Annotated in this window: 230 protein-coding genes, 2 tRNA genes, 4 pseudogenes and 1 riboswitch (2 of these 237 only partly in view); of the genes and pseudogenes, 111 read left to right on the top strand and 125 right to left on the bottom strand. The window is 63.4% G+C overall.

Translation table 11 applies throughout. The annotated features are described in order from the left end of the window. Positions 1–500, top strand: partial view of a CAF17-like 4Fe-4S cluster assembly/insertion protein YgfZ gene (ygfZ, locus tag AC0X69_RS13545; RefSeq protein WP_482608320.1) — the 3' portion only. The gene continues 361 nt to the left of window position 1, outside the view; the window shows 500 of its 861 coding nt (coding positions 362–861); the start codon falls outside the window, past its left edge; its stop codon occupies positions 498–500. Here ygfZ and AC0X69_RS13540 read toward each other — a convergent pair. Both AC0X69_RS13540 and amoC read right to left on the bottom strand, forming a co-directional pair. Then, a complete protein-coding gene (locus tag AC0X69_RS13540; RefSeq protein ID WP_482608319.1) occupies positions 497–1,078 on the bottom strand; it encodes a hypothetical protein in 582 nt (193 codons plus the stop codon). The genes ygfZ and AC0X69_RS13540 overlap by 4 nt on opposite strands. A 185-nt stretch (positions 1,079–1,263) precedes the next feature. After that, the gene (amoC, locus tag AC0X69_RS13535) at positions 1,264–2,037 is read right to left on the bottom strand and encodes a bacterial ammonia monooxygenase, subunit AmoC (protein WP_482608318.1); all 774 of its coding nucleotides are present in this window, start codon (positions 2,035–2,037) and stop codon (positions 1,264–1,266) included. Positions 2,038–2,203: 166 nt separating this feature from the next. On the opposite strand from amoC, the gene AC0X69_RS13530 reads away from it, so the two are divergent. Next, positions 2,204–3,187 carry a GlxA family transcriptional regulator gene (locus tag AC0X69_RS13530; protein WP_482608317.1) on the top strand — a complete coding sequence of 328 codons (984 nt, stop codon included), beginning with the start codon at positions 2,204–2,206 and terminating at the stop codon, positions 3,185–3,187. Between the two features lie 69 nt (positions 3,188–3,256). On the opposite strand, the gene AC0X69_RS13525 is transcribed toward AC0X69_RS13530, so the two are convergent. Next, positions 3,257–3,418: a hypothetical protein gene (locus tag AC0X69_RS13525; protein ID WP_482608316.1), complete on the bottom strand. Its 162-nt coding sequence runs from the start codon at positions 3,416–3,418 to the stop codon at positions 3,257–3,259. A 340-nt stretch (positions 3,419–3,758) separates the two neighbouring features. Between AC0X69_RS13525 and mch the strand changes: the two genes are divergently transcribed. The 5 genes from mch to fae (AC0X69_RS13500) all read left to right on the top strand — a co-directional run bounded on the left by mch (position 3,759) and on the right by fae (AC0X69_RS13500) (position 8,071). Next, positions 3,759–4,739, top strand: a complete 981-nt coding sequence (mch, locus tag AC0X69_RS13520) for a methenyltetrahydromethanopterin cyclohydrolase (RefSeq protein WP_482613402.1) — start codon at positions 3,759–3,761, stop codon at positions 4,737–4,739. Between the two features lie 15 nt (positions 4,740–4,754). Next, entirely contained in the window at positions 4,755–5,714 is a 960-nt protein-coding gene (locus AC0X69_RS13515) for an ATP-grasp domain-containing protein (protein ID WP_482608315.1), read from the top strand. Position 5,715: 1 nt separating this feature from the next. Next, a complete protein-coding gene (locus AC0X69_RS13510; RefSeq protein ID WP_482608314.1) occupies positions 5,716–6,588 on the top strand; it encodes a triphosphoribosyl-dephospho-CoA synthase in 873 nt (290 codons plus the stop codon). Between the two features lie 143 nt (positions 6,589–6,731). After that, positions 6,732–7,241 (top strand): formaldehyde-activating enzyme, encoded by a 510-nt coding sequence (gene fae / locus AC0X69_RS13505; protein WP_482608313.1) that lies wholly within the window; start codon positions 6,732–6,734, stop codon positions 7,239–7,241. Positions 7,242–7,501: 260 nt separating this feature from the next. Further along, on the top strand, positions 7,502–8,071 hold the full coding sequence (gene fae / locus AC0X69_RS13500) for a formaldehyde-activating enzyme (RefSeq protein ID WP_482608312.1): 570 nt from the start codon (positions 7,502–7,504) through the stop codon (positions 8,069–8,071). 29 nt (positions 8,072–8,100) lie between these two features. Here fae (AC0X69_RS13500) and AC0X69_RS13495 read toward each other — a convergent pair whose 3' ends face one another. After that, on the bottom strand, positions 8,101–8,811 hold the full coding sequence (locus tag AC0X69_RS13495; protein WP_482608311.1) for a HisA/HisF-related TIM barrel protein: 711 nt from the start codon (positions 8,809–8,811) through the stop codon (positions 8,101–8,103). Between the two features lie 45 nt (positions 8,812–8,856). Here AC0X69_RS13495 and AC0X69_RS13490 point away from each other — a divergent pair, with 45 nt between their 5' ends. Beyond that, entirely contained in the window at positions 8,857–9,477 is a 621-nt protein-coding gene (locus AC0X69_RS13490) for a hypothetical protein (RefSeq protein ID WP_482608310.1), read from the top strand. A 156-nt stretch (positions 9,478–9,633) separates the two neighbouring features. On the opposite strand, the gene AC0X69_RS13485 is transcribed toward AC0X69_RS13490, so the two are convergent. The 4 genes from AC0X69_RS13485 to AC0X69_RS13470 all read right to left on the bottom strand — a co-directional run bounded on the left by AC0X69_RS13485 (position 9,634) and on the right by AC0X69_RS13470 (position 13,585). Next, a complete protein-coding gene (locus AC0X69_RS13485; RefSeq protein ID WP_482608309.1) occupies positions 9,634–10,200 on the bottom strand; it encodes a PQQ-dependent catabolism-associated CXXCW motif protein in 567 nt (188 codons plus the stop codon). Next, on the bottom strand, positions 10,197–11,099 hold the full coding sequence (locus AC0X69_RS13480; RefSeq protein ID WP_482608308.1) for a substrate-binding domain-containing protein: 903 nt from the start codon (positions 11,097–11,099) through the stop codon (positions 10,197–10,199). Before AC0X69_RS13480 ends, AC0X69_RS13485 begins: the two co-directional genes overlap by 4 nt. A gap of 18 nt (positions 11,100–11,117) precedes the next feature. Then, the gene (locus AC0X69_RS13475) at positions 11,118–11,585 is read right to left on the bottom strand and encodes a c-type cytochrome, methanol metabolism-related (RefSeq protein ID WP_482613401.1); all 468 of its coding nucleotides are present in this window, start codon (positions 11,583–11,585) and stop codon (positions 11,118–11,120) included. Positions 11,586–11,728: 143 nt separating this feature from the next. Then, the gene (locus tag AC0X69_RS13470) at positions 11,729–13,585 is read right to left on the bottom strand and encodes a methanol/ethanol family PQQ-dependent dehydrogenase (protein ID WP_482608307.1); all 1,857 of its coding nucleotides are present in this window, start codon (positions 13,583–13,585) and stop codon (positions 11,729–11,731) included. Between the two features lie 291 nt (positions 13,586–13,876). On the opposite strand from AC0X69_RS13470, the gene AC0X69_RS13465 reads away from it, so the two are divergent. Together AC0X69_RS13465 and AC0X69_RS13460 are read left to right on the top strand one after the other, a co-directional pair. Then, positions 13,877–14,800, top strand: coding sequence for a quinoprotein relay system zinc metallohydrolase 2 (locus AC0X69_RS13465; protein ID WP_482608306.1), 924 nt, complete (start codon positions 13,877–13,879; stop codon positions 14,798–14,800). An 83-nt stretch (positions 14,801–14,883) separates the two neighbouring features. Then, entirely contained in the window at positions 14,884–15,678 is a 795-nt protein-coding gene (locus AC0X69_RS13460; RefSeq protein ID WP_482613400.1) for a quinoprotein dehydrogenase-associated SoxYZ-like carrier, read from the top strand. Positions 15,679–15,685: 7 nt separating this feature from the next. Here AC0X69_RS13460 and sorB read toward each other — a convergent pair whose 3' ends face one another. From sorB to cobT, 4 genes are all read right to left on the bottom strand, one after another. Then, the gene (gene sorB, locus AC0X69_RS13455; RefSeq protein WP_482608305.1) at positions 15,686–15,991 is read right to left on the bottom strand and encodes a SorB family sulfite dehydrogenase c-type cytochrome subunit; all 306 of its coding nucleotides are present in this window, start codon (positions 15,989–15,991) and stop codon (positions 15,686–15,688) included. An 8-nt stretch (positions 15,992–15,999) separates the two neighbouring features. After that, positions 16,000–17,217, bottom strand: coding sequence for a SorA family sulfite dehydrogenase catalytic subunit (sorA, locus tag AC0X69_RS13450; protein WP_482608304.1), 1,218 nt, complete (start codon positions 17,215–17,217; stop codon positions 16,000–16,002). Between the two features lie 52 nt (positions 17,218–17,269). Then, on the bottom strand, positions 17,270–17,431 hold the full coding sequence (locus AC0X69_RS13445) for a hypothetical protein (protein WP_482608303.1): 162 nt from the start codon (positions 17,429–17,431) through the stop codon (positions 17,270–17,272). A 72-nt stretch (positions 17,432–17,503) separates the two neighbouring features. Beyond that, a complete protein-coding gene (gene cobT, locus AC0X69_RS13440) occupies positions 17,504–19,435 on the bottom strand; it encodes a cobaltochelatase subunit CobT (RefSeq protein WP_482608302.1) in 1,932 nt (643 codons plus the stop codon). Between the two features lie 159 nt (positions 19,436–19,594). On the opposite strand from cobT, the gene AC0X69_RS13435 reads away from it, so the two are divergent. After that, positions 19,595–19,981 (top strand): hypothetical protein, encoded by a 387-nt coding sequence (locus AC0X69_RS13435; RefSeq protein WP_482608301.1) that lies wholly within the window; start codon positions 19,595–19,597, stop codon positions 19,979–19,981. A 46-nt stretch (positions 19,982–20,027) separates the two neighbouring features. Here AC0X69_RS13435 and AC0X69_RS13430 read toward each other — a convergent pair whose 3' ends face one another. The 3 genes from AC0X69_RS13430 to AC0X69_RS13420 all read right to left on the bottom strand — a co-directional run bounded on the left by AC0X69_RS13430 (position 20,028) and on the right by AC0X69_RS13420 (position 22,033). After that, positions 20,028–20,255, bottom strand: coding sequence for an FmdB family zinc ribbon protein (locus AC0X69_RS13430; RefSeq protein WP_482608300.1), 228 nt, complete (start codon positions 20,253–20,255; stop codon positions 20,028–20,030). Between the two features lie 80 nt (positions 20,256–20,335). Next, on the bottom strand, positions 20,336–21,334 hold the full coding sequence (gene cobS / locus AC0X69_RS13425) for a cobaltochelatase subunit CobS (protein ID WP_482608299.1): 999 nt from the start codon (positions 21,332–21,334) through the stop codon (positions 20,336–20,338). A 99-nt stretch (positions 21,335–21,433) separates the two neighbouring features. Further along, a complete protein-coding gene (locus AC0X69_RS13420) occupies positions 21,434–22,033 on the bottom strand; it encodes a J domain-containing protein (protein WP_482608298.1) in 600 nt (199 codons plus the stop codon). A gap of 86 nt (positions 22,034–22,119) precedes the next feature. Between AC0X69_RS13420 and AC0X69_RS13415 the strand changes: the two genes are divergently transcribed. Further along, entirely contained in the window at positions 22,120–22,419 is a 300-nt protein-coding gene (locus tag AC0X69_RS13415) for a BolA family protein (protein ID WP_482608297.1), read from the top strand. A gap of 4 nt (positions 22,420–22,423) precedes the next feature. Here AC0X69_RS13415 and AC0X69_RS13410 read toward each other — a convergent pair whose 3' ends face one another. After that, positions 22,424–22,726: a DUF6156 family protein gene (locus tag AC0X69_RS13410; protein ID WP_482608296.1), complete on the bottom strand. Its 303-nt coding sequence runs from the start codon at positions 22,724–22,726 to the stop codon at positions 22,424–22,426. Positions 22,727–22,922: 196 nt separating this feature from the next. Here AC0X69_RS13410 and AC0X69_RS13405 point away from each other — a divergent pair, with 196 nt between their 5' ends. The 5 genes from AC0X69_RS13405 to AC0X69_RS13385 all read left to right on the top strand — a co-directional run bounded on the left by AC0X69_RS13405 (position 22,923) and on the right by AC0X69_RS13385 (position 27,267). Beyond that, on the top strand, positions 22,923–24,101 hold the full coding sequence (locus AC0X69_RS13405; protein WP_482608295.1) for a phosphoserine transaminase: 1,179 nt from the start codon (positions 22,923–22,925) through the stop codon (positions 24,099–24,101). A 56-nt stretch (positions 24,102–24,157) separates the two neighbouring features. Then, the gene (gene vapB / locus AC0X69_RS13400) at positions 24,158–24,400 is read left to right on the top strand and encodes a type II toxin-antitoxin system antitoxin VapB (RefSeq protein ID WP_482608294.1); all 243 of its coding nucleotides are present in this window, start codon (positions 24,158–24,160) and stop codon (positions 24,398–24,400) included. Positions 24,401–24,429: 29 nt separating this feature from the next. Then, the gene (locus AC0X69_RS13395; RefSeq protein ID WP_482608293.1) at positions 24,430–24,804 is read left to right on the top strand and encodes a type II toxin-antitoxin system VapC family toxin; all 375 of its coding nucleotides are present in this window, start codon (positions 24,430–24,432) and stop codon (positions 24,802–24,804) included. A gap of 53 nt (positions 24,805–24,857) precedes the next feature. Next, complete coding sequence (gene serA, locus AC0X69_RS13390; RefSeq protein ID WP_482608292.1) at positions 24,858–26,444, top strand: phosphoglycerate dehydrogenase; 1,587 nt, start codon at positions 24,858–24,860, stop codon at positions 26,442–26,444. Positions 26,445–26,643: 199 nt separating this feature from the next. Further along, positions 26,644–27,267 carry a L,D-transpeptidase gene (locus AC0X69_RS13385; protein ID WP_482608291.1) on the top strand — a complete coding sequence of 208 codons (624 nt, stop codon included), beginning with the start codon at positions 26,644–26,646 and terminating at the stop codon, positions 27,265–27,267. Positions 27,268–27,328: 61 nt separating this feature from the next. Here the strand turns inward: AC0X69_RS13385 and AC0X69_RS13380 are convergent, their stop codons facing one another. From AC0X69_RS13380 to AC0X69_RS13350, 7 genes are all read right to left on the bottom strand, one after another. Further along, a complete protein-coding gene (locus tag AC0X69_RS13380; RefSeq protein WP_482608290.1) occupies positions 27,329–27,703 on the bottom strand; it encodes a gamma-butyrobetaine hydroxylase family protein in 375 nt (124 codons plus the stop codon). A gap of 109 nt (positions 27,704–27,812) precedes the next feature. Further along, positions 27,813–28,346 (bottom strand): periplasmic substrate-binding domain-containing protein, encoded by a 534-nt coding sequence (locus tag AC0X69_RS13375; protein ID WP_482613399.1) that lies wholly within the window; start codon positions 28,344–28,346, stop codon positions 27,813–27,815. Continuing rightward, complete coding sequence (locus tag AC0X69_RS13370) at positions 28,307–29,680, bottom strand: extracellular solute-binding protein (RefSeq protein ID WP_482608289.1); 1,374 nt, start codon at positions 29,678–29,680, stop codon at positions 28,307–28,309. The genes AC0X69_RS13375 and AC0X69_RS13370 overlap by 40 nt, the downstream gene beginning before the upstream one ends. Before the next feature lie 197 nt (positions 29,681–29,877). Further along, on the bottom strand, positions 29,878–32,313 hold the full coding sequence (locus tag AC0X69_RS13365; protein ID WP_482608288.1) for a TonB-dependent receptor family protein: 2,436 nt from the start codon (positions 32,311–32,313) through the stop codon (positions 29,878–29,880). Positions 32,314–32,343: 30 nt separating this feature from the next. Beyond that, the gene (locus AC0X69_RS13360) at positions 32,344–33,534 is read right to left on the bottom strand and encodes an MbnH family di-heme enzyme (protein ID WP_482608287.1); all 1,191 of its coding nucleotides are present in this window, start codon (positions 33,532–33,534) and stop codon (positions 32,344–32,346) included. After that, positions 33,531–34,577: an MbnP family copper-binding protein gene (locus AC0X69_RS13355; protein WP_482608286.1), complete on the bottom strand. Its 1,047-nt coding sequence runs from the start codon at positions 34,575–34,577 to the stop codon at positions 33,531–33,533. The genes AC0X69_RS13360 and AC0X69_RS13355 overlap by 4 nt, the downstream gene beginning before the upstream one ends. Before the next feature lie 176 nt (positions 34,578–34,753). After that, the gene (locus AC0X69_RS13350) at positions 34,754–35,158 is read right to left on the bottom strand and encodes a DUF2946 family protein (protein ID WP_482608285.1); all 405 of its coding nucleotides are present in this window, start codon (positions 35,156–35,158) and stop codon (positions 34,754–34,756) included. An 837-nt stretch (positions 35,159–35,995) separates the two neighbouring features. Between AC0X69_RS13350 and AC0X69_RS13345 the strand changes: the two genes are divergently transcribed. From AC0X69_RS13345 to AC0X69_RS13295, 11 genes and pseudogenes are all read left to right on the top strand, one after another. Then, the gene (locus tag AC0X69_RS13345; protein ID WP_482608284.1) at positions 35,996–36,796 is read left to right on the top strand and encodes a methanobactin precursor domain-containing sigma factor; all 801 of its coding nucleotides are present in this window, start codon (positions 35,996–35,998) and stop codon (positions 36,794–36,796) included. Between the two features lie 79 nt (positions 36,797–36,875). Further along, positions 36,876–37,703, top strand: coding sequence for a methanobactin biosynthesis protein MbnB (gene mbnB / locus AC0X69_RS13340; protein WP_482608283.1), 828 nt, complete (start codon positions 36,876–36,878; stop codon positions 37,701–37,703). After that, entirely contained in the window at positions 37,687–38,262 is a 576-nt protein-coding gene (gene mbnC / locus AC0X69_RS13335) for a methanobactin biosynthesis protein MbnC (RefSeq protein ID WP_482608282.1), read from the top strand. Before mbnB ends, mbnC begins: the two co-directional genes overlap by 17 nt. Continuing rightward, positions 38,259–39,560 carry a methanobactin export MATE transporter MbnM gene (mbnM, locus tag AC0X69_RS13330; protein ID WP_482608281.1) on the top strand — a complete coding sequence of 434 codons (1,302 nt, stop codon included), beginning with the start codon at positions 38,259–38,261 and terminating at the stop codon, positions 39,558–39,560. The genes mbnC and mbnM overlap by 4 nt, the downstream gene beginning before the upstream one ends. Beyond that, positions 39,557–41,206, top strand: coding sequence for a methanobactin biosynthesis FAD monooxygenase MbnF (gene mbnF / locus AC0X69_RS13325; protein WP_482608280.1), 1,650 nt, complete (start codon positions 39,557–39,559; stop codon positions 41,204–41,206). The genes mbnM and mbnF overlap by 4 nt, the downstream gene beginning before the upstream one ends. A 95-nt stretch (positions 41,207–41,301) precedes the next feature. Then, positions 41,302–41,890 (top strand): annotated as a pseudogene (cysC, locus tag AC0X69_RS13320) (adenylyl-sulfate kinase); the annotation flags it as partial. A gap of 3 nt (positions 41,891–41,893) precedes the next feature. Beyond that, a complete protein-coding gene (locus AC0X69_RS13315; protein ID WP_482608279.1) occupies positions 41,894–42,901 on the top strand; it encodes a sulfotransferase family protein in 1,008 nt (335 codons plus the stop codon). Between the two features lie 125 nt (positions 42,902–43,026). Continuing rightward, positions 43,027–44,079, top strand: coding sequence for a GTP 3',8-cyclase MoaA (gene moaA / locus AC0X69_RS13310; RefSeq protein WP_482608278.1), 1,053 nt, complete (start codon positions 43,027–43,029; stop codon positions 44,077–44,079). 125 nt (positions 44,080–44,204) lie between these two features. After that, positions 44,205–44,864: a hypothetical protein gene (locus AC0X69_RS13305; protein ID WP_482608277.1), complete on the top strand. Its 660-nt coding sequence runs from the start codon at positions 44,205–44,207 to the stop codon at positions 44,862–44,864. Positions 44,865–44,989: 125 nt separating this feature from the next. After that, on the top strand, positions 44,990–45,826 hold the full coding sequence (locus AC0X69_RS13300) for an NAD(P)-dependent oxidoreductase (protein ID WP_482613398.1): 837 nt from the start codon (positions 44,990–44,992) through the stop codon (positions 45,824–45,826). 159 nt (positions 45,827–45,985) lie between these two features. Continuing rightward, positions 45,986–46,303 (top strand): hypothetical protein, encoded by a 318-nt coding sequence (locus AC0X69_RS13295; RefSeq protein WP_482608276.1) that lies wholly within the window; start codon positions 45,986–45,988, stop codon positions 46,301–46,303. 105 nt (positions 46,304–46,408) lie between these two features. Here the strand turns inward: AC0X69_RS13295 and AC0X69_RS13290 are convergent, their stop codons facing one another. Continuing rightward, positions 46,409–47,704: a carbohydrate porin gene (locus AC0X69_RS13290; RefSeq protein ID WP_482608275.1), complete on the bottom strand. Its 1,296-nt coding sequence runs from the start codon at positions 47,702–47,704 to the stop codon at positions 46,409–46,411. A gap of 419 nt (positions 47,705–48,123) precedes the next feature. On the opposite strand from AC0X69_RS13290, the gene AC0X69_RS13285 reads away from it, so the two are divergent. From AC0X69_RS13285 to AC0X69_RS13265, 5 genes are all read left to right on the top strand, one after another. Further along, positions 48,124–49,806, top strand: coding sequence for a lysine--tRNA ligase (locus tag AC0X69_RS13285; RefSeq protein ID WP_482608274.1), 1,683 nt, complete (start codon positions 48,124–48,126; stop codon positions 49,804–49,806). Further along, positions 49,806–50,354, top strand: a complete 549-nt coding sequence (locus AC0X69_RS13280; RefSeq protein WP_482608273.1) for an RBBP9/YdeN family alpha/beta hydrolase — start codon at positions 49,806–49,808, stop codon at positions 50,352–50,354. The genes AC0X69_RS13285 and AC0X69_RS13280 overlap by 1 nt, the downstream gene beginning before the upstream one ends. Positions 50,355–50,442: 88 nt before the next feature. Beyond that, entirely contained in the window at positions 50,443–51,678 is a 1,236-nt protein-coding gene (locus AC0X69_RS13275) for a putative DNA modification/repair radical SAM protein (protein ID WP_482608272.1), read from the top strand. After that, a complete protein-coding gene (locus AC0X69_RS13270) occupies positions 51,644–53,164 on the top strand; it encodes a UdgX family uracil-DNA binding protein (RefSeq protein WP_482608271.1) in 1,521 nt (506 codons plus the stop codon). The genes AC0X69_RS13275 and AC0X69_RS13270 overlap by 35 nt, the downstream gene beginning before the upstream one ends. Next, on the top strand, positions 53,064–54,278 hold the full coding sequence (locus AC0X69_RS13265; protein WP_482608270.1) for an alpha/beta hydrolase domain-containing protein: 1,215 nt from the start codon (positions 53,064–53,066) through the stop codon (positions 54,276–54,278). The genes AC0X69_RS13270 and AC0X69_RS13265 overlap by 101 nt, the downstream gene beginning before the upstream one ends. Here the strand turns inward: AC0X69_RS13265 and AC0X69_RS13260 are convergent. The 5 genes from AC0X69_RS13260 to AC0X69_RS13240 all read right to left on the bottom strand — a co-directional run bounded on the left by AC0X69_RS13260 (position 54,275) and on the right by AC0X69_RS13240 (position 58,249). After that, positions 54,275–54,775: a TspO/MBR family protein gene (locus AC0X69_RS13260; RefSeq protein WP_482608269.1), complete on the bottom strand. Its 501-nt coding sequence runs from the start codon at positions 54,773–54,775 to the stop codon at positions 54,275–54,277. The genes AC0X69_RS13265 and AC0X69_RS13260 overlap by 4 nt on opposite strands. A 51-nt stretch (positions 54,776–54,826) precedes the next feature. After that, positions 54,827–55,723, bottom strand: coding sequence for a hypothetical protein (locus AC0X69_RS13255; protein WP_482608268.1), 897 nt, complete (start codon positions 55,721–55,723; stop codon positions 54,827–54,829). A gap of 125 nt (positions 55,724–55,848) precedes the next feature. After that, positions 55,849–57,066, bottom strand: a complete 1,218-nt coding sequence (locus AC0X69_RS13250; RefSeq protein WP_482608267.1) for an alpha/beta hydrolase — start codon at positions 57,064–57,066, stop codon at positions 55,849–55,851. A gap of 236 nt (positions 57,067–57,302) precedes the next feature. Then, positions 57,303–57,752, bottom strand: a complete 450-nt coding sequence (locus AC0X69_RS13245; protein ID WP_482608266.1) for a baeRF12 domain-containing protein — start codon at positions 57,750–57,752, stop codon at positions 57,303–57,305. A gap of 197 nt (positions 57,753–57,949) precedes the next feature. Then, entirely contained in the window at positions 57,950–58,249 is a 300-nt protein-coding gene (locus tag AC0X69_RS13240; RefSeq protein ID WP_482608265.1) for a hypothetical protein, read from the bottom strand. A 343-nt stretch (positions 58,250–58,592) separates the two neighbouring features. On the opposite strand from AC0X69_RS13240, the gene AC0X69_RS13235 reads away from it, so the two are divergent. Continuing rightward, positions 58,593–58,724 carry a hypothetical protein gene (locus AC0X69_RS13235; RefSeq protein ID WP_482608264.1) on the top strand — a complete coding sequence of 44 codons (132 nt, stop codon included), beginning with the start codon at positions 58,593–58,595 and terminating at the stop codon, positions 58,722–58,724. Positions 58,725–58,753: 29 nt separating this feature from the next. Next, complete coding sequence (locus tag AC0X69_RS13230) at positions 58,754–59,152, top strand: carboxymuconolactone decarboxylase family protein (protein ID WP_482608263.1); 399 nt, start codon at positions 58,754–58,756, stop codon at positions 59,150–59,152. Between the two features lie 382 nt (positions 59,153–59,534). Here the strand turns inward: AC0X69_RS13230 and AC0X69_RS13225 are convergent, their stop codons facing one another. From AC0X69_RS13225 to AC0X69_RS13195, 7 genes are all read right to left on the bottom strand, one after another. Next, the gene (locus tag AC0X69_RS13225; RefSeq protein ID WP_482607591.1) at positions 59,535–60,662 is read right to left on the bottom strand and encodes an IS630 family transposase; all 1,128 of its coding nucleotides are present in this window, start codon (positions 60,660–60,662) and stop codon (positions 59,535–59,537) included. A gap of 104 nt (positions 60,663–60,766) precedes the next feature. Further along, on the bottom strand, positions 60,767–61,165 hold the full coding sequence (locus AC0X69_RS13220; RefSeq protein WP_482608262.1) for a hypothetical protein: 399 nt from the start codon (positions 61,163–61,165) through the stop codon (positions 60,767–60,769). A gap of 88 nt (positions 61,166–61,253) precedes the next feature. Continuing rightward, a complete protein-coding gene (locus tag AC0X69_RS13215; protein WP_482608261.1) occupies positions 61,254–62,381 on the bottom strand; it encodes an IS630 family transposase in 1,128 nt (375 codons plus the stop codon). Between the two features lie 54 nt (positions 62,382–62,435). Continuing rightward, entirely contained in the window at positions 62,436–63,035 is a 600-nt protein-coding gene (locus tag AC0X69_RS13210) for a GTP pyrophosphokinase (RefSeq protein ID WP_482608260.1), read from the bottom strand. A gap of 21 nt (positions 63,036–63,056) precedes the next feature. Continuing rightward, entirely contained in the window at positions 63,057–64,685 is a 1,629-nt protein-coding gene (gene pyrG, locus AC0X69_RS13205; protein WP_482608259.1) for a CTP synthase, read from the bottom strand. Positions 64,686–64,792: 107 nt separating this feature from the next. Then, positions 64,793–65,713 (bottom strand): preprotein translocase subunit SecG, encoded by a 921-nt coding sequence (gene secG, locus AC0X69_RS13200; RefSeq protein WP_482608258.1) that lies wholly within the window; start codon positions 65,711–65,713, stop codon positions 64,793–64,795. Between the two features lie 171 nt (positions 65,714–65,884). Next, positions 65,885–66,364 (bottom strand): hypothetical protein, encoded by a 480-nt coding sequence (locus tag AC0X69_RS13195; RefSeq protein ID WP_482608257.1) that lies wholly within the window; start codon positions 66,362–66,364, stop codon positions 65,885–65,887. 245 nt (positions 66,365–66,609) lie between these two features. On the opposite strand from AC0X69_RS13195, the gene leuB reads away from it, so the two are divergent. Beyond that, entirely contained in the window at positions 66,610–67,719 is a 1,110-nt protein-coding gene (gene leuB / locus AC0X69_RS13190; RefSeq protein WP_482608256.1) for a 3-isopropylmalate dehydrogenase, read from the top strand. Between the two features lie 16 nt (positions 67,720–67,735). Here leuB and folE read toward each other — a convergent pair whose 3' ends face one another. Continuing rightward, on the bottom strand, positions 67,736–68,308 hold the full coding sequence (gene folE, locus AC0X69_RS13185; protein WP_482608255.1) for a GTP cyclohydrolase I FolE: 573 nt from the start codon (positions 68,306–68,308) through the stop codon (positions 67,736–67,738). 155 nt (positions 68,309–68,463) lie between these two features. Beyond that, positions 68,464–69,477, bottom strand: a complete 1,014-nt coding sequence (locus tag AC0X69_RS13180; RefSeq protein WP_482608254.1) for a hypothetical protein — start codon at positions 69,475–69,477, stop codon at positions 68,464–68,466. 314 nt (positions 69,478–69,791) lie between these two features. Between AC0X69_RS13180 and AC0X69_RS13175 the strand changes: the two genes are divergently transcribed. After that, positions 69,792–71,042, top strand: a complete 1,251-nt coding sequence (locus AC0X69_RS13175) for a cytochrome-c peroxidase (protein ID WP_482608253.1) — start codon at positions 69,792–69,794, stop codon at positions 71,040–71,042. 125 nt (positions 71,043–71,167) lie between these two features. Then, complete coding sequence (smbP, locus tag AC0X69_RS13170; protein WP_482608252.1) at positions 71,168–71,506, top strand: small metal-binding protein SmbP; 339 nt, start codon at positions 71,168–71,170, stop codon at positions 71,504–71,506. Here the strand turns inward: smbP and murI are convergent. Further along, positions 71,503–72,324 carry a glutamate racemase gene (gene murI, locus AC0X69_RS13165; protein ID WP_482613396.1) on the bottom strand — a complete coding sequence of 274 codons (822 nt, stop codon included), beginning with the start codon at positions 72,322–72,324 and terminating at the stop codon, positions 71,503–71,505. The genes smbP and murI overlap by 4 nt on opposite strands. A 90-nt stretch (positions 72,325–72,414) precedes the next feature. On the opposite strand from murI, the gene AC0X69_RS13160 reads away from it, so the two are divergent. Then, positions 72,415–72,660, top strand: coding sequence for a type II toxin-antitoxin system Phd/YefM family antitoxin (locus AC0X69_RS13160; RefSeq protein WP_482608251.1), 246 nt, complete (start codon positions 72,415–72,417; stop codon positions 72,658–72,660). Next, entirely contained in the window at positions 72,657–73,061 is a 405-nt protein-coding gene (locus AC0X69_RS13155) for a type II toxin-antitoxin system VapC family toxin (protein ID WP_482608250.1), read from the top strand. Before AC0X69_RS13160 ends, AC0X69_RS13155 begins: the two co-directional genes overlap by 4 nt. A gap of 2 nt (positions 73,062–73,063) precedes the next feature. On the opposite strand, the gene truB is transcribed toward AC0X69_RS13155, so the two are convergent. The 6 genes from truB to rimP form a co-directional block, all read right to left on the bottom strand. After that, entirely contained in the window at positions 73,064–73,966 is a 903-nt protein-coding gene (gene truB / locus AC0X69_RS13150) for a tRNA pseudouridine(55) synthase TruB (RefSeq protein WP_482608249.1), read from the bottom strand. After that, positions 73,963–74,388 carry a 30S ribosome-binding factor RbfA gene (gene rbfA, locus AC0X69_RS13145; protein ID WP_482608248.1) on the bottom strand — a complete coding sequence of 142 codons (426 nt, stop codon included), beginning with the start codon at positions 74,386–74,388 and terminating at the stop codon, positions 73,963–73,965. The genes truB and rbfA overlap by 4 nt, the downstream gene beginning before the upstream one ends. Before the next feature lie 152 nt (positions 74,389–74,540). Beyond that, on the bottom strand, positions 74,541–77,168 hold the full coding sequence (gene infB / locus AC0X69_RS13140; protein WP_482608247.1) for a translation initiation factor IF-2: 2,628 nt from the start codon (positions 77,166–77,168) through the stop codon (positions 74,541–74,543). Between the two features lie 21 nt (positions 77,169–77,189). Further along, positions 77,190–77,870, bottom strand: a complete 681-nt coding sequence (locus tag AC0X69_RS13135) for an RNA-binding protein (protein WP_482608245.1) — start codon at positions 77,868–77,870, stop codon at positions 77,190–77,192. 4 nt (positions 77,871–77,874) lie between these two features. Then, positions 77,875–79,470 (bottom strand): transcription termination factor NusA, encoded by a 1,596-nt coding sequence (gene nusA / locus AC0X69_RS13130; RefSeq protein ID WP_482608243.1) that lies wholly within the window; start codon positions 79,468–79,470, stop codon positions 77,875–77,877. Positions 79,471–79,472: 2 nt separating this feature from the next. Continuing rightward, the gene (rimP, locus tag AC0X69_RS13125; RefSeq protein WP_482608241.1) at positions 79,473–80,228 is read right to left on the bottom strand and encodes a ribosome maturation factor RimP; all 756 of its coding nucleotides are present in this window, start codon (positions 80,226–80,228) and stop codon (positions 79,473–79,475) included. Between the two features lie 441 nt (positions 80,229–80,669). Between rimP and AC0X69_RS13120 the strand changes: the two genes are divergently transcribed. Together AC0X69_RS13120 and AC0X69_RS13115 are read left to right on the top strand one after the other, a co-directional pair. Next, complete coding sequence (locus AC0X69_RS13120) at positions 80,670–82,601, top strand: glycosyltransferase family 2 protein (RefSeq protein ID WP_482608239.1); 1,932 nt, start codon at positions 80,670–80,672, stop codon at positions 82,599–82,601. A gap of 176 nt (positions 82,602–82,777) precedes the next feature. Further along, on the top strand, positions 82,778–84,034 hold the full coding sequence (locus AC0X69_RS13115) for a KpsE/RkpR family capsule polysaccharide export protein (RefSeq protein WP_482608237.1): 1,257 nt from the start codon (positions 82,778–82,780) through the stop codon (positions 84,032–84,034). A 35-nt stretch (positions 84,035–84,069) separates the two neighbouring features. On the opposite strand, the gene AC0X69_RS13110 is transcribed toward AC0X69_RS13115, so the two are convergent. The 3 genes from AC0X69_RS13110 to AC0X69_RS13100 form a co-directional block, all read right to left on the bottom strand. Then, a complete protein-coding gene (locus tag AC0X69_RS13110; RefSeq protein WP_482608235.1) occupies positions 84,070–85,149 on the bottom strand; it encodes a hypothetical protein in 1,080 nt (359 codons plus the stop codon). A 125-nt stretch (positions 85,150–85,274) separates the two neighbouring features. Next, a complete protein-coding gene (locus AC0X69_RS13105) occupies positions 85,275–86,576 on the bottom strand; it encodes a KpsE/RkpR family capsule polysaccharide export protein (RefSeq protein WP_482608233.1) in 1,302 nt (433 codons plus the stop codon). After that, on the bottom strand, positions 86,569–87,222 hold the full coding sequence (locus AC0X69_RS13100) for an ABC transporter ATP-binding protein (RefSeq protein ID WP_482608231.1): 654 nt from the start codon (positions 87,220–87,222) through the stop codon (positions 86,569–86,571). The genes AC0X69_RS13105 and AC0X69_RS13100 overlap by 8 nt, the downstream gene beginning before the upstream one ends. Positions 87,223–87,420: 198 nt before the next feature. Here AC0X69_RS13100 and AC0X69_RS13095 point away from each other — a divergent pair, with 198 nt between their 5' ends. After that, a complete protein-coding gene (locus AC0X69_RS13095) occupies positions 87,421–89,928 on the top strand; it encodes a rhamnosyltransferase WsaF family glycosyltransferase (RefSeq protein ID WP_482608229.1) in 2,508 nt (835 codons plus the stop codon). On the opposite strand, the pseudogene rfbA reads toward AC0X69_RS13095, so the two are convergent. From rfbA to rfbB, 4 genes and pseudogenes are all read right to left on the bottom strand, one after another. Further along, positions 89,871–90,759: pseudogene (gene rfbA / locus AC0X69_RS13090) on the bottom strand (glucose-1-phosphate thymidylyltransferase RfbA). The gene AC0X69_RS13095 and the pseudogene rfbA overlap by 58 nt on opposite strands. A gap of 11 nt (positions 90,760–90,770) precedes the next feature. Then, entirely contained in the window at positions 90,771–91,652 is an 882-nt protein-coding gene (rfbD, locus tag AC0X69_RS13085; protein ID WP_482613395.1) for a dTDP-4-dehydrorhamnose reductase, read from the bottom strand. A gap of 10 nt (positions 91,653–91,662) precedes the next feature. Then, complete coding sequence (rfbC, locus tag AC0X69_RS13080; protein WP_482608227.1) at positions 91,663–92,214, bottom strand: dTDP-4-dehydrorhamnose 3,5-epimerase; 552 nt, start codon at positions 92,212–92,214, stop codon at positions 91,663–91,665. A gap of 19 nt (positions 92,215–92,233) precedes the next feature. Then, the gene (gene rfbB / locus AC0X69_RS13075) at positions 92,234–93,310 is read right to left on the bottom strand and encodes a dTDP-glucose 4,6-dehydratase (protein WP_482608225.1); all 1,077 of its coding nucleotides are present in this window, start codon (positions 93,308–93,310) and stop codon (positions 92,234–92,236) included. Positions 93,311–93,599: 289 nt separating this feature from the next. On the opposite strand from rfbB, the gene AC0X69_RS13070 reads away from it, so the two are divergent. Beyond that, positions 93,600–95,615, top strand: coding sequence for a hypothetical protein (locus AC0X69_RS13070; RefSeq protein WP_482608223.1), 2,016 nt, complete (start codon positions 93,600–93,602; stop codon positions 95,613–95,615). A 180-nt stretch (positions 95,616–95,795) separates the two neighbouring features. Here AC0X69_RS13070 and AC0X69_RS13065 read toward each other — a convergent pair whose 3' ends face one another. Next, positions 95,796–95,975: a hypothetical protein gene (locus AC0X69_RS13065; RefSeq protein ID WP_482613458.1), complete on the bottom strand. Its 180-nt coding sequence runs from the start codon at positions 95,973–95,975 to the stop codon at positions 95,796–95,798. Positions 95,976–96,011: 36 nt separating this feature from the next. Here AC0X69_RS13065 and AC0X69_RS13060 point away from each other — a divergent pair, with 36 nt between their 5' ends. The 4 genes from AC0X69_RS13060 to AC0X69_RS13045 all read left to right on the top strand — a co-directional run bounded on the left by AC0X69_RS13060 (position 96,012) and on the right by AC0X69_RS13045 (position 100,047). Further along, a complete protein-coding gene (locus AC0X69_RS13060; protein WP_482613393.1) occupies positions 96,012–96,647 on the top strand; it encodes a diguanylate cyclase in 636 nt (211 codons plus the stop codon). A gap of 717 nt (positions 96,648–97,364) precedes the next feature. Continuing rightward, on the top strand, positions 97,365–97,514 hold the full coding sequence (locus tag AC0X69_RS13055) for a hypothetical protein (protein ID WP_482608221.1): 150 nt from the start codon (positions 97,365–97,367) through the stop codon (positions 97,512–97,514). A gap of 73 nt (positions 97,515–97,587) precedes the next feature. Then, positions 97,588–99,138: a CYTH and CHAD domain-containing protein gene (locus AC0X69_RS13050; RefSeq protein ID WP_482608219.1), complete on the top strand. Its 1,551-nt coding sequence runs from the start codon at positions 97,588–97,590 to the stop codon at positions 99,136–99,138. A 60-nt stretch (positions 99,139–99,198) separates the two neighbouring features. Then, positions 99,199–100,047, top strand: a complete 849-nt coding sequence (locus AC0X69_RS13045) for a hypothetical protein (protein WP_482608217.1) — start codon at positions 99,199–99,201, stop codon at positions 100,045–100,047. Between the two features lie 73 nt (positions 100,048–100,120). Here AC0X69_RS13045 and AC0X69_RS13040 read toward each other — a convergent pair whose 3' ends face one another. The 12 genes from AC0X69_RS13040 to AC0X69_RS12985 form a co-directional block, all read right to left on the bottom strand. Then, positions 100,121–100,879, bottom strand: a complete 759-nt coding sequence (locus tag AC0X69_RS13040; RefSeq protein WP_482608215.1) for a nucleoside deaminase — start codon at positions 100,877–100,879, stop codon at positions 100,121–100,123. Positions 100,880–101,049: 170 nt separating this feature from the next. Then, complete coding sequence (locus AC0X69_RS13035; protein WP_482608213.1) at positions 101,050–101,178, bottom strand: hypothetical protein; 129 nt, start codon at positions 101,176–101,178, stop codon at positions 101,050–101,052. Positions 101,179–101,352: 174 nt separating this feature from the next. Then, complete coding sequence (locus AC0X69_RS13030) at positions 101,353–102,435, bottom strand: IS630 family transposase (RefSeq protein ID WP_482608211.1); 1,083 nt, start codon at positions 102,433–102,435, stop codon at positions 101,353–101,355. 82 nt (positions 102,436–102,517) lie between these two features. Further along, positions 102,518–104,224 (bottom strand): bifunctional protein-serine/threonine kinase/phosphatase, encoded by a 1,707-nt coding sequence (locus AC0X69_RS13025; protein ID WP_482608209.1) that lies wholly within the window; start codon positions 104,222–104,224, stop codon positions 102,518–102,520. A 15-nt stretch (positions 104,225–104,239) separates the two neighbouring features. Then, positions 104,240–105,502, bottom strand: a complete 1,263-nt coding sequence (locus AC0X69_RS13020) for an MFS transporter (protein WP_482608207.1) — start codon at positions 105,500–105,502, stop codon at positions 104,240–104,242. Next, on the bottom strand, positions 105,483–108,257 hold the full coding sequence (locus AC0X69_RS13015; RefSeq protein ID WP_482608205.1) for a nitrate reductase: 2,775 nt from the start codon (positions 108,255–108,257) through the stop codon (positions 105,483–105,485). The genes AC0X69_RS13020 and AC0X69_RS13015 overlap by 20 nt, the downstream gene beginning before the upstream one ends. A gap of 8 nt (positions 108,258–108,265) precedes the next feature. Next, positions 108,266–109,861 carry a sulfite reductase subunit alpha gene (locus AC0X69_RS13010; RefSeq protein ID WP_482608203.1) on the bottom strand — a complete coding sequence of 532 codons (1,596 nt, stop codon included), beginning with the start codon at positions 109,859–109,861 and terminating at the stop codon, positions 108,266–108,268. Then, positions 109,858–111,612: a NirA family protein gene (locus AC0X69_RS13005; protein ID WP_482608201.1), complete on the bottom strand. Its 1,755-nt coding sequence runs from the start codon at positions 111,610–111,612 to the stop codon at positions 109,858–109,860. The genes AC0X69_RS13010 and AC0X69_RS13005 overlap by 4 nt, the downstream gene beginning before the upstream one ends. Positions 111,613–111,614: 2 nt before the next feature. Continuing rightward, complete coding sequence (locus AC0X69_RS13000; RefSeq protein ID WP_482608199.1) at positions 111,615–112,844, bottom strand: NAD(P)/FAD-dependent oxidoreductase; 1,230 nt, start codon at positions 112,842–112,844, stop codon at positions 111,615–111,617. A 326-nt stretch (positions 112,845–113,170) separates the two neighbouring features. Further along, complete coding sequence (locus AC0X69_RS12995; protein ID WP_482608197.1) at positions 113,171–114,319, bottom strand: CmpA/NrtA family ABC transporter substrate-binding protein; 1,149 nt, start codon at positions 114,317–114,319, stop codon at positions 113,171–113,173. Further along, positions 114,316–114,888, bottom strand: coding sequence for an ANTAR domain-containing response regulator (locus tag AC0X69_RS12990; protein WP_482608195.1), 573 nt, complete (start codon positions 114,886–114,888; stop codon positions 114,316–114,318). The genes AC0X69_RS12995 and AC0X69_RS12990 overlap by 4 nt, the downstream gene beginning before the upstream one ends. Before the next feature lie 98 nt (positions 114,889–114,986). After that, the gene (locus AC0X69_RS12985) at positions 114,987–116,159 is read right to left on the bottom strand and encodes an alpha-amylase (RefSeq protein WP_482608193.1); all 1,173 of its coding nucleotides are present in this window, start codon (positions 116,157–116,159) and stop codon (positions 114,987–114,989) included. Between the two features lie 829 nt (positions 116,160–116,988). Here AC0X69_RS12985 and AC0X69_RS12980 point away from each other — a divergent pair. The 17 genes from AC0X69_RS12980 (at position 116,989) to AC0X69_RS12900 (ending at position 125,552) form a co-directional block, all read left to right on the top strand. Next, the gene (locus AC0X69_RS12980) at positions 116,989–118,257 is read left to right on the top strand and encodes a tyrosine-type recombinase/integrase (RefSeq protein ID WP_482608191.1); all 1,269 of its coding nucleotides are present in this window, start codon (positions 116,989–116,991) and stop codon (positions 118,255–118,257) included. After that, a complete protein-coding gene (locus tag AC0X69_RS12975) occupies positions 118,254–118,478 on the top strand; it encodes a hypothetical protein (protein WP_482608189.1) in 225 nt (74 codons plus the stop codon). The genes AC0X69_RS12980 and AC0X69_RS12975 overlap by 4 nt, the downstream gene beginning before the upstream one ends. A 107-nt stretch (positions 118,479–118,585) precedes the next feature. Continuing rightward, positions 118,586–119,209 carry a hypothetical protein gene (locus tag AC0X69_RS12970; protein ID WP_482608188.1) on the top strand — a complete coding sequence of 208 codons (624 nt, stop codon included), beginning with the start codon at positions 118,586–118,588 and terminating at the stop codon, positions 119,207–119,209. 108 nt (positions 119,210–119,317) lie between these two features. Beyond that, positions 119,318–119,554 (top strand): hypothetical protein, encoded by a 237-nt coding sequence (locus AC0X69_RS12965; protein ID WP_482608186.1) that lies wholly within the window; start codon positions 119,318–119,320, stop codon positions 119,552–119,554. 3 nt (positions 119,555–119,557) lie between these two features. Further along, on the top strand, positions 119,558–119,818 hold the full coding sequence (locus AC0X69_RS12960) for a hypothetical protein (protein WP_482608185.1): 261 nt from the start codon (positions 119,558–119,560) through the stop codon (positions 119,816–119,818). Beyond that, on the top strand, positions 119,815–120,081 hold the full coding sequence (locus AC0X69_RS12955; RefSeq protein WP_482608183.1) for a hypothetical protein: 267 nt from the start codon (positions 119,815–119,817) through the stop codon (positions 120,079–120,081). The genes AC0X69_RS12960 and AC0X69_RS12955 overlap by 4 nt, the downstream gene beginning before the upstream one ends. Continuing rightward, positions 120,074–121,702, top strand: coding sequence for a DUF3631 domain-containing protein (locus tag AC0X69_RS12950; RefSeq protein WP_482608181.1), 1,629 nt, complete (start codon positions 120,074–120,076; stop codon positions 121,700–121,702). The genes AC0X69_RS12955 and AC0X69_RS12950 overlap by 8 nt, the downstream gene beginning before the upstream one ends. Beyond that, positions 121,699–122,052 (top strand): hypothetical protein, encoded by a 354-nt coding sequence (locus tag AC0X69_RS12945; RefSeq protein ID WP_482608179.1) that lies wholly within the window; start codon positions 121,699–121,701, stop codon positions 122,050–122,052. Before AC0X69_RS12950 ends, AC0X69_RS12945 begins: the two co-directional genes overlap by 4 nt. Then, positions 122,049–122,360: a hypothetical protein gene (locus tag AC0X69_RS12940; protein WP_482608177.1), complete on the top strand. Its 312-nt coding sequence runs from the start codon at positions 122,049–122,051 to the stop codon at positions 122,358–122,360. Before AC0X69_RS12945 ends, AC0X69_RS12940 begins: the two co-directional genes overlap by 4 nt. Then, entirely contained in the window at positions 122,357–122,848 is a 492-nt protein-coding gene (locus AC0X69_RS12935; protein WP_482608175.1) for a RuvC family protein, read from the top strand. Before AC0X69_RS12940 ends, AC0X69_RS12935 begins: the two co-directional genes overlap by 4 nt. Further along, positions 122,845–123,090, top strand: a complete 246-nt coding sequence (locus tag AC0X69_RS12930) for a hypothetical protein (RefSeq protein WP_482608173.1) — start codon at positions 122,845–122,847, stop codon at positions 123,088–123,090. The genes AC0X69_RS12935 and AC0X69_RS12930 overlap by 4 nt, the downstream gene beginning before the upstream one ends. Before the next feature lie 40 nt (positions 123,091–123,130). Further along, on the top strand, positions 123,131–123,340 hold the full coding sequence (locus tag AC0X69_RS12925; RefSeq protein ID WP_482608172.1) for a hypothetical protein: 210 nt from the start codon (positions 123,131–123,133) through the stop codon (positions 123,338–123,340). Then, a complete protein-coding gene (locus AC0X69_RS12920) occupies positions 123,333–124,028 on the top strand; it encodes a hypothetical protein (RefSeq protein WP_482608170.1) in 696 nt (231 codons plus the stop codon). The genes AC0X69_RS12925 and AC0X69_RS12920 overlap by 8 nt, the downstream gene beginning before the upstream one ends. 8 nt (positions 124,029–124,036) lie before the next feature. Next, positions 124,037–124,408 (top strand): hypothetical protein, encoded by a 372-nt coding sequence (locus AC0X69_RS12915; protein WP_482608168.1) that lies wholly within the window; start codon positions 124,037–124,039, stop codon positions 124,406–124,408. A 12-nt stretch (positions 124,409–124,420) separates the two neighbouring features. After that, positions 124,421–124,855: a DUF5681 domain-containing protein gene (locus AC0X69_RS12910; RefSeq protein ID WP_482608166.1), complete on the top strand. Its 435-nt coding sequence runs from the start codon at positions 124,421–124,423 to the stop codon at positions 124,853–124,855. After that, positions 124,852–125,022, top strand: coding sequence for a hypothetical protein (locus tag AC0X69_RS12905; protein ID WP_482608165.1), 171 nt, complete (start codon positions 124,852–124,854; stop codon positions 125,020–125,022). The genes AC0X69_RS12910 and AC0X69_RS12905 overlap by 4 nt, the downstream gene beginning before the upstream one ends. A gap of 11 nt (positions 125,023–125,033) precedes the next feature. Next, positions 125,034–125,552 carry a hypothetical protein gene (locus AC0X69_RS12900; protein WP_482608163.1) on the top strand — a complete coding sequence of 173 codons (519 nt, stop codon included), beginning with the start codon at positions 125,034–125,036 and terminating at the stop codon, positions 125,550–125,552. A gap of 1,027 nt (positions 125,553–126,579) precedes the next feature. Here the strand turns inward: AC0X69_RS12900 and AC0X69_RS12895 are convergent. Next, positions 126,580–127,665 carry a transposase gene (locus tag AC0X69_RS12895; protein ID WP_482608161.1) on the bottom strand — a complete coding sequence of 362 codons (1,086 nt, stop codon included), beginning with the start codon at positions 127,663–127,665 and terminating at the stop codon, positions 126,580–126,582. A 146-nt stretch (positions 127,666–127,811) separates the two neighbouring features. Here AC0X69_RS12895 and AC0X69_RS12890 point away from each other — a divergent pair, with 146 nt between their 5' ends. Further along, on the top strand, positions 127,812–128,522 hold the full coding sequence (locus AC0X69_RS12890) for a hypothetical protein (protein ID WP_482608159.1): 711 nt from the start codon (positions 127,812–127,814) through the stop codon (positions 128,520–128,522). A gap of 407 nt (positions 128,523–128,929) precedes the next feature. Here AC0X69_RS12890 and AC0X69_RS12885 read toward each other — a convergent pair whose 3' ends face one another. Further along, complete coding sequence (locus AC0X69_RS12885; protein WP_482608158.1) at positions 128,930–129,259, bottom strand: hypothetical protein; 330 nt, start codon at positions 129,257–129,259, stop codon at positions 128,930–128,932. A gap of 45 nt (positions 129,260–129,304) precedes the next feature. Continuing rightward, entirely contained in the window at positions 129,305–129,481 is a 177-nt protein-coding gene (locus tag AC0X69_RS12880; RefSeq protein ID WP_482608157.1) for a hypothetical protein, read from the bottom strand. Positions 129,482–129,677: 196 nt separating this feature from the next. On the opposite strand from AC0X69_RS12880, the gene AC0X69_RS12875 reads away from it, so the two are divergent. The 6 genes from AC0X69_RS12875 to AC0X69_RS12850 all read left to right on the top strand — a co-directional run bounded on the left by AC0X69_RS12875 (position 129,678) and on the right by AC0X69_RS12850 (position 132,159). Next, the gene (locus AC0X69_RS12875) at positions 129,678–129,950 is read left to right on the top strand and encodes a hypothetical protein (RefSeq protein ID WP_482608156.1); all 273 of its coding nucleotides are present in this window, start codon (positions 129,678–129,680) and stop codon (positions 129,948–129,950) included. 86 nt (positions 129,951–130,036) lie between these two features. After that, the gene (locus AC0X69_RS12870; protein WP_482608155.1) at positions 130,037–130,522 is read left to right on the top strand and encodes a hypothetical protein; all 486 of its coding nucleotides are present in this window, start codon (positions 130,037–130,039) and stop codon (positions 130,520–130,522) included. Continuing rightward, complete coding sequence (locus AC0X69_RS12865; protein ID WP_482608154.1) at positions 130,519–131,127, top strand: hypothetical protein; 609 nt, start codon at positions 130,519–130,521, stop codon at positions 131,125–131,127. Before AC0X69_RS12870 ends, AC0X69_RS12865 begins: the two co-directional genes overlap by 4 nt. Then, positions 131,124–131,345 (top strand): hypothetical protein, encoded by a 222-nt coding sequence (locus AC0X69_RS12860; RefSeq protein WP_482608153.1) that lies wholly within the window; start codon positions 131,124–131,126, stop codon positions 131,343–131,345. Before AC0X69_RS12865 ends, AC0X69_RS12860 begins: the two co-directional genes overlap by 4 nt. Then, a complete protein-coding gene (locus tag AC0X69_RS12855) occupies positions 131,342–131,500 on the top strand; it encodes a hypothetical protein (protein WP_482608152.1) in 159 nt (52 codons plus the stop codon). The genes AC0X69_RS12860 and AC0X69_RS12855 overlap by 4 nt, the downstream gene beginning before the upstream one ends. 404 nt (positions 131,501–131,904) lie before the next feature. Beyond that, a complete protein-coding gene (locus AC0X69_RS12850; RefSeq protein ID WP_482608151.1) occupies positions 131,905–132,159 on the top strand; it encodes a hypothetical protein in 255 nt (84 codons plus the stop codon). Between the two features lie 128 nt (positions 132,160–132,287). Here AC0X69_RS12850 and AC0X69_RS12845 read toward each other — a convergent pair whose 3' ends face one another. After that, positions 132,288–133,607, bottom strand: coding sequence for a lipase family protein (locus tag AC0X69_RS12845; protein WP_482608150.1), 1,320 nt, complete (start codon positions 133,605–133,607; stop codon positions 132,288–132,290). 597 nt (positions 133,608–134,204) lie between these two features. On the opposite strand from AC0X69_RS12845, the gene AC0X69_RS12840 reads away from it, so the two are divergent. Next, positions 134,205–134,402: a hypothetical protein gene (locus AC0X69_RS12840; protein ID WP_482608149.1), complete on the top strand. Its 198-nt coding sequence runs from the start codon at positions 134,205–134,207 to the stop codon at positions 134,400–134,402. Positions 134,403–134,993: 591 nt separating this feature from the next. Here the strand turns inward: AC0X69_RS12840 and AC0X69_RS12835 are convergent. Beyond that, complete coding sequence (locus AC0X69_RS12835) at positions 134,994–135,221, bottom strand: hypothetical protein (RefSeq protein ID WP_482608148.1); 228 nt, start codon at positions 135,219–135,221, stop codon at positions 134,994–134,996. A gap of 602 nt (positions 135,222–135,823) precedes the next feature. Then, positions 135,824–136,641 (bottom strand): annotated as a pseudogene (locus tag AC0X69_RS12830) (transposase). A 99-nt stretch (positions 136,642–136,740) separates the two neighbouring features. On the opposite strand from AC0X69_RS12830, the gene AC0X69_RS12825 reads away from it, so the two are divergent. Together AC0X69_RS12825 and AC0X69_RS12820 are read left to right on the top strand one after the other, a co-directional pair. Then, the gene (locus AC0X69_RS12825; RefSeq protein ID WP_482608147.1) at positions 136,741–137,091 is read left to right on the top strand and encodes a hypothetical protein; all 351 of its coding nucleotides are present in this window, start codon (positions 136,741–136,743) and stop codon (positions 137,089–137,091) included. A 128-nt stretch (positions 137,092–137,219) separates the two neighbouring features. Beyond that, on the top strand, positions 137,220–138,554 hold the full coding sequence (locus tag AC0X69_RS12820) for a hypothetical protein (RefSeq protein ID WP_482608146.1): 1,335 nt from the start codon (positions 137,220–137,222) through the stop codon (positions 138,552–138,554). A gap of 286 nt (positions 138,555–138,840) precedes the next feature. Here AC0X69_RS12820 and AC0X69_RS12815 read toward each other — a convergent pair. Beyond that, positions 138,841–138,925, bottom strand: a tRNA-Leu gene (locus AC0X69_RS12815). A gap of 201 nt (positions 138,926–139,126) precedes the next feature. On the opposite strand from AC0X69_RS12815, the gene AC0X69_RS12810 reads away from it, so the two are divergent. After that, entirely contained in the window at positions 139,127–140,158 is a 1,032-nt protein-coding gene (locus AC0X69_RS12810; RefSeq protein WP_482608145.1) for a complex I NDUFA9 subunit family protein, read from the top strand. A 20-nt stretch (positions 140,159–140,178) separates the two neighbouring features. On the opposite strand, the gene AC0X69_RS12805 is transcribed toward AC0X69_RS12810, so the two are convergent. The 5 genes from AC0X69_RS12805 to AC0X69_RS12785 form a co-directional block, all read right to left on the bottom strand. Continuing rightward, entirely contained in the window at positions 140,179–140,883 is a 705-nt protein-coding gene (locus AC0X69_RS12805; RefSeq protein ID WP_482608144.1) for a sulfate transporter family protein, read from the bottom strand. A gap of 132 nt (positions 140,884–141,015) precedes the next feature. After that, entirely contained in the window at positions 141,016–141,603 is a 588-nt protein-coding gene (locus tag AC0X69_RS12800) for an SRPBCC family protein (RefSeq protein WP_482608143.1), read from the bottom strand. A gap of 55 nt (positions 141,604–141,658) precedes the next feature. Beyond that, entirely contained in the window at positions 141,659–142,351 is a 693-nt protein-coding gene (locus tag AC0X69_RS12795) for a 4'-phosphopantetheinyl transferase family protein (RefSeq protein ID WP_482608142.1), read from the bottom strand. A 41-nt stretch (positions 142,352–142,392) separates the two neighbouring features. Continuing rightward, complete coding sequence (locus AC0X69_RS12790) at positions 142,393–143,442, bottom strand: NAD(P)/FAD-dependent oxidoreductase (protein ID WP_482608141.1); 1,050 nt, start codon at positions 143,440–143,442, stop codon at positions 142,393–142,395. Between the two features lie 185 nt (positions 143,443–143,627). After that, positions 143,628–144,017, bottom strand: a complete 390-nt coding sequence (locus AC0X69_RS12785; RefSeq protein ID WP_482613391.1) for a 2Fe-2S iron-sulfur cluster-binding protein — start codon at positions 144,015–144,017, stop codon at positions 143,628–143,630. A 238-nt stretch (positions 144,018–144,255) separates the two neighbouring features. Here AC0X69_RS12785 and AC0X69_RS12780 point away from each other — a divergent pair, with 238 nt between their 5' ends. Further along, positions 144,256–145,062 carry a methyltransferase domain-containing protein gene (locus AC0X69_RS12780; protein WP_482608140.1) on the top strand — a complete coding sequence of 269 codons (807 nt, stop codon included), beginning with the start codon at positions 144,256–144,258 and terminating at the stop codon, positions 145,060–145,062. A 23-nt stretch (positions 145,063–145,085) separates the two neighbouring features. Here AC0X69_RS12780 and AC0X69_RS12775 read toward each other — a convergent pair whose 3' ends face one another. The 4 genes from AC0X69_RS12775 to AC0X69_RS12760 form a co-directional block, all read right to left on the bottom strand. Then, complete coding sequence (locus AC0X69_RS12775; protein WP_482608139.1) at positions 145,086–145,682, bottom strand: ABC-type transport auxiliary lipoprotein family protein; 597 nt, start codon at positions 145,680–145,682, stop codon at positions 145,086–145,088. A gap of 96 nt (positions 145,683–145,778) precedes the next feature. Continuing rightward, positions 145,779–146,684 carry an MlaD family protein gene (locus AC0X69_RS12770; RefSeq protein WP_482608138.1) on the bottom strand — a complete coding sequence of 302 codons (906 nt, stop codon included), beginning with the start codon at positions 146,682–146,684 and terminating at the stop codon, positions 145,779–145,781. Next, positions 146,657–147,511, bottom strand: a complete 855-nt coding sequence (locus AC0X69_RS12765; protein ID WP_482608137.1) for an ABC transporter ATP-binding protein — start codon at positions 147,509–147,511, stop codon at positions 146,657–146,659. Before AC0X69_RS12765 ends, AC0X69_RS12770 begins: the two co-directional genes overlap by 28 nt. 7 nt (positions 147,512–147,518) lie before the next feature. After that, a complete protein-coding gene (locus AC0X69_RS12760) occupies positions 147,519–148,667 on the bottom strand; it encodes an MlaE family lipid ABC transporter permease subunit (RefSeq protein ID WP_482608135.1) in 1,149 nt (382 codons plus the stop codon). Positions 148,668–148,867: 200 nt separating this feature from the next. Between AC0X69_RS12760 and dgcA the strand changes: the two genes are divergently transcribed. The 6 genes from dgcA (at position 148,868) to AC0X69_RS12730 (ending at position 157,859) form a co-directional block, all read left to right on the top strand. After that, a complete protein-coding gene (dgcA, locus tag AC0X69_RS12755) occupies positions 148,868–149,851 on the top strand; it encodes an N-acetyl-D-Glu racemase DgcA (protein WP_482608133.1) in 984 nt (327 codons plus the stop codon). A gap of 53 nt (positions 149,852–149,904) precedes the next feature. Further along, positions 149,905–149,966: riboswitch (Fluoride riboswitch) on the top strand. A 44-nt stretch (positions 149,967–150,010) separates the two neighbouring features. After that, positions 150,011–151,651, top strand: coding sequence for an efflux transporter outer membrane subunit (locus AC0X69_RS12750; protein ID WP_482608131.1), 1,641 nt, complete (start codon positions 150,011–150,013; stop codon positions 151,649–151,651). Between the two features lie 28 nt (positions 151,652–151,679). Then, positions 151,680–152,870, top strand: coding sequence for an HlyD family secretion protein (locus tag AC0X69_RS12745; protein WP_482608130.1), 1,191 nt, complete (start codon positions 151,680–151,682; stop codon positions 152,868–152,870). A gap of 117 nt (positions 152,871–152,987) precedes the next feature. Beyond that, positions 152,988–155,549: a plasma-membrane proton-efflux P-type ATPase gene (locus AC0X69_RS12740; RefSeq protein WP_482608128.1), complete on the top strand. Its 2,562-nt coding sequence runs from the start codon at positions 152,988–152,990 to the stop codon at positions 155,547–155,549. A gap of 31 nt (positions 155,550–155,580) precedes the next feature. Beyond that, positions 155,581–156,435, top strand: coding sequence for a polyphosphate kinase 2 family protein (locus AC0X69_RS12735; protein WP_482608126.1), 855 nt, complete (start codon positions 155,581–155,583; stop codon positions 156,433–156,435). After that, positions 156,432–157,859 (top strand): MFS transporter, encoded by a 1,428-nt coding sequence (locus tag AC0X69_RS12730; RefSeq protein WP_482608124.1) that lies wholly within the window; start codon positions 156,432–156,434, stop codon positions 157,857–157,859. Before AC0X69_RS12735 ends, AC0X69_RS12730 begins: the two co-directional genes overlap by 4 nt. 192 nt (positions 157,860–158,051) lie before the next feature. Here AC0X69_RS12730 and AC0X69_RS12725 read toward each other — a convergent pair whose 3' ends face one another. The 6 genes from AC0X69_RS12725 to AC0X69_RS12700 form a co-directional block, all read right to left on the bottom strand. Continuing rightward, positions 158,052–158,429, bottom strand: a complete 378-nt coding sequence (locus AC0X69_RS12725; protein ID WP_482608122.1) for a cytochrome C oxidase subunit IV family protein — start codon at positions 158,427–158,429, stop codon at positions 158,052–158,054. 21 nt (positions 158,430–158,450) lie between these two features. After that, the gene (locus AC0X69_RS12720; RefSeq protein ID WP_482608120.1) at positions 158,451–159,179 is read right to left on the bottom strand and encodes a heme-copper oxidase subunit III family protein; all 729 of its coding nucleotides are present in this window, start codon (positions 159,177–159,179) and stop codon (positions 158,451–158,453) included. 13 nt (positions 159,180–159,192) lie between these two features. Next, positions 159,193–159,903 carry a cytochrome c oxidase subunit 3 gene (locus AC0X69_RS12715; RefSeq protein ID WP_482608119.1) on the bottom strand — a complete coding sequence of 237 codons (711 nt, stop codon included), beginning with the start codon at positions 159,901–159,903 and terminating at the stop codon, positions 159,193–159,195. Then, complete coding sequence (locus AC0X69_RS12710; RefSeq protein WP_482608117.1) at positions 159,900–161,666, bottom strand: cytochrome c oxidase subunit I; 1,767 nt, start codon at positions 161,664–161,666, stop codon at positions 159,900–159,902. The genes AC0X69_RS12715 and AC0X69_RS12710 overlap by 4 nt, the downstream gene beginning before the upstream one ends. A 115-nt stretch (positions 161,667–161,781) precedes the next feature. Beyond that, complete coding sequence (locus tag AC0X69_RS12705; RefSeq protein WP_482608115.1) at positions 161,782–162,609, bottom strand: cytochrome c oxidase subunit II; 828 nt, start codon at positions 162,607–162,609, stop codon at positions 161,782–161,784. Positions 162,610–162,866: 257 nt separating this feature from the next. Next, the gene (locus tag AC0X69_RS12700; RefSeq protein ID WP_482608113.1) at positions 162,867–163,580 is read right to left on the bottom strand and encodes an invasion associated locus B family protein; all 714 of its coding nucleotides are present in this window, start codon (positions 163,578–163,580) and stop codon (positions 162,867–162,869) included. Positions 163,581–163,949: 369 nt separating this feature from the next. On the opposite strand from AC0X69_RS12700, the gene AC0X69_RS12695 reads away from it, so the two are divergent. The 4 genes from AC0X69_RS12695 (at position 163,950) to AC0X69_RS12680 (ending at position 167,842) form a co-directional block, all read left to right on the top strand. Continuing rightward, positions 163,950–165,779 carry an extracellular solute-binding protein gene (locus AC0X69_RS12695; RefSeq protein WP_482613390.1) on the top strand — a complete coding sequence of 610 codons (1,830 nt, stop codon included), beginning with the start codon at positions 163,950–163,952 and terminating at the stop codon, positions 165,777–165,779. A 177-nt stretch (positions 165,780–165,956) separates the two neighbouring features. Further along, the gene (locus AC0X69_RS12690) at positions 165,957–166,949 is read left to right on the top strand and encodes an SPFH domain-containing protein (protein ID WP_482608111.1); all 993 of its coding nucleotides are present in this window, start codon (positions 165,957–165,959) and stop codon (positions 166,947–166,949) included. Further along, positions 166,949–167,416: an NfeD family protein gene (locus AC0X69_RS12685; protein WP_482608109.1), complete on the top strand. Its 468-nt coding sequence runs from the start codon at positions 166,949–166,951 to the stop codon at positions 167,414–167,416. Before AC0X69_RS12690 ends, AC0X69_RS12685 begins: the two co-directional genes overlap by 1 nt. Positions 167,417–167,488: 72 nt before the next feature. Next, positions 167,489–167,842, top strand: coding sequence for a hypothetical protein (locus AC0X69_RS12680; RefSeq protein WP_482608107.1), 354 nt, complete (start codon positions 167,489–167,491; stop codon positions 167,840–167,842). Positions 167,843–167,909: 67 nt separating this feature from the next. On the opposite strand, the gene AC0X69_RS12675 is transcribed toward AC0X69_RS12680, so the two are convergent. Together AC0X69_RS12675 and AC0X69_RS12670 are read right to left on the bottom strand one after the other, a co-directional pair. Beyond that, positions 167,910–168,218 carry a HigA family addiction module antitoxin gene (locus AC0X69_RS12675; RefSeq protein WP_482608105.1) on the bottom strand — a complete coding sequence of 103 codons (309 nt, stop codon included), beginning with the start codon at positions 168,216–168,218 and terminating at the stop codon, positions 167,910–167,912. Positions 168,219–168,224: 6 nt separating this feature from the next. After that, the gene (locus tag AC0X69_RS12670) at positions 168,225–168,521 is read right to left on the bottom strand and encodes a type II toxin-antitoxin system RelE/ParE family toxin (RefSeq protein WP_482608103.1); all 297 of its coding nucleotides are present in this window, start codon (positions 168,519–168,521) and stop codon (positions 168,225–168,227) included. Between the two features lie 136 nt (positions 168,522–168,657). Between AC0X69_RS12670 and mutL the strand changes: the two genes are divergently transcribed. From mutL to msrA, 3 genes are all read left to right on the top strand, one after another. Next, positions 168,658–170,436, top strand: coding sequence for a DNA mismatch repair endonuclease MutL (gene mutL / locus AC0X69_RS12665; protein ID WP_482608101.1), 1,779 nt, complete (start codon positions 168,658–168,660; stop codon positions 170,434–170,436). Positions 170,437–170,530: 94 nt separating this feature from the next. Further along, positions 170,531–171,040: a peptide-methionine (R)-S-oxide reductase MsrB gene (msrB, locus tag AC0X69_RS12660; RefSeq protein ID WP_482613389.1), complete on the top strand. Its 510-nt coding sequence runs from the start codon at positions 170,531–170,533 to the stop codon at positions 171,038–171,040. Positions 171,041–171,051: 11 nt separating this feature from the next. Further along, positions 171,052–171,735, top strand: coding sequence for a peptide-methionine (S)-S-oxide reductase MsrA (gene msrA, locus AC0X69_RS12655; protein ID WP_482608099.1), 684 nt, complete (start codon positions 171,052–171,054; stop codon positions 171,733–171,735). A gap of 34 nt (positions 171,736–171,769) precedes the next feature. Here the strand turns inward: msrA and AC0X69_RS12650 are convergent, their stop codons facing one another. Then, positions 171,770–171,967 carry an HAD hydrolase-like protein gene (locus AC0X69_RS12650; RefSeq protein WP_482608098.1) on the bottom strand — a complete coding sequence of 66 codons (198 nt, stop codon included), beginning with the start codon at positions 171,965–171,967 and terminating at the stop codon, positions 171,770–171,772. Positions 171,968–172,185: 218 nt separating this feature from the next. On the opposite strand from AC0X69_RS12650, the pseudogene istA reads away from it, so the two are divergent. Both istA and istB read left to right on the top strand, forming a co-directional pair. Next, a pseudogene (istA, locus tag AC0X69_RS12645) lies at positions 172,186–173,738 on the top strand (IS21 family transposase). Beyond that, the gene (istB, locus tag AC0X69_RS12640) at positions 173,735–174,577 is read left to right on the top strand and encodes an IS21-like element helper ATPase IstB (RefSeq protein ID WP_482608097.1); all 843 of its coding nucleotides are present in this window, start codon (positions 173,735–173,737) and stop codon (positions 174,575–174,577) included. Before istA ends, istB begins: the two are co-directional and overlap by 4 nt. A gap of 5 nt (positions 174,578–174,582) precedes the next feature. On the opposite strand, the gene ltrA is transcribed toward istB, so the two are convergent. The 5 genes from ltrA to AC0X69_RS12615 form a co-directional block, all read right to left on the bottom strand. Beyond that, complete coding sequence (ltrA, locus tag AC0X69_RS12635; protein ID WP_482613388.1) at positions 174,583–175,902, bottom strand: group II intron reverse transcriptase/maturase; 1,320 nt, start codon at positions 175,900–175,902, stop codon at positions 174,583–174,585. A gap of 1,313 nt (positions 175,903–177,215) precedes the next feature. Next, positions 177,216–177,656: a hypothetical protein gene (locus AC0X69_RS12630; RefSeq protein ID WP_482608095.1), complete on the bottom strand. Its 441-nt coding sequence runs from the start codon at positions 177,654–177,656 to the stop codon at positions 177,216–177,218. Between the two features lie 11 nt (positions 177,657–177,667). Next, positions 177,668–178,036, bottom strand: coding sequence for a hypothetical protein (locus AC0X69_RS12625; RefSeq protein WP_482608093.1), 369 nt, complete (start codon positions 178,034–178,036; stop codon positions 177,668–177,670). Between the two features lie 148 nt (positions 178,037–178,184). Next, positions 178,185–179,843 (bottom strand): DUF6538 domain-containing protein, encoded by a 1,659-nt coding sequence (locus tag AC0X69_RS12620; protein WP_482608091.1) that lies wholly within the window; start codon positions 179,841–179,843, stop codon positions 178,185–178,187. Between the two features lie 92 nt (positions 179,844–179,935). Next, positions 179,936–180,025, bottom strand: a tRNA-Ser gene (locus AC0X69_RS12615). A gap of 196 nt (positions 180,026–180,221) precedes the next feature. Between AC0X69_RS12615 and AC0X69_RS12610 the strand changes: the two genes are divergently transcribed. Together AC0X69_RS12610 and AC0X69_RS12605 are read left to right on the top strand one after the other, a co-directional pair. Further along, the gene (locus tag AC0X69_RS12610) at positions 180,222–180,458 is read left to right on the top strand and encodes an antitoxin (RefSeq protein WP_482608089.1); all 237 of its coding nucleotides are present in this window, start codon (positions 180,222–180,224) and stop codon (positions 180,456–180,458) included. Next, positions 180,445–180,846 carry a type II toxin-antitoxin system VapC family toxin gene (locus tag AC0X69_RS12605; RefSeq protein ID WP_482608087.1) on the top strand — a complete coding sequence of 134 codons (402 nt, stop codon included), beginning with the start codon at positions 180,445–180,447 and terminating at the stop codon, positions 180,844–180,846. The genes AC0X69_RS12610 and AC0X69_RS12605 overlap by 14 nt, the downstream gene beginning before the upstream one ends. Positions 180,847–180,852: 6 nt before the next feature. Here AC0X69_RS12605 and prfB read toward each other — a convergent pair. From prfB to AC0X69_RS12585, 4 genes are all read right to left on the bottom strand, one after another. Next, positions 180,853–181,984 (bottom strand): peptide chain release factor 2 gene (prfB, locus tag AC0X69_RS12600; protein ID WP_482608086.1). Its coding sequence is split into 2 segments (ribosomal slippage): positions 180,853–181,914 and positions 181,916–181,984, totalling 1,131 coding nucleotides; the frame shifts between segments, so codons are not numbered across the junction. Between the two features lie 101 nt (positions 181,985–182,085). Then, positions 182,086–183,168, bottom strand: coding sequence for a CorA family divalent cation transporter (locus AC0X69_RS12595; protein WP_482608085.1), 1,083 nt, complete (start codon positions 183,166–183,168; stop codon positions 182,086–182,088). A 69-nt stretch (positions 183,169–183,237) separates the two neighbouring features. After that, positions 183,238–184,734 carry a pyridoxal phosphate-dependent decarboxylase family protein gene (locus AC0X69_RS12590; protein WP_482608083.1) on the bottom strand — a complete coding sequence of 499 codons (1,497 nt, stop codon included), beginning with the start codon at positions 184,732–184,734 and terminating at the stop codon, positions 183,238–183,240. Between the two features lie 118 nt (positions 184,735–184,852). After that, a complete protein-coding gene (locus AC0X69_RS12585) occupies positions 184,853–185,560 on the bottom strand; it encodes a fumarylacetoacetate hydrolase family protein (RefSeq protein ID WP_482608081.1) in 708 nt (235 codons plus the stop codon). Positions 185,561–185,632: 72 nt separating this feature from the next. Between AC0X69_RS12585 and AC0X69_RS12580 the strand changes: the two genes are divergently transcribed. Beyond that, the gene (locus AC0X69_RS12580; protein WP_482608079.1) at positions 185,633–187,039 is read left to right on the top strand and encodes a sensor histidine kinase; all 1,407 of its coding nucleotides are present in this window, start codon (positions 185,633–185,635) and stop codon (positions 187,037–187,039) included. Here AC0X69_RS12580 and AC0X69_RS12575 read toward each other — a convergent pair whose 3' ends face one another. The 3 genes from AC0X69_RS12575 to AC0X69_RS12565 are packed head-to-tail and all read right to left on the bottom strand — an operon-like array spanning position 187,040 to position 190,151. Continuing rightward, on the bottom strand, positions 187,040–188,011 hold the full coding sequence (locus AC0X69_RS12575) for an Hsp33 family molecular chaperone (RefSeq protein WP_482608077.1): 972 nt from the start codon (positions 188,009–188,011) through the stop codon (positions 187,040–187,042). Then, positions 188,011–188,955, bottom strand: a complete 945-nt coding sequence (gene argF / locus AC0X69_RS12570; RefSeq protein ID WP_482608075.1) for an ornithine carbamoyltransferase — start codon at positions 188,953–188,955, stop codon at positions 188,011–188,013. Before argF ends, AC0X69_RS12575 begins: the two co-directional genes overlap by 1 nt. Beyond that, the gene (locus tag AC0X69_RS12565) at positions 188,955–190,151 is read right to left on the bottom strand and encodes an aspartate aminotransferase family protein (RefSeq protein WP_482608073.1); all 1,197 of its coding nucleotides are present in this window, start codon (positions 190,149–190,151) and stop codon (positions 188,955–188,957) included. Before AC0X69_RS12565 ends, argF begins: the two co-directional genes overlap by 1 nt. 413 nt (positions 190,152–190,564) lie before the next feature. Here AC0X69_RS12565 and AC0X69_RS12560 point away from each other — a divergent pair, with 413 nt between their 5' ends. Continuing rightward, positions 190,565–191,083, top strand: a complete 519-nt coding sequence (locus AC0X69_RS12560; RefSeq protein WP_482608071.1) for a GcrA family cell cycle regulator — start codon at positions 190,565–190,567, stop codon at positions 191,081–191,083. A gap of 17 nt (positions 191,084–191,100) precedes the next feature. Here AC0X69_RS12560 and phoB read toward each other — a convergent pair whose 3' ends face one another. From phoB to AC0X69_RS12520, 8 genes are all read right to left on the bottom strand, one after another. Further along, on the bottom strand, positions 191,101–191,844 hold the full coding sequence (gene phoB / locus AC0X69_RS12555; RefSeq protein ID WP_482608069.1) for a phosphate regulon transcriptional regulator PhoB: 744 nt from the start codon (positions 191,842–191,844) through the stop codon (positions 191,101–191,103). After that, positions 191,841–192,557, bottom strand: coding sequence for a phosphate signaling complex protein PhoU (gene phoU / locus AC0X69_RS12550; protein WP_482608067.1), 717 nt, complete (start codon positions 192,555–192,557; stop codon positions 191,841–191,843). Before phoU ends, phoB begins: the two co-directional genes overlap by 4 nt. A gap of 23 nt (positions 192,558–192,580) precedes the next feature. Continuing rightward, positions 192,581–193,366: a phosphate ABC transporter ATP-binding protein PstB gene (pstB, locus tag AC0X69_RS12545; protein ID WP_482608066.1), complete on the bottom strand. Its 786-nt coding sequence runs from the start codon at positions 193,364–193,366 to the stop codon at positions 192,581–192,583. After that, positions 193,363–194,205, bottom strand: coding sequence for a phosphate ABC transporter permease PstA (gene pstA / locus AC0X69_RS12540; RefSeq protein ID WP_482608064.1), 843 nt, complete (start codon positions 194,203–194,205; stop codon positions 193,363–193,365). The genes pstB and pstA overlap by 4 nt, the downstream gene beginning before the upstream one ends. 11 nt (positions 194,206–194,216) lie before the next feature. After that, the gene (pstC, locus tag AC0X69_RS12535) at positions 194,217–195,134 is read right to left on the bottom strand and encodes a phosphate ABC transporter permease subunit PstC (RefSeq protein WP_482613387.1); all 918 of its coding nucleotides are present in this window, start codon (positions 195,132–195,134) and stop codon (positions 194,217–194,219) included. A 234-nt stretch (positions 195,135–195,368) separates the two neighbouring features. Beyond that, positions 195,369–196,415, bottom strand: coding sequence for a phosphate ABC transporter substrate-binding protein PstS (gene pstS, locus AC0X69_RS12530; RefSeq protein WP_482608063.1), 1,047 nt, complete (start codon positions 196,413–196,415; stop codon positions 195,369–195,371). A gap of 149 nt (positions 196,416–196,564) precedes the next feature. Continuing rightward, positions 196,565–197,635 carry an ATP-binding protein gene (locus AC0X69_RS12525; protein WP_482608061.1) on the bottom strand — a complete coding sequence of 357 codons (1,071 nt, stop codon included), beginning with the start codon at positions 197,633–197,635 and terminating at the stop codon, positions 196,565–196,567. Positions 197,636–197,655: 20 nt separating this feature from the next. Next, on the bottom strand, positions 197,656–198,729 hold the full coding sequence (locus AC0X69_RS12520) for a lysylphosphatidylglycerol synthase domain-containing protein (RefSeq protein WP_482608059.1): 1,074 nt from the start codon (positions 198,727–198,729) through the stop codon (positions 197,656–197,658). Between the two features lie 295 nt (positions 198,730–199,024). Between AC0X69_RS12520 and AC0X69_RS12515 the strand changes: the two genes are divergently transcribed. Continuing rightward, on the top strand, positions 199,025–199,372 hold the full coding sequence (locus tag AC0X69_RS12515; protein WP_482608058.1) for a four-helix bundle copper-binding protein: 348 nt from the start codon (positions 199,025–199,027) through the stop codon (positions 199,370–199,372). A 28-nt stretch (positions 199,373–199,400) separates the two neighbouring features. Here AC0X69_RS12515 and AC0X69_RS12510 read toward each other — a convergent pair whose 3' ends face one another. The 4 genes from AC0X69_RS12510 to fabA form a co-directional block, all read right to left on the bottom strand. Then, positions 199,401–199,715, bottom strand: coding sequence for a c-type cytochrome (locus tag AC0X69_RS12510; RefSeq protein ID WP_482608056.1), 315 nt, complete (start codon positions 199,713–199,715; stop codon positions 199,401–199,403). A 4-nt stretch (positions 199,716–199,719) separates the two neighbouring features. Then, positions 199,720–200,529, bottom strand: a complete 810-nt coding sequence (fabI, locus tag AC0X69_RS12505) for an enoyl-ACP reductase FabI (protein ID WP_482608054.1) — start codon at positions 200,527–200,529, stop codon at positions 199,720–199,722. 139 nt (positions 200,530–200,668) lie between these two features. Next, complete coding sequence (gene fabB, locus AC0X69_RS12500) at positions 200,669–201,892, bottom strand: beta-ketoacyl-ACP synthase I (protein ID WP_482608053.1); 1,224 nt, start codon at positions 201,890–201,892, stop codon at positions 200,669–200,671. A 53-nt stretch (positions 201,893–201,945) separates the two neighbouring features. Then, positions 201,946–202,467: a 3-hydroxyacyl-[acyl-carrier-protein] dehydratase FabA gene (gene fabA / locus AC0X69_RS12495; protein ID WP_482608051.1), complete on the bottom strand. Its 522-nt coding sequence runs from the start codon at positions 202,465–202,467 to the stop codon at positions 201,946–201,948. A gap of 231 nt (positions 202,468–202,698) precedes the next feature. Here fabA and irrA point away from each other — a divergent pair, with 231 nt between their 5' ends. The 3 genes from irrA (at position 202,699) to AC0X69_RS12480 (ending at position 204,605) form a co-directional block, all read left to right on the top strand. After that, positions 202,699–203,148 (top strand): iron response transcriptional regulator IrrA, encoded by a 450-nt coding sequence (irrA, locus tag AC0X69_RS12490; RefSeq protein WP_482608049.1) that lies wholly within the window; start codon positions 202,699–202,701, stop codon positions 203,146–203,148. Positions 203,149–203,247: 99 nt separating this feature from the next. Then, positions 203,248–204,234: a sensor histidine kinase gene (locus AC0X69_RS12485; RefSeq protein ID WP_482608047.1), complete on the top strand. Its 987-nt coding sequence runs from the start codon at positions 203,248–203,250 to the stop codon at positions 204,232–204,234. After that, complete coding sequence (locus AC0X69_RS12480; protein WP_482608045.1) at positions 204,231–204,605, top strand: response regulator; 375 nt, start codon at positions 204,231–204,233, stop codon at positions 204,603–204,605. Before AC0X69_RS12485 ends, AC0X69_RS12480 begins: the two co-directional genes overlap by 4 nt. On the opposite strand, the gene AC0X69_RS12475 is transcribed toward AC0X69_RS12480, so the two are convergent. Further along, entirely contained in the window at positions 204,606–205,217 is a 612-nt protein-coding gene (locus tag AC0X69_RS12475) for an SH3 domain-containing protein (RefSeq protein WP_482608043.1), read from the bottom strand. 190 nt (positions 205,218–205,407) lie between these two features. Here AC0X69_RS12475 and AC0X69_RS12470 point away from each other — a divergent pair, with 190 nt between their 5' ends. Then, positions 205,408–206,403, top strand: a complete 996-nt coding sequence (locus AC0X69_RS12470) for a 2-hydroxyacid dehydrogenase (RefSeq protein WP_482608041.1) — start codon at positions 205,408–205,410, stop codon at positions 206,401–206,403. A 64-nt stretch (positions 206,404–206,467) separates the two neighbouring features. Further along, positions 206,468–206,956 (top strand): META domain-containing protein, encoded by a 489-nt coding sequence (locus AC0X69_RS12465; protein WP_482608039.1) that lies wholly within the window; start codon positions 206,468–206,470, stop codon positions 206,954–206,956. Positions 206,957–207,033: 77 nt separating this feature from the next. Here AC0X69_RS12465 and AC0X69_RS12460 read toward each other — a convergent pair whose 3' ends face one another. The 6 genes from AC0X69_RS12460 to AC0X69_RS12435 form a co-directional block, all read right to left on the bottom strand. Further along, positions 207,034–207,852 (bottom strand): universal stress protein, encoded by an 819-nt coding sequence (locus AC0X69_RS12460; RefSeq protein ID WP_482608038.1) that lies wholly within the window; start codon positions 207,850–207,852, stop codon positions 207,034–207,036. A gap of 73 nt (positions 207,853–207,925) precedes the next feature. After that, positions 207,926–209,419, bottom strand: a complete 1,494-nt coding sequence (gene hisS / locus AC0X69_RS12455) for a histidine--tRNA ligase (protein ID WP_482608036.1) — start codon at positions 209,417–209,419, stop codon at positions 207,926–207,928. 161 nt (positions 209,420–209,580) lie between these two features. Further along, on the bottom strand, positions 209,581–210,024 hold the full coding sequence (locus tag AC0X69_RS12450) for a GIY-YIG nuclease family protein (protein WP_482608035.1): 444 nt from the start codon (positions 210,022–210,024) through the stop codon (positions 209,581–209,583). A 52-nt stretch (positions 210,025–210,076) separates the two neighbouring features. After that, a complete protein-coding gene (dxs, locus tag AC0X69_RS12445; protein ID WP_482608033.1) occupies positions 210,077–212,005 on the bottom strand; it encodes a 1-deoxy-D-xylulose-5-phosphate synthase in 1,929 nt (642 codons plus the stop codon). Between the two features lie 138 nt (positions 212,006–212,143). Next, positions 212,144–212,563: a L,D-transpeptidase gene (locus tag AC0X69_RS12440; RefSeq protein ID WP_482608031.1), complete on the bottom strand. Its 420-nt coding sequence runs from the start codon at positions 212,561–212,563 to the stop codon at positions 212,144–212,146. Then, positions 212,560–212,694 (bottom strand): hypothetical protein, encoded by a 135-nt coding sequence (locus AC0X69_RS12435; RefSeq protein WP_482608029.1) that lies wholly within the window; start codon positions 212,692–212,694, stop codon positions 212,560–212,562. Before AC0X69_RS12435 ends, AC0X69_RS12440 begins: the two co-directional genes overlap by 4 nt. A 269-nt stretch (positions 212,695–212,963) precedes the next feature. On the opposite strand from AC0X69_RS12435, the gene lptM reads away from it, so the two are divergent. From lptM to AC0X69_RS12420, 3 genes are all read left to right on the top strand, one after another. After that, a complete protein-coding gene (lptM, locus tag AC0X69_RS12430) occupies positions 212,964–213,248 on the top strand; it encodes an LPS translocon maturation chaperone LptM (RefSeq protein ID WP_482608027.1) in 285 nt (94 codons plus the stop codon). Positions 213,249–213,252: 4 nt separating this feature from the next. Next, positions 213,253–214,521: a diaminopimelate decarboxylase gene (gene lysA / locus AC0X69_RS12425; RefSeq protein ID WP_482608026.1), complete on the top strand. Its 1,269-nt coding sequence runs from the start codon at positions 213,253–213,255 to the stop codon at positions 214,519–214,521. Positions 214,522–214,619: 98 nt separating this feature from the next. After that, positions 214,620–214,892 (top strand): DUF3303 domain-containing protein, encoded by a 273-nt coding sequence (locus tag AC0X69_RS12420; RefSeq protein WP_482608025.1) that lies wholly within the window; start codon positions 214,620–214,622, stop codon positions 214,890–214,892. A gap of 8 nt (positions 214,893–214,900) precedes the next feature. Here the strand turns inward: AC0X69_RS12420 and AC0X69_RS12415 are convergent, their stop codons facing one another. After that, positions 214,901–215,911 carry an NAD-dependent epimerase/dehydratase family protein gene (locus AC0X69_RS12415; RefSeq protein WP_482608023.1) on the bottom strand — a complete coding sequence of 337 codons (1,011 nt, stop codon included), beginning with the start codon at positions 215,909–215,911 and terminating at the stop codon, positions 214,901–214,903. Between the two features lie 129 nt (positions 215,912–216,040). Between AC0X69_RS12415 and AC0X69_RS12410 the strand changes: the two genes are divergently transcribed. From AC0X69_RS12410 to AC0X69_RS12395, 4 genes are all read left to right on the top strand, one after another. Then, positions 216,041–216,658 (top strand): cytochrome b/b6 domain-containing protein, encoded by a 618-nt coding sequence (locus AC0X69_RS12410; RefSeq protein ID WP_482608021.1) that lies wholly within the window; start codon positions 216,041–216,043, stop codon positions 216,656–216,658. Next, complete coding sequence (locus tag AC0X69_RS12405; protein ID WP_482608019.1) at positions 216,655–217,395, top strand: molybdopterin-dependent oxidoreductase; 741 nt, start codon at positions 216,655–216,657, stop codon at positions 217,393–217,395. Before AC0X69_RS12410 ends, AC0X69_RS12405 begins: the two co-directional genes overlap by 4 nt. Positions 217,396–217,503: 108 nt before the next feature. Then, positions 217,504–217,713: a hypothetical protein gene (locus AC0X69_RS12400; RefSeq protein ID WP_482608017.1), complete on the top strand. Its 210-nt coding sequence runs from the start codon at positions 217,504–217,506 to the stop codon at positions 217,711–217,713. A 192-nt stretch (positions 217,714–217,905) separates the two neighbouring features. After that, the gene (locus AC0X69_RS12395) at positions 217,906–218,121 is read left to right on the top strand and encodes a hypothetical protein (protein ID WP_482608015.1); all 216 of its coding nucleotides are present in this window, start codon (positions 217,906–217,908) and stop codon (positions 218,119–218,121) included. A 24-nt stretch (positions 218,122–218,145) separates the two neighbouring features. Here AC0X69_RS12395 and truA read toward each other — a convergent pair whose 3' ends face one another. The 3 genes from truA to def form a co-directional block, all read right to left on the bottom strand. Next, entirely contained in the window at positions 218,146–218,886 is a 741-nt protein-coding gene (gene truA / locus AC0X69_RS12390) for a tRNA pseudouridine(38-40) synthase TruA (RefSeq protein WP_482608013.1), read from the bottom strand. 68 nt (positions 218,887–218,954) lie between these two features. Next, a complete protein-coding gene (gene fmt, locus AC0X69_RS12385; protein ID WP_482613386.1) occupies positions 218,955–219,881 on the bottom strand; it encodes a methionyl-tRNA formyltransferase in 927 nt (308 codons plus the stop codon). Between the two features lie 15 nt (positions 219,882–219,896). After that, the gene (gene def, locus AC0X69_RS12380) at positions 219,897–220,463 is read right to left on the bottom strand and encodes a peptide deformylase (RefSeq protein ID WP_482608011.1); all 567 of its coding nucleotides are present in this window, start codon (positions 220,461–220,463) and stop codon (positions 219,897–219,899) included. Between the two features lie 165 nt (positions 220,464–220,628). Between def and AC0X69_RS12375 the strand changes: the two genes are divergently transcribed. Then, entirely contained in the window at positions 220,629–221,189 is a 561-nt protein-coding gene (locus tag AC0X69_RS12375; RefSeq protein ID WP_482608010.1) for a LemA family protein, read from the top strand. Between the two features lie 141 nt (positions 221,190–221,330). Then, positions 221,331–221,370 carry the 5' end (the start) of a M48 family metallopeptidase gene (locus tag AC0X69_RS12370; RefSeq protein ID WP_482608008.1) on the top strand. Its footprint extends 1,079 nt past the window's final position, so the window shows 40 of its 1,119 coding nt (coding positions 1–40); it begins with the start codon at positions 221,331–221,333; its stop codon lies off the right edge, out of view.

Raw genomic sequence — 221,370 nt, 5'->3', positions numbered from 1 at the left:
CCGACCCGCGCGGTCCGCTGGGATTCCGCGCCATTGCCGTAAAAGGCAAGATACCGACGAACGATTGTCGAAAGGACTACGAAGCGCGGCGCATCCATGCCGGCGTGCCGCTCGGCGGCGTCGATTTCGACTATGGCGCAACCTTTCCGCACGAGGCGAACATGGATCTGCTCTCGGGGATCGATTTCAAGAAGGGCTGCTATGTCGGGCAGGAAGTGGTCTCGCGGATGAAGCACCGCGGCCTGGTGCGCAAGCGGGTCACGAAATATCGCGCGCAAGGCGGCGCGCCCGCGCCGGGCGAGGCGATCCGCGCCGGCGACCTTGAAATCGGCGTCACCGGCTCGCGCCTCGATGAAGAGGGTCTCGCCATGATCCGCATCGACCGCCTGGGCGACGCGCTGGCGGCCGGCGCGACCCCTGTGGCGGCGGGGGCGGCTTTGTCTTTTGAGGCGAGCGCGGCGCCCCCCGGCCTAGACGCGCCGACGGGGCGGAAATGCTAGGTCTTTTTCGACGCTCGCTTGCCTAGGGCATGCACGTACCAGCCCGCGCCGAGTGCGAGCGCCACGACGGTCGCGACCGCGACCGCGCTCCAGGCGCGCAGAAACTCTTCGCCGACCGAGAAAGCGAAACGGGCGTTGTATTCCTTGCGCCCATCTTCGCTGCGCGCCCGCACGAGCGCCACATAGTCGCCTTGCTTCTTGAAGTCGTGTTCGAGCTGGATGACGCCGGTCTGGAACTGCGCGGGCGGCAGGTAGGCTTCGTTCGGCGCAGCCTCGTCGTCCCCCTTCGGGTCCGCCTCAACGATGCGGATCTCGACCATCATGTCCCGCAATTCGTCCTGCATCGTGTCGACCACGATGGTCGTCGGTCCCGTCTCGGGAATGTCCTCGCAGAACTGGCTTCGCGATTGCGTCGGCTGATAGAAGGTGAAGGTTATGACGTTCGGGCCCATCTGGGCCGAGCATTCCCGAACCTTCTGGAACGCCTTGGCGGAATCCCGGCGCACCGCCTGCGCGTTCGCGTGGGCGACCAGGCCGATCGCCGCGAGGAGAATGAGGAAGAACCTGATTCTGAGCATGTTTCCGCCCGGCTTGGACTGGTGTCTCGAAAACCGAGAATGCCGCATTTTTAGGCCTCGCGTCCATCGACTTCCAGCTCAAAGCGACGAAAGGCGCTTGATCCTGGGAGTTTTCGAACGCCTCCGCGCCACGCCGTCGCTCGTTAGGAGGTCCGAACATGGCGCAGCGCGAAGAGCTACAAGTTTTACGCGCCCGTCAGCAATTCAACGCCTTCCTTGCCGATGACGCGATGGATGTTCAGCAGGAGCTGGATCACCACTCCGAACACGCCAAGCGCCATCCAGCCGAAGAACACGAAGCCCCAATGCAGCGGGGCGACGAACAGCTCTTCCATGAACCAGAAGGTATGGCCCCATTCATTCAGGCCGACGTTCGGAATGATCATGAAGGGTCCGATCGAAACGATCAGATAGGCGACCGAATAGCCCTTCGCGAAGTAGGGGATCCGTGTCTTGGCGTGGAAGAAGCAGCCAATCGCCAGAATCGAGTAGATCGGATAGCTCATGTAGAATTCGATGATATGCGACGGCGTGAAGTCCGTGTCGCGTATCACCGTCATGTGCCAGGTGCCGTCCTGCTCGGTGAAGAACGACGCGCCCCAGTAGATCGCCGCCGCATAGACGACGAGCCAGGCTGCATTGTCGGCGATGGCCTTCATCTCCTGACGCGGGGTCACGGTCGACATGTCACGCACGCGCGTCTTCCAGAGCCAGCCGGCGAGGCCGATGCCCGAGATGAGCTCCAGCGGAATTTCCGTCCACAGAATGCTCATCCAATAGGTCTGGAACTCCGGCGCGAATGAATCGAGGCCAGCCCGCCAGCCGTAAATCTGCTCGTATATGCGAACGACCAGATAGAACCCGTTCAGAACGGCCAGGCCGATCCACATGCCCTTCAGGTCAATGACCGGCTGCGCGCGATCGATTGCGCCTGCCGCAGACTGAGTAGTTATGCTCATTTTCTCTCCTCCGGTTCGCCGAAAAACGACGAGGGTTTTTCGACGTTCTTCAGAGTCGCGCCTCGAAGGACCCTTTACAGCTTGGCGACTTCGACATTAAGCTTGCAAAGTCAGACAGCCTGTTTGCCGATGTTAAGGCAAAATTCGCCACTGGGATTAGGTCGAGATGGACATCGCAATTCTCGGCTTCGAAAGCTGTCTGGGTTCCGCCTTCGTTGGCGCAGCGGACATCCTGACCTTGAGCCGGCGCATGCTGACAAAAAAGGATGCGCCCGAACTCTATCGAGTGGTCTGCGTCAGCTATGACGGGCGGCCTCTCCGCGACGGCGCCGGCAGGCTTCTCGAAGTAGACGGACGTTTCGAGGACGCAGACGGCTGCGCCGCGATCATCGTGCCGGGTTATGTATGCGACGGCGGCCACGCGCTGCCGCCAACGCCCGCCATCGGCGCGGCCGCCGCCTGGCTCAGGCGCCAGCATGCGCTTGGCGCGATCGTCGCCGCCTCCTGCAATGGCGTCTTTCTGCTCGGCGAATCGGGATTGCTGGACGGGCGGCGCTGCACCACCACTTGGTGGCGGCACAATGAACTAAAGAGCAGATATCCCCGCGCCGATGCCGCCTGGAGCGCCTCGCTCATCGAGGACGGCCGGGTCGTGACCTCCGGCGGACCGCTTTCATGGATCGATCTGACGCTCTACGTCATTCGCGCCCTGCTCGGCCCGGATGCGGCGAAGAAGGCGGCCGATTTCACAATCGTCGATACGGCCCCCTCGACGCAGACGATCTACATTCCTCCGGGGCATCTCACGGCGTCAAACCCGTTTTTGTTGGAAGCGGAGCATATCGTAAGGCAAGCTGGCGACGCGCCGCTGAACACAATCGACCTCGCCCGCGCCCTCGGTGTTTCCGAGCGCACGTTGCACCGGCGACTAAAAGCAGCCTCCGGCCAAAGCCCGAAGCAGTTTCTTGATCGCGTGCGATTCGACACGGCGCGGATGCTGCTGGAGACGACGCGCAATTCGGTCAAGCAACTCGCCGCAGCCTCTGGCTACGCAGACGAGACGAGTTTTCGTCGAGCTTTCCGCCGCTATTCCGGAATGACGCCCGGCGCCTATCGCTCTTGGTCGCAGACGCGGCGCGGCCTGAAGTGAATTGATGGACGAAAACGCAAAGGCCCGCATGGCGGCGGGCCTTTCCTGATGGCGTAACGGCTGAGTTAGTTAACGGACTAATGAATCGAGCGCGACGTCCATGGCGCGGACAAGCGCCATATTGCCAAAGAGGATGACAGCGATCGCGAGCGCGACGTAAACCACGTCGTTCAATGCAAGGTGTCCGCCCGTGCGCTCCGCGGCGTCTCGATCAGTCGGCTGCAAGTCCATCCCCGTCTTCCTTCCCGAAGAATCTATCGTCGTGCTGCTTTTTCGCTCAGAACCCGCCCGCTGGATGTGCGCAAACACACAGGCGATGCTCAACGCTTGATCAGCCGATTGGTTGCCTTTCTAGACGCAAAAAGATTGAAAATTCGCAATTCCTGTCCCGGATGCCCGTTGACGCCCGCCTGAGCAGACATCCCCGCGACCCCAGCTGCGACGCGACCCATCTTTCGTTTCCGAGCAAAGCTCTATAAGTTCCGCGCACAAATCGGCCGCAGGCTCAACGCCTAGAACGGCCAGGGGATGGCGGAAAGCGCCAGTGAGCGAAGAAGGGAAGGGCCCACAAGTGAGCGGAAGCCTCGAAGTCACCGGGCGCACGACTGAAAGCGTCAATGCGCTGGCGGGCGCTCTGGTTGATCGTCTTGTCGCGGGTGCGGCGCAATATCGGATTTCGGTCGAGCGCGGCAGCCTCGGCGAATTGCTGATCGACGCCGGCGCCAAGGTCCCCGGCGGCATAGAGGCGGGCCTGCTGCTGACCGAAATCTGCATGGGCGGGCTCGGTCGCGTCACCCTCTCCCACGCGCCGGCCGCGCCCAAATGGCCGTTCTGGCTGACGGTGACGAGCGCAGATCCCGTCGTCGCCTGCCTCGCCAGCCAATACGCCGGCTGGAGCCTAAGCCACGAAAAATTCTTCGCCTTGGGGTCGGGTCCCGGCCGCGCCCAGGCCCGGGCCGAAAAGCTGTTCGACGAACTGTCCTACCGCGACCTCGCCGACCGCGTCACCATCGTCCTCGAAAGCGGCTCGCCCCCGCCCAAGGAGGTCGTCGAGAAGGTCGCCTCGCGCTCCGGCGTGTCGCCGGACAAGGTCGCCTTCATCTACGCCCCCACGCAGTCGCTCGCCGGCGGCGTCCAGGTGGTGGGGCGGGTGCTCGAAGTCGCGCTGCACAAGGCGCATGAGCTGCACTTTCCGCTCGACGACATCATCGACGGCGTCGCGACGGCGCCGCTCTCGCCGCCGCATCCCGATTTCGTCCAGGCGATGGGCCGCACCAATGACGCGATCATCTACGCTGGGCGCGCCCATCTTTTCGTGAAGGGCTCGTCAGCGGCAGCCAAGGAGCTCGCCGAAAAACTGCCGAGCATGACGTCGCGCGACTACGGCCGGCCTTTCGCCGAGATTTTCAAGGCGTATAAGGGCGACTTCTACAAGATCGACGGCAGCCTGTTCTCGCCGGCGGAAGCGCTGGTGACGGCGGTCGAGACGGGCGAGACTTTCCGCGCCGGCGAAATCAACCTGGCGCTGCTCGATAAATCGTTTGGCGAGTGATCGCCGGGGCGTTTGGTGACTGCGTTCGACCTGCTCGATAGATCCGGATCCCTCGTCGCCTCTGGCGAGGGAAAAGACCGGCCGCCGCGCGTCGCGGTCTTCACCGACAAGCTCGACTGGCATGTCATCCGCACGATCCGCGCTCTTCGGGCGCAGGGCGCGAAGCCGGTCGCGGTAAGGCTCTCCGCCTGCAGGATCGAGACGGGCCGCGCCCGCGGCCTAGTCATCCCCGGCTTCCGCGACCTGCCCGATCTCGCCATCGTTCGGGCCATCGGCGACGGCACGTTAGAGGCGATCACCATGCGGCTCGGCGTCCTGCATGCGCTCGAGGCGCTTGGCGTCCCGGTCGTCAACAGCGCGCGCGCGATCGAACGCTGCACCGACAAATCCATGGCGAGCTTTCTTCTCGCGCAGGCAGGATTGCCGACGCCTCAGACCTTCGCGGCGCAAACGCTCGCGCAGGCGCGCGCCATCGCGCGGCGCGAATGCGCCAAGGGGCCGCTCGTGATGAAGCCGCTCTTCGGCGCGCAGGGCTGGGGACTTCGACTGATCGAGCGCGAAGACGACGCGCCGTCGCTTCAGGAGGCGCGTGGGGTGTTTTACCTCCAGCGCTTTGTCGGGCCCGCGCGGCCGCCCTTTGAAGACATGCGCATCCTCGTCTCTGGCGGCGAGATCATCGCCGCCATGCGCCGGCGCTCCAGCCATTGGATCACCAATGTGCGCCAGGGCGCCAGGCCGCTCGCCGTCGAGCCGACCGCTCGGGAGGCTGAGATCGCTGTCGCCGCCGCCGGCGCGCTCGGCGTCGATTTCGCCGGCGTCGACGTCATCAATGATGCGCGCGGCGCGCCGCTGATTCTCGAAGTCAACAGCATGGCGGGCTGGAGCGGGCTGCAGCGGGTGACGCCCTTCTCGATCGCCGATCGGATCGTGGCTGACGCGCTTGCGCATATGGCGCAGGCGCGACGGCGCGCCTGACGTGGCGCGCGCAGCAGATCCGCAAGAAATTGCGGCCGCCTTCGTCGCCGCCTGCGAAGCGGAGCTGCAGGCGCCAAAGCCCGGCAATGTTCACGTCTTCGCCGACGGCCACGGCATGACCGCGGCGGATTTCCTCGCCAGCGCTGAGGCCGCAGCCCCGTTTCTCGGCACGTCGCGATCGAGCGTAGGCGCGCGCATCGCCGGCGCGATCGAGGCGACCTGGGCCAGCGTCGGCCAGAACACCAATCTCGGCATCGTCCTGCTCTGCGCGCCGTTGGCGCAGGCCGCCGCCGCGGCGCAAAGCGCCGATCTGCGTCTGGAGACCGAGCGCGTCCTGCAGGCGCTCGATTTGAAGGACGCCGACGCCGCGTTTCGGGCCATCGCGCATGCGCGGCCGGCGGGGCTTGGCGCTTCGGCCGAACACGACGTCCATGCGCCGGCGCAAACGACTCTGCTCGAGGCTATGCGCGCCGCGGCCGACCGCGACCGTATCGCCTGGCAATACGCCAACGGCTTCGCCGACGTTTTCGATCTTGGCCTTAAGACCCTGGCTGATGCGCGCAAGCGAGGCGCCGACGCGCCGCTCGCGACGCTGCGCGTCTATGCGGCCTTTCTCGCCGCTTTTCCTGACAGCCATATTGCGCGCAAACATGGACCCGCCCCCGCAGAAACAGTGCGCGGCGAGGCTGCGCGTTTTGAAACGGCTCTCAAGAACGCCGAAAGCCGCGAGGCGGCGTTCGAACATGCGTTGGCGTTCGATCGCGCGCTCAAACAGCGCGGGCTGAATCCAGGCACGAGCGCGGATCTGACAGTGGCCGTTCTTTTCGCCGATTATCTGGCGGCCATCTTGGCAAGGACGCGCAAAAATGGTTGAGTCCGCGCGCGCGGGATGGTCTCGCGGCTATCTGGCCAGCGGTCCGATCGGGCTTTTTTCGCTCGGCGCCGATGAGGGGATAGAGGCGCTCGCGGCCTAAAAAATGGCGCGCGCGTCGGCATGAGGAATTCTGGGAGGAACACATGGCAGTGATCAACAAGATGCTGGTCGGCGAGTCGCTGGTCGGCGACGGCAACGAAGTCGCGCATATCGACCTGATCATGGGTCCGCGCGGTTCGGCGGCCGAACTCGCCTTCGCCAATGCGCTGGTCAACAACAAGGACGGCTTCACGACGCTGCTCGCGGTCGTCGCGCCGAACCTGCTCTGCAAGCCCAACACGATCCTCTTCAACAAGGTGACGATCAAGGGCGCCAAGCAGGCGGTGCAGATGTTCGGCCCGGCGCAGCATGGCGTCGCCAAGGCCGTTGCGGATTCGGTCGCCGAGGGCGTGATCCCGGTCGACGAAGCCGACGACATCTTCATTTCGGTCGGCGTGTTCATTCACTGGGACGCTTCGGACGACAAGAAGATCCAGGACTACAATTACACCGCGACGAAGGAAGCGATCGCGCGCGCCGTCAAGGGCGAGCCGAAGGCCTCCGAGGTCGTCGCCAAGCGCAACGAAGCCAAGCATCCCTTCGCGCCGAACTGAGTCGCGTAAGAAAGATTCGCAGCGGGGAGCCCAAGCTGCTCCCCGCCCGCGACGCCGCCGACCGACGTGCGCTGCGAAAGCGGCGTTGCGGCGAGGCGAAACTCGATCACGTCGGCAGAGCTTCACATCTGGCGCGCGGGGGCCGTCGCCAGCGGAAATCCCGTCTTCCCTCCAGGAAGGCGCAATGAGGAATAGGGGCATTCCGCGCGCGCAAAGTCAGCGACGCCGCAGGGACGCGAACGCACCGGAAGGGATGGATCATGGCTTCGTTCTTTGAGAAAATACTGGGCGCGCTCTTTCCGAAGCCGTCATCCGGCTTCACCTCGAGCAGCGCCAAGACGAGCGTCGGCGAATCGCTCGTCGGCGACGGCAATGAGGTCGCGCATATCGACCTGATCATGGGCCCGCGCGGCTCCGCCGCGGAGAAGGCCTTCGCCAACGGCCTCGTCAACAACAAGGACGGCTTCACGACGCTGCTCGCGGTCGTTGCGCCGAATTTGTTGGTGAAGCCCTATACGATGATGTTCAACAAGGTGACGATCAAGAACGCCAAGCAGGCCGTTCAGATGTTCGGCCCGGCGCAGTACGGCGTCGCCAAGGCGGTCGCCGACAGCGTCGCCGAGGGCGTCATTCCGATGAGCCAGGCCGACGACCTCTTCATCTGCGTCGGCGTGTTCATCCATTGGGAAGCCAACGACGACCAGAAGATCCAGGACTTCAACTACGCCGCGACGAAGGAGGCCATCGCCCGCGCGATGAAGGGCGATCCGAGCGCGCGCAGCGTGTTGTCGGCGCGCGTCACCGCGAAACATCCTTTCGCCGCCAACTGAGCGTCGGCGGATCGACCGCCAAGGGAGCCTCAGGGCTCCCTTTTTTTTTGCGCCGACGTGCTGAAGCGCTGAAGTTCGGCGCGCGTCAGGGCACCGCCGTGCAGCGCCGTCGCGACGAGAGCGCCGGCGGCGCCGATCTTTTCCAGACGTTCAAGATCGCGCGCGTCGCGAACTCCGCCAGCCGCATAGACGCGCCGGTCGCCCGCGCGCTCGATGATCTTCGCAAGTCGATCAACATCGGGGCCGGCGCCGACGCCGACGCGCGCGAGCGTCATGACGATCAGCTGACGCGGCCACAGCTCATCGCAAACATCGAGCGCCTCGGGACCGAGGAAAACGTTCCCGCGAAAATCGAGCGAGAGAACGACCTCGGGATCGTCCTTCATTGCGCGCAAGGGTTCGCCGTCGCGCAATGATTCGCTACCGATGACGCGTTGGATCCGGGCCGCCCCGCGCCAGTCGTCGAACCTGGCGCCGGCGTCGACCATGAAGCGCAGCGCGGGGAAGCGTTCAACAAGCGCCTCGATCCCGCGTCGGTTGCCCCCGCATCCCTCTATCGCGTCGAGATCGGCGATATAGATTTTTTCGAAAGGATGAAGCGTCAGGAAACCGGCGACGACGTCGGCCGGCGCGCTCGTCGCCGCGAGCGGCGAGACGATCGGCTGGTAGCTGTCGCGATCGCCGGCGCGCGCGCGCACGACGGCGCCGTTGCGAATGTCGATGACGGGAATGATCTGCATGGGGCATTATAGCGCGTCGCGCTCCCGCGACCTTCGGCGGACGACATGACCTATCGCAGCCTGTTTCTCGCTTTCATTTTGCTGATCTGCGCCGACGCTGCGGCGGCGCAGTCGACGCCTCAGCAGGGCCAGCCGGATTGGCCGTGCCGGCAGGTGCGCGTGCCTGATCTCGCGGTGGGCGGCGTCTGGACCGGTCCGCCGCAGGGCGACGCCATGAAACATTGGCGCGACGATCAAGCAATCGCTGATCTCGTCGCGCGGGTTTCGCAGCGGCGCACGCCGATGGACGAAGCGGAGCGGCTGATCGCGCAATTCGCCGAATCCTCCGGCGACAAGCGCAAGGAACGTCTGACGGCGCTGTTCGCCGGAGTCTATGAGCATATGAATGATGAGCGCCACAGCGTCGTTAACGGTCTCGATCGCTTCGGCCGGCGGCTGAAGGACATGGCGGAGAAGGCGCGCGAGGAGACGCAGACGCTGCGCGCGCTGCAGGATCAAAAGACCTCGGACGCCGAAGCGGTGAAAAAGGCGAGCGAGGCGCTGCAATGGCGTTTGCGGCTCTTCGAGGAGCAGCGGCGCATGGTCGGCTATGTCTGTGAAAGCCCCGCGCTGATCGAGCAGCGTTTCGGCGCGCTGGCGCGCGCGATCGCGCAGGCGATGGAGTGAGCGACATTCGTCGTGTTGGTGTCATTCCCGGCAGGCCGACGTCCTGACCGTGAATCCAGAAAACGATCAGAGATCGCTGGCCTCGCTCTGGCTTCCCGATCGCTTCGCTCACGCGAAGCGTCGGGAATGACGCCAGCGGGCGTTGATTGAACTGCCCTACTCGCGCGGCTCCGGCTGGCGCTCCTCGAGCGGATGCCCCGCCTGCTCCCAGCCGTCGGCGCCGGGCGGATACCACATCACATTCGTATAGCCGAGCGAAAGCGCGCGTTTCCCCGCGTTCCACGACGCCCAGCAATTGGTGCGGCAATAGAACACGAGCGGCTTTGATTTGTCGTCGCCGCTCGCGCGCGTCAACCCTTTTTCAAAATAGCGCGCCATCGGCTCGGAGAGTTCGCCAAAGCCGGTGTCGGGAAGCCAGATGCTGCCGGGAATGTCGAAACGCTTCGGCTCGCGCCAGACGGCGTTCTTAGGCAGACCCTCGGGCTTTGGCGGATGCGACAGCGCGTCGATGAAGACCGCCTTCTTGCCGCTCCACAGTTCAAAAGCCTTTGGCGTGTCGAGCACGGTCGCGCCTTTGAGCGTCTCCGGCGTCGGCGCATGATAATTGTCCATCCGGTAGCCTTCCGGCTCCGGCGGCGCCTGGGCGACGGCCGTCGAGGCGCAAAGCGCCACGGCCGCGCAGAGCGTGAGAAGGCCGCGAGTGAAGTTTCTCGTCAGGGTCATCGCGGAACTGTAATCGCATGTCCCGACTCGTCGAGCAACGGGACCCCATAATCGAGAAGAATGCGATCGAGCTCGGTCTTGTTCTGAGCGATCAGCGTATTGAGTTCGCGCTTCCAGTTCTGATCGGAATGACGAACGCCGAAGCCGATGCGAAACGCCATGCGGGCGCCGGGCGTCTCCGGGAGCAAAGCGACATTCAGCTTCTCGCTCGAATGCTTGGCGTAATAGCCGGCGATCGGCCCCCACAGCAGCGCGACGTCGATGTCTCCCTTTTCGAGATCATGGATCATCGCTGCGCTTGACGATTCAACGCGCGTATCAATCATCAACGGATAGGGCTTCACCGACGCCATCAAGCCGTTCATCGCCAGCACATTGCCAGGCGGCGTATTGGCGACGAGGCCGATGCGGCGCGGCTTTTCCTTCAACCGGGGATCGTCGAGCGACGTCATGCCGTCGAGTTCGGACCCCGCGCGCGTCACGATGGCGTAGGTCGTCCGATAGTAGGGATTGGTGGGCTGCACGAAGTCATTGCCCTGCGGCATGCCGAGGATGACGTCGCAAAGATGGGCGTTGAGCGTGTTGCGCACAAAGCCCGTCGCGCCTGGATAATAGGAGTAGGCGAGATCCTTGCCGAGCTTCTTGGCGAGGAATTCGGCGATCCGGTTTTCGAAGCCTTCGCCCTTGTCGTTTGAGAAGGGCAAATTGTTCGGATCGGCGCACACGCGCAGCGTCTTGGGATCGACCAGTTCGATCGAGCCCTGATTATCGTCGCCCTTGAGGCCGTAGTCGGCGCCCATATGCTGCGCCGGGGCGGGCCCCGCCGCAAAGAGTATTGCGGCGGCGCAGGCCGAGATAAGCAGCGTGGCGAAACCACGCCCATGATTGAAGCCGATCATGCGATCGCCTCGATGCCCTTACTTCTGAGCCATGCACTCTGTCTCGGCCTTGGCGAAGGCCTCGGGGCGCTCTTCCTTTTTCGTCGGACGGCCCGGCTCGATCGCGCCAGTCGAGAGCGCGCGCAGATAGACATAGAGGTCGTCGATGTAGCAGGAAGCGTTCTTGTTGTCGGCGAAGGCCGGCATGACGCTGTTGCCGTTCTGACGGCCGCCGATGACGATGCCGGCGAATTCCGCGTAATCGAAGCGTTTCACCGAATCCTTGAGCGCCGGCGCATAGGTCGAGCCGCCGCCGTTCGGGCCGTGGCAGACGTGGCATTCCGCATGATAGCGGCGATAGCCGGAGAAGGTGTACCAGTCCACCTTGCCGTCAGGGCCGACGTTGTAGGTGGGGTCGCCTTTGGCGTCGAAATATTTGCCGTCGGTCGATTTGACGGCCTTGGGGTCTCCCGGCGCCTCGGCCATTGCGGAGGTCCCCACGCACATGATGACGCCCAGAGCTAACGCTCCGGCAAGCGACGATCTCATTACCTGTCTCCTTGGTCTCTTCCCACACACTGGAAACGCCGACGCTCGGCGGCACCTTGACGGTGCGCCGAGCGCCGGACTTTGGTGAATCTTCGCGCCGATTAGTTCGGCAGAGCGAAGACAGTCAACACGCCGCCGAGAGCCGTATAATTGGCGAGCGACGCATAGTTACCCACGGCGCCCAGACCCTCGCTGCTCTTCGAGAGGCCAGCCGCGAGACCGATGCCGGCCCAGCCGCCAACGCCCGAGAGCACCGCGACATACTGCTTGCCGCCGGACTCATAGGTCATGACGTTGCCGATGATTCCCGACGGAGTCTTGTACTTGTAGAGCTCCTTGCCGGACTTCGTGTCGACAGCCTTCAGATAGCCTTCGAGCGTGCCGTAGAAGGTGACGCCGCCGTCCGTCGAGACCGCGCCGCCCCAGGCCGAGAACTGCTCCTTGTTCGACCAGACGATCTTGCCGGTCTTGGCGTCCCAGGCGATGAAGTTGCCCGTATGGTTGGTGCCGTCGCCCAGCACGCGGCCGGCTGGATACATTTCCAGCGTCGCGCCGACGTAGGGCTGGCCCGCCGTGTAGGACACGCGGAACGGCTCGTAGTCCATGCAGACGTGGTTGGTCGGCACCAGGAACAGGCCGGTCGCCGCGTCATAGCTCGCCGGCTGCTGGTCCTTCGAGCCAAGCGCCGCCGGGCAGACGCCCTGCGTGTTGACGTCCTCGCCGTTATGCTGGGTCGAATATTTATCCACGACCAGCGGACGGCCGTAGGTCTTGGACGCCTTGTCCATGTCGACCTTGGTCGCCCAGTTCACCGCCGGATCGAACTTCTCGGCGACGAGGAGTTCGCCGTTCGTGCGATCCAGCGTGTAGCCGAAGCCGTTGCGGTCGAAGTGAACGAGAGTCTTGCGCTTCTGGCCGCCCATGTCCTGGTCGGCGAGGATCATCTCGTTGATGCCGTCATAGTCCCACTCGTCGTGGGGCGTCATCTGGTAGAGCCACTTCACCTTGCCGGTGTCGAGGTCGCGCGCCCAGATGGTCATCGACCAGCGATTGTCGCCAGGACGCTGCGCCGGATTCCAGGTCGAGGGGTTGCCCGAGCCGTAGTAGACGAGATTGAGGTCCGGATCATAGCTGTACCAGCCCCAGGTGGTGCCGCCGCCGGTCTTCCACTGCTCGCCTTCCCAGGTCGTGATGCCCGAGTCCTTCTCGACCGCCTTGCCGAGATGGGTGGTCTTGCCCGGCTCGATGAGCGTGTCGGCGTCGGGGCCCATCGAATAGCCGCGCCACACCTGCTGGCCGGTCTTGACGTCATAGGCGGTGATGTGGCCGCGCACGCCGAACTCGCCGCCGGCGATGCCGACGAACACCTTGTCCTTGAAGACATGCGGAGCGGCGGTCGAGGTCTGACCCTTCGACGGGTCGCCGTTCTTGACCGACCAGACGAGCTTGCCGGTCTTGGCGTCGAGCGCGACAAGCGTGGTGTCGGCCTGCGCCAGGAAAATCTTGCCGTCGCCATAGGCGAGACCGCGGTTGACGGTGTCGCAGCACATCACGGGCACGACGGACGGGTCTTGCTTGGGCTCATACTTCCAGAGGATCTGATGCGCCGGATCCTTGGCGTCGAGCGCGTAAACGATGTTGGGGAACGGCGTGTGCAGATACATCACGTCGGTCGTGATCGACTTGCCGGAGGTGTCCGTGATCTGCACATTGTTGAGGACCAGCGGCGCGCCTTCATGGCCGCGCAGCACGCCGGTGGAGAACTGCCAGGCCGGCGCAAGCTTGCCGACGTTGTCGGCAGTGATCTGCTTGAGAGCGGAATGGCGCAGGTTCGCGTAGTCGCCCGTCGGCATCACCCACTGCTTGGGATCTTTCGCCAGGTTCTGCAATTCGTCGGCTTTGGCCGCGCCAGCGAGCGCGAGTACGGCCACCGAAGTCGACAACAACAGCTTATGCATGAGCTTTTCCTCCAGACGACGCGTGGCGCGCATTATCGTTGCGCCGCCGCCGACGTCGCGCCTCCTAGGCGCCTCGACATTGGGAAGGCGATTTCCGTTTGTATCTCATGCCGGCGGGACAAAACGTCCGCCGACGGCGAGAAGCTCCCAGTTCCCGTCCGGGAGGCATTCTTTACTCGGAAACGGCGGGATAATATGTCGCTAACGGTTGAATCGCAATCGCAAAAAACGATGGCGCGGCCATGCGATGGGCGGCATCGTCCGCTCCTTGAAACAGCTAAGGCTACCAATATGTTGCGTCGCATGTTGGCGATCCTGGCGGCGGTTGCGCCGCTTGCGGTCGCAAATGCCGCAGGCGCCTTTTCCCTGATCGAAATCGCCCCCCGAGTTTACGCGCACGAGGGGAAAACTTCCCTCATGACGCGGGAAAATCTCGGCGACATCGCCAATCTCGGCGCGATCGTCGGGGACGACGCAGTCGCGGTGATCGACACGGGCGGCAGCCTGATCGAGGGCCGCGCCTTCCTGGCGGCGCTGCGGGAGAAGACGCAAAAGCCGATCCGCTACGTCATCAACACCCATGCGCATCCGGACCATACGTTCGGCAACGGCGCCTTCGTCGAAACCGGCGCGACATTCGTCGGGCACAAGAACCTGCCGCGGGCGCTCGCCGCGCGGGGACCGCATTATCTTGCGGCCTTCCGCGCGCAGATGGGCGAGGCGCTCGACGGCGTCACGATCGTGCCGCCGACCGTGACCGTCGACGAGACGACGACGCTCGATCTAGGCCATCGCGAGCTCGTCCTGCAGGCCTGGCGCACGGCGCATAGCGAATGCGACCTCACCATCCTCGACCCGAAAAGCGGCGTGCTCTTTTCCGGCGATCTGCTCTTTCTCCAGCATGTGCCTGTCGTTGACGGGAGCCTGCTCGGCTTTCTCGACGTCGCCGAACGGCTCGCGGCGATCAAGGCGACGCAGGTCGTCGCCGGCCATGGCCCTCTCCCGGCGCCCTGGCCCAAGGCGCTTGAAGACCAGCGCGCCTATCTGATGCGGCTGACCGCGGACCTTCGCGCCGCCATCAAGAAGGGCGACGGCGTCGCCGCCGCCGCGAAGACCGCGGGCGCGGAGGAGCGGGAGAAATGGCGGCTGTTCGATGACTATAACGCCCGCAACGCCACGGCGGGCTTCGCCGAGCTGGAGTGGGAGGGGCCGTGAGGATGACTTTGTCACGTGACGGCGACGGGATTGGCGCCTATTCTCGCGGGCGGATCAGCGCTCTTGCCGTCATTGCGAGGAGGATGCCGCATATGAACAAAGCAGTCCTTGGAGTGGCTGGCGCCTTCTTCGGCCTTGTCGCCACCGCCGCCCTCGCCCAGACGGGCCCCGACCCCTGGCCCGAACTCATCGTCGACATTTTTCACAGCCGGCCGATCGCGGCGGCTGACGGCGCCATCGCGCTCGACGCGCCGGCGCGCGCCGAGGACGCAGCCATCGTGCCAATGACCATGCGCTTTTCGGATCCCGCGCAGATCAAGGCCGCGACGCTCGTCATCGATCAGAACCCGATGCCGATGGCGGCGGCCTTCACGCTCGGCGACAAGTCCGGCGTCGGCTTCATCGAAACCCGCGTGCGGGTGAATTCCTACTCCAACGTCCATGCGGTGGCGGAGACGAGCGACGGCAAGCTGCGCGCCGACGCCAAATTCGTCAAAGCCTCGGGCGGCTGTTCGGCGCCGGCGGTCAAGGACCAGGACGAAGCGGTCGCCAATATCGGCAAGATGAAATATCGCGAGTTCAAGAGCGCCGACCCGGCGAGGCGCGAGGCGCAGATCATGATCCGCCATCCGAACGCCTCGGGCATGCAGATGGACCCGATCTCGCGCGCCTATCTCCCGGCGTTTTTCATCGATTCTGTCGAAGTCTTCCAGGGCGACGCGCCGATCTTCAAGATGGAAGGCGGCATCTCGCTCTCTGAAGACCCGACCTTCCGCTTCACCTATGCGCCGAACGGCGCGAAGACGATTCGCGTCGAGGCCCATGACAACAAGGGCGGCGTCTACAAGGGCGAATGGCCGATCGGCGAAGCCTCCTGAGCGGCGCTCAATAGGTCGCCGCGAGATAGTCGACGATGGCGGCGGCGTCGGCAGGGTCGATCTGCGCGTGATAGGATTGGGTCATCTTTTTCACGACGCCCTCCCAGAAGGCGCGGCCCATCTTCGGCGGCTGGCGCTCGATATAATCGACGGAGTGGCAGGCGGCGCAGTTGCTCTGCGCGATGTCCTGACCCGGCCCTGCGCGCAGCGTCGCGGTCTCCTCCGGCAGCGCGTAGGTCAACGTCTCGGCGGCGCAGAGCGCCGGGGCAAGAGACGCCGCCGCAATGAAAATCATTCTGCGCAGTCGCTGCATGTCTTCGCTCAGACCGCTTCTATGCGAACCGGCTCCGCGACGTTTCGCATATAGCCGGCATGGTTCCACAAGGGCGCCAACGGCTGCGAATGGCCGGCGCGATTGACGGCGCGAGATCTCAGATGATGCACGCCGGGCGGCAGCGACAGCTCGGCCCGCCAGGCGCGAAACGAATATCTGCCTAAATCGTCGCCGAGCCGCGCCTCGATCCAGTTCGCGCCTTTATCGGCTGAGAGCAGCACCGTATCAATGCCATGGCCGCCGTCGAAGGCGATGCCCCTGATTTCGACAGCGACATGCGCCGCCACCTTCGCGCTCTCCGCGGGGCTCGTGATGAAGCTGCGCACATTGAGCCGTTTGATCGGCCGCGTCGCGCCTTTCGGCGCGCCGGGCTCGACGCAGGCGCAGTCATTGTCGGGGATGCGATAGGCGCTCGACAACCAGAAGCCGTCGAAGCTCCTGTCGAGCACCTCGATATCGTTGAGGTGCTTCACCCAATAGGTCCCGTAGCACCCCGGAACCACCAGCCGCAGGGGATAACCGTTGAGCCACGGCAGATCTTCGCCATTCATGGCGTAAGCGAGCATGACCTCGCCATCGCCGGCATGGCCGAGGTCCAGCGCCTTGACGAAATCCGGCGTCTCCGGCGCGACGGGAGCGTCGAGGCCGTTGAAGGCCACCGACTGGGCGCCCTCCTTGGGCCCGGCCTTTTCCAGCAGCGTCTTGAGCGCGACGCCGCGCCAGCGGGCGTTGCCCATGGCGCCATGGCCGAACTGGCCGCCGCCGACGCGCGGCTCGACGAAGCCGCGGCTGTTGCCGGAGCATTGATTGACGGCGACGATCTCGACCGGTTCGAAGTCGCCTTTGATCTCTTCGAGCGAGAGCGACAGCGGCGTTTCGACATGGCCGCGCACTTCGAGGCGAAAGGCTTGCGGATCGATGCTGAGAGGTATGTCCGCGAGGTGATAGCGGACGAAGAAGGCGTCGTTGGGCGTCAACACGCCTTCGTCATAAACGGAAAAGGGCGTTTCGAGCTGCGGCGGACGGACGGTCTGCTCGATGAGAGCCCGCTTGCCCGGATAGCGAACCAGAGGCCGGACGCCATTGGCGAAGCCGAGGTCAATCTTTTCGGCCGAAAACGCGGCCGCGCCATGCGTGGACGCCAGCGCAGCAAAACCCGCGCCGGCGCCTCGCAGAAACGCTCTTCTATTCGTAGGTCGGGGCATTTGCTCACCGCCGACGCCGCGTTCGGTAGTCCGGCGCGGCGCGGCTAGACCGTCACGAGCCCCAGATCGTCAGCGCGGCGCAGAGCGCAAACGGCAACGTCGCAAGCGCCAGAACAGCCGAAACGCACAAAAACCGCTCCGCTTCGCTCGCCTCTCTCGGAGCCGCCTTGTCCTGCCAATGAATGAACGCCATCACCATCCCCTTACGATTCAACGCACGCTCATAGACAACGCGCGAGACGCAAAATCGTTGCAGAGCCGTTAACAGCAATGGCGCCGGCGGCGGTCAGTGGCGGGCGGCGGCGAGCGGCGCGCGCGACAGATGCTGGCGCGGCTGCGCCGGCGCAGGCGCGGCGCTTTCGCTGAACAGCTCCGCGAGCTTCTCGGTCATGGCGCCGCCCAGCTCCTCGGCGTCGACGATCGTCACCGCGCGGCGATAGTAGCGGGTGACGTCATGGCCGATGCCGATGGCGATGAGTTCGACTGGCGACCTCGTCTCGATTTCATGAATTACCTGGCGCAGATGGCGTTCGAGATAGTTGCCGGGGTTCACGGAGAGCGTTGAATCGTCGACCGGCGCGCCGTCCGAGATCATCATCAGGATGCGCCGCTGCTCGGAACGCGCGAGCAGGCGGCGATGCGCCCAGTCCAGCGCCTCGCCGTCGATGTTCTCCTTGAGCAGCCCCTCGCGCATCATCAGGCCGAGATTGCGCCGCGCCCGCCGCCAGGGGGCGTCGGCGGCCTTATAAATAATGTGGCGGATGTCGTTCAGCCGGCCGGGATTGGGCTTTTTCCCCTCGGTGATCCAGGCCTCGCGGGACTGGCCGCCCTTCCAGGCGCGCGTCGTGAAGCCGAGGATCTCGACCTTCACGCCGCAGCGCTCCAGCGTGCGGGCCAGAATGTCGGCGCAGGTGGCGGCGACCGTGATCGGGCGCCCGCGCATCGAGCCGGAATTGTCGAGCAGCAGCGTCACCACCGTGTCGCGGAAATCCATGTCCTTTTCGCGTTTGAAGGAGAGCGGCTGCTGCGGATCGATAATGATCCGCGGCAGGCGCGCGGGGTCGAGCATGCCCTCTTCGAGATCGAATTCCCAGGATCGGCTCTGCTGCGCCATCAGCCGCCGCTGCAGGCGGTTCGCGAGCCGTCCCACGACCGAGGAGAGATGCAAGAGCTGCTTGTCGAGATAGGCACGCAGCCGGTCCAGCTCCTCGGCGTCGCAGAGTTCCTCGGCGCGAATGATCTCGTCGAATCGCGTGGTGTAGGCGTGGTAATCGGCGCCGGCGCGCTCGGCGGCGTTGGTCGCCGGACGGCGCGCTTCGGCCGCCTCTTCGGCGTCTCCGGCGTCGGCCTCACGCTCGGTCTCGCCATAGGGCGCTTCGGCGGAGTCGCTTTCGCCTTCCTGCTCGGCGTCTTCCGCCGCGAGCGCCGTATCCATCTCCGTGGCGCTTTTCGACTCCTGATCGTCCCGTTCGTCGCTCTCGCTCTGATCCGGATTCTGCGGCGCCTCCTCGCTTTCCTCGTCGGACTTCGTCTCGTCCGGCGCTTCGCCGCTGGCCATGTCGAGATGCGAGAGGAGTTCGCGCACGATCTGCGCGAACAGCTTCTGGTCTTCGACGGCGCCGGACAGCCGGTCGAGGTCGGCGCCGGCGCGCTCTTCGATCATGTCGCGCCACAGCTCGACGATCTTCTGCCCGTTCGGCGGCGGCGTGAGACCCGTCAGACGCTGGCGGGCGAGCAGCGCCAGCGCGTCCTCGAGCGGCGCGTCCTCGCGGCTCGAAATCTCGGCGGCGTGGCTGCGCTGATAGCGGTCGTCGAGCATCGCGCCGATATTAGCGGCGACGCCCGGCATCCGCATCGCGCCGATCGACTCGCAGCGCGCCTGCTCCATGGCGTCGAAGGCGGCGCGGGCGGCCTGCGGCTCCGGCGAATAGCGCCGGTGCAGCGCGTCATCGTGGCAGGCGAGGCGCAGCGCGAGCGAATCCGCCTGGCCGCGCAGAATGGCCGCGTCCTTCACGCTCAGCCGTCGCGGCGGTTCGGTCAGCCGCGCCTTCGCCCCCTCCGCGCCGGCGATGAGCGAAGGCCGCTCCGGGGCATAGATGACGTCGAGCTCCGGCGAGCGCGCCATGGCGCGCATCGCCCCGGCGACCGCGCGCTTGAAGGGCTCCTGCGGCGCCTCCTTGGGCGAGGCGGGCCGTCGATTTGTCGGCGATGGGGGCATCCCTGACTATATGCGCGCCGGCCGTGGAGGCCGCAAGCGAAATGCGCCGCGCGGGCGGCCGTCCCTTTCCCTGGTCCGCCTCGTTCAAATGCGTGACGCGCGCCTCGGCGGATTGGCTAGGATCAATCCGTCGTCATTCATTTTTTTCGGGAGATTTCCATGAAATCGCTTTCGCTGCGCGCCGCCGCATTTGCTTCCGCCGCGCTCCTTAGCCTTTTCGTCTCCAACGAAGCGCGCGCCGCGGCGCTCTGGGTCGTCAGCTTCGAGTCGCGTCTGCCCTTCAACACCTGCGTGCGCGACATGGACAGAATCCTGCGCAACAACGGCATGACCGACATCGGCGGGGACGGTGCGGGCGTCGGCGGCACCAAGGGCGGCGTGCGCGCCCACGCGGTTTGCGTGCGGCGGCAGCGCTCGGGCCCTTGCAACACCGACGGGCTGAGCATCGTGATTTCGGCCGCCGGGGACAATGTGAACGACGCGCGGGACACGGTTCAGCGCGTCCGCAACGCCTATGGCAATCCCGTCCTCATCGACTGCAATTAAGCAGAGCGCGCGCGGCGGACGGTCTTCGGCTGAATTGGCGCAAACCCTACAATTTCCGTTCGGCCTTGCCGAAATTGGAAAGATCGCCTTCCGCCGCGGCGCGCCGGCGCCAGGATTTGGCGATGGCCGGATATTTGATTTCCTTGGAGATGCGGGAAATCTGCTGTTGCAGCTTCTCGCCGCCGCAGTTCGGGCAGACCGGCTGGTCCGACCCGCGCACCAGCAGCTCGAATTCCGCCGCGCAGGCGTCGCAGACATAGGCGTAAAGCGGCATCAGGCCCTCGCGTCAAATGCGTTCGCCGCTGACGCGAGCAATTTTCGTTCCGCCTGACCGCGGCATGTGCGCCGCAACGGCTAGGTCATCACCACGTTCACCGCGCTTTCGGGCAGCTCCTTGCCGAAGCAGCGCTGGTAGAACTCGGCGACGAGCGGGCGCTCCAGCTCGTCGCACTTGTTCAGGAAGGTCATGCGGAAGGCGAAGCCGATGTCGCCGAAAATCTCGGCGTTTTCCGCCCAGGTGATCACCGTACGCGGGCTCATCACCGTCGAAAGGTCGCCGGCCATGCAGGCGTTGCGGGTGAGATCCGCGACCCGCACCATCTTGTTGGCGATGTCGCGGCCTTCCTTCGTCGCGCCATAGGATTTCACCTTGGCGAGCACGATGTTGGTCTCCGCGTCATGCGGCAGATAATTGAGCGTCGCGACGATCGACCAGCGGTCCATCTGCGCCTGATTGATCTGCTGCGTGCCGTGATAGAGGCCCGAGGTGTCGCCGAGCCCGACCGTATTGGCGGTGGCGAACAGTCGGAACGCCGGATGCGGCCGGATGACCCGGTTCTGATCGAGCAGCGTCAGGCGGCCCGAGACCTCGAGGACGCGCTGAATCACGAACATCACGTCCGGCCGTCCGGCGTCATATTCGTCGAAGCACAGCGCGACATTGTGCTGCACCGCCCAGGGCAGAATGCCGTCGCGGAACTCGGTAACCTGCTTGCCGTCCTTGAGGACGATCGCGTCCTTGCCGACAAGGTCGATGCGCGAGATGTGGCTGTCGAGATTGACGCGCACGAAGGGCCAGTTGAGCCGCGCCGCGACCTGCTCGATATGCGTCGACTTTCCGGTGCCATGATAGCCGGTCACCATCACGCGCCGGTTCTTGGCGAAGCCGGCGAGAATGGCCAGCGTCGTCTGCCGGTCGAAGAGGTAGTCGGAATCCAACTCCGGCACATGCTCGTTGCGCTCGGAAAAAGCCGGAACCTCCATATCGGAGTCGATTCCGAACACCTGGCGCACCGAGATCTTCATGTCCGGGAGGCTGTCGAGGCCCGTTGCGGCGTGTTCTAGAGCGACCAAAATGCATCCTCCTCGCGCGGACCCTGCAATCCTTGCGCCCCGCGTAAATTGCGCCGAATCCGTCCCTGCCCGGCGAAAAACCCTGCTCTGTCCGAGCGTTCAGACGAGCTTGGCGGCCCTCAGCGTCTTATAGGCATGGATGATTTCCCGCAATTTTTCCTCGCGGGAACGGTCGCCGCCGTTGGCGTCGGGATGGTGGCGCTTGACGAGTTCCTTGTAGCGCGCGCGGATCGCTTCGCGGTCCGCCGTCTCCTCGAGCCCCATGGCGACAAGCGCCCTGACCGTCACGGGCGAATGCTGTGGACCCCGGCGTTCCTGCGCCGGCTGCGGACGGCGGAACCGTTGGCGATAGAGGCCGAGCGGATCGACCGCCGCCGTCGCGTCCTCGCGAAACCCGGCCTGTCCGCGCCGCGTTCCCATGGACCAGGTCGGGCGATGGCCGACCGTCGCATCCTTCATGTAGCGAGCGACCGAGGCGTCATCCATGCCATTGAAATAATTATAGGTCGCGTTGTATTCCCGGACGTGTTCGAGGCAGAAGCAGAGATACTGCCCCTCGCGCAGCCGTCCCATCGGGGCGCGATAGGCGCCCTCCGCCTCGCAGCCGGGCGAATCGCAGCGAATCGTTTTCTCGCGCGGAGCCTCGCGAGGCTCCCGCTGCGTTCGGATGCGGTCGAAGAGGGGCGAATTCAGGTTCATTTCATTCCATTATGATGGCGCCGCAGCAAGCCGCAAGCGCAACCGGCGCCAGATGTGCTAATTCGGCGTCGACCGGGAGATGAAAAATGGCGGAACAGGGTAAAGGCGTCGTCAAGGCGCGCATCGCGCAGAAACTTACCGACGCCCTCGCGCCGGCGGCGCTCAACGTAATCGACGAGTCGCACCGCCACGCCGGCCATGGGCATCACCATCATCCCGAAGGCGAAACCCACTTCAGTGTGGAGGTGGTGAGCGCGGCTTTCGAGGGCAAGAGTTTGATCGAGCGGCATCGTCTCGTCAATGCGCTCCTCGCCGATGAACTGGCCGATCGGGTGCACGCGCTGGCGATCAGCGCCAAGACGCCGCAGGAGGCGGCGCGCGCCTGAGCGATCAACTGCGAAGCGGCGCGCCATCCGGGCCGCATTCGATCTCGGAAACGTCCTCGCCCATGGCGATGCGCGCGCGGGTCAGCGCCCCGTCGGCGGCGTAGGCATAATCATGCCTCAGCTCGACCTCGCCATAGACGAGCTTTTCACAACTTGCGAGCCTGCCTTCGGCGTCGTAGGTCGCGCGGATATAGGTGTTGCGATTGGCGATCGCCCCCGCCTCCAGCGGCCCCACGAGATTCAACGGCAGCCGCAGCCCGCTGTAGGTGAGAAAATACCGATATCCGTCTTCAATGTTTTCCGACATCATCCCCTCCCGACTGGCGGCGTTTCTGCAAGCGACGCCGCGCAACTCCAATGGTACGAGAAAATCGCGCCAACGAATGGCTGGCGCCATGCGCGGCTAAGCCCGACGGCCCTTGACCGTCGGTCGGGCAGCGCGTAGCGCGGTCGGCGAGTGCGGCGCAGCTTCGACGAATGGCCGCCGCGAGAAGGACGCCGACATGCCCACCGACAAAGCGGCGAAGCCCGGCGCGAAGCCGAAAAATCCCTGCTTCTCTTCCGGCCCCTGCGCCAAGCGTCCGGGATGGGCGCTTGCAAATCTTGCGGGGGCGACGCTCGGCCGCTCGCACCGATCGAAGGCGGGGAAGGAGAAACTGGCGCAGGCGATCGCGCTGACGCAGGAGATTCTACGCGTTCCTGCCGATCACCGCATCGGCATCGTGCCGGCGTCGGACACCGGCGCCGTTGAGATCGCGCTCTGGTCGCTGCTCGGTCCGCGCGGCGTCGACGTCGTCGCCTGGGAAAGCTTCTCGAGGGACTGGGTCAATGACGTCCTCAACCAGCTGAAGATCGAGAAGGCGCGCAGCATCATTGCGCCCTATGGCGAATTGCCTGATCTTTCGCAGATCGACTTCGACAGAGACGTCGTCTTCGCCTGGAACGGCACGACGTCGGGCGTGCGGGTCCCGAACGCCGACTTCATTCCGCCAGACCGCAAAGGCCTGACGATCTGTGACGCGACGTCGGCGGCTTTCGCGCAGCCGCTCGATTTCGACAAGCTCGATGTGACGACCTACAGCTGGCAGAAGGTTCTTGGCGGCGAGGCCGCACATGGGATGCTCATTCTCTCGCCGCGCGCCGTCGAGCGGCTCGAGACCTATACGCCGCCCTGGCCGATGCCGAAGATTTTCCGGCTGACGAAAAAGGGCAAGCTGAACGAAGGGATTTTTCAGGGCGAGACGATCAACACGCCCTCGCTCCTCGCGGTCGAAGATTATCTTGACGCGCTCTCCTGGGCGAAATCGATCGGCGGACTAGAAGCGCTGTTCGCGCGCTCGAACGCCAATGCCCGGGCCGTCGCCGACTGGGTGGGAAGAACGCCCTGGATCGATTTTCTCGCCAAAGACCCGCCGACGCGCTCCAACACCAGCGTCTGCCTCGTCTTCTCCGATGAAAGCGCCGCCCAGGGCGCCGATGCGCGGGCGGCGCTCGCCAAGAAAATGGTGGCGATGATCGAAAAGGAGGGCGCCGGCTATGACTTCGGCGCCTATCGCGATGCGCCGCCGGGCTTCCGCATCTGGTGCGGCGCAACGGTTGAGGCGAGCGACGTGACGCTTCTGACGCAATGGCTCGACTGGGCCTATGCGCAGGCTCTCGCCGACGCTCAGCAGCCGGCGTGACGTTGCTTGCGACGCATCTCGTGATATCTTCTTTTAAGATATATCAGGAGGCGCGCATGCATAAGGCCAAGGTGTTTTGGTCGGGGCGCTCGCAGGCCGTACGCTTACCGAAAGACTATCGCATCGAGGCGGATGAGGTGCGGATCAGCCGGCGCGGCGACGCAATTATCCTCGAGCCAATTCCGAAAGATTGGTCCTGGCTGGATGCAATCGTCGGAACCATGTCCGACGACTTTATGAAAGAGGGTCGCGAGCAGCCGCCGAATCAAGAGCGCCCAGAACTCGATGAAACATTCTAAGCGTGCGTTTTCTCCTCGACACAAATGCAGTGATCAGAATTCTCAAGGGCGACGACCTATTGCTCGCGCGTCGCCTACGCGAACATCGACCCGAAGACGTATGCCTTTCTTCGATCGTCACGCATGAATTATATTTTGGCGCATACAAGAGCGCGCGGATTGAAGCCAATCTCGCTCGGTTGCATGCGCTGCGTTTTGAGGTTCTGCCTTTCGATCTCGAAGATTCGATTGTCGCCGGCGAGATTCGTGCAAAGCTCCGCGCCGAGGGAGTGCCGATCGGTCCCTATGACCTTCAAATCGCAGCTCACGCCTTGGGACGCGGACTCGTGCTTGTTACTTCGAACGTTAAGGAGTTTCGCCGTGTCGAAGGAGTAGAAATCGAAGACTGGAATGATGCGGGCTAACCGCCGCAAAACACCGATTTGGAAAATGCGCCGTCTTATTCGTGAGTGACTCAATGCCGCCGCGCGTTCTCATCTCCGATTCTCTTTCGCCCGCCGCCGCGCAGATTTTTCGCCTGCGCGGACTGGACGTCGACTTCGAACCGACGCTCGGGAAAGATAAAGACAAGCTCGCCGCCGCCATCGGCGACTATGACGGGCTGGCCATCCGCTCGGCGACGAAGGTGACCGCCGAAATCATCGAGCGGGCGCCGCGGCTGAAGGTCGTCGGGCGCGCGGGGATCGGCGTCGACAATGTCGACGTCGCCGCCGCCACGGCGCGCGGCGTCATCGTCATGAACACGCCCTTCGGCAATTCCGTCACCACGGCCGAACACGCCATCGCGCTGATGTTTGCTCTGGCGCGCGAAATTCCCGCCGCGGATGCGTCGACGCAGGCTGGCAAATGGGAAAAGAACCGCTTCCTGGGCGTCGAAATCACCGGCAAGACGCTCGGAATCATCGGCTGCGGCAACATCGGCGCGAATGTCGCCGAACGCGGTCTCGGCCTCAAGATGCGCGTAATCGCCTTCGATCCCTATCTCACCGAAGAGCGCGCCAGTGAACTCGGCGTCGAGAAGGTCGAACTCGACGATCTCCTCGCGCGCGCGGATTTCATCACGCTGCATACGCCGCTCACGCCGCAGACGAAGAATATCCTCGCGGCGGAAAGCATCGCCAAGACCTGCAGGGGCGTGCGCATCATCAATTGCGCGCGCGGCGGACTGGTCGACGAAGAGGCGCTGCGCAAAGCGCTCGACGAGGGCCATGTCGCCGGCGCGGCGCTCGACGTCTTCGCGCAGGAGCCGGCGACCGAGAACCCGTTGTTCGGCCATCCGCATGTCGTCTGCACGCCGCATCTCGGCGCCTCGACAAGCGAGGCGCAGGAAAAGGTCGCGCTGCAGATCGCCGAGCAGATGGCCGACTATCTGACGCGCGGCGCGATCGCCAACGCCGTGAACTTCCCCTCGATCAGCGCCGAAGAGGCGCCGCGGCTGAAGCCCTTCGTCGAACTCGCCGAAAAGCTCGGGCTCTTCGTCGGCCAGGTCGCGCGCGCCGGCGTCGACAGATTGTCGATCATCTATGAAGGGGTGGTGGCTTTGCAGAAGACGCGGCCAATCACGGCGGCGGCGATTTCAGGCCTGCTGCGACCCATTCTCGAGGACGTCAACCCGGTCTCGGCGCCGATTCTCGCGAAAGAGCGCGGACTCGCCATCGAGGAAATCACCCGCGAGGCGCAGGGCGACTATGAATCGCTTGTCACGCTCAGCGCGCATACGGCTCAAGGCGTCATCAGCGTTTCGGGCACCGTGTTCCACGACGGCAAGCCGCGCATCGTCGGTATCGGCGACACCAGCGTCGACGCCGAATTCGCAAAATCGATGATCTATGTGACGAATGAAGACAGGCCAGGCTTCATCGGCAGATTCGCTGGCGTGCTCGGCGACGCCGAGGTCAATATTGCAACGTTTGCGCTGGGCCGCGACAGGCCTGGCGGCGGCGCCGTGGCGCTCGTCGCCATCGACGGCGAGTTGCCGGCGCAGGCGCTTGCCGCCCTGAAGGGTCTGCCCGGCGTGAAACAGGCGACGACTCTTAAGTTCTGAGTAACGCGCCGTGGCGATAATCCGCCGACCGTACGGCGCGACTGTTGCAAGTCTGCCACTATGCCCAGCAAACGCGGGCTTGGGCCTATTTTTGCGCCTGCGCGGGCTTGCTGCGTGAGCGGCGTTGGCCACTAATCGTTAGAGTCTGCCTGGCGTATCGCCCGGCGCGACGTCTGACACTCTTGGACAAGGGAAAATCATGAGGCGTCTTGCTTTTGCACTGATCTGCGCATTCGGCGCGCTCGGCGCCCTTGCCTCTCCGGCCTTTGCGCGGAGCCCGACGCCGCCGCAGCCCGCACGGGAATATGATCCTCTAAGCGCGCTCTTTGGCGGCGGCTCCTTTGCGCCCCAGACGAGCGGCGACGGCCGTCCGCAGGCGGTCGCGATCCCGCGCGAAGTCGTCTCCTTCGACGGCAAATATGGCGCTGGCACCGTGATCATCGCGACCAATGAGCGGCGCCTTTACTATACGCTGGGCAATGGCCAGGCGATCCGCTACGGCGTCGGCGTCGGCCGCCCCGGCTTCGAATGGGCCGGCACGCGCTACATCTCCAGCAAGCGCGAATGGCCGGACTGGACGCCGCCTTCACAGATGCTGCGCCGACGTCCTGACCTTCCGAGGCACATGGAGGGCGGACTCAACAATCCGCTCGGCGCGCGCGCCATGTATCTCTCCGGCACGCTCTACCGCATTCACGGCTCCAACGAGCCCTGGACCATCGGTCAGGCGGTGTCGTCAGGCTGCATCCGGATGACCAATGACGACGTGGTCGACCTCTATAATCGGGTCAAGGTCGGCACGCGCGTGGTCGTGACGCGGTAAGAGACGCTTCCAACTGCATTCTCATGGCCGGCGCTCGCGCCGGCCATTTCATTTTGCAGGACTATTTCTCTCCGGGCCGCTCGCGATCGAGCCCCTTCGCGGCAAGCTCATGGACATAGGCGTTGAAGCGTTCCGTCGCCGTCTCGCCGAGTTCGCGCAGGTAGCGCCAGGTGTAAATGCCGGTGCGGTGCATGTCGTCGAAATCGAGGCGCACCGCGTAATTGCCGACCGGCGCGACGGCGATGATCGCGACATTGCGCTTGCCGCCGACCGTCTTACGCTCCTGCTGCGAATGGCCCTGAACTTCCGCGCTCGGACTTTGGGTGCGCAACAACTCGGCGCTGAGCGCGAATTGCGCGCCGTCGTCAAAGGACACATTCAGCATGCGTCCGCCTTCGGAGAGGCGCAGTTCAGTCGGCCAGGGCTCCTGCCCCATGATTCATCTCCAGCGCCTTGTTCAACGCGATGCGCTGCGGCGGCCGCCGCGTCGCTCGCGTCGCCGCCATATCTCTATCGCCTTCGAACGTGAGGCGCCAACGGCGTCTTCAGCGAACGTCGGCTTTTTGCATCCACCAGCTCTCCAAAGTGAAGCCGAAGGGGAACATCGGAAAGAGCGGCGTATGGGGAGGATGGCGCAGCGCGGCGCCATGCGCGCACCAGATGGCGTCCGCGTGCTGGAGCGGCACGAAATAGAATGCTGAAAGCAGGATCCGGTCGAGCGCGCGCGTCGCCGAGACGCTGTCCTCCTTCGTGCGCGATGCGAGAAGATTGTCGATCGCCGCATCGAGCGCGGGCGAAGCGGCGCCGGCGAGATTGACCGAATCTTCCCGGCCGGCGCTCGCCGTGCTCCACCGGTTCAGCTGTTCCTGGCCCGGAACGGCGGCCGGCAGCCATTGCCCGATCGTCATGTCATATTCGAAGCGTTGCCTGCGGCGCTGATACTGGATCTCGTCGTAAATGCGCGGATTGGCTTCGACGCCGATACGCTTCAACGAAGCCGCAAAATTGAGCGCAAGCCGCTCTTCGTCACGGTCGCGGATCATGATCTCGAAGACGACCGGAACGCCATTCTTCTGCAGGCGTCCGTCGACCGCGACATAGCCGGCTTCCGCAAGAAGCGCTTGCGCGCGCGCTTTGCGACCATGCGATCGCGTCCCGATCCGTCGTGCTGAACCGGCCGCCAACGGCCTTCGAGAATGTCGTCGCGAACGACCCCGGGAAACTTCGACAGAAAGGCGCGTTCGCTCGCGTTTGCAGGACGTCCTGTCGAGGCATAGTCGGAGTCGCCGAAATAGCTTTCCGTGCGGACATATAATCCGCCGTAGAAATTGGCGTTGATCCACTCGAAGTCGTAAATCATGGCGATCGCTTCGCGCAGCCGCACATCGCGAAAGATCCCTTTGCGCAGACTGAAGACGAAGCCTTCCATCCCCGTCGGGCGTCCGGGCCGCAAGGTTTCCTTCACAACAGCGCCGTTTCGAACGGCGAGAAAATCATAGCCCGTGGACCAGCGCGCGGCGCTCGTCTCCTCGCGATAGTCGAGGAGCCCCGGCTTTAAGGCCTCAAACAAGGCCGCGCCGTCGCGATAATAATCGACGTCGATCTCATCGAAATTATAGAGGCCGCGCTGGCTCGGGATGTCGCGGGCCCAATAGTCGGGGTCGCGCCGCAGGACGAGGCGCGCGCCGGGCTTCGCTTCGGCGATCACATAAGGGCCTGAGCCGAGAGGAATCGTCATGTCGAGCTCATCGAAGCGCGCCGCATTGGTGGTCTTCTTCGACAGAATCGGCATGGCGGCGAGAACGAGCGGCGCTTCGCGATCCTTCACGCCGGTCAGGTCGAAAACCACAGTGTGGTCATCAAGCGCCGCGGCGGACTTCACCAAGGCGAAAACCGCGCGATGGTTCGGCCGACCTTTTGCCTTCAGCAGTTCGAAGGAAAACAGCGCGTCCGACGCGAGGACGGGCGTCTTGTCGGAGAAGCGCGCGCGAGGGTCGAGGTGAAAGACGATATGCTCGCGCGCGTCGTCGATATCCACCGACTGCGCAATCAGCGGATAAAGCGTATAGGGCTCGTCCTGCGAACGAACCATGAGGCTTTCAAGCACATTGCCGATGATGAGTTGCGGCGCGTCTGCGAACCTCGCGTTGAACGGATTGAGACTTGCAAATCCGCCACGCTGACCGAGCCGCAAGATCCCGCCTTCTGGCGCGTCGGGGTTCGCATAAGGAAGATGATGGAAGTCCCTCGGCAGCGCTGGCTCGCCATAGAGCGCAAGACCATGCGCGACGGGAGCGCGCGAAAGATTTTCCGCAAGCGCCGAAACCGGCTGCGCGAGCGTGACCGCGTAGATCAGCGCCGCGAGACGCGCGGCGACAATCATGCGCCGCAGTGTATGGCCAGCGCGAAGCAATCCATCGCCTCCTTCGTCAAGTTGGCGGACTGAAGTATGTGACTTGCGCGATCCCCCAATTCTAAGAACTGATGATCCTGTAACCGCATACGCCGGCAAAATGGCTCAGAGATGCGGCTCTAGACGCCTTCGCCGTCGCTGATGGAGCGGCGAGAGACGGACGCCGCCCCGAAAAAAGGGGGCGACGCCACGCCGTATCAGAACTTGAGTTTTATGCCTCCGGTGAATGCGCGCGGCTGGCCGGCGATAATGCCGGCGCCCTGCGCCGTCACCAGGCCGCCGGTCGGCCAGACAAACGGCGTTTGTATCGCGGTGCCGGCGAGGAGCGAGTTGGCGACGACGAATGCGCCGGCGACATAGGTTCGATTGAAAATGTTCGAAACCTCGAAAAAGAGCTCGATGTTCTTGAAATAGAAGTTGTCTAAGTCGTGATTATAGTGCGCGTTGAAATTGAACAGGCTGTAGCTCGGAAGAGTGGTGAAATTGGCGTTGTCGATCGTATAGTTGCTCTTGAAAATATATTCGGCGTAAGCGCCGAGACCCGAGAGGTCGCCGTAGGGTTGATCATATCCAAGACGCATCGTCACAGTATGCGGCGGCACATTGGGAATGCGATTGCCGGAGCGGCCGTAGAGAATCGGAACGCCTCCGATGGTTCCCAGGTCGTCCGTATAGTTGGTGAAGAACTGATTGTTGAACGTATAGGCCGCGATCAGCCGCCATCCTTCGAAGGGCCGCCAATCGGCGTTAAGCTCCACGCCGCGGTGAAGAGAGGCGGGAATATTTTGCGAATAGCTGACGAGCGCATTGCTCAGCGTCAGAAGCTCGTTGCGATGCCATTCGTTGAAGCCTGTTACGCTGACGATGAGATCGGAGCGCGGCGTCCAGTCGATCCCAAGATCGACGCCCATATTGGTCTGAGCCTTGAGCGGATTAGCTCCGACTCCGCTTCGCGTGCTGGTGAGAAACACGAATGTCGGCGTGCTGTAGCCGGTCGAGTAGCGTGCGCGGACCTGCCATTCGGGATTATAGCGATAGGTGAGCGAGGCTTCCGGCGCCGTGTTCCAATAATCATTGTCGACCGCAACCTGAGTCGGAAATCTGGGGGCCAGATTGGCTGGGTAGTTATAGGCGGTATTGACGCCCCAAACGCGATTCCAGTTGGCGCTGAACCCGATGACGCCAGTCAGACCCGGAGCAAGAGCAATCTCTTCGCGCGCGCGCAGCCCGATATTCGACGTGTAGGAATCGATCTTGCCGACCTGCGCGCCGGTTCTGCCGCTGTACCAGGTATTGGCGATCTGATTGAAGAGCGGATTAGTGGTTTTGGCGTTGCTGTAGAAGAACTGCAGGAAATGCGTCGCCGGAAATCCAAAGATCGGCGCGTGACTGGTAATGTCGGTCTGCGCGGTGATGCCCACCGTCGGACCCCTCAAGGCCACCGGGCCGCCCTGGCCGCCAGGGCCAACTATCGGCGGCGGCCAGGCGCCGCTAATGTTATCGAGATAGTCGTAAGTGAATTGCGATCGCCAGGTCGTGGCGTTGTCGAAGTCATGCTCGAACTGAACGCCGCCGATCTGTCTGAGGGTGTTCGTATGAGTGCCAAGCTGCCAGACGCTTTGGCGCGTGAGCGCGCCGGATATGCCGTTTACCGGCACGTTCAGATTGTTGCACAAGTTGAGGTTCAGAGAAGTCGGGATGGCGCAGCCTTGTTGAAAGGGATTGAGGTAGAACACATTGATATTTTCGCGGTTGATGAACTCCGATCGCAAATTGTTGGCGATATATTTCACGATGACCCGATCGTTTGGGGTCACGTCCCATCTGCCGATAAATTTGGCTTGCTTGCCTGAGAAAGAATTGCGGGTCCAGCCGCTGCTATTGGCGTCAGACGCGAAAAACGCCAGATCGAAGGCGCCGAGCGTGCTGTCGACCACCGCCTTGCCGACCCGAACGTAATTGTTGACATAGCCGAAGCTGCCAAATTCCGAACCTGTGTGGACGCCGTCGATTTCGGCGCCTGAGAAGGTGCGGAAGTTGATCGCGCCGCCATAGGCGTAATTGCCGAAGAGCGCCGACGATGGACCGCGATAGACGTCGACGGCGGCGTAGGAATGCGGATCGAGAATATCCGTGCGGCCATTGCCGTCGGCGGTCGTGATCGGGAATCCGTCTTCGTACATCATGATATTGCGGACGCCGGTCGGAAACCCGACGCCGAGCCGATTGCCGGAGCCGCGGATCGAAATAAAAAGATCCCGCGCATTATTGCCCTGCTGTATGGAGACGCCGGGGCTGTATTCCAGCACCCTCCGGACATCGGCGAGCGGCGTTGGCCTGAGGAATTTGGTGTTGACGGTCGTCACCGTCTCGCCCGGCGGATCCCGGTAGATCGGCAGCTTCGCGCGGATGGGATTGAAGCCCGGCGCATATCCGGGGTCGCCCGTGCTCGCCTCGCTTACGGCCGGGGTTGCGACCGCCGGAACGCGTGCGGGCCGGACAGGTCCCACGCGGCGCTGGCCGCCGATGTCGATTGTGGGAAGCGCCTGCTGCGCCTGCGCGACGGACGTCGCGGACACGAGCGCGAGGGCGCCGAGTGCGACTCCGTGCATCAATTTCGACCGGGAGTTCATTTTCTTGTCTTTCCTAAGCGGGGTTGAAACTCATGGGGAGGACGCACGCGATGGTCCGCTTGCGGTCGACGCGGGTTTCCACGGGTCGGCGAAGCGCGGCGATGTCAGCAAGGACTCGTCGGTCAGCGTTTTGAGAAAGGCGATCAGATCGCTTTTCTCCTGAGGCGATAGATCGATGGGCACGATCAACGCACTCTTGTTTGGGTTGTAGCGGCCGTCGCCCTTGAGCGGCCCGCTCGTGACGTTGCGGCCGCCGGCCGCGTAGATGTCGATGACGTCCTCGAGCGTCGCGACGCTGCCGTCGTGCATATAAGGCGCGGTGACAGCGATATTGCGCAGACTCGGCGCGCGGAACGCGCCCATTTCAGTTGGATTATGCGTGTTCTCGAAAACGCCGCGATTGGGCTCGGGATAAGCGCCTTTACCGTCGAGATCGTAGAGGCCGGTGTTGTGGAACGGCGTCTCGATCTCGCGCGTCTTGGCGTGATAGAATTGATCGTCGAAATTCACACTGCCGTGGCAGTGATGACACTCCGCCTTCTCGCCGAAGAAGAGATCCTTGCCGCGCATCTCTTCGGGAGTGAGCGACGCCTTGCCGAGCAGATAGAGATCATATTTCGAGGACGCCGACACGACGCCGCGTTCGAAGGCGGAAATCGCCTTGATGGCGTTGCCGAAGTTGATGGAATCCGCATCGCCGGGAAAGGCGGCGGCGAAGTCGCGGCGATAGTCGGCGTCGCTGCTGAAGCGGGCGAGGATCTCTTTACGGTTCTTGTCATTGACGCCCATCTCGATCGGCTCTTCGCCGAAAAGCGGGCCCTCCATCTGCTTTTCGAGGGTGACCATCGCCGGGTTCGCCCAGGTCAGCGTGGCGCGCCAGGCGGCGTTGGCGATGCTGGGAGAATTGCGCGGCGTGTGCTGGCCGGTGGCTCCCACCGCGACCGGCCGGCCGTCGGTGAACGCCAGGCGTTGCTCGTGGCACGAGGCGCAGCTCTCCTTGCCGTTTCCCGACAGGCGCGGGTCATAGAAGAGCTTGCGCCCGAGCTGAAAGCGCGCCTCCGACATCGCATTGTCCGCCGGAACCCGCGGCGGCGGCATGAACTCCGGCAATGTCCAGCGCCATGATTGCGCGTTCGGCTCCGAATTCGCGTTCGTCTCGGCTTGCGCGCTGCAGGCGGTCAGAATCGCGGCGAAGAGGAGGATGAGAGCATCGCGCCTCATTTCATGGCCTCCGCGCGGAAGATCTTCGTTTGCGCGCCGTTCGCGTGACCGGCGTCATTGGCGTCGGGCGCGGGTTCCTTGAGCCGAATTCCAAGGTTTTCGAACATAGGCGTGCATTCGGGATCGGCCGGGCCGCTCATGCAGCCGGTCGAGAAGCCCTGATCGCGCCCTAGATCGATGCCCGCGAAGAGCGGCTTCAGATCGAGCACGACGCGCTGTCGCGCCGGATCGAAAGACGCAAGTTTCACCGGCACGCGGTTCGGATTGGTGCAGGAGGTGATTTCGCCTTTGACGGCGTCGCCGCGACAGCCGGTCGAACCCAGATGCAGCATCCAGGTCGAAACCGTGATCGTGCCGTCCGCGTTGACGCGCAGCGGCGCTGTCTTCGGCGCGTCCGCCATCATCGGCGGGCTTTCGGATTTGTCGCCGGGCGCGCCGGCGGCGGCGTTTTTCGGCGGCGGCGGCGGCCGGGTCACGCCGCCCTCCGGATCGACTTCGATCTTGATGAATTTGCGGCCCGCCTGCCAGTTCCACGTCATCGACTGCAGATCGAGCGGCGCGGGAGCGGTGGCGAAATTGGAATGATTGAGGACGACGTCCTTTCCGTCCTTGTCCTGGATGACGCTGGGGACGCCGACGACGAAACTCATTCCCTTGTAGCGGCCACGCGGAACCGATCCTTTGATCGTGTCGTTGACGTCGGCGCTGCCGATGCACTTGCCTGTCTTGTTTTCGAAATCGATCAGCGCCAGGTTGGCGTATTGCCAGTCGTTCTGCTCCAGCTCGATCGGAATTTCGTGACCGGCGGCGTCGATCAGCGCGGGCGACGCAATGTAAAATCGCGCGTCATGGAGTTGGGCCGGCTGACCGCCGGTTCCGAGTCCAGCGATCTCACGTCCGCATTCAACCGGCTGGTCCCCCGCGGAGAGCGCAAAGCGTATCGCGACCTGTTGCCTTTCGCCGCCATCGACCTTGGCTGCTTGCGCGACGCCGACGGCCGCGAGCCCGGCGACGGCGGTCGCAAGTTGATTCAGTACGCGCATGATTCCTCTCCTATTTGCGACAGTTTTTTTGGGATGCTTCTTGGCCGCGCGCGGCCGTCAGCCGCGCGTGCGCAACGCGTGTCAGCGCCGCGTCACGAGACGCGCGCGAAAAAATCAAACGCGAGGGAGAGGGTGAGCGGGGTCGAAGACCCCAAGCCGACCGTTAACGCGCTTCCTTAGGAAAGGAGCGACGGCGGCGCGCGAGAGAGCCTGTTACTGGGCCGCTGCGTGGCGGGCGGCGCAAGATTCTGCCGCTCGATCCAGATCGGCGGGTCGTCCGATAGCGGCGCCAGCACGAGAATGACGGCGGACAACAGAATCTTGGCGCCGAGGTCGTCGTGGCGATCCGTCAGAAAGCAGGCCGTGCAATGCATGTGCTGGACATGCTGCGTCTTGCCGCCGCCGCCGTTCTGGTCGGCGCAAAGCTCGTAGGACATCGCTACGGGCGAACTAAAGAAGTCGCCGCCGTGGTGAGCTTGCGGAAATACGAGAGTCAAAGCTTGTTGGAAAAGCAGGCAAGCGACGGCGACCGCCAAAACAGGGCGCACGAACCGCCGTATTTTTCGTCTATCTTGCCGCATGATTTAATTCTGAGTGCACCACGTTTAACTTGTCAACGACGCTCAGCGTCCATTCGTGCAATATTTTCTAATGTGGCGCAGCCGCCACACTTGGTCTTTGCAATTAAGCGTTCGTTGATAGCTGCACGCTCGCGTAAGCCATTCGTCGATTGCTTCTTGATCTTCGTCACCGATCACACCGGCTTCAAGCGCGTCGACAGTTCGATTGTCGACGCTGCCGGCGCCACGGCGTATCGGCGCTCCAGTCTCGCCTCGCTCTTCTCGACGCTCTCCGCCATACACGCGTCGTATATAGAGTTTTCGTGTTGCCGCCCGCGTCTTTCATGCCTATGATCCGCGCACCGTAAGCAATGGTTGGCGGCAATCCATGCTCGTTCGGCTCATTCTTTTGATCTCTATATTGCTTCAGGCTGCGGGCGTTTCGACGTTCGCCGCGCACGCTCAAACGCAATACCAAACGTTCAACGCTGTCGGCTGCAAAGGGGACGTCGCGCCTTCCGCGCCCTATGCGCCGATCGATCACGGCAGCTCTTGCTCGGACTGTATCGCGTGCTGCAACGCTCAGCCGACCGTCCTTTGCGTCTCTGAGCAGGTCGCGCGCGTATCATTTCCAAACCGGCAAACCGTCCTTCCGGCCTTGCCAATCTTTCCCGTCTCCCGAACGCGGCCGTTGACGCCGCCAGCGCGCGCGCCTCCCGCCTAAAGACGCAGCCATTTCCGCAAAGTCAGCGAATCCGTCGCGGATTCGCGAATGCACGCATCGCTGGAGCCTATGGCGCCGGCGCCAATGCGTATGGCGACCGGGCGGATGCTTGGCAAAGGAGCGGGGAGGCTCTGATGCACAAATCTCACAAAACCATCGACGGCCTGTATAGACGCCATCATCGCGATCTGATTACGCACGCGCGACGTCTGATCGGCTCGGCCGAGGCCGAAGATATGGTTCAAGAAGCCTACCTCAAGATGCTCGAAGGCGACCGCGTCGAACTTGTTTCGAACGCGCGAGGTTACGTGTCGAAGATGACATCCACCCTCGCCATCGACAGCCTTCGGCGGCAAAGAACGCATGCGAGGGCGCTCGCCGAGAATGGCGCATGGTTTCATTCGCCCGCCGGAGACGCCCGGATGCCTGCGGGCCTGGACCCGTTCGGTCTAGTGTCCGACGTGCAGGCGGCGCTCATGCAGCTGCCGCGATGTTGTCGTCAGATATTCTTCATGAGCCGGATACTGGGCTTCAGCCACGCGGAGATCGCGCAGGAAATCGGCGTTTCCTTGAGAACGGTCAATCGCAACCTCATTCGGGCGCTCGACCACTTCCATCGAACCTTCGAGATTGCGCCCTTGCCGCTTTCGCTTGAGCCGGGCCTTAAGCCTGAGGCTTCGTCCGCGCGTCACAACGCTGAAAAGATCGAAATCCGCTCGGCGCAAAAAAATACTCGCCCCCGCCTGTCCGATTTCTGCGGTCTCGCTCGTCATACCATTCGGGTCCCGCGTTCTGCGGAGCCCGTCTGGTCTGTCCAGACGAACTCAAAACAGGAGGCCACTATGACCATCCGTGTCGCCAAGCGCATTACCCTTAACGTTATCGGCCGCGCCAGCGCGCGCTGCGCTTCGACCTGCGCCGCCACCAACGGCTAAGGACGATCTGCTTGCGCCGCTCGCCCCCCGCGGGCGGCGCAAGCGACGTTCGGCGCGTCAAGACGAAGGCGACAGATAGATGCGGCTTGGCTTCAATTTCACGCTCGGCGATACCTATGACATGGTCCAGCGGCTCATCGCCGAGGGACACATCGATTACTGCGAATTCCTTATCGACAATTTTTTCTGCGTCGAGCCGGACGAATTGGCGAGAGCGTTCGACTGTCCCATCGGCTTGCACATTATGTACTCCAAATTTCTCGAAGCCGACCGGCCGACGCTCGTCGACTTCGCCGCTCGGCTTCGAGATTACATTGACGCGCTGAACCCGATTTACGTCTCGGACCACATACTGCGCTTTTCTCACGAAGGGCGCGCATTCTTCCACCTCGGGGAGATCGACTATTCCTCGGAATATGATTCCGTGCGCGACAAGGTCGTGGAGTGGCAGGACATCGTCGGTCACCGGATTCATTTCGAGAACTATCCTTCCATCATGGACGGCGGGGTGGAAGCGCCGGCTTTTTTTGAGCGCCTCGTGAAGGATACGGGCGCGGGCGTGCTGTTCGACGCCTCCAATGCGGTCTGCTCCCATCGCAATTGCGGAACGCCGCTCGAAGCCTGGCGCAACGTCATCGCCGCCGCCAAGCATTTCCACGTCGCCGGCTACAGGAACTCCTTGATCGAGCCGTTCATCTCGCTCGACACCCACGCCGAGGCGCTGGCGCCCGACACGCTCGCCTTTCTTGAGAAGTTCCGATCGGTCTTCGACAAGCCTGGCGCAACCATGACCTACGAGCGCGACGACCAGATCGAATATGACGACATCGTCGCCGACCTGAAGCTGTTGCGAGATCTGTTCGGCCAACCGGAAGAAAGGCGTCACGACCTTGCTGTCTCTGCCTAGTCGAACTGATCGCGACCTCTATCCAGCGCTCATGTCCCCGGCGCTGTGCGCAGACTATCCTGCGGACCACAAAGCCTTCGTGCGCATCGACGTGAGCCTGCGCATCTATTGGCACACGCTTTTCGACATCTGCCCTGAGCTGCTGGAGCTCTCAGGTCCCGACGGCATGTCGATCTTCCGGCCTTTCATGGCCTGGGCCGGCGAGAAGAAGCTCGCCTTCGACTGGTCTTATTACCTCTGGGTTTACGTCTGGCTGCGCCAGTCCGAGTTCAAGGAACGGCTTTTGTCGGACGGCAAATATCTGAGGTCGATCATGGCGGCGTCGGCCGCGCGCTGGGCGATTCTCGATCGCGGCAGTGATCGGGGAATCGTCATCGGATGCGCAGACACGACGGATCTCGTGATCGGCTGGAAATGCCGCAGCGTTCGCCTCGGGCGAGAGATCGAGCTCATCGAGCCGGAAGAGCCGTTGCCGGCCCCTGCGGATCTGTTCGGCTACTTTACGTTGCCGACCTTTGAACTCGACGTGTTTTCAGGGTGGCAGAGCCTCGAGCGATGACCGGCGCGCCGCTGTGGCGGGGATACTGCTTCCTGTTCGCCAGCACGTCCGCAGCCGCCTTCATCATGCAGATCGATCTTGCGATGGTCGCGCGACTGGGCGGCCGGGCGCCGGGCGCCTATGCGATATTGATGCGCGTCACGCTGCTCGACGTCGCGGTCACGATCGCTTCCGCCGCCGTCGCCGCCATTGCGCTCGGCCATGCGCGAATGAACGGCGAGGAAGCCGAAGCGATCGAGAAGATTTGCGCGCTTGCCCTCGCGCTCGGAGCGGCGACGGGGATTTTCGGCTTCTTCGCCTATCCGGTCTTCCTCAGTGCGCTCATGGGCGACGCCGCGGCGGCGCCTTTCGTCGGCGCGCCGATCGTTTGGCTCGTCGCCGGCGCGCCCTTCCGGGTGCTGGCGAACACGCAGGGGTTTCTGCTGCATGCCCTCGGACGCGGAAGCTCGGTTCTCACATGGAAACTCGCCGAGATTCCGGCGAAAGCCGGCACCAATGTGCTGTTCATGGACGTGCTCGGCTTTGGTTTCGCCGGATGTTTTCTTGCCGGCTACGTCGTCGCCGCGGTCTCGTCGATTTGGCTGTGGAGCCGGATGGAGCCGCATGGGGCGCGCAGCATGCGCTTCCCCGAAGCCGCATTCACGCGCGCCTATCTGCGCGGCACGTTCTGGGAAGCGCTACGGGTGCTGTCGCCACAGGCGGCGATGCTCTTTTCGCTGACGCTCTTTTCGCTGCCGTGGGAAAGCGGCGCGAGCGGCCAGCGGCTCGACTCATTTGCAGCCGGCCAGACCTTCCTGCTGTTCATTGTTGGTCCGCTGATCACGCTGACGCGCTTTCTCGCCATTCACCTCCCGACAAGATCTCCGCAGGACTGGCCCCCGGCGCTTGCGCCGGTGATCCGCGTGGGCGCTTCGATCGCGCTGACGGCTGCGGTCCTTCTGCTGTTCGGCCGTGATTGGATCGGCGCGACTCTCTACCGGCAGCACGGACCTTGGTGGTCGTATTTCGTCGCCGCCTTGGCGCTGTCGCTGCCCATTCGATTCGCGGGCGGCGTGCTGAGAGGCTTGGCGCTTGCCCGTCGCTCCTTCGCGAGACTGACCTTTGTGGACGTGCTTGCGCAATGGCTCATCGCGCCCCTGTTCATTGTGTTTGGCCTCTCCCTCAACCGTCCGGAGGTCGCCTATCAATCTCTGATCTGGCCCGAAGTCGCCGCCGTGCTGCTGATCGGGCGAAGCCTTCGATCCGCGACCGAACAGCCGGTCGGCTTCCCGTGGCCCGCTAAAGGACATGTTCGATGAGCGTAGCGCGCGTTCCCGTTCTCATTGTCGGCGCCGGCTATGCCGGTCTGTCGGCGGCGACGCTGCTCGCCTGGCGCGGCGTTCCCTGCCTTCTCGTCGAGCGGCGCGAGTCGACGTCGCGGCTGCCGAAGGCGCATGGCCTGAACAGGCGCAGCATGGAGCTGTTGCGTGTGGTTGACGGCCTGGAGGATGCGCTGTTTGCAGCGAGCCGCACGGGGGCGAATGATTCAACGCTCATCATCGCCGAGAGCGTTACAGGTCCGCCGATCGAGACGCTCGTGACCAAGAGATCGCTCGACGCGACGCACATCTCGCCCAGCAAAATCTGCACGGCCGGCCAGGATCGGGTCGAACCCGTGTTGCTGCGCTTCGCCCGCGAGAACGGCGCGCATATTCGCTTTTCGACGGCGCTGACGCGCTTCTCGCAGCGGCAAGACGGCGTCGAAGCGATTCTGCGCGACGAAGCGTCGGGGCAGGAGACGATCGTCGTTGCGGACTACATCATCGCCGCTGACGGCGCGGGGGGCGTGATCCGCGACGCCGGCGACGTGAAGATGGAGGGCCCGGGATTTCTCGCCGACACCATCTCCGTGCTGTTCGAGGCCGATCTCAGCGCGGTCCTGCCAAGCGATGGGTTCGCGCTCTACTATTTGCGCAACGCGGCGTTCAGCGGCGCCTTCGTCACCTGCGACGAACCCAATCATGGCCAGATCAACATCGAATATGATTCTTCGCGCGATCGGGAGTCCGATTTCGACGAAGAACGATGCAGGGCGCTCGTTCGACAATCGCTTGGCGTCCCCGGCCTCGCGGTGAAGATTCTCGACATCCGTCCCTGGCGAATGGCCGCTCTCCTCGCCGATCGGATGTCGTTCGGCCGCGTGTCTCTTGCCGGCGATTGCGCCCATATCACCCCGCCGGTCGGCGGACTGGGCGGACAGACCGCGATACAGGACGCCGCAGACCTGGCGTGGAAACTGGCGCTTGTCGTCAAGGGCCAGGCCGCCCCATCGCTGCTCGACAGCTATGGCCTCGAGCGCAGACCGGCGGCGCGCATCGCGATCGCGCGCTCGATCGCCAACTATGTCGAGCGCCTTCTGCCCGATCGCCAGGAGCTGCGCATCCGGAAAGACGAATATGGCCTGCTCGAAACCGCGATGGGCTACCGTTATCGATCCGACGCGATCATCGCCGATGAGGCGGACGACGGCGCAGCGGTCGAAGACCCGCTTCGCCCGACCGGCCTGCCTGGAACGCGCCTCGCGCATGTCTGGCTGCGGCGCGGCGAGGAGACGATCTCCTCGCATGATCTGATCGGGCGCGACTTCACGCTGTTCGTCGGCGAAGAGGGCGGCGACTGGATCGAGGCGGCGCAGCGCGTCGCCCTGCGATCGAAAGCGCCGCTCGGCGTCTACCGCCCCGGACATGACGTCGCCGACCCCGACGGGCTGTTTCTGCCGCGCCTCGGCGTTTCGCCCGCAGGCGCGCTCCTCGTGCGTCCCGACGGCTACATCGCCTGGCGCTCGCGAGGTCGAAGCGTCGATCCGCTCGCGACGCTCGAAGCGGTGTTTGCGCGCGCCAGAGGCTGGCCGATCGGTCAGAGCTTGGCGCGCGAGGAGGCGGCCCTCGCCGGCGCGTCGGCATGATGTCGCAAGCTTCGTCCCCGCTCAATTCTGAGGAAGCGCACCGCGACGCGCGGCACGCGCCTTTCCTGCGCGACCCGAATCGGCGTCCGATCGCCGTGACGAAAGGCGAGCGGTCCGTGATGAAGGGTCAGCGCCCCGGCGTCATATGGATGACGGGATTGTCCGGCGCGGGCAAATCCACGATCGCTGCGCTCTTAGAGCGAAAGCTGCTGATGCGAGGCGCGCACACGATCCTGCTCGATGGCGACGCTCTGCGCACCGGGTTGAACGAAGACCTGGGCTTCACGAGCGATGACCGGAGAGAAAACATCCGGCGCGTCGGCCATGTCGCGAAGCTGATGACTGAAGCCGGCCTTATCGTTATCTGCGCGCTGATTTCGCCATTCCGGGCGGAAAGACTGGCGGTCCGGCAGCTTTTCGCGCCTGGCGATTTCATCGAGGCGTTCGTCGATACGCCGCTCGAAGCATGCGTCGCGCGTGATCCGAAGGGGCTCTATAAGCGCGCTCGCGAGCGAGATTCAGAATTTCACGGGGCTCCATCAAGCTTACGAGCCGCCGGAACGGCCCGAGCTGATCTTACGGACTTTGGAAGGTTCGCCGGAGGAGATGGCCGACCGGCTCCTTGAGGTCGCTCAATCGTTCCTGTCTCCCGCTGATGTCGGCGTCCCTTCGATCGGAGAATGATCCATGACCGCCTTCGCTCCCGATATGTCCATGGATCAGGTCTCTGAACTGCGTTTGGTGGTCGATCCCGAAAGACTTAAGACGCTTCACCAACCTTATCGCGACTTCAGGCGGCGATCCGAGGCGGGCGGCGCATGGCGCAGCCTGCCATTGGAAATCGCGCACCAGCTCAGACCCTATTATTTCTTCAACCCGCCGAAGTGGCGCGTCTGGGCGCGCTCGCTCAGCCGCAGCGAACGAATGGAGCCCGCTTTCGCATCGATCGGCGCGGTGCGCTCCGGCACGTCTTTCCTCTCCTCATACATCTTCCAGCATCCGCAGGTCGTGCTGCCGCTCTCGAAACAGATCTCCTTCACGGAGACGATGCGCGAGCTCATGGCCCATTTCCCGACGCGCGCGGCGCAAAGTGCGGCGGAGCGGCGAAACGGCGGCGCGATCACCGGCTATTGCACGCCGGTGATGCCCAACCCGCTCTGGATTTTCCTCGCGAAGTCGATGTTTCCGAACATGCGGATCGTCTGCGTTCTGCGCGATCCGGTGGAACGGACCTTTTCCCATTGGCGATGGGATCAGAAGCGGTTCATCAGCCGTAAGTCGCAGGACCCCCACTGGAAAGGCTTTCCGGATTTCGCGACCTTGATCGAAGCCGAGAAGGCGAGCATCCGCGGCGGCGCCATGGAGCCGCACGCGTTTTCCGGCGCGCGCGCCGGCTATTTGCGGCATGGCGTCTACGCGCCCTTTCTGCGCCTGCTGTTCGAGAAGTTCGGTCGAGACCGCGTCTTCATCGTCGATGCGGCTGCGTTTTTTCGCGACCCGCGCGCGACGGCGAAGGAGATTTACGGATTTCTCGGCCTGCCTGAAGTCGAGCCGCTGGCGATCGAGGAGCGCAATTCCGGCCCGGAAGGAACGCTCGACGATCGCCTCCACGAGAATCTGGCCGAGTTTTTCCGCCCCTATAACGAAGAACTTTACGCGCTGCTCGATAGGGATTTCGGCTGGGGCGCCCGTTAGCGGGAGCGCCCTTTAGCGAACCTTTCCTCGACCCCGACCCCGGCGGTCCGCTCCGGTGGGCTTCACGCGCCCGCCTTCCGGCAATATATGGATGACGCTGAAATCCCGCCGGTTCGAGGAAAAGGATGAACGCCCACGCCAGAGGGCCCGCAATTGCGACGCCCGCGGCCGCCGCGACGGCGCCGCTCATCGACCCCTACGGGCGGACGATCTCCTATCTGCGCGTCTCGGTCACCGACCGATGCGATTTCCGCTGCGTCTACTGCATGTCGGAACATATGCAGTTCCTGCCCCGGCGGGACCTGCTGACGCTGGAGGAGCTCGACCGGCTCTGCTCCGCCTTTGTCGCGCGTGGCACGAAAAGGCTGCGCATCACCGGCGGCGAGCCGCTGGTGCGCCACGATGTGATGAAGCTGTTTCGCGCCCTGTCGCGCCATCTCGAGACCGGGGCGCTGGAGGAGCTGACGCTCACCACCAACGGCTCGCAGCTTTCGCGCTTTGCGGCCGAACTCGCCCATTGCGGCGTCCGGCGCGTCAACGTCTCGCTCGACACGCTCGACCCGGACCGTTTCAAGGAGCTGACTCGAACCGGCGCGCATGCGCAGGTGCTTGCCGGGATCGCCGCCGCCCGCGCCGCCGGCCTCAAGGTGAAGCTCAACGCGGTAGCTCTGAAAGGCGTCAACGAAGACGAGTTCGTCCCGCTCGTGCGTTTCGCGCATGACAACGGGATGGACATGACCTTCATCGAAGTGATGCCGCTTGGCGAACTCGACGGGCCCGAACGCGCCGACCAATATCTGCCGATGCAGGAAGTGCGCGATCGGCTGAGCGAAGCCTTCACGCTCGACGAGATCGATTATCGCACCGGCGGACCGGCGCGGTACATGCGGGCGCGCGAAACCGGCGGGCGCATCGGCTTCATCACCCCGCTCACCCATAATTTCTGCGAGAGCTGCAATCGCGTGCGCGTCACCTGCACGGGGACGCTTTATATGTGCCTTGGCCAGGAGGACGCGGCGGACCTGCGCGCGCCGCTGCGCGAAAGCGCGGACGACGCGCTGCTGCACCAGGCGATCGAGACCGCGATCCTGCGCAAGCCCAAGGGCCACGATTTCGTCATCGACCGAACCGCGCCGGCGCCCGCCGTATCCCGCCACATGAGCATGACGGGCGGGTAACAGAGCGAAGTCTCTGTAGCATTTCCCAGGAGTGCACCGTCAAAATCCAGCTTGCGGAAAGGCGACGCCCTTGGACAATGATTAAGGGTAAGCTATTAGCTTGGCAGCGGATCAGAGCGTTGCCCATGATCAAAACACTAAAGAAATTCATAGACTGGGCTGGTACTGCCGGAACGGTATATGGATGGACAGGTTCGAACTTTGTTTCCGTGTACGTGGTACCCTCCGCTACAGCGCTGTTCATTGGAGCTTTGGGTGCCGTTCAGTCGTTACCCTTAATGTGGGTAGCTCTGGGCGTGATCTGGGGCGCCGCGGGAGCGCTCGCCGTTCCTCTCGCCTTTGTAAATTGGCGATTTGCTAGTTCTGCCAACGGAAAACTTGTTGTTGATCGCCCTCGCGTAATGAGACGAGACGAAATCGTAACGGGAGGCGCTCACGAAGTTTTGATTGGCTTTCAAGTTTGTAACAAGAGCATGTTCGAATTGGAATTTGAACTCATTTCCATAGAGACTTGCCTCGGAAATACTATACCAGATCGTCGCCCTTTTAGCCGCACACGTTATGATGTCCCTCTCGGAGGTCTCGCGTGGTTTGATGATTGGCCAATAAGATTTCAGACCTATCAGCGAAACATCGTACTGAAAGGCTTCATCGCATTCGAGTTGAAATACGGGCGTAGGGGTGATTTGAGATTTACCCTCAAACGACGAGACGACCTTTCCGTCAAATTCGACGACAGCGGAAACATAGAAATTTTTAGTTGGCATCTAGCTCCCTCAATGTAGCTGATCGCCACTAATCTGCGCTCGGCGCAGCTGCCCTCGAACCGCCGTCGCCGCGCTCGTGCTCGGAGTTCAACAGGAGCTCGCTTTTGGAGAATTTCACTACCGTCTTTATCGGCCTTGGGGTCATGGGCTATCCCATGGCCGGTCATCTTCATCGCGTCGGCCACAGGGTGCGGGTCTATAACCGCACCGCCGCCAGGGCCGAAAAATTCGCCGCCGCCCATCCCGGCGCGGAATGGTATACGACGCCGGCCGAAGCGGCGAACGGCGCCGAATTCGTCTTCTCCTGCGTCGGCAATGACGACGATCTGCGCGCGGTGACGATCGGCGAGGGCGGCGCCTTCGCCGGCATGTCGGCCGGCGCGGTCTTCGTCGACCACACGACGGCCTCGGCGCAGGTGGCGCGCGAACTCCATGCCGCCGCGGCCGGGCGCGGGATCGGCTTCATCGACGCGCCGATCTCCGGCGGCCAGGCCGGCGCCGAAAAAGGCGCGCTCACCGTCATGTGCGGCGGCGATCCGGCGATCTTCGCCAAGGCGGAGCCGGTGATGGCGTGCTACGCCCGCGCCTGCCGGCTGATGGGGCCTCCCGGCGCCGGGCAGCTCACCAAGATGGTCAACCAGATCGCCATCGCCGGTCTGATCCAGAGCCTGGCGGAGGCGCTGCATTTCGCCACCACGGCGGGGCTCGACGCCGAGAACGTCATCGATCTTTTGAAGAACGGCGCGGCGCAGTCGTGGCAGATGGAAAATCGCACGAAAACAATGCTTGCCGGCGAGTTCGACTTTGGTTTCGCGGTGGAGTGGATGCGCAAGGACCTCGCGATCTGCCTCGCCGAGGCGCGCCGCAACGGCGCGCGCCTGCCGATCGCGGCGCTCGTCGACCAGTTCTACGCCGAGGTTGAGAAAATGGGCGGGCGGCGCTGGGATACCTCGAGCCTCATCGCCCGGTTGGAGCGATGAGGCCGATTTAAGGCCAAATCTTAAAAATTTATGACCGCAGCGGAACCATTAGCGGGGCCGCTGCGTTTCTCCCCCGCAAAAAAGAGGAAGCGTCGAGGTTCGCATCGTTCGAGTAGCGAGCCGGGGCAGAATTCCCGATCACCCTGTGGGGAGCCCTAAATGGCCGTTTCGCGCGAAAGCCCTTTCGCAAGTCGTATGTCGCGGATCGTTCTTGGATTGACCGTCGCCATCGGCGCCGCCGCTGCTGTCGCGGCTGCGCCGTCGACGTCTGATCTGAAAAGCCGATCCACCGCCACTGGCGTCCAAGCCGCCGTGAGCCTCAACGACATCGGCATGCGTCCGCTTGCGCGCGGACCGGCAATCCGAGTGGGGCGCGCCTATGGCGCCGAGGATGAAGATTGCACGCTCGTCATCACGCCGAAAGATGATGAGCGGGGTCGCGTCCGTTACATGCGTAGCGTCTCCTGCGCGAATTGACGCCTTGAGTCGCGCACCCGGATAGGCTAAAAGGGCTGGCCTTTAGGCGAGGATCGTTCGGAAACGAACATCTTCGCCTTTTTATTTTTTGGGCCCGCGTTTCTTCTAAAACTTCGTCTGCAGACGCAGGCCGAGATAGCTGGCGCGCGTGCGCAGCGGATTCCACGGATCGATGATCTGGACGTCTCCCGAGATTCGAAACCATCGGGTCACCGCGAAATTATAGAAGGCCTCGACGCCGCCTTCGCTGCGGCGAAAGATCCGCCGCGCCGCCAGTCCGGAGATGAGCGGCTGGGTCAGCCCGTAATGATAGAAGCCGACGCCCCAGAGATCGTCTTCGCGTCCCGCCATCAGATTGTTGCCGGCGAGGCCGACGAGCATGCTCCACCTGACCGGATTGGGATTGCCGTCCGACAGCGTCGCCAGGGTGAAGAGACCCCAGCCGACTTTCGGGTTGGTCTCGCTCTGCATCAAATATTGCTGGACCGCGTAGGAGACGAACCAGAACCCCTTCTTCGTCAGGCCGCGCAGCCGCGCGATCGCCTGACGCCTTTCTCCAATATCGTCGAGATCGAAGCCGCGCGCATTGCTGTAGGCGAAGCGCACCGTATGAAATCCGCGCAGGCCGCCGATCTCGACGGGCACGGTCGCCATCAGTCCGGCACCGACCCCGCGCTCGAACGGCCGTTCGATGACGCGCGGCTGCTGGGCGTTGCGCGGGTCCGCGACCATCACCTTGAGGTCGACATATTTGGTCTTGAGCGCCGCGACGCCGCCCAAGAGATAAGGCGGCGCGACGATCAGACGGTCGGCGACGCTTTCCGGGGAACTGACGCCGATGCCGGTCGACGGCAGCGCGAAGGCGCGGTTCATGAAGGTCTCGAGGCCGCCGCCGCCGACGAGCGGCGTCTGCGAGGCGAGCGTCAGCATGTTGAATTTGCCGATCGTCACCGAGAGTTCTTCGCTGAGCTCCTGGGTGAGCGTCATGGACAGGGCGGAGTGATAGCCGTCGCGCTCGATGAAGGCCTGGGCGACGTTGACCGGCAGCAGCGCGAGGTCCTGCCGGTTCACGTTGCGGCCGAAGTAATGCTCATATTGCGCGTTTAATTTCAGCCCCTTCCAGAAGCCGAGCTTTTCGCCGTCGACGCGCAGAAACATGTCCATCTTGCCGCCGTATTGCGCCGTCCGGTCGATCGCGCCCGCGGTGATGCCCTGGTAGAACTGGGTGACCCAGACGTCGACGTCGATCCCGAACTTGCGCAGCTGGTCCTTGGGGCCGCCCGGCGTGTCGGTCAGCGACTTCTGCTTGGCGAGGGAGACGAGCGCGTCGTCGGCCAAGGCCGGTCCGCTGATGCCATGGACAAAGAGGGCTGCGATGATCGCGCAGCCCGCAGCGATCAAGCTGCGCTTCTTTCCGCATCGCCGTTTTGGGAAGGCCAGCCCGCTCGAGTTCCTCCTCCGCCACATCTTTATCCGGCTCCACGCGCAGCCCGATCGTGAATCAAACGCGCCGTCGAGCTTAGCGCCATGGCCGCGCTTGTCTATCCAAGCCAAAGCCCCCGAAAGAAGGGCGCAAATACCTCCCCCTTGCGGGGAGGTCGCTCGCCGAAGGCGAGCGGGTGGGGGTAGATGCTGCGCGCTCCGAGATATCACCCCACCCGGTTCGCTTCGCGAACCACCCTCCCCGTCAACGGGAGGGAGTTGCGCCCTTTCCTGCTTCAATCGGATCGTTTTAACACTGCGGCTTCCGCGTTGACGCCCCCGGCCCCGCTCCCTACTGTGCCGCGCTTCCCACACAGATTGCACCGCACAGAAAGCCCATGTCCGCACCGCTCCTTTTGTCGCCCGAACTCGTCGAAGCCGCGCGCGTCTCGCCCGCCTGGCCGTTCGAGGAGGCGCGAAAGCTGGTCAAACGCGTGGAGGCCAGCGGTCAGAAGAGCGTGCTGTTTGAGACCGGCTATGGACCTTCCGGCTTGCCGCATATCGGCACTTTCGGCGAGGTCGCCCGCACCAGCATGGTGCGACGGTCCTTCGAGATCCTGACCGAAGGGAAGATCGCGACGCGTCTCCTCGCCTTCTCGGACGACATGGACGGGCTGCGCAAGGTCCCCGACAACATCCCGAACAAGGAACTCGTCGCCGCCAATCTCGGCAAGCCCTTAACGCAGGTGCCGGACCCTTTCGGCACCCATGACAGTTTCGGCGCCCATAACAACGCCCGGCTGCGCGCCTTTCTCGACGCCTTCGGCTTCGAATACGAATTCGCCTCGTCGACGGAATATTATAAGAGCGGCCGCTTCGACGCCGCCCTGAAGCACATGCTCGAGCGCTACGACGCGGTGATGAAGATCATGCTGCCGAGCTTTCGCGAGGAGCGCGCGGCGACCTATTCGCCCTTCCTGCCGGTCCACCCCAAGACCGGCATCGTCATGCAGGTCGCGCTCGACGGCTATGACGCGGACGCCGGCACGATCTCCTGGACCGATCCTGAAACGGGCGAAAAATTCACGACGCCCGTCACCGGCGGGCATTGCAAGCTGCAATGGAAGCCGGACTGGGCGATGCGCTGGTATGCGCTCAATGTCGATTACGAGATGGCCGGCAAGGACCTCATCGACTCAGTGAAGCTGTCGGGCGCCATCGTGCGCGCGCTTGGCGGCCGTCCGCCGGAAGGCTTCAACTACGAGCTGTTTCTCGACGAAAAGGGCCAGAAAATCTCGAAGTCGAAGGGCAACGGACTGACGATCGAGGAATGGCTGACCTACGCCAGTCCCGAGAGCCTCGCGCAATTCATGTTTCAAAAGCCGACAGCGGCGAAGCGGCTCTATTTCGACGTCATCCCGCGCGCGGTCGACGACTATCTGAATTTTCTCGACGCCTATCCGCGTCAGGACTGGAAGAACCGTCTCGGCAATCCGGCGTGGCACATCCACGCCGGCGATCCGCCGGCGGCGGAAACGCTTGAACATGAAGGCGAGGCGAAGGGAACGAGCGTCTCTTTCTCGATGCTGCTCAATCTCGCCGCCGTCGCCAACGCCGAAGATCCGGCGGTTTTGTGGGGCTTTCTGCGCCGCTATGCGCCGTCTGCGACGCCGCAGAATCATCCGCGGCTCGACAAGCTCGTGGGCTACGCCGTCGCTTACTTTCGCGATTTCGTGAAGCCGGCGAAACTCTATCGCGCGGCGGACGAGGTCGAGCGCGAGGTGCTGCAAAAGATCGATCAAACGCTTTCGGGCATGACGAACGCCAGCGCCGAAGAGATTCAGGCGGCGCTCTACGACGTCGCGCGCGCTGTGCCGCGCTATCAAGACTTCAACGCGAAGGGCGCGACGCCCGAGCGGCCCGGCGTCTCCAACGACTTCTTCAACATGCTCTATGAAGTGCTGCTCGGCGAGAAGAAGGGCCCGCGTTTTGGCTCCTTCATCGCGCTTTACGGGATCCCGGAAACACGCAAGCTGATCAAGGACGCGCTCAGCGGCGCCTTCACGCGCGAGCCCGCCTGATGCGCGCCGCCGACGCCGATATTCTCATCGTGCCGGGCTGGAGCGATTCCGGCTCCGACCATTGGCAAAGCCGCTGGCAGGCGAAGCTTTCGACGGCGCGGCGCGTGACGCAGCGCGATTTCGAGAAGCCGATGCGCGCCGAATGGGAAGAGACGATCGCGCGCGAGGTTCTCGCCAGCGCGCGGCCTGTGGTGATCGTCGCGCATTCGCTCGGCGTGATCGCCGCGCTGCATGCGGCGCAGCGCGTCGGCGACAAGATCGCCGGCGCCTTTCTCGTCGCGCCTCCCTCGGAAGCGGTGGTCCGCGAGCTGCCGTCGGTCGATTCGGCGTTTCTGCCGATACCGCGCGCGAAGCTCGCGTTCCCCGCGGCAATCGTCGGGAGTAGCGACGATCCTTACGCGGACCTGCTTTTTGCGAGACAGCTCGCGCAGGACATCGGCGCTGAGTTCATCGACGCGGGCGCGAGCGGTCATATCAATGTCGATAGCGGCCATGGGCCGTGGCCGGAAGGCTCGCTCGCCTTCGCCAATTTCATGGCGAAGCTCTAGCGGAGCCCTGTTCTTCAATCGCGCGCCAGTTGAAAACCACGCCGGACTGCTCTAGAACAAACAAGGAACATAAACGAGAGCCGAGGTCATGCTGACGCGCCCCGAAAAGCTCGCGATCCTTGCTGACGCCGCGAAATACGACGCCTCCTGCGCCTCGAGCGGCGGACCTAAACGCAATTCCCTGGGCGGCAAGGGCGTGGGTTCGACGAACGGGTCGGGCATCTGCCACGCCTATGCGCCGGACGGGCGCTGCATCTCGCTGCTTAAAATTCTGATGACGAATTTCTGCGTCTTCGACTGCGCCTATTGCGTCAACCGCGTGTCGTCGAACGTGCGCCGCGCGCGTTTCTCCGTTGAAGAAGTCGTTTCGCTTACCCTCGATTTCTACAAGCGCAACTATATCGAAGGGCTGTTTCTTTCTTCCGGCATTATCCGCTCGCCCGATGAGACGATGGCGGCGATGGCGCGCATCGCCAGATCTTTGCGCCTCGATCATGATTTTCGCGGCTATATCCATCTCAAGACCATTCCCGAAGCCGATCCGGCGCTCATTGAAGAAGCTGGACGCTACGCTGATCGGCTGTCGATCAATGTCGAACTGCCGAGCGCGGCGAGCCTGTCCCGACTCGCGCCGCAGAAGCGTCTCGGGGAAATCAAGAAATCAATGGGCCGGCTGCGGCTTTCGATCGACGAACATCGCGAGGAGCGCAAGAAGAGCCGCAAGGCGCCGGTCTTCGCCCCTTCCGGCCAGTCGACGCAGGTGATCGTCGGCGCCGACAGCGCGCGCGACATGGACATTCTCTCGATGAGCGAAACGCTCTACGCAAGCTTTGGCCTGCGACGCGTCTATTATTCGGCCTTCTCGCCGATCCCGGACGCCTCGAAAGCGCTTCCGCCTGTTGCGCCGCCGCTCGTTCGCGAACATCGGCTCTATCAGGCCGACTGGCTCATTCGCAATTACGGCTTCGCGCTCGACGAGATCAGCGCAGCGGCGCAGGACGGCATGCTCGATCTCAAAGTGGATCCAAAGCTCGCCTGGGCGCTCGTCAATCGCGCGCGCTTCCCGGTCGACGTCAATCGCGCGCCGAAAGAAGCATTGCTGCGCGTGCCCGGCCTTGGCGCGCGCGTCGTCGAGCGCATCATCCGCACGCGACGCTTCAGGACGCTCCGCCTCGTCGATCTCGGCCGTCTCGTGCAATCGCTCGACAAGGTGCGGCCCTTCGTCGTCGCCGCCGACTGGCGCCCGACCGCGCTGCTCGATCAGGCGCGCCTGCGCGAAAAACTCATCCATGCGCCCCGCCAGCTCGACCTCTTCGCCGCGTGACATCTTTCCTGCCGGCCGCGATGAAGGCCGCGAGAGGAAACCGGTCCGCGTTGCGCTGACGCGCGAAGACGACGTCGAAGCATTTCTGCTGCACGCGCAGGCGCTGCAGTCGACGACGCCGCCCGAGAACGTCATCTGGTCCGTCGGCGGAGACGCCGATCTCTTTGCCGCCTCGGCGTTCCCGCCCGACTTGTCGAGTTCCTCGACGCCTCTTCCGGAGTCATTCGTCGCGCGCGCGCGAAGCGCCGGCCTGCACAGCGACCGCGAACGTTTCGCGCTGCTCTATGCATTGTTATGGCGCATGCGGCGCGCGCCCAATCTTCTGCAGATCGATTCCGATCCGCTGGTGGCGCGCGTCCAGAGTTTCGATAAGGCGGTCCGCCGCGACATTCATAAGATGAAAGCCTTTGTGCGTTTTCGGCGCGTCATCGCGCCGGACGGCGAGGAGGCGTTCATCGCCTGGTTCGAGCCTGACCACCATATTGTCGCAGCCGTAGCGCCTTTCTTCGTGAGGCGCTTCACCAATATGCGCTGGTCGGTTCTCTGCCCCCGCGCGAGCGCCCATTGGGACGGCGCAGCTTTGACGATCGGCGAGGGCGCGAAACGCCACGATGCGCCAAACCATGACGAACTTGAACGCGAATGGCGCGTTTATTTTTCCTCGATCTTCAATCCCTCGCGCCTGAAAGTGAAAGCCATGACCGCGCAGATGCCAAAGAAATACTGGCGCAATCTGCCCGAAGCGCCGCTGATCGCGCCGCTGATCCGAGACGCCGCCGCGCGATCGTCGCAGATGGTCGCGGCGGCGCCGACGCGACGATCGCGCTACGCCCGCGCGGCCATCGCCCCGGCGGACAAAGCGGAGAGCGAGGCTGGATCGCTGTCGGCGCTTGCCGAGCAGGAAGCCGGTTGCACGCGATGCCCGCTTTACAAGAACGCGACGCAGGTCGTTCCCGGAGAAGGATCGCCGCACGCCCGCGTGCTGCTGATTGGCGAGCAGCCGGGGGATCAGGAAGATCTTTCGGGACGCCCGTTCGTCGGGCCCTCTGGCAAGCTCCTCGACATTGCGCTGGAGCGCGCCGGCGTCGCCCGCGACAAATGTTTCGTCACCAATGCGGTGAAGCATTTCAAATTCGAGCCACGCGGCAAGCGCCGCCTGCACAAGAAACCGGACGCCGGCGAGATCGACGCCTGCCGATGGTGGCTCGATCGCGAGCGCGCCCTGCTCCGCCCCGGATTGATCGTGGCGCTCGGGGCGACCGCGATTCGCGGCGCGCTCGGCCGCTCCGAGGCGGTGTCGCGCCTGCGCGGCGACATCATTGAGCTCGACGACGGCGCGCAATTCCTGGCCACCGTTCATCCCTCCTCTCTGCTACGCTTGAAGGATGAATTGGATAAGCGTCAGGCGTGGCGAGGCTTCCTCGCCGATCTTCGCAAAATCGCCGAATGGATCGAAAAAGACGACGCGCTGCGCGCGGCGAGTTAAACGGCTCGCGCTGGCCGCAGCGCTGCCCTTCGCCGGCGCCGCCCATGCGGAGCTGCTGAAATTCGAAACGCGGCCGGTTGGCGCGAACGAGACGGTTTCCGCGACGGTAAGGCTAGACGGAACGTCGTACGAAATCAGGGGAACGCTTGCGAAACCAGCCAAACCGCCGGGCGGCGGCGTGAAGTCGATGCTGATCGAGACGCAGCAGAGCGACGACGTCAGACCGCTGGCGCTGGAACGCGGTCTCGCCGTGCTGACGCTGGAGTTCAGCAAGCTCGCCGACAAGGCCAGAGCGCAGGCGCTTCGCGACGTGCTCGGACATGTTCGCGGCGCGCTCAAGATGAAGCGCGTTATCGGGCGCGCGCAGGGCGCCGACGCCGATTTAATGTCGGACGCAGCCTCGGCGTTCGACGGGCTGCTGCTTCACGACGCGAACCGCGAGCCCGCCGCGCCGACGCGATACATCGCGACCTGGGGCGCCGACGCCTATTGGCGCGAGAAGCCGCGCGTCGAATTCGACAAGAGCGCGCCGCCGAACGGCCGGCGCTTCTATCTCGCCGGGATCGCTGCTTCGACGTCCAGCGAGAATTGCGCCGCGCCCGTTAACGTCCGCCCCATGGCGCCGGCGCAGCGGGCGCTGTTCGCCGCGCTCGACGAATGGACCGCGAGGGGCGTCGCGCCGCCCGCCTCCCGCGCGCCGCTCGACGCCGATCTGACGCCGGCGCAGGACCTCAAATGGCCGAAGATTCAAGACCTGCCCAAGCCGCCAGAGGGCGCGCGCCGCGTCCCGAAAATCGACGCGGACGGCAATGACGTTCCCGGCCTGCGTTTGCCCGATCTGGCGCTGCCGATCGCCGCCTTCCTGGGCTTCAATGCGCAAAGAGATAAGAAGGGACCGCCGTGCGGCGCGGGCGCAGCGACGCCTTTCGCCGCGACCAAAGCGGATCGCGAGAAAAACGCCGATCCGCGTCGCTCGCTCGTCGAGCGCTATGGGTCGCGCGCCTATTTCGTCGCGACGATGCGGGTCGTCGCCGACAAGCTTGTCAAGGAGCGGCTGCTGTTGCAGCCGGACGCGGACGCCTATGTCGCCGCGGCGCGATCGGCGCCCTTCTAGGAATTGAGGACGAATATCCCGGCGTTGAGATAGGTCGCGAAAGCCACCCAGAAGGCGGTCGGCGCCAGAGCATATCCCGCAACCCGGTCGAGCCGAAAGAACAGGACGATCGTCGCGATGACGAGTGCCTCCATGGGCACGACGACGATGAGGCCGAGCAGCGGGTTTCGCGCCCCGAAGAAGGCGGAGGACCAGGCCGCGTTCAAAATGAGCTGCGCGAAGAACACGATGATCGCGGCGCGGCGGCCCGGCGCTCCCGGCTCGAGCCGGAGAATGCGGTAAAAGGCGTAGGCCATCAGAACGTAGAGGGTGGTCCACGCCGGCCCGAACACCCAGTTCGGCGGATTCAATGGCGGCTTGGCGAGGGTGTCATACCAGGGGATGTTCGGCGTCGTGGCGAAACTGCCGAGGACAGCCGCGACGAGCACCGGCGCGGCGGCGGCCACCCCGGCGACGAGCCGCGACGGCCGGTCGGTAAAAGACGTCCAACTGGTCATTGCGCCTCCTCACGCTGCGTCGCCCCGCATATCGGGCGCAGCGCGGCGGCTTCAAGGCTGCTGCAGGGTCCGATAATAGACGGGCGTCGCGCCGGCGCGGACGCTGTTCTGGGATGCGAACATGTCGTCCTTGAGCCAGTTGGGCGCGCTGTCTTCGCGGTGACGGCTGATGAGAGTCTTGTCGCTCTCGCCGAGATAGATTCGCACGCCGCCCCAGACAGCCTTGTAGTCATTCTCGCCGACGCGGCCTTCGACGAAGCCGGTGACCGCGGAATTTCCGAGATTCCAGACGAGCGCCTCGCCGCTGAGCGCCGCCGCGTGTCGCCCGCCGACATAGCGATGGCCGACCGAGATTTTGACGTTGTAGGTCGGATAGACGCTGATATCGAACATGTCGAAGAAGCGCCCGCGCCGCGGCTGCCACTGATAGGCGAGATATCCCGGCCCATAGCCAAGCGGCGTGAAGAAGTGGCCCGAACTCTCCTCATAGCCGGCGATGCTGGAGACTGAGAACGGTCCGTAATAATAGGCGCCTTCGGCGCCGACTCGGAACCGCGTGTCGTCGAGGCGCTTGTCGTGGGCGATGGCGCCATAGCCGCCGAGAAGACCCACGCTCGGGTCGCGCCAGAAGGCGTGTCCGGCGCCGCCGCTGACGAAGAAGCCGCGATGCGCCGCGGCGATCGCGTCGATCTGGAATCCGAACCGATCCCCGACCGGAGCGGCGATCGACCCCATGCCGCCGGCAGAGGCGTTGTTCAAGCGCGCAAACCCGAGCCACTCCGACCCGCCGCCAAAGCCTTCGAGCTTCCCGTTCACGCCGTCGACGGCGCGTTTGGGGCCGGGATTGTCGGTCAGCGGCGGCGTCCACCACGACGGATTTTCGGCGCGCGCTGAAGACGCAGCGAAGGCCACCGCCAGAATGGCGAGAAGCTGACGCTTGAAAGACATGTCGATTGAAGTCCCCTGCGGTGTTTGAGAGCCTTTCACCCTAGCGAGGTTCAGCGTCGCTGACTGTGACATTGCCGCAACAGCCTTCCAGAATAGAACCGTTCCAAGAGCCTCATCCACAGCGGTTAATATTGTGGATCAAAGTGTTGGGTGGCGGCGCCGAGATGTTCGCCCAGATTGTCGCGCGTCGCCGGGTCGACGATGGCGAAGGGCGCGGCGACCGCCGCTCCGGCCACGCCGCCCACCGCCGAAACCGCGCCCGCGGTCGCGAGTCCCAGGTGATCGCCGAGGCCCGCCTGGCCGTCCCTGAGCGGCTGACCCTGCGCCAGCCTGGCGCCGATGGAGCGCACGACCTGGGGGGAGGATGCGAATTTGCTATGCTCCAAGGGATCGCTGGTGGCGATGCCCGTCAGATCGACGACCTTCACCCGGTCCCGGTCGAGGACTTCCTGATAGGGGGACGCCTTCGGATCGACCGCGCCCAGACGCGTATTGCCCCAGAAGCGGCGGGACGCCGCCAGCGCGTCGTCGTCGCGCGAGGCGAACAGGGTGAAGATCGAGGGTCGGACGCCGCCAATCTCCGCGATCTGGCGACGGAAGACGTCGAAGTCGACGTCCGGCGAGGCGAGCATGACGTTCTGGATTTTCGATCCGATCTGGCCGTTGCGGATCGCCATTTGGCGCAGCGCTTCGAGCGTCACCCAATTGCCCATGGAATGCGCGAGGATCGAAATCTCGCCGACGTCGCGATCGCGCTGCAGGGCTTGCAGCACGCTCTCCAGCGCGTCCCGCGAGTAGCTGGCGCTCTCATGGTCATAGCCATATTGCAGCAGCCGGCCGCGCGATGGCCATGTGAACAGCACAGGCGTAACGTCGGCGCGCGAGTCGTGGACGATCTGCGCGAAGCGATAGACGGCCTCCTCGAAACGCGTGTTGAAGCCGTGCACGAAGACCAGCACTTGCCGCCTGGGCGTCTTGCGAATGCGGGCGTTGAAGGCCGCGAGCGCCGCGTCCCGGCTCAGCACATCGGCGTGAACGGTGGTGAATTGGGTGGCGGGATCAGGCGGGGCTTGCGGCCATTGCACGTCGCCCACCGCGCGATTGGCGTCGGGCGGGATAGAGACCGCTATGTCGGCGAAATGGACGCCGTGCCCGCGTTCGCCCGAGAACATGACGCCCGGCTCGGATTGATCCGGCTCTCGAGTGGTGACGACCAGAAGATCGACGACGCTTCCCCCAGGCGCGACCTGATTGGTCGCGACGAGCGTTCCATGCGGACGGCTCGCGCACGCGCTGAACGTTAGCGCGAGAAGCGCCGCCAATACGATCCGCCCGCGCCCCATACGCCGCCCGTGCTCAAGTTTCTACGCGCCGCCGCCAAGGCGAAGCCAAACACGCTCCGTCCCGCATCTTTGCGGCTCAAATGCGACGCCCGCGCGCATTGTGCGCAATCGCACTGATTTCTTGAGAGGAGTGCGTCATTATGGCCATGCTCGCGCAAGAAGCGAGCGTCGGAGGCGGGGCTGGGACGAATCGCCTCCGACTGCGCAGGGGAAGGCCCAAAGCTTTCCCCTGCCTATCAACTGCGGGTCAGCGCCTTTTCGATGTCCTTGAGGGGATGGCGGGTCAGGTCCTTGGCGAGTTCGCCAATGACCTTGCCCTGCGCCTTGACCGACAGCTCCTTGCGGATTTCGCCGAGGGATTTTGGCGGCGCGACAATGGCGATCGCGCTCAATTCGCCCGACTCCGCCGCCTGATTGATGCGATCCGCCATGGCGCGGGCGAAGCGCTCTTCTTCCAGCTCATGCCAATCGGCGTCATCCACGGCGCTGCGCACGCCGCCCTTCGAGGCGAAGCTGCGGCCGGGCTTGTCCGAGCCTTGCTCGCGCGTCGCGGGGTTCTCGTCGATACGCGTCTCGACGACGCGAAGGTCGAGGAGTTCCGCGTCGCCGTGGTTTTGAAAAAACAGCGCCCGGCGGCCGTCTCCGACCAGCACCCAGGCGCCATTGCCGACTGAAAATCCGCTCATGACGTTCCCTCGCCTTTTAATGTCGTTCTCATGCTTGCTTGCGCAGGGAGGACCGTCGGTCCCGCCACGCACAACGCGCGCCGCAAGATGCATGAATCTCGTATCGTCGCGGGGGATCTATCACAAGAGCCGCCGTTCGCGCGCCCCCCGTCTGGAGGTAGCGCGCCGCCGGGCGCGTTCAAATCGCGCCGCGCGTCTCAGGCGGCGAGCTGCGCCGTATTCTCTTCCTTGCCGGGCGCGGCCTTCATCTCGCGCAGCGCGGCGTCGAGCGCGCCCTCGCCTGCCCGCGGCGCCAGGGCTTTCAGGCGGGCCGCTTTGCGTCGAATCGCGCGCTCATTGAGGGCCCAGAGCAGCCAGCAGGCGGCGGCGATGCTCAAGAGGGCGGTATAGGGTTCGCCAAAAGCGAAAGATTTAAGGAAGGACAGGTCGGGCGCGCATTCCTTGGCGTATTCGCAGGCGTCCGACCAGTCCTGAAACCACTGTTTGACCGCTTCCATCGTGACCTCCTTGGCGCCGCGCCGATGTTTTCGACGGACGCACGCCCCGTCAGTCGAATCGCATAGCGCAGCTATTTGGCGATGATTGTGCGTTGCAGCATATCGCGCGTCAATTGGGCGCGGCCCGGTCAAATTGGCGCACCGGCTTGAAACTAAGCAGAAAACTCCCCGCGGCGGTCATCGCTGACGTCCCTGCGTTCCTCTCCATGTGGCGCGCTGTTATTGCGAGGCGCGCACGCAAAACGCGCGCCATCCCCATGAGTTGAAAAGCAGCGATTCAGGCAGGCGCCAAGGTCGATTTTCTGACAAATAGGGACGCATTGCCGCCACTGGAGGACGAAAGATGCGAACGCCGCTCGTCATTTCGATGTCGCTTCTCGCGATCGCCCTGGCGCTCTCGGGCTGCGGGGTGAATTATCATTTCAATCCGGGGCCGCGCACATGGCCCGCCGCGCCGCCCGCCCCGAGCAAGTGAAACCTTCGCGCATTCAAACGAGGGAGATCATGGCCACTGTCCGACTGCTTGCCGACGACGAACTCTCGCCGCAGGCGCGGGAAGTCTTCGCCGACATTCGCGCGACGCGCAAAAGCGACTTCGTCAATAATTTCTGGCGCGCGCTCGCGCATGATCCCGTGACGCTGAAGCGCACCTGGGAAGGCGTGAAGCAGGTGATGGGTCCGGGCGTGTTGGAGCCGAAGGTGAAGGAGATGCTCTACATCGCCGTCTCGATCGCTCACGCCTGTCCCTATTGCATCCATTCGCACACGGCGAACGCCCGCGCGAAGGGAATGACGGAAGAAGAATATGGGGAGTTGCTGGCGATCGTCGGCATGGCGTCGGAGACGAACCGGCTTGTCACCGCGCTCGGCGTGCCGATCGATGAGGAATACGAGGTGCTGTGAGCGCTCGATGGGATTAGGCGCTGGACCTAAGCCAATAAGCGGTCCTCATGCTGAGGAGCGCCCTCAAGTCGGGTTTACCCGACTTGCGCATGTAAATGTCGATCTCGGGCAAGCCCGAGATCGAGGCGCGTCTCGAAGCACGTGGACTGCGGCACCAATCATAGAGGGCGCGGCTCTCGATCGTCGGCATGGCCTCGGAAACCAACCCTCGTCGCCGCGCTCGGCGTGCCGATCGACGAGGAGTACGAGGTGGGGTGAGCGCGCGTATGGCCGAATGTCATGCACGCGCCTATCACGGGCGTGATGCTGGGAGCCAAATCCCTAAAAAATGCGACTGAAGTCCTTTGTTCCCGTTGCTGCTAGTGTCCTGATTCAGAAGTTTCTATCCAGCTTTGGCTTGGAGGTCGAGGGTGCGACGGCAGAAGCGTTCGATGGAGGCCAGAATGTCGTCGGCTGACTTGGTCCAGCGCAGCGGCTTCGGATCAGCGTTCTGTTGGGCGAGGAAAGCCTTGATGGCGGCGATGAGGTCTTTGACGGACTTGTGCGCGCCTCGCTTGATCTGCTTTTCGGCCAGCAGCGCGAAGAAGCGTTCGACCTGATTGATCCACGACGACGATGTCGGCGTGAAATGCATGTGCCAGTGGGGCCGCTTGGCGAACCAGTTGCGGATCACTTGCGTCTTATGGCTCGAAGCGTTGTCCATCACGACGTGAATGTCGAGGCCGGCGGGAACGTTGCTCTCCACTTCGTCGAGAAACTTGCGGAACTCCTGCGCGCGATGGCGCGGCATGCATGTGCCGATCACACTGCCAGCCTTCACGGTCGTCTCAGCCGTGACAGCAGCGATGAAGCCGGCAAAGAGCGTCGTAGTGCCGTGGCGGTCGTAGTCGTGCGTGCGCCGCTCGACTTGTCCAGGGCGCATCGGCAGCAGCGGCTGCGTTCGATCAAGCGCTTGTATTTGGCTCTTTTCATCCACGCATATCACCAGCGCCTTGTCGGGCGGATCGAGATAGAGGCCAACGATGTCGCGCACTTTCTCGACGAACTGCGGGTCGGTCGAGAGCTTGAAAGTCTCGGTGCGATGCGGCTGTAGGGAGAATGCACGCCAAATGCGATGAACCGACGAAGTCGACACGCCCGATGCTTTCGCCATGCCGCGCGTGCTCCAGTGCGTCGCGTTCTTGGGCTGCGTTTCGAGTGTCCTGGTCACGATCTCCTCAACGCGGTCGTCGCCGATCTTGCGTGGCGCGCCACAGCGCGGCTCATCGTCGAGACCATCGAGACGGTGCTTGGCGAAACGCTCGCGCCATGTGCGCACGGTCTGCCGCGTTACACCGACCGCAGCCGCGATCTCGCAGTTGTTGAGCCCGTCAGCGGCCCGCAACACGATCTCCGCGCGTTGCGCATGCCCACGCGCCACCTTGCGTCGCCGGACGAGCCTTTTGAGGTATTCCCGTTCGTTCTCGCTGAGCTCAATCTTGCTCGCTTTGGTCGCTCCGTCCCTCGCCATGCCGCCCTCCCGAATCCCGCCTGGGCCGAAGGAATCACAATCGCGAAAACGTGGCTAGTAATTTCTGGGACAGGACACTAGCTAATGTTGGCAGCAGACGGAATCTACCCTCGCCTCGCAGCGGCCGCATGCCATACCCGGTCGGCAATGTCTTTGTCCCAGTCCAATTTGATAAGATAGTTGATGCCTAGCTTAGCGTGATATTTCGCGAACAGTAGTAGAAACGCGACGAAATCCCGCGATGCATTCCAGGGTACCTTGCCCGTCGCAGCCTCCAAGAACTTCTTATCAGGAGGCGAGATTGCCTTCAGCACTTCGTTCACACTCTCCAGTCCAACTGCAGTGGCCAACCGATAAAGTTCTTCAATATAACCCTCTTGGTTGCCCACGTAAAAGTTCAATTTCAGAAGATATTCATTCAAATCTGTACCATCATACCAAGACTTTACCGCCTCAGACAGGATATCAGGTGCAAGGGGGATATGCTCATCTCCCTTTTTCATAGCCTCATGCGTTGATTGCTTACGCGCAGTTATAAGGTCGCGAATTCCAACGAACTCCTCATCAGCTAGTGTCCTGATTCAGAAGTTTCTATCCAGCTTTGGCTTGGAGGTCGAGGGTGCGACGGCAGAAGCGTTCGATGGAGGCCAGAATGTCGTCGGCTGACTTGGTCCAGCGCAGCGGCTTCGGATCAGCGTTCTGTTGGGCGAGGAAAGCCTTGATGGCGGCGATGAGGTCTTTGACGGACTTGTGCGCGCCTCGCTTGATCTGCTTTTCGGCCAGCAGCGCGAAGAAGCGTTCGACCTGATTGATCCACGACGACGATGTCGGCGTGAAATGCATGTGCCAGTGGGGCCGCTTGGCGAACCAGTTGCGGATCACTTGCGTCTTATGGCTCGAAGCGTTGTCCATCACGACGTGAATGTCGAGGCCGGCGGGAACGTTGCTCTCCACTTCGTCGAGAAACTTGCGGAACTCCTGCGCGCGATGGCGCGGCATGCATGTGCCGATCACACTGCCAGCCTTCACGGTCGTCTCAGCCGTGACAGCAGCGATGAAGCCGGCAAAGAGCGTCGTAGTGCCGTGGCGGTCGTAGTCGTGCGTGCGCCGCTCGACTTGTCCAGGGCGCATCGGCAGCAGCGGCTGCGTTCGATCAAGCGCTTGTATTTGGCTCTTTTCATCCACGCATATCACCAGCGCCTTGTCGGGCGGATCGAGATAGAGGCCAACGATGTCGCGCACTTTCTCGACGAACTGCGGGTCGGTCGAGAGCTTGAAAGTCTCGGTGCGATGCGGCTGTAGGGAGAATGCACGCCAAATGCGATGAACCGACGAAGTCGACACGCCCGATGCTTTCGCCATGCCGCGCGTGCTCCAGTGCGTCGCGTTCTTGGGCTGCGTTTCGAGTGTCCTGGTCACGATCTCCTCAACGCGGTCGTCGCCGATCTTGCGTGGCGCGCCACAGCGCGGCTCATCGTCGAGACCATCGAGACGGTGCTTGGCGAAACGCTCGCGCCATGTGCGCACGGTCTGCCGCGTTACACCGACCGCAGCCGCGATCTCGCAGTTGTTGAGCCCGTCAGCGGCCCGCAACACGATCTCCGCGCGTTGCGCATGCCCACGCGCCACCTTGCGTCGCCGGACGAGCCTTTTGAGGTATTCCCGTTCGTTCTCGCTGAGCTCAATCTTGCTCGCTTTGGTCGCTCCGTCCTTCGCCATGCCGCCCTCCCGAATCCCGCCTGGGCCGAAGGAATCACAATCGCGAAAACGTGGCTAGTAATTTCTGGGACAGGACACTAGCTCAAACAAACCAGCGATGCGATGAAGCCGACGTTGCAGGGATGAGGGAACGGTGATCTCCTGCTTGTATTGCAAAGCATGGGAAACAGCGCACCAAGCGTGCTGAATGATCGATCTAATTTGCACCTCAGCCTTCAAATCGGACAGGGCCTTCCACTCAGACAAAGCGGCTCTGTTTTGGGAAAGTTTGATGATGAGGTGCGTTGACAGATAGCCAAATCTATCGGTCTCCATGGCTGCAGTCCTATGCGACATCTCCTCACCAACAACCTCGAATTCCTTGCGAATTGATTCCGCTACGACGTCAACATCATCTGCATAATAGGTTATTATGCGACACCCACATAAATCATCGATCTGGTGCATTGGGTCTGAATAACTTTTTCCTGGACGAAGTATCTTTTCTCTAAAGCTTTCAACCGTCTTCGCACGAGCTTCAACCGTATGAATTTTCAACCCCTGACTCTGGACGATTTCCGTAAGTAGCGTTTTGAGCTTTCCAGCAAAGCCTTCATAGGCGTGGCGATTCCTTTGGTAGAGGCCAACCTGCTCTACTATCAATCGATCAGACACTTAAGCATTCCCTATAGTCCCCTACACCAACCTACTCTGCGCCTTCGCCGCGGCGATGAAACTCGCGAAAAGCGGATGCGGCTCGAACGGGCGCGACTTCAATTCCGGGTGATATTGCACGCCGATGAACCAGGGGTGCTCGGGGATTTCGACCGTCTCGGGCAGAAGCCCGTCGGGCGAAGAACCCGCAAACAAAAGCCCGCAGTCCTCTAACCGCTCGCGATAGGCGAAATTCACCTCATAGCGATGGCGGTGGCGCTCGGAGATTTCGCTCGCGCCATAAATGCCCGCGATGCGCGAGCCCGGCTTCAACAGCGCGGGATAGGCGCCAAGCCGCATGGTGCCGCCGAGACCCTCGCCGACGCCGCGCTTTTCGAGCTCATTGCCCTTGAGCCATTCGGTCATCAGGCCGACGACCGGCTCGGCGCAGGGGCCGAACTCCGTCGAATTCGCTTTCTCGATTCCGGCAAGCGCGCGGGCGGCCTCGATCACCGCCATCTGCATGCCAAAGCAGATGCCGAAATAGGGCACGCCGCGTTCGCGCGCGAAACGCGCCGCGAGAATCTTGCCCTCGGCGCCGCGCTGGCCGAAGCCGCCGGGGACGAGAATGCCGTGCACATGTTCAAGATGCGCGGCCGGATCGGCGGTCTCGAAAATCTCCGATTCGATCCAGTCGAGATTGACCTTGACGCGGTTCGCCAGACCGCCATGCGCGAGCGCCTCGATGAGGCTCTTATAGGCGTCCTTCATCTCGGTGTATTTGCCGACGACCGCGATGGTGACTTCGCCCTCGGGATTGTTGATGCGCTGCGTCACCGCGTTCCAGCGGCTCATGTCGGGCTTTGGCGCGGGCTCGATGCCGAAAGCGGCGAGCACCTGCGCATCCAGCCCCGCGGCGTGATAGGCGCGCGGCACGTCGTAGATGTTCGAAGCGTCGCGCGCCTCGATCACCGCCTGTTCGCGCACGTTACAGAAGAGACCGAGTTTGCGGCGCTCCTCGCGCGGAATCTCGCGGTCGGTGCGGCAGAGGAGAATGTCCGGCTGAATGCCGATCGAACGCAGCTCCTTCACCGAATGCTGCGTCGGCTTCGTCTTCAACTCGCCGGCGCTCGGGATGAACGGCAGCAGCGTCAGATGGATGTAGATGCAGTGATGCGGCGGCAGATCGTTCTTGATCTGGCGGATCGCCTCGAAGAACGGCAGGCCCTCGATGTCGCCGACGGTGCCGCCGATCTCGATCAGCGCGAAATCGACGTCCTCATTGCCCTCGAGGATGAATTCCTTGATGGCGTTGGTGACATGCGGAATGACCTGGATCGTCGCGCCGAGATAGTCGCCGCGCCGCTCCTTGTTGATGATGTCCTGATAGATGCGGCCGGTGGTGACATTGTCCTGGCGCGAGGCGGGACGGCCGGTGAAGCGCTCGTAATGCCCGAGATCAAGATCCGTCTCGGCGCCGTCGTCGGTGACGAAGACCTCGCCGTGCTGATAGGGCGACATCGTGCCCGGATCGATGTTGAGATAGGGGTCGAGCTTCCGAAGCCGGACCGTGTAGCCGCGCGCCTGCAAAAGCGCGCCGAGCACCGCCGACGCCAAGCCCTTGCCAAGTGAGGAGACCACGCCGCCGGTGATGAAGATGTACCGCGCCATGGGGCTTAACGCCTAACGCCTTTCCAGCGATTCTGATAGCGAATTTTAGCGGGCCGGGGGCGATCGCCCCCAGCCGAGTGCGTCGGATGGACGACTGAACGTAAGGCTTACTGAGTCGGCGCTTTCCAGATGGTCGGCGGCGCGGACTTGGTTTCCGGCTCGGCGGGCTTGGCCGCTGGGGCGGCTGGCTTGGCCTCGGACTCGGCCGGCTTCGATTCGGCGGGCTTCGACTCCGTGGCGGCCGGCGGCGCTTCGGTCTTCGGCGCTTCCCACTTCAGGCCATCGTTCTTGGACGCATCGTTCTTGGACGCGTCGGGCTTCGGCGCCTCGGCGGCCGGAGGCGTCACGGCCGGCGCGGCGGGGGCCGTCTGGGCCGGCGCAGCGGGCGCTTCGCTCTTCGGCGCGATAGGCGTCGTCGCTTCAGGCTTGGGCGCTTCCGCCTTCGGCGACTCGGCTGGCTTCGGCGCTTCCGCGGCCGGAGCCGGCGCTGTGGGCTCCTGCGTCGGGCGCAGCGCGGGCGCTTCGGCGGCGGGCGGAGTCGTCACGGCGGGCGGCGTCGCCGCGGCCGGCGGGGTGGTTGTCGCCGGCGGGGCGGCGGCGGGCGGCGCCTCTGCGGGCGCGCTCTGCTGACGCTTCTGCTGCGCGCGCTGGAGCTGGTCGAAAATGCTGTCCTTGCCGGGCTCGGGCGCCTTTTCCGGCGCGGCCTGCTCGCCCTTTACGTCGCCCTTGCCTTCGCCCTTGGGAAGCTCCTTGATCTGGATTGATCCCGGATCGATCGCCTTGGTCCAGTCGTCGCCGCCCTCGCTGCGCCGCTCCCAGGCCGGCAGCACGGTCAGCGCGATGCTGGTGATGAAGAAGATCGTCGCGAGAATGCCCGTGGCGCGGGTGAGCGCATTCGCCTGGCCGCGCCCCGTGAAGACGCCGCTGCCGCCCATGCCGAGCGCGCCGCCCTCCGACTTTTGGTAAAGCACGAGAATGACCAGCGCCGTCACCACCATCAGGTGGATCGCGATAATGACCTGCTGCATGTGAACCCTTCCAGCCGCGCCGCAGCCGAACTCGGCGCGCAATCCGTTGGGCGCCTTCTACACCAAGCGCCGCGCGCACGGAAGGGGCGAAAGACCGTGCGATCAGCCGCTAAACGCGAATCGCGAGCCTGACGGCTCGCGATTTCTGGCGTCCCTAACGGCTCGACGCCATCAGTACGTATTCCCGTCCTGGCCCTTCCACTTCGAGCCTTCCTGGTCGAAGCGCGTCTCGTCCTTGAACTCGATGACCTTGCCCGGCTCGATATATTGCTTGTCCTTGATCATCTGGTTCTGGATCGTCGTCGAATAATAGCTCGTATTGTCCGAGCAGCCGGGCTTCGGCGCGCCGCCCTCGGGCTTGCATTCGAGATTGGCGCCGTTCGGGAAGCGCACGTTCGCGGTATAGTAGAACTCATAGCCCGCATGGCCCGCTCCTTCGACGTCGAGCGGCCAGAAGCGGGTGATCTCGAACTTCTCGATCACCGCGTCCTTGTCGAATTTCTTCTTGATCAGATTTTCGAAGACCTGCTTCGCGTGCTCGGGCTTGGGCTCGCAATTGATGAGGCAGAAGGCCTTGGCGGGCGCGGCGCCGGCAAGGGCGCCGAACAGACCAAGCGCCGCGATTGTCATGATGGTTTTGTAGCTCTTCATTTGCGTCTCCCAACTGCGCAGAGCGTCTGCGCATCGCTTCCCGCCGACGTCGTTCGTTGATCTGACGCGTCTCGCGCGAAGCCCCCTTGCGTTTGACATTTTTCAAGCTGCACGGCTAAGCGGGCTGCGGCAAGCAAAGAGTGGCGGGCGAATTGTCGCACGACCAAGAGAGTTTTCGCGCGGTTGCGTCGCTTGGCGCCGCGCTCTATTGACGGCGCGAGTTTCAAGCCGACGAAGAGGTATTCATGGCCACATACAAGCTCCTGCTCCTGCCCGGCGACGGCATCGGTCCGGAGATTTCCGCCGAAGCCGAGAAAGTGCTTGCGCTTCTGAACGAGGCGGGCGTCGCCAGTTTCGAAGTCGAGCGGGGGCTCGTCGGCGGCGCGGCTTATGACGCGCATAAGCAGGCGATCAGCGAAGCCGACATGAAGCGCGCGCATGAGGCCGACGCCGTGCTGCTCGCCGCGGTCGGCGGCCCGAAATGGGACGGCGTCCCTTACGACGTGCGGCCGGAAGCCGGACTCCTGCGCCTGCGCAAGGATCTCGGCCTTTTCGCCAATCTGCGTCCGGCGATCTGCTATCCGGCTCTCGCCGACGCCTCGTCGCTGAAACGCGAACTCGTCGACGGCCTCGACATCATGATCGTGCGCGAACTGACGGGCGGCGTCTATTTCGGCGAGCCGAAGGAAATCACCGAACTCGGCAACGGCCAAAAGCGCGCGGTCGACACGCAGGTCTATGAGACCTACGAAATCGAGCGCATTGGCAGGGTCGCTTTCGAGCTGGCGCGCAAGCGCGGCAACAAGGTCACGTCGTCCGAGAAGTCGAACGTGATGAAGTCCGGCTATCTGTGGCGAGAGGTCATTACGGCGCTCCACAAGCGCGAATATTCGGACGTGAAGCTCGAACATATGCTGGCCGACGCGCTCGCCATGCAGCTCGTGCGCTGGCCCAAGCAGTTCGACGTCGTCGTCACCGACAATCTCTTTGGCGACATGCTGTCGGACGAGGCCGCGATGCTCACCGGCTCGCTCGGCATGCTGCCCTCTGCTTCGCTCGGCGCTGCGGATGAAAAGGGCAAGCGCCATGCGATGTATGAGCCCTGCCACGGCTCGGCGCCCGACATCGCCGGCAAGGGCGTCGCCAATCCGATCGCGATGATCGGCTCGCTCGGCATGGCCCTGCGTTACAGCTTCGACCTGCCGAAAGCGGCCGACGCCATCGACGCGGCGATCGCCAATGTGCTGGCGAAGGGGCTGCGCACGGCGGACATCAAGGGCGCCGCGCCGTCGACCGTCTCGACGAAGGAGATGGGCGATGCGATCGTCGCGGAGCTGAAGACGACGCTGTCTTAAGGAAAGTCCGCGCGATTTACTTCCCGTGCACCATGCCGAGGAATTCCTCGCGGGTGCGCGGGTCGTCGCGGATGACCCCGAGCAGCCGGCTCGTCGTCAGCAGAGAGCCCGTCGTGTTGACCCCGCGCAGCGTCATGCAGCTGTGCTCCGCCTCGATGACGACGCCGACGCCCTGCGGCTCCAGAATGTCCTGGATCGCCTCGGCGATCTCGGCGGTGAGCTTTTCCTGGATCTGCAGACGACGGGCGAAGGCGTGCACGACGCGCGCGAGCTTCGAGATGCCGACCACGCGGTTGCTCGGCAGATAGCCGACATGCGCCCGGCCCGTGACCGGCAGCAGATGGTGCTCGCAGAAGCTGACGACGCGAATGTCCTTCAAGACGACGAGTTCGTCATAGCCGCCGACCTCGTCGAAGGTGCGCTTGAGATAGTCGCGCGGGTCGACCTCATAGCCTGAGAAAAGCTCGCGATACGAACGCGCCACGCGCTCCGGCGTGTCGATCAGCCCCTCGCGATCGGGATCGTCGCCCGCCCATTCGATGAGAACCCGCACGGCCGCTTCGGCGTCAGCTTGGGTGGGTTTGGCCATGCCTTTCTCTCCAGAATCGTTGATGCGACCGTGAGCGCGCAATTGTCTGGATAAAGTCACAGGCCAGGGCGTTTGGCAAAGGCCACCGCCGCTCGTTCGTCAAAAGAAAACGCCGACGCGTGAAGCGCCGGCGTTTCGATGCTCAATTCGTCCGATCAGCGCACCAGGCCGCCGATCGCCGATCCGACCGCATTCACCGAGCGCTTGACGAAGCCGAACGCGCCGTCGCTTGCAGGCGGCGGCGGAGGCGGCGGCGCGAGCGGCGCGGGCTCGGGCGCGGCGACGGCCACTGGCGCCTCGACGGGCCGCGGACGGCTGGCGACGGGCTTCGCCGGCTTTTTCTGCTTGGCGACCTTTGCGCGCGGCGCAGGCTTCGGCGCGTCCATCGTCTCCGCAACGGCAGGCGGCGGCTCCGAAACGGGCGCGGCCGGCGCAGCAGCCTGCGGCGACTTCGGCGCCACGGCCTTCGGCGCGGGCGCTGGCGGCGCGGACGCTACCGGCGGCGGCGCCGGCTCCTCCGGGAGTGCGGCGGTCGTCGCGGGCCCCGTGGGGAGCGGCGCGAGTTGAGGCGCGGCGGCGGAGCCGGCGGGAACCGGAATGGACGCGCCTAGCGACGGAACGGCGGCGCCCGCTTCCGCGGGCTTGGCCATTGCGGCGGCGTCCGCCGGTGATGTTTCTCCGGCCGGCGCGGCGTCGATGGCGGCCTCGGCAGGCGCCGGCGCGGCGTCCTGCGGCTGCGTGGCCGCGCTGTCGAGAGCAGGCGCGGCGGCTTCCGGAGCGGCCAATGGCGGCGCCGCGGCCAATGCCGGGTCCTCGCCCGGATCGACGGCGTTCCACGGCCCCAGGACCCATGTCAGGGCCGCCAGTCCGGCGATGACGACGGCCGCGGCGGCGAAGAACAGGGCCCGACGGCCCCCCTCGCGTTCGTCCTCCGGCTCATCGTAGAATTCTTCCTCGGTCGCATGGAGCGCGCTCCATGCTTCCTCCGCGCGCGGCGCTTGCGGCGAGGGACCCGGATCGATCGTCGCGCCGATGGGCGCGTGCTCATTGGCGGCTTGAACCGCCAGGGGCGCGGACGGCGCGGGCGCGTGCCCGAGATCGCGGCGCAGCAACTCTTTAAACTCGGCAAATTCAGCCATCAGCTCCTTATCGTCGCCGATATCTCTCATGCCTGAACCCTTCCATTGGCCACGCGCCAGGAACTCCCTGACGAGTCGCGCGCGGTCACACTGTTCGCGCTCAGACAAACGTAAAAATGTGGCTGTACTGCGCCGGGGAGCTTTGACTCGTTGAAAACTAGTTAACATCAGATTGTTAGGCTTGGGCTGAGGCGGTCGCGCCTTGGCTCCGGGCGCTGGATGCGGCGTAAATTCGCATCCATGCTGGAAGCAATCCAGGTTAACGAAATTGACCTTCGCCCCGCGCGATTTCTAAAGTTTGGAGAGGCGCGACAGCGCATTTCTCTCTCCGGCGGGCCGCCCAAGTGAGACTTCCCTGCCTGCGCAAAGCGCGCCGAGCGGCGCTTTGCGTCCTCTTTGCCTTGCTCAGCGCGCCGATCTGCGCGGAGCCTTCGTCCTCGGGCGCGCCGGACGAGCGTGGCCTCACGCCTCTGGAGCTCCTGGGCAAACGCATCTTCGAAGACGCGAGCCTGTCGCGTCCGGCGGGCGTCTCCTGCGCCTCCTGTCATGACGCCGCGAAAGCCTTTCAGGGCAATAACGGATCGGACGTCCCCGCCGTGGCGCGCGGCTCGTTGCCGACCTCGCTCGGCAAGCGCAACACGCCCTCGATCATGTATGAGTCCTTCGCCCCGCCCTTCGGCTTCATCGACGAGAAAGACGAAGAGACGGGCAAGGTCGAAAAGATCCCCGCCGGCGGACAGTTCTACGATGGCCGCGCGCGCGATCTCCTCGCTCAGGTCGAAGGGCCGATGCTCGATCCGCTCGAAATGAATGCGCCCTCGAAGCGCTTCATCGTCGAGGCGGTGCAGGGCGGCGCCTACGCCGACCTTGTCCGCCAGGTCTATGGCGACAAGATTTTCGCCGATCCGGACGCGGCGTTCGAGAAGCTCGCGCAGGCGGTCGTCGCCTTCGAGTCGACCGCGCGCTTTCATCCCTTCGCCTCCAAATTCGACGATTATCTGCGCGGCGACGCGCAGCTGACGGCGCTGGAGAAGAAAGGCCTCGACCTTTTCAAGGATCCAAAAAAGGGCAATTGCCTCGCCTGTCACGCCGGCAAGGAGGAGTCGCGCAACCCGCAAGACTGGCTTTTCACCGACTTCACCTATGACGCGCTCGGCGGTCCCAAGAATAAGGCGATCCCGACCGCCGCGAAGCCCGACTTCGTCGGCGATCTCGGCCTCTGCGCGCGCCCCGGACTCGCAGAAGCGGCGCCGGAGGGCTTCAAGGTCGAGAGCGTCTGCGGCGCCTTCAAGGTTCCGACGCTGCGCAACGTCGCCGTGACCGGCCCCTTTCTGCACAACGGCGTCTTCGACAGACTGCGCGACGTGGTCGCCTTTTACGCGACCCGCGACACCGATCCCGGCCGCTGGTACCCGAAGAACGCACGCGGGAAGCCGCAGAAGTTCGACGACCTGCCGCGATCCGCGCATGAAAACGTCAACGTCGAAGAGGCGCCCTATGACCGCAAGCCAGGGCAAAAGCCGAGACTGTCGGAAAAGGACGTCGACGCCATCGTCGCCTTTCTCGAAACGCTGACCGATCGCCCGAGACCCTGACGCGCGACACCGAGTCGCGGAGGCGTTGCGGCTCTTGCGCGACGCCGTGGGCCCCTTAGTTCTACAAAAGCGGAGCTGACGGTAGCGGTCAAGCCCGCGTTTACCAAGGGTTTCGGGAGGAAACTATGATACGCAGAGCCTTCATCGCCTTCGTCGCGCTGTCCGTCGCGGCGTTGTTCTCGCCAATTGCGCTCGCGCAGGAAAATCATGTCGCGGAGGCGATCACCCACACACGCGCGGCCGTGGACGCTGGCCTCGATGGCAAGGCGGACGGTGTCGTCGAACACGCCAAGCAGGCCTTGGAGCACGCCCAGGCCGCCCAGAAGGAGAAGTCCAACCGCTTCGTGCGCGCCGGCATCGTCCATCTGAAGCAGGCGATCAAGTTCGGCGAAAAGGGCAACGCCAAGGGCGGCGTCAAGCACGCCAAAGAAGCGCTGGCGAAACTCGACCACGCGCCGCATTAAGCGGTCGAGGCGAAAGCGCACCACGCGAGGCCGTAGCGCGCGAGCGCTGCGGCGAGAGGCGCCGGAGGGCGCGCGCCGCTCGTGAAGATCGCGCTTCGGGAGGCCGGCAGGTCTCCCGAAACATCGGGACCAAACCGCTCCGCAAGCAGCTGATCGGCGCGACGCGCAATCGCAGGCGCCGGATCGATCCATTCCACCGGCCACGGCGCCAGCCGCCTGAACTCCTCGACGAGCAGCGGGTAATGCGTGCAGGCGAGCGCGACGGCGTCGGTGCGCCTGCCGTCTTCTTCCCTGAAGCAGGGCGCAATTTCCGCGGCGATGTCGGCGTCGCTCACCCGCTCCCCGTGCATGTAGCTTTCGGCGAGGCTCGCCAGACGCTTCGAGCCGACGAGAGTGACCGAGCAATGGCCGGCGAATTGCGCGATCAGTTTTTGCGTGTAGTCGCGCGCCACCGTGCCTGGCGTCCCCAGCAAGGAGATCATCTTCGACCTTGTCCGCTCAGCCGCCGGCTTGATCGCCGGCACCGTGCCGACGAAGGGCAGGTCCGGCCAATGCACGCGCAAATGAGGCAGAACGATCGTCGAGGCGGTGTTGCAGGCGATGACGACCATGTCCGGCGCATGATCGGCGATCAGTTCCGCCATGAGCTTCATCACGCGTTCGACAAGTTCCGGCTCTTTCCACGAGCCGTAAGGAAAGCCGGCGTCATCCGCGCAGTAGAGATATTCCGCATGGGGGCGCAGCTTGACGATCTCGGCGAAGACCGTAAGGCCCCCGAGGCCGGAGTCGAAGACGAGGAGTTTGGGCGGACGGGTCATGCCGATGCTTGAACCCATAGCACAAGCTTCCGCGACACGGTGACCATTGTTGAAACTTGACCAGTTATTTTAACCAGTCTAAAAATGCTCATGCGAGAAGTGCAAGCCTCAGATGCGAAGGCCCGACTGGCGGAGCTTTTGACCGCCGTCGAGCGCGGCGAAACGATCGTTATTACTCGCCATGGACGTCGAATCGCGCGCCTTGCGCCTGAAACAGGTCTCAAACAGGTTGAGATCGATCGCGCGATCGACGATCTGGCGAAGTTTCGCGAACGCACGAAGAAAGCGCCACTGGCGGAGGTGCTCGGCGCACGCCATAACCGCCACAAATATTGACTGGCTTTGTTATCGACGCCTCGATCCTGGCGGCCTTCGCGCTCGCGGACGAGGGCCAGCCGAGCGCTGTCAGCGCCATCGAACGCCTCCGCAACGAAACCGCATTCGCGCCATCCCTGCTGTATTTTGAGATTCGCAATGTCCTGCTCGTCAGCGAGCGGCGGCGGCGATTGACGTCGAAAGAAACTGAAGAGCTTTTGCAAATAATCGCGCGCTTGCCGATCACGATCGACGCCGACTGCGACGAGAAGCGCCTGATGCCGCTTGCGCGCAAGCACCAGCTGACCGCCTACGACGCCGCCTATCTCGAACTCGCATTGCGCAAGGACGTCGCGCTCGCGACGCTCGACGCTCAGTTAGATCGCGCTGCGCGAGCGGAAGGCGTCCCTCCAGTTGCATAGACTCAGAACGGCAGGTTGAAAACTCGCGCTGGCGCGAGCGCGCCCTGGACGATCTCGCCGAAGGCGACCGGCACGCCGCCGCAGGCGGCGTAGACGATCCCCTCATGCGGCGCGTCGCGGCCGCGCAAGATCACCGAGCCGCCGCGCCGCAGCCGCGCCGCGGTGTCGCGGTCGACGACGACGCAAGGCAGCTCGGCCAATCCGGCCTCGACCGAGAGCAGCGCCTCTGCGGCCATGTTCTGATTTTCGATCTCGTCGAGCGTATAGGCGTCGTCCTCGACGAAAGGTCCGACGCGCGTGCGTCGCAGCGCCGTGACATGGCCGAAGCAGCCGAGCATTTGGCCAAGATCGCGGGCGACCGCGCGCACATAGGCGCCCTTGCCGCATTCCATGACGAAGGTGGCGTCGTCCTGAGACGCCTCGATCAGCGTCAGCGCGTGGATCCTGACCGCGCGGGGCTTCAGCTCCACATGCTCGCCTTCGCGGGCGATGTCGTAGGCGCGCTCGCCCGCGATCTTGATCGCCGAGAATTGCGGTGGGGTCTGCAAAATGTCGCCGGTAAACTGCGGCAGCAGAGCTTCGATCGCTGTTCGCTCGGGGCGCGCCGCGCTCTCGCGCATCATGCGCCCGTCGGAGTCGTCGGTGTCGGTCTCGACGCCCCAACGCACGGTGAAGCGATAGGCCTTCTCGCCGTCCTGAACGAAAGGCACGGTCTTGGTCGCCTCGCCGAAGGCGACGGGAAGAATGCCGGACGCGAGCGGATCAAGCGTGCCCGCATGGCCAGCTTTCTGAGCGTTGTAGATGCGCTTGAGGCGCGACACAGCCTGAGTGGAGGTGAGACCCACGGGCTTGTCCAGCGCCACCCAGCCGTCGACCACGGCGCGATTGGATTTTTTCTTGCTCATCCGTCGGCGCCATCCTCGGCGTCATCGCCAGCCGCGAGATCGCGCTTGACGCGCTCGGAGCTGAGCAGCGCGTCGATGCGCGACACATTGTCGAATGTGTCGTCGATGCGAAAGCGGATCTCGGGCGCGAATTTCAAATTGACCTCATGCGCAACTTCTCCGCGCAGAAAACGCTTGTGGCGATCAAGCGCGGCAAGCACTTCCGGCTCGTCCTGGCCGCCCAGCGGCATGACGTAAATCGTCGCGAGCTTGAGATCGGGACTCATCTTCACGCGCGAAACCGTCACGACATGACGTTCCAGCACCGGGTCGCTGATTTCGCCGCGCGCCAGCAGCCGGGCAGCGGCATGACGCACGAGTTCGCCGACCCGCAACATGCGCTGCGACGGCGCGCCGGTGTGTGAGTGATGCGCTCTGGACATTTTCAAACCCGATGACTGCAATCACGCGTCATGCCCGCGCTTGCGGCGGACGCTGCTCGTAGGGGGTAACGAATGAAACTAGCGCGGCGCGACGCGACGTGGATGGCCGGGACCTCGCCCGGCCATGCCATTCCCCGGCGCTGCGGCGCCGCTTACAGCGTTCGCTTGATTTCCTCGACGCGGTAGCACTCGATGACGTCGCCGGCGCGCATGTCCTGGTAGTTCTCGAAGGCCATGCCGCATTCCTGTCCGACGACGACCTCCTTGACCTCGTCCTTGAAGCGCTTGAGCGTCGAGAGCTTGCCTTCATGCACGACGACATTGTCGCGGATCAGCCGCACATTGGCGCCGCGTTCGACGGCGCCGTCGGTGACGCGGCAGCCCGCGACCTTGCCGACCTTCGAAATGTCGAACACTTCGAGGATGGTCGCGTTGCCAAGCATGGTTTCGCGCAGCGTCGGCGCCAGCAGGCCGGACATCGCGGCTTTCACGTCATCCACGAGATTGTAGATGATGTTGTAGTAGCGGATCTCGATGCCTGCGCGTTCGGCCGCCTCGCGCGCCTCCTTGTGCGCGCGCACGTTGAAGCCGATCACCGCAGCGTTCGAAGCTTCGGCGAGGGAGATGTCCGACTCCGAAATGCCGCCGACGCCGGCGTGCACGACGCGCGCCCCCACCTCGTCGGTGCCGAGTTTTTCAAGCGCCGCCGCGATGGCTTCGACCGACCCCTGCACGTCGCCCTTGATGACGAGCGGGAATTCCTTGCGGCCCGCCGTCTTGAGCTGGCTCATCATGTCGGACAGCGAACCGCGCGCCGAACCGCCGCGGGCGGCGAGCTTGTCGCGCTTTTGACGCTCGCGATATTCGGCGATCTCGCGGGCGCGGGCTTCCGATTCCACGACCGCGACGCGGTCGCCGGCTTCCGGCGTGCCGCTGAAGCCCAGGATCTCGACCGGGAAGCTCGGGCCCGCCTCCGGACGCGCCGCGCCCAGATCATCGAGCAGCGCGCGCACGCGGCCCCATTGCGTCCCGGCGACGATGATGTCGCCGACGTGGAGCGTGCCCCGCTGGACCAGCATGGTCGCGACGGGACCCCGGCCCCTGTCGAGGCGCGCCTCAATGACGGTGCCTTCGGCGGCGCGCTCGGGGTTGGCCTTCAGGTCGAGCACTTCGGCCTGCAGCGCGATAAGTTCGAGCAGCTTGTCGAGATTGGTCTTCTGCTTCGCCGAGACTTCAACCTCGAGCGTCTCGCCGCCCATGGATTCGACCTGCACCTCATGCTGGAGCAGTTCGGTCCGCACCCGTTCGGGCTTGGCGTCCGGCTTGTCGATCTTGTTGATGGCGACGATCAGCGGCACATGCGCGGCGCGCGCGTGATTGATCGCCTCGATGGTCTGCGGCATGACGCCGTCGTCAGCCGCGACGACCAGCACGACGATGTCCGTCACCTTGGCGCCGCGGGCGCGCATCGCCGTAAAGGCGGCGTGGCCGGGCGTGTCGATGAAGGTGACGGCCTGACCGTTCGGCGCCGTCACCTGATAAGCGCCGATATGCTGGGTGATGCCGCCCGCCTCGCCGGAGACGACATTCGCCTGGCGAATGGCGTCGAGCAGCGACGTCTTGCCGTGGTCGACGTGGCCCATGATGGTGACGACCGGCGGACGCGCCGCGAGATCGGCGTCGACGTCGGGCGTGTCGAACAGGCCTTCCTCGACGTCAGATTCGGCGACGCGCTTGACGGTATGGCCCATCTCTTCGGCGACGAGCTGCGCCGTGTCGGCGTCGATGACGTCGTTGATCTTGTGCATCTCGCCCTGCTTCATGAGCAGGCGGATGACGTCAACGGCCCGCTCCGACATGCGGTTGGCGAGTTCCTGAATAGTGATCGTCTCGGGAAGGATCACCTCGCGCAGCACCTTTTCCTTCTGCTCCACCTGACCGCGGAACAGCCGCTGCTGGCGGCGCTTGAACGAGGCGACGGAGCGGGTGCGCTCTTCGTCGGTTCCGGCGGTGGCGGTGGAGACCGTCAGACGGCCGCGATCCTTCATCGCGCCGCCGCGAGAGGGAGTCGGGCGTGGCGGCTGGGGCGGCGTAAAGCCGCCGATGGTGCGCACCGGCGGACGACGCGGCTGCTCCGACTCGCCCGCAGGACGGGCGGCCGCCGGCCGAGGCGACGCAGCCGGCCGAGGCGCCGCAGCGCTGGGCGCGGGACGCGCAGGCGCGACGCCAGCGGCCTCCGACGGCAGGCGGCGGCGGGCTTCTTCCTCGGATTTTCGCTTAGATTCCGCCTCGCGCGCGAGGCGCTCTTCTTCTTCGCGCTTGCGCGCGTCGGCCGCGGCGCGTTCGGCGCGCTCGCGCTCATCGCGTTCCGCCCGCGCCTTGGATTCGATCTCGGCGCGGCGGCGATCTTCCTCTTCGCGCGACTTCGCGTCGACCAGCGCCCGGGCGCGCGCTTCGCGCTCCTCGTCCGTCAGCGCGCGCAACACGACGCCGGAGCTGGAACGCGGCGCAGGCGCGGGACGCTGGGTCTCGGCTTTCGGCGCGGCCGTTGGCGCCGCCGGCGCAGGCGCAGGCGCAGGGGCCGGCGCGCCGGCCGGCTTCGCCGGTTCGACGTGTCCAGGGGCGCGGCGCTTCACCTTCTCGACCACGACCACTTTCGAACGGCCGTGGGAGAAACTCTGGCGGACCATTCCGTGCTCGACGGGTCGCTGCTTCAAGTGCAGCGTCTTCGACGGCGCGACGGTCAGAGTTTTGTCGCCGCTGTTCTCGCCTTCGCTCATCCAGTTCCCAATCCTAGGTCGCTATGACCCGTTAACTTCTTTCGCGCAGCCGCTCGGCTGCGCATCGATTTCGTCGCCCGTCGCCGTCGCGCCGTCGATGCTTACGCCCCGGTAGGCTGCGAGTCGACGGCATCGCGCAACAAAAGCGGACGTCGGCCCGCCCTCGGCGAGGGCAGCATGTATCACATTTGTGCGGCCCAACGCCAAATCCAATTGCAGCGAGGAAAATAAGCCGATAACGGGCGCCGTCGACCCGGCGCGCCGGGCCGCCTGGGCAAGCTTGCGCTTGCCGTCATCTCGCCCGTCGCACGCCTCGACGAGCGCGCCCACGGCGCCATGCGCGAGGGCGTCGGCCGATTTTCCGAAGCCGGCGACGACGGCCCCCGCCTTATTGGCGAGCGACAGCATCTGCAGACAATCGGCTTCGAGCAATCGGTCAACCTCGTCAGCCAATTGTGGCGCAGCGTCGATCTGCGTCTTCAGCGAGCGCGCGAACAGACGCTTGCGCGCCGCCTGCGCGACGAGATCGGCGCGCGCCGTCACCCAGACGCCGCGGCCAGGCAGACGCGCCTTGATGTCCGGCGCCAGCGCGCCGTCCGGTCCGCGCACGAAGCGGATCATCGCATCGGGCGCGCCACGCTCGCGCGTCACGATGCAGGTCCTCTCCGAATTATGCGGCTCGCGCGTCATCGCTTCGATCAATCCGCTATTCGCCTTCCGCCTGAGCTTCGGCCTCGACCTCTTCCGCCGCGACAGGCTCCTCGATCCAGCCGGCGCGCACGCGCGCGGTCATGATCATCGCCTCGGCCTCTTCGCGCGACAGATCGATGCCTTCGAAAAAGCCTTCGTGCTTGACCGTCTCGCCATCCTTCTTCTCGCTCCAGCCGACGAGGTCGTCCGGCACGCAGCCGGCGAAATCCTCCATCGTCTTCACATCGTTCTCGCCGAGCTTCACCATCATCGCGGTCGTGAGGCCCTCGATCTCGCGCAATTCGTCGGCGACGCCAAGCTCCTTGCGGCGAGCTTCATTCTCAGCCTCGATGCGCTCCAGATAGTTTTTCGCGCGGTTCTGGATTTCACCAGCGGTCTCTTCGTCGAAGCCTTCGATCGACGCGAGTTCCGAGAGCTCGACGTAGGCGAGCTCCTCCACCGAGCGGAAGCCCTCGGAAGCCAGCAGCCGACCAACGACCTCATCGACGTCGATCGCGCTCATAAACACTTTCGTGCGGTCGACGAACTCCTTCTGCCGGCGCTCCGACTCTTCGGCTTCGGTGAGAATGTCGATGTCCCAGCCCGTAAGCTGCGAGGCGAGACGCACATTCTGTCCGCGGCGTCCGATCGCCAGCGACAGCTGATCGTCGGGCACGACGACCTCGATGCGGGAGCTGTCCTCGTCGAGCACGACCTTGACGACTTCCGCCGGCTGCAGCGCGTTGACGATGAACGTCGCGGCGTCGGCGGACCAGGGAATGATGTCGATGCGCTCGCCCTGCAATTCGCCGACGACCGCCTGGACGCGGGAGCCGCGCATGCCGACGCAGGCGCCGACCGGGTCGATCGAGGAATCGCGCGACACCACGGCGATCTTGGCGCGCGAGCCGGGATCGCGCGCGACCGACTTCACCTCGATGACGCCGTCATAGATTTCCGGCACTTCCTGCTTGAACAGCTTCGCCATGAATTGCGGATGAGTGCGCGACAGGAAGATCTGCGGCCCGCGCTGCTCGCGGCGCACGTCATAGACATAGGCGCGAACGCGGTCGCCGGGGCGGAACATTTCGCGCGGAATCATCTCGTCGCGGCGAATGACGGCTTCTCCGCGGCCAAGGTCGATGATGACATTGCCGTATTCGACCCGCTTGACCACGCCGTTGACGATTTCGCCGATGCGATCCTTGTATTCTTCATACTGGCGGTCGCGTTCGGCCTCGCGCACCTTCTGCACGATGATCTGCTTGGCGGACTGCGCGGCGATGCGACCGAAGTCGAAGGGCGGCAGCGTTTCAGAGATCCAGTCGCCGGATTGCGCCGCCGGATTTCGCTTGCGCGCGTCGGCGAGCGATATCTGCGTCGCGTCATTGTCGACTTCGTCGACGACGAGCAGCAGCCGGGAGAACCGGACCTCGCCGGTCTTGGCGTTGATCTCCGCGCGCACTTCGGTTTCCTGGCCGTAGCGCGAGCGCGCCGCCTTTTGCAGCGCGTCCTCCATCGACGCGATGACGATCGAACGGTCGATCGACTTCTCGCGCGCGACGGCGTCGGCGATCTGCAAAATCTCAAGTCGGTTGGCGCTGACGGCCATCGTCACTCTCCCTTGGAGCGGGCGGGCGGCTTGGGTTTGCCGCCGGCCTTCTTGAACTGGGTTTGCACGCCGGCCGGAGCCAGCGGCCTTTGTTTCTGTTGTGCGGGGCCGCGAAAGCGTCCCGGTCCCCGGCGCGGGCGCTCCTCCGCCTCTTCGCCGCCCTGCGTGTCTTCAGCCTGCTGGAGCTTGCCGGCGCGAAGCGACTCGCGGATCAGCGCGTCGGTCAGCACCAGCCGGCCTTCGTCGAGATCGGCGAGAGGCAGCGACACGGTCTTCTCCTCGTCCGAACGCGCGTCGGTGCGCTCGAGCGTAAGCGCCGCGCCGCGGCCTTCGCCTTCGACGCTGCGGATGACGCCGCGAAAGCGCTTGCGTCCGCTCTCGAGCGGGTGCGTCAATTCGATCTTCGCCTCATGGCCCACGGCCCGGAGAAAATCCGACAGTCGAACGAGCGGACGGTCGACGCCCGGCGAAGAAATCTCCAGGCGATATTCATTGGCGATAACGTCTGCGACATCGAGCTCGGGCGACAGCGCCTGGCTTGCCGCCTCGCAGTCCTCGATCGTCATCGTGCCGTCCGGACGCTCCGCCATGATTTGCAGAGTCTGTCCGTTCTGCTGCAAGAGCCGCACGCGCACGAGGCGGTAGCCCAACTGCGCCAGCACCGGCTCTGCAAGATGCGCCACGCGCGCCGCGACGCCCGTCTCGGTGACGAGACGCGGTTCGTCGAGTGTCGCGAGGGCGGCGGCGTTTTCCGTCAAGCTTTGTCCTTGAAGCTCCCGGGGCGTTCAAAACAAAAAGAGCGGGTCCCCGGGGGGCCCCACTCTCAATCGGCGACCATCCGAGAATGATCGTTATGAGATGAAGTTAGGCCCTATATGGCAGGAGAAGCGCGGAAAATCAAGAAAAACCGTTGCCCGCAGCCGCCGTGCTGGGGCGCGCGCCGAAGACGCCGCAGCGCTCTGAATTCACATCCGCTTTTGCGAGAACTGCGCGCGCCCGCGCATGTTGACCTCGCGTCGATGCGCTCATAGGTTCCGGCCGGGTCTGACGTAGTTCTTTGATTGCGGCCGTTTGGGCGCGGCCGCCGCATGCGACATTGTGGAGATTTATTATCGGAACGCCTTTGTCCGCCGGCGCCGGATCCGCCGTCGACCCCACTCGACATCGCTCGCGCGCTTGCGCCAGGCTGAGGCGCTGAATTGCCGCGGCCAGACTCTGTCAGCGACGCCCTGTCCCTCGACGTCGCGCTCGACGTTCGGCGCGATCGGGAAGAATTCCTTGCGCTGTCGCAGGAGCCTTGGCTGCGCTTTCGCGATATGCAGGCGCTTCCTCCCGGCCAATTCGTCGAGCTCCGCTATGCGGCGAGCTTCTATGACGAGCCGGCGCGGCCGATCCTGCGCTTCTGGATCGGCGATAAGTTCAAAGAACACATTCTTCCCGGGCCCTGCGAAGGCGTCGGCGTCTGGATCGGGCGCGCGACGCGCGCGACGCGCGAGGTTTGGATCAGCCCGACGAATCGCGCCGGTCCGTTCAGCTTCCGCATCCTGAGCGCGCGGCGGGTGAGCCGCTTCGACGCGCTGCGCAGAGCTGCGGCGGCGCCCAAACGTCTGTTCTTCGCGCTCTCGGCCGGCATGGTCGGACTGACCGAAGAGGCCGAACTCAACTGGCGCTGGGCGTTCGGCGCCGCGCCTATGTCAACCTACCCGTCGTGGCGCGCCGCGCGAACGCGCGAGAGCGACCCCGATTTTGATCGGCCCCGCAGCGACTGGACGAAGGGTCCGAGAGTGGTCGCGCTGGTCGACGGCGCGGGGGCGGCGCCGCGCGATATCGAGATGACGCGCGAGAGCGTCGCGGCGCAGACCTATCCGCATTGCGTCATCTTGCGAGAGACGGATGGCGCGCAGCTTGACGCGCGCGATCTCGTGCTGCCGCTCGTCGCCGGAGATCGACTGGAGCCTTGCGCCTGCGCCTGCTTCGTCGAACATTTCGACCGCCATACGCAACACGCCATTGTCTACGCGGATGAAATTGTCGGCGACAGCGGCTCCTCGCGCCCGGTGTACAAACCGGGCTGGAACGCGACGCTTCATCGCGTCGAGAATTACGCCGGCCGCGCCGCCTGTTTTCGCGCGAGCCTTTTGGCCGAACATTCCGGCTGGCGCGACGCCGCGCCCGACGAACTGGTCGACGGGCTGCTGTCACGCGCAGGAACCGACGAAGTCGGCACGCTGCGACGGCCATTGTTTCGACTTGGGCGCGCGGCGCGCGCGCGGCTTACGAATGTCGACGCCGTGTTCCGCGGCGCGCCGCCTGCCGTGAGCGTCGTCATTCCGACCCGCGATCGCGTCGATCTGCTCGCGCCCTGCCTCGACAGTCTGCTGCGCAAGAGTCTCTACCCGCAATTCGACGTCATTGTCGTCGACAATGACAGCGTCGAGCCGCGCACGCACGCGCTGCTTCGTGAGCAACAGGCAAGGGATTCCCGGCTCAAGGTGTTGCAGATACCGGGACCCTTCAATTTTTCCGCGCTCTGCAACGCGGGCGCGCGCAAGGCGAAGGGCGACGTCCTCGTTTTCCTCAACAACGACACCGAAATCGTGACGCCGGACTGGATCGAGCGGCTGCTCTATTTCGCCGCGGCGCCGGATGTCGGCGCGGTGGGCGCCAAGCTGCTGTATCCCGGCGGGCGCGTGCAGCACGTCGGCGTCCTGCTCGGCATGGGCGGCGTCGCAGGCCATTTCGGGTCTGGCGTCAGCGAGGACGAAAGCGGCTGGATGGGCCGCAATATCCTGCCGCACGACGTCTCGGCCGTGACCGGCGCCTGCATGATGATCGAGAGACGCAAGTTCGAAGCGGTCGAGGGCTTCGACGAGGTCGAGCTTCCTGTCGAACTCAACGACGTCGACCTCTGCCTGCGGCTGGCGGCGCGCGGCTGGCGCACCGTCTGCAATACGCAGACGCTTCTGATCCACCGTCAGTCGGCGAGCCGCGGCGGCGGCGCGCTGCGTTTGCAGCGCGTCTACGAGACCGAGCGCCGCGCCTTCTACGAGCGCTGGCGCGCGGTCATTCGCGACGATCCGCACTTTCATCCGGGGCTGTCCCTTTACGCCAATAGCGAAGCTTTACCGTGACTTTACCCGCTTGCGCCTGAGCCTCGACCCGCTTAATTTGCGCCGGGAAATCGTCTGCTCCGCCCGAAGGATAGGGCCGCCGCCAGGGACCCGCGCCGCGTCGACGCGCTTGAGCGATTCAGCCTCAGTTAACATGCCGAGCGCATGAACAGACCAGGTCACCGACTTGAGGGTAGATGAGCACGCATCGGGCTCCAAGACCGCCTAAACTGTCCGAAGTCATCGCCACCGCGCAGAACGTGGCGCGCTTCTCGTCGAGCAAGGCGGTCGAGATTCTCGGGCCGCTGACGACGAAAGAGGCGGCCGGACGCCTGCCGGCGATGCTGCGCGAGAGCTTCGAGGGCATGACGGAGAAGCTCGCGACCGCCCGGGCGGGCGCGAGCGGCGGGCTCATCGGACGCAGCTTCGTCTTCGCTGTCATTCTGCCGACATTCCTGTTCTGGCTTTACGCCTGTTTCTGGCAATCGTCGCGCTATGTCGCCGAAACGCGGCTCACGGTGCGCGCCCAGCAGGAAAAGAAATCCGGGACCGATGCCGCGTCGATGATCAGCAAGATTACCGGCGGCGGCGCCAGCACGGCGTCTCAGGACGCCTTCATGGTGCTCAACTATGTGAAAAGCCGCGCCATAGTCGCGGACCTCGGCGGCCGCGACTATATGGAGAAGAAGTTTGCGCGTTCCGGCGTCGACTATTTCTCGCGGCTGGGTCGGAACGCAAATGTAGAAGAGATCTGGAAATACTGGCTGAGCCATATTTCCGCCAGCGTCGACACCCTGTCCGGCATTTTGACGGTGCGCACCGACGCCTTCCAGCCTAAGGACGCGCTCGAGGTCGCCCGGGACATCGTCAGGCTTAGCGAAGAGCTCGTCAACAAGATCACGCTGCGCAATCGCGCCGACGCGCTGAGCCGCGCCGAGCTCGAAGTGACGCTGTCGCGTCAAATGCTCGCCGACGCGCGCGAAAAGACGCTGCAGTTCCGCAACAAGAATTTCATCATCGATCCGGGTTCGCGCGCTGCGAGCATCGGCGAATTGATGGGCAAGCTCACATTGGAGCGCATCGACATCGTCAATGCGCTGTCAACCTTTTCTTCATCGCTCTCGGGCGACGCCCCCAGCCAGCGCCTGCAACGCATGCGTCTCGCCGCGATCGACCAGCAGATCGCGGAGCTCAAAAAGAAGCTGACGGATACGCAGGAAGCCGACACCGTTTCCGCGCAGATCGCGTCCTATGAGCGTCTGAAGCTCGATGAGCAGTTCGCCGAAAGGCTCTATTCGATCGCGCAGACCTCCTACCATCGGGCGCGGCAGGAGCTTGAAAAGCAGCAGCTCTATCTCGTCACCATTGTCGAGCCGACATTGCCGGAATCGGCGACCTATCCGAAGGTCCTCGCCAACACCATACTGCTGTTTTGCGCGCTGCTCGTCGCCTGAGCGGCGATTTCGCTGATCTACGCGAGCATCGAAGATCACATGGTCTGAGTGTCGCGCGCGACGACGTCGGCGTCATCCGAAAGCGCCGAGACGACCGATTCCTCAGCGAAGGAATAAAGCGCGAGATCGTCTTCGAGCAGGTCGGCGACGAGGCTGATGCGCGACAGCCGATCGGCGAGCGCGCTGATCGAAGGATGCACCACCGGCTCGTAGTCGCCGGTGAGATCATGGCCGAGAATTCCGGTGAGCAGCGCGCCGAAATCGCGGAAACGGCTACGCACGCCGACGAGATCCATCGACGCGAGGTTTTCAAGCGCGGCGGTCACGTGGCGCCGCTCGGGCGTCTCGCCCGGAATGCAGCCGAACATTCTCGTCATCGGGCTCTTGAGGGCGTCGCGCTCCTCATCGGTCACATTGCGGAATTTCGTGAGCATACCCTTGGGGTCTTCGAGCGGCAGGTCGCGCACGAAATTGGTCAGCGCCGTGAGCCCCGTGAAAAGCAGCGGCAGCATATGCGTCGAATCCGACTTCTGGATCAGGCTGAGGATCACGAGCCGCTGCGCCAGCTCCTCGAAGGGATCGCCCAACAACGCCGCCGTCGTGAACTTCGCGTTGGAAAGGAAATGCGCGTAGCGCGGGTAGCTCGAGCGTCCCGACATGAAGATCGATTTATTGAAACTGTTGTTGATGAGCACGAGCATCGTCTCGAACGCGTAGCGCTCGGTCGAGGGATAGGTGAGCGTAAACAGATTTCTCGACCGCCCGCCCAGTTTCTCGATCGGGCGGATCGAACTGTCGAACAGAAAGAATTTCCGCTCGATGTGCTGTCCCTTCTTGAATCGTCGGTAGATCAGAATGCCCGTGTCGGCCTCGAGCAGCTCGATGTCCTCAACGCTCTTCAGGCCGTCGACGATCTTGTCGTCGACAATGAAACCAACGAGCCCGGTCGCATGAACGCCGAGGTCCCGCACGTCAGGACGCTGTACGGTCGCCGAGATCTCAATGTCCTCCTCTCCCGGTCTCCTGATCAGGATCTTCGGAACGGCGGAAGGATTATCCGGCGCAAGCCAGCCGCGAATAGCGGCGCCGTCGTCGGCGTCAATGTTGAAGAACACGATTTCTCCAGTTCAATGAATGAGCGCAACCATTACGCGCTTCGACGCCCGCGATTACGTTCCCGCTGCATGGCCATGTGCTACTTGGCCATGTGCTGCTTGGCCATCTGCTGCTTGGCCATGTGCTACTTGGCCATGTGATCGCGCACGAGGAACGCCACGGCGACGAGCGCAAGCCAGCCGATCGTGGCTGGAGCGACGATGATCGCCCATTCGATCCAGCGCCGGGGATAGAGCGATTTTTCCGCAAGCGTCGGGCGCAGGAAGGACACGAGATAGGCGCGCTGCGTTTCCATGTCGACACGCGCATTTTCGAACGTCGACGCGGCGAGCGCATATCTTTGCTGGGCAAGATCGAGCTCGATCTGATGCCGCGAAAGCACGCCCGCGCGCTGCGCCAGAGACCCCGTCCCCTTTTCGCCGACGGCTGCGATCTTCGACGAATATTCCTCGATCTGACTCTTGAGGCTTTGAACGCGCGCGTTCAGCAGCCGGGCCTGCGGCGAGTCGAGCGTCTCCGCGTTGCTATGCAGCGCGAGATCTTCCTGGGTCTGCGCCAGCTCAAGCTGCAGCGTCGTGATGATCCTGTTGATCGCCTCCGCCGCCGCCGGCGCGTCGAGCACGCCCTCTGCGTTGCGCGCGTCGCGCATGGCCGCGGTCGAATTCTTCAGCTGTTCCTCGGCGCGCGTCAGCTCGGTCCGCGCCTGAGCCAGCGCATCGCGCCGAGAGCGCGTCGACATTTCATTGACCAGACGCTCTGAAAGCTCGGTGACATTCTGCGCGACGAGGAGCGAATCGCGCGGCGTGAAAGCGCGGACATGGACGGAAATGATGCCGGACATGAGGTCAATGCTCGCGTCGACGCGCCGCTTCCAGTATTTTTCGAGTTCCTCGATGGAATCTTCCGGATCGAATTTCGAGAAATAATCGACGCCTGAACGCGAGAATATGGCGCGCAGGCCGATCTTGCGATCGAGCGCTTCGACCATCGAGCGGCTTTTGATGAAATTGACGAGAACCTGCCCGTCCTGCATCTGCTGGGAGGCCTGCGACCCGATGGCGCCGCCGCTCAGCAGATCTAGGCTCGACGCTTCGCCGGCGCGCAGCGCGAATTTGGTTTCGGTCACATATTGCTTGCTGGCGATCAGTCCCCAGTAGATCGACGCGACAAGGAAGGGCGCAATGACGAAGGCCGCGAAGCTGGCGAAGACCCCGAGGCGGAAGGCGCGGTCGCCGCGGCGGGCCTGAAAGCCCCCGCCCCCGGCGATGACGCTCGCCGGCGCCCGCGACTTGTTCGCCGCCCTGCGCAGCGCGCGCGCGATCGACTTCGCCTTGAAGGCTGCGTCCTGCGGGCTCAGCGGCGTCCGCTCGGGTTCGGCGACCGTGACCGAGATCTCCGGCTGCTGCGCGTGAACGGCTTCAGGCATTGAGCTTCTTATAAAGTTCGATCGCGTCGTCGACGTTGCTGAAGACGTGCATTCGTCCGCCCGCCAGCACCATGCCGCGATCGCAATATTGCTGAATGGTCCCCATCGCGTGCGACACCATGATTACGTCCGCCGTGCGCCGGCGCTTGGAAAACTCCTCCTGACACCGCGCCGCGAAGCGCGCGTCGCCGACCGCCGTGACTTCGTCGATGAGATAGCAGTCGAAATCGATCGAAAGCGACAATCCGAAGGCGAGACGCGCCAGCATGCCGGACGAATAGGTGCGGATCGGGGCGTCGATATAAGCGCCGATCTCGGCGAAATCCTCGACGAAGTCGACGACCTTGCGCGCATCCTGTCCGTACACGCGGGCGACGAACTTCACGTTTACGCGGCCACTGAGCATCGGATGCAGGCCGCCGGAGAATCCCAGCGGCCAGGAGACGCGCGACGAGCGAACGACCCGGCCGCCGTTGGGCAGCTCGGTCCCCGCGAGGAGACGCATCAGAGTCGATTTGCCAGCGCCATTGACGCCGAGAATGCCATAGCTGCGGCCAGCCGCGAAATCGAGGCTGACATGATCGAGCACGACCTTCCTGTGGCCGTGCGAACGATAATATTTAAAAACATTGTCAAGCTTGATCATGATTCCCGAGCGGCGGACGGTTGCATCCCATCGCCTTTCCCCAGGCGCAGCCCCCAAGCGCGCAGCGGGCCTTCGTTACGCCGGATTTCTGGCTAAGTCATGGCGAGGCAAGCGGTTTTGATATAAGCCGCAGTGGTTGAATTTTCTTAAATTTCCATCGCCGCCGGCTTGCCGCGAGCTCGAGTGGAAGGCGCCAGCATGACGGGCAAGAAATCCGAGACCAGGCTGCAATGGGCGCGCCGTCATCTGCGCAATGGCTACATTATCCTGACCACGCGGGGCGCCGTGGCGCTCTACGGCGCGGCGATGCGGGAACTGGCCAAACTGATCGATTCGCCGGTCGGCGTCTTTCTCGCGCCGCGGGATCTGTTGCGCGACGGCCCGCGCTTTATGCGCGAACAGGGACTGCGCGCCGCCTTCGGCGCCGTATTGCGCCAGATCGCCGCGCAATATGATCCGCCGCTCGGCCGGCGGCGCAATCCGATCAACGATCCGCTGCGTCAGGCGGCGATCAGCTATTACTACACCTATGAATTGACCAAGCCGGACGGAGTCGTTCCCTCCCGCCGGCCAGTCAATGAAATGGATTACGCGCTCGAAACGCCTTTCGCCTATGACGCCGCCCCTAAGCGCGCCCGCGCGATCGTCGCCGTCGTCCACGCCTTCTATCCGGACGTGCTGCCGCTCCTTCTCGAAAAGCTGCAGAATGTTCCCGGCGCGCTGGATCTTTGCGTCTCGACCGACACGGAAGAAAAGAAGCAGGCGGTCGACGCGGTCTGCGCGAGCTGGCGCAAAGGCAAGGTCTTGACCCGCGTCTGCCCGAATCGCGGCCGCGACATCGCGGCTAAATTCTTTGGATTTCGCGACGTCTACGCCGACTACGAACTCTTTATCCATCTTCACACCAAACGCTCGCCGCATGGCGGAGAGGCGTTGGCGCGCTGGCGAGACTATCTCATCGACAATCTTCTCGGCTCGGAGCGCATCGCGCGCTCGATTCTCTCGCTGTTCGACGATCCAAGGCTCGGCATTGTTTTTCCGCAGCATCTCTTCGAACTGCGGGGCATCCTGAACTGGGGCTACGACTACAATCTCGCTCGCAACCTGCTGAAGCGGATGGGCGTCGAGATCGACAAGAATCTCACACTCGAATTTCCGTCCGGCTCCATGTTCTGGGGCAGGACCGCCGCGATCCGACCGCTGCTCGACCTCGACATCGATTTCGCCGACTTTCCGCAAGAGAGCGGCCAGGTCGACGGCACCCTCGCCCACGCCATCGAGCGCTCGCTCCTGATGATCGCGGAGTCGCGCGGCTTCGAATGGCTGAAAGTCGCGCAGCGCGATCTCTATCCGATGGGGCATACGCTGCTGCCCGTGCAGAGCGCCGTAGACGTCGCCAAGCATCGGCTCAAGATCTTCCAACCCTCGCTCGCGTGCGTCGACTCCAATTTCCACCCTTTCGCGACCTTGATCGCCGAAACGCGGCCCCTGCTCTCCTATCCCTCGCGCAATGAACGGCCGCGGCTGACGCTGCTGACGCCCACCGTCAATCCGCAGCAGACCTTCGGCGGGATCGCGACCGCGATGAAACTCTTTTCCGCGCTGCTGAGCGAACTCGGCGGCGCCTTCGACGCGCGCATCGTCGTCACCGACGCCGACATCGAATCCGAAGCCTACGCGACTCTGCCCGGCTACACGCCGGTTCCCTATGCGGCGAGCCTCGACGCCGAGACCGCGGCGCTCGTCGACGCCAATGAGCGGGAAGGCGGCAGGCTGAACCTGCGCGCCAATGAAATTTTTTTCGCCACGGCCTGGTGGACCGCGGAATTCGCGCTCGCCATGGAGCGCGACCGGACGCGCTATTTCGGCGGCGAGCGCCCGTTGATCTACCTCATTCAGGACGACGAGCCGAATTTTTACGGCCGCGGGGCGAAATCATGCCTCGCCGAAGCGACCTATCATCACGGCGATCAGACGATCGCGATCGTCAACTCCGAAGAGCTGTTCTCGGTCATGACACAGAAGCATCGCTTCCGTGCCGCCTATTATATTCCCTACGAGATCAATGAACGCATTCGCGCGCGTCTTGCGAGCGTCCCGCGCGAACCGATGATGCTCGTTTACGGCCGCCCGGCGGTGGCGCGCAACGCCTTCGAGCTGATCTGCGCGGCGCTCGTGTTCTGGCAGCAGCGCGATCCTATTCGGTCGAGCCGCTGGAACATCGTTTTTCTCGGCGAAGATTTTCCTGAGTCGCTTCTCTATCCGGTGCAGAACGCGAGCGTCGGCGGCAAGGCCCGTCTTGAAGATTACGCCGATTATCTCAATCGCGCGCTCGTCGGCGTCTCGCTGATGATCTCGCCCCACCCGAGCTATCCGCCGCTCGAAATGGCGGAAGCGGGTCTTGCGACGATCACCAACGCCTTCGAGGGGAAGGATCTGCGACGCCGCTTCGATAACATCATTTCGCCCGCGCGGCTCGAGCCCACAACGCTCGCGAATCTGATTGAGGAAACTGTCGCGAGAGTGGAGCCTTTCGTCGGCGTCGTCGTTCCGCGCCAGCGTCACGCAGCGCCGCCGGCCGACGCGACGCGCCTCTTCGACCCCAAAGCCGTCGCCGCCGAGCTGTGTCAGTCCGCGGCCTCGCCGCTCTATGCGACGGGAGATAATTCCCGCTCGGTTTCGGCGAGCACCTGCGAGATATATTGACCATAGCCGCTCTTGGCGAGTTTCGATGACGCGGCGCGCGCCTGCGCGGCGTCGATCCACCCGGCCCGGAACGCGATCTCTTCGAGGCAGGCGACGCGCTGGCCCTGGCGTTGCTCGATGGCGCGCACATATTCGCTCGCTTCGATCAGCGCCTCGGGCGTGCCGGTGTCGAGCCACGCGAATCCGCGGCCGAGACGGGCGACCTGCAGTTTGCCAAGCTCCAGGTAGATGCGATTGAGATCGGTGATCTCCAATTCGCCGCGAGGGGAGGGCTTCAGTTGCGCCGCAAATTCCGTGGCGCGCTCATCGTAAAAATAGAGACCTGTCACCGCCCAATTGGATCGCGGGCGCGGGCGGCTTTTCTTCGATCGAGATGGCGCGGCCGGCGGAGTCGAATTCGACGACGCCGTAACGCTCGGGATCACGCACATGATAGGCGAAAACCGTCGCCGCGCTGCGCGACGACTCGCTCAACACTTCCGGCAGGCCATGGCCGTAAAAGATGTTGTCGCCGAGGATGAGCACCGAGGGTTCGCCATCGACGAATTCGGCGCCGATGATATAGGCCTGCGCCAGTCCCTCCGGCCGAGGCTGCACGGCGTAGGACAGTGACAATCCCCACTGCGCGCCGCTGCCCAGCAGCCGCTTGAAGGAAAGCAGATCTTCCGGCGTCGTGATGATCAGGATCTCGCGCACGCCGGCGAGCATCAGCGTGCTGAGCGGATAGTAGATCATCGGCTTGTCGTAGACGGGGAGCAATTGTTTCGACGTAACGAGCGTCATCGGATGCAGCCTGGTGCCGCTTCCTCCGGCGAGAATGATGCCGCGCATGGGGATCCTGTTCAGTTTGGAATTAATCGGGCGACGCAGGCGTTGACGGAGTCGCGCCATTGCGGCAGCGCGATCCCGTAACTCGCTTGAAGTTTGGCGTTGTCGAGCCGAGAGTTCGCCGGCCGGCGCGCCGGGGTCGGATAGTCTGTGGTGGCGATGCGCTTGACGCGCACCGGCTTGCGGCCCTTCGCCTGCGCCGCGGCAAAGATGGTTTCCGCCATGTCGGCCCAGCTTGCTTCGCCCTGCCCGGTCATATGGAAGACGCCGCGCAAGGCGGGATCGGAGTCCTCGACCAGCCTGTCGGCGATGGCGAGCAGCGCGTCGGCGATGTCGAGCGCGGAAGTCGGATTGCCGATCTGGTCGGCGACCACGCCGATTTCATCGCGGGTCTCGCCAAGACGCAGCATCGTCTTGACGAAATTGGTCCCGAACGGGCTGTAAACCCAGGCGGTGCGCAAGATCACGCAATTGTCGCAGCGCGCTTCGATCTGCCTTTCGCCTTCGAGCTTCGAGCGTCCATAAGCGCCGGTCGGTCCCGGTTCGTCGTCCTCGCGATAGGGGCGATCGAGCGCCCCGTCGAACACATAGTCGGTCGATAGATGCAGCAGCGGCACCTTCAGTTCGGCGGCGGTTTCGGCGACGAAGCCTGCGCCCGCGCCGTTGACGCGCATCGCCACGTCCGGCTCGCTTTCGGCCTTGTCGACCTGCGTGTAGGCGGCGGCGTTGATGATGGCGTCGCAGCGCACGCTGCGCAGCGACGCGAGAATCATGTCGCGAGAAGAGAGATCGAAGCTGGGGCGGCCGAGCGCCAGCATTTCGACGCCTCTCGGCGCGCGCTCGATGAGCGAGCTGACCACCTGGCCGGTGAGTCCGGTGACGGCGATGCGCTTCATCTTGCCCACGTTAGGCGAAAACCTCCGCCACGTCGCGCAGCCGCGGCCATTTGCGATCCTTTTCCGACAGCACGGCGTTTTCGACGGCGACCGGCCAGTCGACGCCGATGTCAGGGTCGTCCCAGGCGACGCCGCAATCATGCTGCGGCGAATAGAAATTCGTCACCTTGTAAATGACTTCCGTGTCGGGCTCGAGCGTGACGAACCCATGCGCGAATCCGATGGGAATGAACAGCTGCCGCCAGTTCTCCTTCGAGAGTTCGACGGCGACGTGACGCCCGAACGTTGGCGACGACCGCCGCAGATCGACGGCGACGTCGAGAATTCGGCCGTTGACCACCCGCACCAGCTTGTCCTGCGCGAAGGGCGCGGTCTGAAAGTGCAAGCCGCGCACCGTGCCGACGTCGCGCGATAGCGAATGATTGTCCTGGACGAAATCGAAATTCAATCCGGAGTTCGCCCAGGTCTTTTCATTATGCGTTTCACTGAAGAAGCCGCGCTCGTCGCCGAATTTTTTTGGCGTGACGAGCTTCAGCCCCGAAAGCTCAAGATCTTCGAACAAACGTCCCCCCTGTCGCGCGTCACGCGACGGCTTGCTCTTCCTGCTCGGCAAGCACGCCCAGCCGCTCGCCGCGATATGTGCCCGAGCGGATGGCCTGCCACCAGTCGGAATTGTCGAGATACCAGCGCACGGTCTTGCGAAGACCGGTCTCGAATCGCTCCGCCGGCCGCCATCCGAGTTCGCGCTCGATCTTCGTGGCGTCGATGGCGTAACGCAGATCATGTCCTGGCCGATCGGAGACGAAGGAGATGAGATCGCGATGCGGCCCGGCGCGCCGCGGACGGAACTCGTCCATCAGCTCGCAGATCGCTTCAACGACGTCGATGTTGCGCCACTCATTGCGCCCGCCGACATTGTAGGACTCGCCGACTTCCCCCTCGCGCGCCACGCGCATGAGCGCCGAGGCGTGATCCTCGACATAGAGCCAGTCGCGCACATTCTCGCCGCGGCCATAGACCGGCAGCGGCTTCTCTTCGATCGCGTTGATGATGGTGAGCGGAATGAGCTTTTCCGGGAAATGATAGGGGCCGTAATTATTGGAGCAGTTGGTGACGATCGTCGGCAGACCGTAGGTGTGGCGCCAGGCGCGCACGAGATGGTCGGAGCCCGCTTTCGACGCCGAATAGGGCGACGTGGGGGCGTAGGGCGTGTCTTCCCGGAAGAGCCCTTCCGCGCCGAGCGCGCCGAACACCTCATCGGTGGAGATATGCATGAAGCGGAAGGCGCGCGCGCGGGCGCGATCGAGATTGCGCCAGTAGTCGAGCGCCGCCCGCAGCATGACGAAGGTGCCGACGACATTGGTCTCGATGAAGGCCGCAGGCCCGTCGATCGAGCGATCGACATGGCTTTCGGCGGCAAGATGCATGACGACGTCGGGCTGAAAATCCTCGAAAACGCGCGCGACGGCGGCGGCGTCGCAGATATCGGCCTGCACGAATGAGAACCGCGGGCTGTCGGCGACGGGCCGCAGCGAGGCGAGATTCCCCGCATAGGTGAGCTTGTCGAGGACGAGAATCTGATCGACGCCCTTGCGGATGATTGTGCGCGCTACGGCCGAGCCGATGAAACCAGCCCCGCCTGTGATCAATATCTTCATCAAAGCCCCGCTTCTCGCTATCGCTTCGCCCTGAAATCCGCGCCTTCACGCCCGCGCAGGCGAGCTTTATTGCGAAGGCGACGGTCGGCGCTTTCGCCGTTTACGCGCACTATGTGGCGGAACAACGTCATGGGATTGCATAAGAATTTGGCGCTGTCGCAAGCGAGACGGCGCCGGCGGCGACGCGCGGCCGGCGAATTGCGCGACCGCAGGGCGCGCGGATATGCTCCAGCTGACTTCAGCTTCGCATGGCGGCGGCGCCATGCCTCACTCTCAGGCGCGGCCGTCAATGTGGAGAGAACAGTTCGACTATTTCTGGGATGGCCGGCGACGGCTGGCGATCGGCTGGTTCGACGGCGCCGAACGCGCGGCCGCCGCCGCGGTTCGTCCGGAACTTACGGTCATCTCGGCGCGCGACGAGCGCTTCACGAGCGCGCCCGCGCTCGTCGACGTCATTGAACCCGCGCGTTGGCGCGCCCGCATCATCATCATCGATCTGCCGCCCGAACATCGATTCGTTCGTTTGACCGCCGCCGACGGCGCCGATCTCATCCTGGCCCTCGTTGCCGAGCGCGACCTGCCGCAAGGCGGCGAATGGCGTCTGCTTTTGACGCTGCTGCCGGACGCGGGCGGCGCCGACCCCGTCGCCTTTCGGCTCGCGGGTTTTCCGGCGCGCGGCGACGTCGAACGACTATCGCGCGAGCAGACCACGGTGGCCGGCGCGCGACTGGTCTGGGCGATCGGCCAGCGCCGCGCCGTGGAGCGCGCCGACGGCGCCGTCGTCATTCGCCTTGCGCTGACGCGCCGCGTCTTCCCAGCCTATCAGAGCCGACTGGTTCTGGAGGCGGCGCCCTTCGAGACGGCGGCGGCCGGCGACGCGCGCGAAGCGCCTTTCGCCATCATGGAACACTGGCTGCGCGAGTCCGGCGCGCCGCGCGTCGTCCTTCGCCTGCGCATTCCCGATTCGATCGAAGAGAGCGCGACGCTGCTCGGCCGATGCAGCGTCGCGCTCGCGATGAACCAGCGCCGGCGGCTCAAAGGCTGGACTCTCGATCAGCGGGCGGCGGGCGAACCCGCCGTCGATCCGCTGACCTTCGAGGACATTCGACAGGCGACAGGCGATCCGCATGAATATCCCGACGCCGCCGAAACAGCGGAGCCGGTCGTCGTCGGCAATCTTTTGGCGCTGCTGATCGATCCTGAAGAGGCGGAGATCGACGGCGTCGCCCTGCGCCGCAGTCGCGAAAAAAGCGCGCCCGGCATGGGCGAGACCGTCGAGATCGAATTCTACGGCGCGGCGCTTGGCGACGACGTCGGCCTCGTCTGCCCGGCCGCGGGGCCCGGCGATCTCGGCGTCGCGCCGGTCGATCCGGGCGGACCGCCCTTCGCCCGTCTGTTTCGCGTCGAGGGCGACGGGCTCGCGGCCCGCCGTGCGACAGACGACGAGGGAATAATCGACGAACTCATGCGCCGCGCCGCCGATGCCGCGCGCGCCGCGAGCGGCGCAGCGGCCCGCGCCGTGGCGGAGCGCGCCGCGGGGCTGAGGGGCCGGCGCGACAAGCTCGTGGCCTCGTTCAACGCCGCCTTTTCGCGCGCGGAAGTCGCCGCGCGGTTCGAGCCGCCAGGTCTGTGGGAGGCGCTCGAGCCTCTCGCACAGGCGAGTTTCGCCGCGCTCCTCCTCGGCGCGCCGGCGCCGGCACGCGCGAGGCTGCAGCAGCTCGGGGGCTATGGCGCTTTTTGCGCGGATCCCGTCCTCGCGGCGGCGATCGCGCAGGGCGGCGACTTCGCGCAATCGGCGCGGCTTCCCGCGGACGCCGCCGCAGCGCGCGGCGCGCCATCTCTCCTCGCGCGCTATCTCGACGCCTGCGGCGCCCGAGGCATGGCGCCGGCCGGCGTTGACGCCGCGCAGGAAGCGCGACTCATGCGCGCGCTCTTGAAGGAGGCGGACCTCGCCGCGCTGCGCGAAGCGCGCATCGCTCTGGCGATCGACGACGGCGTGCGGCGCGAAGCGGCGAACGCGGCGCGACTCATCGCCGACGCCTCCGGCGTCGAACGGGCGCGCGCGCATTTTGCCGAAGAGGGCGCGATGGACGCCGCCGACATGCTCGACGCCTATCTCGACTTGCGGCGCATGGGGGGCTGGGCGCCGCCGCATGAAGCGCCGACGCTCGCGGCGCTCGTCGCGCGCGCCGGAGTCGAACTCGACGCCGCGCGGCTCGAAGCCGAAAGCCTCGCGCAGGCGCCGCCGACGCAGGAGCGGTCAAAGGGACTTTTCGCCGCGATGCGCGGCCTGTTCGGCCGCTGAGGACTGCGTCTATTCCCCAAGCATAATCTCCTCCGCGCGAAGGCGCCAAAGCAACAAAAGTCGCTTCCAGGGAATGTGACAACGAATTGGCGTATCGTGCGGCGGAACGCTTCGCGTAAGCAACGCTGATGACTTCGGTGCCCCATGCCATTTTCGGGATTGAGCCGGGAGCAAAAGCGCTCAGCGCTGAATGATCTGCGGCAGGCGCTTTTTCAGCACGAGCTCTGGTACGAGAATTTCAACAGAACCATCATATGCGGCCAAGTTCCGGACGAACGCGATCTCCAGGACGGCGCGAACTACAGTTGGCCGCTTGGACAATGGCTGCATGGCGACGGCGCCAGTCGTCTGGGTTTGCACCCAAGTTTTTCCCAGATCTTGGCCGCGCACGAACTAATGCACCGCCATGCGGCGATCATGCTACGGATCGCGGCGGAACATCGGTCCATTCCCCTTGAGGACTATGAATTGTTCCTGTCGGCTCAGAAACAGGTTCGCGCACAATTGGTGACGATAAAGCACGAACTCGAGGACGCGCTCCGCAATCGCGATCCATTGACCGGCGCGGGCAATCACATCGCGATGTTGACGACGTTGCGTGAGCGGCAGGCGCTCGCGCAGCGACCCACATGCCTCGTGATGATGGACCTGGATCACTTCAAGGAGGTGAACGACACATATGGCCACACGCTGGGCGATGAATTTCTCGTGCAATACGCAGAATTTGTGATGTCCCACTTGCGGCCTCATGACGAGTTTTTTCGATTTGGAGGCGAGAAATTCCTCTACGCCGCCTTGGATGCGGACCTCGAGCAGGGTCGCGCAATTGCCGAGCAGTTGCGAGAAGGCTTGTCGAACAGGGAGTTCTTCGTCGAGGGCTATTTGCCGCTGACAGTGACCGCTTCCTTCGGTCTTGCGATACTCGACCCATCCGCGCCGGTGGAACAATCGATTGACCGCGCCGACCAAGCCTTGCATGCGGCAAAAGCCGCAGGTCGAAATCGGATCGCAATCTGGGAGGCTCCAAATTAGGGGCAGTCCACAAACGGGACGAGTTCATGCGCTGCTGAGGCGGGATTCGACTCGCCGGCGCATCACGCCAATCGACGAACCGCAAACTCGCCAGTCACGAGAACGTAATCGACAGGCGATAGCGATGCGGCTTTCAAAACCCGTAAATTTTCGCCCCGCCGGCACCGAGTCGGCGGGGAGTTTCGCCGTGTTCACAGAGCGTGACCACATCGGAGGGTGGTTGAGTTGGAAGCGTTGGGCGCCAGGCGACGCTTGCCCGAACGCTCGAGCGCCCATAGGTGGAGATCACATGCAACCCGGAAACTCCGTTTCTTAAAGTTTTCAACGATGTCTGAGTGCAGGGAGGCGGAGGTCGACGAACCTGGTGCTTGGAATCATGTTCAGCGCTGAGCGCCGTTCAATCGCCGCGAGATTTGTTCGCCGGGCTTCCGAAGGATTTCGTGGCGAGAAGCTGCTCGCCCACGTATGCGACGATTGCCCTGAAGCGACGCTGCGGGATTTGACGACAGGCGCTTTTCTAGCGGTCACTCGACAACAGGAGGACCAAGCTGCGGTTCTCGCCATTTATGACGTTGCCATTCTGCTTCGTAAGGCGAATAACTTGGGTATGTGATCCATCGGGGCCGACGCGCATTTGGCTCATGCCATCGGTCCCATGCGACACAACCAGAGGTTCAGAGGCGACATTACGGATAGCGAAAAACGGAAGCGGAAATCTTGCAGCAGTGGATTGAGAGTGTCGGCGGCAGCGTTTCTCCGGGAGAAAGCCTGTTGAAGTCCGTCGAAGTGTCGAAAAAAGGCGACAAGCTGACGATCGTGCTCAAGAAAAAGAAGCCGAAAAAAGAAGCCGGCCAGACAGAGCCATAACTGCGAGCCGACCAAGCCGAAGCAGCGCCGGTCGAACCTACACGCCGCCATAAAAGTGATATAAATTCGTCGCATGAGTGAGATCGAGCTGAAAATCCTGCTCGACGAAACAAAGTCGAGAGAAATTTGGGCGCGGGTGAAGGCGTCGAAGCTGATTCACGACGCGCCTGTGACGAAGACGCTCAGAAGCATCTATCTGGATACGCCGGATCACGCCTTGAATAAGGCCGGGATCGCGCTGAGACTGAGGCGCGATGGGCGGCGGTGGATTCAGGGCGTGAAAACCGGGAGAACTCAGCATGGCGGACTGTCCCAAGTCGGCGAATTAGAGAACCCGGCGCCCGGCGGGCGCGTATGCCTCGATGAGATTCCCGATCAGACGATCCGGGAGGAGATCGTTCGCCGCGTGAACGGCGCGCCGCTGCAGCCTGTCTTCGAGACAGCGATCAAGCGCAGCGCGAGCGAGCTCACGCTTCCCAACGGCACGCGCGCGGAGCTTGCCGTCGACGTCGGCGAGGTTCGGGCTGGCGAACGCTCCGCCCAACTGTCCGAATTGGAGATCGAACTTCTCGCGGGGGAGGCCAGCGGACTGTTCGACATCGCGCATATCGTCGTGCCGGATGGCGGACTGCTGCTCTCCCGCCTTTCCAAGGCGGCCCGCGGCTATCTCTTGGCGGAAGAAGGGCGGATCGACCTGCCCCTCTCGCCCCGCAACGCTGAGAATCTTTCCCTCGATCCGGCGCTGACCGCCGAGCAAGCCGCGCGTGACGTCTTGCGCGAATGCCTCGATCAAATCGCGGTGAACGTGCCGGTCGTTCGTCAGTTGGACGACGTCGAAGGTCCGCATCAGCTGCGGATCGGCCTGCGACGGTTGCGAAGCGCGTTTTCCGTCTTTGCGCCCGTGCTCAGAAGCCCGGAGATGGAGCGGCTTGACGCCGAAGCGCGCTGGCTCGGTCAGGAAGTCGGCGGCGTTAGAGATCTCGACGTCATAGCCAACGACATGGCGCGAAGGGAGGCTGAGATTCATCCGGACGTGCCTGAGCTTTCCGCTTTCGCCGATGTGGTCTTGCGGCAAGCGAGAGAACGCCGCGAGCTGCTGCGCGAGCTTCTCGACGGAGCCCGCGTGCAATCTTTCCTCATCGATCTTACGCGGTTCGTCGAAACGCGCGGCTGGCTTGTGCCCCAGGATTTCGACCAGACCGAGCGGCTGGCGGCGCCGATTGCGGCGCTGGCCGGCCAATCTCTAGACAAGCGCTGGAAGAAGGTCGCCAAGCGCGCTCATGGGCTTGCGACGCTGACGGTCGAACAGCGGCACGAGTTGCGCAAAGAGCTAAAAAAGCTGCGCTATGCCGTCGAGTTTTTCTGCTCGCTCTTTCCGCCGAGACGCGTGGGTCCTTTCTTAAAGCGTCTCAAAAAGCTGCAGAACGTTTTTGGCGATCTCAACGACGCCGCCACGATGAAGGCCATGTTTACGGGAACAGATGTTTCCGGCGCCGGCGACCCGTCGATACAGCGCGCCGTTGGCTGGATGATCGGCGCCAGTCAGGCGCGCGCCGAGTTTGGCTGGACCGGCGCCAAGGCGCTTTGGAGAGACCTCGAACACGTCCGCCCCTTCTGGAAATGACGACGAAGTTCGCCGCTGTCTTGTTGATGGATATCGAATATTCGAGAGGCCTGAAAATCTATGCAGAGCGATCCTTTCAGCGAGATCAACACAACCTTTCGGACGCTCTACGGCGCAAATCGCGATGAAGTGTTCGCATCGGCGCCTCTCTCCGCGGTCACCCTGATTGGAACCGGCGAAATCTGGCGTATCGAGCATGGCGCGGTCGTGAAGTCCTATCCGCCAACGCCGTGGCTCCGCCAGATCAAGTCGTTGATGCATGCGGTCATCGGCGCGCAGGCGACCTGGGCGCGGCTGGTGCGGGGAAAGGATCTTGAGTCGGGGCGACTTGCCGCCGTCCGGCTGAATCAGGCGCTCGAGGAGGCCGTGTCGCGTTTGTCTCATGAGCTGCCCGCCGAGCTGGCGCCGCCGGCGCAAGTCGTTCTTGGCCAGCTTCTTCAGCTCTCCGGGAACTGGTCCGCCGGTCAAATGGCGACGCAAGTAGAATTCCCTGAGGCTCTCCGACAGGTGCAGCCGGAACTCGAAAAGATCATCACCGCGGTCGGAGAAGCGGTCTACGCATCGATCGTCAGGGGTCTGCGCGCCTTCATCGACGAGAGCGATCCCGCTGTTTGGGAGACTTCTCTGTTTTGCGTGTGCGGCGTGGCTTTCGGACGCCGCGACAATATCGAGATCGCAGCCGCAATGTCGCTGATGGGCGAAGATGCGGTGGGCGCCCGCCTTCTCTATCTCGAGAATGCGCACGATCTGCCTCAGGCGATGGCATGTCTCGCTGCGGCTCTCGCGGATCGGGATCTCGGCGAGAGCGTCTTTGGCAATCCTTACCGCATGTGGCGCGATATCCTCGGGGACGTCGCGACGCGGCGCGTCGGCAAAGGCTTTTTCCCCGCGCTCGGCCGGGGAGCGTAAATTCGCAACTGCGATGAACGCTCGCGGCGAATTCAGCGAGCGTTCCTTCGGCGCGAGACGCCTTTCAAGCGCCTCAATAGGGGTGACGGTCCTTTTTGTCTTCCCAAGCGCGGTAAGCGGTCAGTCCGACGTCTCGCTCGAAATTCGGCGTGACGGCGATGCTACGCTGGTCCCAGGGCTTTTTGAAGTCAGCATATTGGAAAGCGTCGTCAAATCCGATGTGGCTGGTGTCCTCGAGACTCGCCGCGAAATATACGTGACTGATGCGCGACCAGTAGATTGCGCTCATGCACATCGGACACGGCGCGCCATTGATGTATATTTCGCAGCCCTTCAGCATCTTGGCGCGCTCGGGGACAAGATCCGGAGAGCCCGGCTCCCTTGGAATCATTTCGAGAATAGTGCCGGCGCCGTAGTCGCTGCCGAGCAGCGCTTTGGGGTTCAGCCGTTGCGAGGCGTCCATGATCGCGGTGATCTCGGCGTGAAAGACGGGACATCCCGTCAGGAGGACGCGATTTTGTCCCCGTCCAATCACTTTTCCGTCTTTCACAATCACGGCGCCAAATGGCCCGCCCCAACCTTTTTCAACCGACTCGGTCGCGAGCGCCGCCGCCTCTTCCATGAATTTGCGCTTATCTTCCAAAGCTTGGATGGGAACCGCGGTGTCGGACGCAGCCGGCGTCGTAGCGGCCGCATTATCCTTCAGCGATTTTGCACGGGAGGCGGCAACTCCACCCGTGGCGGCCACGCCGGCGGCGACCGCGGTGCATGTGATGAAGCTGCGTCGTCCGAACTCGGGCCGAGGGGAATGCTTGGAATTGAAGCCGTTCATGAAAATGCTCCCGATAAGACAGCTTCCCGCATAGAAGCGGAAGCATTGTTCTATGGAGAGACATCAACGGCAAGGTAGCCGGCGCAGCTTTTTCAGACCGTCAATTGGCGCAATGCACACTCTCGCTATACGTGCATTTGCCCGTTGATTTCCGCGGTCGGCCGGGAAGCCTAGAAAAGCCCCGCATTATAGGCGGCGACGTGGCTGAATTCGCCAAACGCCATGGCGATGTTGAGCGCTTCGGCGGCGATGGCGATGGCGATAATTCCGAAAATTCCTGTGGTGATCATCGGTTTCATGGCGCTCTCCTTTCGCGTTAATCGGACCTTAAGGAGAGACGCGCTTTGACGCTGTGCGCCGGCGCACAAGGCTCCGCGAGGGAAGCGCCTTCGGCTTAGCGCGACCGCCGAACGCCAGTTTCGCTTGGATCGCAGCGACGCTAGTGTCCTGACTCTCAATTGGCGCCCAAAAACTCAAGCGGCGTCGGCGGTGACGAGCGCCGCGCGGGCCCGATGGATTTTTTCAAGGATAGCCTCGCCTTTCGCCGTCCACTTATAGGGACGCGGATTCGCGTTGCGCTCGGCGAGATAAGCATTGATGTCGTCGACGAGTTCTTGAACCGAGGCGAAGCTACCCGAGCGGATCACGTCCTCGGTGAGATCGCGAAAGAACCGCTCGACCAAATTGAGCCACGAGGACGATGTTGGGGTGAAATGCATCTTGAAGCGCGGGCGCTTCGCGAGCCACGCCTTCACCTTCGGATGCTTGTGGGTGGCGTAATTGTCAGCGATGAGGTGGATATCGAGGCCCTTCGGCGTCTCGCGCTCGATCTGCTTCAAGAAGCGCAACCATTCGACATGCGTGTGGCGCGCTTCGGTGCGCGCGATCAGCTTTCCTTCGAGATAGTCGAGCGCGGCGAACAGCGTGGTCGTTCCGTGTCGCTTATAGTCGTGCGTCATCGTGCGCGGATGACGCGGGCCAAGCGGCAGGCCGGGTTGCGAGCGTTCCAGCGCTTGGCATTGGCTCTTCTCGTCGCAGCACAACACCAGCGCCCGCTTGGGCGGATCGAGATAGAGTCCGATCACGTCCCAAAACTTCTCTTCGAAACTTGGATCGTTCGACAGCTTGAACGTCTCGACGACATGCGGCTTCAAGTCGTTCTTCGACCAGATGCGTTGCACGCTGCTCGGCGAGACGCCGGCGTGGCGGGCCATGCTGCGCACGCTCCAACGGCTTCTGCCTTTCGGCGGCCGGGTGACCTCGGCCACGACGCTTTCGATCTTTTTCACGGGCAACGAAGGCTTGCGCCCACGTCCCGCCGCTTCTTCGAGGCCGGCAAGCCCGCGCGTCTCGAAACGTTTCGACCAGGTCGAGACGCGCTTCGCCGTCGTCTTCAATCGCGCAGCTATTTCGGCGACGCCAATGCCTTCGAGCCTCAAAAGAATGATCTGAGCCCGTTCGCGCTCACGCACCAAGCAGGTTCGCGAACGCAACCGACGTCGCAACTCTTCCGCTACCGCTGCCTCCGTCTCAAGCCGCTTGATCGGCCGCGCCATCGGGCCCTCCGCCATGCAAATCAATCTCAAACCAATAATAGTCAATATTTGAGAGACAGGACACTAGCCGGTGACCAGCGTTCTACCGGTAGAACACGGCGGCCGCCAGCAAGAGCGCGAGCAGCAGGCTCAGCGTCTGCCAGAAAATGAGAGGATTGCGCTCGTAGAGAGACTTCTTGCGCAGCGCCAGCGGTTGTCCGCGCGCCGAGCCGTTTTCGAGTTCGAAGGCGAATTCCAGCACATCGCCGAAACGGTCGCCGCGCTCGACGGCGATCGCCTTGAGGATCGCGGCGTCGAGCCAGGCGGGAAGGTCCGGTCTCTTGAGCGCGAGCGGCGGCGCGTTCGTGAAGCGCGGTCTGCTGAAGGGCTCGATTTCGCCGTAAGGGTAGCAACGGCTGAACATGCGATAGACCGTTACGCCGAGCGCAAAGAGATCTGACGCTTCATCGCCGGCGGCGCCATCGAAAAGCTCGGGGGCCATATAGCTCGGCGTGCCTGGCGCATGCGCTTCCGGCAAATTCTCGAGGTTCGGCGCGCGACAGACGCCAAGATCGACCAGCCGCAGCCCGCCATCTGCGAGCAGAATGACATTGTCCGGCTTGATGTCGCGGTGAATCACGCCGCAACGATGCAGCGTGGCGATTGCGCGCGACAGACGCGCGGCGATTGAAACGCCCTCGGCAAGATCGATCCGCGGCTCTCGAGCAAGACGCCGCTCCAGCGTCTCGCCTTCGTAATAAGGCATCACGGAATACAGGCGCGTCTGTCGGCCGGGGAGCAGTTCGATCACTTCGCCGATGAACGGACTTCGCACCCGCGCAGCGACCCAGGCTTCGTTGACGAAGGCCAGCCGATAGGCTGTGTCGTCGGCGACGCGCGGATGCGGAAATTTCAACGCGACATCTTTGCCGTTCTGCGTATCCGTGGCGCGCATCAGCCGGCTGTAGCGCCCTTCGGAAAGCAGCGCGTCGATTTGGAAATCATCGATGCGATCTCCTACAGCCGGCAATTCGCGGATCGGCAGTCCCGCGAAGGCGGCTGACAAGGCGCGCGCATCGGCGGGCGGCACATCGACGATGTCGACGACGAGCGCCGTGACGTTGTCGTTGCTGCCCATGTCGAGCGCGGTCTGAATGATTCTTTCCGACGTCTCCTGCGGGCCGCGCCTTTCGGCGAGCAGCGCGCAAAGATCTTCGTCTGTCAGTGCGCCATGAACGCCATCCGAACAGAGCAGAAAGCGATCATGAAGATTGAGACTGAGCATTCCCTGATCGAACAGGAGCGCATCCTCGAAACCCACGGCGCGAAGCAGCGCATGCGCAAAATCGCCGCGGCCGATGGTGTGATCCTTCGTCAACCCCTCGAAGTCGTCGCCAGCGAGTCGATAGACACGGGAATCGCCAACATGGAAGATGAAAGCCTTGCGACGCGACAGGATCAGCGCGCTGAACGTCGTCGCCATGCCTTCCAGAGCAGGATCGACCCTCGATTGGGCCGCGATCCAGCTGTTGGCCGCTTCGAGCGAACGGGACGCGGCGCGGCTGACGCCCAAAGTCTCCGGATGCGCATAATAGCCGTCGATGAAAATGCGCACAGCGGTTTCCGCCGCTGCGCGCCCGCCCTTGTGACCGCCGACGCCATCGGCGACGGCGGCGACGACGCCCTGCAAGGCGCCGGCGCCGCCCGGACCGAGGCAATAGGCCACGTAATCCTGATTGTCCGGCCGTCGGCCCTTCTGTGTGGAAAAGCCCGCTTCGACTCGAAGATCATGCACGACGCGGACCGACACGAAGGTTTCTCGTCTTCAGATTCGCGCGCCGGAAACCGCGCCCCAGGTGGTGCGCCAGCGCGTCCTGACGAACACCAAGCCTACGAGGCCGAGGAGCGCAAGGAAACCGAAGAAGACGAAACCGGCGGTGAAGCCTCCCGTCGCGCCTTTTGAGAAGGCCAGCGCCTTGGCGAGGAAAAACCCGCCGAGGCCGCCAGCCGCGCCGACAAGCCCTGTCATCGCGCCGATCTCACGACGGAAACGTTGCGGCAGCAGCTGGAACACCGCGCCATTGCCCATGCCGAGAGACAACACGCCGATGGAGAACAGCGCCACCGCCGCAAAAGCGACCGGCGGCAGCTGCATCAGGCTCCAACCCGCGACGCCCTTGGCCGGCGCGGCCCCGGCCGGAAGAAAGGCGACGGCGAAATAACAGGCGGAGACGATGAGGAAGAGAAACGACAGCGTCTTCACGCCGCCGATGCGGTCCGCGATATAGCCGCCGACCGGCCTGAACCCCGAGCCGAAAGCGACGATCAGCGCGACCATCAGTCCCGCGGCGACGCCCGTCGCGTGGTATTGCGTCGTGAAGTAGAGCGGCAGCGCGGAGGCGAGACCGACGAAGCCGCCGAAGGTGATGAAGTAGAAGAACATGAACCAGCGGCTGTCGGAGTCCGCGAGCATTTTGCCGTAGTCGGCGAGATCAATCGTCGTTCTGGCGCCTGGCGCGTCCTTGGCGGCCAATGCGTAGACGAGCAGCACCACGACCATCAGCGCCAGAAGAACGCCATAGACGGTTTGCCAACCGTAAGCCTCCGCGATCGATGGCGCAAAAAGCGTGTCGAGCACGACGCCCATATTGCCGGCGCCGGCGATGCCCATCACCAGCCCCTGATACTGCGGCGGATACCAGCGGCCGGCCTGCGGCAGGGCGACGGCGAAGGACGCGCCGGCAATTCCCAGCGAGAGGCCGAAAAGCGCGATCGCCATCGAACTGCTCAGTCCGAAGACGCACACGAGAGAGACGGCGAACATCACGATCGCCTGAGCGACGACGCCCGTCATCTTCGGGCCGATCGCGTCGGCGAGAAGGCCGAGCGGAACGCGAAAGAACGCCCCGCCGAGAACGGGAATCGCGACCAGCGAGAGTTTGTCCTCAACGGAGATCGGCATGCCCTTGGTGATGTAGATCATCAGCGGGCCAAGGGAGACCCAAGCCATGAAGCTGACGTCAAAGTAGAGGAAGGCCGCAAGCAGCGTCGGCCAATGACCGGCCTTCTTAAAATCCGAGAGTTTCATCAGATGCTCCTTCTATCATGTTGGTTAGGTCCTCTCGCGGCGAATCCGCCGCAGACGCGGCCGCAAGAGAGATCTTGACGAGACGTTCGATTTCCGGACGGCATGAGCCGCAATTGGACCCCGCGCGCGTGGCCTTGCCGACGTCTAACGCGGAGCGGCAACCTTCTTCGATTGCGGCTTCGATCTGTTTCTGGCCGACGCTGAAGCACGAACAGACGAGGGGACCGTCATTGGCCGGTCCCCTGGCCGAGCGTCCTGACAGCAGCGACAGCCGCTGCGAAGCGTCGACGCGGTCTCGGGCAAAGAGTTCGAGCGCCAGGTCCCAGGAGGGCGGAACGGGAGCCAGAGACCAGACGAGCGCTGCGTGGTCCTCGGCGAAGGCGGCGCCCGAATAGAGCGCCTTTGTTTCATCGATCAGCTGGATGACGTCTTCGCTCGCGGCGGCGCGAATGACGGCGGTCCAATCGTTATCCGAGAGATCGGCGGCGACGCGATAGCCGTAGCCTTTCGCAATCGCCACTCGCGTCCACCAGACGTTGCAAGGCAGCGCCAGCGGCTTGCGGGAGAGCAGGAAGCCCTGGCGCGCAAAACGCAGCGGCGTGACGGAGGCGGGCGTCGCCTTCGATTCCGGCTGACCCGAGAAGGGATCGACGAAAGGCGCCACAAGCGCGCCGATGCGCGCATCAGCGGCGGTTTCGTCCGTCCAGTGGATCGGCGCAAAAATATGCCCCGCGGGCTGACGATCGGTCGTTATGACGCGCAGCGCGCAGCTCCCGTAAGGCGTGGCGACGCGGGCGAATCCGCCGTCTTCCACGGAAAGACGCGTGGCGTCCGACGGATTTATCTCGACGAAGGGCTCGGAGAGATGCCGCGCGAGGCGTGGGCTCACGCCGGTGCGCGTCATCGTGTGCCATTGATCGCGAATGCGGCCGGTGTTGAGCCGAAGCGGAAACTCAGCCGTCTGCCGGGTGGCCAACCTCGGCTTCGCCGGCGCGATGAATGTCGCCCGTCCATCCTTTGAGAAGAAGCCGCCATCGGCGAAGAGGCGCGCGCGCTCTTTGGGTTCTCCGTCGCGGATCGGCCATTGCGCTGGTTCGAGCGCGTCATATTCGCGGTCGCTCAGCCGCGCGAGTCCGCCAATGTCGAAAGCGCGCGTTCCATCATTCTCGAATGCCGATAGCGCGGCGTGCTCGCGAAAGACGTCCCCGGCCGAGCGGTAGTTGAAGCCTGCAAAACCCAGTCGCCGGGCGACTTCAGCGAAAATGGCCCAGTCGGCGCGCGTTTCTCCCGGCGAAGGCAAGAACGCGCGTTGGCGGGAGATGCGGCGCTCGGAATTCGTCACCGTGCCGCTCTTTTCGCCCCACGCCTGCGCCGGCAAAAGCAGATGCGCGCCGCCGTTAATCGTGTCATTCGACGCCACATTGTCGGAGACGATGAAGAGTTCGAGCCTGCCGAGCGCTTCGCGCGCCGCATCAGCGTTTGGGAGAGACGCCGCGGGATTGGTTCCCACGACCCACAGCGCCTTGATGTCGCCGCGCGCGATGGCGTCGAACATCTGCACCGCCTTCAGCCCTTCGCGCGTCGCGATGCGCGGCGCATTCCAGAAGCGGCGAACGCGATCGATGCTCTCGGCGTCGAAGCCCATATGCGCGGCGAGGCTGTTGGCGAGCCCGCCGACCTCGCGTCCGCCCATGGCGTTCGGCTGGCCGGTCAGGGAGAAGGGCGACGCGCCAGGCTTGCCGACGCGTCCCGTCGCGAGATGGCAATTGATGATGGCGTTGACCTTGTCGGTCCCCTGCGCCGACTGGTTGACGCCTTGCGAGAAGGCTGTGACGGTGCGCGGCGTCTGCGCGAACAATTCGAAAAAGGACGCAATGTCGACCTCGCGCAGTCCGGTGGCGAGAGCGGTCGCTTCGATCGAGGCCGAAATATTCTGCGCGCCTTCGAGCGCTTGCTGCAAACCTGCCGTGTGACGACGGACGTATTCATCGTCGAAGGCGGCGACCTTCGTGAGATAGACGAGCAGACCGCAAAACAGCGCCTGATCCGCGCCCGGCGCTATCTGCAGGAACAGATCGGCGGATTCCGCCGTCGGCGTGCGCCGCGTGTCGATGACGACGAGCTTGGCGCCGCGCGTCTCCTTGTTGCGCATGATGCGCTGAAACAGAATCGGGTGACACCAGGCGGCGTTCGAGCCGACGAGCACAATCAGATCGGCTTCGTCCAGATCCTCGTAACAGCCCGGCACCACGTCGGCGCCGAAGGCCCGCTTGTGGCCGGCGACGGTGGAGGCCATGCACAGGCGCGAATTGGTGTCGACGTTCGCCGAACCGATGAAGCCCTTCATCAGCTTATTGGCGACGTAATAGTCTTCGGTCAGCAGCTGGCCCGAGAGATAGACCGCGACCGCGTCGGGCCCGTACTGATCGACGATTCGGCGAAGGCCCCTTGCCACTTCATCAAGCGCCGCATCCCAGCCTATGCGCGCGAGGCGCCCGTCGGCCTCACGGCGCATTGGATGGAGCAGACGTCCTTCGAGCCCCAGCGTTTCGCCGAGCGCCGAGCCCTTGGAGCAGAGCCGGCCAAAATTGGCCGGGTGCGCCGGATCGCCAACGACGACGCCGCCCTCGGGCGCGAGCACGCCGCAACCGACGCCGCAATAGGGGCAGGTGGAGCGCGTCGCGGTCGTTTGACGAGACCCGGCGGGCGCTTCCAGATTCTCGTGCGGCGTCGCCGCCAGTACTCCGTCGAGCATCAGCGGCCTCAATAGACGTCCTGCTGGTAGCGGCCACTCTTCTTGAGCTGAGCGACGAAGGCGACCGCCTCATCGACGCTGCGCGCGCCAAATTCGGCGACGACGTCGACAAGCGCGCGCTCGACATCCTTGGCCATGCGCTGGGCATCGCCGCAGACATAGAAATGCGCGCCTTCCGCGAGCCATGCCCATAGTTCGCGGCCTGACTGGCGCATGCGGTCCTGCACATAGAATTTCTCCGCCCCGTCGCGCGACCAGGCGAGGGACAGGCGGGTCAGCAGACCCGTCGCCTTCATCGTTTCGAATTCGTCGGCGTAGAAGAAATCGCAGGCGGAGCGCTGATGTCCAAAGAAAAGCCAGTTCTTGCCGGCCGCACGGGTCGCCGCGCGCTCCTGCAGAAAGGCGCGAAACGGCGCGACGCCGGTGCCCGGCCCAACCATGATGATCGGCGTCGCAGGATCGTCCGGCAGCGCGAAGCCATGCGCCGCTTGCACATAAACGGAGATTTCCTCACCCGGCGCGACGCGCTCCGCGAGAAAGGTCGAGGCGACTCCGAGACGCTTGCGTTTGCCGATGACGTAGCGAACCGCGTCGACTGTCAGCGACAGGCGTCCCGGCTTCGCCTTGGGCGATGACGAAATGGAGTAAAGTCGCGGCTGCAGCGGCTCAAGCGCTTCGACGAAGGCCTCCGGGTGGGGGCGCGCGTTCGAAAACTTCTGCAGCACGGCGAGCACGTCGAGCATCGTGGCGTCGCCGTCGGGGTCCTCGCCCTGGGCGAGCAAGCGCGCCTTCTCGCGCTGAGCGCCGCCGGTGATGAAGGAGATCAGTTCGAAAAGCGCATCCGGCGCCAAGGAGAGCGAAACGTCGCTCAGCAGAACATCGCGCAGCGTCTTGTCGCGCACCGGCGTCACATGCGAGGCGCCGAGCATGGCGATGATCTGGTCGACGAGGCCAAGATTATTCTTGGGAAACACGCCGAAGCTATCGCCAGCCCTGTAGCTCAGATCGCTTCCGGCGAGGTCGAACTCGACATGCCAGGTCTCCTTCTCCGAGCCATCCCTGTTCAACCGACGTCGCGAAAGGAAAGTCGCGCTGGCGGGATTGTCGCGAGAGCGGCCCGGCGCCGAAGCGATGGGCGGTTCCACCCGCGCAATATTGGCCGGCGCTGGCGGCGCCTGGTCCAGCTCCGCCGCCAGCGACTTCAGCATCCGAGCCGTATCCTTGCCGCCAGGCGCGCACAGATTGAGACGCTCTTCCTTTCGGGCGGCGAGCGCATCCGCATAGGCTTCGCAATTGTAGCCGCACTGGCCGCAGTCCTGTTGCGCCATGGCCGCCATCATGCGCCGGCGTAGCGGACGGCCTTGCGCAAGCTGCATGCGCGCATCGAGCGCCAATGTCTGATCATGCCAGGGCGCTTCGCCATCATCGCCCTCGCTCGGCGGACCGCCCAGCACGGCGGCGTTGGCTTCCGGCGAAAGCGGCGTGATCGCGCCGTCATCCGGCGCGGCGAAGCCGGCGAAGAAGCCGCTAAGCCAGGCGCGCTGTTCGGGCGTGAAAGGCGCGTTCGGCGGAATGAGGAAAGGCGGGGAGGACTGATGAGTCACGCCATGCTCTCCTCATTGACGAGACGGCGCAGCGTCCCGATGTCATGACGGCGCACGAAAGCGACGAAGGTTTCGTCCGCGTTCGCGCGGTTGTCGCGATAGGCGCGAAGAATTTTCGCCACCGTCTTAGGCGCGTCTTCCGCTTTGACATTCTGATAGAACTCGGACGCGACGCCGGCATCCTGCGCAAAGCCGCCGCCGACGAGAATGTGATAGCCCTCGACCGTATCGCCGTCGTCATTCACCGGCACGCGCGCTCCGATCAGCCCGATGTCGCCGATGTAATGCTGCGCGCATGAGTGATGGCAGCCCGTGAGATGTATGTTGATCGGCGCATCGATCGGCGCAGATTTTTCGCAATGGGCCGCGATTTCTTCCGCGTGCCGCTTGGTGTCGGCCGCAGCGAAACGGCAGCCGGAATTACCCGTGCAGGCGACGAGTCCGGCGCGGATTGGCGAGGCCTCTGTCGAAAGGCCAAGCCGCTCAACCATGGCGGCGGCATCCGCGACGCGATCGTCGGCGACGCCGGTGATCAGCACATTCTGCCAGACGGTGAGACGCAGCCCGCCGTCGCCGAATTGGCGCGCGATCTCGGAAAGACCGCGCGCCTGCTCGGGGGTAAAACGACCGACCGGCAGCGTCACGCCGATCCAATTCAAGCCTAGCTGTTTTTGCCGATGCACGCCGACATGCGCGGCGCGATCCTGGCGCGGGCGCGCGGCGATGGCGTCGGCCCCGACGCGAAGCAGTTTGCGTTTGAGCTTTTCTTCGACGGCGGCGAGGAATCTGTCGAAGCCCCACGCGTCGAGCACATATTTCAGCCGAGCCTTGGCGCGGTTCGTGCGGTCGCCATGCTCGATGAACACTCGCAGGACCTTGTCGGCGACGTCGACTGCTTCGTCCGGCGGCACGATGACGCCGGTGTCGCGCGCAAAATCCTTGTGGCCGGTAATGCCGCCGAGCGCGAGACGGAAATAGACGCCCGGCGCGACGCCATGCCCGTCTTTCACAACGACGGCCTGAAAGCCGATGTCATTCGTGTCTTCGAGCGCGCCAATCAATCCCGCGCCGTCGAAGGCGATGTTGAACTTGCGCGGAAGGCCATACAGCGAACGATCATTCAGGATGTGATGATGCATGGCGCGCGCATAGGGACGCGTGTCGATAAGCTCCTGCGGATCGACGCCGGCGGTCGGCGTGCCGGTGATATTGCGGACATTGTCGGCGCCGGAGCCTTTGCTCCAGAGCCCGAGATCCTGAACCGCCTCGACAATCTTCGCGGCGTTCTTCGGCGCAATCTCGCGAATCTGAATGTTGGCGCGCGTCGTCACATGCAGATAGCCGCCGCCATAGTTCTCCGCGAGATCCGCGAAGCCGGCGAACTGCCAATGGGTGAGCGCGCCGTTGGGGATGCGCAGCCGGCACATATAGGAATCCTGCGTCGGCGCGACATAGAAGAGCCCGTAGTAGCGCCAGCGGAAATTGTCGGCCGGCTTTGGCGGCGCATTCTCCTTTGCTTGCGCGACGAGACGCGGCCAAGCGTCGAACGGATGTTCCTCGCGTTTCCACTTCTCCTGATCGGTCACCTTGCCGCCCGCGGCGGCGACGCGATCCTGCGCGGCGATATGCGCGGCGTCAGGGCCCATCGGCTGAGCCTGCGCAGGTGCCGTCTTCTGTCCGCTGCGTGCGGAGAAGCCGGCGGCAAAGCCTTCGAGATAGCGCTTCTGATCGAGCGTGAAATCGACGGACATCTTTAGGCGGCCTTCTGGATCGTCGGACCGAACATCAGTTCGTCGCACATGGAAGACATGTCCGCGCCGGAGCGGATGAGATCGAGGATATCGGCGGCGCCGCTCGTATCTCCGATCAGGATCGCGCCAACCAGTCGATCGTCGCGCATGACGAACTTGCGATAAATTCCCATGCGCGGGTCTTTGCAGACGATCCGGCGCGCATCGCCGTCGCCGAGATAGTCGCCCGCCGAGAAAACGCGCACGCCGGAAACTTTGAGATTGGTGGAAACGACGCTGCCGGGGTAGGACGCGTCTTGCCCTGCGAGGCGCATGGCGAGAACGCGACCCTGCTCATAGGCCGGCTCGACGAGACCGTAGCAGACGCCGCGATGTTCGGCGCATTCGCCGATGGCGAAGACGCCGGACGCGCGCGTCTCAAGACCGTCGTCGACGATCACGCCGCGCCCGACGTCGAGACCCGCATGTCGCGCAAGCTCGGCGTTCGGCTGAATGCCGACCGCGAATATAACGGCGTCCGCTGGCACAATTCGACCGTCAGCGAACTCGACGCTTTCCACTCGGCCCGCGCCGGTGATGCGCGCTGTGTGAGCGTTGAGAAGAACACGCACGCCTCGTTCTTCGACAAGACGGGCCAGGATCTCGGCGCCGCCCGCATCGAGTTGACGCTCCATCAGCCGATCCATGACATGGACGAGAGTCGCCTCGACGCCGCGCCGGGCAAGACCATAGGCGGCTTCGAGTCCAAGAAGGCCGCCGCCGATGACGAGTGCGCGCTTGCCCTTGCTTATGCGGGAAAGCGCCTCGACGTCCTGCACGTCGCGAAACGTGTGGACTCCGGGAAGCTCCGCGCCCTCGATCGGCAGCCTCGCCGCGCGCGACCCGGTGGCGAGCATGGCCTTGGAATAGGCGACGCTATCGCCGTTATCGAGCATGAGGCGTCTTGCGGCGGCGTCGATCGCTACTACCCTGCGGCCGCTCAGCGTCTCGACGCCGGCCGCGCGCCACCATTGCGAGGATCTGAGTTCGATGTCGTCGACCGACAAGTCTCCGGCCAGCACGGAAGACAGCAGCACGCGATTATAGGCAAGGCGCGGCTCTTCGCCGATCACGAGAATATCGTATTGGCCTGGCGCACGGTTCGTCAGCTCTTCGACGAAACGCGTCGCCGCCATGCCTGCGCCGATGACGACAAGCTTTTCGCGGCTCTTACAATCCTTCAATCCAGTCATGTGTCGACTCTGCTGAACGGCCGAACGGTCCGGTCACAGGTCGCTTCGCCTAAGTCTGGTGCGAATGGGCAAGACGACCGAAGCGCGACGCAATTGCGAAGCCGCTTCTGTGACAGAGCCCAGCCTTGGGCTCGTTCCGGCGGACCGGCGGTCGTCGTTGACCGGATAGGGAAATGCAGGTTCCGGGCCAGACGCGGCCATCTTGCGCTTTCCCGCCGAATGCAGGCGTTTGGCGCTTGTCAGCGGCATTGGCCGGCGAGCGGGGGCGCCAAATGCTTAGGCGGTAGGCGCCTAACTTCTGGCGGTTTCGAGCAGCGGTTCAGCGCTCACGCGCGTTGCCCGATGGCGAAGCCGGCGAGATAAGCCTCATAGCTCTGGCCCTCGAAGGACGGTCCCGCAAAGGCGTCAATCTCGCGCTGAACATGCGCGCCGCCGATCACGGCGTCGAAAAGATCGGCGCGCAAGACGCGCTTCGCCCGATCGGCCATGGCGGGCGCATAGCGCGTTTGGCCCCAGCGGAGCATTTGCGCATAGATCCATTCGGCCTGGCGAGGATCCGGCCGCATCGCGCCATCTCTTCCGATGAAGAGATAGTCGAGGTTCTGCCGCTCGTCTCGCGCATTGATCCGCAAACGGCCTCCTAGCACGCGGCGGATGATCTCGGCGTCGACGCCGACATATTCCGGCCGCGAGAGAATCTGCGAAACCTCGTCTAGGTTGCACGCATCGTCGACGAAGGCGGCGCCCCTGTCGAGGGCGCGGATCAGCGCCGCAACGAGCTCGGGATTATCGGCGACGACGTTTTCGCGCAGGGCGAGGACCTTTTCGGGCGCGCGCGCGAAGATCTCGCAGCCGAAATGAAGAATGACGCCGATGCCGGCGTCGACCGCGACAGAGCTCCAGGGCGCGCCGACGCAAAATCCGTCGAGCTGGCCGCGCGCAAGATTTTCGACCATGTAGGGCGGCGGCAAGACGATCAGCCGCAGGTCTTCGTCAGGATCGATTCCGCCTTCCGCCATCCAATAGCGCAGCTGATAATTATGCGTGGAAAAAGGGAAGGTCATGCCGAAGGTCAAGGGCTCTTGCCCTTCGGCGCGGCGGCGCGCGACGAGTTTCGCCAGCGCGCGTGCGGTCTGCGCCGGATGCGCGACCTCGTCTTCCGCGGCGAGTTCCGCGTAAAGCGCCGTCGACACGGTGATGGCGTTGCCGTTCATCGCGAGATTGATCGGCGCGACGAGCGGGACGCGCACGTGTCCCAGGCCGAGCGTGCAGGCGACCGCCATCGGCGCCAGAAGATGCGCCGCATCGAAACGGCCAATGGCGAGCTTGTCTCTCACATTCGCCCAGGACGCTTCGCGGATCAGTTCGACGTCGAGCCCCTCCTCCCTGGCGAAACGCTTCTCTGTCGCGATCAACAGCGCCGCGGCGTCGACAAGCGGAATGAAGCCGATTTTCACATGCGCATCGCCAGTCATTTGAACATCTCCGCCGCAACGATGACCGAGCGGGCGATTTCGATGATTTTCTTGTTCTCGCGCATCGCCGCGCCCCGCATCATCTTGTACGCGTCTTCTTCGGAGAGCTTCTTCGCCTTCATCAATATGCCTTTGGCGCGTTCGATCGTTTTGCGTTCCTCGAGATCGGATTTCGCTTGCTCGAGATCATCCTGAAGCTTGGAGAAGGCCTTGAACCGCGACACGCACAGATCGAGAATCGATTTGATGCGCTCCTTTTTCAAGCCGTCCACGATATAGGCCGAGACCCCCGCGTCCACCGAGGCCTGAATGGACGCCGTGTCGCTCTGGTCGACGAACATAGCGATCGGGCGGCGCACCGCGCGGCTGACCTGAAACATCTGCTCAAGCGTATCGCGCGAAGGATTTTCGAGATCGATCAGAATGACGTCGGGGTCCATCGCGTAAATCTGCTTCAGCAGATTGTTCATTTCGCCGATGCGTTCGACCTCCGTGAAGCCTGCTTCACGCAGTCCTTCCTCGAGGATCAGCGAGCGAATGGGGCTTTCGTCGACGATGACGATCTTCAATTTGATGGCGTCCAGTGTGCGCAGGCGAGGCCGCGCCTGTGGCGACGCATCGCGAGTTGCGTTCTCAGCGATGCGTCTCCGGTTCGCGGTCCGCGCTCTTATATCTTGAACCGCAGCGACATGCCCGCCTGCCAGTTCTTCATGATCTGCGGACCGTTGAGGTTCTGGTAGACCGGCAGACCCGCCTCGACCGCGATCGTCACGTTCTCATAGCCGATGAACTTGCCGCTGACCGTCGCGCCGCCGAAGAGTTCGACCCGCTGACCGCCATAGAAAACCGGATTGGCGGGAACGGCGGCGCCGCGAATCTCGGGATCGAATCCGCGGATGGGGCCTTGCGCGGAGCCGTTCACGCGAAACGTCGTCGTGAGGCCGGGCGTCCAGGTGTAGCCGGCCCATGCGGTGAGTTCATGCAGATCGCCCCAAAGATAGCGTTGCGGATTGGGTCCGAGCGGGAAGCGCGCGCGATAGACGAGGCCCCATGACCATGGCCCGAGATATCCCGCGTAGGCGACGCCGGGGAGGAGATCGAATGTGCCCGTGCCCGGCTGCATTCCATAGAAGGCGCGGATGTTGCGCCGCGTGCCGTCCGGCAGGAGAAAGTTGGAGAAGGTGGCCCTGCTGTTTGCGGTCGGGAAGGAAAAGCCGAATGCAACCTGGATGCGGTGAACGTCGTCCTGATAGAGGCGGTAGACGCCTGACAGCGTGAAGTCGATCAGGCTGGTCGTTCCCGGCAGGCTCCTGCCGAGCGGCAAGATCCCGGATGCCCCCTTGAAGGTCAGCGCGTTGAGGTTCTTCTCGATCATGCCGGCGGTCAGTATCATCGAGAAATCTTTGGTGACGCCATAGTTCAACCCGATCACTTGCGTGGCGACCGCGATGTTCTGCGGAATGATGCGCACCGTTTGTCGTGGATTGAGAAAGAACGGCACCGTCGTGACGATATATTCGTTGGAGACCGTGCGCGTGCCCATCTTGATGCCAGAGAGGTTGGCGAAGACCGGCGTAATCGAGAAGACAAGCTTGCCGGGAGCGGGCATGTCGACGCCGAAAACTCCCATGGGCGCCGGCGGCGGCGGCGGGGGCGCGGGCTGCGCCGGAACAGGCGGCGGCGGAGCTGGATGCTGCACGGAAGCAGACTCGGACGGCGGCCTCTTGCGCGGCGCGGCCGTCGCATGCGTCGCAAGCAACGCGGCCGTGACGGCCATGACTTCTGCGCCGCGCCAACGCGGCCGCAGGCGCGTCAACCGCTGGGACTGTGCGTGCTTCATCGCGATCCTCTTCCGTCGCGTCTGTGCGCGACCCAGAAACGAAAAAAGCCGCTGCCTGAACGCCTGCGCAGCAGACGTTCAGGACAGCGGCAATGCTGGGGGCCCTTCGCTGGACCGGGAGACGTCGCAAGCGACGCCCTCGCGCCAACGGATGCAATCACGGCGCCACCTACAGCGAAGCCGTTTGTCTGGAAGTTGCAGGACGCGCGATGATAGAGTTTTGCGCGCGTTCGCCCTTGCGCGCGCCCCGATGCAAGTCATTCACGCGAAACTGCTCGCGCCTCCGCCCTGCCTGGGCCCCGGCAGCGCACGATCAAAAAACGCGCATTCTGCCGCCGTCAGCGACAGCCGATCGCGACTTGTCCCTTCGTACGCAGCACGAGATGAGCGGCGCGCAATATCCGACTGTCGTGAATTGGGAGGTCCGCCACGCCGCGCATCGCTTCGTTATGCCGAAGCCGCGCAGAGGGAAAAAGCCGATCCGTATGTGAGAGCGAGATCAATTGCGCCGCCGCAAGCCCGGCACGCTGGACACTGATTTTGTCCTTAGGCAGCCCGAGCCGCTTCGGGTCATCGCCGGCGATTCGGTAAAGGGCCGCGAGATCCAAATGGCAGGCCGAAACGCCGAACGGCGGATCTAGCGGCGTCAGATGCGTTTCAGTCGGCTGCTGGTGCCCATGAGAAGCACCTAACTAGTGTCTGAGGCTGTTTTAGCCTGTCCGCACAGTCTCAACAAATATAGGGCATACGAGCGCACAACGTCTTTCCTTGTCCGCTGCTGTATGTCACAATCCATGTCGATTTGTGGGACCAGACGTGGGACCGACGGGTGGGCAAGCTGACGGACAGGACGGCGAAGAGCGTAGGGCCGGGCAAGTATGCCGACGGCGACGGCCTCTATCTGGTCGTCTCGCCTGCCGGCGGCCGGAAATGGGTTTTGCGCTATCAAATGGACGGGAGGCGTCGGGACATGGGTTTGGGTCCCTATCCCGAGACCTCCTTGTCCGCGGCGCGGATGGCGGCGCTCGCCGCCCGAACCAATATCGCGCGCGGCATCGACCCGCTGGCCGCGCGGGAAGAAGCGCGGAAGGCATCGCGGCCGGTCCCGACCTTTGCCGACATCGCCAAGGACGTGATCGCAGAGGCGCAGGCGAGGACCAGCAACGCCAAGGTCGCCTACCAGTGGGAGCGCCACCTTGGTCCGGCCTACTGCGGGCCGCTTCTGGCAATGTCCGTCAATGAGATTACGACGAGCGACGTGGCGGCGGTCCTCAAGCCCGTCTGGCGCAGCAAGCCTGAAGTCGCACGCAAGCTCTATCCCGCCATCCGGCGTGTCTTCGAAAGCGCCCGGATCGTGCTCCGCGACCAGCATGGCCTTTCGATAGACAACCCGGCGCGGTGGGACGATCTGAAGGCGCTCGGCTTCAGCGCTCCGGCGCAATTGTCGCGGGGCCGTCATCCGTCCTTGCCTTACGAGCAAATGGCGGCCTTCACAGCGGCGCTTCGCCAGCGCGACGCCATCGCGTCGCGGCTGCTCGAATTCCTGATCCTGACGAACGTGCGGACAGGGACCGCGCTCAATGCCGAGTGGCGCGAGTTCGACTTGGACGCGCGCGTCTGGACGGTCCCGCCCTCGAAACTGAAGGACAAGAAACACCGCAGGGAGTCGTTCCGCATTCCGCTCGCGCCGCGCGCAGTCGAGATATTGAAGGAGCTGGAGGCGGTGCGAGTGTCGCGCTTCGTCTTCCCCAGCGCGAGCGGCAAGCCTTTGAGCAATATGGCCATGCTGGTCTTGCTGAAGCGCATGAACGGCGGCGAGACCAAATGGACTGATCCGGCGAGCGACGGCAAGCCGATCGTGCCGCACGGCTTCCGGGCGACCTTTCGGACGTGGTGCGAGGAGGTTGCGCGCTTCCCTCATGCCGTCGTCGAGGAGGCGATGGGCCATGTCGTCGGCACAAGCGTCGAGCGCGCCTATCGTCGGACCGACGTTCTCGAGCAACGCCGGCATTTGATGGAGCAGTGGGCGGCGCATTGCGAACCGAAGCAAAGCGACAAGGTCGTGCCGTTTCGGCGAACGTCCGGCGAGAACGCATGACCCGTCGTGGTGCCGAATTCTGGTGCACGACCGGAAAGGCGATGATGCTTATCGCGGTGGCGCTCGGCGTTATACCCGCTGTTGCGCTAGCTTTCGCATTCCTGCTCGGCGTCCTCGGCATGGAGCTTTTCAAGCATGGCGAGCGCGAATGGAACCGGCTCCATAATTTACCGTCGCCGGAACACGATATCGGACGTCAGTATAAGACGTGGTGGCAGTGAATAAGGACTCTCGTTGAACTTACGGAACGCGTGGGGATAGGAGGCATCCGACAAGCCGATTAGCCCATCGGTTTCCCCGCGCTCACAGGGCTTCGCGAGGGCTCGTGATGAAAAAACCTAAGCTGCGACCGCTGCCGAAATTCAAGCCGGTATCCACGGGCTATAAAGCCGCTCAAAAGAGAAAGTACCAAAGTGAAGTTGATGCGCACACGGAATGTATAGCATCGGGTCGGCGGCAGATGAGCTTAGCGCATTTGGGCTTGCCGCCGCCGCCGCCGGAAGATCACCCCGACCGAAAGGAGTGGGAGGATTTACTCGTCAAAATTCATGCTGAGATTGACGGGCGTTTAGACGCTCTCTTGGATCACTATTTCATAGAGCGCGGCCCCGACGCTTATTTGCTTCTCACACTGTGTCTCGCGAACGATTTCATTCCGAATTTCAACGTTTTTCCTAGGCGTCCTGGCCGAAGGAAAAGCCGTGCTACTTTTAAAGCTGGAACACTCTGCATGATGGTCGATAAAATCGCTGACGATCGCGGCCGCGGAATACGAGACGCCTGTGTGCAATTGGCAAAGCGCGCCAACACTCCATGGGTCGACGCAAATGGGAAAGCGTGGTCCGCGAGCACGCTAGAAACAAGATACTACGAAGATAAGGGGCGGATAATGGCTGAGTTGGTTGAGCAAATTCGGCGGGGCGAAATCGACATCACGCGCTACCAAAATTGACACTCCTTTTTTGGTAGCACTTTTTCGGCTACCAAAACTATTGCACTCTATTTCGGTTGGGTCGCCGCGATCATTCTCGCCATATCTCGCAACTCAGAGGTTTGGCGCATGTCAGAAAAAACCGAAACGCAACCCGCCGACGCTATCCGAGCGCATCGCGTAAAGCCGTTTTGCGAACGCATCGGTATTTCGGCTTCGACGTTCTGGAAATACGAACGGCTCGGAAAAATCAAAACTATCCGCATTGGCGGACGCGTGCTCGTCCCGCACGCTGAGGCGCTGCGGATTGCTTCGGAGGGTCTGAGCGCGCCGCAGAAATCGACCTCCGACGCGAGGGCCGCGTGACGCATGGCCCACACAGCAAAGAGCCCGCCGGCGTCGACCGGCGGGGCTCCGAATGCGCTTTCATGCAGGCTCGCTGAAGGCAATTCCGACAATAAACCCAGAGTCTCTCTGCCGCAAGGATTGCCGAGTCGAGCGACGCTCGCCCGTCGCTGGCCGGGGCTGAAGGTCAATAGATTGACCGGACGCTGGGTCGACGACGCGACCGGCGCGAGGGGCGAAGATCTTTTATCGCTGCTCGCCTTCCTCTCGGAGAGCAGCCGATGATGAAGATCCCGTGCCCGCGCGCATTCGCCGAAGCCCTTGCCGACTATCACGGACGACCTGTCGCTGATTTCTCGGCCGGCGATGTCCTGCGGTCGGCGTGCCTTGAAGCGCTCGGCGACGTTCCGGCGCAGTCCCTAGCAGCCTTCGTCGCGCTCGATTTGGGCGACGACATAGAAGCCCGCGACCGTCTCGCCGACGTTGTTTCCCGCGTCAAGGAAGCGGCGCGCCTGTTCAATCAAATGAAAGGCGGCGGCAATGGCTGAATTTTCCGAAATGACGCCGCCCGAGCGCGACGCATATTGCGCCGAACAAGCGCAAGAGTATCGCGAGCGCCAGGAGCAACAACGCCAGGAGCTGGAAAGCCGAGATTGCGTCAATCCTGAAATCGCCCGTCTCGCGGCGCTTAATCCAATCGCCTATGACCGCGAGCGCCTCGCCGCGGCCGAGGAGCTAGGCTGTCGCGTCTCGACGCTCGATAGCCTGGTCGCCAAAGTGCGTGCTGAAGCCGATGAGCAGAAGCAGGTCGAGCTCTGTGCTGAAATTGAGCCCTGTGCCGATCCTATCGACATAGGCGAGCTTCTCGACGACGTTCTGGCGACGATCCGGCGCTTCGTCATATGTGATCAGGCGACGGCGACGGCAGCGGCATTGTGGATCGTGTTCACCTGGATCATCGAACACGCCCAGGTAGCGCCACTCTTGATTATCTCGGCCCCTGAGAAGGGCTGCGGAAAGTCTCAGCTCTTGGCCATAGTCGGCCGGCTGTCCAAGCGTCCACTATTCGCCTCGAACATCTCGCCGGCCGCGACATTCCGAATCATCGAAGCAAAGACGCCGACGCTGCTCATCGACGAGGCGGACGCATTTTTCAGAGAGAACGAAGAACTGCGCGGCATTATCAACAGCGGTCACACTCGAACGTCAGCTTATGTCATCCGTACCGTCGGCGACGACTTCGAAGTCAAACAGTTTTCCACATGGGGTGCGAAAGCGATCGCCGGCATTGGAAAACTGCCCGAGACCGTCATGTCCCGCGGCATTGTCCTAAGCCTACGGCGCAAGCTCAAGACCGAGAGGGTCGAGCGCCTGCGTCACGCCGAGCATGGCTTGTTCGATGCGCTCGCCAGGCGTCTGGCGCGCTTCGGACAGGAATACGGAGCCGCTATCGCTCGCGCGAGGCCGCAACTGCCGGAAGCGTTGGGCGACCGCGAACAGGACAATTGGGAACATCTACTGGCCATCGCCGACCTGGCCGGCGGCTCATGGCCCCAGGAAGCGAGGCGCGCCGCGCTGGCGATGTGCGACGCCAATGATCGCGAAGACCTGTCGCTCGGCGAGCAACTGCTTCTCTCGATACGCGACGCCTTTGACCAGGACGGAGCAGACAAGCTGTCGCGCGAAGAACTTCTGCGCCGTCTCGTCGCCGACGACGAAGGGCCATGGGCGACCTGGAACAAGGGCAAGCCAATGTCGGCGGCGCAGCTTCGGAAGCGTCTTGCCGCCTTTGCGATCAAGACAAAGAAGGTCCGTCTCGACACCTACACGACGGCGCAGGGATTCGAGCGCCGGCAATTCGAGGACGCTTGGAGTCGTTACCTTGATGGAGAGGACCATGCTTCCCCTGGGAGCACCCCACAGAGTTGGAACATTGGAACATCACCGGAAACCGAGGCGTCTGGCCGTTCGGAAGGTGTTCCGCTTCCAGTTCGAAAGTCGGAACATCCCGACTCCGCCGTCAATTCGTCGCCTGTTCAAAAATCAAAGTGGAACCGGAACGCGAACGGAACGGCGAAAAAGCCGGAAAGCCTGGATTGTTCCAATGTTCCAGTTCCGACCCCCGGCTCTGGAGAAGACACGCCTCATGAAATCGAGGTGGAGCTATGAGCGCTGTCAGGCTTCTAAAGGAGGCGCGAGCCGCCGGCCTGTCCATTTCTGTCTCCCCTGCCGGCAAGCTCTCCTGTCGCGGTCCGGCGGAAACGGTGGAGCGGCTCAAGCCGGCTCTTGTCGAGCGCCGCGACGAGCTGATTGCGGAACTGCGCTCCGAAGTCACGGCGGCATACGATCCTGAGCGCCTCCAGCGCGAAGCCCATCGGCGCAATGTCGAAGCCGCTCGGGAGGGGATAACCGACCGCTTCTGCCGCTGCGGCCATCTCGCCACGTTCGCCTGGCGGGGCGATGACAGCAGCGGCGTGTGGGTATGCGCCGAGTGTCTGCCGACGCGAGGCCGAGCATGACCCGTCGTCGCCTCCCCAACCGCCGTGCACATGAGGCTATCCGCTTCACCTTCCGGGACCGAGCCTACACGGCCGGCGTCGGCCGATTTCCGGACGGCTCGGTGGCTGAAATCTTCATCGATGCGGAAAAGCAGTCCACCGACGCCGCGGACGATGCGCGCGACGCCGCCGTAGCGCTTTCAATCGCGGCCCAGCATGGGACGCCGCTGGAGGCCATCCGCGCCGCCGTCACCCGCGAAGGCGATGGCCGGCCGTCCGGCATTGTCGGCGCCGTGCTCGACATTCTCGAACAGGAGGGGCCGAGATGAGCATCATCGGAATCGACATAGGCGCTCGGGGCGCGCTGGCGCTGCTCTCGCCCTCCGGCGAGCTGCTCGATGTCGTCGACATGCCGATCCTGCGCGACGGCCCTGCCAATCGGCCGAACGTGAACGCGCCGCTGCTGGCGAGCATCGTCCGACGCTGGCGGGCGTCGCAGGCATTCGTAGAATACGTCGGCGCGCGGCCCAAGGAAGGCCCTACAGGGGCTTTCGCCTTCGGGCGGTCCAAAGGCGTCATCGAAGGCGTTTGCGCTTCTGCGGGGCTCCCTGTGGCCTTCCTGACGCCGCCCGTGTGGAAGCGCGCGGTAGGCATTCCGCCGGGCAAGGATGGCGCGAAGGACGCAGCCCGCTCGGAAGCCATTCGACGATGGCCGGGCCACGCTGAGTTGTTCGCGCGCGTCAAAGACGATGGAAGGGCAGAAGCGGCATTGATTGGGCTCGCCGGCCTATTGCGGGAAAGAAAGGTCGCGGCATGACCGACAATCCGCAAGTCCTGATCCCCTATGACAAGCAGGAAGCGATCACGTTGCGGCAGGCCGCCCTCATTGCCGGCCGCTCGGAGTCGACGCTGCGCAGTTGGTGCCAGGCGCACTACATCGGTCGCCGCGTTGCTGGCGACCGCGAGAGTGGATTGATTGCGCCCTATTTCCGGCGCGCCGGATTGAGCCAGCCGCAACAAATTCCGCAGCAGCCACAGAACGCGCAACAAACGCGGTAGCTCTGTAGCGCACATCGCTCGATCGGCGCATCGTCGCGCCATGCAGACGGAAGCGATCTCACACCCAAAGAACGCCGCGCGGTTCATCGAAACCGTGCGGGCGCGAGCGCCGAGGGGCTTTTCGGAAGCCGTAAAGCGCGCGGCGCAAGCCAACCAGCTCTCGACAAGCGAATTCGTGCGCCGCGCCGTCGCCGGCGCGATTGAACGATCAGCGGCGAGGGGCAATCAAACGGGAGGCTCTATTGGCTAACAATATGATGCCTGCCCTGTTGCGATTGGCAGGCCAGCAGCAATCCCTGGCGTCGCTCGGCGGCGCATACGACAAAGCGCAGGGCCGCTACGCGACGAACTATCTCGATCCTTATTCCACTGCCGCACAAGGCGCGCCTTCGATGCTCGGCGACTCTCTTGGGCTCGGCGGCGCGGAAGGGACGAGGCGAGCGCAGGAAGCATTCACGGCCGGGCCCGGCTATCAGTTCGCGCTCGACCAAGGCTTAGAGGCGCTAAATCGCAATGCAGCGTCGCGTGGGATGCTCGCGAGCGGCAACAACACGCAGGACATCCTGCGCTTTTCGCAGGGACTCGCCGGCCAGGAATTTGGAAATTGGCAGAACCGGCTTGGGGATTTCTCGCAGCTCGGGCTCGGAGCCGCCCAAGGCCAAACTGGCAGACAAAGCTCTCTCGCCGCGCTCGATTACGGATATGGGCAGGATCAGGCGGGGATCTACACCAACACGGCAAACCGCCTTGCCGATCTGGCGCAGCCGCAGCAACAACAGCCGTCCGGGATCGGCTCGGCGATCGCCGGCGGGCTCAATCTCGCGGGGACGATCGGCGGCCTCGCGCTGGCGCCGATGAGCGGCGGCATGAGCATCCCGGCGAGCAGCTTCGCCGGTCAGGCGATCAGAAACGAACTCGGCCATTATTTCCAACGATGAGACGCCCGATGGAAAAAGCCAAAGGCGGCTCGCCCCGATGCGATCAGCCGCCGAACGACGCGACGCAAGATCCGGACGCGCGACCGACGGCGATAGACCCCCACAACGTTCCGGAAACGTTTTGCGCCGGGCCCTTTCACGTGCATCTCGGCGACGGTTTTGCCGTGCTGACATTCACGCAAGCCAGGATCGCCGCAGAAGCTCTATTTCATTACGGCGATGGACGGCTTGAAGAGGTCGCCAAGAGCCACGCGCAATATGTCGTCGTCGCGCGCCTCGCCTTGCCTGTCGCAGGCCTGATTGAATTGCGCGACACGTTGAACAAGCTCACCAAAAACGCCGAGCGCCCATCCCATGCAGTCGGCGGGACGCAGCATTAATGAAGCCGAACGATGACTGCCGACGATTCCCGTAAAAACGGCCCCAAAACGGGGCGCTTCGAGCCTGGCAACCCCGGCAAGCCCAAAGGCGCGCGTCACAAGACGACGCTGCTCGCCGAAAAGCTCATGCAGGCCGACGCTGAGGCGATCGTGAAAGCAGTTCTCGACTCTGCAAAGGGCGGCGATATGACGGCGGCGAGAATCATTCTCGACAGGATCGCGCCCGCTCGACGTGACAATCCAATTTCGTTCGAACTCCCGAAGATCGAGAGCGCCGCCGATGCGGTGGCGGCGCAAAGCGCAATCCTGTCCGCGGTCGCCAATGGTGAGATCACTCCTGGCGAGGCGGCGGAAGTCTCCAAATTGATCGACAGCTTTGTGAGAACCATCGAATTGACCGAGATCGACGAGCGGCTGAAACGGCTTGAGGGGAGAGCCGGGATATGAGGATCACGACAGAGAAGCGTCTGGAGCGGCTTGAGGCCGCAGATGAACAGGAGGGCGTCGCTTACGTCGCCCTGGGCACGCTTCTCGATGACGAGGCCGCCGGCGCGCGCACAATGACCGAGGAGCAATGGGAGGCCGTCTATTGCGGCGTGGAGGGGCGGCGATGACGAGTGCGAAAATGAAAGCCCGCCTCTCACGATTGGAGGACAACGAGAATCCGGATAAAGGGAAATACACGCGCTACCTGTTTTCCTCTCTGAGCCCACAAGACCAAAAGCGAATGATGCGGTTCGAATTCAGCTATGAGTGTGGGCCGGACGATCGGGACATACAGATGGCCAAGGCGATGGGATGGGAACTCAATCACGCTCGGGCGTACATTATCCGGAACGACGTTGAAATGACTCGCGAAGAAACTGCTCGTAAGGCGCGCGGCGAGTCCGACCCGCTGGAAGGCGGCCCTGTTCGAGATCTCACTGACAGCGAGTTGAGGGCGTTTGGTTTAGCTGTCCTCGATGAAGTCTCAGACCCCGCCGAATTTGCCCGGCGCATCGGCTGGAGCATTGGTCAACTTGAGGCTTTTAATGAGCGTCTCGCGGATTGGGACGCACAACCGCAGTGCAACGAAAGCGACTGGCGCAGCGACGCGGGAACCGACGCACGTATGTTGGGCGAGGGAAATGCGCGGGCAGTTTGAGCGCCGCCTGGCGCGGATCGAAAGCAGGAGCGGCCCTGGCCGGCTCTGCGCGTTCACCGATGAGGAAACAGAGGCGATCAATGCCGTAGACCGAAAATATCTCGGACGCCACGCGACGCGAGAGGACGTAAGGACCAGGGGCGGCTTCATGCATCGCATCACAGATGAAGAGGAACTGGTGATCGTCGACGTTGTCAAAGCGGCAGTCAGACGCGGAGGCGCTTTGACAGGGCGGTGAGAAACATTCTTCGCCTGCAATCCAGAATTCAAAAATAGCCAACAGATTTCGATTGTGCGGCCGGGGTAAAAAGCAAATTTAGAAGCATTTCAGACCGATAGCGCGCATCGCAGAAGCCCAAGAATTTTGTCAGGCCATAAAAAAAGCAGGCGGCGCAGATCTGCGCCATAAGCACTCAACTTCAAAAGAATCAAATAACTAAAATCGAAGCGCATAGCGCATTGAGCTATGCGCCAACACGCGTTCGGCGGCTGGAGTTTGACCTGCCCTGCCAGGTTCCCTAGCTTTTGGCTCTCCGCCTGAGGGAGAACCGTAAGACGGTTATTCGTAGCATCCGATCCTGCCCGGCCGGCGTCGACCGGTTTTTTCGCGCTCTTATCATCTCTCAACTAACGTTAAACAGGATCCCGTCCGGACATAGCCCCACTTTCAAGATGAATCTCATGCGGGAGCCGAGACAATGACAATAGTCGAATTAAAACATGAGGAGGGCTTTGCAAGATGGCGCGCAGATTATGAAGAGAGCCTAAAAAAGCGCTTCACAGCGGGGCGACTGCATTCCTGCTTGCGAGTAGGCGTCCACGTTGGATTCGCCATCAAACAATGGTGCAAGGTCCAAGGATGCGTGGATCAAATGTACCCTAAGCTGGGCACCTCCAATAACCTGGCTTTTCGTGACTGGGTGTTGGGCGTGAGGCGGCTCGAGGCCATCCTTCCGGGGAGAATCGGTTCATGGGCTTCGAAAGCGGCGTCGCCCGGTGAGCGGCGCCGTCTTTGCCGCTAATTTTGCTACGCAGGCGCCCCTCTCTCGCGCAGCCAGACGAAGCGGCGCATGTTGTAGGCGAGATTGGCGAGCCCGATCTTGAGCCGCGCCCGCGCCAGGCCGATTGTTCGCACGAACAGGCCCATCAGCCCCTTCTGATGCGCGAACACATGTTCGACGGCGCTGCGCACTTTCGACTTCTGCGCATTGGCGATGCGCGTTCGCTCCGGCATCGGCTTGCCCTTGGGCTTCTTGCGATGAATGCGCGAGACGAAGCCGCGCCGCGACAGCATCGCTTCATTCTTCGCCGAGCGATACGCCGTGTCCGCATAGACCTCGCTCGCCGTGTTGGTTTTGTCGAGCACATCCTCCAGCCGCGCGCCGTCATGCGCGGCAGCGTGCGTCGCCGTCCATTTGCGGATCAGCCCATGCGCCCGGTCGATCGACACATGGTTCTTGTATCCGAATGCGGGGATGGCGAGATCGACCGGCGGAACAGAGCCGTCCTCCTCCCGCACTTTGGCTTTCGTATATTTGACCGTCCAACGCGCATCGCGATCTTTCTGTGCGAGCTTCGCCGGCTTGTCCTTCCAGCCCTCTGGAATGCGGCCGTCCTTGATCGCCTGCTTCTCGCCGTTCGTATTGCGCTGCTTGGGCGCGGCGACAATCGTGGCGTCGACGATCTGGCCCGACATCGCGAGAAAGCCGGCCTCGCGCAGCGCTGCGTCGAACTGCTCGAACAAGCGGTCGGCCGCATTTGCCTTCTTCAGCGCCTCGCGGAACGTCCAGATCGTATTGGCGTCGGGAACCGCGTCGGCCAAACCCAATCCGAGAAAGCGCATGAACGACAGGCGGTCCTTGATCAGATATTCGCAGCGCTCGTCCGACAGAGAATGCATTGCTTGCAGGATCAGCACCTTGAACATGAATACATGATCAAATGGCGGACGCCCGCCCTTGGAGCGGTCGGCCCGCGGGACTGCCGCCTCCAGCGCCGCCCGGAACATCTCGAAATCGACAAGCGCCTTCACGCGCTCCAGATCGTCGCCCTTCGCCGACAGCTCAGCCAGCCGTTCGTCGACATCAAAAAATCCGGGCGTTCCCTTCGCCATGGCCGCGATCCCCTTGCGACATGACCAAGTGAATCAACTCAACGCCGATTTGGCCAGAGGTTTTTGGAGGCGTCCAGCTGTATGAGCTTGAAGAATTTGTCCCGGGTCTGTGGGAGGCCCTGACACCGCCAGACCTGGGACGGGCCATGCTTTTTGATGATGCAAGCAAGGTCCGGGACAAATCCCGCCCGTACTTTTGGACCCATCTCGATCTTGATAGGCTCGTTGCGAGCGCGCCCAAGGAATACCGCGATGCGATTGTCGAGCGCGAAGATTTGAAGCAGCTTGCGGACAGCTATCTTCAACAACCATGGATGCATACACCCTACCTCGACTGGGTGTTCGCGGATGCCCTCGTTGGTTCTGCGCTTGTTGGCATTAATGAATGGATTCAAAATCGACGGCTTGGGTTCATATATAGCATTTTCGGTAACAGATTATTGGCAACGCTTTACCAGCTAATCGTCGTCCCGGTGCTGATCGTAGCGGGCTGGATTTTGCCTGGATTGGTCTGTTGGTGGGCCTATCCCAATTATCCCTCGGTCAGCTTGATCGCAGCTTTGCTTTTTTATGTGCTCAGCATCGGAATAATGGTTATTCGGATCGGCCGGCACGTCTTGTTGCGATTGCGGGGCGGCAAATCCTTTCGTCAGGCAAGCGACGAGTTACTGGCGAGGTTGCTGGCCGCCTATTCGCAGCTGAGCGAGGAGACGATTCATGTCCCTTCACTGCGACGCGCGATTGAGCAAGGAAGTGCGGTGGGGATTGCGTGGGACCCGCAACTTTTGTGCATTCTCGACAATGTCGCCGCCAGAGCGCCGGTGACTTGGACGCGTCGTCTTGTCGATCCAACATAGGGTCCGCTCGACCGCCTCGGCCATATCCTTGACCTCCCAAAGCCAGCCGTCGTCGTTTGAAAAACAGTCACAGAAAATCAAGATAGCGCATCAAAAAACGGACTCCGACTCATCTTCAACTGCGACAGGCTGCTTTTTCCTCGCGCTGTTCTTTATCGGATACAAGGATACAAGACGGATCGTGCCGTCGGCGCAATCTCCACCGCCATATTCGCCCCGGTCTGTTCGATCGCTTTGATGGCGCGAGCAATGTCTGCTTGGGTAAAACGCGCCGCGCGTGGACTCATTTCCTCACCCCTTCTTTTTCAACCTCACGCCAGGCCCGCCTCCGTTCTCGGCGATGAACTCGACGCGCGCGGTTTCAAAACCTCGGCTTCGACTGGAAGGCAGGATTGAGCCACACGTCGTCATTCGAAGTCCAAGGTGATGCCCGATTTGTCTTGAAAGAGACGGCCATCCGTAAATGCAAGGGTGTGCAGTTCCTCGCCAATTCTTTGTATTTCGAGTTCGCGTGGGTAATCGTCTCGATATAATTTGCACCATAGATTCGTTTTTGAAATGTTGCTTTTTAGTGTTTCATGACGCTCCAATAATTGGTTATCCATGTCATGAGCAAATCCCATATTGATGTAATTGATTGCGCGACCAACGCCTATACGTATGCCAATCCGAACTCCACAATAGAAAATCAGAAACAAAATGGAAAAAATTATCAATGCCACAGCGCGTTCGGTCATAGAGCGACTCCTTGTAGCAGTTTTTTATCATTCTGGGCCGCAGTTCTATTTCTTTGGTTTCCTTTTCTTAAGCCGCACGCCCGGGCCTTCGCCGTTCTCTTCGACAAAGATCACGCCGGCCTTTTCGAGGGCCTTGCGGATGGCCGCGATCGTGCTCGCCGATGCGGGCGGCTGGCCTGCCCCCTCGGCACGCTTGACGGTCATCGTGGAAAACCCGGTCATTTCGGCGACTTCGGGCTGCGTTAGGCCAAGGAGCGCGCGCGCGGCGCGAATTTGTTCAGGCGCTGCCATTTTTCTCTTGTTCTAATTAGAACACTCGCGTATGTTCTAAAAGTATCACAGGCCGCTCACCAGAGCAAACCCCGCCGGAAACCCTCGTTCGGCGAACGCCCTCGGCTTGTCCAAAGGAGAAGCGCCGATGTCCGCTGCTTATGATCGCGCCGCCATCATGAAAGCCGCGCATTTCACCGCCCGCTGGCGGGTTCTGAGCGTCGGCGGCTCCTATCGGGAATGGTTCGCCAAGGCGCTTGCCTCGGAATGGAAGAAGGCCAAGGCGGCTCGCGTGCGCGAGGAAAGCAACATCGGCCTTCCCGTCCGTTCCTGCTTCGCGGACCAGCCTGCGCCTCGTATGCCTATGTGCTGTCTCTACACCACGCATTCCGGCCGCGTCGCCGGATCATTCGCTGCTTAATCAGGCCGCCTGATAAACGGCCGGGAGAGGCGCTGACCCCGCCAAACCCGGCCTAACCACAACGCGAGAGGATAGAGGTTCGCATTATGGCTAAACAGTCTCTTACACCATCGCGGCGGGCCATGCTCGCCGGCCTCGCCGCAGCGCCCGTCGCCGGGCTTCCCGCCATTGCTGGCGTCGTCGCCCGTGACGACGCGACACTATTGGAGCTAGGTAGCCGGCTTGAGGCCGCCTGGGCGCAGGAAAACGTCGCCTATTCACTTATCCTCGACGACCAGGACGATGTTGGAGAAGAGCGGGCAACCGAAGCTTCGGCCCGCACCAGCGAGATTGTTAACGTCATTCTTGAAACGAAGGCGACGACGTTCGACGGACTGAAAGTTAAAGCCCGCGCGCTTTCTTGGTGTCACTGCGGCGAATTCGACGGGATCGCTGATTGCCTTGGAAACGTCTGGTGGGATGATGAGGGCAAGGTCGTCAAGGAAACGCCTACGACAGATAGGCTAATCGCTGACTCGATCTTATTCGACCTAATTGCCCTCGCGGCCATGGCGTGGGGGCCGCGGTCATGAGCACAGCCAACGACAACGCCGACCTGGCGCCCCTCTTCCTCGAATTCCGCCCGGGCATGCGCAAGCGCATCGCGGCGGCTGTCGACGCGCTCGTCGCGCTGCTCGACCAGATCGATGGTGACGCCGATCTTGAGGAAGACAATCCGCCGGAAGACGACGCGCCGGCAGAGGACGTGGGCGACGAAGAGCCGAGCCTCGGGAGCATCGGAAGCCGCGACGCGTCAACTCCGCAATATCTGTGGGCGCAGGGCGCCGACGACGACCGGGAGCGTGAGGACGAACACGACGAAGAGGGCGGCGACGAGGAGCCGGCGCTCGGCGCGACCGCCGCGATGAACCAGGAGCACGCTTGGCGAGCGAAGTTGAACGCATGGGGCTCGAGCGACGAAGCGGAGCCTTCGCTTGGCTGGACTGGTCATGGGCGGGGCCATCCTGAAATGGCGCTGCGCGGCTATGACGACGATCGCGAGAGAACTACAGGGCCGCGCGACGAAGAGGGCGACGACGCCGACGAGGGCGAACTCGACGCCGAATCGATGGACCCTTGGTTCAACCCGCCGCACCTGCCGGGCGGCAATGGCGCAACGCGGAGGACAGGCCGATGACTGACCTGAGCAACGTCAAGTCGCGGCTCCCCCGGCTGCCGCTGTCGACCATCGTCAAGGTGACTTTGCTGCTCAAAATCGCGCGGCTCCACCTTTGGCTCGCGCGCACGTCCAACCGATACGATGGCGCCATCATGCAGATGGCCCGTCTCGCCGTCGAAAGCGCCGAGGCGGTCGCCAGCAAGTCGGACGATTTGCGGAGAAGGCTGAGGCCGTGACTTACGACCGCGCCGCGATCATGCGTGACGCCCACAAACGGTTCCGAGACGGAAAACGCCTCGGGCTCGGCTGGACGTTCGGGCAATGCCTGTCGACGGCGTGGAAGGCGGCGAAGGAGCGGCGCAAGGCTCACGCCCTGCGACTCGCGGCGTAAGGTGTGATAAACTGCGCCAGCGCTGGCCCTTGACGCCGGGCCAGTCGCATCAACGCCCCGCCCCCGGATGTAACGGCGGGGCGTTTTTGTGTTTTGGGCGAGGTAACGCCTGGCCTGGCGCATAGAAAAAGGGGCCGGCGCCCCCAGCGGGCCGGCCCCCGATCGCTTCGAAAGAAGCTGAACGTTTTTGCAATGTTCAAATCATTGCGCGTTTGATGGGAAGGCGCAGTGCGCTGGCGCACGGGTCATATTGTGCTAAGCAGCGCCCAAATCGCCAATGCCGAGCGTTTTTGCTGGGGTTGGTGAAGAGTCGACGCGTGCGCTCGCCCACAGTTGTTATCGATGTTCTGTTCCATTGTGGTCTCGCAAACCGCTTCTAAAGCGAGCGGAGAAGGGAGATCGAAATGATTGATCGCAAATATCCACGAGAGGTCGATCATTGGACCTTCGAAACGATTCAAAAGTTCGTGCAAGTCACGAGCGAGGAAGATATCGCCGCGCTGCGCGAGAAATTAGCGCGCCAAGCCGACCTGATGCGTCGCCATGGCGAGGACGAAAGCGCCGCATTTTGGCAGGCCTTGGCTGATCGTATCGCAGATGCGGCTGGCGGATCGGATCAGCGAGCGAGCGGAACTCTTCCGAGGACAGACGCTGCATAAAATGATCGCTGGCGGCTGAGCATGGCAGCCAACGCCCCGACCGTGGATGTAGCGGCGGGGCGTTTTGTGCGCACGCTGTTGGTGATGACGATAGAGGCATTATCCAGGGACCGACCGTGCACGATGCGTTAACGCGCATTCCTCCCGTCGGTAGCCAAGTTTTTACCCGTCACGAGGTCGCACCACTCGGTATATCCCCACAGCGTCGGCTTACCGTTCTCGGCTACGCCGGTGGCGAAGAAATCGGTTCCCGACGGAGGGCTCGGATCACTGCTCCAGATGTGCTTCTGCACCGCAGAAAACACGGCGAAATGCCGATCGACAAACAGCCGGCAAACACTATCATTGGAGGTTGCGATGCGTGCGATGAAATCGCCATCGCGGTCGATGATTTTGGACACCCAATCGAAAGCCGCTCCTTTGGCCGCGTCGCTAAGCCGCGACAAATCTCCCGGCGAATCTTTCCCGTCGTTGGGCTCGCCCGGAAAATCCACTTGTCCATCGCCTTTGAATACAGCCCGCCGCCCCACATGCGCGTAACAGGCCAGTCGCTTCCCACCGAACCCAATCACCCAAGCCCAGTCGCAGATCAACCCGCCAAATCCTACAAGAGGTGTTTTGTCCGTAGGGAGGCTCGGGACGATATCGCCTTCATGCTCGAACCTCCAGATAGCACGGCCAACGTCGCCAGAGTTCTTCGCGCCCGAGAGGCCGACCCCTTTGGCGGAAGCAAACGTGTAAACAACCGGCTTTTGCGCGTTTGCGAAAACCTTGGAAGGATCGAGCGCCGCCATGAGCGCAACAGCGCCGCCTTTGCTGTGGCCGGTTATGAAAAGTTTCTTCGGCGCCCCCGTGGGCGAGAAGAAAGACAATGAGACGCTGCAGTCTCTCCGCGGTCCTGCTGCGCCACACGCTTTTTCGAGATGAGTACGCAGGGCCTGCCACGAGCCGTAAAATCCCAGATGCCGGTCCTTGTCGTCGACTGCGATGAACGCGTCGTTGACCCAGTCGCGGGCGAAGGTCATCAACTCATCGCGCAACTTCGAATTGTCGCCGAAAATGGCGCTGCCTCCGACTTCCCGCAGCGACCTGCTCCCCAGCGCCAGCGAAGGTGCCAGCGTTCCTCGGAAAGCCAAAATGATCCCGTCCGCGCTGTCGATCAGCAGATAGGCGTCCTTGTCAGCGGCAAAGGCCTCAACCTTGTCGTCGCCGACCGACAGGGAGCTAAGCCGTGGGTCGCTTTTCGCCGCTAACCTCAGGCAAGTGGCCGCTCTGGCGCGGCCGTAATCCGCCTCGAGATCCTCGACTGCATAGGCGCAGTAAGACGCGGTGGCGAGCTTGTAGGCGAGCCCGAAATCCGGCGCGTCCTGCGCCTGCGCTGTGTTGGGCGTCGTGGCCAGTATCGACATGGAAATTGAAGCGAAAACAGATCTCAAATAATTCGTCACGGTGCGCTCCCGCGATGCCAAATGAAATATAGCCAAGACTATGGGAATGTCTTAGTTAGGATGCAGCTTCGCTCGAATTTGCAGCCTTGACAAGGCACCTCCCGCTCGGGACGTGCTCAGCGCGCGTCGGCTCCGCGGGAGCGACAAAGCCCACCTGGACGCCTTTGGCGGTTGCGGGCGGAAAAGTTTCGCCATTCCATGTCGGCGATGTTGGGGAGAGGTGCGCAAAGTCCAAGCGTCGCCGTTGAGCGCCGCCAGAGCGCAAAAGGGCTCCGCCCGTTTTCGCGAGCGGAGCCCGAGCGCAGCCGCGCACCAGACGTGACGCCGCAGCAACGGCCGCGCCTCCCGCCCGTCGGCCAGGTTAGGTGAGTGATCGACGGACGTTCATCTCGCAAAGTGGAACCGGAAACGAACGCGGCAAGCTTCGCTTTGCAGCCATGTTGTCGTGGACCAGGGGCGTGAAGCTGAAAAAAGCCCGCGACCATAAAGCCGTTGGCAAGGAGGCTGCGAAAGGTCGCCATGAGAGGCGACGACAACCAATTAACCTGGAGCGCGCTGCGGCATGCGTGACAGGCCAAGCGCCGCGGGGACCATACGATGACCGAAGCTGAGACGTTAATACGAGAAATCCAATCTCTGCGTGAGACTATCCGGCGCGAGTGGTTCAACATCAGGCTCGATGCTCTGACGCACGATGACCGAGTCGTCATTCGAGATCATATCGAACGCTGCCACGCCGATCTGAAAATCCTGCTGGATCGGCTATGGAATTTGCCTGACAAAAATTCAAGCTAGCCGACGCTATTGTCTGAGCCATCACCCAAGCGACAATGGGAGATCAGCAAGAACCTCGCCCGCGCTGAACTCACTGCGTTGGAACGCGACGAGCACGTTGCCGAGTGGATAAGGCTGGCGGAGCTTCAATCGCGTCAACCTGACGCAAATGAAAAATCCAAACGCGAAGACGGCCGCGGGCACAGGCATGAGTCTGGCGTCCGCGCCGCGGCTCGCGAACTTGGTCTATCAGAACCAGACGCCCGCCGCGCGACGAAGGTCGCCGCGCTGTCCGATGAGGCGAAGGAAGCCGCGCGCCCGTCTATTTTGTCCAGAGAAGCCCGCACATGCGCCAAGACGTTCCGCGCTACCCATGCCGCGCCCGATATCGAAACGCCTACATGCGGCCCGCGCTGCATAGCGGGTTGAGCGGGAGCGAATACGCGCGGCGCATTGCTTCGGGATATGGACAAGGCGAAGGGGGCAAAAGGAAATCCAGGTGGCAGGGGGGCTAAAATTGTGCGGTCGCATGAAGATACCGCACAAAATATAAAACTCTCCGACCTGGCCATTTCAAAAATGAGTCATCCCGCTGGCGTCACCTTGCTGCCATCACGTCCACAGCGCCGCGCGCCCGAGCCTTCGCCCGTCCTTCAGGAAGACAGGCCCGCGCGTAGCCTTGCGCTGCTTTGGCGCTTGCTTCGCCTCGCGCATGATTGACTGCACGGCTTTGAAGGGAAGGTTGAACGCGACGGCGACAAGCCGAGCGTCTTGGCATTTGGCAAACATTGCGACCGCCTCGGCGCGCTGCGCCGCAGATAGCTCTTTAACGCGGCTCATTAGGCGCTCCCCACCTGTCCCGCCTCAATCTCATCGATGCGCCTTACGAGCCGTTCGGCGAGCGCATCAGCGCGCACTTGCGTTCTTGAGCACTCGACATCGCCGTCGCGTGATTGATGCATTTCTTCGTGAAGCCGGTCTTCGCCGCGCCATACGATTTTTTCTCGCCTGCGGCGACTTCGCGGGAGGCAGCGGCAATTGCTGAAGCGGCATGGGCTTACTCTCTGCGGCTCTGCACGGGGCTTTCCCGACAAGGTGAGCTAAAATGAGCGGCAAGCGTCCGTCTGCGACTTCCAGCCAGAGATCGGCAACGCCGCTAAAGCTGCAAAGGCGATGGGGGCGTTGGTTGCCGCAGTTGCAGTCGGGGAGCTTACGCCCGCCGAGGCAGAGCAAGTCGCCAAGATTGTTGACGCATATGTGCGGTACTTGAGGCCAACGATTTCGAAGCCCGATTGCAAGCTGGGCACCTCCAATAACCTGGCTTTTCGTGACTGGGTGTTGGGCGTGAGGCGGCTCGAGGCCATCCTTCCGGGGAGAATCGGTTCATGGGCTTCGAAAGCGGCGTCGCCCGGTGAGCGGCGCCGTCTTTGCCGCTAATTTTGCTACGCAGGCGCCCCTCTCTCGCGCAGCCAGACGAAGCGGCGCATGTTGTAGGCGAGATTGGCGAGCCCGATCTTGAGCCGCGCCCGCGCCAGGCCGATTGTTCGCACGAACAGGCCCATCAGCCCTTTCTGATGCGCGAACACATGTTCGACGGCGCTGCGCACTTTCGACTTCTGCGCATTGGCGATGCGCGTTCCGGAACAGAGCCGTCCTCCTCCCGCACTTTGGCTTTCGTATATTTGACCGTCCAACGCGCATCGCGATCTTTCTGTGCGAGCTTCGCCGGCTTGTCCTTCCAGCCCTCTGGAATGCGGCCGTCCTTGATCGCCTGCTTCTCGCCGTTCGTATTGCGCTGCTTGGGCGCGGCGACAATCGTGGCGTCGACGATCTGGCCCGACATCGCGAGAAAGCCGGCCTCGCGCAGCGCTGCGTCGAACTGCTCGAACAAGCGGTCGGCCGCATTTGCCTTCTTCAGCGCCTCGCGGAACGTCCAGATCGTATTGGCGTCGGGAACCGCGTCGGCCAAACCCAATCCGAGAAAGCGCATGAACGACAGGCGGTCCTTGATCAGATATTCGCAGCGCTCGTCCGACAGAGAATGCATTGCTTGCAGGATCAGCACCTTGAACATGAATACATGATCAAATGGCGGACGCCCGCCCTTGGAGCGGTCGGCCCGCGGGACTGCCGCCTCCAGCGCCGCCCGGAACATCTCGAAATCGACAAGCGCCTTCACGCGCTCCAGATCGTCGCCCTTCGCCGACAGCTCAGCCAGCCGTTCGTCGACATCAAAAAATCCGGGCGTTCCCTTCGCCATGGCCGCGATCCCCTTGCGACATGACCAAGTGAATCAACTCAACGCCGATTTGGCCAGAGGTTTTTGGAGGCGTCCAGCTTTGGAACACAAGGGACGATCATGAAGCCAAACGCGTTGAATCGTCTGGAAAGGCTTGAATGGAAAAGCGTCCAAAATGGAAGTCGCATCCAATGCATTGAGCACGTCGGAGTTAACCCGGGTCGTGGCTCTTGCGCTCCGCAATTTTATCGCGACGCGCTCGGCAATCTATGGGGGCGGGACAATGGCGAAACGGCTGAAGAGTTCCAAGGGCGCGTGACGGCCGAGGCTATCGTGAAAGCGCGGCCAAAAATCGCGCAGATAATCAAAAGACGAGTGCGGATTGAGCCTGATAGCAGGGCGGGCGGCGGATCATGGAAAAACGATGCAGCACAAGCCGCAGTTCTTTTCTCGGTAGGCCGTCCCATCTGAAGCTCGTCGAAACGATTGACATCGGGTCGTACTCTTTGGAACCTAAGACCGAAGTGTCCGGAGACTGTGCGAACCGCGTCTATTCCCTTTGCCGTTGAGGACAGCCTGATTCAAAAATAGGTTGCGCTATGATAAGCATTTTTAAAGCCTGGGCCAATGATATTATTGTCTTTTCGAAGTGGATTGCCAAGAGGCGCGATTATTTCGGCTGGTTTTTATTGTGGTCAGTGATTGCGCTAACTCCATCGATTACGTTGTACGCGCGGGAAAGCTCCAGCGCCCGTATGAGCGGTACTGCCAGAGCGATCCAAGCCTCGCTTTACCTTAAAGGTCGCTATGATGGTCCTATCGATGGAATTTGCAATGAAAAAACCCGTCTTGGTCTCAAGCAAGCTCTCAGTGGAGAGAATTATGACGACGCATCAATACGTTTTTGTACCTCGGATGCACTTTCCTTATTAACAAAAATTTCAGCAAGTGATAGCAAGACAGGCAAAATAGAAATACCCTCTGATGTAAATCTCATTAGAGGTGAAGTGACTGAAATTCAGAAAGAATTAAACAATGAGCATCGAGCGATAGAGGATTTGACTGCGAAATTTGGCGATCAATTCGCTGCTCAATTCCACAATCTGGCGACCGTCGGCATCTCAACCCTTATTACTTCCATATCGATATTGATAGCCTTCATCGCTTTCATTGGAAATGTTGCGCTTAAGGATGCGGTAAAGGCTGCTCACGAAGCGGAAATGCAGCGGGCGAGGAATCAGTTAGAGTTGCTGACTCGGCTGGCTAACGATCGCATCCACGCTAGCGTATACGGAACGATTGGCGGACAATTTGTAGACATTTACAAAAACATCCCAAACCCTACCGGAGAGCAGAGTGCCCTTTTGAAAAGCTATCTGACCTCGGCAATTGTAATGTCAAAAATAGCGTATAGCTCGGCAGATTCGGTTGTAGGCAAGCTAGACAGCCATAGCACTGTCATTTCAGAAGCGGATAAGCAGCGTTATATTGAAACGCGCTTGCGTTGTTTAAACAACTACACATTCTATTTAGCGCAGCGATGCCTGGAAAGAGACAAGCTCCTGGTTGAGGATTTTCTCCCGGAGCTGATAAAGGCGGCGGATGCCCGCAAAAGAGGTGGTGAAGCGTTCTGGTGGTCCTTTCAGGACACCGTCCAATGGGCTAAGCTGCACCTTGGGCGCATTAGCCCGATGGAGGCTCAGGCCAATGTGCAGGCACTCCTCGACACCACTGAGGCAGACACAGACTGGAAGAAAGGGACAGTCGCGAACTACAGGTTATACAACGCCCTCCGGAGCATCGAATCAAGCCACGTCGTTGTTTCTTTTGAAGGTCACTCTAGTCGCGTAGTGAACCAAGCTCCGGCAAAACATCAATTTCAATTATGGCACGATTACAGGGCTGCGCTTAAGAAGCGAACAAGCTCCACCTAAAATAGGGCTTGGCACGATTACAGGACCAGTCGCGATTTTCACATTTTCCATGGTCATCGTTCCAGTCTCCGTGAACACTCGGTGCAAACACCAGCAAGATACATGCTACGCCTAACTTTGAGCTTAAGATAGAGGCTCAGCGCCGACGCGGTACGTGAACTCTCATTTGGCTCACCTCGACAATGAATCAAGGGCAGAAGCGCCCTCGCTGCGTGGGACCAAATGTGGGACCGGCAACACGACGATCAAATATCTAATTGCAATAATTGTACTATTTCGCATTAGGTGGTGCCCAGGAGAGGACTCGAACCTCCACGGCTTTCACCACTGGTACCTGAAACCAGCGCGTCTACCAATTCCGCCACCTGGGCATGCCGGCTGGGCATGAGCGCGTCTCATAGGGGCAGTGGCCGCCTCGTGTCAATGCGCCCCACGAACAAAGGGGGCGTCGCCCCTGCGCCGCGCGAGCAGCGCGTCAGTCCGACGGATTTCCCTCACCGGGAAATTCCGCTAGAGCGTTGGCCACTATACCGGCCGGCGGAGCCGGCGCGGCGCAAGCGGAGCAAATCGCGATGATCGGCGACAATAACCAGACCATTGGCGAGGGACGGGTGGTGACGGTGTTCGGCGGCTCAGGCTTCGTCGGCCGCTACGTCGTCCGGGCGCTGGCGCGCGACGGCTGGCGCGTGCGCGTCGCCTGCCGGCGGCCCGACCTCGCCTTTTTTCTGCAGCCGCTCGGCCGCGTCGGCCAGGTGATGGCGGTGCAGACCAATGTGCGCCATCCCGAGTCGATCGCCGCGGCCCTTCGCGGCGCCTCGGCCGTGGTCAATCTCGTCGGCATTCTCGCTGAAACCGGCGCGCAGAAATTTGCGACCGTGCAGGCCGGCGGCGCGCGCGCGATCGCAGAGGCGGCGAAAGCGGCCGGCATCGACAATGTCGTGCATATTTCCGCCATCGGCGCCGATCCGCAGTCGCCCTCCGCCTATGGCCGAAGCAAGGCGGAAGGCGAGGCCGCCATGCTCGCCGATATCCCTTCCGCGGTCATCCTGCGCCCGTCGGTGATCTTTGGCCCCGAAGACGACTTCTTCAACCGCTTCGCGACGATGGCGCGCTATTTCTCCGCCATTCCCGTCGTCGGCGCGGAGACGAAATTCCAGCCCGTCTATGTCGGCGACGTCGCCGAAGCGGTCGCAATCGCGCTCGCCGGCCACGCCAAGCGGGGCGTCGCTTATGAGCTTGGCGGCCCCGAGGTCAAAAGCTTCGCGGAGATCGTCGGATATATCCTGAAGGTGACGCAGCGCGAGCGCCGCATTCTAAAGCTCTCCTTCGGGACCGCGAAACTCATGGCCAGCGTGACGCAACTGCTGACCAGGCTTTCCCTGGGCCTTTATCCGACGCTTCTGCGCATGACGGGAGATCAGGTCGAACTCCTCAAGCGCGACAATGTCGTCAGCGACGAAGCGATCGCCGAAGGCCGCACGCTCCAGGGGCTCGGAATCGCCGATCCGCAATCGATCGAAGCGATCGTGCCGACCTATCTCTATCGCTATCGCAAGGTCGGCCAGTATCAGACGCAGCGCCTCGGCGAATCCGCCTCGCGCTAACGCGCTCGCTGATCTGGCGATCAGCGCCAGCGGCTCGACGGAGCCGCTTCTTCACGCGGACCCGGCGCCAGCATCCGATGGACGCGGGTCATGAAGGCGACGGCAAAAAGCGGCGTCAGGACATTCAGTCCCGGCGTCGCCACGAAGACGGCGATGAACAGACCGGCGACGAACAGCCAAGGCGCATGGCGGCGGCGCAGCGCTTCCGATTCCTGCAGCGAGCGGAAACGCGTCGCGGCGAAGAGAAAATATTCGCGGCCGAAAAGATAGGCGTTGGCGAGCAGGAAGGCCGCCGCGTTTATTCCGGGCACGAAGAGCAGCAAGAGCGCGAAGAAATTGACGATCGCCGATACGCCGGCGAAGCGCAGCCCCATGAAGATCGCCTGCGTCGCCGGGATGGCGCGGCCGCGCTGTCCCCGCGGATAGAGATCCGCTTCGACGTGATCGGCGAGATCGTCAAGAAACAGGCCCGAAACAAGCACCGAGACAGGCGCGATGAGAAACGCCATCAGGAAGAACAGTCCCGCGCCCGTCGCATAGGCCAGCGCCGTCTGCAGCCAGGGATGGTCCACCATCACGAAGGACATGGCGAGTCTGTCGAGGCCGACCCAGGCCAGCGCCAGCAGCAGGAACGTCATGCCCAGACTCTTGACGAGGACGGCGCGGAACGGCGGCGTCACGATCTGGCGCAGCGCCGCTAGAGCGGCGTCGAACATTTCGGTCATGGCGAGTCAGTCACGTGCGACGGGCATGGTGAATCGAGCGATCGGAAAAGGCGCGCACCGCGCACGGCGCCGCCATGCAGATGGCGTTTCGCGTGGCGCGGCGCAAGAGCTGCGCCCGGTCAGCACTCAACGCTATTTCGTTAGATGAGCGCCGAGATTCTCGAGGCCTTTCTCGAATTGACGACCGATCATCTTGTCATGGCTCATGAAGATGTTCATCGCCCGGCTCGCGAGGCCGACATCGCCGGACATGGTCCATACGACATGGGTCTTGCGGGCTGCGGAGTCGCCGCCAAATCCAAGCGCGCGCGCGAGCCAGCGGCCCCCTTTCACCTCGCCGTCGGGCGCGAGAAAAAATGTCACGTCATTGCTCGCCGCAATGGGCTTACGCATATCGAGCCTGATGTCGACGCGCTCGCTCGGCCGGCTGTCGACGATCGTCAGGCGCCCTGCGCCGACGTTCTTGTCGCCGGACCATTCGAAAGCGGCGCCGGGCCCCGCGGCGGGTCCCTCGTAGTGGACCACAGCGTTCGGATCGAGTTTCGACCAGGGCGACCAGGACTCCCAGTTGCGCAGATTGTTGATCGCCGCAAAAACCTGGCGCGGCGACGCATCGATGACCGCCTCGCGGCGCACGACGAAGCTTTTCGGTTGAAGGTAAATGGCCAATGCGAGCAAGGCGGTGCCGTAGAAAATGACGATCAGTAACAAGCCAGTCATAAATCCCTCCAATGCGTGCGCCCGAAGAACCCGCGACACAACTAGCGCGCCGGGCTCAGGCTTCAAATGAATCCGCTGCATGGATCAGCGCGGTCGCGCGCGCTTCCGTGAGGCGGAAGTTGGCGTCGCCGCCGCGCGCCGCAGCGGCGACGAAGAAGCCCGCGCGCCGCCACTGCGCAACGCCGTAGCTCTCGCCGGAACCGCTGCTAACGGCGAGCGGCGACAGGTTGACGACAAAGCTGTCGAGCCCGCCCGCAAGCCCGCGCCCGCCGGCCTTCAGCACGGCCTCTTTGAGCGTCCAGATCGCAAAGAAAACTTCGCTCCGCGAAACCGGATCAAGCTCTCTGCGCACCAGCGCCGCCTCTTCGGGCGCAAAGAAGCGCTCGGCCACCTTCAGCGCGTCTCGCGGTCTCAGGAAGGACTCGACGTCGACCCCGACATCGCGGCCCGAAGCGATCGCCACGGCGGCCAAGCCGCGCGTGTGCGAGAGGCTAATGTTGAGGCGGGCCGCCGGCGCATGCACGAAGGGCTTGCCGTGCGGCGTCGCGCCGAAACGCCACTGCGGCGGCGCGATCCCTTTCTCGCGTTCAGAAAGGAGCGCGCGCAGCAGCGCATGGGCGGCGACATAAGCGCGGCGATCATCCTCGAAAGCGAAGCGCGTCGCCCGCGCCGCTTCTGCTTCGTCGAGAAGCGCAACGAGCTTCGGCCATTCGTCGACGGCGATCGCCGCGACATCGATATAGTGCACGTCGATAGCGGCGGACGTCTCTCGAAGAGCTTCGGCCGACGTCAGGAGACTCCGAGCTTCTTTTGCAGATTGGTCGATGACGTCGTGTATTGGAACAGAAGCTTCTTGTCGGGATAGACGTAACGATGGACCTTCTGCGCAGCGAGCGCGGCCTCGTGGAAGCCCGACAGAATGAGCTTCAATTTCCCCGGGTAATAATTGATGTCGCCCACGGCGAAAATGCCCGGATGACTCGTCTCGAATTTTTCCGTGTCGACAGGAATGAGATTTTCATTGAGCTGAAGACCCCAATCGGCGACCGGGCCCAGCTTCATCGTGAGGCCGAAGAACGGCATCAGGCGCTCGCAAACGAGCTTCTCTTCGACGCCGTCATTGCCCTTCAGGGTCGCGCTGACCATCTCGCCGTCGTCGCCTTCGACCGTGGTGATCTGGCCGAGCCTGAAGTTGATCTTGCCCGCCGCCACGAGCTCCTGCATCGCGGTGACGGAATGCGGAGCGGCGCGGAACTGATCGCGACGATGCACGAGCGTGAGGCTTTTCGCCACCGGCTGCAGATTTAGCGTCCAGTCGAGCGCCGAATCGCCGCCGCCGACGATCACGACGTTCTTGTCGCGGAAGTCCTCCATCCGGCGCACGGCGTAAAACACCGACTTGCCCTCATAGGACTCAATCTTCGGAATCGGCGGCTTCTTGGGCTGGAACGATCCGCCGCCCGCGGCGATGAACACGACCTTGGCGTGGAAAATCTTTCCGGAATCGGTGCTGAGACGAAATTCCGGCTTTTCGGCCGAGCCAAGCGGCGTCAGCGTCTCGACCATTTCGTTGAAGTGAAAGGTCGGATGAAAGGGCTCGATCTGCTTCAGGAGGTTATCCGTCAGCTCCTGGCCGGTGCAGACCGGCAGGCCGGGAATGTCATAAATGGGTTTTTCGGGATAGAGTTCCGAACATTGGCCGCCGGCGCGCGGCAGAATGTCGATCACATGCGCCTTGATGTCCAACAACCCAAGCTCGAATACCGAGAATAGGCCCGCGGGGCCCGCCCCGACGATGACGACATCGGTTTCGATCGCGGCTTCCTTAAGCTGGTTCATAGTCAATTCCTGACCAAATTTTCAAAGCCCTGACGATCGAAAGACGCCACTCGCGCCATGAGCGGGCTGTCCGGATGCGCTCGTTGCGCGACCCGCCGGCCTCAAGCGCCGCGCCATCAGGGTTCGTCTATCGCATTTGTCGAGAGATTCAAACCCGCGCGAGCGCCCTCTGGAATAATTGCGCGTCAGCCCTGCTGAGCCGGGGTGGTGACGACCAGCCCGTCGAGTTCCGGCCTGACGGTGATTTGGCAGCAAAGTCGGGAGTTCGGCTTCACGTCAAAGGCGAAGTCGAGCATGTCCTCCTCCATCTGCGACGCCTTGCCCGTCTTTTCCGTCCATTTTTCATCGACATAGACGTGGCAGGTGGCGCAGGCGCAGGCGCCGCCGCACTCGGCGGCGATTTCGGGAATATCGTTGCGACGCGCGGTCTCCATCACGGTCGATCCGACCTCCCCCTCGACGACGCGGGCTTGACCCTGCGAATCGATGAAGGTGATCTTGACCTTTGTCGGCGCGCCGCCGCCCGGCTCCGCGCCATAGCGGGTCGCAGCATCCTCAAAGCTCATCTTCCCCATGACGCCTGTCTCTTCCTCATCCATGCTCGATGTTCGCGGCGCGTCCCGACGGTTTCGGTGCGGAACGCCGCGGGCCTTTGTGCTTGCGAGCCGCGCGCGGTCGCGCCGCCCGCGGCTGCCTGAATTGTCGCCGTCCAGTTAGCACCCGACCGTTTGGCGCGCTAGCCCCTCCAGCGCACGCGCGACCTTAGGCCCGAATCCAGTCAATTGCGGCGGAGAGCCGCGAAGAGGCGCGCTTATGACAGACATCGCTTTGAGCTTTCGCAACGCCGACGGCGCGATGCAGCCCGCCCTGACGCGCTGTCTCGATTTCATGAACGGAACGCCTTTTTTCAAGCGCTATAAGAAGGAGACCTGGGACGCGCTTCAGGTCTGCGGAAGCAGTCGGATATTGGACGTGGCCTGCGGCGTCGGCTTCGACGTCATCGGGCTGGCGCGGCGCTTCCCGCAGGCGGTCGTCTATGGCGTCGATCCGTCGCGGAACTTCCTCGATCTGGCGCGGGAAAGAGCGCATGGCGTTGAGAACGCTCTCTTCGTCGGCGGCGATTCACGCCGCCTGCCCTTTGAGGACCGCTGCTTCGACGGCGTCCGCATCGATCGGTCCTTGCAGCACATCAGCTCTCCCGGCGAGGCGCTGCGCGAAATGGTCCGGGTGACGCGCAGGGGCGGCAGAATCGTCGTCGCCGAACCCGATTGGGGAACATTCTTCGTCTACAACGGGGATCTCGAAACCGGCGCGAAAGTCGCCGGATTATGGGAAAAGTCCTTCGCCAATCCCTACATCGGCCGCGAGATCGGCCTGCTGCTCGAAAAGTGCGGCGTTACGGACATCGACTGCCGGGCCCATGCGCTCGTCGTCAGAAGCCTCGACGCGGCGGAGATCATCTTCGATCTGACGCGCGTGACGGAAAATTGCGTGTCGGCGAGCGTCCTGACGCGAGAGGAGGCGGCACGCTGGCGGGAGGCGACCCATGTGGCCTGCCAGAGCGGCGGCTTTCTCACTTGCCTGAACATCATTCTCTGGGAGGGATCGATCCCGGAATAAAACGCTGCGATCCGCCGCCGTCTCTACAACCGAGCGCGCGTCCATTGCCCGATGCGCAACGCGATGCGCGCCGCGGCGTCGGCCAGCGCGCGCGCCGCCGGCGAGCCGATGTGCGCCGGCGCCGGCGTTTCTTCGACGAATATCCGCGCCGCCCTCGCCCGGCCGCTTCCCGCGTCGACGAGCTGAACGGAAACCTCGACGACGGCCAGATTGCGGGCGATGTCGATCTCGAAACGCCGCACATCGGTCTGCAGCTGCGTTTGCGCGCCCATGTTCGAAGAGGCCGACAGTCCGCACTGCTGCAGCGATTCGATGAGGCGGCGCTGAAAAAGCCGCGGCAGCGACTCCGACCACTGGACGCCGGGAAGGACGGCCACGCTGTCATCGCCGGCGCGAACCACGATGCGGTCCGACGCGGTCGGAGCGATCGCGGCGGGTTCGGCCACGAAGACCGGCGGGCCGCCGCGCAACGCGACGCTTCGCAAAGCGACCGGCGCGGTCGTCAGATCGAAGGTCTCGCGCGGCGCCTGGGCGCAGGCCGTCGCGAGCAAAGCGAGCGACGCGATCACTGTCGCTTGCGCGGCCTTGCGATGCGCCGCCGTGGACGCCTTCAGTTTCATGCCGACCCGTCGCCCCATTTCGCCCGCGCGCCGAGTCGGGCTACGCCGTCTTCTAACCGATCCGCGCACCGCCTCAAAGCCACGCTTGCGATCGTTCTAGTTGCCTTGATACTCGGGCACGGACTGGGACGGTCCGAAGATGAACTGTGACGGGTTTTTTTCGACCGAACGCAGCGTGCGGTCGAATGTGCCGATGGCCTTGCGCCCATCCACCGCGAGCTGTTCATATTCGCGCAGCCCCGTCGCGGCGAAACGGTTGATGCGTTCCGACGCCCCCGCGATGTTGCCGGTGATGGCCCTGATCTGCCTCGGGTCGATGGCCTTGATCGTCTTCTCGCCGGCCGCCAGCACCTTGTCGAGCCGCGCCGCCACCGGTTTCAACGACTGAGCGACGTCGGACGCGTCGCGGATGAAGGTCGCGATCGAAGCGGAGTTGTCGGCGAGAGTCTTGCTGACCGTTTCAGCGTTTTTCAGCGTCGCCGTGATCGAAGGACCGTTGTCGTCGATGAGCTTGTCGAGTTTCGTGAGGAGTTCGGCGGCCTTCGTCGACAGGTTCTGAACATTGCCGATCAAATTCTGGATTTCGGAGCGCTCGGCCTGAATTTGCGGGTATTTCTGGCCGTCTTGCGCGGTCAGAGGCGGCGCGCCAGGCGTGCCGCCGACAAGCAGGAGGTCTGAAACGCCCGTGAAGCCGCGCGTCTCGAGGCGTGCGCGCGTGTCGGCTTTGACCGGCGTTCTGCTGTCGATCCTGACCAGCACGTCGACCTTGCTCGGATCCTGCTCGGAAATGCCAAGATGCGTGACCTCGCCGACTTTCACGCCGTTGAACAGCACCGAGGAGCCGCGGGTCAGCCCCGAGACCGCGCCGCTGAAGACAATCTGGTAGGTTTCCTGACGTCCAAGCTGGCTTGGCCCGGAAAACCAGTAGACGAAGAGAAAGGCGGCGAAGGCGACCGCCAGCGTGAAAGCGCCGATCAGGGCGTAGTTGGCGCGGGTTTCCATTGTTCGTCCTTCTGCTCAACGCGCGCCGCCGTCAGTCGGCCGCCGCGCACGCCGTGGAAATAGGCTTTCAGCCACGGGTGATCGGATGCGAGCAAAGTTTCCAGCGGCCCTGCGGCGATGACCCGACCTTCAGCGAGCGCCGCCACCCTGTCGCAGATCGAATACAGGCTGTCGAGATCATGCGTCACCATGAAAACGGTCAGCCCGAGGGTCTGCTGGAGCGTGCCGATCAGCTCGTCAAAATCTGCGGCGCTGATCGGATCGAGCCCCGATGTCGGCTCGTCGAGGAACACAAGCTCGGGATCAAGCGCCAGGGCGCGCGCCAGGGCCGCGCGCTTCACCATGCCGCCCGACAATTCTGACGGAAATTTGTCCGCCGCGTCGGGGCCTAGGCCTACAAGCTCAAGCTTGAGCATAGCCAGCTCGTCCATAAACCGTTGAGAAAGCTCGCGCGTTTCGCGCATCGGCATCTGGATGTTCTGCTTGACGGTCAGCCCCGAAAACAGCGCGCCGTTCTGAAACAGCACGCCCCATCGTTGCTCCAGAGCGCGCCGCTCGTGCGGCGCCAGCGCGTCACGATCCTGCCCAAAAACCCGAATGGAGCCGCCCCGCGTCGGGACGAGCCCTAGAATCGCGCGGGTCAGCACCGATTTTCCCTGCCCCGATCCGCCGACGAAGCCGAGCACCTCGCCGCGATAAACGTCGAGATTGAGCCCCTTCATGATGTTTTTGTCGCCAAAACCGACGACGAGGTCGCGCACGCTGATGATGACGTCGCGGTTAGGGCGTTGCGCGGCGCCGTTTGCGTGAGTCGAGGTGCTGGTCATCGCGCGCTCAATAGTCGATCGACGCAAAAAATATGGCGAACAAACCATCCATCACAATGACCATGAAGATGGATTTGACGACGGAGGACGTGACCTGACGGCCGAGCGACTCGGCGGAGCCCTGCGTCGCGAGCCCGTCCATCGACGCGATGAGGCCGATCACCAGCGCCATAAAAGGCGCCTTGATGATGCCGACGAGAAAAGTATGCAGCGCGATCGCCTCTTTGAGCAATGACGCGAACGCCACGGGGCTGATCCCGCCGTACCACCAGGACACGATCATGCCGCCGAAGAGCGCCGCCATATCCGCGATGAAGGTCAGAATCGGCAAGGAGATGACGAGACCAAGCACGCGCGGCGCGATGAGCACCTCGGTGGGGGAAAGTCCCATCACCATCAGCGCGTCGATCTCCTCGCGCATTTTCATCGAGCCGAGTTCTGCGGTGATCGCTGAACCTGATCGGCCGGCGATCATGATCGAGGTGAGCAGCACGCCGAGTTCGCGCAAGACAAGAATGCCGATCAGGCTCACCGAGTAGCTGGACGCGCCGAACTTGAGCAATTGAAAGATGCCCTGCTGCGCGACGATGCCGCCGACCAGCACGTTGATCAGCACGATGATCGGGACGCTGCGAAAGCCGACAAGTTCGATTTGTGCGACGAGCGAGGTCAGCCTGAACCGCTGCGGGTTGGCGGCCACATAGATCATCGACGAGACGAATTCGCCGAGAAAGCTGACGCCGCGATAAAATTCGTGAAGCGCGTCCACCATCGACTCGCCGAGGTCCGCAAGCAGAGCGAAGATGATGTTCAACCGCGGCCGCGAGGGCTCAACGAAGGCGCGATAATGCGTTTCTTCGAGCAGGGTCAGATATTCGGGGCGCACATGTTCGAGCGCCACGGCGACGTCGCGCCGCGCGAGTTCATGGCGCGCGCGATTGATCAGCCAGGCGCCGGCCGTGTCGAGTTGCGAGACCTGGGAGAGATCCAGGACGACCATTCGGTCGCGACGCGCCTCTTCGTCGATGCGACGGCCCTCTTCCTCGAGTCGCTGCGAGGCCACGAGAACCCAGTCGCCGGACAGCGCCAGGCGCACGCCATCCGCAACCGGCTGGCGCGTGACTTTCGGCGGACGCTGCATCGCGACGACGGTCATCGGGCATCGCTCCGCGCTGGCGTCAACAATCGGCACATCGATGGCGTCATCCTATCCGCCGATTATGGCGCGCCGCCGACGCCGAGAGGCGCGCGCCGCTTGCAAAACCGTCATAACTTCGTGAATTGGCGTCAGCAAGCGCGCCGGCGCACATCGGCGCGCCAAGCGCGCGGCGCGCGCTAAGAGCGCCGGAGAGACATGTGAAGCGAAATTTATCAGTCGCCGTAGAGACTTATCCGATCGCCGGCCGCTTCGTGATTTCCCGCGGCGCCAAGACCGAAGCCGTCGTCGTGACGGCGACTTTGACCGAGGGGGACGGCGTCGGGAGGGGCGAATGCGTGCCTTACGCCCGCTACGGCGAAAGCGTCGACAGCGTCGTCGCGGCAATTGAAAGCGCGCGCGACGCTCTCGAAGCCGGGGCCGATCGAGACGCTTTGCAGCGCCTGATGCCGGCCGGGGCCGCCCGCAACGCCGTCGATTGCGCGCTGTGGGACCTCGAGGCCAAGCTTTCAGGCGTCCCGGCCCACATCGCGGCCGGTTTTGGGACGCTCGCGCCGCTCGTGACGGCCTACACTCTCTCGGTCGGCGCGCCGGACGAGATGCGCGCCGCGGCGGAGAAAGCCGCGGGCCGGCCATTGTTGAAAATCAAGCTCGCCGGAGAGGGCGATGAGGCGCGCCTCGGTGCGGTCCGCGCCGGCGCGCCAGATTCGACTCTCATCGTCGACGCCAATGAATCATGGGACGCGGAAAGCCTCGTCCGCCGGCTCGCCGTCTGCGCCGATTTCGGCGTCGCGCTCGTCGAGCAGCCTCTGCCGGCGGGTCGCGACGAGGCCCTCGCGTCCGTAGCGCGCCCTGTGCCGATCTGCGCCGACGAGAGCGTGCATGACCGCGCCTCCCTCCCGCCGCTGAAAGGCCGTTACGACGCAATCAACGTCAAGCTCGACAAGACCGGGGGCCTCACCGAAGCGCTGGCGCTTGCGCGCGCGGCGCAGGAATTGGGCTTCTCTGTAATGGCGGGCTGCATGGTGGGAACGTCGCTTGCCATGGCGCCGGCCGTCCTGGTGGGGCAGACGGCCGCCTACGTCGATCTCGACGGGCCGCTGCTTCTCGCCCGCGACCGTAATCCTCGCCTGTCCTACGAGGGCTCGACGCTCATGCCGCCCGCGCCGGAGCTCTGGGGATAGCGAGGCCGTCGCCGCTGGACTCATTGACCTATAGCTCGGTCGTCAACTAAAATTTAACCGATGGGGATGGGGTTCCCCCGATAACCGCCGAATGGCTGATGACTCCTACGAACTGGCCGCCACGCTCTTCGATCGCTGGCGCGGTGTAGGAGTGTGCTCTTGCGAGAAGCGCCAGCAGCCCGTCGTGCGCCAGCCGGCCTGCGCCCTGGCCGAAGGCTCCCCACCGCCGTGCGCATGGGCGCGATTCGGCTCTGGACACGCCGCCGCCTGTTGTTCTGCGTGGCTCCAATCGCGCTTCTCGTCGCCGGCTGCGCGCCGACCGCGCAACTGGAGCGCGCGCAATTTCTCGGCCCGCCGGCCATGGAGCGCACGCTCGCGAGATCCGGTCTCAAGCCCGCAGACGAAACCAGCTGGCCGCATGAGGAATGGTGGCGCGCCTTCTGCAGCGCCGAACTCGACGCCGTCATCGACAAGGCGCTGCACGACAATCAGAGCCTCAGAAAAGCCGAAGACTCGCTGCGCGCAGCCGACGCGCTCGTGCAGGTCGCCGGCGCGCGGCTTCTGCCCGAGGTTCAGGCGACCTTCGGCATGCGGCAGTCGCGCAATCCGCTGCATGGCGTCGTCGCCTCCTACAATCCGGCGCAAGGCGGATTGCAGAAGACCATGGCCTTCATCAATCCGCTCGTCCTGACCTATGAGCTGGATTTCTGGGAGAAGAACCGCGCGATTCTGGACGCCGCGATCGGCGAGTCCGCCGCCCAGGAGGCCGAACTGGAGCAGGCGCGGCTGCTGCTGACCGCTTCGGTCGCGCGCGCCTATCTTCGCGGCTACGCCGCGGCGCGCCAGCTCGAGGTCGCGAAAGCTTTGACGCGCATGCGCCGCGACCTGGTTTCGCTTGCGGACGCCCGCTATCGCGCCGGGCTCGACTCGCTCGATGGGGTGCAGATCGCCCGCGCCGAATACGAGAACGCCGTCCGCCGCGAAGCCGCTGTTCAGGCGTTTCTGACGCTGCAGAAGGATGCGCTCGCCCGTCTCATGGGCGAAGGTCCCGACGCGGCGCAGGATCTTTACACAGCGCGACGAGCCCCGACGCCGGCCGCGCCGCCACTGCCACGCAGCCTCCCGATCGAACTCCTCGCGCATCGGCCGGATCTCGTCTCGGCGATGCGCCGCGCCGAAGCGGCGGCCGCGCGCGTTCACGTCGCCAAGACGCTTTTTCTTCCCTCGATCGATCTCGCGATCACCGGCGGTTTCGAGGGTTCGGTGACCTCGACGAAAATCAGCAAGCTCGCAGGGTATCTGTTCACGCCTTCGGCGATCGGCTACGCGGTGTCCCCCACCCTGCGCCTCCCGATTTTTCAGGGGGGCCGGCTCAGCGGAAATCTGGAGTTTCAGCGGGCCGACTATGATCAGGCGGTCGACTCCTATAACGAGACGCTGCTGCAGGCCGCCCAGCAGGTCGCCGACGCCGTCGCCAATCTCAAGCGCGCGGGCGCAGAATATGAGGCGCAGAACCGTTTGCTGCGCGCAGCGCGCGCGCAATTTGATCTCGCGCAGTCGCGACTGCGCGACGGTTTGAAAGATCGCCGCGAAATCCTCGCGGAGCGGACCGATCTTCTCGAAGCCGGCTTTGGACAGCGCGCGCTGGAAGGCGACAGGCTCGTCGCCGCCGTCGACCTTTACCAGGCCCTCGGCGGCGGTTATGCCGGCGGTCCGCCGCCGGCGGCGCCCAAACCCGCGCCTGAAAACGATCCGCTGACGCCCGCCGTCGACGTGATTCAGTCGCTTGGCGGCGGCTGAGCGGCCATAGAAGAACGCGAAACGATCGATGGCGCTTTCCCGAAAGAGCATCCGCTCCCGCAGAGAGTTTCTGCTCAAGATCGTCATTGCGGCGGTCTTGGTCGGCGCGCTGATCGCCCTCTCGCGATGGTATTTCCATGAGCGCGACTGGGTGACGACCGACAACGCCTTCGTCACAGGCAACATCATTCCGGTCAAGGCTGACGCGACCGGCGTGGTCGCCGCCGTTCTCGCCGAGGAAACGCAGCAGGTGAAGAAGGGCGACGTGCTCGTTCGCCTCGATGGCCAACGCGCGAGAGCGGCGCTCGCGCAGGCCGAAGCCGAACTGGGTCGCGCCGTCCGGGCCGTGGGCGCGCTCTACGCGCAGCGCCGCCAGGTCTGCCAGAAGGTCATCTCGCGCGCCGCCGTCCGGGATAGGACGCGTCATGACCTCGCAAGATACAGGCAGGCGGCGGCGACCGGCGCCTCGTCCCGACAGGTGTTGCAGAACGCCGAGGATCAGCTCGCCGCGCAGGAAGCCGATCTGCGCGAGGCGCAGTCGGAATATCAGGCGATCGAGGCGCGGGTGGTCGGCGTCACGCGCCTGAATCATCCGGACATCGAGGCCGCCAAGGCGAGATACACCGACGCCTATATCGAATACGTGCGCCAGAATATCCGGGCGCCGGCGACCGGCTACGTCGCGAAGCGCCGCGTGCAAGTCGGCGATCGGGTGCGCCCAGGCGATTCGATTCTCAACATCGTGCCGCTCGATCACCTCTGGGTCGAAGCGAATCTCTGGGAAAACAGAATGGCGCGGGTCCGTCCCGGACAGCCGGCGATCATCAAGGTCGATCTCTATGGATCGAACCAGATCTATCACGGCGAAGTGGCGGGACTCGTTCCGGGCTCTGGCGCCGTCTTCGCGACGCTTCCGCCCGACAACGCCACCGGCAACTTCATTCGAATCGTTCAGCGCATTCCGGTGCGTATCGCCTTGCGCGCCGACGAACTCGAGCAGCAGCCTCTGCGGCCTGGCCTGTCGACGGACGCCTCGATCGACGTATCGGGCCCGCTGCAATCTCCCAATCGCTCGATCGTCAAGACGACGACCAATGAATACCTCACCGACGTCTATGACAAGGATCTCGCAGAAGCGAAGGCGCGAGCCGACAAGATCGTCAAGGACAATGCGCTCGGCGCATCGGATGACGGCGTCGCCTGCACAGCCGCAGAATAGACCGCGCGAGGTCAATTTCGACCCGCGCTTGCCTTTTTCGCGCCCTCTATTGGCGAGGCTCGGATGACGCCGTAACATCCGGCCCGGATATTGATTTATCTGATAGGGAGAGCAAGCATGCCGGACGTCAGCGCTAAACCGCCGGTGAGCCAATCTTCGCTGACGCTCTCCTTAGATCCGACGCAGGTGAAAATCGCGCAGCGACTCGAATCGCTGAAGACGAGCGAAAGCGGCCTGACCGCCGCCGAAGCGAAGCGACGCCTCGCCGAGTATGGCCCCAATGCGATCGAGGACAAGACCGAAAGCAAGTGGCGCCGTCTGCTCGCTTATTTCTGGGGGCCCTTGCCCTTTCTCATCGAAGCGGCGGCGATCATCTCCGCCCTTCGCCGCGACTGGCCGGACTTCGCGGTCGTCACCGGTCTTCTCATCTACAACGCCGTCGTCGGATTCTGGCAGGACAACAAGGCGGCGAACGCGCTCGCGGCTCTGAAGAAGAACCTCGCGCCCCGCGCCCGCGTGTTGCGCGAGGGGGAGTGGAGCACGATTCCCGCGGCCGAACTCGCGCCGGGCGATGTCGTCAGCGTCGCCGCAGGTCAGATTATCCCGGCGGATCTCTTGCTGATCGAAGGCGATTATCTGAGCTGCGACCAGGCGGCGCTCACCGGCGAATCGCTGCCCGTGTCGAAGAAGATCGGCGATGACGCCTATTCCGGGGCGATCGCCAAACAAGGCGCGATGACAGGCGTGGTCACGGCGACCGGCGACCGCACGTTTTTCGGCCGCACCGCGAAGCTCGTCGGCGCCGCCGGCGCCGTGTCGCATTCGCAGCGCGCCGTGACCCAGGTCGGCGACTTTCTCCTGTTGCTCGCGTTTTTGCTGGCGCTCGTCCTGATCGGCGCACAGCTTTACCGCGAAGTCATCGCGCCGGATGAATGGAATTGGGACCGCGTCGGGTCCATCGCCCAATATGTGCTGGTGCTGCTGATCGCGTCGATTCCGGTCGCGCTGCCGGCGGTGATGTCCGTGACGATGGCGATCGGCGCCTACGCGCTTTCACTGCAGAAGGCCATCGTTTCGCGCCTGAGCGCGATCGAGGAGCTCGCCGGCGTCGACGTGCTCTGCAGCGACAAGACCGGCACGCTGACGATGAACAAGCTCACCGTGCAAAACGCTATGCCGTTTGGCGCGTTCAAGAGCGACGATGTGCTGCTCTTTGCCGCGCTGGCGACCCAAACGAGCAGCGAAGATGCGATCGACCTCGCCGTGATGGCGGCGCTGCCGGCGCATGATTCGCTTGAAGGCTTCAAGCAGAAGGCCTTCACGCCCTTCGATCCTGTCAGCAAACGCACGATCTCGACGGTCGCCGACGCCGCGGGCGGCATCCGCCATTACGCCAAGGGCGCGCCGCAGGCGATTTCAGCTTTAGTGCGGCCCGACTCGCAAACCCTGCAGCGCTATCAGAACGAGGTGGCCGCGCTCGCCGCCAAGGGCCAGCGCGCGCTCGGCGTCGCCATGTCGGAAGACGGCGCCAGATGGGCGCTCGTGGGATTGATCTCCCTGATGGACCCGCCGCGCGCGGACGCCAAGGCCACGATCGCGGACGCGCGTGCGCTGGGACTCACCGTCAAGATGGTGACTGGCGACGACGTCGCGATCGGGGACGAGATCGCCGCGCAGCTCGGCATGGGATCTCACCTGCTCGTCGCAAGCGACGTTTTCAAAGGTGGCGCGAAAGCCGACGCTCTGCCGCGCAGCGTCGTCGACGCCGTTGAGCGGGCCGACGGTTTCGGCCGGGTGTTCCCGGAGCACAAATTCGAAATCGTCAAGGCGCTTCAGTCCGTCGGACATATCGTCGCGATGACCGGCGACGGCGTGAACGACGCGCCGGCGCTCAAGCAGGCGGATTGCGGCATCGCCGTGAGCGGGGCGACCGACGCCGCGCGCAGCGCGGCCGCGCTGATCCTCACGGCGCCGGGACTGTCGACCATCGTCAACGCGATCCGCGTGTCACGCCAGATTTTCCAGCGCATCGAAAGCTATATCTACTACCGGATCGCCATGACGCTCGACATCATGATCGTCGTCGTGGCGTCGATCGTGTTTTTCGAATTCCAGCCGCTCACCGCCATCATGATCGTCGCGCTCGCGCTCCTCGACGACATTCCGATCATGACCATCGCCTACGACAATGTCCCCGTCGCGCCGCAGCCGGTAAGATGGGATATGCCACGCATCTTCGTTTTCGCTTCGCTGATGGGGCTGCTCGCCGTGGCCGAGACCTTCGGCTTTTTGCTGATCGGCCTGCGCTGGATGCTCGACGAGACGCTGCAGGCGATGATCCCGATCGATCCGGGTCAGTTGCAGACGCTGCTATTCCTGCAGCTCGCGGTCGGCGGCCATTTATTGCTCTTCAGCGTGCGCACGAAAAAGGCGATCTTCGCGCCGCCCTATCCAAGCGCCAGGCTGTTCTGGGCGATCGTGGCGACCCAGGTCGTCGCGGTGCTGCTCTGCCTCTACGGCGTCGGCTTCGACGCCGTGCCGGGCGCAGCGATCGTCGGCGTATGGGTTTACTGCCTTCTCTGGGTCGTCGCAGCGGAGATCGTGAAGGCCATTTACTGGCGCCTGGCCGGGCGGCGCGATAAGAGCCTGGCCGCGGTGCACGTCGCTCTCGCCGGTTGAAGGAGGCCGACGGGCGAAGGAGGCAGAGCACATGAATTTCAGCAAGAAGTTCCGCATCGCGCCAGACTCTGACGTCGATCTTGGATCGATCGACCCGGGCTTTCATGGCGACTACGCTAACGACGTCGACGCGGCTCAGGAGTTACAGCGCAATCTCACGCGCATCACCGAGCTGCAGCGAAAACTCTATGCAGACCGCACGCATTCTCTGCTGATTGTCCTGCAGGGCATCGACAGCGCAGGAAAGGACGGCACCTGCTGGCATGTCATCAGCGCGATGGATCCGCAGGGCGTGCAAGTGACGGGCTTCAAGCAGCCGACGCCAGAAGAACAGGAACATGATTTCCTGTGGCGTATCCATCCGCATGCGCCGCGACGAGGATTCGTTTCGATCTTCAATCGCTCGCATTACGAGGACGTGCTCGTCGTGCGGGTGCATAAGCTCGCGCCGAAGGAGGTCTGGAAGCCGCGCTACGATTTCATCAATGAATGGGAAAAGCTGCTCACTGTCGAAAACAAGACGACAATCTTGAAATTCTTCCTCTACATCTCGAAGGACGAGCAGCTCAAGCGCTTCAAGGCGCGGCTCGACGACCCGGCGCATCAATGGAAGATCAGCGCGAGCGATTATTCGGAGCGCGAGAAGTGGGACGATTACATCAAGGCCTTCGAGGCGGCCCTGTCGCGCTGCTCGACTGAACATGCGCCCTGGTTCGTCATCCCCTCGAATCACAAGTGGTTCCGCAATCTCGCGGTCTCCAGCATCATCGCCGATGCGCTCGACGATCTCAATCTGAAGATGCCGAAGCCCACCGTCGACATCGAAGAGATCCGTAAGCTTTATCATCAGGCGAAAAACGAGCAGGAAGGAAGCAAGGCTCAGTGACGGCGCCGCCTTCGCACGCCGCCTCGGTCTTTTCGGCGCTCGACGAAGCGCCGATGACATGGCGCCATTACGCCTATTGGCTCGCGGCGAGCGGCGGCGCCTTTCTCGACGGCTTTTCGGTGTCGGGACTCGGCGTCGCGCTGCCGCTGCTCAAGCGCGACTTTCCGATCAGCCCGCTGTTCGTCGGCCTCATCGGCTCGGCGCTGGTGCTTGGCGCGGTCTTGGGATCGGCGCTCGGCGGCGTCGGCGCGGACAGGTTCGGCCGCAAACGCACCTTCATCGCCGACATGGCGATCATCGCGCTCGCATGTTTCATCGGCGCGGCGGCGCCGAACGCCCGCGTCATTCTGCTGTCGCAGTTTCTGCTCGGCGTCGGCGTCGGCATCGATTTTCCGACGAGCGGCTCCTATGTGTCGGAACTCATGCCGCGCGCGACGCGCAGTAGAATGACCGTGGCGACCATCGCCTTGCAGTCGGTCGGCATGGCCGCGGCGGCGCTCGCCGGTCTCGTCATACTGAAACTATGGCCGTCGACGCAGGATTGGCGGCTGCTGTTCAGCGCGGCCGGCGCGATCGCGTTGCTTTTTTTGCTGGCGCGCGTCTGGCTGCCCGAAAGCGCGCGCTGGCTGGCGACAAAGGGCCGTATCGCCGAGGCCATGGCGCTCCTGAGGTCCCTAACGGCCGATTTCGGCGAGAGGCCTTTGAGCTTCAACGCGGAAGCCGTCAGCGCCGCAGCGTCGCGGCCGAACCATACGCGGCGCGCCGAAGACGTCGGCTACTCGACGCTCTTCACCACGGCCTATCGCGCGCGCACCATGCTCGTCTCGCTGCCATGGATGCTGATGGACGTCGCGACTTACGGCGTCGGCCTCTTCACGCCGGCGATCCTCGGCGCCATGCACCTCGGCGGCGCGCAATCGGGTCCGCTCGCCGCCGATTTCGCCGACGCGGAAGGCAGCGCAGTCGTCGACGCTTTTCTCGTCATCGGCTTTACGGCCAGTCTCTGGGCGGTGCCGCGCTTTGGCCGCATCACCATGCAGGTCGCGGGCTTCAGCGGCATGGCGCTCGGCATGCTGCTGCTGCTCTTCGCCGCGATGACCGACAACGGCCCGAATGCTCATCTCGGCTTCGTCATCGTGGGCTTCATGCTCTTCAATTTCGCCATGAACGCCGGTCCGAACGCCACCACCTTCACCCTGGCGCCGACGCTGTTTCCCACAGCGATCCGCGCCTCGGCGAGCGGCTTCGCGGCGGCGAGCGCGAAGGTCGGCGCCGCCTTCGGAACCTTCGTCGTGCCGCAGCTGCAGGACGCATGGGGGCTCGTCGGGGTCGTCTCGGTGATGATCGCCGTTAGCGTCGCCGGGCTGATGACGACGGGCGGCCTCGCGCATGCGGTCAATGAGGAAGGCGCGCTCGAGGAATAGGCGCGCGTCGCGCGTCACTGCAGATGCGCGACGAGCGTCCAGGCGCCGAGAAATATGATCATCACGAGGCAGAGCGCCGAGAGGACGATGAGGATCGCCTTGTTGGCGACGCGCTGATCGTCTCCTCGCATTTGGCTGTTCTCCGGCGGCTGTGCCCTTATAAAATTCCCTCGGGCGGATTGAGGGCGGGCGTCATCCAAAGAAGAATTCGCGCAGGAATCTGGTGTAGTCCCCTTCCCACGCCATCATCGCCATCAGCACGAGAACCGCCATCGGCGGCGTCAGGATAGCGACGACGAGCGCCAGCCGCTCCCAGGCCATGTGCATGAAAACGGCGACGATGAGCCCCGCCTTCAGCATCATGAACACGACGATCAGGAACCAGCGGAGATAGCCCTGAACGTCGAAATAATCGACGAGATAGGAGCAGGCGCTCAGAACGAAGAGCAGCACCCACACCATGAGGTAGAGTTTAATCGGATGCTGCTGGCCATGCGCCTGCGCCGCGGGCTGCGCCGCTTCCGAGACCGGGGCATGGCCATGCGTCGTATCGTCTGTCGTCACCGTCATTGTTTCCCCCTGTCGGAGACGTCACCACAGATAGAAGAACGCGAAGATGAAGACCCAGACAAGATCCACGAAGTGCCAATACAGGCCCATGACCTCGACGTTCTCATATCGGCCCCTGCGGCTCGTGAAAAAGCCCCGCCGACCGACGTCATAGTCGCCGCGCCAGACGGCGCGCGCGATGATGAGCAGGAAAATCACGCCGACCGACACGTGGAAGCCGTGGAAGCCGGTGATCATGAAAAAGCTCGAGCCGAACTGCGCCGCGCCGAAGGGATTCCCCCAGGGCCGCACGCCCTCATGAATGAGCTTGGTCCACTCGAAAGCCTGCATGCCGACGAAGGCGGCGCCGAAGAAGGCCGTGATCAGCATCAGGATCGCCGCCTTCTTGCGCTCGCGCGCATAGGCGTAGTTGACGGCCATCGCCATTGTGCCCGAACTCGTGATGAGGTCGAAGGTCATGATGGCGATGAGAATGAGGGGAATCTTCTTCCCGCCGATGTCGAGCGCGAAGATTTCGCTCGGGTGCGGCCACTCCACTGTCGTGGACATGCGCACCGTCATGTAGGAAATCAGGAAGCAGCTGAAGACGAAGGTGTCGCTGACGAGGAAGATCCACATCATCGCCTTGCCCCAGGACGCGGTCTTGAAGGACCGCTGATCCGAGGACCAGTCTTTGACCACGCCGAGCAGCCGGCTCCGCAGCGTTTCATCCGTCGTTACATGCTCAGTCGATACATGCTCCGCCGTCATGGCGTATTCCCTTTTACGAAAGCAGACGCCGGCAGATGACGCCAAATCCGTCGGCCCAGCCGATCAGCATGGCGAACATCAGCAACCAGACGAACAGCAGAAAATGCCAGTAGATGGCGCAGAGCTCGACGCTCGTCGTCAGCTCTTTGGTGATGCGCGCCGCGCCGCGAACCCTGTCGGTCGTGCGCGCAAGCGCCACCAGGCCGCCGATCAGATGCAGCGCATGCGCGCCGGTCAGCAGATAGAAGAATGCGTTGGCCGCGTTGCTCGACGCGAAGAACTTCAAGTCGAGCAGTTCGCGCCATGCCCAGATCTGTCCGATCAGGAACAGCGCCGCCGTCGTCGCGCCAATAAGCAAAGCCGTCTTCACGCGCTCGGCTTCCGCGCGACGCGCGGCGACCAGCGCAACCTGCAGGGCGACGCTGCTCGCGGCGAGCAAAAAAGTGTTGAACCAGAGGACGCCGGGGATCAGCGGCATCTGCCAATCGGGCGCGTCGCCACGCATGAAAAAGGCGGCGGCGAGCAGAGAAAACAGACAGCCGGCGACGGCGAGGAAGATCGCGAGCCCCACCTTCGCGGCGGGCGGCGGTTCGTTTCCGGCAGCGCTGCGATAATGCGCAACCTCGCCTTCCTCGAGCCAGGGCGATTCCATCACGCCCTGACGCGCCAGCCACAGCAGCGCAAGGCTGAAGATCAGGATGAAGAAGAGCCCGAGGACGCTCATGTCGCATGCTCTCCGCTCAAGGGCGGCGCGTTCTGCGGCAGGTAGTCATCGGGCGCGCCCGGCACGCTATAGGCGTAAGGCCAGCGATAGACGATCGGAAGCTGTTTGCCCCAGTTGCCATGACCCGGCGGCGTTTCGGGAGTCTGCCATTCGAGCGAGGCCGCGCGCCACGGATTGCCGCCCGCCGGCGCGCCATATTTCAGGCTTCTGAACAGATTGTAGAAGAAGATCGACTGCGCGAAGCCGACCGCCAGAGCCGTCACCGTGATGAAGATATTGAGCGTCGTCGCCGACGCCGGAACGAAGGCGGTTTCGCCCATTTCATAGAAGCGCCGCGGCATGCCGAGCACGCCGAGATAATGCATCGGGAAGAAGATCGCATAGGCGCCGAGGAAGGTGATCCAGAAGTGAATCTTGCCGAGCCGCTCGTCCATCATTCGGCCGGTGATTTTCGGATACCAATGGTAGATCGCGCCAAAGATGACGAGCACCGGCGCGATGCCCATCACCATGTGGAAATGCGCGACGACGAACAGTGTGGCCGACAGCGGCACGTCCACGATCACATTGCCGAGGTAGAGGCCGGTGATGCCGCCATTGACGAAGGTGACGAGGAAGCCGAGCGCGAACAGCATCGGCGTCGTGAAGTGAATGTCGGCGTGCCAGAGGGTCAGCACCCAGTTGTAGACCTTCAGCGCCGTCGGCACCGCGATCGCAAGCGTGGTCACGGCGAAGAAGAACCCGAACCACGGGTCCATGCCGCTCACATACATGTGGTGGCCCCAGACCACCATACTCAGCACGCCGATCGCGATGATCGCCCAGACCATCATCCTGTAGCCGAAGATGTTCTTGCGGGCGTGCACGCTGATGAGATCGGAAACGATCCCGAACGCCGGCAGGGCGACGATGTAGACTTCCGGATGGCCGAAGAACCAGAACAGGTGCTGGAACAGGATCGGGCTGCCGCCTATATGTTCCTTGTGCTCGCCGAAATGGACGATGGACGGCACGAAGAAGCTTGTGCCGAGCGTGCGATCGAAGAGCAGCATGACGCAGGCGACGAAGAGGCCGGGAAAGGCGAGGAGCGCCATCACGGCGGCCGAGAAGATTCCCCACACGGTGAGCGGCATGCGCATCAGCGTCATGCCTCGGGTGCGCGCCTGCAGCACCGTCACGACGTAATTCAACCCGCCCATCGTGAAGCCGACGATGAAGAGGATCAAAGACGCGAGCATCAGAATGATGCCCCAGTCATGGCCGGGCGTGCCGGTCAGAATCGATTGCGGCGGATAGAGGGTCCAGCCGGCGCCGGTCGGCCCGCCCGGGAAGAAGTAGCTGGAAACGAGAATGAGAGTCGCGATCAGATAGACCCAGTAGCTGAGCATGTTGACGTAAGGAAACACCATGTCCCTCGCGCCGACCATCAGCGGAATGAGATAATTGCCGAAGCCGCCAAGGAAGATGGCGGTAAGCATGTAAACGACCATGATCATGCCGTGCATGGTCACGGACTGGTAGTAGACTTCGGCGTCAATGAAGGGGATCGCGCCCGGAAAGGCGAGTTGCAGGCGGATCACCCATGAGAGCACCAGCGCCAGAATGCCGACCGCGATGGCGGTGCCGGCATATTGGATCGCGATGACCTTGGCGTCCTGGCTGAACACATATTTCGTGATCCAGCTGTGCGCGTGATAAAGCTCGACGTCTTCCACCTCCGCCGGCGGCGGCGCGACGTGCTGTGGTACGCTGGCGTCGGTCATCGAACGATCCTCCCTTCGCCCCCGTCGCGCTTGCGGCGATTGATCAAGCGCCGCCGTGGCGGCGCCTGATGGGCGGCGATCAAACTCAAAGCGGCGCGACGGGCGTCGATCAGCGTCATTGCGCAGAGGCCCGCTTGTCTCTAGCTGAGTCGCTCTTGCGCGACTGCTCGAACGTCTGCTGCGCCGAGCGCCAGGCCTCGAAGTCGGCTTCCGACTCCACGACCATTTTTCCGCGCATCTGCGGATGCCCTGTGCCGCAATAGGCGGCGCAGAGGATTTCGTATTCGCCGACCTTGGTCGGGGTGAACCAGAAATAGGTGACGATGCCCGGCACGAGATCCATTTTCGCCCTGATCTCGGGCACGTAGAAATCATGCAGGACGTCGACCGAGCGCAGCAGGACCTTGACCGGCTTGCCGAGCGGCAGGTGCAGCTCGCCCGTAGAGATCAAGAGATCGTCCTGCCCCTTTGGATCCGCCGGGCTCAGACCAAGCGCATTCGTCGTGTCGATATAGCGGACGTCGCTCGAGCCGAGCTGATTGTCGGCGCCGGGCAACCGGAAGCTCCAGTTCCACTGGGTCCCAACCGCTTCGATCTCCAGGGCGTCCTTGGGCACGGTGATGAACTGGCCCCAGACGAGCAGGCCAGGCGCGAGGAGAATGATGACGGCGATCGTCGTGACGATTCCGAGCCAGGCTTCGAGCTTTTGATTCTCGGGCTCGTAGGCGGCCCGCCGGCCCGGCTCATGGCGGAATCGATAAAGGCAATAGGCCATGAACAAAACGACGGCGACGAAACCGGCGGTCGTCACCACGAAGGTGAGGCCCATCGTGCCGTCGATAAAACCCCAGTTCGAAGCGATCGGCGTCGCCCGCCAGGGACTGAGAATGTGGAACAGGATAGAACCGGCGACGACCAGGACCATTGTGACGGCGACGTACATGCGTGCTTTGACCTCGCGTGTTGGACCTCGCCGGTGGCTGCGATGTGTGGCCGACGCCTCATCTTAGACCGGCTTTTCGCCGCGCGTCAAAGTGACGCGCGTCTTCTTGCTGATCGCGATGGATTTTTTGATCTCCTCAAAGGACCTAGTGGCGCGTCGGCGATTGGCGAGGCTTGCCGCGCAGCGATTCGAGGGCGCAAAAAAACCCGCGCGGGAGATTTCCCGCGCGGGTTTTCGATTCGGCGTCGCTTTTGACCTTATTTCTTCGAGGCGGCCGGCGCTGGCGTCGGCGCGGCCGGGGCGGCGCCCTTCTGCGCCTCGAGCTTCTTACGCTCCTCCTCGGCCTTCTTCTGCAGCTCTTCCTGAAGCTTCTTCTGCTGCTCTTCGAGGACCTTGGGATCAATCGCGGGACCGTCGAAGGCCTTGCCGAAATTGGCGAGCGGCAGATAGAAGGTGACTTCAGCGTTCGCCTGATTCTTGACGACGACCGTCATCTTCTCGGCCTTTTTCATGCCGTCGACGGCGGCCTTCTTGACCTTCGCCTCGGCAAAGCAGCCGTTGGGGAAACAGATTTCGAACGCGCCGCTTTCGGCCGGTCCCTTATCGATCGAGAAGCGGAAACCAGGCTTCAGCATGAGGCCCGGCGGCAGCAGCAGGCGGATGATCTTCTGATCCTCGCTCTTGGGATCGTAGACCGCGAGCGCGAGCAGTGGCTGGGGCGCCTCGCCTTCCTTCGCGGAGACGCCGAAGTCTCGCGTCGTGTAGCACATTTCCTTCTTGGTCTGCGGATCGGTGCCGCAGACCTTGGTCCAGTCCGGCTGAACGGCGACCAGTTCGGCGGCGATCGGCCCCTGAGGCTGCTGCTGCGCCGCGCCGGCCGCGGGCGCCTGCTGAGCGAACGCGCCGCCGGCCGAGAACAGCAACGCTCCCGCGAAGGCTATCGCGCAAGAACGCGAAAAATGGGTCGACATCGGAAGTTCCTTTCGATTGTCCTGGGCCGGCGCCCTCCGGCTCCGGATCGTTTTTCAAGGTCGCGTCATGACGGGAGGCCGCCTTCGCGCTACAGCGCCGTGGAAACTTGACCAGCCCGTGTTCCAGCGCGATCGCGAGACGCCGACGAGGCGACGGCAACGCTCTTACATGGTCGCCGCAGTAAATTCCAGCCGGCGGGCGCGCCCAATGCTTGGCGGGGGCGCTTTTTGCGCAGAACTATCGCAAAAAAATTGCCGAAAACTGTAGCGCGACTCGCTTCTTGCGGCAGGACGTTGGATTATGGTCCGCCAATGAAGATTCGCCTCATCCCCGCGAGACGCCCCGCCAGCGGCGCCGGCGAACGTCGAATGCGGGGGCGCCGCGCGCTCAGCTTCGCCCTTTCGCTCGTTGTCGCCGCCCCCTACGCCGGGGCGGCTCCGGCGCCGAGAGCGTCTGACGCGCCCTGCCCCACGCATGGGATCGCCATGCATGGCGCCCCCGCTTTACCCAGCAATTTCCAACACTTCCCCTACGCCGAACCAGGAGCGAAGAAGGGCGGCAGACTTCGCGTCGGGCTCGCCGGCACCTTCGACAGCCTTAATCCCTTCAATCTCAAGTCGGGGACCGCGGCGCAGGGCCTTGTCGGGAATGTTTTCCAGACCCTCATGGCCCGCTCGCAGGACGAGCCCTTCACGCTCTATGGCCTGATCGCGCAGTCGATCGACATCGATCCTTCGCGCTCGCAAGTGACCTTTCACCTCGACCCGCGGGCCCGCTTTTCCGACGGCAAGCCGATCACCGCCGAAGACGTGCTGTTCTCCTTCGATCTGCTGAAGACCAAAGGCCGACCGCAGCAACGCATCGCCTATGGGCTGGTCAAATCCATCGACGCGCCCGACGCGCACACCGTGCATTATGATCTTTCGGGCGTTGGCGACCGGGAGCTGCCGCTCATTCTCGCCATCATGCCGGTGCTGCCCAAGCACGCAACCGACGTCGAGCGCTTTTCCGAAGCGACGCTCGCCAAGCCCGTCGGCTCCGGCCCCTATGTGATCGCGGATTCGCAAGTCGGCTCCCGCCTGTTGCTGCGCCGAAATGAAAACTATTGGGGCGCCGATCTGCCCAGTCAGCGCGGATTCTACAATTTCGATGAAATCGACATTCAATATTTCCGCGACGGCAATTCGCTCTTCGAAGCCTTCAAGGCGGGCCTCCTCGACTATCGCGACGAAACGAGCACGACGCGCTGGGCGAGCGGCTACGACTTCCCGGCGCTTACCGACGGGCGCGTCGCGAAGGAGACGCTGAAGAACGAAAACCCCAAAGGCATGGAGGGCTTCGTCTTCAACACGCGCCGCCCGCTGTTCAAGGACATTCGTCTACGCGAAGCGCTCGGCATGATGTTCGACTTCGAATGGATCAACGCCAACCTCTATGCCGGCCTCTACACGCGCACGAAGAGCTTCTTCGACGAGTCGGAATTGTCCTCCTCGGGTCGTCCCGCCTCGGCCGCAGAGCGGGCCCTGCTCAAACCATTTCCAGGCGCAGTTCGTGAAGACATTCTGGAAGGCGACTGGCGACCGCCCGTCAATGACGGCTCGGGCCGCGACCGGGACATGGCGAAGCGCGCGCTCGCCCTGCTTGAAAGCGCCGGCTACCACATTGAAAACGGCGTGTTGCGCAAGGACGGCGAGCCTGTCTCCTTCGAGATCATGGTCAAGGACCGCAATCAGGAGCGGCTCGCGCTCAACTACGCCGCCTCGCTGCAGCGCATCGGCGTCGACGCCCGCGTGCGACTCGTCGACGAAGTGCAATATCAGCGCCGTCGCCAGAAATTCGACTTCGACATGATGCTCGGCCAATGGATCGCCTCCGCGTCGCCCGGCAACGAGCAGCGCATGCGCTGGGGCTCGGCGAGCGCGAATCAGGAGGCCTCCTTCAATCTCGCCGGGGCCGCGTCGCCGGCGATCGACGCGCTCATCGCAGCCCTGCTTTCAGCGACGAGCCATGACGATTTCGTCACCGCGGTGCGGGCCTATGACCGCGTCCTGCTCTCGGGTTTCTATGTGGTGCCGCTGTTTCATGCCTCCGAACAATGGATCGCGCATTCGACCGACATCGCTCGGCCGGAGCGATTGCCGCGCTATGCGTCGCCGATGTTCGGTCCAACGCTCGAAAGCTGGTGGAGACAGCGCTGAGCGCACAGGAAATATGCGCCGCCGCACGCCGTCGGCGCTCCACGCGCGCTAGGGCTTCAGCGGCGCCCGGGCTGACCTTTATACGCAAGGCCTCCGCCTCGGACAGTGTTAGGAGCAACCGTGTCCCTGTCGCTCGATGACATTCTCTCAACGCGCCTGTCGCCGGGAGTTCATTCCATGGGTTTTGCGCTTTTTATCGTCGGCGCCGTCGCGATCGGCCTCTTGATCCTCGATCGGTCCTTCAATCTCGGCCTGCCGATCGGCCTCTTCCAAAATCCGCTGTTCTGGTTCGCCTATGTCGCGCTGCTGGCGCTGTCGACGATGGTGCGCTTCGTGCGCCAGCAGACCGTGCTCGTCATCGAGCGACTGGGCCGCTACAACCGATCTCTGACTGCGGGGGTCAATTTTGTCTGGCCGATCGTCGAGCGCGTCGCTTACACCTTCGATCTGCGCGAACAGGTGATCGACGTGCCGGAGCAGGACGCGATCACCAAGGACAACGCCACCGTCACCATCGACGGCGTTCTCTATTACAAGATCGTCAACGCCAAGGACGCCGCCTATGGCGCGCAGGACATCCGCCGCGCCATCATCAATCTGGCGCAGACCTCGATGCGCTCGGCCATCGGCTCGATGGAGCTCGACAAGACCTTCGAGAACAGAAGCGAGATCAACGAGCGCGTCGTGCGCGCGGTCTCCGACGCGGCGCAGCTCTGGGGCGCGCATGTGACGCGCTACGAGATCAAGGACATCGCCATGCCGGAATCGCTGCGCCAGTCGATGGAGCGGCAAATGAAAGCCGAACGCGACAAGCGCGCCGCGGTGCTCGAATCGGAGGGCGTGAAACAGTCCGAGATCAACCGCGCCGAAGGCGAGAAACAGGCGGCGATTTTGCGCGCCGAAGGCCAGGCGAAAGCGATCGAACTCGTGCGCACGCAAATCACCCAGATTGGCGGCGATCAGGCGGTGCAGCTCGAAGTGGCCAAAAGCGCCATCGAGCAATATGGCCGCCTCGCCAAGGCCGGCAATTCGCTGGTGCTGATGGGCGACGGCGCCGATCCCGCCGGCTGGCTCGCCAAGGCGATGGCGGTGCTCAAGGCCGTTAACGCCGGGCCTGCGTCCAACGAGGCGCAGCAGCGCCGCGCGCAGCCCTGGCGGGAATCGGAGTGATGGCGAGCGGCTTTCTCTACGATCCCGCCAATGCGAGCCTGATCGCCGGCCTTATCCTGCTCGGACTCGACATTGTGGTGATCGGCCTCTCGCCGGTGATGTTCATCGCCGTCGGCGCGCTCTTAACGAGCGCGGCGCTCTATGCGACCGGCTGGCGGCCGTCGCTCGTCGAGACGGCGGCGATCGTCGCCGGCGCGAGTCTCTTGATCGCCATCGTCGGCAGGAAGCCGCTGCAGCAGTTTCAGAACGCCGACATCGAAGAGGATAAGAGCAGCGATCTGATCGGCCGCGACGTGACGATGACGCATGAGGTGACGAAGACACATGGCGTCGTGTTCTGGTCCGGCGTCGAATGGCAGGCGCGACTTGCCGCAGATTCTGATGCCGATAGCCTTGCGCCCGGCGCCAGGGCGCGAATCGTGGCGGTGCAGAACCTCGCGCTGGTGCTGGCGCCCAAGCGCGACTGAGAGGAACGAAATCGCTTCGCGCGCGTTTCCGTAGGCTTCTCCAATTATTTTCTCATTTTAGGGAGTGGATTCATGTCTGCTGCATATGATTTTGAAAAAGCGCCGCCTGCTACGAGTTGGAAGCTCCTCGGCCGGACGATCGATAAAACCAAGGCTCACGCCGAAGTGCGGCCCGGGATCGTCCCAAATACCTTCATCCTCATCGTCTGCGGAAAGAAGCCCTGCTTGAACATGACCGTGCGTCTTTCGCCCGTGACATACATCCGTCAGCCCGAATATTGGGAAATTCAGGTGATTGGCCACGTGCCGGGCGTCTGCCTTACCGCGATCGGCGATTACCATGAGACTCTGCCGCTCGACGGCATTCGCGGCACGAAGGGAATCGTCGTGAAGTGGGCGGACGATTCAGAGACGTTCGACATATAAGCTCGATCGGTGCCGCGGCCCCTTCTTGTCGGCCGCATCATCAACAAGAAGGGTCGGACTCGCTTTATCAGGCGATCAATTTGAGCGGCTTCGCGCGCGCGATGCGTTCGCGTTCCTTGGGCGAGTGCATCGCCTCCCATAAGTCGCTGCGGCGCTGCATGTTCAGCCAAAATTCGGGGCTGTTCCCGAAAACCCGCGCGAGAATAAGCGCCGTCGGCGCGGTAATGGCACGCCTATCGTTACAGAGTTCGTTGACGTGTTTGCGCTGAACGCCCATCGCATCCGCCAATGCCGCCTGAGTGAGTCCCATGGGCGTCATGAACTCTTCGGTGAGGATCTCACCGACGCTAACCGGCTTGCGCTTTGTCACCAGCATATCGCGTCACCCATAGCTGTGATCGTCAAGATAAACGCCTTTTGCCTCACCCGCCGCGCCATTCCATTCGAAGATGAGTCGCCACTGCTTATTGACACGGATTGAATGCAAACCTTCCAGGGGGCCGCGCAATTTCTCAAAGTGATTGCTAGGTGGAACACGCAAGTCCTGATCCGTGGTCTCGTCGTCTACCATCTGAATCTTTCGAAACAGACGATCCTCCAGCTCTGAGGGAATTTTCTTTGAGCGAATGTCGTTGATGAAGAAATCGCGTAGCCAATCGTCGCGAATACTCAAAATCATTCCACCGATCCTCAGGTGGGTTAGTGTACCGCTACACGGTACTAATGGCAAGCTCGAACGCCGCCGTCAGGCAGTCCAATCAAGTCGCCGCGATGAGGTATACTCTGCGAAACTGCCTCTCTACGCCGATTGACCCATGCCCGTTCGCCGCCTCGATCCCATTCTCGTCGATCGCATCGCCGCTGGCGAAGTGGTTGAGCGGCCCGCGTCGGCCGTCAAGGAGCTCGTCGAGAACGCGCTCGACGCCGGCGCGACGCGCATCGACGTCGCGATCGAACAGGGCGGCAAGAGGCTGATCCGCGTCATCGACGACGGAAGCGGGATGGACGCGCATGACCTCGCGCTCGCCGTCGAGCGCCACGCGACGTCGAAAATCCCCGACGGCGATCTGACCGCTATCGCGACGCTCGGCTTTCGCGGCGAGGCGCTGCCCTCGATCGCCGCGGTGGCGGATCTTTCGATCGAAACCCGCGCGATGGGCGCCCCGCACGGCTACGCCATCCGAGTCGAAGCCGGCGAGAAGCGCGGCTTGAGTCCCTCCAACTGGCCGCGCGGGACCAAAATCGAAGCGCGCGCGCTCTTCGCGGCGACGCCGGCGCGGCTGAAATTCCTGAAGACTGAGCGCACGGAGACCGCCGCGATCGTCGACGCGGTCAAGCGTCTCGCCATGGCGCATCCGCAGGTGAGATTCGCGCTTGCCGCCGACAGCGGCGCGCTCTTCGACTACGCCGCCTGCGGCGGCGACCGGGCGCGGCGCATCGCCCAGATTCTCGGCGAGGAATTCGCCGCCAACGCCTTTGAGCTCGACGCCGCGCGCGAAGGCGTGCGCCTTTCGGGCCTTGCCGGCCTGCCGACCTACAGTCGCGGCAACGCCCAGATGCAATATGTCTATGTCAATGGGCGCCCGGTGCGCGACAAGCTCTTCGCCGGCGCCATTCGCGCCGCCTATCTCGATTTTCTGAGCGCCGACCGCCATCCCGTCGCCGCGCTCTTCATCGAATGCGATCCGCGCATCGTCGACGTCAATGTGCATCCGGCGAAGGCGGAGGTGCGCTTCGCCGATCCCGGCCTCGTGCGCGGGCTCGTCGTCGGCGCTCTGAAGCAGGCGCTCGTTGAAAAGAGCCGGCGCAGCGCCGATACGAGCGCACGCGGGGCGATCGACGCCCTGGCGCGCGGCAATGGCCCGCACGATCGGGCGCCTGCTCCCGCGAACTGGAGCCTGTCGCGCTCGCCTTATGCGCCCGCGGGCTTCGAAGAATCGGCGCAGGCCGCCTTTGACGCCGGCGCGCCCATGGCCGACGCCCGCGCGCATGATGCCCCCGCGCCGGAAGCCGATTCGCCGCTGGGCGCGGCGCGCGCGCAGCTGCACGAAACCTATATCATCGCGCAAACGCAGGACGGACTCGTCATCGTCGACCAGCACGCCGCCCATGAGCGCATCGTTTATGAGAAGCTGAAACGCCAGCGCGAGGAAGCCGGCGTCGCTAGGCAGATCCTGCTGATTCCCGCCGTGGTCGAACTCGACGAGTCGCGCATGAATGCGCTCGCGCCGGCGCTCGACGAACTTGCGGCGCTCGGCCTCGCGCTCGAGACTTTCGGTCCCGGCGCCGTGCTCGTGCGCGAGACCCCCGCGCTGCTCGGCGAGATCGACTGCCGGCGGCTCGTCGAAGACATCGCCGATCTCCTCGCCGAGGAGGGCGACGCCCGCGGGCTGTCGCGCCGGCTCGATCACGTGCTCGCGACCTGCGCCTGTCATCATTCGGTGCGCGCCGGCCGGCGGCTTTCCGCGCAGGAGATGAACGCGCTGCTGCGTGAGATGGAATCGACCCCGGGCGCGGGCCAATGCAATCACGGCCGGCCCACCTATATTGAGCTGAAGCTCGCGGACATCGAAAAGCTCTTCGGACGCCGGTAAGCCCGGAAAGCTCTGGGACGGCGTAACGTTTTCCTGCCCGCGCGCGAATAGGAGAGAGAGAACGCAGGAGCCGATCTTGAATCGTCGCAGCCTCATGTCCGGCGCCATTTTTCTGGCCTTCGCGCGGAAGGCGCAGGCCGCCGCCGAAATGGTCGAGATCGAAGCGTTCGACCCGAACGGCAGGAGCCTCGGTCTTTCGCGCGTGGAAAAAATCGACAAGACCGACGCCGAGTGGCGCGCGCAACTTTCACCGCTCGCCTTCGAGGTCACGCGCAAGGAGGGCACCGAGCGCGCCTTTACGGGGCCCGACTGGGATAATCACGCGGACGGACTCTATCGCTGCGTCTGCTGCGACACGGCGCTGTTCGACTCGAAAACAAAATATGATTCCGGCACAGGTTGGCCGAGCTTCTTCGCGCCCATTTCCAAAGCGAATGTCCTTGAGAGCGCCGACAGTTCGTTCGGCATGCGACGCGTCGCGGCCTCCTGCAAGCGCTGCGACGCGCATCTTGGCCATGTGTTCACCGACGGTCCGAAGCCGACGGGGCTGCGCTACTGCATGAATGGCGTCGCGCTGCGTTTCGTCGCTCGCGGACAAGCGTAAGAGACTCCCTCATGAAACGCATGAAACGCGCCGCTTTTCTCATCGCCGTTCTGACGATTCTTGCGCCATTTCACGCCGGCGCGGCCGAGCGCGCCGTCGTCTTGCCGGCGCCCGCCTACGATCCGCCGACGGCGAGCGGCGGCGAACAGAAGCTCGTCGTCGCTGGTGGCTGCTTCTGGGGCGTGCAAGGCGTGTTTCAGCGCGTGAGAGGCGTCTCGCGCGCCGTGTCCGGCTATGCCGGCGGCGCAAAGGAGACGGCGCGTTATGACAAGGTTTCGCAGGGCGACACAGACCATGCTGAATCGGTCGAGATCACCTATGATCCAAAGGCGGTGAGCCTTGGAGAATTGCTGCGCGTCTACTTTTCCGTCGCGCATGATCCGACGCAGCTCAACCGCCAGGGGCCGGATGAGGGCAGGCAGTATCGTTCCGCGATTTTCGTCGCGAACGCCGAACAGCAAAAGATCGCGCGCGACTACATTGCGCAGCTTTCCGAGGCGAAGGCCTTTTCAGCGCCGATCGTCACGACGCTGGAGCCGCTGAAGGCGTTCTATCCGGCGGAGGCCTATCATCAGGACTATCTCGTGCGCCATCCGGCGCAGCCTTACATCGTCTATAATGACTTGCCGAAGGTCGAAAATCTAAAGAGCCTGTTCCCGTCGCTCTATCGCGAACGCCCGGCGCTGACCAACTGAGCCCATCGCCATCGCGGGAGCGCGTGGCGGACGCTCAGGCCGCCTTAAGGAAGTGGGGAATATCGCGCAGAAATTCGCCGAGGTCGCCGCCTTCGTAAAGATAACCGGGAACGCCAGCCGCTCCAGCGGCCGCAATGTCGCTCTCCTTGTCGCCGATCAAGAAGCTGCGCGAAAGATCCACGCGCCACTTGTCGAGAAGATCGAGAAGCATGCCGGGCGAGGGTTTGCGCATCAGCGATTCGCGGCGATAGGCCGGAACCGTCGCCTCGACGTGATAGGGGCAATAACGGAAATCGTCGATATGCGCGCCCTGCGCCGCGAGTTATGAACAGCGGCGGCAAAGTGTACCACTGAACCGGCTTTAGGAGCCGTTTTGACGGCGGCGCAAAAGTGTACCGGTCCTGCTAGGCCCAACTCGATGTCATCGACTGGCATGGAGAGGCCGAAAGGATGTTCACAGTGGAACTCTATGCCCGAGTGAGACTCGCGGTGATGGCGGAAGGGCTGAGCCGTCGGGAAGCGGCCAGGCGCTTTGGCGTGCACCGCAACACGATCATGAAGATGCTCCAATATTCGGTCCCGCCGGGTTATCGGCGCCGGGAGCGACCGATCTCGAAGAAGCTGGGGCCGTATATGGGCTGGATCGACAAGGTCCTGGCGGATGACCGGCTTGTTCACGCCAAGCAGCGGCACACGGCGCAGCGGATATTCGAACGGCTGCGGGACGAAGAAGGGTTTTCCGGCGGCTACACGATCGTCCGGGAATATGTCGCGCAGGCGCAGGCGCAGGCGCAGTTGCGGTCGCGGGAGATGTTTATTCCGCTCAGCCATCGACCGGGGCATGCGCAGGCGGATTTTGGTCAGGCGGACGGTTACATCGCCGGCAAGAAGGTCTGCTTTCATTATTTTTGCATGGACCTGCCGCATTCGGACGGCTGCTTCGTCAAGGCCTATCCGGCGGAGAGACGGCGGAAGCCTTCTGCGACGGCCATGTCGCGGCGTTCGCTTTTTTCGGCGGCGTCCCGCAGTCCATTCTTTACGACAATACCCGTCTCGCGGTCGCGAGGATCGTGAAGGGTGGAGAGCGTCTGCGTTCGCAGATGTTTGCGGAACTCCAGAGCCACTATCTTTTTGCCGATCGCTTTGGCCGGCCCGGCAAGGGGAACGACAAGGGCAAGGTCGAGGGGCTTGTCGGTTATGTCCGGCGCAACTTCATGACGCCGCTGCCCGTGACGGAGAGTTTCGAGGCGCTGAACGCGAGGTTCCTGGACGCCTGCACGAAACGCCGGCAGGCGATCCTGCGTGGTCATTCGACGTCGATCGGCGAACGCATGCAGGCGGATATGGCGGCGTTCCTGCCGACGCCGCGGGCTCCCTATGACGCCTGTCACAAGGTTGCGACGCGCGTGTCGTCGATGGCGCTGGTGCGCTACCGCAACAATGATTACTCGGTCCCGACGCGCTACGGCCATCGGGAGGTGCTGGCCAAGGGCTATGTCGATCGGGTCGAGATCGTCTGCGGCGGCGAGACCATCGCCGTGCATGCGCGCAGCTACGACAAGGCCGAGTTCATCTACAACCCGCTGCATTATCTCGCCTTGCTCGAGCACAAGAGCCGGGCGCTCGATCAGGCCGCGCCGCTCGACGATTGGCGTCTGCCTGACTGCGTGCATCGCCTGCGGCGGCTGATGGAGGCGCGCATGGGGAACAGCGGGCGCCGCGAGTTTATCCAGGTGCTGCGGCTGATGGAGGATTTTCATCAGCATCAGGTCGAACAGGCGGTTGCAGAGGCGCTGCGTCTTGGCGCGATCAGCTTCGACGCCGTGAAGATGCTGCTGCTGGCCAGGCTGGAGAACCGGCCCGCGCGGCTCGATCTGACCTTCTACCCCTACCTGCCAGCGGCCACGGTCGGCGCGACGGATCCGCGCGCCTATCTCGGGCTTGTCGCCAACGTGGGCGTGATCATGGGCGTCATGGAGACGACCGCGGGAGGTCCGGCATGACTGCTTCGCATGAGCTGGGCTCGCAAACGGTCGTCTCGCCACAGGTGCTGCTGGGCAATCACCTCAAGGCGCTGAAGCTTCCCACCTTCGCGCGCGAATATGAGAAGGTGGCGCTGGAGTCGGCGCAGGACCGCGCCGATTACCCGCGCTATCTGCTGCGCCTTTGCGAACTGGAGCGCATTGATCGCGAGCGGCGCAATGTCGAGCGCCGCATTCGCCTCGCGCGCTTTACGCAGGTCAAAAGCCTCGACACCTTCGACTTTACCAACCAGCCCTCCCTCAACAAGCCGCTGGTGCTGGAGCTGGCGCGGTGCGAATGGATCGAGAAACGGCAGAACTGCATCGCCCTGGGCCCATCCGGAACCGGCAAGACCCATGTCGCGCTCGCTCTGGGGCTCGCCGCCTGCCAGAAGGGCTTCAGCGTCGCGTTCACCTCCGCCGCGGCTCTTGTGCACGAACTGATGGAGGCGCGTGACGAGCGCCGCCTGCGCGCGCTGCAAAAGCATCTCAACACCGTCAAACTGCTGATTGTTGACGAGCTGGGCTATGTGCCGTTCACGGCGGTCGGCTCCGAGCTGCTCTTCGAAGTCTTCAGCCAGCGTTACGAACGCGGCGCGACGCTGGTGACCAGCAATCTGCCCTTCGATGAATGGACGTCCGTCTTTGGGTCGGAACGTCTCACCGGCGCGCTGCTCGATCGTCTCACCCATCACGTCCACATTTTGGAAAGTAGAGTCGAAGACGGGCGCGGTAGTATGGCCGATTGGCCGATACCCCGTTTCCCGTCCCCGCTCATCGAACCGGACGTGCCGATTTCCGGCATCCGGCTCTCCGATTGACTTCACTACAAAGCTGTCGGTCGCGACTGGTAGTAGACGCTCGCCATTTGGAGCACGCCGATTTCTCCGAACACGAGGCTCCGAGAGAACCGACGACTGCCGCGTGTGCCTACCTTGTGCCGTCTCGCGAGGAAGTTCCGCATCCGATCATAGACGTGATTGTCGATCGCCCGGTACGCCGGCACACGCGTCCCCACCGAGAAGTAATTCGCCCATCCCCGAAGGACTCGGTTCAGGTCTAAAACGATCTCGTCCAGGGGGCGGCTATCGCCACGTCGTAGCATCGATCCAACCTTGTCCTTGATCTTTTGAGTGCTCTTCCTTGATGGGCTGGCGCCGAGATACCAATGGCCATCCTTCCGAAAGTGATGTGGTCCGAACGCATAGCCAAGAAAATCGAACCGCTCTCGCCGAGCGTCCCTCACCGAGGTTTTGGTCTCATTGACGGTCAACCCCAGTTTGGTCATCACACCTCTCGTCCATTCCAAGGCCGCGCGCGCATGCCCGTGGCTCAGAATGACAAAGTCGTCCGCGTAGGCGACGACTTTTGCGGAGAATGCATCCGAGCGCCCTGTCAGCCGCCAGTGCTTCAGGAACCGGTTCATGTACAGGTTACTGAGCAGTGGGCTAATCACCCCGCCTTGAGGGGTGCCGCGCTTGTTCGATTTTCCACCAGAAATGGCCTTCTTACCGTTCGCGCCTTGCTCCTCGACCGGAGTCGTCAGCCACATCTTGACTAGATGGAGGACGTCTCGATCAACGATCCGGCGAGCGACTGACTGCATCAGTGCGCCATGAGGGATCGTATCGAAGAACTTGGCGAGATCGGCATCGACCACATCCGTGTAGCCCCGGCAAATCAGCCGGTGCACTTCCTTGATAGCGTTCGTTGCGCTTCGCCTCGGACGATATCCATAGACATTCTCTTCCAGGTCCGCTTCGAAGATCGGCTCAAGGAGAAGCTTGGCGGCTGTTTGTACCACGCGGTCCCGGATCGTCGGGATGCCGAGTGGCCGTTCTCCACCCCCGGGCTTCGGGATCATTACCCTGCGCACCGGCGCTGCCTTATACGTCTTCGCTGCGAGATCCATCCGCAAGTCCGATAACCACTTCTCCAGCCCCTCCGCCTCGATCATCGCGAACGTAATCCCGTCCACCCCCGGAGCCCCGCGATTCGCGCGAGCCAACCGGTATGCGTGGAAAAGAATGTCCTCCCGACATATCTTGTCGTAGAGCAGGTAGAAGCGGAAAGCGGGTTCGGCCTTCGCTTTACAGTAGAGCTTTCTCTGAAGGGTCCGGATATTCAACGGTGTTTCAAGGTTCATCGCCAATCACCACACCTTCCCATCTTCAAAAGCATGCCAAAAGTCGGGGTCCTTCCCTCCCCCGGCATTACCCGGCTTCGACAGTACTATGACCCCGTCCGACTCCCGCTTGGACCGCCGCCCTGAAAGACGACGTAGAGGTCACTGACCTCGTCCAGAACGGGTCTCCCCCGTTGCCCGTATCACCTTCCCGGCGTGCCATGCCCATTACCCCGGCGGATCGACTGGGGGCATGCGTCGATTACTTGCCCAGTCGTGCAGCCTTCCCCGTCATTCAGTCGGGTCGGCATCCGCGATTTCACTTTCGAGGCCTGCTCAGGCTTCACTCACGTTATGGCCCGTCGGATTGCTCGACCGCCCAAGGCGGCCTTTGTCACGAGGCTTCAGTCCGGCCAGTTACCCAACCCAACCGCTCGTCAGCTACCAGACCAATCGACAATTATCTGGGTGGAACCTTCCTCCACTGGCGATACGCGCCATCGGGGCGCACTGAACGGCGAGAGCTATCGACTCGCGACCGCAAAGAAAGCGCAACGGCGAAACCGCGATCTCGCCAACGCGCCCCCAATCGAAAAGGGAGGCGCCGACACGGAGAACTGAACCCCTCGCGCGCATTGAGCCGCGCTGCGCTACGCTCCGCGCGCCTCAACGCGCGCGACAACTAAACTACAAGGGCCGCACGGCCCTTTTCTCGAAACCAGACCGGTACACTTTTACGCCGCCTTCATGCACATTTTGTCGCCGCCATTGACAGGGAATGACCGTAAGAGCTTTCGCATCCCCTAGCGGCGAGGCTTGACGCGGTGACGAAGCTCCACGGCAACCGTTGGTCGATGCGGCTTGCCTTTTCTCATTTGTGATTTTTTGACGCAGAATGCGGGGAAGAAGCTGTGCATCAACTCTAACGAGGTCAGGGCTGAACGCCGCAGGATTGTCCTACGGCAACCTTAGGTCCCGGCATCGACTTCCGGATGATGTGTCTGGACGGCAAGTGTGTGAAGGCCGAGTAAGGTCGCGGCGAGGCTGTGTTCTTTTCTCGCTGCCCCCTATTCTCCATCGCCCAGCCAAGGCGCTCACAGCCAAGGGCGCGGCCCTTGGTTCACGTTGGCGACCAAGGACGCCTTGGCTTCCCGCAGCCAACCGCAGCGCGCCCGCTTCACCGGAATCACCCCGCCTTAACGGGTCCTTCCAGCGATAGGTATCCTGAGGATTTAACCCCGGCATACCCTGCTTCAAAAAAGTCGATAAAGGACACTGTGTGGTGGTGAAAGTGGTTTCGCTGGCGTCTCGGCAGAAAACTCTCAAAGTTGTGCTCACAGCTTTCGGGCATGCGTTCTCATGGCCGCACTTTGACTCATGCCTGTTGCGAAGACCTCGAGCAGCCAAGGACTGTACAACACAACCGGCAATATCAGAACAAATTGATGCATAATAACAATTTCAATAGCCGCAAGCACGAATAAGATTAACATAAAAAGCCAACCAACAGCGTGAACACGACTGAAATAATATATTAAGTTGCCGATAGCTATCGCAAATAACGTCTCTATTAATGGATAAAATGCGTGTCCTATGATTAAAGCATCATTCGTCTTAGGATCGATGTATACTTCAATGCTATTTAAGTCTCTGAACAACCGCCCATAAACTGTAAACAGAACACTAGCAACAAACACCCCACTGAAGAACGTGCGGAGATAACCTACCGCTTCGCCGCCGAGCGTCAGAACAAATACGTTGTTAACATTGCGCACAGCGAATTCTCCTAATGGTTGAATATATTCCAGCTCTTATAGAAGAATCTGGCAAAGACAACTGCCTCACCAACACCTAAGACCCAATCCAGAGGGATCTTATAGCTGTCCGCACTTTCAAAAAGTATCAGACCGTGAGGTTTTTGAATCCAGTGGTTCACAATGTGTCCGCCGTACACTGTGAGCGTAATTGCACACAATATTACGAAGTGTGCCGCCAGCTGATTGAGTGAGACCCAAGTTTCAGACCACACTCCGTTGACGGCTGCCAACGTGAGACTCTCGCTCGCCGCGGTGGCTGAAGCGGTTCTTGCCGCAGCAGCCGCAATCTTCTCCGTTTGTGGAGCACGGTCTGCTTGTGAAGGATGCTCAAAAGCCATGAAGATGTCCAATAGCGATGCAAAGGGCCTTAATGTAAAATCGTAATCCGCATTCGCACATTCGGCAATGTTGGTCCTTTAGGACCTGCGGATGCGAGAGACTTGGTCCTATGCGGTTCAAGAAGCAGATCAGTGCATGGCTGAATGGTCAGGTTAGTTTGCTCGTGCTCCGCGCACACACTCGAAGCTCCTCAAAACTCACAGGATAACTAACCGCCTCTAAGGCTTGCGAGAGTCGGACTAAGGCGAACCCGAGTCCGTCTTCGTCCCTCCCATACCGTTCGGCTTCGTCTTCCGCTGTGTGTCCCATGACCGCGTCGCGGAGCGTCTTATCAACGCCAGCATCTCGCATTTTCTTCTTCACAGTGTGTCTGAAGGAGTGGAACACCTTACGCTTGTCCGTCATGCCGTTCGCTCTGGCATATCGGCTCCACCACTTGGACCAACCGTGAGAGACCTTCTCGCTCTGCCCGTCGAGAAGCGGGAAGATCGATCCAGCCCCGATGCTCTCGACATACCGTAGGAATCCTAACTCATTCAGTTGTGAGTGGATCGGTATTTTCCTTCGGGAGGCCGCGTTCTTGACGCGCCCCGTCAGCCGCATGAAGTGAACGCCTTCGTCAACGCCGATGTCTTCCCGCCGAAGCGTCGCAATCTCTTCAAGCCTCGCCCCTGAGAACATGGCTATCAGCGGTATCCACTTCGCAGCTTCTCCGCCCCCACCGTCTGGCCGAACATTCTTCGTGAAGATCGGGAATGACAGAATGGTCCGTACGTCTTCGTCCGAGTAGGGAAGACGTGAGACCTCAGTTAGCTTAGGCTCCTTCGCCCTGATCCCAACCGCTGGGTTGCTCTCGATCAGTCCATCGTTTTCACAGTGAGCAAGGATAGCCTTTAGCGGCGCTAAGCACTTCTCGTTGATGGTCTTTGGCGACAGCCGGGGAACTTCCTGCCCTTCATAGGCTGCTAGAAGCTCAGGAACCGGACGCCTCCTGTCAGCATTGGACAGGTTCGCCGGCCACTTCAACATCGCGTCCTTGAACTCTCGAACATGCGCCTTGGTGATGCGGTCAATCGGTAGATCACCGTGCAACGAGACGAACCGTCGAATTTGAGCGAGAAACTCATTGGCGGTCTTCTGTGGACCTTGGTGCTCTATGCGCCACCGATCGAAAGCTTGCGACAACAGCAGGGCATTCGTCTTCAAAGGCTCCAGCTTCGGCTTCTCAACAATCTGCCCTTCGTTCCGGGCCTTGATGAATTCAAGTGAACGAATGTTCGCCTTGTAGATCGCTTGAGCAAGCCGCCTGTATGAGTCCGTCCCCTTCCGAATGTTGACTTCGGGGTGAACTACCAGAAACTCTTCAATTTCCGGCTTAACCTCTTCTAAGTCGTTCCGGGCTATGCCACGGCGAAACTCGGACAGGGCTTCGTCCACATTGGCGCTTAGCTCCTCGAACTTCTCATTCGAGAAGCCGTTTAGGCGGTTCGCTGCGTCCCAGCCGATCCTTTGGAAGAAGTAGATTTCCGCAAGTCGCTCTACCTCGGTGTCACTGAGGACACGCTGGGCGGTTCCACCCTCTTGCGCGGCTTTTAATCGCGCCCTGTCTTCGTCGAACTCCTGATCGAGCTTGAGCCTCGCAACTCGCCACTGAGGAACGGCGTCATCATAGCTCTTGGTCCTTAAGCTGCGCCATATCTCCGTCTTTGGAGCGTAGGCTTCCAGCAAGTCGGCAGGAACCCGGACCCGCAGATAATAGGTCGTGCCACGCAGCTTCAGCCCCGGATACTTACGCACGTCTTCCATGCCTTCTGTGTAGCAGCTTTGTGTAGCAGCGAGAAGGCTGAAGGCCCTGAGTTTCCTCAGGTTCCTTCGTTATCAATGGCTTGGAAGATGTCTGGCGGAGAGGGAGGGATTCGAACCCCCGATACAGTTGCCCGTATGCCGCATTTCGAGTGCGGTGCTTTCAACCACTCAGCCACCTCTCCGCGGCGCACGCGTGGCGCGCCGCAGATAGCATGCGCAACGAGCGTGGATCAAGTCGAACGCGCCTTTGAGCCAAGCAATTTGCGAGCAGCCGTAAGAGGCGGACAAGGCCGGCGTAAAAACCAGGCTCGGCGGGCCCTCCCAGAAAAAATATATACACATGTTGACGATCGGCGGAATCGCTGTCACGCTCGCGTCATGAGCGCGACTCGCATCTTCAAATCGGGCAACAGCCTGGCGGTGAGACTGCCACGGGGAATCGCCTTCGAGGAAGGCACGGAAGTCGTCGTACGGCGCCAGGGGAACAGTCTCGTGGTGACTCCAGCCCGCCTCGACATGGCGAGCCTCGTCGCGAGGCTCAAAGCCGCGCCCGCCGCCGCCTCTATCGCGCGCCCAGAATTCAAGCCGCCCAAGCGGCTCTTTGACGTCCACTAGCGCCATGGCGCGCTATCTGCTCGACACGAATGTCGTCATCGCGGCGGCGCTCGGCCTGCCGGGCGTGCTCGATCGACTCTCCGCGCTGGAGATCGGCGACGTCGCGATTTCGGCGATCAGTCTCGCCGAGGCGCTGGCGGGCGCTGAGAACGACGGACGGATTGCGGAAAATATCGCGCTCCTTGCCGAGACGTTGGATGTGCTGCCGTTCGATCAAGCGGCGGCCGAGGCCTATGGCACGCTGCTGCGCAGGGTCGAGCCGAAGCGCCGCCGCATGCTCGATCGTATGATCGCGGCGCAGGCGCTCGGCCTCGGCCTCACGCTGGTCGCGGCTAACACCGAGGATTTTGACGACATCCCCGGGCTCACGGTAGAAAAATGGGCGTAAGCGCCCCTACTCGACGTCCTCGACCTTCTCCGGACCGCCGCCGTATATACGTTGCGCCAGAGAGGCCTGCATGAAATCGTCCAGTTCGCCGTCGAGCACGTCCGAAGGCGTGCCTGACGTGAAGCCGGTGCGCAGGTCCTTCACCAGCTGGTAGGGCTGCAGCACATAGCTGCGGATCTGATGGCCCCAGCCGATCTCGGTCTTCGAGGCGGCGACCTTGTTCGCCTCGGCCTCGCGTTTTTCGAGCTCGAGTTCATAAAGCCTGGCGCGCAGCATGTTCCAGGCGGTCGCGCGATTCTTGTGCTGCGAGCGCTCGGCCTGACAGGCGACCACGATGCCGGTCGGAATATGGGTGATGCGGATAGCTGAGTCAGTGGTATTGACGTGCTGGCCGCCCGCGCCCGACGATCGATACGTGTCTATACGGCAGTCCGATTCGTTGACGTTCACCTCGATACGGTCGTCGACCACGGGATAGACCCACACCGAAGCGAAGCTCGTGTGGCGGCGCGCGTTTGAATCGAAGGGTGAAATTCGCACCAGTCGATGCACCCCCGACTCGGTCTTCGCCCAGCCGTGGGCGTTATGGCCCTTGACGAGAATCGTGCCCGACTTGATGCCGGCCTCTTCGCCAGGCGTCTCCTCGATCACCTCGACCTTGAATTTGTGGCGCTCGCCCCATCGGGCGTACATGCGGAATAGCATGCGCGCCCAATCCTGGCTCTCGGTGCCACCGGCGCCGGAATGAACCTCGATGAAGGTGTCGTTGGCGTCGGCTTCGCCAGAAAAAAGCGCCTCGATCTGACGCGCGCGGGCCGTCTTGAGGATGCTTTTCAGCGCCTCGACGCCTTCCTTTTCGGTTTCGGCGTCGCCTTCCGCCTCGCCGAGTTCGACGAGCGTCAGCGCGTCCTCGAGCTGGCGCTCGAGGCTCGAGAGCGCGCCCATCTGCTCTTCGAGCTGGGTGCGCTCGCGCATCAGCTTCTGCGCGGTTTCGGGATCGTTCCAGAGAGCGGGGTCTTCGGCCCTGACGTTCAGTTCGGCGAGACGCCGCTGCGAGGCGTCGACGTCAAAGATGCCTCCTTAGCAGTCCGATGGACTGCTCGATGTCGGCTTTCAGCGCAAGCGGTTCGGCGCGCATGGATTTCCCAATTGAATTCAGCGGGCGGGCTCGCCCCGGTCGGCGCGGAAATTAGGGGGCGCGCGCGCGCCTGTAAACCCCGAGACGCCGTTCAGCCAGCGTCAAAAGCTCCTGTCGGCCGGTCGATCGGCGCGCGTCGCGGGCTTCTGGTCCTCGCTCTCGGGCGCGCCGGCGAGTCCCCAGCGGCGCATCAGGAAAAACGCCGTCGCCGAGGCGAGCACGCAAAGGATCGTCGCGTAGAACGTGCCGTTCTCGTCCTCGGCGAAGAGCAGATTCTTCGTGTTCATGCCGAAATAGCCGGTGACGAAGGTCGCCGGCAGCAGCAGCATCGTCGTCACCGTCAGCGCGTAGAGCCGGTCGTTCGTCTCCAGGCTGAGGATGGCGTTCAGCTCATCCTGCAGCAGACGGGCGCGCTCCTGAAGGCTCGTGACGTCCTGCGTCAGCGCGCCGGCATGCTGAACGAGCCTTGCGGCCGCTTCGCGAAGGTCATTGTCCCGCTGTTCGCCGACCTCCTCTTCGATCGCCTCCAACCGCGCCACCGTCGCCGACAGGCCGCTGATCTGGCGCGCGAGACGCACCGCGTCGCGGCGCGCGGCGCTGAGCGCGGGCCTCGCCTGCCGGCCGCGCTGATCGATGATGCGGTCCTCCACCCGATCGAACGCCGCGCCGAGTTCGGCGGCCTTTCGCGCCAGCCCGTCGATCAGCGCATCGGTCAGCAGTTCGAAGAGATGGATCGGCGACGTCAGGCGCGCGCCACGGTCGATGGCGACGCGCGTCGCCTCGACGCTGTCCATCGGCAGTCTGCGCGCGCTGATGAAAAAGCTCGCGCCCGAGGCGAAGCGGACATAGTCGGTGCGGGACGTCGGTCCGCTCAGATCCCGCTCGTAATCGAGCAGCGCGCCGCTCACCATCCCTTCCGAATATTCGAGATGCTGGTGGTCCACCGGATCGCATAGCGAGCCGCGCGCGTCTTCGGAAAGCGCCGCGATGCGCGCCAGCAGCGGCCGCGTGCGCACATCGGCAAGATCCATGTGCAGCCACACGAATCCCTCGCGCGGCGCGCCGATGTTTTCGAAGTCTACGAGCGTGCCGGCTTCGGCCTCGCCCGCGCCGCTAAACCGCACGAACCAGAGACATCCGGGGATGTCGGCGTTGGGCGGTTTGGCGATGCGGTCTCTCATCATGGCGGCGCTCACGGGACAGTTCTAAAAGACAGCCCGGCGAATTGTGACAGGCTCACGACAAGCGCCGCGTCAATCCTCGGATAGCCGGGTCTTGCCTGGCCCGTGCGGCTCGACGAGCGCGCCGAAATCATGCGGCTCCTTGCGGGCGCGGCGCAGCGCCGCCTCCAGAAATTCCGTGAAGGCGTCGATGTCGCGCGCCTCGGTCCGGTGATTGATGATCGCGGCGCGGATCGCCGGAACGCCGTCGAGAATGGTCAGCGACGGCGCCGCCTCGCCGCGCTCATGCAGCTCCATGACGATTTCGCGCGCCAGCGAACCGTCGTCGTCATCCTTGACGCCGAAGCAGACGATGTTGAGCGTCACCGGCGCGCGCAGAACGAAACTGTCCGACTGCGCGATCCAGGTTTCGAGACGTTTCGCCATGCGGCAAGTCTGCTCGATGCATTGGCCAAGGCGCCTGACGCCGAAGGTTTCGATGGTGATCCAGGTTTTAAGCGCGCGAAAGCTGCGCGACAGGTCGGGGCCGAGATCGCAGGGCCAGGTGTCGCCCGCCGCAAGCCCGCGGGGCGCGCGCGTCAGATAGGCGGCGTTGGCCGCAAAGGCGCGCTTATGGGCTTCCTTGTCGCGAACCAGAAAGAAGCCCGCGTCATAGGGAACATGCAGCCATTTATGGAAGTCGAAGGCGACGCTGTCGGCGCGCTCCAGCCCCTTGACCAGGGGTTTCAGCGCCGGCGAGAGCGCCGCCAGCGCGCCGAAAGCGCCGTCGACATGGAACCACATGTCTTCGGTGTGCGCGACGTCCGCGAGCCGATCGAGCGGGTCGATCGCGCCAGCGTCGACCGTCCCCGCCGTGCCGACGATCAGAAAGGGCCTGAAGCCAGCCGCACGGTCGGCGGCGATGGCGCGGCGAAGATCGGAGATCTTCATCGCCCGGCGCTCGTCGGAAGGGATGAGGCGCAGATGGCGCGCGCCGAGCCCCGCGAGCTCCATCGCCTGGCGCACGCAATTATGCGCTTCGCGGGACGCATAGGCGATCAGCTGACCCGATTGCGCGCAGAGCCCGTTGAGCCGCACGTCTCTGTCGCCATAGGCCTGGTCGCGCGCGACGAGCAGGCAGAGGAAGTTGGCGATCGACGTGCCGGTGACGAAGACGCCGCTCGCGTCGGCCGGAAAGCCGAAAGCCTCGGCCATCCAGGCGGCGATCTGGCGCTCGACGTCGATCGCGATGTGATTGCGTCCGCCGCAGTTCGAATTCATGCCGGCGGCGAGCATTTCGGCGATCATCCCGGCCGGCGTGCCGGCTCCCTGAGCCCAGCCCATGAACATCGGATGGGTGTTGCCGGTCGCGAACGGCTTGATGTACCGGTCGAAATCTTCGAGCACGGCGGAAAGGTCGCGGCCCTCCTGAGGAAGGTTGCGCTTGAAACGCTCGCGCGCTTCGTCGCTCGGCTCGGTCCAGACCGGGCGCTGACGGATGTCGCGTAGATAGTCGAGCATCCTGTCGAGCGCGCGATGGCTCTCGGCGCGAAATTCGTCCCAGTCTTCGGGGTCAAGATTGACCGGCATGTCCAGAGCCTCGCGCGCGGGCGGTTCCGCAGAGGCGCAACGACGGTTGCGATAGATCGCGCGAAGGCGTTTCACCCTTCTGCAAATAGCCGGGTTTGCCTCCCCGGCGCAACCTGCCCTATTTTCCGATGCTTATGGCCACGGACCCGACATGTTCGACCTCGCCGTCGACCCGGTCGCCGGGATGGATGGGGCCGACGCCCGAGGGCGTGCCGGTGAAGATGAGATCGCCGGGCGCGAGCGCGACGTTGCGCGAAAGCGCCGCGATGATCTCAGGCACGCTCCAGATCAGATCGCCGAGATCCCCATCCTGCCGAAGGACGCCGTTCACCGAGAGCGCGATGCGCCCGCGCGCCGGATGGCCGATGACGGCCGCGGGGCTGATCGCGCCAATCGGCGCGGAATGATCAAACCCCTTCGACATGTCCCAGGGCCGGCCGGCGTTGCGCGCCGCCGTTTGCAGATCACGCCGCGTCAGATCGATGCCGGCGGCGTAGCCGAAGACGCAGTCGAGGGCCTTTGAGGCCGGGATATCCGCGCCGCCGCGGCCGAGCGCCGCCACCAATTCGATCTCGTGGTGAAGATCATGCGTCAGCGTCGGATAAGGGATGATTGCGCCGCTCTCGACGATCGCGTCGGCCGGCTTGGCGAAGAACACTGGCGGCTCCGCGTCGCCGCCTTTCGCAGGCTCCTTGCCCATCTCGCGCGCGTGCGCAGCGTAATTCAGCGCAATGCAGAAGATCCGCCGCACCGGAAAACGCCGCGCGTCTTGCGCGATGGCGACGCTTGGGCAAGGTGGCGGCGGGAAGAGAAATTCAACGGACATTTCTTTGCTCCAGAACCTCGTTCCCCATAAAGCCGCGTCGCGCATTTGGCTAATCTCCGGCGAGGAGCTTCGATGAATCCGCAGCATGCCGAGGACGCCTTCGCCGAAGCGCTCGCCAACGGCTGGCTGGGTCTCGCGCTTCTCGACGACGCCGGCGTCGTTCTCCGCCGCCTGGGACGCCTCAGCGACTGGCTGCCGCCTGAGGGCGACTCCGCCTGCGCGTCGCCGCTGCTGCTGAATTTCGAGGAAAGCTTCGCCGCGCTGCGTCGAGAGGGCGGCGAGATCGTCCTGCCCTCGATGCGTCTGCCGGCGCAGAACGTCGCGAGAGCCAACATCGCCATCCGCTATCGCGCGGCGCGGCGAGAGTTTCTTGTCGTCACCACGCCCGACTACGCCGCCGATCAGATCGAGCGGCTGCTCGCGCCGGAGCGCCGCGAGAAGCAAGTGCTGCAGCAGCAGGCCGAGGCGGCGCGCGCGCGGCTTCGCGCCGCTGACGCGCTCTATCGCGACATGGTCGAATCCTCGGGATACTTCGTGCTGCGTTTCGGCGTCGACCTCAAGGTGATCTACGCCAATCGCCATGCCGCGGAATTCTTGGGCGCGCCGCAGGACGCGCTTGTCGGGCGCGCGATCGGCGATTTATTTCCGCCCTTCGCGGGAGACGATCCCTGGCGTCTCGACATGGCGTCCGCGGCTCCCGTCTCGTTCGAGGCGCCCGCCTATGATGCTCGCGGCGCACTGCGGTGGCTCGGATGGAGCGTGCGTTTCATCGGCGAGGAAGGCGGCGGCGAATTTCAGGCTGTCGCCCGCGACGCCACCGCGTCCCGGCGGCTGCGCGCCGAACGCGCCAAGGCGCGCGAAGAAGCGCGCGCGGCGGCGATCGCCAATGAACGGCTGCGCATCGCTCATGATCTGCACGACACGCTGGTGCGCTCGATCGTGGCGACGATCGCGCAGGTAAGGGTCATCGCCAGGACGACGACGGACGCGCGGGCGAGAACCGCGCTACGAGAATTAGAGTCGCAGGCGCGTTCGGGATTGCAGGAGGCGCGGGAAGCGATCGCGCAGATGCGCAAGTCGCGCGGCGAGGACATCGACTTGCGCGCGATCGTCGAAGAATTTGCGGCGCAGCGACATGGCCAGCCTCCCACCGTCGAGACGCAATGGGAGTTCGACGAGGCGGCGCTGCCGCACGACGTTCAGGAGCTCTGCGCGCGCGTGCTGCGCGAGTCCCTGCGCAACATCGAATTGCACGCCGGCGCGAGCCATGTTCGCGTCCGTCTGACCAGCGAGGGCGAGGCGGCGCGGCTGACGATCGAGGACGATGGGGTCGGCTTCGATCCTGACGCGCCGACGCCGGATCATTTCGGCGTCGCCGGCATGCGCGAACGCGCCAGCGCCGCGGGCGCGACTCTTGAGATCGAGAGCGGACGTGGAAAAGGCGCGCGAGTTTCGCTCGTCGCGCCGCTCAAGGCGTGATCAGTCGAAGTCGGCGGGATCGAAACTGCGCAGCGTTCCGCAGAATTCGCAGGTGACGCCGATGCGGCCGTCATCGCCGATCATGTCGCTGCGCTCTTGCGGCGAGAAACTCCGCAAGAGCTTGTCGATGCGCTCGCTCGAACAGCGGCAGAATTCCTCGACCGAGCGTTCATTGAACACTTTGACGCCGCGCTCGTGGAAAAGCCGGTAGAGCAGGCGTTCGCCCGAGAGCGCCGGATCGACGAGCTCGTGATCTTCGAGAGTGGCGGCGAGCGCCTGGCCTTCGGTCCAATGATCATTTTCATCTACCGAAAGCTCCTCGGCCCCGTCGGGCGCGTCGCCTGGCGGAAGATCGCGGGCGCGCGCGCCGCCGGACGGCAGATATTGCAGGAGCAATCCGCCGGCGCGCCAGCTGCGGCCCTGCGGCGTGACGCTTTCAGCGACGGCGAGTCTGACGAAAGAAGGGATCTGCTCCGACTGACGGAAATAGATATGCGCGGCTTCGGCGAGGCTTTCGCCTTCCAGCGGCACAACGCCCTGGTAGCGCGCCGCGTCTTCCTCGCGCTCGATCGTGAGCGCGAGATGGCCGCGTCCAAAGAGCGCCGCCGGCGCAGCGGCGCGCGTCTCGGCGACGCGCTCGGCGTCGAAGCGGGCGAAGCCGCGCAGCTTCCCCGGCGCGTCATAGTCGACGACGAGCATGTCGACCGGCCCGTCGCTGCGCGTTTGCAGCTGAAAGCGGCCGTGCGATTCAAGGATAGAGCCAAGCAGCGCGGCAAGCGCCACCGCCTCGCCGAGCAGGCGCGCCACCTGCGCCGGATAGGCGTAATGGCTGAGGATGGAATTGACCGTGGGGCCGAGCCGCACGACGCGGCCGCGCAGGTCGAGCGCCTCGACCGCGAAAGGCAGCACCCGGTCATCCTCGGAATGAAGCGCAACTGGCCGGCTTGGCGCCGGGCCCCCGCCTTGCGGCATCAGACCTGCCCCGGCGCGAGGCACCAGCACAGCACGCCCTTCTGCGCGTGGAGGCGGTTCTCGGCTTCGTCGAAGACGACCGACTGCGGCCCGTCGATCACTTCCGCGGTGACCTCCTCGCCGCGATGCGCCGGCAGACAGTGCATGAAGAGCGCATGTTTCGCGGCCGCGCGCATCAGTTTCGAGTCGACCTGATAGGGGGCCAGCGCGGCGCGGCGCTCGTCCTCGTCCGCGTCGCCCATCGACACCCAGCAATCCGTGATCACGGCGTCGACGCCGGCCACGGCTTCATAGGCGTCGCGCGTCAGATTGATCTTCGCGCCATTGGCTTTCGCCCAGCTGACGAGTTCGTCGGAGGGCGCAAAATCGGCAGGCGTCGCCACATTGATCGTGAAGCCCAGGCGGCCGGCGGCGTGCACCCAGCTCGTGAGCACATTATTGGCGTCGCCGGTCCAGGCGACCGTCCGGCCTTGAATCGGGCCAAGATGCTCCTCGAAGGTCATGACGTCCGCCATCACCTGACAGGGATGCGACTGCTTGGTCAGCCCGTTGATGACCGGCAGATTGCCGAAACGCGCCAGCTCCATGAGATCGGGATGCGAAAGAATGCGCACCATGACCGCGTCTAGGAAGCGCGCCAGCACGCGCGCCGTGTCGGCGATGGTCTCGCCGCGGCCAAGCTGCATTTCGGCGCCGGTCAACATGATCGTTTCGCCGCCGAGTTCGCGCATCGCGATGTCGAAGGAGACGCGCGTGCGGGTCGACGGCTTGTCGAACACCATGCCGAGATATTTGCCGGCGAGCGGCCGCTCGCTCGGCTCGGCGCCTTTGACGCGGCGCGCCTTGAGCGATTTGGCGAGATCGAGAATGCGGCGCAGCTCTTCGCCGGAGTGATCGGAGAGATCGAGAAAGCTGCGCGGCCGCGTCAGCGAATGGGCGGTCATCACGCGGCTCCGAGCTTTTCGGCGGGCGCGGCGAGGCGTGCGCAGGCGGCGGAAAGGCGCGTCGCCGCAGCCGCAATGTCGCTCTCGTCGATAATGAGCGGCGGCAACAGACGCACGACGTTGTCGCCGGCAAGAACGGTCAACAGGCCTTCGGCGCGCGCGGCGGCGGCGAAGTCGGCGTTGGGAATGCGGGTCTTGACGCCGAACATCAGTCCCTCGCCGCGGATTTCTTCGATCAGAGACGGATAGCGATCTTCGAGCTCCGCGAGCCGCTGGCGCAACAGCGCGCCGAGCCGAGCGACGCGCGCCATGAAGCCGTCCGCAAGCACGACGTCGAGCACCGCGCCGCCGACCGCCGTCGCCAGCGGATTGCCGCCGAAGGTGGATCCATGCGCGCCCGGCGTCATGCCCTTGGCCGCCTCGCGCGTCGCAAGGCAGGCGCCGAGCGGGAATCCGCCGCCCAGCCCCTTGGCCAGCGCTGCGATGTCGGGCGCGACGCCCGCGTGGTCGCAGGCGAGGAATCTGCCGGTGCGGCCGACGCCGCATTGGACCTCATCGACCACGAGCAGCAGCCCGCGCGCGTCGCAGAGCGCCCGCAACCGCGCCAGAAACGAGGGCGCAAAGACGCGCAGGCCGCCCTCTCCCTGAATAGGCTCGAGCAGCACGCCCGCCGTTTCCTCAGTGACCGCCGCCTCGACGGCGTCGTAATCGCCGAAGGGGACCTGATCGAAGCCTTCGACCGGCGGTCCGAACCCTTCGAGATATTTCGCATTGCCGCCGGCGGCGATGGTCGCGAGCGTCCGGCCATGGAAGGCGCCTTCGACGGTGATCAGCCGATATCGCTCCGGCTGGCCATTGGCCGCATGGAATCGACGCGCCGTCTTGATCGCGCATTCCACCGCCTCCGCGCCGGAATTGGTGAAAAAGACCAGATCGGCGAAAGTGGCGTCGCAGAGCCGCTCGGCGAGGCGCTCAGCCTGCGGGATACGAAAAAGATTGGAGACGTGCCAGGGTTCTTCGGCCGCGCGCTTCAGAGTCTCGACGAGATGCGGATGGTTGTGGCCGAGCGACAGCACCGCGACGCCCGCGCTGAAGTCGAGATAGCGGTCCCCGTTTTCCGCGATCAGCCAGGCGCCTTCTCCATGTTTGAAGGCGAGATCGGCGCGCGGATAGGTCGGATAAAGCGCTGACGTCAAAAGCCCTGCTCCATGCTTCCGTCGCTGGCCCCGCCAGAGGAAGCTCGAAAAACAAAGCGCCGCCCTTTTAAGGGCGGCAGTTCAGGACGGATTTTAAGCGCGCCGCCCGATGCGGTCAAATCAATGACGCCGTTCGGTCATTGGCGTCGATGCTCGGCGTCGCGCAGGCCGAAAGGGTGAGTCCTGCGGGCAACAGTCCGGGCGAAAGGCTGTTGAGAACGCGAGCGCGCGCTTGCCAGCGCGACTCGCGCGTGATTCAAAGTAAACAGAAAGTTTCTAGTCGGCGCCCGCGTCGTTTGTTTGGGCGCGTTCTCTCGAGTGTTGATGCGCGTCACATCGCCGCTGGGCTTCAGGCCTGCGTTGCTCGGAAGAAACTCCGATCCGCGCGCGACCCGAAAGAATGGAGAAGCCTAATGTCATGGACCGACGAACGCGTCGAACTGCTCCGCAAGCTTTGGAGCGACGGCCTGAGCGCCAGCCAAGTGGCGGCTGAACTCGGACCAGGCATCACGCGCAACGCCGTGATCGGAAAGATCCATCGCCTCGGACTCGCCGAGCGCGCCAAGACGGCGAACGCACAACGTCCGCGCGTCGCCAAGGCCCCGCGTCAGACGCAGCCGCGCATGAACGGCGTCTCGTCGCACGGCAATCTGGCGCTCGCTTTCGCGCCGCACGTGTTGGCTGCGCCGCGGCTTGCGCGCGAGGAAGAGGTGGTGATCCCCATCTCCGAGCGCGTCACGCTCATGGAGCTGCGAGAATCCATGTGCCGCTGGCCGATGGGCGACCCCACGTCGCCGGAGTTCCGCTTCTGCGGCGGCAAGTCGACGATCGGCGGCGGACCTTACTGCGCCTATCACGCGCGCGTCGCCTATCAGCCGGCCCAGGATCGCCGCCGCGCGCGCGATCAGCTCCGCGCGCAGCGTTACGCATAATCGGGCGCCGCGGCCCGTCACTCGTGTCCGAAAGTTTCGTCGAAGGAATAACCGGCGCCGCGCACGGTGCGGATCGGATCCTTCTCGCGGCCGCGGATCAGGGCCTTGCGCAACCGCCCGACGTGGACGTCGACCGTGCGCTCGTCAATCTCCGCCGACATGCCCCAGACGCTGTCGAGCAGCTGCGCGCGGGTGAAGACGCGACCCGGCTTCTCCATGAAATATTCGAGCAGCCGGAACTCGGTCGGACCAAGATGAATTTCGCGGCCGGAGCGCCGCACGCGGCGGGTGTCGCGGTCGAGGTCGATGTCGCCAAGCGTCAGCCTGGAGGCGACGCGTTCGGGTCGCGCCCGGCGCAGCAGCGCGCGCACCCGAGCCATGAGCTCCGGCGTCGAGAACGGCTTGACGACGTAATCGTCCGCGCCGACAGAAAGGCCGCGCACGCGCTCGCCTTCCTCGCCGCGCGCGGTGAGCATGATCACCGGCATATCCTTGGCGCTGTCGCGCGCGCGAAGACGCCGGCAGATTTCGAGACCTGAAACGCCTGGCAGCATCCAGTCGAGAATGACAAGGTCAGGCGGCGACTCGGCGAGCCGCAGCTCGGCTTCATCGCCATTGTCGACATGCTCGACCTGGTAACCTTCGGCCTCGAGATTATAGACGAGCAGCGTCGCGAGCGAGGTCTCGTCCTCGACGACGAGGATACGCGGCGCGCGATCGCTTTTGCCGCTGCGCGGCATCACGGACGTCGCTTCGTTCATTGCGTCGCCTCATCCTTGAGCCCGAAATCGGGAACGCGCGATTTCGGCCGCTCGGTGGGCATCGGCTCGCCGGTGACGACATAGACGACCGTCTCCGAGATGTTGGTCGTGTGATCGCCGATCCGCTCCAGATTTTTTGAGCAGAACAGCAGATGCGTGCAGAAGGAGATGTTGCGCGGGTCCTCCATCATGAAGGTGAGAAGATCGCGGAACACCGAGTCTTCCAGCGCATCGAGATCGGAATCGTTCTGCCACACCGCGCGCGCGCGCTGGATGTCGCGCAGGGCGTAGGCGTCGAGCGCGTCCTTGAGCTGCATCGCGGCGACTTCATGCATCGACTTGAGTCCGACGATGGCGCGCGGCACCCGCGCCTCCGACACGATCTTGAGCGTGCGCTTGGCGATGTTCTTGGCGAGGTCGCCGACGCGTTCGATATCGCCGGAGATCCGGATTGCCGCGATGCATTCGCGCAGATCGACCGCCAGGGGCTGTCGCCGCGCGATGGTGAGGATCGCGTTCTCCTCGATTTCGCGCTGGAGCGCGTCGAGCCGCGGATCGCTGGAGACGACCCGATGGGCGAGGTCGACGTCGAAGTTGGAGAGCGCGTCCATCGCCTCCGCCAACATTTTTTCCGCGACGCCGCCCATTTCAGCGATGCGGCGTCCGAGCGCCTCAAGGTCCCGGTCGTAGGATTTTACAATGTGATCGCTCATGAGCGCCGTCCTCGAATGCTGGTTCAGCCAAAACGGCCCGTGATGTAGTCGAGCGTCCGCTTTTCCTTGGGCTTGTTGAACACGTCGTCCGTCTCGCCGAATTCGACGAGTTCGCCGAGGTACATGAAGGCGGTGTAATCGGAGACGCGCACCGCCTGCTGCATGTTGTGTGTGACGATCGCGATCGTGTAGCGGCTGGTGAGCTCTTCGATCAGCTCCTCGACTTTCGCCGTCGAGATCGGATCGAGCGCCGAACAGGGCTCATCGAACAGAATGACTTCCGGCTGCACGGCGACGCTGCGGGCGATGCAGAGTCGCTGCTGCTGCCCGCCCGAGAGGCCGAGACCGCTCGCGTGGAGCTTGTCCTTCACCTCGTCCCAGAGGGCGGCACCGCGCAGCGCCGCTTCGACGCGCGCGTCGAGATCGGCGCGCGACAGCTTCTCGTAAAGCCGAATGCCGAAGGCGATGTTCTCATAGATCGACATCGGGAAAGGCGTCGGTTTCTGAAAGATCATGCCGACCCGCGAGCGCAGGGCGTTGAGGTCGATCGCCGGGTCGAGAATGTTCTCGCCGTCGAGCAGCACTTCCCCTTCGGCTCGCTGACCCGGATAGAGGTCGTACATCCGGTTCAACACGCGCAGCAACGTCGACTTGCCGCAGCCTGAAGGTCCGATGAAGGCCGTCACCTTGTTTGCGCGCAGCGGCAGGCTGATATTCTTGAGCGAACGATCCGCGCCGTAATAGAAATCGAGGCTGCGGACCGAGATTTTCGTCGGCGGCTCTTTGGGGGCTTGGACGGCGGCGTTCATTTCGATTTCCTCCGGCCGGCGCTCAGGGAGCGCGCGGCGATCGACAGGGCGAGAACTGCGACGGTGATCAGCAGCGCGCCGGTCCAGGCGAGTTGCTGCCAGTCTTTGTAGGGCGAGAGCGCGAACTGGAAGATGACGACCGGCAGGCTCGCCATCGGCGCCGCCAGATTGGTGCTCCAGAACTGATTATTCAGCGCCGTGAAAAGAAGGGGCGCAGTCTCGCCGGAGACGCGCGCGACGGCGAGCAGCACGCCGGTGATCATGCCCGCCTTGGCGGCCCGATAGGCGACGCTGGCGACGACATGCGCGCGCGGCGCGCCGAGCGCCGAAGCGGCCTCCCGCATCGAGCCGGGCACGAGCAGCAGCATGTCCTCCGTCGTTCGCAGAACGACGGGGATGACCAGAAGCGCCAAGGCCACGGCGCCGGAGATCGCCGAGAAGTGACCCATCGGGTGCACGAGGATCGTGTAGACGAAAAGGCCGATGACGATCGACGGCGCGCTGAGCAGGATGTCGTTGATGAAGCGCACGACGGTGGTGAGCTTCGAATAGCGGCCATATTCGGCCATATAGGTGCCTGCGAGCATGCCGAGCGGCGTGCCGACGCCAACGCCGATCGCCGTCATGATGAGCGAACCGACGATGGCGTTGAGCAGACCGCCGTCGCTGCCAGGCGGCGGCGTCATCTCGGTGAAGACCGCAGGCGAGAGGCCGCGAAATCCTTCATAGAGAAGCGCCATAAGGATCAGGAGCAGCCACGTCAGTCCGAAAAGCGCCGCCGCCCAGCAGAGCGTTGTCGCGATCGAGTTGGCGTTGCGTCTGGATGCATAAAGCGACATGGAGCGCCTCCCTATGCGGACTTCTGTTCGATGCGCATCAGCATGTAACGCGCAATCGCCAGAACGACGAAGGTGATGAAGAAGAGGATGAGGCCGAGTTCGATCAGCGCCGACGTGTAGAGATCGCCGACCGCCTCGGTGAACTCATTGGCGATGGTCGCCGAGATCGTCGTGCCGGGCGCGAGCAGCGATCCGGAAATCTTGTGCGCGTTGCCGATGACGAAAGTGACCGCCATCGTCTCGCCGAGCGCGCGTCCCAGTCCAAGCATGACGCCGCCGATCACGCCGACGCGCGTATAAGGCATCACGACGTAGCGCATCACTTCCCACGTCGTGCAGCCGATGCCGGTCGCCGCTTCTTTCAACACCGGCGGCACCGTCTCGAAGACGTCGCGCGAAATCGACGCGACGAAGGGCAACACCATGATCGCGAGAATGAAGCCCGCCGTAAGCAGGCCGATGCCGTAAGGCGGGCCGGCAAACAGCGTGGAAAAAACGGGGATGTCGCCAAAGGCCGCGATCAGCGCGGGCTGAACATGCGACTGGAGAAAAGGCGCCAGAACGAAAAGGCCCCAGATGCCATAGATGATCGAGGGAATCCCGGCGAGCAACTCGATCGCCGTGCCGATCGGACGGCGCATAACGTGCGGGCAAAGCTCGGTGAGAAAGACCGCAATGCCGAGGCCGACGGGAACGGCGATCAGCATGGCGATGATCGACGTCATGACCGTGCCGTAGATCGGGGCCGCCGCGCCGAAATTTTCGGTGACCGGATTCCATGACTGCGAAATCAGGAAGCCGAAGCCGAAGGCCTGCATCGCCGGCAGCGAGCCGTATACGAGCGAAACGATCACGCCGCCCAGGATCAGAAGGACGATCACCGCCGCGGCGCGCGTCACTTCGCGGAAAGTTTTGTCCGCGAGCGCCATTCGTCCGAGGACGCGCGTTCGATCGGGGGCGACTGACGTTGACGACGCCTGCTGCAAGACTATTTCCGACATTTCCGAACCCGCCTCCTCGCCGGTTCCATTCGCGCTGCGCCGGCTCGGCTCGATCGAGTACATCCGCTCAACTCCCACCGCCGCTCCCGAGCATTGGCGCTCATTGATCCGACTGCCGCGCCAAGCGGCCGTCGGATCGCCAATGTCGTCAATCGGGCCGCGTCACAGCGACGACAGCGGTTTGCCGCTTGGTCCCTTGACGCCCGTCCAGGTCTTTTTGATCAGCTCGACGACCGTTTTCGGCATCGGAATGTAATCGAGCTCTTCGGCCATCTTCCCGCCATGAGCGAAGGCCCAGGAGAAGAACTTCATGGCCTCCGCCGCGGCCGCTTCATCCTTGGGCTCCTTGGGGAGAAGGATAAAGGTCGCTGCGGTGATCGGCCAGGCCTTCGCGCCAGGCTCGTTGGTCAGGATTTCATAGAATCCCTCGGCATGAGCCCAGTCCGCGCCCGCCGCGGCCGCCTGGAACGTATCCATGCTCGGCGCGACGACCTTGCCGTCCTTGTTGACCATTTTGGTGTGGGTCAGCTTGTTCTGCTTGGCGTAGGCGTATTCGACATAGCCGACGGAGCCCTTGGTGTTGGCGACGTTGTTCGCGACGCCCTCATTGCCCTTCGCGCCGATGCCGACGGGCCATTCGACCGAGGTGTTGGCGCCGACTTTCGACTGCCAGTCGGGCGAAACCTTCGACAGGTAATTGGTGAAGTTGAAGGTCGTGCCGGATCCGTCCGAGCGATGAACGACGACGATGGCCTCCGAGGAAAGCTTCACCTTCGGATTGAGCTTCTTGATCGCCGGGTCGTCCCATTTGACGATTTCGCCCAGGAAGATTTTGGCGAGCGTGTCGCCGTCGAGCGTGAGTTCGCCGCCGGACATGCCCGGGTGGTTGATGACCGGAACGATGCCGCCGATCACCTGCGGCCACTGGATGAGACCCGCGGACTGCAGCTCCTCGGGCTTCAGCGGCTGGTCGGTGGCGCCGAAGGTCACCGTGCGCGCCTTGATCTGCTTGATGCCGCCGCCGGAGCCGATCGACTGATAATTCAGTCCGTTGCCGGTCTCCTTCTTATAAGCCTCGGCCCATTTGGCGTAGATCGGATAAGGGAAGGTCGCGCCGGCGCCGGAAATGTCCAGCGCCGTCGCCACGCCGACCATAGCGGCGAGGGCGAGCGCTGCGCCAGCGCCGCGCCTGAAAATCGTCGAGATCATTTGAAGGGTCTCTTTCGCTCGAGAACTGACTGGCGATGTCGCCCTGCGTCATCGCCAGCGGGAAACTATCCATCCGACAATAGGTTTTTGTGACAGAAAGATTACAGTTTGATGACATATATTACTATATAAAATCAGATATTTACAAATCACTCATCGCTGGCAGGCAGGATGACGCGAAACAGCGTCCCCTCCCCAAGCGCGGACTCGATGCCGAGCCGGCCGCGGTGGCGAAGCACGATATGCTTGACGATCGCCAGTCCGAGTCCGGTGCCGCCTTTCGCGCGGCTCTTCCCCGCATCGACGCGGTAGAAACGCTCCGTCAGCCGCGGAATATGCTCCGGCGCGACGCCAGGGCCGTAGTCCCGCACCGAAAGAATGACGAGCCCGCCCTCGCGAACGAGCGAGATGTCGATGGGCTTGCAGGCGCCATCCTCCGCGCAGCCGTATTTCAGCGCGTTCTCGACGAGATTCTCGACGACTCGGGCAAGTTCGTCCCGATCGCCGGGCGCGACGACGTTGGGCTGAAGATCGAGATTGATGGCGACGCCTCTGTCCTCCGCCATCTGCGACAAAGTGTCGACGATATGCGCGACGAGCAGCGTCAGATCGACGGGCGTCGCCGGCCGCAGATGCATATGCTGCTCGATGCGCGACAGCGACAGCAGATCGTCGACGAGGCGCGCCATGCGCTGCGCCTGCTCGCGCATGATGCCGAGAAACTTGTCGCGGGTTTCCGCGTCCTCGCGGGCCGGGCCTTGCAGGGTCTCGACGAAGCCGAGCAGCGACGCGAGCGGCGTGCGCAGCTCGTGGCTGGCGTTGGCGACGAAGTCGACGCGCATGCGCTCGACCCGCCGCGATTCGGTCAGATCGCGCAGGCTCACCATGGCCGCGGCCTCGAAGCCTTCGATCCGCATCGGCGCGACATGCGCCTCGAACCAGCATTCCACCGGCAGGCGCTCGACCCAGACCGTCTTCTCCGCCTCGCCGCCGGCGAGCACGCGCGCGACCGCGTCGAGCATGTCGGGCGAGCGGAGGCTGCGCGAAAGCGGTTCGCCGAGCCGAATGGCGGGCGAGAGCCCTTGCGCCGCGATATTGACGGCGGCGACATGAGTTTCCGAGTCGATGACGAAGATCGGCTCCGGCAGCGCATTGATGACGGGCGCGAGGACATCCAGCGCCTGGTTGCGCCATTTCAGCGGCTGACTGGAAAGGGTCATGGCGACTGGTCCGGCGCCGCTCAATTGGAGCGCTCTTCCAGGATGCGCGCGATCGCCTCACGCAGCGGCCCCCAGCGACGCGCGCCTTCGTCGGCGCCCAGAAGCGCAAGCGCGACGACAAACGGAATGAAGTAGTAGATCATCCGAAACAAGAGAAGCGACGCCAGCACGCTCTCCTGCGAAGCCGCCGGAATGGCATGCAGCATGGTCGCCTCGAAGACGCCGATGCCGCCGGGCGCATGGCTGATCACGCCGAGAATGCAGGCGACGACATAGACCGCGACGAAGGGAATGAAGTCGAGCGGGACGCCCTCGGGCAGCAGCACATAGAGCGCGCCGGCGGCGCAGCTCAGATCGGCGACGCCGAGCGTGAACTGCGCCAAAGTTGGCGCGAAGCCCGGCAACTCCAAAGCGTGGCCGCGAAGCCGGATGCTGCGCCGGGCGAGCGTCACCCAGACGAAATAGAACAGCACGCCAGCGAGGATGAGCACGCCTGGAATAATGTGCAGAAAGGCGGGCAAGCCGTCGAGCGCCGCAAGCGCGTCGGCGCCGTAAACGAAGCCAACGCCCATCATCAGCGTCATCCCCAGCCAGAAGGTGACGCCGGCGAAGATCGTAATGTTGGCCACCTGCAGCGCATTCAGCGCGACGCGTGAATAGATCCAGTAGCGCACGGCCGCGCTGGTGATGATCGGGAAACCGAGATTGAAGGAAATGGCGTAGCTCGCAAACGACGCAAGCGCCGAAACTCTGTAAGGCGCATAGGCTCGCATATGGCGCAGCGCCACGACGTCATAGCCCGTGAGGAACACGTATGAGAGCACCGACAGGGCTAAAGCAGCAAGGATCTGCGCGCCGCTTGTGGCGCGAAAGGCGTTCAGCAGATCGGCGTAGCTGAGGTTCGACAGCGTCTTGCCAAGAATGTAGGCGGCGAGCGCAAAGACGGCGAGACTGGCGGCGACGCCCAAGGCGCTGAGCGCTCCTTTCGGCAGCCGCGCCCGCAGCGCCCCGATGAATCCGGCGCGATCCGCTGGCCTGACGACGGGCAGCCGCCGAGCCGCGTCTTCCATCAAGTCGTTATCATGCGAAGTCATTCAGAGGCCTCGCGCCCGCCGCCGGTTTTCGGAGCGCTCAATGCACAATCCTCTTGACCGCCAAATCTGGTCCAAGCGTCTCAGGTTCAATCTCTCAATCATGTCAGGGCGATGACTAGCGCGATCTCAGTCATTCGCGCCTCTCAAAGGTCGGCGCCCAGCGCCGCGACGTCAAGCCCTTAGTAAGCGCAAGCTTATGCGGCGTCACGCGATGCGCCAATCTTGACCCGTGAAGCCTCTGAACTAGCTGCGTGCAGGGCGGCGAGCCGGGGAGCCTTAGAAGGAACCAGCAATCATGCGCATGATCCCGAAGGAAGTGCAGGCCTGTATCGACGCCTGCCTGAGCTGCTATCAGATGTGTTTCGGCATGGCGATGACCCACTGCCTCGAGCAGGGCGGCGAACATGTAAAGCCGAAACACTTTCGAGCCATGATCGCCTGCGCGGATATGTGCCGCGACAGCGCGCAGATGATGCTGATGAATTCGCCGCAGGCGAAACAGATTTGCGCGCTTTGCGCTGAGGCGTGCGAAACCTGCGCCAAGGAATGCGATCCCATTCCGGACATGAAGGAATGCGCCGACGAATGCCGTCGCTGCGCCGAGGAATGCCGCAGGATGTCGGGACAGAAGATGGCCGCATAAGTTTTCGGCTTACGAGCGGGCTTGGCGGCTATTTGCCTCCGAGCCCCAAAATATAACTCGCGACGGAGTCGATCTCTTCGCGCGAGAGAATGATGTTGGGCATATTCCTGTGCGAGGAGCGCAGGAACACTTTGAGCGACAGTTCGGTCGTCGACGTCATTTTTGCGACGTCGATAAAGCGCGGCGCCTTCGGATCGGGGCTCTTCGCCTCGACGTCGCGCCCGATCGCATGGCACGATGCGCATTCGGTTTTTGCGATCTGCGCGCCGGTGGTCGGATCGGCGCTCGCGGCCATTGCCGGCGCCCCGGCGAGAACGAAGGCTAAAGTCAGCGCTGTTCGCATTGTGTCACTCCTCGCCGTTCAAATCCTCCGGACGAGGCTGCAACATGATGTTGTAGCCGGCGTCGACGAGATGGACTTCGCCGGTCACGCCGCCCGAAAGCTCCGATAGAAAATAAAGCGCCGAGCCGCCGATTTCATCCAGCGTGATCATCCGGCGCAGCGGACAATGCTTCTTTTGAAACGCGCCCATTGCGCGCGCGCCGGTGATGCCGGCGCCCGCCATGGTGCGCACGGGGCCGGGCGACAGCGCGTTGACGCGAATGCCGCGATCGCCAAAGTCGGCGGCGAGATAGCGCACCGATGAGTCGAGCGCCGCCTTGGCGACGCCCATGACATTGTAGTTCGGCATGACATGCGTTCCACCGCCGAAGCTCACCGTCAACAGCGATCCGCCCTTCTTCATCAGCGCCGCCGCGCGGCGCGCCGCTTCGGTGAAGGAAAAACAGGAAATGACGAGCGTGCGAATGAAATTCTCGCGCGAGGTGTCGGCGTAGAGTCCCTTCAATTCGCTCTTGTCGGAATAGGCGATCGAGTGGACGAGAAAATCCATATCGCCCCAATCATATTCAAGGCGCGCGAACACCTGGTCCACGGTCGAAAGATCCTCGACGTCGCACGGCAGCACGAGGTTCGAGCCGAGCTCCTGGGCGAGCGGCTTGACGCGTTTGCCCAACGCCTCGCCCTGATAGGTGAACGCGAGCGTCGCGCCGTGACGCGCAAGAACGCGCGCGATGCCGTAGGCGATCGAATGATCATTGGCGACGCCCATGACGAGCCCGCGCTTACCCTGCATGAGGCCGGTTGCAACTGTCATCTTGTGATTGTCATCGTCGGTGAGATGGAAAGGACGGGCCTACGCCCGGCGAAGAAACAGACAAGCAAAGAAGAGCGCGGCGCGCTACGAGCGTCATGGCCGGGGACACGCCCGGTCATGACGCCCGCTATTGCGCATGTCAGGCGTCGGGATGTTTGAACACCAATGTCGCATTGGTGCCGCCGAAGCCGAAGGAGTTCGACAGCACCGCGCCGAGCTTCACATTGTCACGCCGTTCGCGCAGGATCGGCATGTCGGCGAAATCCGGATCGAGCTCCTCGATGTTGGCGCTCTCGCAGATGAAGCCGTTCTGCATCATCAGCAGGGAATAGATCGCCTCCTGCACGCCCGTCGCGCCGAGCGAATGGCCGGTGAGGGATTTGGTCGCCGCGATCGGCGGGCATTTGTCGCCGACGCCGAAGACTTCGCGCAGCGCTTCGATCTCCTTCGCGTCGCCGACCGGCGTCGCCGTGGCGTGCGGGTTGATGTAGTCGATCGGGCATTTCACCGTCGCGAGCGCCTGCTGCATGCAGCGCACCGCGCCTTCGCCGGACGGCGCGACCATGTCGTAGCCGTCGGAGGTCGCGCCATAGCCGGCGACTTCCGCGTAGATCTTCGCGCCCCGCGCCTTCGCGTGTTCGAGTTCTTCAAGCACCAACACGCCAGCGCCGCCCGCGATGACGAATCCGTCGCGATTCTTGTCATAGGCGCGCGAGGCCGTCGCCGGACGATCATTGTAGGAGGACGACATCGCGCCCATGGCGTCGAAGAGGACCGAGAGCTCCCACTCCAGCTCCTCGCAGCCGCCCGCGAAAATCATGTCCTGCTTGCCGTATTGGATCAGCTCATAGGCGTTGCCGATGCAGTGGTTCGACGTCGCGCAGGCCGACGAGATCGAATAATTGACGCCCTTGATCTTGAACCAGACGGCGAGCGTCGCCGAGGCGGTCGACGACATGCATTTCGGCACCGCGAAGGGACCGACGCGCTTCGGCCCCTTGGTGCGGGTAATGTCCGCCGCCTCGACGAGCGTGTGGGTCGAAGGACCGCCCGACCCCATGATGATGCCGGTGCGCTCGTTCGAAATTTCCGCCTCGGTCAGGCCGGCGTCGGCGATCGCCTGATCCATGGCGACATGGTTCCAGGCCGTGCCGGTCGCATGGAAGCGCATGGCGCGGCGGTCGACGATCGTCGAGGGGTCGAGCGACGGCAGGCCGTGGACCTGCGACCGGAAGCCGAGTTCGGCGTATTTCTCCGCCCGCACGATGCCGGACTTCGCCTCGCGCAGCGACGCGATCACTTCCTGGGTGGTGTTGCCGATCGACGACACGATGCCCATGCCGGTGACGACGACTCGTCTCATTGCTCCAACTCCTCTGGCGACGGACTGAGTTCACCGTCGCCTTTCGTTTGCATTCAGGCGGCCGGCGCCTCTGCCTTGGCCAACCCGACGCGCAGATCCTTCGCCTCGTAAATCCGTTCCCCATCGGCCGCGACCCAGCCGTCGGCGATGCCGAGCACGAGCTTGCCCTTGAAGACGCGCTTGAAGTCGACGCCATAGGTCACCGTCTTCACGGTCGGGCGAACCTGGCCGCTGAATTTCACCTCGCCGACGCCCAGCGCCATGCCGCGTCCGGGATTGTCGAGCCAGGCGAGATAGAAGCCGACCATCTGCCACAGGGCGTCGAGGCCCAGGCAGCCGGGCATCACCGGATTGCCCTTGAAATGGCAGTCGAAGAACCAGAGGCTCGGCTTCACGTCGAGCTCCGCGCGCATATAGCCCTTGCCATGCGCGCCTCCCTCTTCGAAAATCTCGGTGATGCGGTCGAACATCAGCATCGGCGGCAGCGGCAGCTGCGCGTTGCCGGGGCCAAACAGCCTCTCCTCGCCGCACGCCAGCAAGTCCTCGTAGCCGAAAGAGGAGCGCCTCTCGCCCATCGTTCCTTAATCCTCGCGTTGGAGCCTTGGAAGGCCCATCCCCCTGAGCGCCGTTAGGCGCGCCCTTATCTTTATTGGCGCCGGCGACGGCGCCGCTTCTGGGCGAAACGATCCGTAACATAGCCTTGCGCGGGCTGAAAGCGGCGTCGCGAACGGCTCCGCAAGGGCCGAGCGGCGTTGAATTTCCCGCCATTCTCCCTATGATGCCAAGGAGAGAACCGCGAGCCGCCAATGGACGCCGACAGCATTCCGCCCACCGTTCCGCCTGACGCCGCACCGCGCAAGCCGGTCAGCGCGCTGCTGGCCGATGCGGGCCTGCGGCCCACCCGGCAGCGTCTGGCGCTCGGCGAGCTGCTTTTCGGTCCGACGGGCGATCGCCACGTAACGGCGGAGCGGCTCTATGAAGAGGCGCTCGCGGCCAATCTCTCGGTGTCGCTGGCGACCGTGTACAACACGCTCCACCAGTTCACCCAGGCGGGCTTGCTGCGGGAGATCGCCGTCGACGGCGCCCGGGTCTATTTCGATACGAACACCGCCGATCATCATCACTTCCTGCTGGAGGATGACGGCGAACTCTACGACATCGCCGGCGCGAATGTTTCGGTGTCCGATCTTCCTCGGCCGCCGGACGGCTTGCGCATCGCGCGCGTCGATGTCGTCGTGCGTCTTCGCCGCGCCTAAGCCCGCCCTATATCTCTTACAGAAGACATTTTTCCAAAGAGCTCGGCGCCCGCGCGGAGCTCCGAACCGCTCTTTGGAAACAGGTTCGGGCGGGGAACAATGTCGCAACGGGCGGCCGAAAAGGAATCCGAAATCACTTACGCGCAATTCAAGGCGCTCGCCAACTCCATGCCGAATCTTGCCTGGATGGCGCGTCCCGACGGCTGGGTGTTCTGGTACAACGACCGTTGGTATCAGTACACCGGCACGACGCCCGAGGATATGGCGGGATGGGGGTGGCAGTCCGTCCATCATCCTGACGTGCTCCCCAAAATGCTGGAGCGCTGGACGCATGCGATCAGGAACGGCGAATTCTTCCAGATGATTTTTCCGCTGAAAGGCGCCGACGGCCTCTACCGACCTTTCCTGACCCGCGTCGAACCCCTGCGCGAGAACGGCGCCATCGTTGGATGGTACGGCACCAACACCGACGTCACCGAACAGGAGCGCGATCGCGAACGTCTGCAGCTCCTGATCCACGAGCTGAACCATCGCGTCAAGAACACGCTCGCGACGGTTCATTCCGTCGCAATGCATTCGCTGCGCGACCTGAAGCCGAATTCGGCCAAGATCTTCGAGAACCGTCTGCTGGCGCTCGCCGCCGTGCATGACGTCCTCACTCGGGAGAACTGGGAGAAGGCGCGGGTCGAAGAACTCGTTCGCACCGCGGTCGCGCCGGCTGGCGCGGAAAATTTCGAAATCTCGGGACCTTCCGTCGACGTTTGCCCGCGCATCGCGTCGGCCCTGGCGATGACCTTGCACGAGTTGTGCACGAACGCCGTCATCCATGGCGCGCTGGCGGCGCCTGGCGGACGGGTCGCCGTCGAATGGAGCGTCGACTCCGATCGGCGAGCGCCCATGCTCCATGTCGTCTGGCGCGAGCATGGCGGACCGACGATATCGCCGCCGTCCAGCAAGGGGTTCGGCATGCGGCTGATCGAGAGGACGCTCGCCTCAGACGCGGGCGCTCACGTCGCCGTCGAATTCCCGCCGGTAGGCTTGCGCTGCGAAATGGACATCCCCCTCACCATGGACGTGCTCAGATGAGCGAACCACGCATACTCATCGTCGAAGACGAGGCCGTTATCGCGATGGCGCTCGAGATGTTTCTCGAGGAGCTCGGCGCGCGGGTCGTCGCCACCGCCGGCAACATCCAGGACGCGCTGAACAAGGCGACGACCGAAGAATTCGACCTCGCCTTTCTCGACATCAACCTCAATGGCCAGAAGGCTCATGTTCTCCCCGGCGTCCTGGAGCGCCGGCACAAGCCCTTCGCCTTCGTGACGGGCTACGGCGAACAGGGCGTGCTCGAGGCGCATGCGGATGCGCCGGTCGTCACCAAGCCCTTCAGTCGAGCTTCCATTTCGGCGGCGCTGGATAAACTCAAGAGCCGCCTGGCGCCGGGCGCGTCCGTTTGATCATTCGAACTTCTCGCCCGGATAGACGCCCCAGAGATTTTCCTGCTCCATGTAGCCGTCAAAACCCTTGCCGGCGATTCGGCACCACTTGCCGTCGCAGCTGCGCAGGCTGCCGATGACGCCCGGGCCGAGCTTCGCCGTGGGAGTCGAATGATCGGCGGCCAAGAGCAGCTGCGGCTCCTTTTTCCACGGCGCGACCAAGGCGGTGCGCCTTCCGGAGAGCAGCGAATGCAGCACCCATCCCTCGGCGCCTTCGGAATCGCGGATCTTGCGCCAGGTTTCGAATTCGGCCGTGATCTCGACGGGCAGCGCAGCGCGTTCGTAGATCCACAGCGTCGGATGCTCCTTGCTCGGCCCCTCGCGGACGTTGACGCGATCCGATTTGAGGCTGACGTAGCGGGGCAAGGGCAGACCGCTGACCGGCCCCTTCTGAGGCTCCTGAGCGTGCGCGTGCGCTGCGCAAAAAAACGCGCAGAGGAGCGCCGCGAAAAACCCGTGGCGGCGCTTCTGGAAAAGTTCCTGAGCGCCTGAGAAAGCTGTCGAAATTGGCGCAAATGCTGCATTTATTGGCGACATGATGGACTGATCGCTCGCTTGTCTTTGGCCCGTCATCTGCTAGGAAGTCGAATGCGTTCGCTAAGGGGGCGTATTGGTTTTGTCGCCGACCGCCGTTAAGACCCGGTTGAAGCCGGCGCAACCCGCCGGCGTCTTTTCATCCGCTTCGGCGAAGCGGCGAAGATCATAGCGCAATCGCAGAAACGCTGCTGCGACACAACATAAACGCGGAGGCACGACCAGGGATATGCCGAAAAAGAAGCCGCTCGTTGTCGTGTCGCGCCGGCTGCCCGAGGTGATCGAAACCCGCATGTGCGAGTTGTTCGACACGCGCCTTAATGAAAGCGACAAGCCGCTCACTCATGATGAACTCGTGGAGGCCATGCGCACGGCCGACGTGCTGGTGCCCACGATCACCGACCGCATCGATTCGCATCTGATCGCCCAAGCCGGCGAGCAAATGAAGCTCATCGCCAATTTCGGCAACGGCGTTGACAACATCGACGTCGCCTCGGCGCTCGACCGCTCCATCACGGTCACCAACACGCCCGGCGTCCTGACCGAAGACACCGCCGACATGACCATGGCGCTGATCCTTTCGGTGTCGCGCCGCCTCGTCGAAGGCGCAAGCGCCATTCCTGACGGCTCCTGGGCCGGCTGGTCGCCGACCTGGATGCTCGGCCATCGGATCACCGGGAAGAGGCTCGGCATCGTCGGCATGGGCCGGATCGGACAGGCTTTGGCGCGGCGGGCGAAAAGCTTCGGTCTTTCAATCCATTATCACAATCGTAGGCGAGTCTCCGCCGACATCGAAGAGCAGTTGGAGGCGACCTATTGGGAGTCTCTGGACCAAATGCTGGCGCGGGTCGACGTCGTATCGATCCACTGCCCGCATACGCCGGCGACCTATCATCTTCTCTCCGCCCGCAGACTGGCGCATCTGCGTCCCCACGCGATTCTGGTCAACACCGCCCGCGGCGAAATCGTCGACGAGAACGCCCTGGTGCGCATGCTCGAAGCGGATGAAATGGCCGGCGCCGGACTCGACGTCTTCGAGCATGAACCCGCCGTCTCGCCCAAATTGTTGAAGCTCGCCAAGGCAGGGAAGGTCACGCTTCTGCCGCATATGGGCTCCGCGACCATCGAGGGCCGCATTGATATGGGCGAGAAGGTGATCATCAACATCAAAACCTTCATGGACGGCCACCGCCCGCCTGACCGCGTCCTGCCGAGCATGCTATAAGGCGCTGCGCCGCGGCCAAGGCCGCCCGGCGCGAGGTCGCCTTATCGGAAGGATGATTGACGCGATGAACAGGATTTTGCTCGCCTTAGCCGCCTCGCTCTGCGCCGTCGCGCTCGCCGCCGCGCCAGCCGACGCCAAGAGCCGCGCAAAGTCGCCCCAGGGCGCAGAGCAGGCCCAGCCGGAGGACGAAAACAAGGAGACGGGCGGCATTCCGCGCTATCAGCCGTTCCCGCACAACCAGAATTTCGTGCTCAAGGAGATCAACGGCAAAGCGCCGCCGGTGGAGATGTGGATCTCGATCGACTCGACGGGACGCGCCAACGGCTTTTCGGGCTGCAAGAACTGGTCGGGCATCTTCATCATCGGCCCCAACCGGCTCGGACCGCGCACCATGCCGGCGATCAACGAGCGCAAGTGCGAAGGCCCGCTCGCAGCGTTCGAACGCGACTATTGGGCGGTCCTGCTCTCTGGCCCCTATTGGGACACCAAAGGCGACGACCTCATCCTGAAGGGCGCGCAGGGCGGCGTGCTGCATTTCCAGCGCTCCCTGTAGCGCCTGCGCCCCGCGAGAAGCAATCCAGCCGCGCTTGAGCTTCTGGATTGCTCGGCGCCCTCCACAATGACGGCGTCTTATTTCACCGGCGACGCGAGCAGCGGACAGGGCGCCTCGTGCAGCACGCGCTCCGTCGTCGAGCCGCGCAAAGCTTCGAGCAGCCCCTGGCGCCCGCGCGTCGGCATGGCGATCAGGTCCGCCTTGATCTCCTGAGCATAGGAGAGAATCGTCTCGACGACCGGCCCGCGACGCAATTCGATGTGCGGGAGCAGGCCTTCGAAGATCGGCAGGTCCTCGCCGACATGCAGCAACATGACGTCGGCGGCCGGATTGAGACAATGCGCGATGTCGGCGACGTGGCGGAAGGCGTCGAGCGGCGAGACCGACGCCTCAACCGGCATCAGCACGGTGTTGAGCGAGATTGCGCCCGTCTCCCGATCGACAAATCCCTTTTGGTCCTCGCGCAAGAAGAGCGCCGGCACATGAGTCTCGCGCGCCGTCTGCTCCGCGACTGATCCGGCGAGCACGCGCTCGAGCGCGCTGCGCGGCCGCGTCATCATCACCAGTAGATCGCACAGGTGCCGCTCGACGTAGGCGGCGACGCCCGCGACCGGGGTTTCGGACTCGACAGAGGCCTTGACGAATCTGACGCCGAGCTGTTCGACGACCTCCTCGCGGGTCGCCGCCGGCGAGATCATCTTCCAGCGCGCCAGCATCTCGCGCACCTGCGGAAAACGGTCCCAATCGTCCTCGTCGGTCTCGGGAGCTTCGATGTGCAGGATATGCAACATGCTCTTGCAGGCGACGGCGATGCGCAGCGCATGCGCGAAGGCGTCCTGGCTTGCGAAGGAGAGATCGGTGGGATGAACGATTGATTTGGGCGTGTCGCCGTTCATATGTTTGCTCCTCTATCCCTTCGCAAAAACTATACGCGCCTGCGCGCGAGGCAATGATCAGCTTCGCCGCAGGCTAGAATTGTTCCTTGAGCGCCTTTTGAACCTGTTCGACGAGTTCGGCTTCGGGGACAGCGAACTGGGCGGGACGAAGCGCCTTCCACTCTTCGTTGGTGGCGATATTGGCGGCAGCCCTTGCGCCGGCGACGAGATCCTTGATGGTGACCTCCCCCCGCGCCTTTTCGTCGGAGCCCTGGATGATCGCAAGCGGGCTGTTGCGCCGGTCGGCGTATTTCATCTGCGCTTTCATGCCCGCGCCGCCGAGATAGATTTCCGCGGCGATGCCAGCGCCGCGCAGCTGCGCCGCCATGCGCTGGTAATCGGCGAGCCGGTCGCGATCGAGCACCAGCACGACGACCGGGCCGACATGCGGACGCGCGGAGACGATCGGACTGCCGATGAGCTTGAGCGCCGCGAACAGTCGCGAAACGCCGATCGAGAAGCCCGTCGCCGGCGTGTTCTCCGGCCTGAACCGCCCGACGAGGCCGTCGTAGCGGCCGCCGCCGCCGACCGAGCCGAAGCGCACGGGATTGCCCTTCTCGTCGCGCGTCTCGAAAGTGAGGTCCGCCTCGAAGACCGGGCCCGTGTAATATTCGAGGCCGCGCACGACGGAAGGATCGATGCGGATGCGATCCGGACCATAGCCGGCGTCGCGCGCAAGATCCTCAATTTCGAGCAGCTCCTCGGCGCCCTGGGCGCCGATCTCGCTCTTGCCGAGCAGGCCAAAGAGATCGAAGGCCGGCGCGCCGTCGCGATACTGCCCGCCGAGGCTGAAGGACAGGATCGTGTCGATCGCCGGCAGAGGAAGCCCTGCGCCCCTGGTGAAATCCCCACTCTCGTCCTTGCGGCCCTCGCCCAGCAATTGCCGGACGCCGTCGGGGCCGAGCCTGTCGAGCTTGTCGATGGCGCGCAGCACGACGAGGCGGCGGTGCGCGTTTTCCTCGCCGGAAAGCCCGATCGACTGCATGACGCCGTCCAGAACCTTGCGGCTGTTGATCTTGATCACATAGTCGCCGCGGGCGATCCCGAGCCGCTCCATGGCGTCCGCGGCCATCATGCAGATCTCCGCGTCGGCGGCCGGCGAGGCGGAGCCGACCGTATCGGCGTCGAACTGCATGAACTGCCGAAACCGCCCCGGCCCCGGCTTCTCGTTGCGATAGACCGGACCGACCCGATAGGAGCGATAAGGCTTCGGCAGCCGATCGAAATTCTGCGCCACGAAGCGGGCCAGCGGCGCGGTAAGATCATAGCGCAGCGACAGCCATTGCTCGTCGTCGTCCTGAAAGGAAAAGACGCCCTCATTCGGCCGGTCCTGGTCAGGCAGGAATTTTCCGAGCGCGTCGGTATATTCGATCGCCGGCGTCTCGAGCGCCTCGAAGCCATAGAGTTCATAGACCTCGCGGATGACGTCGAGCATCCGGCCGGTGGCCGCGAGTTCTCCCGCCTCGCGATCGGCGAGCCCGCGCGGCGTGCGCGCGTCAATCTTGGTTCTGTTTTCGTCTTTGGACATGAGGGGCTAATTCCGCTGCGCCCTACCCTCCCCTTGACGGGGAGGGTCGGACTGCGGAGCAGTCCGGGGAGGGGTGACGATGCGCCGAAGTCGCCGGCTGAAGTGAAACGCTGAACTGGCGCTGTCACCCTGCCGGCAAGCCGCGGCCGCGAACCTCCCGGCTAGGGGAGATGGGATTCAGCCGCCTTCCTAGCATTTTCCCAACCGGAAGGAAGAGCCGCGCCTTCCGGCCAGAAGCGCAAATGCGCGGCGCAGCGGCGACAATCGGAACTGCCGAAGCCGGCTACAGGAGCCGGCAGCCGATCGAGCGCGGCGTTGAGGGCGCATTCGTCGCCTGCTTCGTCGATGAAGGCGCCGAGAATCCGCGCCGCCGATGTGAGCTGATCGATATGCCAATGGGCGCGCTTTTGCGGGCGCATGTGCCGCGCGAGCCGCGCCCGCAGCCCGCCCGGCCCGCGCGCCGAGCCGCAATAGAGGTAATCGCCGGCGGAAAGCGACGCGGAGGTTCTCCCGACGCGAACATTGAGCGGGGCGTCGAGACGCAAGGCCAGAACATAAGCGCCGGCCGTCGTTGGGGCGTCGGCGGCGGAGACGCAGAATATCATCGGCGGTCTTTGACAAAATCCCGGCGCAACCCCTCTCCTTATGGGAGAGCGCTCAGGCGATCATCACCCGCGCGGCGCCCTTCTCGTCGCCGAGAAGTTCGAGCACCTTGCCGACGATCGCCTTGCTGTCGAGCATCGCCCTCGCGATCATCAACTCATGCTTGTCATGGTCGATGTAGGCGTCGGGCAGCGTCATGCTGCGGAACTTGAACGCCCCGCGCGCCCCGTCCAGCATTCCATCTTCGGACAGCGCCTGGAAGACCTGCGCGCCAAAGCCGCCGATCGAGCCTTCCTCGATGGCGATGAGCGCCTCGTGGTTCGCCGCAAGGCGACGCAGCAGGTCGCGATCGATGGGCTTTGCGAAGCGGGCGTCCGCGACGGTCGTCGAGATCCCGTAATTCTCGAGCTCCGCCGCCGCCTTCATCGAATCCGCGAGCCGCGTGCCGAGCGAGAGAATGGCGACCTTGGACCCCTCGCGCAGGATACGGCCCTTGCCGATCTCGAGAATTTCGCCGCGTTCCGGCAATTCGACGCCCATGCCCTCGCCGCGCGGATAGCGGAAGCCGATCGGACCCTGGTCATAGGCCGCCGCCGTCGCCACCATATGCATCAGTTCGCCTTCGTCGGACGGCGCCATGATGACGAAGCCGGGCAGGCAGCCGAGATAGGCGATGTCGAAAGCGCCCGCGTGGGTCGGGCCGTCGGCGCCGACGAGGCCGGCGCGATCCATGGCGAAACGCACCGGCAGGTTCTGGATCGCGACGTCGTGAACGACCTGATCGTAGCCGCGCTGCAGGAAGGTGGAGTAAAGCGCGCAGAAGGGCTTATAGCCCTCGCAGGCGAGGCCGGCGGCGAAGGTGACGGCGTGCTGCTCGGCGATCGCCACGTCGAAGGTGCGGTGGGGAAAGGCCTTGCCGAAAATGTCGAGGCCCGTTCCCGACGGCATCGCCGCGGTGATCGCCACGATCTTGTCGTCATGTTCGGCCTCGGCGATCAGCGCCTTGGCGAACACGTTGGTGTAGGTCGGCGCATTGGCCTTGGGCTTGATCTGGATGCCGGTCGCGACGTCGAATTTGTTGACGGCGTGGCACTTGTCGGCGGATTCCTCCGCCGGCCCGAAGCCCTTGCCCTTTTGCGTGACGACGTGGACGAGAACCGGCCCGTCGTCCTTGTCACGCACATTTTTGAGCACGGGCAGCAGGTGGTCGAGGTTATGTCCGTCGATCGGCCCGACGTAATAGAAGCCGAGCTCCTCGAACATCGTGCCGCCAGTGATGAAGCTGCGCGAGAACTCCTCGGCCTTGCGCGCCTTGTCGTAGATGAAGCGCGGCAAATGGCTGGCGAGCTGTTTCGCCGCCTCGCGGATCGAACGATAGGCGCCGCCGGAAACGAGGCGGGCGAGGTAGGCGGACATGGCGCCCGTCGGGGGGGCGATCGACATGTCGTTGTCGTTCAGGATGACGATCAGCCGCGAGTGCAGCGCGCCGGCGTTGTTCAGGGCCTCATAGGCCATGCCGGCGGACATCGAGCTGTCGCCGATCACCGCAACGACGTGATTGTCGCCGCCGGCGAGGTCCCGCGCCACCGCCATGCCGAGTCCGGCCGAAATGGAGGTCGAGGAGTGGCCGGCGCCAAAGGCGTCATATTCGCTTTCCGCCCGCTTGGTGAAACCGGACAGCCCGCCGCCCATGCGCAGCGTGCGGATGCGGTCGCGCCTGCCGGTGAGGATCTTGTGGGGGTATGTCTGATGGCCGACGTCCCAGATCACCTTGTCGCGCGGCGTATCGAAAACATAATGCAGAGCGACCGTCAGCTCGACGACGCCGAGGCCGGCTCCCAGATGCCCGCCGGTGACCGAGACGGCGTCGATCGTCTCGTGGCGCAACTCCTCGGCGAATTGCTTAAGATCGTTGGGGCGCAGCTTGCGCAGATCTTCGGGGGTCGCGATCCGGTCGAGGAGGGGGGTCTTCGATGTCGTCAATGTCTCTACTCTGCTCGTCGTCAACAAGCGCCAGAAATCCGAGCATTACCCATTAATAAGCAGCCCCGCAAACGCGCTGCAGCATCCGCGTCGATTCAGTCGGAGACTGTTGCCGAGTTGCAACGGACCACGCTGGGCCTAATAGGGGGAAAAGCTCTCCATGCCGGAGTCGAAGGACGGTTCCTGATACACGGGCCGCAGCCGGCGGGTCAGGCGGGGGCGCTCGACTTCCTGGCGGGAATACGCTCGGCCGCCGCCGCCCGTAATTTCAATCGTCGCCCCATGTTTCTCAACCCAACCAAAGAGTTGACGGGCGTTCGGCACCGCCAGCCGCACGCAGCCATGTGAGAGCGCGCGGCCCAGGCCGCGCTCGTAGCTTCCGTGGATCGCGAGCCCACGCGGCGAAAAGAAGATGGAGTAAGGCATCGGCACCTGATCATATTCATCAGAATGATGATCGGCCTCCATGCGCATGACGCTGTAGGACCCGGTGGGCGTCTCATAGCCCCGGCGGCCGCTCGAGATCTTCCACCTGACGGTCTCGCCTTCCGGAGTCACGCCTCGAGCCGTTGCGCCGTCAGGTCGATGCGGATGCGCACCGCAGCGTCTGCAGGGGCCGCCGTCAACAACACTGCCGCGGCAAGGGCGGCGAATAAACGCGGAACGCTGACCATGTATGAACTAACCACGCGAAGCCCCAATCGTAAAGACGCGCCGTCGGACAGCCCGGTTTTTCAGGGTTTTTGGGTTAACGGCCGCGGCCTCGAGCGCAGCTGAGCTTCAGCTTTTTGCCGAGCTTGCGCCGCGCCAAAATCGCGTCCGGTGGAGGCTCCCGCCGAGGAGTCGCGGCCGAGTTCCCGCCCGCGGGCAAAGAGAAGCTCACGGCAGAGCGCCTGCGCCCTCGCCTTTTTGCGCTTCATCGCTATATTGCCCCGGCTTGCCTCTGGGACGAATCGCCGTGACGCCTCCACTCCTCACCCGCCGCCCGCTGGCGGTTCTTGCGCTGGCGCTCGTCGCCGCGAGCCTAGGCGCTTGCGGCCGGCGCGGTCCTCTGGAGCTCCCGCCCGAGACTCAGGCGCGCGGCGCTATCCTGCGAGCGGAAGCGGAAGCGCAGGCGGCGCGAACCGCGCCGCGGCCGTCGCCCGGCGCGCCGGCCCCGTCTGTCCCGCCGCCGCCGATTCCCGGCACGATCGGCAATCGCCCGCCGGCGCAATACCCCTTCCCGCTCGACCCGCTGCTTTAAGCCGATGCATCTCTTCGACTATCGCAACGGCGCGCTCCACGCCGAGGAGATCGCCGTGGAGAAGCTCGCCGACGCGGTGGGCACGCCCTTCTATTGCTATTCGGCGGCGACGATCAGACGCCACTACCGCGTCTTTTCGGAAGCCTTCGCCGACCTCGACGCCCTCGTCTGCTACGCGGTGAAGGCCAATTCCAACCAGGCCGTGTTGCGCCTTCTTGCGAAAGAGGGCGCAGGCATGGACGTGGTTTCGGCGGGAGAGCTGGCGCGCGCCCGCGCGGCGGGCGTCGCCCCCGAGAAAATCACCTTCTCCGGCGTCGGCAAGACGCGCGACGAAATCGCGGCGGCGCTCGGCGCGGGAATCTTCTGTTTCAACGTCGAGTCGGAGCCGGAGCTCGAAGCCCTGTCGCAGGCCGCGCTCGCTCTCGGGCGTCCCGCGCGCGTGTCGCTGCGCGTCAATCCGGACGTCGACGCGCGCACCCATAAGAAGATTTCCACCGGCCTCGCCGAAAACAAATTCGGCGTGCCGCTGTCGCGCGCGCGCGAAGTTTACGCCTTCGCCTCAAGGCTGAAAGGGATCGAAATCGCCGGCGCCGACATGCATATCGGCTCGCAGCTCACCGATCTCGCGCCCTTCGACGAGGCCTTTTCGCTGCTCGCGGAGCTCGTGCGCGACCTGCGCGCCGATGGCCACGCGATTTCGCATGTCGACCTCGGCGGCGGACTGGGCATCCCCTATCACGAAGGCGACGATCCGCAGTCCTACCATCCCGAAAAATACGCTGAGATCGTGCGCCGGCATTTCGGCGGACTCGGTTGCAAGCTGGTGCTGGAGCCAGGACGCCTCATCGTCGGCAACGCCGGCGTGCTCATCACCCGCGTCATCTATGTGAAGCATGGCGACGCGAAGACATTCGTGATCGTCGACGCCGGCATGAACGATCTTATCCGCCCGACGCTCTACGACGCCTGGCACGACATCATCCCCGTGCGCCAGAACGCCGATCGGCAAGAGATCGTCGCCGATGTCGTCGGGCCCGTTTGCGAGACGGGCGACTATCTTGCGCATGGCCGAAAGATGTTGGAGCCGCGCGCCGGCGAATTGCTCTGCGTGCTGACGGCGGGCGCCTATGGCGCCGTGCAGTCCGGAACCTACAACACGCGGCCGCTCGTCCCGGAAGTTTTGGTCGACGGCGCGCGCCACGCCGTCATTCGCAAGCGCCAGAGCGTTGAGGAGATCATCGCGCTTGACAGCGTTCCCGACTGGATCGGATGAGCCGGTCGGGTTGTCTGTGACTTCGTACTGCGGCAGTTTTAGCGTCGTTCTCGCCAGGCTGGCGCAACTTGCATTTTCAGGCAAAGGGAGGATGGCCGATGCTGTTCGCGATCTATTACGAAATGATGCCAGAGCATCGCAACGAAGTTCTCAAGCGTTTCCAGAAACTCGGCGACGCCAATCCGAAGGGGATGAAAGTGATCGGAAACTGGCTTTCCGTCACCCTGCTCGAAGGCTGGAGCATCGTCGAAGCCAATGACGCCGCCGATCTCGGCGCGCTCTTCCATTCCTGGACAGACCTCAACGTCAATCACATCACGCCGGTCTTCGACGAAGACTCTGCGCGCAGCTTCCTTGCAAGCAAGAAATAGCTCGCGGCTCAATACGCCAGTTCTCCATGAGAGCGGCGATAGTCGCGATACCAGTCGACGAGCGCCGTGACGCCTTCCTCGAGCGACGTCTGCGGGCGATAGCCCGTCAGCCGCTGCAGCAGATCGGCGCTGGCGAAGGTGCGCGGCACGTCTCCCGGCTGCATGTCGAGATAATTGCGCTTCGCCTTCTTTCCCAGAACTCTTTCGATTGTCTCGATGAAGTCGAGGAGGTTCACCGGCGCGCCGCGGCCAATGTTGACGACGCGATAGGGCGCCACCGGCGAAACGCTGTCGTCCCCAACGTCCCGCTCAGGAACGCAATCGATCAGACGAACGACGCTTTCGACGAGATCTGCGACATAGGTGAAATCGCGCGACATGTCGCCATGATTATAAATGTCGATCGTGCGGTCGTTCTCGATCGCATCGACAAATTTCAGCGGCGCCATGTCGGGTCGGCCCCACGGCCCGTAGACGGTGAAGAACCGGAACATCGTCGTCGGAATAGACCACAGATGCGCATAGGAATGCGCCATCGCCTCGCCGGCCTTCTTCGTTGCGGCGTAAAGCGTTAAAGGAAAATCTGTCCGGTCGCTCTCGTGGAATGGCACGGTCGGGCTCGCGCCATAGACCGAGCTCGTCGACGCCCACAAAAAATGGCGTGGCTTTAGCAGCCGCGCCATTTCCATAACGTTGAAGGCGCCGACGAGATTGGCGTCGACATAGGCGCGCGGATTTTGCAGCGAGTAGCGCACCCCCGCCTGCGCCGCGAGATGGATGATTACGTCCGGCGCCGCCTGCTCCGCGGCCGGGGTCAGCGCCTCCATGTCCTCCAACATGGCGATCGTGTCGCGATAACCGTTGGTCCGCAACAGGAGGGACCGGCGCGCCTCCTTGAGGCTCGGATCGTAATAGGGAGTCATCCCGTCGTAGCCGTCGACGAGATGCCCCGCCTCCAACAGGCGCTTCGCGAGATGAAAGCCGATAAAGCCGGCCGTGCCGGTCACGAAGACGCGCATGAGCCGCCATATCCCGTGTGATCAAAGCTTCGCCCTCATGGGGGAAGGCGACCGGCCTGTCAACGCGCCTGCGGGGCCTTCGTTTTCTGCGCCTCAACCCATATGTTTGCGAAAAAAGGAGAAACCGTAATGGTTGGCGGCGCCGACAAGTCTAAGACGATTCACCCGCTCTTCATTCGGGTGACGCATTGGGTGAACGCTTTCGCGATCTTCGTCATGGTGCTGAGCGGCTGGCGCATCTACAACGCCTCGCCGCTCTTTGGCTTCGAGTTTCCCAAGGATTTCACGCTGGGCGGCTGGCTCGCCGGGGCGCTCGCCTGGCATTTCGCCGCAATGTGGCTTCTAGCGCTCAACGGATTCGCTTATTTCGCCTACGGCTTCGTTTCGGGCCACTTCCGAAGAAGGTTCCTGCCAGTCTCGCTGCGTGGGGCCTTTGAAGACGTCCTTCTCGCGATGCGAGGCGTTCTCACTCATGCGCCCGGCCGCTACAACGCCGCTCAGCGGCTGTTCTACATCGGGGTCGTCCTCGCCGTGATCGTCGCCATCCTGTCGGGCCTCGCCATATGGAAGCCTGTGCAGCTGCAAACGCTGACGGCGGCGATGGGCGGCTATGAGGCGGCGCGCCGCGTGCACTTCTTCGCGATGGCGGCCATCGTCGCCTTCCTTGTCGTTCACATCGGACTCGCCTTGAGCGTCAAAGGCATTCTTGCGCCGATGGTCACCGGCCGCGCGGAGGCGCCGCGATGAAGCGTCCCCGCAGCGAACGTCTTTCCGCCTTTCGGCCGCAGATCGCGCAGCTCGAACGCCGGCTTTTTCTCAAGCAAGGCCTGTCGCTCGGCGCGCTGTCGCTCCTCTCCGGCTGCACCCTGAAGGACGACGACGCCGTCGATCGGCTGCTGATCGCGATGTCGCGCTTCAACGATAAAATGCAGGCGGCGCTCTTCGATCCCGCGAAGCTCGCGCCGACCTATTCCGAAGCCGACGTCACGACGCCCTTTCCGTTCAACGCCTACTACGAAGAGAAGGACGTTCCCCGCGTCGACGGCGAGAGCTACCGGCTGCAGCTCTCTGGACTGATCGCCGACAAGCGCCCCTGGAGCCTGAGCGCATTGCGCGCGCTGCCGCAGTCGAGTCAGATCACGCGGCTGGTCTGCGTCGAGGGCTGGAGCGCGATCGGCAAATGGCGCGGGGTCACGCTCCGTCATTTCCTTGAGAGAATCGGCGCCGACCTGACGGCGCGTTACGTTGGTTTCAAATGCGCCGACAAATATTATTCGAGCATCGATATGCCGAGCGCGCTGCATCCGCAGACGCTGCTCGCCCTTGACTTTGCGGACGCCAAATACGGCTATCCGCTGCGGCTGCGAATCCCAACCAAACTCGGCTTCAAGAACCCGAAGTTCATCGGCGAGATCTTCGTGACGAACGACTACGCCGGCGGCTACTGGGAGGACAAGGGCTACAATTGGTTCAGCGGCTCTTGACCTCTGCCGGCGCCCGTCTACCTACTCCCGACGCTTTCTCGCCACTTTTTTGACTCTCAATGGCCGCGGCGGCAACTTGAGTCGGCGCGGGACATCGAGGGAGGACACATGACCAATCGGCGGCCCTGCGTTAACGGCATTCTTGCGGCGGTCCTGTCCGCCAGCATCATTCCTCTGCATGGGGCGCTGGCGCAGGAAAAGACTCCGACCGCGCAGCGGCCGGTCGCGAGACTTCCTGCGACTCTGCCGGTGAAGAATGAATCCTCTGCAGTCGAGGCGATTAAGCCCGAGGAAACGGAAGCCGCCGACGACGAATGACCGTCGCCAATGCTTTTAAGGATTCATTAACCAGTTCGACGAACTGCGGCTAACTGCGCGAATTCGGTCATGAAATCACCGCAGCGCAGGCGTGGCGGCGACCTAACTTCATCACCGTTGACCAGCCTGATGTTCCTCGGGGCGGGCCGATGATTCGGTGGGGGGTCTCACATTTGAGGGGACCATCAAGCGATGAATCAGCGATCCTGCGCAAACGGAATATTGGCTGCGGTATTGTCGGCAAGCTTCCTTCCCATTCACGGCGCGCTCGCCAAAGAAGCGAGATCCGCAACTGCGCCCGGCGCCGCCAAACATGTTGCGAAGAAACCAGCGAAGCCGCCGGCGTCGAAGCATGAGGCGACCAGTCCGTCGCCGGACGCCGATGCAGGCGCGGGCGACAAGCAGTAGCGGCATCGCCTCGCCGTTGATGCGCTAATAATCGACGGCGACAAGATAGAGACCGTGCGGCGGCGCGACCTGTCCGCAGCGCGCACGGTCTTTCGCCAGAAGCGCCAGCGCAAGATCCTCGACGCGCCACTTGCCGCTGCCGACATGCTCCAGCGAGCCGGCCATCGAGCGCACCTGATTGTGCAGGAAGGAGCGCGCCGAAGCGACGATCTCGATTCTATCGCCGTCACGGCGCACGTCGAGACGCTCCAGAGTGCGCATCGGCGAATTCGCCTGGCATTCGGAGGCGCGAAACGTGGTGAAATCGTGCCGCCCGACGAGCGACTGCGCCGCCTCATGCATCGCTCGCGCGTCGAGCGGCCGCTTGACGTGCCAAGCGCGGCCGAGGCTCACGGCCAGAGGCGCGCGGCGATTTTCGATGACGTAGAGATAGTGGCGGCGCATCGCTGAAAAGCGCGCTTCGAAATCGTCGCCGACCGCGCGCGCCGATAGAATCGCGATGGGGTCGGGCTTCAGATGCGCATTGATCGCGTCGCGCAGCCGATCGGCGCGCCAGTCGCGCGCAAGATCGATATGCGCCACTTGCCCGAGCGCATGCACGCCGGCGTCGGTGCGGCCCGCGCCATGCACGACGGCGCGCGCGCCGCCATTGATGGCGGCGACGGCCTCCTCGAGGCGCTGCTGCACGGAAACGCCATTCGCCTGCCGTTGCCAGCCGACGAAAGGCGCGCCGTCATATTCAATGGTCAGGGCGAAGCGGGGCATTCAATGGGCTCGCGACATCCCTCCTCCCATGAGTAGGGAGGCTGATGCGCGCATGTCGTGCGGCTTGCTCATGCCAATGTCACGCCCTTCATGAGCTTGCGGCCGCGCGCGAATTCTTTGAAATCCATCTCGCCCTTGCCGGCGCGCTGCACGCGCAGCAGCCGCAGCGCCCCAGCGCCGCAGGCGATAAGCCCCTCGTCATCGAGCGCCGCCCCTGGCGCGCCTTCTGACTGCTCGATGCGCGTGCGCAAGACCTTCACGCGCTCGACGCCGTGGCCGAGGTCGGCTTCAAAAAAAGCCCCGGGAAAGGGCGAAAGGCCGCGCACGAGTTCGTGGAGTTCCTGCGCCGGCCGGCGCCAGTCGATCCGCGCCTCGGCTTTTTCGATCTTCTGCGCGTAGCAGGCCCCCTCGTCCGACTGCGGCGTGAACTGCAGTTCGCCCTTCGCGAGCAGATCGAGAGCGTCGGCCATCAGCGGTGCGCCCAGCTCCGCGAGACGATCATGCAGTTCGCCAGCAGTCGTCTCCGCGTCGATCGGCGTTTTGGCCGTCAGGGCGACCGGGCCGGTGTCGAGACCGGCCTCCATCTTCATCACCATGACGCCGCTCTCGGCGTCGCCCGCCATGATCGCGCGCTGTATCGGCGCGGCGCCGCGCCAGCGCGGCAGCAGCGAACCGTGGAGGTTGAGGCAGCCATATTGTGGCGCGTCGAGGATCGGCTGAGGCAGCAAGAGGCCATAGGCGGCGACCACTGCGACGTCGGACTCCAGCGCCGCGAAATCCGCCTGCGCCTCGGCGCTCTTCAGGCTCTTAGGCGCGCGAACCGGAAGGCCGAGGCTTTCGGCCAGAAGATGGACGGCGGACTTCCTCTCCGCCATGCCGCGTCCGGCGGGACGCGGCGGCTGCGTATACACGGCCACGATCTCGTGGCCGCGGGCGGCGATTTCCTTCAGCAGATGGGCGGCGAATTCCGGCGTGCCCATGAAGACGACGCGCATTTTATCGCGCAATCGTCAGGCCTCGGCTTTTTCCGGCTGATGCTCCGCGGCCGCGCGCCGCTGGGCGGCGATCTCGTCGTAGCGCGCCGCCTTGTTGAACTTCTTGACGACGCGCTCGCGCTTCAGGCGCGACAGATGATCGATGAAGAGACCGCCCTCGAGGTGATCCAGCTCATGCTGCACCACGGTCGCGAGCAGCCCGTCCGCGTCGAATTCCTGGGTCGCGCCTTCCCGGTCGAGATGACGCAGGCGCACCCGCGCGGGGCGCTTCACGTCTTCGAAATAGTCGGGCACCGAGAGGCAGCCTTCCTGATAGACGCTCAGCTCCTCGGAGGCCCAGACGATTTCCGGATTGATCAGGAAAAGCGGCGAGCGGGTCTCCTCGGTCTTGCCGATATCGACGACGACGATCCGCTTGGCCACGGCGACCTGGATCGCGGCCAAGCCGATGCCGGGCGCCTCGTACATCGTCTCCAGCATATCGTCGAGCAGCCGCCGCACCGCCGCGTCGACCTCGTCGACGGGTTCGGAGACCTTGCGCAGCAGCGGGTCCGGAAGCGTGATGATCGGCAGAATGGCCATTTCTGTTCGCCGTGCTCTTTGCGTGTCCATGAGATAGGCGCGCCCGGCGCGTCCGTCAAATCTAATGAAGGCCTCGCGTCTTTGCCTAGCCGGCAAAGGCGGCTAACATGCAGGCGTCAAACAAACGCCGCCGCGCGGGAGCGGCGCGCCACGGGAGAGCGCGCCATGTCTTTGCTGATTTTTCTGGGCCTCGCCGCCGCCGTCGCCTTCTGGCTGGTCGGCGTTTACAACGGCCTCGTCGCGCTGCGCCAGCGCAGCAAGCAGGCCTTTTCCGACGTCAATGTGCAGCTCAAGCAGCGCCACGACCTCGTGCCGAATCTCGTCGAGACGGTGAAAGGCTACGCCGCCCACGAGAAAAGCACGCTCGACGACGTGATCAAAGCCCGCAACGCCGCCGTGGCCGCACACGGTCCAACGCAGCAGGGCGCGGCCGAGGGCGCGCTCACCGGCGCGCTGTCGCGGCTGATCGCGCTGTCCGAAGCCTATCCGGATCTGAAGGCGAACCAGAATTTCCAGCAGCTGCAAAGCGAGCTGTCCGACATCGAAAACAAGATCTCCGCGGCGCGGCGATTCCTCAACAATACGGTCGCCGAATATAACGCCACTCGGGAAGGCTTTCCGGGTTTCCTCATCGCGCAACGCTTCGGCTTCGATCCGCTCGACTATTTCGAGCTTGACGAGTCGGAGCAGCGGGCCGTCGAAGCGCCGCCGAAGGTGCAGTTCTAGGCGGGCGAGTGACGGGGCTGTCGTTCCCGACAGGTCGAAGGCCTGATCGGGAATCCAGATTGGCCGAGCGCAATTAAGTTTCTGGATTCCCGATCGCGCGCGTTTCGCGCGTCGGGAATGACCTGGGTTGGCAGGAACACCATGTTCAAAGCCTACGGCCTTTATTCCCACATCCGCGCCA

It is taken from the genome of Methylocystis sp. Uni0008 (genome assembly GCF_056838045.1).
The sequence above is the reverse complement of the archived record's forward strand: the minus strand, read 5'-3'. Positions and strand labels throughout refer to the sequence as shown.

Coding starts and splice junctions, on each gene's coding strand:
- AC0X69_RS12910 (WP_482608166.1), top strand. CDS start 124,421: ATGACTGCCGACGATTCCCGTAAAAACGGCCCCAAAACGGGGCGCTTC.
- AC0X69_RS12975 (WP_482608189.1), top strand. CDS start 118,254: ATGACCCGTCGTGGTGCCGAATTCTGGTGCACGACCGGAAAGGCGATG.
- AC0X69_RS13000 (WP_482608199.1), bottom strand. CDS start 112,844: ATGACTGGATTGAAGGATTGTAAGAGCCGCGAAAAGCTTGTCGTCATC.
- AC0X69_RS12945 (WP_482608179.1), top strand. CDS start 121,699: ATGAGCGCTGTCAGGCTTCTAAAGGAGGCGCGAGCCGCCGGCCTGTCC.
- AC0X69_RS12765 (WP_482608137.1), bottom strand. CDS start 147,511: ATGACCAGCACCTCGACTCACGCAAACGGCGCCGCGCAACGCCCTAAC.
- fae (WP_482608312.1), top strand. CDS start 7,502: ATGGCTTCGTTCTTTGAGAAAATACTGGGCGCGCTCTTTCCGAAGCCG.
- rfbD (WP_482613395.1), bottom strand. CDS start 91,652: ATGAAGCGCATCGCCGTCACCGGACTCACCGGCCAGGTGGTCAGCTCG.
- AC0X69_RS12670 (WP_482608103.1), bottom strand. CDS start 168,521: ATGATTTTGAGTATTCGCGACGATTGGCTACGCGATTTCTTCATCAAC.
- mbnF (WP_482608280.1), top strand. CDS start 39,557: ATGAGCGTAGCGCGCGTTCCCGTTCTCATTGTCGGCGCCGGCTATGCC.
- AC0X69_RS13435 (WP_482608301.1), top strand. CDS start 19,595: ATGAAATCGCTTTCGCTGCGCGCCGCCGCATTTGCTTCCGCCGCGCTC.
- AC0X69_RS12820 (WP_482608146.1), top strand. CDS start 137,220: ATGATAAGCATTTTTAAAGCCTGGGCCAATGATATTATTGTCTTTTCG.
- AC0X69_RS13100 (WP_482608231.1), bottom strand. CDS start 87,222: ATGATCAAGCTTGACAATGTTTTTAAATATTATCGTTCGCACGGCCAC.
- AC0X69_RS12760 (WP_482608135.1), bottom strand. CDS start 148,667: ATGACCGTCGTCGCGATGCAGCGTCCGCCGAAAGTCACGCGCCAGCCG.
- AC0X69_RS13300 (WP_482613398.1), top strand. CDS start 44,990: ATGGGCTATCCCATGGCCGGTCATCTTCATCGCGTCGGCCACAGGGTG.
- AC0X69_RS13220 (WP_482608262.1), bottom strand. CDS start 61,165: ATGAAAAAGGGAGATGAGCATATCCCCCTTGCACCTGATATCCTGTCT.
- AC0X69_RS12775 (WP_482608139.1), bottom strand. CDS start 145,682: ATGAAACTGAAGGCGTCCACGGCGGCGCATCGCAAGGCCGCGCAAGCG.
- AC0X69_RS13485 (WP_482608309.1), bottom strand. CDS start 10,200: ATGACCCTGACGAGAAACTTCACTCGCGGCCTTCTCACGCTCTGCGCG.
- AC0X69_RS12715 (WP_482608119.1), bottom strand. CDS start 159,903: ATGAGCGTCCTCGGGCTCTTCTTCATCCTGATCTTCAGCCTTGCGCTG.
- AC0X69_RS13475 (WP_482613401.1), bottom strand. CDS start 11,585: ATGTGCGTGGGGACCTCCGCAATGGCCGAGGCGCCGGGAGACCCCAAG.
- secG (WP_482608258.1), bottom strand. CDS start 65,713: ATGCAGCAGGTCATTATCGCGATCCACCTGATGGTGGTGACGGCGCTG.
- msrB (WP_482613389.1), top strand. CDS start 170,531: ATGTCCGGCGCCATTTTTCTGGCCTTCGCGCGGAAGGCGCAGGCCGCC.
- rbfA (WP_482608248.1), bottom strand. CDS start 74,388: ATGTCCAGAGCGCATCACTCACACACCGGCGCGCCGTCGCAGCGCATG.
- AC0X69_RS13255 (WP_482608268.1), bottom strand. CDS start 55,723: ATGTCTTTCAAGCGTCAGCTTCTCGCCATTCTGGCGGTGGCCTTCGCT.
- AC0X69_RS12620 (WP_482608091.1), bottom strand. CDS start 179,843: ATGGAAGACGTGCGTAAGTATCCGGGGCTGAAGCTGCGTGGCACGACC.
- AC0X69_RS12705 (WP_482608115.1), bottom strand. CDS start 162,609: ATGTACGTCGCCGTCACAATGGTCCTGGTCGTCGCCGGTTCTATCCTG.
- AC0X69_RS13315 (WP_482608279.1), top strand. CDS start 41,894: ATGACCGCCTTCGCTCCCGATATGTCCATGGATCAGGTCTCTGAACTG.
- AC0X69_RS12935 (WP_482608175.1), top strand. CDS start 122,357: ATGAGCATCATCGGAATCGACATAGGCGCTCGGGGCGCGCTGGCGCTG.
- mbnB (WP_482608283.1), top strand. CDS start 36,876: ATGCGGCTTGGCTTCAATTTCACGCTCGGCGATACCTATGACATGGTC.
- AC0X69_RS13240 (WP_482608265.1), bottom strand. CDS start 58,249: ATGGAAGCGGTCAAACAGTGGTTTCAGGACTGGTCGGACGCCTGCGAA.
- AC0X69_RS13015 (WP_482608205.1), bottom strand. CDS start 108,257: ATGCTCGACGGAGTACTGGCGGCGACGCCGCACGAGAATCTGGAAGCG.
- AC0X69_RS13050 (WP_482608219.1), top strand. CDS start 97,588: ATGAGTGAGATCGAGCTGAAAATCCTGCTCGACGAAACAAAGTCGAGA.
- AC0X69_RS12400 (WP_482608017.1), top strand. CDS start 217,504: ATGACCAATCGGCGGCCCTGCGTTAACGGCATTCTTGCGGCGGTCCTG.
- AC0X69_RS13460 (WP_482613400.1), top strand. CDS start 14,884: ATGCCGCATATGAACAAAGCAGTCCTTGGAGTGGCTGGCGCCTTCTTC.
- AC0X69_RS12930 (WP_482608173.1), top strand. CDS start 122,845: ATGACCGACAATCCGCAAGTCCTGATCCCCTATGACAAGCAGGAAGCG.
- AC0X69_RS12805 (WP_482608144.1), bottom strand. CDS start 140,883: ATGACCGAAATGTTCGACGCCGCTCTAGCGGCGCTGCGCCAGATCGTG.
- nusA (WP_482608243.1), bottom strand. CDS start 79,470: ATGGCCGTCAGCGCCAACCGACTTGAGATTTTGCAGATCGCCGACGCC.
- AC0X69_RS12515 (WP_482608058.1), top strand. CDS start 199,025: ATGCGCATGATCCCGAAGGAAGTGCAGGCCTGTATCGACGCCTGCCTG.
- AC0X69_RS13005 (WP_482608201.1), bottom strand. CDS start 111,612: ATGTCCGTCGATTTCACGCTCGATCAGAAGCGCTATCTCGAAGGCTTT.
- AC0X69_RS12790 (WP_482608141.1), bottom strand. CDS start 143,442: ATGAACCAGCTTAAGGAAGCCGCGATCGAAACCGATGTCGTCATCGTC.
- truA (WP_482608013.1), bottom strand. CDS start 218,886: ATGCCCCGCTTCGCCCTGACCATTGAATATGACGGCGCGCCTTTCGTC.
- cobT (WP_482608302.1), bottom strand. CDS start 19,435: ATGCCCCCATCGCCGACAAATCGACGGCCCGCCTCGCCCAAGGAGGCG.
- phoB (WP_482608069.1), bottom strand. CDS start 191,844: ATGAACGAAGCGACGTCCGTGATGCCGCGCAGCGGCAAAAGCGATCGC.
- AC0X69_RS12420 (WP_482608025.1), top strand. CDS start 214,620: ATGCTGTTCGCGATCTATTACGAAATGATGCCAGAGCATCGCAACGAA.
- sorB (WP_482608305.1), bottom strand. CDS start 15,991: ATGCAGCGACTGCGCAGAATGATTTTCATTGCGGCGGCGTCTCTTGCC.
- AC0X69_RS12375 (WP_482608010.1), top strand. CDS start 220,629: ATGTCTTTGCTGATTTTTCTGGGCCTCGCCGCCGCCGTCGCCTTCTGG.
- AC0X69_RS12675 (WP_482608105.1), bottom strand. CDS start 168,218: ATGCTGGTGACAAAGCGCAAGCCGGTTAGCGTCGGTGAGATCCTCACC.
- AC0X69_RS13035 (WP_482608213.1), bottom strand. CDS start 101,178: ATGAAACCGATGATCACCACAGGAATTTTCGGAATTATCGCCATCGCC.
- AC0X69_RS12510 (WP_482608056.1), bottom strand. CDS start 199,715: ATGCGAACAGCGCTGACTTTAGCCTTCGTTCTCGCCGGGGCGCCGGCA.
- AC0X69_RS13070 (WP_482608223.1), top strand. CDS start 93,600: ATGTGGAGAGAACAGTTCGACTATTTCTGGGATGGCCGGCGACGGCTG.
- pstC (WP_482613387.1), bottom strand. CDS start 195,134: ATGGCGCTCGCGGACAAAACTTTCCGCGAAGTGACGCGCGCCGCGGCG.
- AC0X69_RS13405 (WP_482608295.1), top strand. CDS start 22,923: ATGCCCACCGACAAAGCGGCGAAGCCCGGCGCGAAGCCGAAAAATCCC.
- AC0X69_RS13420 (WP_482608298.1), bottom strand. CDS start 22,033: ATGAACCTGAATTCGCCCCTCTTCGACCGCATCCGAACGCAGCGGGAG.
- fabB (WP_482608053.1), bottom strand. CDS start 201,892: ATGAGACGAGTCGTCGTCACCGGCATGGGCATCGTGTCGTCGATCGGC.
- serA (WP_482608292.1), top strand. CDS start 24,858: ATGCCGCCGCGCGTTCTCATCTCCGATTCTCTTTCGCCCGCCGCCGCG.
- AC0X69_RS12950 (WP_482608181.1), top strand. CDS start 120,074: ATGGCTGAATTTTCCGAAATGACGCCGCCCGAGCGCGACGCATATTGC.
- mutL (WP_482608101.1), top strand. CDS start 168,658: ATGCCCGTTCGCCGCCTCGATCCCATTCTCGTCGATCGCATCGCCGCT.
- AC0X69_RS13365 (WP_482608288.1), bottom strand. CDS start 32,313: ATGAACTCCCGGTCGAAATTGATGCACGGAGTCGCACTCGGCGCCCTC.
- AC0X69_RS12835 (WP_482608148.1), bottom strand. CDS start 135,221: ATGAGCCGCGTTAAAGAGCTATCTGCGGCGCAGCGCGCCGAGGCGGTC.
- AC0X69_RS12970 (WP_482608188.1), top strand. CDS start 118,586: ATGAAAAAACCTAAGCTGCGACCGCTGCCGAAATTCAAGCCGGTATCC.
- def (WP_482608011.1), bottom strand. CDS start 220,463: ATGGCCATTCTGCCGATCATCACGCTTCCGGACCCGCTGCTGCGCAAG.
- AC0X69_RS12870 (WP_482608155.1), top strand. CDS start 130,037: ATGGCTAAACAGTCTCTTACACCATCGCGGCGGGCCATGCTCGCCGGC.
- AC0X69_RS12410 (WP_482608021.1), top strand. CDS start 216,041: ATGGTTGGCGGCGCCGACAAGTCTAAGACGATTCACCCGCTCTTCATT.
- leuB (WP_482608256.1), top strand. CDS start 66,610: ATGGCCACATACAAGCTCCTGCTCCTGCCCGGCGACGGCATCGGTCCG.
- AC0X69_RS13160 (WP_482608251.1), top strand. CDS start 72,415: ATGCGAGAAGTGCAAGCCTCAGATGCGAAGGCCCGACTGGCGGAGCTT.
- AC0X69_RS12480 (WP_482608045.1), top strand. CDS start 204,231: ATGAGCGAACCACGCATACTCATCGTCGAAGACGAGGCCGTTATCGCG.
- AC0X69_RS13235 (WP_482608264.1), top strand. CDS start 58,593: ATGCGAACGCCGCTCGTCATTTCGATGTCGCTTCTCGCGATCGCCCTG.
- AC0X69_RS12475 (WP_482608043.1), bottom strand. CDS start 205,217: ATGACGGGCCAAAGACAAGCGAGCGATCAGTCCATCATGTCGCCAATA.
- AC0X69_RS13045 (WP_482608217.1), top strand. CDS start 99,199: ATGCAGAGCGATCCTTTCAGCGAGATCAACACAACCTTTCGGACGCTC.
- moaA (WP_482608278.1), top strand. CDS start 43,027: ATGAACGCCCACGCCAGAGGGCCCGCAATTGCGACGCCCGCGGCCGCC.
- AC0X69_RS12520 (WP_482608059.1), bottom strand. CDS start 198,729: ATGACTTCGCATGATAACGACTTGATGGAAGACGCGGCTCGGCGGCTG.
- AC0X69_RS13060 (WP_482613393.1), top strand. CDS start 96,012: ATGCACCGCCATGCGGCGATCATGCTACGGATCGCGGCGGAACATCGG.
- AC0X69_RS13465 (WP_482608306.1), top strand. CDS start 13,877: ATGTTGCGTCGCATGTTGGCGATCCTGGCGGCGGTTGCGCCGCTTGCG.
- ltrA (WP_482613388.1), bottom strand. CDS start 175,902: ATGAACCTTGAAACACCGTTGAATATCCGGACCCTTCAGAGAAAGCTC.
- AC0X69_RS12770 (WP_482608138.1), bottom strand. CDS start 146,684: ATGGAAACCCGCGCCAACTACGCCCTGATCGGCGCTTTCACGCTGGCG.
- AC0X69_RS12465 (WP_482608039.1), top strand. CDS start 206,468: ATGAACAGGATTTTGCTCGCCTTAGCCGCCTCGCTCTGCGCCGTCGCG.
- AC0X69_RS12720 (WP_482608120.1), bottom strand. CDS start 159,179: ATGACGGCGGAGCATGTATCGACTGAGCATGTAACGACGGATGAAACG.
- AC0X69_RS12800 (WP_482608143.1), bottom strand. CDS start 141,603: ATGACTGGCTTGTTACTGATCGTCATTTTCTACGGCACCGCCTTGCTC.
- AC0X69_RS13470 (WP_482608307.1), bottom strand. CDS start 13,585: ATGCATAAGCTGTTGTTGTCGACTTCGGTGGCCGTACTCGCGCTCGCT.
- AC0X69_RS12825 (WP_482608147.1), top strand. CDS start 136,741: ATGAAGCCAAACGCGTTGAATCGTCTGGAAAGGCTTGAATGGAAAAGC.
- AC0X69_RS13250 (WP_482608267.1), bottom strand. CDS start 57,066: ATGGGGCGCGGGCGGATCGTATTGGCGGCGCTTCTCGCGCTAACGTTC.
- AC0X69_RS13305 (WP_482608277.1), top strand. CDS start 44,205: ATGATCAAAACACTAAAGAAATTCATAGACTGGGCTGGTACTGCCGGA.
- AC0X69_RS13105 (WP_482608233.1), bottom strand. CDS start 86,576: ATGCCTGAAGCCGTTCACGCGCAGCAGCCGGAGATCTCGGTCACGGTC.
- AC0X69_RS13345 (WP_482608284.1), top strand. CDS start 35,996: ATGCACAAATCTCACAAAACCATCGACGGCCTGTATAGACGCCATCAT.
- AC0X69_RS12650 (WP_482608098.1), bottom strand. CDS start 171,967: ATGCGCAAACCCTCGCCCGGCATGCTTCTCGATCTTCTCGACAAGTGG.
- AC0X69_RS13350 (WP_482608285.1), bottom strand. CDS start 35,158: ATGCGGCAAGATAGACGAAAAATACGGCGGTTCGTGCGCCCTGTTTTG.
- pstS (WP_482608063.1), bottom strand. CDS start 196,415: ATGATCTCGACGATTTTCAGGCGCGGCGCTGGCGCAGCGCTCGCCCTC.
- AC0X69_RS13385 (WP_482608291.1), top strand. CDS start 26,644: ATGAGGCGTCTTGCTTTTGCACTGATCTGCGCATTCGGCGCGCTCGGC.
- fabI (WP_482608054.1), bottom strand. CDS start 200,529: ATGACAGTTGCAACCGGCCTCATGCAGGGTAAGCGCGGGCTCGTCATG.
- AC0X69_RS12625 (WP_482608093.1), bottom strand. CDS start 178,036: ATGGCTTTTGAGCATCCTTCACAAGCAGACCGTGCTCCACAAACGGAG.
- amoC (WP_482608318.1), bottom strand. CDS start 2,037: ATGAGCATAACTACTCAGTCTGCGGCAGGCGCAATCGATCGCGCGCAG.
- murI (WP_482613396.1), bottom strand. CDS start 72,324: ATGACCCGTCCGCCCAAACTCCTCGTCTTCGACTCCGGCCTCGGGGGC.
- AC0X69_RS13495 (WP_482608311.1), bottom strand. CDS start 8,811: ATGCAGATCATTCCCGTCATCGACATTCGCAACGGCGCCGTCGTGCGC.
- mbnM (WP_482608281.1), top strand. CDS start 38,259: ATGACCGGCGCGCCGCTGTGGCGGGGATACTGCTTCCTGTTCGCCAGC.
- AC0X69_RS12995 (WP_482608197.1), bottom strand. CDS start 114,319: ATGACTGGCGATGCGCATGTGAAAATCGGCTTCATTCCGCTTGTCGAC.
- AC0X69_RS13540 (WP_482608319.1), bottom strand. CDS start 1,078: ATGCTCAGAATCAGGTTCTTCCTCATTCTCCTCGCGGCGATCGGCCTG.
- AC0X69_RS12880 (WP_482608157.1), bottom strand. CDS start 129,481: ATGACCGGGTTTTCCACGATGACCGTCAAGCGTGCCGAGGGGGCAGGC.
- AC0X69_RS12560 (WP_482608071.1), top strand. CDS start 190,565: ATGTCATGGACCGACGAACGCGTCGAACTGCTCCGCAAGCTTTGGAGC.
- AC0X69_RS12395 (WP_482608015.1), top strand. CDS start 217,906: ATGAATCAGCGATCCTGCGCAAACGGAATATTGGCTGCGGTATTGTCG.
- AC0X69_RS12710 (WP_482608117.1), bottom strand. CDS start 161,666: ATGACCGACGCCAGCGTACCACAGCACGTCGCGCCGCCGCCGGCGGAG.
- pstA (WP_482608064.1), bottom strand. CDS start 194,205: ATGTCGCTTTATGCATCCAGACGCAACGCCAACTCGATCGCGACAACG.
- AC0X69_RS12735 (WP_482608126.1), top strand. CDS start 155,581: ATGAATTTCAGCAAGAAGTTCCGCATCGCGCCAGACTCTGACGTCGAT.
- AC0X69_RS13245 (WP_482608266.1), bottom strand. CDS start 57,752: ATGAGCGGATTTTCAGTCGGCAATGGCGCCTGGGTGCTGGTCGGAGAC.
- istB (WP_482608097.1), top strand. CDS start 173,735: ATGACTGCTTCGCATGAGCTGGGCTCGCAAACGGTCGTCTCGCCACAG.
- AC0X69_RS12965 (WP_482608186.1), top strand. CDS start 119,318: ATGTCAGAAAAAACCGAAACGCAACCCGCCGACGCTATCCGAGCGCAT.
- AC0X69_RS12860 (WP_482608153.1), top strand. CDS start 131,124: ATGACTGACCTGAGCAACGTCAAGTCGCGGCTCCCCCGGCTGCCGCTG.
- AC0X69_RS12840 (WP_482608149.1), top strand. CDS start 134,205: ATGACCGAAGCTGAGACGTTAATACGAGAAATCCAATCTCTGCGTGAG.
- AC0X69_RS12610 (WP_482608089.1), top strand. CDS start 180,222: ATGAGCGCGACTCGCATCTTCAAATCGGGCAACAGCCTGGCGGTGAGA.
- AC0X69_RS13280 (WP_482608273.1), top strand. CDS start 49,806: ATGCGCGCCGCCGACGCCGATATTCTCATCGTGCCGGGCTGGAGCGAT.
- infB (WP_482608247.1), bottom strand. CDS start 77,168: ATGAGCGAAGGCGAGAACAGCGGCGACAAAACTCTGACCGTCGCGCCG.
- AC0X69_RS12985 (WP_482608193.1), bottom strand. CDS start 116,159: ATGAAGCACGCACAGTCCCAGCGGTTGACGCGCCTGCGGCCGCGTTGG.
- AC0X69_RS12785 (WP_482613391.1), bottom strand. CDS start 144,017: ATGGGGAAGATGAGCTTTGAGGATGCTGCGACCCGCTATGGCGCGGAG.
- AC0X69_RS12890 (WP_482608159.1), top strand. CDS start 127,812: ATGCTTTTTGATGATGCAAGCAAGGTCCGGGACAAATCCCGCCCGTAC.
- AC0X69_RS13415 (WP_482608297.1), top strand. CDS start 22,120: ATGGCGGAACAGGGTAAAGGCGTCGTCAAGGCGCGCATCGCGCAGAAA.
- AC0X69_RS12925 (WP_482608172.1), top strand. CDS start 123,131: ATGCAGACGGAAGCGATCTCACACCCAAAGAACGCCGCGCGGTTCATC.
- folE (WP_482608255.1), bottom strand. CDS start 68,308: ATGGCCAAACCCACCCAAGCTGACGCCGAAGCGGCCGTGCGGGTTCTC.
- AC0X69_RS12940 (WP_482608177.1), top strand. CDS start 122,049: ATGACCCGTCGTCGCCTCCCCAACCGCCGTGCACATGAGGCTATCCGC.
- AC0X69_RS12740 (WP_482608128.1), top strand. CDS start 152,988: ATGCCGGACGTCAGCGCTAAACCGCCGGTGAGCCAATCTTCGCTGACG.
- AC0X69_RS12745 (WP_482608130.1), top strand. CDS start 151,680: ATGGCGCTTTCCCGAAAGAGCATCCGCTCCCGCAGAGAGTTTCTGCTC.
- AC0X69_RS12960 (WP_482608185.1), top strand. CDS start 119,558: ATGGCCCACACAGCAAAGAGCCCGCCGGCGTCGACCGGCGGGGCTCCG.
- fabA (WP_482608051.1), bottom strand. CDS start 202,467: ATGGGCGAGAGGCGCTCCTCTTTCGGCTACGAGGACTTGCTGGCGTGC.
- AC0X69_RS13230 (WP_482608263.1), top strand. CDS start 58,754: ATGGCCACTGTCCGACTGCTTGCCGACGACGAACTCTCGCCGCAGGCG.
- AC0X69_RS13030 (WP_482608211.1), bottom strand. CDS start 102,435: ATGGCGCGGCCGATCAAGCGGCTTGAGACGGAGGCAGCGGTAGCGGAA.
- AC0X69_RS13275 (WP_482608272.1), top strand. CDS start 50,443: ATGCTGACGCGCCCCGAAAAGCTCGCGATCCTTGCTGACGCCGCGAAA.
- truB (WP_482608249.1), bottom strand. CDS start 73,966: ATGAGCAAGAAAAAATCCAATCGCGCCGTGGTCGACGGCTGGGTGGCG.
- AC0X69_RS13040 (WP_482608215.1), bottom strand. CDS start 100,879: ATGAACGGCTTCAATTCCAAGCATTCCCCTCGGCCCGAGTTCGGACGA.
- AC0X69_RS13530 (WP_482608317.1), top strand. CDS start 2,204: ATGGACATCGCAATTCTCGGCTTCGAAAGCTGTCTGGGTTCCGCCTTC.
- AC0X69_RS12580 (WP_482608079.1), top strand. CDS start 185,633: ATGAATCCGCAGCATGCCGAGGACGCCTTCGCCGAAGCGCTCGCCAAC.
- AC0X69_RS12695 (WP_482613390.1), top strand. CDS start 163,950: ATGCGGGGGCGCCGCGCGCTCAGCTTCGCCCTTTCGCTCGTTGTCGCC.
- AC0X69_RS13270 (WP_482608271.1), top strand. CDS start 51,644: ATGCGCCCCGCCAGCTCGACCTCTTCGCCGCGTGACATCTTTCCTGCC.
- irrA (WP_482608049.1), top strand. CDS start 202,699: ATGGACGCCGACAGCATTCCGCCCACCGTTCCGCCTGACGCCGCACCG.
- fae (WP_482608313.1), top strand. CDS start 6,732: ATGGCAGTGATCAACAAGATGCTGGTCGGCGAGTCGCTGGTCGGCGAC.
- rfbB (WP_482608225.1), bottom strand. CDS start 93,310: ATGAAGATATTGATCACAGGCGGGGCTGGTTTCATCGGCTCGGCCGTA.
- AC0X69_RS12955 (WP_482608183.1), top strand. CDS start 119,815: ATGATGAAGATCCCGTGCCCGCGCGCATTCGCCGAAGCCCTTGCCGAC.
- AC0X69_RS13020 (WP_482608207.1), bottom strand. CDS start 105,502: ATGAAACTCTCGGATTTTAAGAAGGCCGGTCATTGGCCGACGCTGCTT.
- AC0X69_RS12525 (WP_482608061.1), bottom strand. CDS start 197,635: ATGACCCTTTCCAGTCAGCCGCTGAAATGGCGCAACCAGGCGCTGGAT.
- AC0X69_RS12575 (WP_482608077.1), bottom strand. CDS start 188,011: ATGCCGCAAGGCGGGGGCCCGGCGCCAAGCCGGCCAGTTGCGCTTCAT.
- AC0X69_RS12900 (WP_482608163.1), top strand. CDS start 125,034: ATGAAAGCCCGCCTCTCACGATTGGAGGACAACGAGAATCCGGATAAA.
- AC0X69_RS13355 (WP_482608286.1), bottom strand. CDS start 34,577: ATGCGCGTACTGAATCAACTTGCGACCGCCGTCGCCGGGCTCGCGGCC.
- AC0X69_RS12885 (WP_482608158.1), bottom strand. CDS start 129,259: ATGACCGAACGCGCTGTGGCATTGATAATTTTTTCCATTTTGTTTCTG.
- AC0X69_RS13490 (WP_482608310.1), top strand. CDS start 8,857: ATGACCTATCGCAGCCTGTTTCTCGCTTTCATTTTGCTGATCTGCGCC.
- AC0X69_RS12470 (WP_482608041.1), top strand. CDS start 205,408: ATGCCGAAAAAGAAGCCGCTCGTTGTCGTGTCGCGCCGGCTGCCCGAG.
- sorA (WP_482608304.1), bottom strand. CDS start 17,217: ATGCCCCGACCTACGAATAGAAGAGCGTTTCTGCGAGGCGCCGGCGCG.
- AC0X69_RS13430 (WP_482608300.1), bottom strand. CDS start 20,255: ATGCCGCTTTACGCCTATGTCTGCGACGCCTGCGCGGCGGAATTCGAG.
- AC0X69_RS13285 (WP_482608274.1), top strand. CDS start 48,124: ATGTCCGCACCGCTCCTTTTGTCGCCCGAACTCGTCGAAGCCGCGCGC.
- AC0X69_RS13380 (WP_482608290.1), bottom strand. CDS start 27,703: ATGGGGCAGGAGCCCTGGCCGACTGAACTGCGCCTCTCCGAAGGCGGA.
- AC0X69_RS12585 (WP_482608081.1), bottom strand. CDS start 185,560: ATGTCCGTTGAATTTCTCTTCCCGCCGCCACCTTGCCCAAGCGTCGCC.
- msrA (WP_482608099.1), top strand. CDS start 171,052: ATGAAACGCATGAAACGCGCCGCTTTTCTCATCGCCGTTCTGACGATT.
- AC0X69_RS13115 (WP_482608237.1), top strand. CDS start 82,778: ATGAGCACGCATCGGGCTCCAAGACCGCCTAAACTGTCCGAAGTCATC.
- AC0X69_RS12875 (WP_482608156.1), top strand. CDS start 129,678: ATGTCCGCTGCTTATGATCGCGCCGCCATCATGAAAGCCGCGCATTTC.
- AC0X69_RS13095 (WP_482608229.1), top strand. CDS start 87,421: ATGACGGGCAAGAAATCCGAGACCAGGCTGCAATGGGCGCGCCGTCAT.
- pyrG (WP_482608259.1), bottom strand. CDS start 64,685: ATGGCGCGGTACATCTTCATCACCGGCGGCGTGGTCTCCTCACTTGGC.
- AC0X69_RS12590 (WP_482608083.1), bottom strand. CDS start 184,734: ATGCCGGTCAATCTTGACCCCGAAGACTGGGACGAATTTCGCGCCGAG.
- AC0X69_RS12700 (WP_482608113.1), bottom strand. CDS start 163,580: ATGTCGACCCATTTTTCGCGTTCTTGCGCGATAGCCTTCGCGGGAGCG.
- AC0X69_RS12725 (WP_482608122.1), bottom strand. CDS start 158,429: ATGACGGTGACGACAGACGATACGACGCATGGCCATGCCCCGGTCTCG.
- lysA (WP_482608026.1), top strand. CDS start 213,253: ATGCATCTCTTCGACTATCGCAACGGCGCGCTCCACGCCGAGGAGATC.
- AC0X69_RS12905 (WP_482608165.1), top strand. CDS start 124,852: ATGAGGATCACGACAGAGAAGCGTCTGGAGCGGCTTGAGGCCGCAGAT.
- AC0X69_RS13525 (WP_482608316.1), bottom strand. CDS start 3,418: ATGGACTTGCAGCCGACTGATCGAGACGCCGCGGAGCGCACGGGCGGA.
- AC0X69_RS13225 (WP_482607591.1), bottom strand. CDS start 60,662: ATGGCGAGGGACGGAGCGACCAAAGCGAGCAAGATTGAGCTCAGCGAG.
- AC0X69_RS12685 (WP_482608109.1), top strand. CDS start 166,949: ATGGCGAGCGGCTTTCTCTACGATCCCGCCAATGCGAGCCTGATCGCC.
- AC0X69_RS12595 (WP_482608085.1), bottom strand. CDS start 183,168: ATGATGAGAGACCGCATCGCCAAACCGCCCAACGCCGACATCCCCGGA.
- fmt (WP_482613386.1), bottom strand. CDS start 219,881: ATGCGCGTCGTCTTCATGGGCACGCCGGAATTCGCCGCCCATCTGCTG.
- AC0X69_RS13215 (WP_482608261.1), bottom strand. CDS start 62,381: ATGGCGAAGGACGGAGCGACCAAAGCGAGCAAGATTGAGCTCAGCGAG.
- AC0X69_RS12810 (WP_482608145.1), top strand. CDS start 139,127: ATGATCGGCGACAATAACCAGACCATTGGCGAGGGACGGGTGGTGACG.
- AC0X69_RS12690 (WP_482608111.1), top strand. CDS start 165,957: ATGGGTTTTGCGCTTTTTATCGTCGGCGCCGTCGCGATCGGCCTCTTG.
- AC0X69_RS13265 (WP_482608270.1), top strand. CDS start 53,064: ATGAATTGGATAAGCGTCAGGCGTGGCGAGGCTTCCTCGCCGATCTTC.
- AC0X69_RS13180 (WP_482608254.1), bottom strand. CDS start 69,477: ATGAGAGATATCGGCGACGATAAGGAGCTGATGGCTGAATTTGCCGAG.
- argF (WP_482608075.1), bottom strand. CDS start 188,955: ATGACCGCCCATTCGCTGACGCGGCCGCGCAGCTTTCTCGATCTCTCC.
- AC0X69_RS12915 (WP_482608168.1), top strand. CDS start 124,037: ATGGAAAAAGCCAAAGGCGGCTCGCCCCGATGCGATCAGCCGCCGAAC.
- AC0X69_RS12485 (WP_482608047.1), top strand. CDS start 203,248: ATGTCGCAACGGGCGGCCGAAAAGGAATCCGAAATCACTTACGCGCAA.
- vapB (WP_482608294.1), top strand. CDS start 24,158: ATGCATAAGGCCAAGGTGTTTTGGTCGGGGCGCTCGCAGGCCGTACGC.
- pstB (WP_482608066.1), bottom strand. CDS start 193,366: ATGAACGCCGCCGTCCAAGCCCCCAAAGAGCCGCCGACGAAAATCTCG.
- AC0X69_RS12415 (WP_482608023.1), bottom strand. CDS start 215,911: ATGCGCGTCTTCGTGACCGGCACGGCCGGCTTTATCGGCTTTCATCTC.
- AC0X69_RS12405 (WP_482608019.1), top strand. CDS start 216,655: ATGAAGCGTCCCCGCAGCGAACGTCTTTCCGCCTTTCGGCCGCAGATC.
- AC0X69_RS13480 (WP_482608308.1), bottom strand. CDS start 11,099: ATGATCGGCTTCAATCATGGGCGTGGTTTCGCCACGCTGCTTATCTCG.
- AC0X69_RS12895 (WP_482608161.1), bottom strand. CDS start 127,665: ATGGCGAAGGGAACGCCCGGATTTTTTGATGTCGACGAACGGCTGGCT.
- AC0X69_RS12680 (WP_482608107.1), top strand. CDS start 167,489: ATGTCTGCTGCATATGATTTTGAAAAAGCGCCGCCTGCTACGAGTTGG.
- AC0X69_RS13195 (WP_482608257.1), bottom strand. CDS start 66,364: ATGAAGAGCTACAAAACCATCATGACAATCGCGGCGCTTGGTCTGTTC.
- AC0X69_RS12780 (WP_482608140.1), top strand. CDS start 144,256: ATGACAGACATCGCTTTGAGCTTTCGCAACGCCGACGGCGCGATGCAG.
- AC0X69_RS13410 (WP_482608296.1), bottom strand. CDS start 22,726: ATGTCGGAAAACATTGAAGACGGATATCGGTATTTTCTCACCTACAGC.
- AC0X69_RS13260 (WP_482608269.1), bottom strand. CDS start 54,775: ATGACCAGTTGGACGTCTTTTACCGACCGGCCGTCGCGGCTCGTCGCC.
- phoU (WP_482608067.1), bottom strand. CDS start 192,557: ATGAGCGATCACATTGTAAAATCCTACGACCGGGACCTTGAGGCGCTC.
- AC0X69_RS12850 (WP_482608151.1), top strand. CDS start 131,905: ATGATTGATCGCAAATATCCACGAGAGGTCGATCATTGGACCTTCGAA.
- hisS (WP_482608036.1), bottom strand. CDS start 209,419: ATGTCCAAAGACGAAAACAGAACCAAGATTGACGCGCGCACGCCGCGC.
- AC0X69_RS13295 (WP_482608276.1), top strand. CDS start 45,986: ATGGCCGTTTCGCGCGAAAGCCCTTTCGCAAGTCGTATGTCGCGGATC.
- AC0X69_RS12460 (WP_482608038.1), bottom strand. CDS start 207,852: ATGAACGGCGACACGCCCAAATCAATCGTTCATCCCACCGATCTCTCC.
- AC0X69_RS12865 (WP_482608154.1), top strand. CDS start 130,519: ATGAGCACAGCCAACGACAACGCCGACCTGGCGCCCCTCTTCCTCGAA.
- AC0X69_RS12450 (WP_482608035.1), bottom strand. CDS start 210,024: ATGATATTCTGCGTCTCCGCCGCCGACGCCCCAACGACGGCCGGCGCT.
- smbP (WP_482608252.1), top strand. CDS start 71,168: ATGATACGCAGAGCCTTCATCGCCTTCGTCGCGCTGTCCGTCGCGGCG.
- AC0X69_RS13360 (WP_482608287.1), bottom strand. CDS start 33,534: ATGAGGCGCGATGCTCTCATCCTCCTCTTCGCCGCGATTCTGACCGCC.